This window comes from Thermococcus sp. MV11 (assembly GCF_012027285.1).
In the GTDB taxonomy this organism is placed as follows: domain Archaea; phylum Methanobacteriota_B; class Thermococci; order Thermococcales; family Thermococcaceae; genus Thermococcus; species Thermococcus cleftensis.
Genome location: NZ_SNUD01000003.1, coordinates 108108 through 326648, shown reverse-complemented (window position 1 = coordinate 326648; position 218541 = coordinate 108108). Strand labels below are relative to the sequence as shown.

The 218541-nt window shown below is 55.3% G+C and carries 251 protein-coding genes, 3 tRNA genes and 2 pseudogenes (2 of these 256 running past the window's edge); 138 read left to right on the top strand and 118 right to left on the bottom strand.

The genetic code is table 11. The annotated features are described in order from the left end of the window. The 6 genes in view from E3E27_RS09385 to E3E27_RS09360 are tightly spaced (at most 15 nt apart) and all read left to right on the top strand, a layout consistent with a single transcriptional unit that may run on beyond the window. Positions 1 to 765, top strand: the 3' portion of a protein-coding gene (locus E3E27_RS09385) for an alkaline phosphatase family protein (RefSeq protein WP_167774348.1). The gene continues 669 nt to the left of window position 1, outside the view; 765 of the gene's 1434 nt are visible here — the last part of the coding sequence; the start codon falls outside the window, past its left edge; it ends in the stop codon at positions 763 to 765. A 15-nt stretch (positions 766 to 780) separates the two neighbouring features. Further along, complete coding sequence (locus tag E3E27_RS09380) at positions 781 to 1023, top strand: DUF4258 domain-containing protein (protein ID WP_052304114.1); 243 nt, start codon at positions 781 to 783, stop codon at positions 1021 to 1023. Next, positions 1024 to 1236, top strand: coding sequence for a DUF2283 domain-containing protein (locus E3E27_RS09375; RefSeq protein ID WP_014788825.1), 213 nt, complete (start codon positions 1024 to 1026; stop codon positions 1234 to 1236). Between the two features lie 3 nt (positions 1237 to 1239). Continuing rightward, positions 1240 to 1776 (top strand): adenylyl-sulfate kinase, encoded by a 537-nt coding sequence (cysC, locus tag E3E27_RS09370; RefSeq protein WP_167774347.1) that lies wholly within the window; start codon positions 1240 to 1242, stop codon positions 1774 to 1776. Positions 1777 to 1791: 15 nt separating this feature from the next. Further along, complete coding sequence (locus E3E27_RS09365) at positions 1792 to 2532, top strand: sulfite exporter TauE/SafE family protein (protein WP_167774346.1); 741 nt, start codon at positions 1792 to 1794, stop codon at positions 2530 to 2532. Then, positions 2529 to 4073, top strand: coding sequence for a flippase (locus E3E27_RS09360; RefSeq protein ID WP_371731586.1), 1545 nt, complete (start codon positions 2529 to 2531; stop codon positions 4071 to 4073). The genes E3E27_RS09365 and E3E27_RS09360 overlap by 4 nt, the downstream gene beginning before the upstream one ends. 29 nt (positions 4074 to 4102) lie before the next feature. Here the strand turns inward: E3E27_RS09360 and E3E27_RS09355 are convergent, their stop codons facing one another. Then, positions 4103 to 5068: a sulfotransferase gene (locus tag E3E27_RS09355; protein WP_167774344.1), complete on the bottom strand. Its 966-nt coding sequence runs from the start codon at positions 5066 to 5068 to the stop codon at positions 4103 to 4105. A gap of 110 nt (positions 5069 to 5178) precedes the next feature. Between E3E27_RS09355 and E3E27_RS10760 the strand changes: the two genes are divergently transcribed. From E3E27_RS10760 to E3E27_RS09295, 13 genes are all read left to right on the top strand, one after another. Then, the gene (locus tag E3E27_RS10760) at positions 5179 to 5505 is read left to right on the top strand and encodes a glycosyltransferase family A protein (RefSeq protein WP_240910711.1); all 327 of its coding nucleotides are present in this window, start codon (positions 5179 to 5181) and stop codon (positions 5503 to 5505) included. Positions 5506 to 5528: 23 nt separating this feature from the next. Then, the gene (locus E3E27_RS09350) at positions 5529 to 6287 is read left to right on the top strand and encodes a hypothetical protein (protein WP_240910710.1); all 759 of its coding nucleotides are present in this window, start codon (positions 5529 to 5531) and stop codon (positions 6285 to 6287) included. Beyond that, entirely contained in the window at positions 6172 to 7035 is an 864-nt protein-coding gene (locus E3E27_RS09345) for an alkaline phosphatase family protein (protein WP_167774343.1), read from the top strand. Before E3E27_RS09350 ends, E3E27_RS09345 begins: the two co-directional genes overlap by 116 nt. Next, on the top strand, positions 7032 to 7976 hold the full coding sequence (locus tag E3E27_RS09340) for a glycosyltransferase family A protein (RefSeq protein WP_167774342.1): 945 nt from the start codon (positions 7032 to 7034) through the stop codon (positions 7974 to 7976). Before E3E27_RS09345 ends, E3E27_RS09340 begins: the two co-directional genes overlap by 4 nt. Beyond that, complete coding sequence (locus E3E27_RS09335; RefSeq protein WP_167774341.1) at positions 7963 to 9228, top strand: sulfatase-like hydrolase/transferase; 1266 nt, start codon at positions 7963 to 7965, stop codon at positions 9226 to 9228. The genes E3E27_RS09340 and E3E27_RS09335 overlap by 14 nt, the downstream gene beginning before the upstream one ends. Next, positions 9225 to 10109, top strand: a complete 885-nt coding sequence (locus tag E3E27_RS09330; RefSeq protein ID WP_167774340.1) for a glycosyltransferase — start codon at positions 9225 to 9227, stop codon at positions 10107 to 10109. The genes E3E27_RS09335 and E3E27_RS09330 overlap by 4 nt, the downstream gene beginning before the upstream one ends. A gap of 50 nt (positions 10110 to 10159) precedes the next feature. Then, complete coding sequence (locus tag E3E27_RS09325; protein ID WP_167774339.1) at positions 10160 to 11293, top strand: site-2 protease family protein; 1134 nt, start codon at positions 10160 to 10162, stop codon at positions 11291 to 11293. Between the two features lie 46 nt (positions 11294 to 11339). Beyond that, a complete protein-coding gene (locus E3E27_RS09320; RefSeq protein WP_167774338.1) occupies positions 11340 to 12311 on the top strand; it encodes a TIGR00269 family protein in 972 nt (323 codons plus the stop codon). Between the two features lie 73 nt (positions 12312 to 12384). Next, positions 12385 to 13659: an ATP-binding protein gene (locus E3E27_RS09315; protein WP_167774337.1), complete on the top strand. Its 1275-nt coding sequence runs from the start codon at positions 12385 to 12387 to the stop codon at positions 13657 to 13659. Continuing rightward, on the top strand, positions 13646 to 13843 hold the full coding sequence (locus E3E27_RS09310) for a TIGR04140 family protein (RefSeq protein ID WP_167774336.1): 198 nt from the start codon (positions 13646 to 13648) through the stop codon (positions 13841 to 13843). The genes E3E27_RS09315 and E3E27_RS09310 overlap by 14 nt, the downstream gene beginning before the upstream one ends. A 9-nt stretch (positions 13844 to 13852) precedes the next feature. Beyond that, positions 13853 to 14497, top strand: a complete 645-nt coding sequence (locus tag E3E27_RS09305; protein ID WP_371731585.1) for a lysostaphin resistance A-like protein — start codon at positions 13853 to 13855, stop codon at positions 14495 to 14497. Positions 14498 to 14528: 31 nt separating this feature from the next. Further along, positions 14529 to 15143: a hypothetical protein gene (locus E3E27_RS09300; protein WP_167774335.1), complete on the top strand. Its 615-nt coding sequence runs from the start codon at positions 14529 to 14531 to the stop codon at positions 15141 to 15143. A gap of 4 nt (positions 15144 to 15147) precedes the next feature. Continuing rightward, a complete protein-coding gene (locus E3E27_RS09295) occupies positions 15148 to 15456 on the top strand; it encodes a transcriptional regulator (RefSeq protein WP_167774334.1) in 309 nt (102 codons plus the stop codon). Here E3E27_RS09295 and E3E27_RS09290 read toward each other — a convergent pair. Genes E3E27_RS09290 through pcp form a run of 3 tightly spaced genes read right to left on the bottom strand, consistent with a single transcriptional unit; the run spans position 15437 to position 18731 of the window. Next, positions 15437 to 16048, bottom strand: coding sequence for a DUF2238 domain-containing protein (locus E3E27_RS09290; protein ID WP_167774410.1), 612 nt, complete (start codon positions 16046 to 16048; stop codon positions 15437 to 15439). The genes E3E27_RS09295 and E3E27_RS09290 overlap by 20 nt on opposite strands. 28 nt (positions 16049 to 16076) lie before the next feature. Beyond that, entirely contained in the window at positions 16077 to 18089 is a 2013-nt protein-coding gene (locus E3E27_RS09285) for a DUF460 domain-containing protein (protein WP_167774333.1), read from the bottom strand. A 39-nt stretch (positions 18090 to 18128) separates the two neighbouring features. Further along, entirely contained in the window at positions 18129 to 18731 is a 603-nt protein-coding gene (pcp, locus tag E3E27_RS09280) for a pyroglutamyl-peptidase I (RefSeq protein ID WP_167774332.1), read from the bottom strand. A 60-nt stretch (positions 18732 to 18791) separates the two neighbouring features. Here pcp and E3E27_RS09275 point away from each other — a divergent pair, with 60 nt between their 5' ends. Then, the gene (locus tag E3E27_RS09275; protein WP_167774331.1) at positions 18792 to 19904 is read left to right on the top strand and encodes an NAD(P)/FAD-dependent oxidoreductase; all 1113 of its coding nucleotides are present in this window, start codon (positions 18792 to 18794) and stop codon (positions 19902 to 19904) included. Positions 19905 to 19916: 12 nt separating this feature from the next. Beyond that, positions 19917 to 20264 carry an ASCH domain-containing protein gene (locus tag E3E27_RS09270; RefSeq protein WP_167774330.1) on the top strand — a complete coding sequence of 116 codons (348 nt, stop codon included), beginning with the start codon at positions 19917 to 19919 and terminating at the stop codon, positions 20262 to 20264. On the opposite strand, the gene E3E27_RS09265 is transcribed toward E3E27_RS09270, so the two are convergent. From E3E27_RS09265 to E3E27_RS09255, 3 genes are all read right to left on the bottom strand, one after another. Beyond that, positions 20257 to 20625 (bottom strand): type II toxin-antitoxin system VapC family toxin, encoded by a 369-nt coding sequence (locus tag E3E27_RS09265; RefSeq protein ID WP_167774329.1) that lies wholly within the window; start codon positions 20623 to 20625, stop codon positions 20257 to 20259. The two genes, E3E27_RS09270 and E3E27_RS09265, sit on opposite strands and share 8 nt — an antisense overlap. Beyond that, positions 20595 to 20834, bottom strand: coding sequence for an antitoxin VapB family protein (locus E3E27_RS09260; RefSeq protein ID WP_167774328.1), 240 nt, complete (start codon positions 20832 to 20834; stop codon positions 20595 to 20597). The genes E3E27_RS09265 and E3E27_RS09260 overlap by 31 nt, the downstream gene beginning before the upstream one ends. 69 nt (positions 20835 to 20903) lie before the next feature. Further along, complete coding sequence (locus E3E27_RS09255; RefSeq protein WP_167774409.1) at positions 20904 to 22397, bottom strand: carboxypeptidase M32; 1494 nt, start codon at positions 22395 to 22397, stop codon at positions 20904 to 20906. A gap of 146 nt (positions 22398 to 22543) precedes the next feature. Between E3E27_RS09255 and E3E27_RS09250 the strand changes: the two genes are divergently transcribed. After that, positions 22544 to 23377, top strand: coding sequence for a carbohydrate kinase family protein (locus tag E3E27_RS09250; protein WP_167774327.1), 834 nt, complete (start codon positions 22544 to 22546; stop codon positions 23375 to 23377). On the opposite strand, the gene E3E27_RS09245 is transcribed toward E3E27_RS09250, so the two are convergent. From E3E27_RS09245 to E3E27_RS09225, 5 genes are read right to left on the bottom strand one after another with little or no spacing between them, the layout of a single operon-like run. Next, positions 23374 to 23796 (bottom strand): hypothetical protein, encoded by a 423-nt coding sequence (locus E3E27_RS09245; RefSeq protein WP_167774326.1) that lies wholly within the window; start codon positions 23794 to 23796, stop codon positions 23374 to 23376. The genes E3E27_RS09250 and E3E27_RS09245 overlap by 4 nt on opposite strands. After that, complete coding sequence (locus E3E27_RS09240; protein WP_167774325.1) at positions 23793 to 25097, bottom strand: DUF58 domain-containing protein; 1305 nt, start codon at positions 25095 to 25097, stop codon at positions 23793 to 23795. The genes E3E27_RS09245 and E3E27_RS09240 overlap by 4 nt, the downstream gene beginning before the upstream one ends. A 9-nt stretch (positions 25098 to 25106) precedes the next feature. Beyond that, positions 25107 to 26060, bottom strand: a complete 954-nt coding sequence (locus E3E27_RS09235) for a MoxR family ATPase (RefSeq protein WP_014788854.1) — start codon at positions 26058 to 26060, stop codon at positions 25107 to 25109. Beyond that, positions 26029 to 26481, bottom strand: coding sequence for a hypothetical protein (locus E3E27_RS09230; RefSeq protein WP_167774324.1), 453 nt, complete (start codon positions 26479 to 26481; stop codon positions 26029 to 26031). The genes E3E27_RS09235 and E3E27_RS09230 overlap by 32 nt, the downstream gene beginning before the upstream one ends. Continuing rightward, positions 26468 to 27319 (bottom strand): DUF4129 domain-containing protein, encoded by an 852-nt coding sequence (locus E3E27_RS09225; RefSeq protein ID WP_167774323.1) that lies wholly within the window; start codon positions 27317 to 27319, stop codon positions 26468 to 26470. The genes E3E27_RS09230 and E3E27_RS09225 overlap by 14 nt, the downstream gene beginning before the upstream one ends. A 68-nt stretch (positions 27320 to 27387) precedes the next feature. Here E3E27_RS09225 and E3E27_RS09220 point away from each other — a divergent pair, with 68 nt between their 5' ends. Beyond that, positions 27388 to 27882: a DUF2118 family protein gene (locus E3E27_RS09220; protein ID WP_014788857.1), complete on the top strand. Its 495-nt coding sequence runs from the start codon at positions 27388 to 27390 to the stop codon at positions 27880 to 27882. A gap of 91 nt (positions 27883 to 27973) precedes the next feature. Continuing rightward, positions 27974 to 28465, top strand: a complete 492-nt coding sequence (locus E3E27_RS09215; protein WP_014788858.1) for a peptidylprolyl isomerase — start codon at positions 27974 to 27976, stop codon at positions 28463 to 28465. Here the strand turns inward: E3E27_RS09215 and E3E27_RS09210 are convergent. From E3E27_RS09210 to E3E27_RS09190, 5 genes are read right to left on the bottom strand one after another with little or no spacing between them, the layout of a single operon-like run. Next, on the bottom strand, positions 28442 to 29341 hold the full coding sequence (locus tag E3E27_RS09210; protein WP_014788859.1) for a type II secretion system F family protein: 900 nt from the start codon (positions 29339 to 29341) through the stop codon (positions 28442 to 28444). The genes E3E27_RS09215 and E3E27_RS09210 overlap by 24 nt on opposite strands. Positions 29342 to 29346: 5 nt before the next feature. Further along, entirely contained in the window at positions 29347 to 30411 is a 1065-nt protein-coding gene (locus E3E27_RS09205) for a type II secretion system F family protein (protein WP_167774322.1), read from the bottom strand. An 11-nt stretch (positions 30412 to 30422) separates the two neighbouring features. Beyond that, on the bottom strand, positions 30423 to 33857 hold the full coding sequence (locus E3E27_RS09200; protein ID WP_371731584.1) for an ATPase, T2SS/T4P/T4SS family: 3435 nt from the start codon (positions 33855 to 33857) through the stop codon (positions 30423 to 30425). Positions 33858 to 33872: 15 nt separating this feature from the next. Next, complete coding sequence (locus tag E3E27_RS09195) at positions 33873 to 34874, bottom strand: hypothetical protein (protein ID WP_167774321.1); 1002 nt, start codon at positions 34872 to 34874, stop codon at positions 33873 to 33875. Between the two features lie 10 nt (positions 34875 to 34884). Then, positions 34885 to 36330, bottom strand: a complete 1446-nt coding sequence (locus E3E27_RS09190) for a DUF515 domain-containing protein (RefSeq protein ID WP_371731583.1) — start codon at positions 36328 to 36330, stop codon at positions 34885 to 34887. 91 nt (positions 36331 to 36421) lie between these two features. Between E3E27_RS09190 and E3E27_RS09185 the strand changes: the two genes are divergently transcribed. Together E3E27_RS09185 and E3E27_RS09180 are read left to right on the top strand one after the other, a co-directional pair. Continuing rightward, positions 36422 to 36757, top strand: a complete 336-nt coding sequence (locus tag E3E27_RS09185; protein WP_167774319.1) for a TIGR04076 family protein — start codon at positions 36422 to 36424, stop codon at positions 36755 to 36757. Beyond that, a complete protein-coding gene (locus E3E27_RS09180; protein WP_167774318.1) occupies positions 36711 to 37784 on the top strand; it encodes a GTPase in 1074 nt (357 codons plus the stop codon). The genes E3E27_RS09185 and E3E27_RS09180 overlap by 47 nt, the downstream gene beginning before the upstream one ends. Here the strand turns inward: E3E27_RS09180 and E3E27_RS09175 are convergent, their stop codons facing one another. The 4 genes from E3E27_RS09175 to E3E27_RS09160 all read right to left on the bottom strand — a co-directional run bounded on the left by E3E27_RS09175 (position 37785) and on the right by E3E27_RS09160 (position 41725). After that, a complete protein-coding gene (locus E3E27_RS09175; RefSeq protein WP_167774317.1) occupies positions 37785 to 39035 on the bottom strand; it encodes an ABC transporter permease in 1251 nt (416 codons plus the stop codon). It lies immediately after the preceding gene. A gap of 1 nt (position 39036) precedes the next feature. Further along, positions 39037 to 40068 carry an ABC transporter permease gene (locus E3E27_RS09170; RefSeq protein WP_167774316.1) on the bottom strand — a complete coding sequence of 344 codons (1032 nt, stop codon included), beginning with the start codon at positions 40066 to 40068 and terminating at the stop codon, positions 39037 to 39039. A 62-nt stretch (positions 40069 to 40130) separates the two neighbouring features. Next, positions 40131 to 40277 carry a hypothetical protein gene (locus E3E27_RS09165; protein ID WP_167774315.1) on the bottom strand — a complete coding sequence of 49 codons (147 nt, stop codon included), beginning with the start codon at positions 40275 to 40277 and terminating at the stop codon, positions 40131 to 40133. Next, complete coding sequence (locus E3E27_RS09160) at positions 40259 to 41725, bottom strand: radical SAM/SPASM domain-containing protein (protein ID WP_167774314.1); 1467 nt, start codon at positions 41723 to 41725, stop codon at positions 40259 to 40261. The genes E3E27_RS09165 and E3E27_RS09160 overlap by 19 nt, the downstream gene beginning before the upstream one ends. A 216-nt stretch (positions 41726 to 41941) precedes the next feature. On the opposite strand from E3E27_RS09160, the gene trm14 reads away from it, so the two are divergent. Further along, on the top strand, positions 41942 to 43039 hold the full coding sequence (gene trm14, locus E3E27_RS09155; RefSeq protein ID WP_167774313.1) for a tRNA (guanine(6)-N2)-methyltransferase: 1098 nt from the start codon (positions 41942 to 41944) through the stop codon (positions 43037 to 43039). 3 nt (positions 43040 to 43042) lie between these two features. On the opposite strand, the gene E3E27_RS09150 is transcribed toward trm14, so the two are convergent. Both E3E27_RS09150 and E3E27_RS09145 read right to left on the bottom strand, forming a co-directional pair. After that, the gene (locus tag E3E27_RS09150) at positions 43043 to 43381 is read right to left on the bottom strand and encodes a hypothetical protein (protein WP_167774312.1); all 339 of its coding nucleotides are present in this window, start codon (positions 43379 to 43381) and stop codon (positions 43043 to 43045) included. Positions 43382 to 43426: 45 nt separating this feature from the next. Further along, positions 43427 to 44104 (bottom strand): fumarylacetoacetate hydrolase family protein, encoded by a 678-nt coding sequence (locus E3E27_RS09145; RefSeq protein WP_167774311.1) that lies wholly within the window; start codon positions 44102 to 44104, stop codon positions 43427 to 43429. 84 nt (positions 44105 to 44188) lie between these two features. Here E3E27_RS09145 and E3E27_RS09140 point away from each other — a divergent pair, with 84 nt between their 5' ends. Next, a complete protein-coding gene (locus E3E27_RS09140) occupies positions 44189 to 45157 on the top strand; it encodes a hypothetical protein (protein ID WP_240910709.1) in 969 nt (322 codons plus the stop codon). On the opposite strand, the gene E3E27_RS09135 is transcribed toward E3E27_RS09140, so the two are convergent. Both E3E27_RS09135 and E3E27_RS09130 read right to left on the bottom strand, forming a co-directional pair. Beyond that, entirely contained in the window at positions 45150 to 46301 is a 1152-nt protein-coding gene (locus tag E3E27_RS09135; protein ID WP_167774310.1) for a tryptophan--tRNA ligase, read from the bottom strand. The genes E3E27_RS09140 and E3E27_RS09135 overlap by 8 nt on opposite strands. A 119-nt stretch (positions 46302 to 46420) precedes the next feature. Then, positions 46421 to 47830, bottom strand: a complete 1410-nt coding sequence (locus tag E3E27_RS09130; RefSeq protein ID WP_014788874.1) for an acetate--CoA ligase family protein — start codon at positions 47828 to 47830, stop codon at positions 46421 to 46423. Between the two features lie 222 nt (positions 47831 to 48052). On the opposite strand from E3E27_RS09130, the gene E3E27_RS09125 reads away from it, so the two are divergent. The 4 genes from E3E27_RS09125 (at position 48053) to E3E27_RS09110 (ending at position 51044) form a co-directional block, all read left to right on the top strand. Next, positions 48053 to 48628, top strand: coding sequence for a winged helix-turn-helix domain-containing protein (locus E3E27_RS09125; RefSeq protein ID WP_014788875.1), 576 nt, complete (start codon positions 48053 to 48055; stop codon positions 48626 to 48628). A gap of 23 nt (positions 48629 to 48651) precedes the next feature. Beyond that, positions 48652 to 48957 (top strand): DUF211 domain-containing protein, encoded by a 306-nt coding sequence (locus E3E27_RS09120; RefSeq protein ID WP_014788876.1) that lies wholly within the window; start codon positions 48652 to 48654, stop codon positions 48955 to 48957. After that, entirely contained in the window at positions 48958 to 49515 is a 558-nt protein-coding gene (locus E3E27_RS09115; RefSeq protein WP_167774309.1) for a helix-turn-helix domain-containing protein, read from the top strand. Between the two features lie 155 nt (positions 49516 to 49670). Next, entirely contained in the window at positions 49671 to 51044 is a 1374-nt protein-coding gene (locus tag E3E27_RS09110) for an alpha-amylase (protein WP_167774308.1), read from the top strand. Between the two features lie 36 nt (positions 51045 to 51080). Here the strand turns inward: E3E27_RS09110 and E3E27_RS09105 are convergent, their stop codons facing one another. From E3E27_RS09105 to E3E27_RS09095, 3 genes are all read right to left on the bottom strand, one after another. Next, on the bottom strand, positions 51081 to 51464 hold the full coding sequence (locus E3E27_RS09105) for a hypothetical protein (RefSeq protein WP_167774307.1): 384 nt from the start codon (positions 51462 to 51464) through the stop codon (positions 51081 to 51083). 233 nt (positions 51465 to 51697) lie between these two features. Continuing rightward, positions 51698 to 53140 (bottom strand): NAD(P)H-hydrate dehydratase, encoded by a 1443-nt coding sequence (locus E3E27_RS09100; RefSeq protein WP_167774406.1) that lies wholly within the window; start codon positions 53138 to 53140, stop codon positions 51698 to 51700. A gap of 45 nt (positions 53141 to 53185) precedes the next feature. Next, positions 53186 to 53725, bottom strand: coding sequence for a [protein ADP-ribosylglutamate] hydrolase (locus E3E27_RS09095; RefSeq protein WP_167774405.1), 540 nt, complete (start codon positions 53723 to 53725; stop codon positions 53186 to 53188). 137 nt (positions 53726 to 53862) lie between these two features. Here E3E27_RS09095 and E3E27_RS09090 point away from each other — a divergent pair, with 137 nt between their 5' ends. After that, complete coding sequence (locus E3E27_RS09090) at positions 53863 to 54654, top strand: hypothetical protein (RefSeq protein WP_167774306.1); 792 nt, start codon at positions 53863 to 53865, stop codon at positions 54652 to 54654. A gap of 1 nt (position 54655) precedes the next feature. Here E3E27_RS09090 and E3E27_RS09085 read toward each other — a convergent pair whose 3' ends face one another. The 4 genes from E3E27_RS09085 to E3E27_RS09070 all read right to left on the bottom strand — a co-directional run bounded on the left by E3E27_RS09085 (position 54656) and on the right by E3E27_RS09070 (position 57768). Next, positions 54656 to 55930 carry an amidohydrolase family protein gene (locus E3E27_RS09085; protein ID WP_167774404.1) on the bottom strand — a complete coding sequence of 425 codons (1275 nt, stop codon included), beginning with the start codon at positions 55928 to 55930 and terminating at the stop codon, positions 54656 to 54658. 70 nt (positions 55931 to 56000) lie between these two features. Continuing rightward, positions 56001 to 56468, bottom strand: coding sequence for a thermonuclease family protein (locus tag E3E27_RS09080; RefSeq protein WP_237266225.1), 468 nt, complete (start codon positions 56466 to 56468; stop codon positions 56001 to 56003). A gap of 90 nt (positions 56469 to 56558) precedes the next feature. Further along, positions 56559 to 57332, bottom strand: coding sequence for an S-methyl-5'-thioadenosine phosphorylase (locus E3E27_RS09075; protein ID WP_167774403.1), 774 nt, complete (start codon positions 57330 to 57332; stop codon positions 56559 to 56561). Between the two features lie 67 nt (positions 57333 to 57399). Further along, the gene (locus E3E27_RS09070; protein ID WP_167774305.1) at positions 57400 to 57768 is read right to left on the bottom strand and encodes a hypothetical protein; all 369 of its coding nucleotides are present in this window, start codon (positions 57766 to 57768) and stop codon (positions 57400 to 57402) included. Between the two features lie 288 nt (positions 57769 to 58056). Between E3E27_RS09070 and E3E27_RS09065 the strand changes: the two genes are divergently transcribed. Both E3E27_RS09065 and E3E27_RS09060 read left to right on the top strand, forming a co-directional pair. Beyond that, positions 58057 to 58785, top strand: coding sequence for a proteasome assembly chaperone family protein (locus tag E3E27_RS09065; protein WP_014788887.1), 729 nt, complete (start codon positions 58057 to 58059; stop codon positions 58783 to 58785). 9 nt (positions 58786 to 58794) lie between these two features. After that, positions 58795 to 59178 carry a DUF473 family protein gene (locus E3E27_RS09060; protein WP_167774304.1) on the top strand — a complete coding sequence of 128 codons (384 nt, stop codon included), beginning with the start codon at positions 58795 to 58797 and terminating at the stop codon, positions 59176 to 59178. On the opposite strand, the gene nucS is transcribed toward E3E27_RS09060, so the two are convergent. The 3 genes from nucS to E3E27_RS09045 are packed head-to-tail and all read right to left on the bottom strand — an operon-like array spanning position 59175 to position 62111. Continuing rightward, positions 59175 to 59927, bottom strand: coding sequence for an endonuclease NucS (nucS, locus tag E3E27_RS09055; protein ID WP_083830192.1), 753 nt, complete (start codon positions 59925 to 59927; stop codon positions 59175 to 59177). The genes E3E27_RS09060 and nucS overlap by 4 nt on opposite strands. A gap of 35 nt (positions 59928 to 59962) precedes the next feature. Then, positions 59963 to 61027: a DNA repair and recombination protein RadA gene (radA, locus tag E3E27_RS09050; RefSeq protein WP_014788890.1), complete on the bottom strand. Its 1065-nt coding sequence runs from the start codon at positions 61025 to 61027 to the stop codon at positions 59963 to 59965. 49 nt (positions 61028 to 61076) lie between these two features. Further along, positions 61077 to 62111 carry a TrkA family potassium uptake protein gene (locus E3E27_RS09045; protein ID WP_167774303.1) on the bottom strand — a complete coding sequence of 345 codons (1035 nt, stop codon included), beginning with the start codon at positions 62109 to 62111 and terminating at the stop codon, positions 61077 to 61079. Positions 62112 to 62818: 707 nt separating this feature from the next. Between E3E27_RS09045 and E3E27_RS09040 the strand changes: the two genes are divergently transcribed. From E3E27_RS09040 to E3E27_RS09015, 6 genes are all read left to right on the top strand, one after another. After that, positions 62819 to 63442, top strand: coding sequence for a DNA-binding protein (locus E3E27_RS09040; protein WP_167774402.1), 624 nt, complete (start codon positions 62819 to 62821; stop codon positions 63440 to 63442). Between the two features lie 145 nt (positions 63443 to 63587). Next, positions 63588 to 64199 (top strand): YbjN domain-containing protein, encoded by a 612-nt coding sequence (locus E3E27_RS09035; protein WP_167774302.1) that lies wholly within the window; start codon positions 63588 to 63590, stop codon positions 64197 to 64199. 279 nt (positions 64200 to 64478) lie between these two features. Then, positions 64479 to 65726 (top strand): ORC1-type DNA replication protein, encoded by a 1248-nt coding sequence (locus E3E27_RS09030; protein ID WP_014788896.1) that lies wholly within the window; start codon positions 64479 to 64481, stop codon positions 65724 to 65726. Beyond that, complete coding sequence (locus E3E27_RS09025) at positions 65726 to 67882, top strand: DNA-directed DNA polymerase II small subunit (RefSeq protein ID WP_167774301.1); 2157 nt, start codon at positions 65726 to 65728, stop codon at positions 67880 to 67882. The genes E3E27_RS09030 and E3E27_RS09025 overlap by 1 nt, the downstream gene beginning before the upstream one ends. Further along, positions 67883 to 73204 (top strand): DNA-directed DNA polymerase II large subunit, encoded by a 5322-nt coding sequence (locus E3E27_RS09020; protein ID WP_167774300.1) that lies wholly within the window; start codon positions 67883 to 67885, stop codon positions 73202 to 73204. A 37-nt stretch (positions 73205 to 73241) separates the two neighbouring features. Beyond that, positions 73242 to 73928 (top strand): hypothetical protein, encoded by a 687-nt coding sequence (locus tag E3E27_RS09015; RefSeq protein WP_167774299.1) that lies wholly within the window; start codon positions 73242 to 73244, stop codon positions 73926 to 73928. 302 nt (positions 73929 to 74230) lie between these two features. Here the strand turns inward: E3E27_RS09015 and E3E27_RS09010 are convergent. From E3E27_RS09010 to coaD, 3 genes and pseudogenes are all read right to left on the bottom strand, one after another. Beyond that, a tRNA-Gln gene (locus tag E3E27_RS09010) sits at positions 74231 to 74306 on the bottom strand. A 71-nt stretch (positions 74307 to 74377) separates the two neighbouring features. After that, a complete protein-coding gene (tpiA, locus tag E3E27_RS09005) occupies positions 74378 to 75058 on the bottom strand; it encodes a triose-phosphate isomerase (RefSeq protein ID WP_167774401.1) in 681 nt (226 codons plus the stop codon). 70 nt (positions 75059 to 75128) lie between these two features. Further along, positions 75129 to 75593, bottom strand: a pseudogene (gene coaD, locus E3E27_RS09000) (phosphopantetheine adenylyltransferase); the annotation flags it as partial. A gap of 70 nt (positions 75594 to 75663) precedes the next feature. Between coaD and E3E27_RS08995 the strand changes: the two are divergent. From E3E27_RS08995 to E3E27_RS08980, 4 genes are read left to right on the top strand one after another with little or no spacing between them, the layout of a single operon-like run. After that, a complete protein-coding gene (locus E3E27_RS08995) occupies positions 75664 to 76839 on the top strand; it encodes a hypothetical protein (RefSeq protein WP_167774297.1) in 1176 nt (391 codons plus the stop codon). Next, the gene (locus E3E27_RS08990) at positions 76840 to 78156 is read left to right on the top strand and encodes an acetate--CoA ligase family protein (protein ID WP_167774296.1); all 1317 of its coding nucleotides are present in this window, start codon (positions 76840 to 76842) and stop codon (positions 78154 to 78156) included. A 57-nt stretch (positions 78157 to 78213) separates the two neighbouring features. Continuing rightward, positions 78214 to 79191, top strand: coding sequence for a bifunctional N(6)-L-threonylcarbamoyladenine synthase/serine/threonine protein kinase (locus tag E3E27_RS08985; RefSeq protein WP_167774295.1), 978 nt, complete (start codon positions 78214 to 78216; stop codon positions 79189 to 79191). Then, positions 79182 to 79964, top strand: a complete 783-nt coding sequence (locus E3E27_RS08980; protein WP_014788926.1) for a DUF835 domain-containing protein — start codon at positions 79182 to 79184, stop codon at positions 79962 to 79964. Before E3E27_RS08985 ends, E3E27_RS08980 begins: the two co-directional genes overlap by 10 nt. Here E3E27_RS08980 and E3E27_RS08975 read toward each other — a convergent pair. The 8 genes from E3E27_RS08975 to E3E27_RS08940 are packed head-to-tail and all read right to left on the bottom strand — an operon-like array spanning position 79948 to position 90254. Further along, positions 79948 to 80784: an NAD(+) kinase gene (locus E3E27_RS08975; protein ID WP_014788927.1), complete on the bottom strand. Its 837-nt coding sequence runs from the start codon at positions 80782 to 80784 to the stop codon at positions 79948 to 79950. The two genes, E3E27_RS08980 and E3E27_RS08975, sit on opposite strands and share 17 nt — an antisense overlap. Then, positions 80781 to 81863, bottom strand: a complete 1083-nt coding sequence (locus E3E27_RS08970) for a lysylphosphatidylglycerol synthase transmembrane domain-containing protein (RefSeq protein WP_167774294.1) — start codon at positions 81861 to 81863, stop codon at positions 80781 to 80783. Before E3E27_RS08970 ends, E3E27_RS08975 begins: the two co-directional genes overlap by 4 nt. 40 nt (positions 81864 to 81903) lie before the next feature. Then, on the bottom strand, positions 81904 to 82929 hold the full coding sequence (locus tag E3E27_RS08965; protein ID WP_167774293.1) for a lysylphosphatidylglycerol synthase transmembrane domain-containing protein: 1026 nt from the start codon (positions 82927 to 82929) through the stop codon (positions 81904 to 81906). Between the two features lie 2 nt (positions 82930 to 82931). Beyond that, positions 82932 to 84089 (bottom strand): RsmB/NOP family class I SAM-dependent RNA methyltransferase, encoded by a 1158-nt coding sequence (locus E3E27_RS08960; protein ID WP_167774292.1) that lies wholly within the window; start codon positions 84087 to 84089, stop codon positions 82932 to 82934. Between the two features lie 9 nt (positions 84090 to 84098). Beyond that, a complete protein-coding gene (locus E3E27_RS08955; RefSeq protein ID WP_167774400.1) occupies positions 84099 to 84617 on the bottom strand; it encodes a DUF3201 domain-containing protein in 519 nt (172 codons plus the stop codon). A gap of 42 nt (positions 84618 to 84659) precedes the next feature. Beyond that, the gene (locus tag E3E27_RS08950; RefSeq protein ID WP_167774399.1) at positions 84660 to 85565 is read right to left on the bottom strand and encodes an LEA type 2 family protein; all 906 of its coding nucleotides are present in this window, start codon (positions 85563 to 85565) and stop codon (positions 84660 to 84662) included. A gap of 49 nt (positions 85566 to 85614) precedes the next feature. Then, positions 85615 to 87990, bottom strand: coding sequence for a COG1361 S-layer family protein (locus E3E27_RS08945; protein ID WP_167774291.1), 2376 nt, complete (start codon positions 87988 to 87990; stop codon positions 85615 to 85617). After that, positions 87987 to 90254 (bottom strand): hydrophobe/amphiphile efflux-3 (HAE3) family transporter, encoded by a 2268-nt coding sequence (locus E3E27_RS08940; RefSeq protein ID WP_167774290.1) that lies wholly within the window; start codon positions 90252 to 90254, stop codon positions 87987 to 87989. Before E3E27_RS08940 ends, E3E27_RS08945 begins: the two co-directional genes overlap by 4 nt. Positions 90255 to 90371: 117 nt before the next feature. On the opposite strand from E3E27_RS08940, the gene E3E27_RS08935 reads away from it, so the two are divergent. The 16 genes from E3E27_RS08935 (at position 90372) to E3E27_RS08860 (ending at position 101567) form a co-directional block, all read left to right on the top strand. Continuing rightward, positions 90372 to 90890 carry a GbsR/MarR family transcriptional regulator gene (locus E3E27_RS08935; protein ID WP_167774289.1) on the top strand — a complete coding sequence of 173 codons (519 nt, stop codon included), beginning with the start codon at positions 90372 to 90374 and terminating at the stop codon, positions 90888 to 90890. Between the two features lie 39 nt (positions 90891 to 90929). Further along, positions 90930 to 91445 (top strand): CDP-2,3-bis-(O-geranylgeranyl)-sn-glycerol synthase, encoded by a 516-nt coding sequence (locus tag E3E27_RS08930; protein WP_014788936.1) that lies wholly within the window; start codon positions 90930 to 90932, stop codon positions 91443 to 91445. 113 nt (positions 91446 to 91558) lie between these two features. Then, positions 91559 to 92350, top strand: a complete 792-nt coding sequence (locus E3E27_RS08925; protein WP_167774288.1) for a hypothetical protein — start codon at positions 91559 to 91561, stop codon at positions 92348 to 92350. Between the two features lie 36 nt (positions 92351 to 92386). Beyond that, positions 92387 to 92836: a hypothetical protein gene (locus E3E27_RS08920; protein WP_167774287.1), complete on the top strand. Its 450-nt coding sequence runs from the start codon at positions 92387 to 92389 to the stop codon at positions 92834 to 92836. Further along, positions 92793 to 94826, top strand: coding sequence for a hypothetical protein (locus E3E27_RS08915; RefSeq protein WP_167774286.1), 2034 nt, complete (start codon positions 92793 to 92795; stop codon positions 94824 to 94826). The genes E3E27_RS08920 and E3E27_RS08915 overlap by 44 nt, the downstream gene beginning before the upstream one ends. Next, the gene (locus E3E27_RS08910; RefSeq protein WP_014788175.1) at positions 94804 to 95253 is read left to right on the top strand and encodes a hypothetical protein; all 450 of its coding nucleotides are present in this window, start codon (positions 94804 to 94806) and stop codon (positions 95251 to 95253) included. The genes E3E27_RS08915 and E3E27_RS08910 overlap by 23 nt, the downstream gene beginning before the upstream one ends. 578 nt (positions 95254 to 95831) lie before the next feature. Continuing rightward, complete coding sequence (locus tag E3E27_RS08905) at positions 95832 to 96335, top strand: hypothetical protein (protein WP_148267261.1); 504 nt, start codon at positions 95832 to 95834, stop codon at positions 96333 to 96335. A gap of 49 nt (positions 96336 to 96384) precedes the next feature. Next, entirely contained in the window at positions 96385 to 96741 is a 357-nt protein-coding gene (locus E3E27_RS08900) for a hypothetical protein (protein WP_167774285.1), read from the top strand. Positions 96742 to 96891: 150 nt separating this feature from the next. Then, positions 96892 to 97164: a hypothetical protein gene (locus E3E27_RS08895; RefSeq protein ID WP_048151748.1), complete on the top strand. Its 273-nt coding sequence runs from the start codon at positions 96892 to 96894 to the stop codon at positions 97162 to 97164. Next, positions 97161 to 97382, top strand: a complete 222-nt coding sequence (locus E3E27_RS08890; protein ID WP_167774284.1) for a hypothetical protein — start codon at positions 97161 to 97163, stop codon at positions 97380 to 97382. The genes E3E27_RS08895 and E3E27_RS08890 overlap by 4 nt, the downstream gene beginning before the upstream one ends. Before the next feature lie 168 nt (positions 97383 to 97550). Continuing rightward, positions 97551 to 98495, top strand: a complete 945-nt coding sequence (locus E3E27_RS08885; RefSeq protein WP_167774283.1) for a hypothetical protein — start codon at positions 97551 to 97553, stop codon at positions 98493 to 98495. 13 nt (positions 98496 to 98508) lie between these two features. Next, complete coding sequence (locus E3E27_RS08880) at positions 98509 to 98928, top strand: hypothetical protein (RefSeq protein ID WP_167774282.1); 420 nt, start codon at positions 98509 to 98511, stop codon at positions 98926 to 98928. Continuing rightward, a complete protein-coding gene (locus tag E3E27_RS08875) occupies positions 98894 to 99511 on the top strand; it encodes a hypothetical protein (RefSeq protein WP_167774281.1) in 618 nt (205 codons plus the stop codon). The genes E3E27_RS08880 and E3E27_RS08875 overlap by 35 nt, the downstream gene beginning before the upstream one ends. 439 nt (positions 99512 to 99950) lie before the next feature. Beyond that, a complete protein-coding gene (locus E3E27_RS08870; RefSeq protein ID WP_167774280.1) occupies positions 99951 to 100307 on the top strand; it encodes a hypothetical protein in 357 nt (118 codons plus the stop codon). A 293-nt stretch (positions 100308 to 100600) separates the two neighbouring features. Further along, positions 100601 to 100867, top strand: coding sequence for a ubiquitin-like small modifier protein 1 (locus E3E27_RS08865; protein ID WP_014788937.1), 267 nt, complete (start codon positions 100601 to 100603; stop codon positions 100865 to 100867). A gap of 1 nt (position 100868) precedes the next feature. After that, positions 100869 to 101567 carry a ThiF family adenylyltransferase gene (locus E3E27_RS08860; RefSeq protein ID WP_167774279.1) on the top strand — a complete coding sequence of 233 codons (699 nt, stop codon included), beginning with the start codon at positions 100869 to 100871 and terminating at the stop codon, positions 101565 to 101567. On the opposite strand, the gene E3E27_RS08855 is transcribed toward E3E27_RS08860, so the two are convergent. Beyond that, positions 101560 to 102420 (bottom strand): hypothetical protein, encoded by an 861-nt coding sequence (locus E3E27_RS08855; RefSeq protein WP_167774278.1) that lies wholly within the window; start codon positions 102418 to 102420, stop codon positions 101560 to 101562. The genes E3E27_RS08860 and E3E27_RS08855 overlap by 8 nt on opposite strands. Positions 102421 to 102514: 94 nt before the next feature. Here E3E27_RS08855 and E3E27_RS08850 point away from each other — a divergent pair, with 94 nt between their 5' ends. After that, positions 102515 to 102943: a molybdenum cofactor biosynthesis protein MoaE gene (locus tag E3E27_RS08850; protein ID WP_014788940.1), complete on the top strand. Its 429-nt coding sequence runs from the start codon at positions 102515 to 102517 to the stop codon at positions 102941 to 102943. A 96-nt stretch (positions 102944 to 103039) separates the two neighbouring features. Then, positions 103040 to 103972: an SPASM domain-containing protein gene (locus E3E27_RS08845; protein ID WP_167774277.1), complete on the top strand. Its 933-nt coding sequence runs from the start codon at positions 103040 to 103042 to the stop codon at positions 103970 to 103972. Between the two features lie 2 nt (positions 103973 to 103974). Here the strand turns inward: E3E27_RS08845 and E3E27_RS08840 are convergent, their stop codons facing one another. After that, positions 103975 to 104892 (bottom strand): Lrp/AsnC family transcriptional regulator, encoded by a 918-nt coding sequence (locus E3E27_RS08840; RefSeq protein ID WP_167774276.1) that lies wholly within the window; start codon positions 104890 to 104892, stop codon positions 103975 to 103977. A gap of 71 nt (positions 104893 to 104963) precedes the next feature. Between E3E27_RS08840 and E3E27_RS08835 the strand changes: the two genes are divergently transcribed. The 4 genes from E3E27_RS08835 to E3E27_RS08820 all read left to right on the top strand — a co-directional run bounded on the left by E3E27_RS08835 (position 104964) and on the right by E3E27_RS08820 (position 107633). Then, a complete protein-coding gene (locus E3E27_RS08835) occupies positions 104964 to 105452 on the top strand; it encodes an adenosine-specific kinase (RefSeq protein ID WP_167774398.1) in 489 nt (162 codons plus the stop codon). A 47-nt stretch (positions 105453 to 105499) separates the two neighbouring features. Beyond that, the gene (locus tag E3E27_RS08830) at positions 105500 to 106054 is read left to right on the top strand and encodes an XTP/dITP diphosphatase (protein ID WP_167774275.1); all 555 of its coding nucleotides are present in this window, start codon (positions 105500 to 105502) and stop codon (positions 106052 to 106054) included. Between the two features lie 55 nt (positions 106055 to 106109). Continuing rightward, the gene (locus E3E27_RS08825) at positions 106110 to 106562 is read left to right on the top strand and encodes an Lrp/AsnC family transcriptional regulator (RefSeq protein ID WP_167774397.1); all 453 of its coding nucleotides are present in this window, start codon (positions 106110 to 106112) and stop codon (positions 106560 to 106562) included. A 207-nt stretch (positions 106563 to 106769) separates the two neighbouring features. Further along, positions 106770 to 107633, top strand: a complete 864-nt coding sequence (locus E3E27_RS08820; RefSeq protein WP_167774274.1) for a hypothetical protein — start codon at positions 106770 to 106772, stop codon at positions 107631 to 107633. Positions 107634 to 107788: 155 nt separating this feature from the next. Here E3E27_RS08820 and E3E27_RS08815 read toward each other — a convergent pair whose 3' ends face one another. The 3 genes from E3E27_RS08815 to eno all read right to left on the bottom strand — a co-directional run bounded on the left by E3E27_RS08815 (position 107789) and on the right by eno (position 110822). Beyond that, a complete protein-coding gene (locus E3E27_RS08815) occupies positions 107789 to 108619 on the bottom strand; it encodes a radical SAM protein (RefSeq protein WP_167774273.1) in 831 nt (276 codons plus the stop codon). A gap of 216 nt (positions 108620 to 108835) precedes the next feature. Further along, a complete protein-coding gene (locus tag E3E27_RS08810; protein ID WP_167774272.1) occupies positions 108836 to 109501 on the bottom strand; it encodes a hypothetical protein in 666 nt (221 codons plus the stop codon). Positions 109502 to 109529: 28 nt separating this feature from the next. Continuing rightward, a complete protein-coding gene (eno, locus tag E3E27_RS08805) occupies positions 109530 to 110822 on the bottom strand; it encodes a phosphopyruvate hydratase (RefSeq protein ID WP_167774396.1) in 1293 nt (430 codons plus the stop codon). 89 nt (positions 110823 to 110911) lie between these two features. Here eno and E3E27_RS08800 point away from each other — a divergent pair, with 89 nt between their 5' ends. The 3 genes from E3E27_RS08800 (at position 110912) to E3E27_RS08790 (ending at position 112399) form a co-directional block, all read left to right on the top strand. Beyond that, complete coding sequence (locus E3E27_RS08800; protein WP_167774271.1) at positions 110912 to 111220, top strand: hypothetical protein; 309 nt, start codon at positions 110912 to 110914, stop codon at positions 111218 to 111220. A gap of 224 nt (positions 111221 to 111444) precedes the next feature. Next, positions 111445 to 112122, top strand: a complete 678-nt coding sequence (deoC, locus tag E3E27_RS08795) for a deoxyribose-phosphate aldolase (protein WP_371731582.1) — start codon at positions 111445 to 111447, stop codon at positions 112120 to 112122. Next, positions 112115 to 112399 carry a family 4B encapsulin nanocompartment shell protein gene (locus E3E27_RS08790; protein WP_014788958.1) on the top strand — a complete coding sequence of 95 codons (285 nt, stop codon included), beginning with the start codon at positions 112115 to 112117 and terminating at the stop codon, positions 112397 to 112399. Before deoC ends, E3E27_RS08790 begins: the two co-directional genes overlap by 8 nt. On the opposite strand, the gene E3E27_RS08785 is transcribed toward E3E27_RS08790, so the two are convergent. From E3E27_RS08785 to E3E27_RS08765, 5 genes are all read right to left on the bottom strand, one after another. After that, positions 112396 to 113001 carry an ECF transporter S component gene (locus tag E3E27_RS08785; protein WP_371731588.1) on the bottom strand — a complete coding sequence of 202 codons (606 nt, stop codon included), beginning with the start codon at positions 112999 to 113001 and terminating at the stop codon, positions 112396 to 112398. The two genes, E3E27_RS08790 and E3E27_RS08785, sit on opposite strands and share 4 nt — an antisense overlap. A gap of 86 nt (positions 113002 to 113087) precedes the next feature. After that, positions 113088 to 114425, bottom strand: a complete 1338-nt coding sequence (locus E3E27_RS08780; RefSeq protein ID WP_167774393.1) for an ornithine aminotransferase — start codon at positions 114423 to 114425, stop codon at positions 113088 to 113090. 159 nt (positions 114426 to 114584) lie between these two features. Next, the gene (gene trxB / locus E3E27_RS08775; protein ID WP_167774392.1) at positions 114585 to 115577 is read right to left on the bottom strand and encodes a thioredoxin-disulfide reductase; all 993 of its coding nucleotides are present in this window, start codon (positions 115575 to 115577) and stop codon (positions 114585 to 114587) included. Between the two features lie 67 nt (positions 115578 to 115644). After that, positions 115645 to 116175 carry a metal-dependent hydrolase gene (locus tag E3E27_RS08770; RefSeq protein ID WP_014788962.1) on the bottom strand — a complete coding sequence of 177 codons (531 nt, stop codon included), beginning with the start codon at positions 116173 to 116175 and terminating at the stop codon, positions 115645 to 115647. Between the two features lies 1 nt (position 116176). Beyond that, positions 116177 to 117385, bottom strand: coding sequence for an ATP-binding protein (locus E3E27_RS08765; RefSeq protein ID WP_167774270.1), 1209 nt, complete (start codon positions 117383 to 117385; stop codon positions 116177 to 116179). Between the two features lie 61 nt (positions 117386 to 117446). On the opposite strand from E3E27_RS08765, the gene E3E27_RS08760 reads away from it, so the two are divergent. Together E3E27_RS08760 and E3E27_RS08755 are read left to right on the top strand one after the other, a co-directional pair. Next, entirely contained in the window at positions 117447 to 117929 is a 483-nt protein-coding gene (locus tag E3E27_RS08760; protein ID WP_167774269.1) for a THUMP domain-containing protein, read from the top strand. Positions 117930 to 118026: 97 nt separating this feature from the next. Continuing rightward, complete coding sequence (locus E3E27_RS08755; protein ID WP_167774268.1) at positions 118027 to 118305, top strand: ferritin family protein; 279 nt, start codon at positions 118027 to 118029, stop codon at positions 118303 to 118305. Positions 118306 to 118635: 330 nt separating this feature from the next. Here the strand turns inward: E3E27_RS08755 and E3E27_RS08750 are convergent. Next, positions 118636 to 118848, bottom strand: a pseudogene (locus E3E27_RS08750) (zinc ribbon domain-containing protein); the annotation flags it as partial. Positions 118849 to 118897: 49 nt separating this feature from the next. Here E3E27_RS08750 and E3E27_RS08745 point away from each other — a divergent pair. Next, a complete protein-coding gene (locus E3E27_RS08745; RefSeq protein ID WP_048151837.1) occupies positions 118898 to 119086 on the top strand; it encodes a hypothetical protein in 189 nt (62 codons plus the stop codon). Positions 119087 to 119114: 28 nt separating this feature from the next. On the opposite strand, the gene E3E27_RS08740 is transcribed toward E3E27_RS08745, so the two are convergent. After that, positions 119115 to 119279, bottom strand: a complete 165-nt coding sequence (locus tag E3E27_RS08740) for an AbrB/MazE/SpoVT family DNA-binding domain-containing protein (protein WP_240910719.1) — start codon at positions 119277 to 119279, stop codon at positions 119115 to 119117. Between the two features lie 196 nt (positions 119280 to 119475). On the opposite strand from E3E27_RS08740, the gene E3E27_RS08735 reads away from it, so the two are divergent. The 5 genes from E3E27_RS08735 to E3E27_RS08715 are packed head-to-tail and all read left to right on the top strand — an operon-like array spanning position 119476 to position 120985. Further along, positions 119476 to 119667, top strand: a complete 192-nt coding sequence (locus tag E3E27_RS08735; RefSeq protein ID WP_167774266.1) for a hypothetical protein — start codon at positions 119476 to 119478, stop codon at positions 119665 to 119667. Then, complete coding sequence (locus E3E27_RS08730) at positions 119664 to 119855, top strand: hypothetical protein (protein WP_167774265.1); 192 nt, start codon at positions 119664 to 119666, stop codon at positions 119853 to 119855. Before E3E27_RS08735 ends, E3E27_RS08730 begins: the two co-directional genes overlap by 4 nt. Then, complete coding sequence (locus tag E3E27_RS08725; RefSeq protein WP_167774264.1) at positions 119855 to 120250, top strand: hypothetical protein; 396 nt, start codon at positions 119855 to 119857, stop codon at positions 120248 to 120250. Before E3E27_RS08730 ends, E3E27_RS08725 begins: the two co-directional genes overlap by 1 nt. 10 nt (positions 120251 to 120260) lie before the next feature. Further along, positions 120261 to 120470, top strand: coding sequence for a hypothetical protein (locus E3E27_RS08720; protein WP_167774263.1), 210 nt, complete (start codon positions 120261 to 120263; stop codon positions 120468 to 120470). Then, a complete protein-coding gene (locus E3E27_RS08715; protein WP_167774262.1) occupies positions 120467 to 120985 on the top strand; it encodes a hypothetical protein in 519 nt (172 codons plus the stop codon). Before E3E27_RS08720 ends, E3E27_RS08715 begins: the two co-directional genes overlap by 4 nt. A 10-nt stretch (positions 120986 to 120995) precedes the next feature. On the opposite strand, the gene E3E27_RS08710 is transcribed toward E3E27_RS08715, so the two are convergent. After that, complete coding sequence (locus tag E3E27_RS08710) at positions 120996 to 121166, bottom strand: AbrB/MazE/SpoVT family DNA-binding domain-containing protein (RefSeq protein WP_240910718.1); 171 nt, start codon at positions 121164 to 121166, stop codon at positions 120996 to 120998. 141 nt (positions 121167 to 121307) lie between these two features. Here E3E27_RS08710 and E3E27_RS08705 point away from each other — a divergent pair, with 141 nt between their 5' ends. From E3E27_RS08705 to E3E27_RS08615, 19 genes are all read left to right on the top strand, one after another. After that, on the top strand, positions 121308 to 121514 hold the full coding sequence (locus E3E27_RS08705; RefSeq protein WP_167774260.1) for a hypothetical protein: 207 nt from the start codon (positions 121308 to 121310) through the stop codon (positions 121512 to 121514). 52 nt (positions 121515 to 121566) lie between these two features. Further along, entirely contained in the window at positions 121567 to 124011 is a 2445-nt protein-coding gene (locus E3E27_RS08700; protein ID WP_167774259.1) for a minichromosome maintenance protein MCM, read from the top strand. A gap of 10 nt (positions 124012 to 124021) precedes the next feature. Continuing rightward, the gene (locus E3E27_RS08695) at positions 124022 to 124249 is read left to right on the top strand and encodes a ribbon-helix-helix protein, CopG family (RefSeq protein WP_167774258.1); all 228 of its coding nucleotides are present in this window, start codon (positions 124022 to 124024) and stop codon (positions 124247 to 124249) included. 118 nt (positions 124250 to 124367) lie between these two features. Next, positions 124368 to 124958, top strand: coding sequence for a hypothetical protein (locus E3E27_RS08690; protein ID WP_167774257.1), 591 nt, complete (start codon positions 124368 to 124370; stop codon positions 124956 to 124958). Positions 124959 to 124962: 4 nt separating this feature from the next. Next, on the top strand, positions 124963 to 125238 hold the full coding sequence (locus tag E3E27_RS08685) for a hypothetical protein (RefSeq protein WP_371731581.1): 276 nt from the start codon (positions 124963 to 124965) through the stop codon (positions 125236 to 125238). Next, entirely contained in the window at positions 125235 to 125894 is a 660-nt protein-coding gene (locus tag E3E27_RS08680; protein ID WP_240910708.1) for a hypothetical protein, read from the top strand. Before E3E27_RS08685 ends, E3E27_RS08680 begins: the two co-directional genes overlap by 4 nt. 24 nt (positions 125895 to 125918) lie before the next feature. After that, the gene (locus tag E3E27_RS08675; RefSeq protein WP_014788373.1) at positions 125919 to 126620 is read left to right on the top strand and encodes an ATP-binding protein; all 702 of its coding nucleotides are present in this window, start codon (positions 125919 to 125921) and stop codon (positions 126618 to 126620) included. Beyond that, positions 126620 to 126859: a hypothetical protein gene (locus tag E3E27_RS08670; RefSeq protein ID WP_167774256.1), complete on the top strand. Its 240-nt coding sequence runs from the start codon at positions 126620 to 126622 to the stop codon at positions 126857 to 126859. Before E3E27_RS08675 ends, E3E27_RS08670 begins: the two co-directional genes overlap by 1 nt. 26 nt (positions 126860 to 126885) lie before the next feature. Next, positions 126886 to 127035, top strand: coding sequence for a hypothetical protein (locus E3E27_RS08665; RefSeq protein WP_167774255.1), 150 nt, complete (start codon positions 126886 to 126888; stop codon positions 127033 to 127035). A gap of 7 nt (positions 127036 to 127042) precedes the next feature. Continuing rightward, complete coding sequence (locus E3E27_RS08660) at positions 127043 to 127399, top strand: type II toxin-antitoxin system VapC family toxin (protein WP_371731580.1); 357 nt, start codon at positions 127043 to 127045, stop codon at positions 127397 to 127399. After that, positions 127399 to 127563 carry a hypothetical protein gene (locus tag E3E27_RS08655; RefSeq protein ID WP_167774108.1) on the top strand — a complete coding sequence of 55 codons (165 nt, stop codon included), beginning with the start codon at positions 127399 to 127401 and terminating at the stop codon, positions 127561 to 127563. The genes E3E27_RS08660 and E3E27_RS08655 overlap by 1 nt, the downstream gene beginning before the upstream one ends. Positions 127564 to 127808: 245 nt before the next feature. After that, positions 127809 to 128753 carry a hypothetical protein gene (locus E3E27_RS08650; RefSeq protein WP_167774253.1) on the top strand — a complete coding sequence of 315 codons (945 nt, stop codon included), beginning with the start codon at positions 127809 to 127811 and terminating at the stop codon, positions 128751 to 128753. Positions 128754 to 128820: 67 nt separating this feature from the next. Continuing rightward, positions 128821 to 129462: a hypothetical protein gene (locus E3E27_RS08645; protein WP_167774252.1), complete on the top strand. Its 642-nt coding sequence runs from the start codon at positions 128821 to 128823 to the stop codon at positions 129460 to 129462. A gap of 4 nt (positions 129463 to 129466) precedes the next feature. Beyond that, a complete protein-coding gene (locus E3E27_RS08640; protein WP_167774251.1) occupies positions 129467 to 130369 on the top strand; it encodes a hypothetical protein in 903 nt (300 codons plus the stop codon). Positions 130370 to 130476: 107 nt separating this feature from the next. Then, positions 130477 to 130677 (top strand): hypothetical protein, encoded by a 201-nt coding sequence (locus tag E3E27_RS08635; RefSeq protein ID WP_167774250.1) that lies wholly within the window; start codon positions 130477 to 130479, stop codon positions 130675 to 130677. Next, complete coding sequence (locus E3E27_RS08630; protein WP_167774249.1) at positions 130674 to 130946, top strand: hypothetical protein; 273 nt, start codon at positions 130674 to 130676, stop codon at positions 130944 to 130946. The genes E3E27_RS08635 and E3E27_RS08630 overlap by 4 nt, the downstream gene beginning before the upstream one ends. After that, a complete protein-coding gene (locus E3E27_RS08625; protein ID WP_167774248.1) occupies positions 130943 to 131179 on the top strand; it encodes a hypothetical protein in 237 nt (78 codons plus the stop codon). The genes E3E27_RS08630 and E3E27_RS08625 overlap by 4 nt, the downstream gene beginning before the upstream one ends. Continuing rightward, positions 131176 to 131523, top strand: coding sequence for a hypothetical protein (locus E3E27_RS08620; protein ID WP_167774247.1), 348 nt, complete (start codon positions 131176 to 131178; stop codon positions 131521 to 131523). Before E3E27_RS08625 ends, E3E27_RS08620 begins: the two co-directional genes overlap by 4 nt. A 217-nt stretch (positions 131524 to 131740) precedes the next feature. Next, a complete protein-coding gene (locus E3E27_RS08615; RefSeq protein ID WP_167774246.1) occupies positions 131741 to 132661 on the top strand; it encodes a hypothetical protein in 921 nt (306 codons plus the stop codon). A gap of 10 nt (positions 132662 to 132671) precedes the next feature. Here E3E27_RS08615 and E3E27_RS08610 read toward each other — a convergent pair whose 3' ends face one another. Beyond that, on the bottom strand, positions 132672 to 133550 hold the full coding sequence (locus E3E27_RS08610) for an integrase (RefSeq protein ID WP_167774245.1): 879 nt from the start codon (positions 133548 to 133550) through the stop codon (positions 132672 to 132674). Between the two features lie 233 nt (positions 133551 to 133783). Here E3E27_RS08610 and E3E27_RS10755 point away from each other — a divergent pair, with 233 nt between their 5' ends. Together E3E27_RS10755 and E3E27_RS08600 are read left to right on the top strand one after the other, a co-directional pair. After that, positions 133784 to 134002 (top strand): ferritin family protein, encoded by a 219-nt coding sequence (locus E3E27_RS10755; RefSeq protein ID WP_371731579.1) that lies wholly within the window; start codon positions 133784 to 133786, stop codon positions 134000 to 134002. A gap of 146 nt (positions 134003 to 134148) precedes the next feature. Continuing rightward, positions 134149 to 134661, top strand: coding sequence for a ferritin family protein (locus E3E27_RS08600; RefSeq protein ID WP_167774244.1), 513 nt, complete (start codon positions 134149 to 134151; stop codon positions 134659 to 134661). An 11-nt stretch (positions 134662 to 134672) separates the two neighbouring features. Here E3E27_RS08600 and E3E27_RS08595 read toward each other — a convergent pair whose 3' ends face one another. The 23 genes from E3E27_RS08595 to E3E27_RS08485 all read right to left on the bottom strand — a co-directional run bounded on the left by E3E27_RS08595 (position 134673) and on the right by E3E27_RS08485 (position 151453). Then, positions 134673 to 135101 (bottom strand): 4Fe-4S dicluster domain-containing protein, encoded by a 429-nt coding sequence (locus E3E27_RS08595; RefSeq protein ID WP_167774243.1) that lies wholly within the window; start codon positions 135099 to 135101, stop codon positions 134673 to 134675. After that, a complete protein-coding gene (locus E3E27_RS08590) occupies positions 135098 to 136090 on the bottom strand; it encodes a respiratory chain complex I subunit 1 family protein (RefSeq protein ID WP_167774389.1) in 993 nt (330 codons plus the stop codon). Before E3E27_RS08590 ends, E3E27_RS08595 begins: the two co-directional genes overlap by 4 nt. Positions 136091 to 136095: 5 nt before the next feature. After that, positions 136096 to 137373: a nickel-dependent hydrogenase large subunit gene (locus E3E27_RS08585; RefSeq protein WP_167774242.1), complete on the bottom strand. Its 1278-nt coding sequence runs from the start codon at positions 137371 to 137373 to the stop codon at positions 136096 to 136098. Further along, a complete protein-coding gene (locus E3E27_RS08580; protein WP_167774241.1) occupies positions 137370 to 137918 on the bottom strand; it encodes an NADH-quinone oxidoreductase subunit C in 549 nt (182 codons plus the stop codon). The genes E3E27_RS08585 and E3E27_RS08580 overlap by 4 nt, the downstream gene beginning before the upstream one ends. After that, positions 137915 to 138433 (bottom strand): NADH-quinone oxidoreductase subunit B family protein, encoded by a 519-nt coding sequence (locus E3E27_RS08575; RefSeq protein ID WP_167774240.1) that lies wholly within the window; start codon positions 138431 to 138433, stop codon positions 137915 to 137917. The genes E3E27_RS08580 and E3E27_RS08575 overlap by 4 nt, the downstream gene beginning before the upstream one ends. A 132-nt stretch (positions 138434 to 138565) precedes the next feature. Continuing rightward, positions 138566 to 138913, bottom strand: a complete 348-nt coding sequence (locus E3E27_RS08570; protein WP_167774239.1) for a hydrogenase — start codon at positions 138911 to 138913, stop codon at positions 138566 to 138568. A gap of 1 nt (position 138914) precedes the next feature. After that, a complete protein-coding gene (locus E3E27_RS08565) occupies positions 138915 to 140462 on the bottom strand; it encodes a proton-conducting transporter membrane subunit (protein ID WP_167774238.1) in 1548 nt (515 codons plus the stop codon). Further along, positions 140459 to 140818, bottom strand: coding sequence for an NADH-quinone oxidoreductase subunit K (locus tag E3E27_RS08560; protein WP_167774237.1), 360 nt, complete (start codon positions 140816 to 140818; stop codon positions 140459 to 140461). The genes E3E27_RS08565 and E3E27_RS08560 overlap by 4 nt, the downstream gene beginning before the upstream one ends. Then, positions 140815 to 141261, bottom strand: coding sequence for a Na(+)/H(+) antiporter subunit B (locus E3E27_RS08555; RefSeq protein ID WP_167774236.1), 447 nt, complete (start codon positions 141259 to 141261; stop codon positions 140815 to 140817). The genes E3E27_RS08560 and E3E27_RS08555 overlap by 4 nt, the downstream gene beginning before the upstream one ends. Further along, entirely contained in the window at positions 141258 to 141554 is a 297-nt protein-coding gene (gene mbhE, locus E3E27_RS08550; RefSeq protein ID WP_167774235.1) for a hydrogen gas-evolving membrane-bound hydrogenase subunit E, read from the bottom strand. The genes E3E27_RS08555 and mbhE overlap by 4 nt, the downstream gene beginning before the upstream one ends. Then, on the bottom strand, positions 141551 to 141814 hold the full coding sequence (locus E3E27_RS08545) for a hydrogenase subunit MbhD domain-containing protein (RefSeq protein ID WP_167774234.1): 264 nt from the start codon (positions 141812 to 141814) through the stop codon (positions 141551 to 141553). The genes mbhE and E3E27_RS08545 overlap by 4 nt, the downstream gene beginning before the upstream one ends. After that, entirely contained in the window at positions 141811 to 142176 is a 366-nt protein-coding gene (mnhG, locus tag E3E27_RS08540) for a monovalent cation/H(+) antiporter subunit G (protein WP_206204849.1), read from the bottom strand. Before mnhG ends, E3E27_RS08545 begins: the two co-directional genes overlap by 4 nt. Beyond that, positions 142173 to 142436 (bottom strand): cation:proton antiporter, encoded by a 264-nt coding sequence (locus E3E27_RS08535; protein WP_068665195.1) that lies wholly within the window; start codon positions 142434 to 142436, stop codon positions 142173 to 142175. Before E3E27_RS08535 ends, mnhG begins: the two co-directional genes overlap by 4 nt. Then, positions 142433 to 142939 (bottom strand): monovalent cation/H+ antiporter subunit E, encoded by a 507-nt coding sequence (locus tag E3E27_RS08530; protein ID WP_167774233.1) that lies wholly within the window; start codon positions 142937 to 142939, stop codon positions 142433 to 142435. Before E3E27_RS08530 ends, E3E27_RS08535 begins: the two co-directional genes overlap by 4 nt. A 196-nt stretch (positions 142940 to 143135) precedes the next feature. Continuing rightward, positions 143136 to 143588: a 4Fe-4S dicluster domain-containing protein gene (locus tag E3E27_RS08525; RefSeq protein ID WP_167774232.1), complete on the bottom strand. Its 453-nt coding sequence runs from the start codon at positions 143586 to 143588 to the stop codon at positions 143136 to 143138. Continuing rightward, entirely contained in the window at positions 143585 to 144640 is a 1056-nt protein-coding gene (locus E3E27_RS08520) for an FAD-dependent oxidoreductase (protein WP_167774231.1), read from the bottom strand. Before E3E27_RS08520 ends, E3E27_RS08525 begins: the two co-directional genes overlap by 4 nt. Beyond that, on the bottom strand, positions 144637 to 145626 hold the full coding sequence (locus E3E27_RS08515) for a formate/nitrite transporter family protein (protein ID WP_167774230.1): 990 nt from the start codon (positions 145624 to 145626) through the stop codon (positions 144637 to 144639). The genes E3E27_RS08520 and E3E27_RS08515 overlap by 4 nt, the downstream gene beginning before the upstream one ends. After that, on the bottom strand, positions 145623 to 145994 hold the full coding sequence (locus tag E3E27_RS08510) for a 4Fe-4S binding protein (RefSeq protein WP_167774229.1): 372 nt from the start codon (positions 145992 to 145994) through the stop codon (positions 145623 to 145625). The genes E3E27_RS08515 and E3E27_RS08510 overlap by 4 nt, the downstream gene beginning before the upstream one ends. 2 nt (positions 145995 to 145996) lie before the next feature. Next, on the bottom strand, positions 145997 to 146449 hold the full coding sequence (locus tag E3E27_RS08505; RefSeq protein WP_167774228.1) for a 4Fe-4S dicluster domain-containing protein: 453 nt from the start codon (positions 146447 to 146449) through the stop codon (positions 145997 to 145999). Beyond that, complete coding sequence (gene fdhF / locus E3E27_RS08500; protein ID WP_206204848.1) at positions 146446 to 148548, bottom strand: formate dehydrogenase subunit alpha; 2103 nt, start codon at positions 148546 to 148548, stop codon at positions 146446 to 146448. The genes E3E27_RS08505 and fdhF overlap by 4 nt, the downstream gene beginning before the upstream one ends. A gap of 219 nt (positions 148549 to 148767) precedes the next feature. Further along, positions 148768 to 149598 carry a Coenzyme F420 hydrogenase/dehydrogenase, beta subunit C-terminal domain gene (locus tag E3E27_RS08495; RefSeq protein WP_167774226.1) on the bottom strand — a complete coding sequence of 277 codons (831 nt, stop codon included), beginning with the start codon at positions 149596 to 149598 and terminating at the stop codon, positions 148768 to 148770. Next, entirely contained in the window at positions 149595 to 150275 is a 681-nt protein-coding gene (locus E3E27_RS08490; protein ID WP_167774225.1) for a 4Fe-4S binding protein, read from the bottom strand. Before E3E27_RS08490 ends, E3E27_RS08495 begins: the two co-directional genes overlap by 4 nt. A gap of 5 nt (positions 150276 to 150280) precedes the next feature. After that, positions 150281 to 151453, bottom strand: a complete 1173-nt coding sequence (locus E3E27_RS08485; protein WP_167774224.1) for a nickel-dependent hydrogenase large subunit — start codon at positions 151451 to 151453, stop codon at positions 150281 to 150283. A 270-nt stretch (positions 151454 to 151723) separates the two neighbouring features. On the opposite strand from E3E27_RS08485, the gene E3E27_RS08480 reads away from it, so the two are divergent. The 5 genes from E3E27_RS08480 to E3E27_RS08460 all read left to right on the top strand — a co-directional run bounded on the left by E3E27_RS08480 (position 151724) and on the right by E3E27_RS08460 (position 154884). Then, positions 151724 to 151933, top strand: coding sequence for a TRAM domain-containing protein (locus E3E27_RS08480; protein ID WP_014788990.1), 210 nt, complete (start codon positions 151724 to 151726; stop codon positions 151931 to 151933). Between the two features lie 82 nt (positions 151934 to 152015). After that, on the top strand, positions 152016 to 152234 hold the full coding sequence (locus E3E27_RS08475; protein WP_048152019.1) for a hypothetical protein: 219 nt from the start codon (positions 152016 to 152018) through the stop codon (positions 152232 to 152234). Between the two features lie 128 nt (positions 152235 to 152362). Then, entirely contained in the window at positions 152363 to 153637 is a 1275-nt protein-coding gene (locus tag E3E27_RS08470; RefSeq protein WP_167774223.1) for a tRNA (N(6)-L-threonylcarbamoyladenosine(37)-C(2))-methylthiotransferase, read from the top strand. Between the two features lie 214 nt (positions 153638 to 153851). Continuing rightward, positions 153852 to 154301 (top strand): hypothetical protein, encoded by a 450-nt coding sequence (locus E3E27_RS08465; RefSeq protein WP_167774222.1) that lies wholly within the window; start codon positions 153852 to 153854, stop codon positions 154299 to 154301. A gap of 16 nt (positions 154302 to 154317) precedes the next feature. Next, a complete protein-coding gene (locus tag E3E27_RS08460; protein ID WP_167774221.1) occupies positions 154318 to 154884 on the top strand; it encodes a signal peptidase I in 567 nt (188 codons plus the stop codon). Here the strand turns inward: E3E27_RS08460 and E3E27_RS08455 are convergent. Beyond that, positions 154881 to 155237 (bottom strand): cupin domain-containing protein, encoded by a 357-nt coding sequence (locus E3E27_RS08455; RefSeq protein WP_167774220.1) that lies wholly within the window; start codon positions 155235 to 155237, stop codon positions 154881 to 154883. The two genes, E3E27_RS08460 and E3E27_RS08455, sit on opposite strands and share 4 nt — an antisense overlap. A gap of 107 nt (positions 155238 to 155344) precedes the next feature. Here E3E27_RS08455 and E3E27_RS08450 point away from each other — a divergent pair, with 107 nt between their 5' ends. From E3E27_RS08450 to E3E27_RS08395, 13 genes are all read left to right on the top strand, one after another. Next, positions 155345 to 156952, top strand: coding sequence for a metallophosphoesterase (locus tag E3E27_RS08450; RefSeq protein WP_167774387.1), 1608 nt, complete (start codon positions 155345 to 155347; stop codon positions 156950 to 156952). A gap of 151 nt (positions 156953 to 157103) precedes the next feature. Beyond that, the gene (locus E3E27_RS08445) at positions 157104 to 158273 is read left to right on the top strand and encodes an inorganic phosphate transporter (RefSeq protein WP_206204860.1); all 1170 of its coding nucleotides are present in this window, start codon (positions 157104 to 157106) and stop codon (positions 158271 to 158273) included. A 4-nt stretch (positions 158274 to 158277) separates the two neighbouring features. After that, positions 158278 to 158952: a TIGR00153 family protein gene (locus tag E3E27_RS08440; RefSeq protein ID WP_167774218.1), complete on the top strand. Its 675-nt coding sequence runs from the start codon at positions 158278 to 158280 to the stop codon at positions 158950 to 158952. A gap of 44 nt (positions 158953 to 158996) precedes the next feature. Next, on the top strand, positions 158997 to 159794 hold the full coding sequence (locus tag E3E27_RS08435; RefSeq protein WP_014788998.1) for an ABC transporter permease: 798 nt from the start codon (positions 158997 to 158999) through the stop codon (positions 159792 to 159794). A 9-nt stretch (positions 159795 to 159803) separates the two neighbouring features. Further along, on the top strand, positions 159804 to 160781 hold the full coding sequence (locus E3E27_RS08430; RefSeq protein ID WP_167774217.1) for an ABC transporter ATP-binding protein: 978 nt from the start codon (positions 159804 to 159806) through the stop codon (positions 160779 to 160781). A gap of 91 nt (positions 160782 to 160872) precedes the next feature. Next, on the top strand, positions 160873 to 162333 hold the full coding sequence (locus E3E27_RS08425; protein ID WP_167774216.1) for a radical SAM/SPASM domain-containing protein: 1461 nt from the start codon (positions 160873 to 160875) through the stop codon (positions 162331 to 162333). Further along, positions 162326 to 162454, top strand: a complete 129-nt coding sequence (locus E3E27_RS10800) for a hypothetical protein (RefSeq protein WP_256366093.1) — start codon at positions 162326 to 162328, stop codon at positions 162452 to 162454. The genes E3E27_RS08425 and E3E27_RS10800 overlap by 8 nt, the downstream gene beginning before the upstream one ends. A 218-nt stretch (positions 162455 to 162672) precedes the next feature. Next, positions 162673 to 163020: a hypothetical protein gene (locus E3E27_RS08420; RefSeq protein ID WP_167774215.1), complete on the top strand. Its 348-nt coding sequence runs from the start codon at positions 162673 to 162675 to the stop codon at positions 163018 to 163020. Between the two features lie 142 nt (positions 163021 to 163162). Beyond that, entirely contained in the window at positions 163163 to 164698 is a 1536-nt protein-coding gene (locus tag E3E27_RS08415) for an ABC transporter permease subunit (RefSeq protein ID WP_371731578.1), read from the top strand. 4 nt (positions 164699 to 164702) lie between these two features. Further along, complete coding sequence (locus E3E27_RS08410) at positions 164703 to 165623, top strand: ABC transporter permease (protein WP_167774213.1); 921 nt, start codon at positions 164703 to 164705, stop codon at positions 165621 to 165623. A gap of 5 nt (positions 165624 to 165628) precedes the next feature. Next, positions 165629 to 166546, top strand: coding sequence for an ABC transporter ATP-binding protein (locus tag E3E27_RS08405; RefSeq protein ID WP_167774212.1), 918 nt, complete (start codon positions 165629 to 165631; stop codon positions 166544 to 166546). 386 nt (positions 166547 to 166932) lie between these two features. Then, positions 166933 to 167487: a hypothetical protein gene (locus tag E3E27_RS08400; RefSeq protein ID WP_167774211.1), complete on the top strand. Its 555-nt coding sequence runs from the start codon at positions 166933 to 166935 to the stop codon at positions 167485 to 167487. A gap of 1 nt (position 167488) precedes the next feature. Beyond that, complete coding sequence (locus E3E27_RS08395) at positions 167489 to 168145, top strand: hypothetical protein (RefSeq protein WP_167774210.1); 657 nt, start codon at positions 167489 to 167491, stop codon at positions 168143 to 168145. Between the two features lie 54 nt (positions 168146 to 168199). Here E3E27_RS08395 and E3E27_RS08390 read toward each other — a convergent pair whose 3' ends face one another. The 10 genes from E3E27_RS08390 to E3E27_RS08340 all read right to left on the bottom strand — a co-directional run bounded on the left by E3E27_RS08390 (position 168200) and on the right by E3E27_RS08340 (position 174008). Further along, positions 168200 to 168814, bottom strand: a complete 615-nt coding sequence (locus E3E27_RS08390) for a hypothetical protein (protein ID WP_167774209.1) — start codon at positions 168812 to 168814, stop codon at positions 168200 to 168202. Between the two features lie 132 nt (positions 168815 to 168946). Continuing rightward, positions 168947 to 169588 (bottom strand): hypothetical protein, encoded by a 642-nt coding sequence (locus E3E27_RS08385; RefSeq protein WP_167774208.1) that lies wholly within the window; start codon positions 169586 to 169588, stop codon positions 168947 to 168949. Between the two features lie 23 nt (positions 169589 to 169611). Then, the gene (locus E3E27_RS08380; RefSeq protein ID WP_167774207.1) at positions 169612 to 169911 is read right to left on the bottom strand and encodes a hypothetical protein; all 300 of its coding nucleotides are present in this window, start codon (positions 169909 to 169911) and stop codon (positions 169612 to 169614) included. 5 nt (positions 169912 to 169916) lie between these two features. Continuing rightward, on the bottom strand, positions 169917 to 170249 hold the full coding sequence (locus E3E27_RS08375) for a hypothetical protein (protein ID WP_167774206.1): 333 nt from the start codon (positions 170247 to 170249) through the stop codon (positions 169917 to 169919). Positions 170250 to 170254: 5 nt separating this feature from the next. Next, positions 170255 to 170578, bottom strand: a complete 324-nt coding sequence (locus E3E27_RS08370) for a hypothetical protein (protein WP_167774205.1) — start codon at positions 170576 to 170578, stop codon at positions 170255 to 170257. A gap of 30 nt (positions 170579 to 170608) precedes the next feature. Beyond that, a complete protein-coding gene (locus E3E27_RS08365) occupies positions 170609 to 171205 on the bottom strand; it encodes a hypothetical protein (RefSeq protein WP_240910707.1) in 597 nt (198 codons plus the stop codon). 5 nt (positions 171206 to 171210) lie between these two features. Next, positions 171211 to 171465, bottom strand: coding sequence for a hypothetical protein (locus E3E27_RS08360; RefSeq protein ID WP_240910706.1), 255 nt, complete (start codon positions 171463 to 171465; stop codon positions 171211 to 171213). A 1-nt stretch (position 171466) separates the two neighbouring features. Then, positions 171467 to 172159, bottom strand: a complete 693-nt coding sequence (locus tag E3E27_RS08355; RefSeq protein WP_167774202.1) for a hypothetical protein — start codon at positions 172157 to 172159, stop codon at positions 171467 to 171469. After that, a complete protein-coding gene (locus tag E3E27_RS10750; protein ID WP_240910705.1) occupies positions 172156 to 173529 on the bottom strand; it encodes a hypothetical protein in 1374 nt (457 codons plus the stop codon). Before E3E27_RS10750 ends, E3E27_RS08355 begins: the two co-directional genes overlap by 4 nt. A 251-nt stretch (positions 173530 to 173780) precedes the next feature. Beyond that, positions 173781 to 174008, bottom strand: a complete 228-nt coding sequence (locus E3E27_RS08340; protein WP_014013114.1) for an Lrp/AsnC family transcriptional regulator — start codon at positions 174006 to 174008, stop codon at positions 173781 to 173783. Between the two features lie 52 nt (positions 174009 to 174060). Between E3E27_RS08340 and E3E27_RS08335 the strand changes: the two genes are divergently transcribed. Beyond that, the gene (locus tag E3E27_RS08335) at positions 174061 to 174708 is read left to right on the top strand and encodes a serine/threonine protein kinase (protein WP_167774201.1); all 648 of its coding nucleotides are present in this window, start codon (positions 174061 to 174063) and stop codon (positions 174706 to 174708) included. On the opposite strand, the gene E3E27_RS08330 is transcribed toward E3E27_RS08335, so the two are convergent. After that, the gene (locus E3E27_RS08330) at positions 174676 to 175002 is read right to left on the bottom strand and encodes a hypothetical protein (protein WP_014789007.1); all 327 of its coding nucleotides are present in this window, start codon (positions 175000 to 175002) and stop codon (positions 174676 to 174678) included. The genes E3E27_RS08335 and E3E27_RS08330 overlap by 33 nt on opposite strands. A 118-nt stretch (positions 175003 to 175120) precedes the next feature. Between E3E27_RS08330 and E3E27_RS08325 the strand changes: the two genes are divergently transcribed. After that, on the top strand, positions 175121 to 176986 hold the full coding sequence (locus tag E3E27_RS08325) for a S9 family peptidase (RefSeq protein ID WP_167774200.1): 1866 nt from the start codon (positions 175121 to 175123) through the stop codon (positions 176984 to 176986). On the opposite strand, the gene E3E27_RS08320 is transcribed toward E3E27_RS08325, so the two are convergent. Further along, positions 176973 to 177671, bottom strand: coding sequence for a hypothetical protein (locus E3E27_RS08320; RefSeq protein WP_167774199.1), 699 nt, complete (start codon positions 177669 to 177671; stop codon positions 176973 to 176975). The two genes, E3E27_RS08325 and E3E27_RS08320, sit on opposite strands and share 14 nt — an antisense overlap. A gap of 155 nt (positions 177672 to 177826) precedes the next feature. On the opposite strand from E3E27_RS08320, the gene E3E27_RS08315 reads away from it, so the two are divergent. From E3E27_RS08315 to E3E27_RS08305, 3 genes are read left to right on the top strand one after another with little or no spacing between them, the layout of a single operon-like run. Next, a complete protein-coding gene (locus E3E27_RS08315; RefSeq protein WP_167774198.1) occupies positions 177827 to 180793 on the top strand; it encodes an OB-fold nucleic acid binding domain-containing protein in 2967 nt (988 codons plus the stop codon). 5 nt (positions 180794 to 180798) lie between these two features. Continuing rightward, positions 180799 to 182121 (top strand): tripartite tricarboxylate transporter permease, encoded by a 1323-nt coding sequence (locus E3E27_RS08310; protein WP_167774385.1) that lies wholly within the window; start codon positions 180799 to 180801, stop codon positions 182119 to 182121. Between the two features lie 6 nt (positions 182122 to 182127). Next, positions 182128 to 183525, top strand: a complete 1398-nt coding sequence (locus tag E3E27_RS08305) for a metal-dependent hydrolase (protein ID WP_167774197.1) — start codon at positions 182128 to 182130, stop codon at positions 183523 to 183525. On the opposite strand, the gene E3E27_RS08300 is transcribed toward E3E27_RS08305, so the two are convergent. Genes E3E27_RS08300 through E3E27_RS08290 form a run of 3 tightly spaced genes read right to left on the bottom strand, consistent with a single transcriptional unit; the run spans position 183522 to position 186447 of the window. Next, the gene (locus E3E27_RS08300) at positions 183522 to 184382 is read right to left on the bottom strand and encodes a methyltransferase domain-containing protein (protein ID WP_167774384.1); all 861 of its coding nucleotides are present in this window, start codon (positions 184380 to 184382) and stop codon (positions 183522 to 183524) included. The two genes, E3E27_RS08305 and E3E27_RS08300, sit on opposite strands and share 4 nt — an antisense overlap. Positions 184383 to 184422: 40 nt before the next feature. Beyond that, the gene (locus E3E27_RS08295; RefSeq protein WP_167774196.1) at positions 184423 to 185358 is read right to left on the bottom strand and encodes a dipeptidase; all 936 of its coding nucleotides are present in this window, start codon (positions 185356 to 185358) and stop codon (positions 184423 to 184425) included. A gap of 9 nt (positions 185359 to 185367) precedes the next feature. Continuing rightward, positions 185368 to 186447, bottom strand: a complete 1080-nt coding sequence (locus tag E3E27_RS08290) for a hypothetical protein (RefSeq protein ID WP_240910703.1) — start codon at positions 186445 to 186447, stop codon at positions 185368 to 185370. A gap of 62 nt (positions 186448 to 186509) precedes the next feature. On the opposite strand from E3E27_RS08290, the gene E3E27_RS08285 reads away from it, so the two are divergent. From E3E27_RS08285 to E3E27_RS08275, 3 genes are all read left to right on the top strand, one after another. Beyond that, positions 186510 to 187070, top strand: a complete 561-nt coding sequence (locus E3E27_RS08285; protein ID WP_167774382.1) for a DUF531 domain-containing protein — start codon at positions 186510 to 186512, stop codon at positions 187068 to 187070. Next, positions 187034 to 187507: a signal peptidase I gene (locus E3E27_RS08280; protein ID WP_167774195.1), complete on the top strand. Its 474-nt coding sequence runs from the start codon at positions 187034 to 187036 to the stop codon at positions 187505 to 187507. The genes E3E27_RS08285 and E3E27_RS08280 overlap by 37 nt, the downstream gene beginning before the upstream one ends. Before the next feature lie 652 nt (positions 187508 to 188159). Beyond that, a complete protein-coding gene (locus E3E27_RS08275) occupies positions 188160 to 188909 on the top strand; it encodes a biotin/lipoate A/B protein ligase family protein (protein ID WP_167774381.1) in 750 nt (249 codons plus the stop codon). Between the two features lies 1 nt (position 188910). On the opposite strand, the gene E3E27_RS08270 is transcribed toward E3E27_RS08275, so the two are convergent. Then, a complete protein-coding gene (locus E3E27_RS08270) occupies positions 188911 to 189549 on the bottom strand; it encodes a hypothetical protein (RefSeq protein WP_014789019.1) in 639 nt (212 codons plus the stop codon). 142 nt (positions 189550 to 189691) lie between these two features. On the opposite strand from E3E27_RS08270, the gene E3E27_RS08265 reads away from it, so the two are divergent. Next, positions 189692 to 189768, top strand: a tRNA-His gene (locus E3E27_RS08265). 295 nt (positions 189769 to 190063) lie between these two features. On the opposite strand, the gene E3E27_RS08260 is transcribed toward E3E27_RS08265, so the two are convergent. From E3E27_RS08260 to E3E27_RS08215, 10 genes are all read right to left on the bottom strand, one after another. Further along, on the bottom strand, positions 190064 to 190453 hold the full coding sequence (locus tag E3E27_RS08260) for a hypothetical protein (protein WP_167774194.1): 390 nt from the start codon (positions 190451 to 190453) through the stop codon (positions 190064 to 190066). Positions 190454 to 190984: 531 nt separating this feature from the next. Further along, a complete protein-coding gene (locus tag E3E27_RS08255) occupies positions 190985 to 191416 on the bottom strand; it encodes an EVE domain-containing protein (RefSeq protein ID WP_167774193.1) in 432 nt (143 codons plus the stop codon). Between the two features lie 15 nt (positions 191417 to 191431). After that, on the bottom strand, positions 191432 to 192496 hold the full coding sequence (locus tag E3E27_RS08250) for a transglutaminase domain-containing protein (protein WP_167774192.1): 1065 nt from the start codon (positions 192494 to 192496) through the stop codon (positions 191432 to 191434). After that, complete coding sequence (locus tag E3E27_RS08245) at positions 192456 to 192992, bottom strand: hypothetical protein (RefSeq protein WP_042681846.1); 537 nt, start codon at positions 192990 to 192992, stop codon at positions 192456 to 192458. The genes E3E27_RS08250 and E3E27_RS08245 overlap by 41 nt, the downstream gene beginning before the upstream one ends. Before the next feature lie 9 nt (positions 192993 to 193001). After that, a complete protein-coding gene (locus E3E27_RS08240) occupies positions 193002 to 193319 on the bottom strand; it encodes a M48 family metallopeptidase (protein ID WP_167774191.1) in 318 nt (105 codons plus the stop codon). After that, positions 193300 to 196623, bottom strand: a complete 3324-nt coding sequence (locus E3E27_RS08235; RefSeq protein ID WP_167774190.1) for a type I restriction endonuclease subunit R — start codon at positions 196621 to 196623, stop codon at positions 193300 to 193302. The genes E3E27_RS08240 and E3E27_RS08235 overlap by 20 nt, the downstream gene beginning before the upstream one ends. Continuing rightward, positions 196607 to 197365, bottom strand: coding sequence for a hypothetical protein (locus tag E3E27_RS08230; protein ID WP_167774189.1), 759 nt, complete (start codon positions 197363 to 197365; stop codon positions 196607 to 196609). The genes E3E27_RS08235 and E3E27_RS08230 overlap by 17 nt, the downstream gene beginning before the upstream one ends. Beyond that, positions 197340 to 198287, bottom strand: coding sequence for a MarR family winged helix-turn-helix transcriptional regulator (locus E3E27_RS08225; protein WP_167774188.1), 948 nt, complete (start codon positions 198285 to 198287; stop codon positions 197340 to 197342). The genes E3E27_RS08230 and E3E27_RS08225 overlap by 26 nt, the downstream gene beginning before the upstream one ends. Positions 198288 to 198428: 141 nt before the next feature. Continuing rightward, complete coding sequence (locus E3E27_RS08220; RefSeq protein WP_167774187.1) at positions 198429 to 199733, bottom strand: restriction endonuclease subunit S; 1305 nt, start codon at positions 199731 to 199733, stop codon at positions 198429 to 198431. Further along, positions 199726 to 201585, bottom strand: a complete 1860-nt coding sequence (locus E3E27_RS08215; RefSeq protein ID WP_240910714.1) for a class I SAM-dependent DNA methyltransferase — start codon at positions 201583 to 201585, stop codon at positions 199726 to 199728. The genes E3E27_RS08220 and E3E27_RS08215 overlap by 8 nt, the downstream gene beginning before the upstream one ends. 144 nt (positions 201586 to 201729) lie before the next feature. On the opposite strand from E3E27_RS08215, the gene E3E27_RS08210 reads away from it, so the two are divergent. Next, entirely contained in the window at positions 201730 to 202209 is a 480-nt protein-coding gene (locus tag E3E27_RS08210; protein WP_167774185.1) for a hypothetical protein, read from the top strand. A gap of 132 nt (positions 202210 to 202341) precedes the next feature. Further along, positions 202342 to 203424, top strand: a complete 1083-nt coding sequence (locus E3E27_RS08205) for an ATP-binding protein (RefSeq protein WP_167774184.1) — start codon at positions 202342 to 202344, stop codon at positions 203422 to 203424. A gap of 5 nt (positions 203425 to 203429) precedes the next feature. On the opposite strand, the gene E3E27_RS10835 is transcribed toward E3E27_RS08205, so the two are convergent. Further along, positions 203430 to 204746, bottom strand: a complete 1317-nt coding sequence (locus E3E27_RS10835; RefSeq protein ID WP_167774183.1) for a site-specific integrase — start codon at positions 204744 to 204746, stop codon at positions 203430 to 203432. A gap of 13 nt (positions 204747 to 204759) precedes the next feature. Between E3E27_RS10835 and cobO the strand changes: the two genes are divergently transcribed. Next, on the top strand, positions 204760 to 205287 hold the full coding sequence (cobO, locus tag E3E27_RS08195; RefSeq protein WP_014789020.1) for a cob(I)yrinic acid a,c-diamide adenosyltransferase: 528 nt from the start codon (positions 204760 to 204762) through the stop codon (positions 205285 to 205287). A 110-nt stretch (positions 205288 to 205397) separates the two neighbouring features. Further along, positions 205398 to 205649, top strand: coding sequence for a UPF0147 family protein (locus E3E27_RS08190; protein WP_014122777.1), 252 nt, complete (start codon positions 205398 to 205400; stop codon positions 205647 to 205649). A gap of 39 nt (positions 205650 to 205688) precedes the next feature. Here E3E27_RS08190 and E3E27_RS08185 read toward each other — a convergent pair whose 3' ends face one another. Next, positions 205689 to 206252, bottom strand: a complete 564-nt coding sequence (locus E3E27_RS08185) for an aldolase (protein ID WP_167774182.1) — start codon at positions 206250 to 206252, stop codon at positions 205689 to 205691. Continuing rightward, positions 206249 to 206827, bottom strand: a complete 579-nt coding sequence (locus E3E27_RS08180; RefSeq protein ID WP_167774181.1) for a hypothetical protein — start codon at positions 206825 to 206827, stop codon at positions 206249 to 206251. The genes E3E27_RS08185 and E3E27_RS08180 overlap by 4 nt, the downstream gene beginning before the upstream one ends. 70 nt (positions 206828 to 206897) lie before the next feature. Here E3E27_RS08180 and E3E27_RS08175 point away from each other — a divergent pair. Next, a tRNA-Tyr gene (locus tag E3E27_RS08175) sits at positions 206898 to 206975 on the top strand. 101 nt (positions 206976 to 207076) lie between these two features. Continuing rightward, entirely contained in the window at positions 207077 to 207538 is a 462-nt protein-coding gene (locus E3E27_RS08170; RefSeq protein WP_167774380.1) for a Tfx family DNA-binding protein, read from the top strand. Here the strand turns inward: E3E27_RS08170 and E3E27_RS08165 are convergent. Both E3E27_RS08165 and E3E27_RS08160 read right to left on the bottom strand, forming a co-directional pair. Then, positions 207482 to 208156: a CidB/LrgB family autolysis modulator gene (locus E3E27_RS08165; RefSeq protein ID WP_014789024.1), complete on the bottom strand. Its 675-nt coding sequence runs from the start codon at positions 208154 to 208156 to the stop codon at positions 207482 to 207484. The genes E3E27_RS08170 and E3E27_RS08165 overlap by 57 nt on opposite strands. Further along, positions 208153 to 208500 carry a CidA/LrgA family protein gene (locus tag E3E27_RS08160; protein ID WP_167774180.1) on the bottom strand — a complete coding sequence of 116 codons (348 nt, stop codon included), beginning with the start codon at positions 208498 to 208500 and terminating at the stop codon, positions 208153 to 208155. Before E3E27_RS08160 ends, E3E27_RS08165 begins: the two co-directional genes overlap by 4 nt. Positions 208501 to 208585: 85 nt before the next feature. Here E3E27_RS08160 and E3E27_RS08155 point away from each other — a divergent pair, with 85 nt between their 5' ends. Continuing rightward, positions 208586 to 210046: a DUF2139 domain-containing protein gene (locus E3E27_RS08155; RefSeq protein ID WP_167774179.1), complete on the top strand. Its 1461-nt coding sequence runs from the start codon at positions 208586 to 208588 to the stop codon at positions 210044 to 210046. A 39-nt stretch (positions 210047 to 210085) separates the two neighbouring features. Here E3E27_RS08155 and E3E27_RS08150 read toward each other — a convergent pair whose 3' ends face one another. Then, entirely contained in the window at positions 210086 to 210385 is a 300-nt protein-coding gene (locus E3E27_RS08150; protein WP_014789027.1) for a DUF3213 domain-containing protein, read from the bottom strand. A 5-nt stretch (positions 210386 to 210390) separates the two neighbouring features. Further along, entirely contained in the window at positions 210391 to 212157 is a 1767-nt protein-coding gene (gene tes / locus E3E27_RS08145) for a tetraether lipid synthase Tes (protein ID WP_167774178.1), read from the bottom strand. Between the two features lie 169 nt (positions 212158 to 212326). Here tes and E3E27_RS08140 point away from each other — a divergent pair, with 169 nt between their 5' ends. The 5 genes from E3E27_RS08140 (at position 212327) to E3E27_RS08120 (ending at position 217947) form a co-directional block, all read left to right on the top strand. Then, complete coding sequence (locus E3E27_RS08140) at positions 212327 to 212677, top strand: hypothetical protein (protein WP_014789029.1); 351 nt, start codon at positions 212327 to 212329, stop codon at positions 212675 to 212677. Positions 212678 to 212682: 5 nt separating this feature from the next. Beyond that, positions 212683 to 213270 (top strand): type-4 uracil-DNA glycosylase, encoded by a 588-nt coding sequence (gene udg, locus E3E27_RS08135; RefSeq protein ID WP_048152029.1) that lies wholly within the window; start codon positions 212683 to 212685, stop codon positions 213268 to 213270. Positions 213271 to 213579: 309 nt separating this feature from the next. Next, on the top strand, positions 213580 to 215238 hold the full coding sequence (locus E3E27_RS08130; protein WP_048152031.1) for a Na+/H+ antiporter NhaC family protein: 1659 nt from the start codon (positions 213580 to 213582) through the stop codon (positions 215236 to 215238). 78 nt (positions 215239 to 215316) lie between these two features. Next, positions 215317 to 216219, top strand: a complete 903-nt coding sequence (locus E3E27_RS08125) for a pantoate kinase (RefSeq protein ID WP_167774177.1) — start codon at positions 215317 to 215319, stop codon at positions 216217 to 216219. A 48-nt stretch (positions 216220 to 216267) separates the two neighbouring features. After that, positions 216268 to 217947 (top strand): ATP-dependent DNA ligase, encoded by a 1680-nt coding sequence (locus tag E3E27_RS08120; protein ID WP_167774378.1) that lies wholly within the window; start codon positions 216268 to 216270, stop codon positions 217945 to 217947. Here E3E27_RS08120 and E3E27_RS08115 read toward each other — a convergent pair. After that, positions 217931 to 218541, bottom strand: the 3' portion of a protein-coding gene (locus E3E27_RS08115; RefSeq protein WP_014789034.1) for a membrane protein. 109 nt of this gene lie beyond the right edge of the window; only the last 611 of its 720 coding nucleotides appear in the window; its start codon lies beyond the right edge, outside the window — the gene reads right to left on this strand; the stop codon is at positions 217931 to 217933. The two genes, E3E27_RS08120 and E3E27_RS08115, sit on opposite strands and share 17 nt — an antisense overlap.

Sequence of the window (218541 nt, the reverse complement as noted above, 5' to 3'; positions counted from 1 at the left end):
TTCGACCCGAACCACCACCTCTACCCCGGGAAGGGAAACAAATACGAGAACGTCATTCCGGACTACTACAGGCTGCTGGACAGGGAGATAGGCGAGACGCTCAAGCTCATAGACCTCGACGAGACCGCTGTTTTCATCGTCTCCGACCACGGGATAAAGGCCATGCACGGCAACTTCGCGGTGAACCAGTGGTTAGCTGAGGAGGGCCTGCTGAAGGTAAAGACCCCGGAGGCCCTCCACGACGGAAAGGTCAAGCGCTTCGAGAGCCTCGAGGTCGACTGGAAGGAAACCACCGCATGGGGCTGGGGCGGCTACTACTCGCGCGTTTTCCTCAACGTCCTTGGAAGGGAGAAAGCCGGAAAGGTACCGCTCTCCAGGTTCGAGAAGGTAAGGGACGAGGTTGCTGAGCAGATACGCTCCATACGCGGCCCGAACGGCGAGAAGTGGGACACGAAGGTGTTCTACCCGGAGGATATATATCCGATAGCGAAGGGAAGCAAGCCGGACATAATGGTCTACTTTGACAACCTCAACTGGCGCGCGGCGGGAACCGTCGGCCACCCGAGCAATTACCTGCCGGAAAACGACACTGGGCCGGACGATGCAAACCACTCCGAGTTCGGAGTGTTCTCGATGTATCTGCCTGGCTTCGACGAGAGCAGAGCAACGCGGCTGAGCATCTACGACTTCGCTCCAACCATGCTCACGCTCTTCGGCATAGAGGAGCCTCTCGCCAGTATGCACGGAAGGAGCATTCTACCATGAAGGCAGGTGGTACCTTTGGGCATAAAATACATTCCACACGCGCTGGAGAGAATGAAGGAAAGAGGGATAAGCAGGGAACTCGTGGAAGAGGCTCTCCAATCACCAGATGATACCACAGAGGGATACCTTGGAAGAAAGGTGGCTCAAAAACGGATAAACGGAAAGCTCATTAGGGTGATTTACGAGGAAATTGAGAATGAGGTAGTTGTCATCACGGCCTACGTTACCTCAAAGGTAAAGAAGTACGGGGGTGAGTAGATGGAGATATCTTACGATCCCAAGCATGATGTGATGTACATCAGGTTCAGCCATGCCAAGGTAGTTGATACCGTGGAGGTCGAGAAGGGGGTCCTCGTAGATTACGGTGAAAACGGGGAGATAGTAGGCATCGAGATAATAGGAGCCTCCATGAGAACCCATGCCCCCATAACAGAGATAACTTTCAAACTGGAGGAAGCTACGGCGGGGTGAACCATGAAGAACCTTGAGAAGGGATTCACCATCTGGCTCACGGGGCCGAGCGGTGCTGGAAAAACTACCCTGGCGGTAAAGCTCGCCAGAAAGCTCAGGGAGATGGGCTACCGGGTTGAAATACTCGACGGGGATACCATAAGAAAGACCCTCTACCCGAACCTCGGGTTTTCCAAGGAAGCCAGGGAGATGCACAACCGCGTTGTTATCCACATGGCGAAGCTCCTCAGCAGAAACGGGGTTATAGCGATAGTCTCGCTGATTTCTCCCTACAAAGCCGTCAGGGAGTACGCGAGGAAGGAGATAGGGAACTTCATGGAGGTCTACGTCTACGCTCCCCTCGAGGTGAGAATCCAGCGCGACCCTAAGGGGCTTTACGCGAAGGCATTGCGGGGCGAGATAAAGGGCCTGACCGGCTACGACGGCGTCTACGAGGAACCCGAGAACCCCGAGGTGAAGGTGGACAGCTCGAAGATGACGCCGGAGGAGGAGGTCGATGCGGTAATAGAGAAGGCCAGGGAGCTCGGCTACCTGCCCTGAACCGGAGGGAGGGCCTTGAACCCGCTGACCTTCGTAGGACTGGGCTTTCTCGTCGGCTTTCTCGTGGGCCTAACGGGGGTCGGCGGCGGGGCCCTGATGACCCCTTCCCTAATCTTTCTCGGCGTTGAACCCCTAACTGCCGTCGGAACCGACCTGCTCTACGCCACCGTCACAAGGGTCTTTGGCGTCTTCTTCCACGGGAGGAAGGGCAGGATACGGTACGACATAGCGCTCCGCCTCCTAGCCGGAAGCGTCCCGGCGATAGTTCTGGGCGGGATAATCCTCCGCGAGATAGACCGGAACGCCCTCAACGACTATCTTACCCTCCTCCTCGGGGCGATACTCGTCGTCAGCGCGGTTCTGAGCCTTCTCAAGGGTGAATTCCGCGTCCCGGTAAGGCCGAGGTGGGCCTACATTTACCTTCTCGGCTTCATCGTTGGCCTGACGGTTCAGTTCACCTCCGTCGGAGCTGGCGTCATAGTCAGTTTCACCCTGATGAACGTCGCCAGGCTCGACCCGAAAGAAGTCGTCGGCGTCACGATAACTTACGGTCTGGCGCTTTCGGCCCTCAGCTTCCTGAATTACGCGGGAATGGGGAGAGTGGACTACCACCTCGCCGGAGCATTAACCCTCGGAACCCTGCCCGGCGTCTACATGGGGACGCACGTGAACAGGAACGCGGAGGGGGAGAAGCTTAAAAGGGCCATGAACGTGATAATCCTGCTGATAGGACTGCTGACCCTGTTCGGTGGGTGAAGGGATTGAGCGAAACCAACAATGCACTCCACAGAGTCGCCAGGGGCATGGGAATCGTCCTGGCCGGAACGGTGGCCTCGATGTTCCTGACGTTTCTCAGCAGGGCAATCATAGCGAGGCACTTCGACAGGTACCAGTACGGCTCCTTCACCCTCACCATGACCGTCATCAGCATAGCGATGACCGTCGCGCTCCTGGGCCTCCAGAGCGGTCTGCCGAGGGAGATATCGAGGTACCTGAAGGACAGGAGGGAAAAGGTTCCGGCCCTCGTCTCCACCGGCCTTGCCATGGCCCTGGCGGCGTCCCTGACGATGGTCGCCCTGACGGTTTTCCTCGCCCCCGACCTGGCCCGGCTCCTGAACGACAGGTATATAGACAAGACCCTTCCCCTCGCCGCCCCAGCGCTCCCCTTCATGGTGCTCACGATGCTCCTCGTGGCAGTTTCGAGAGGCCACGGCAGGGTGAGGGAGAACCTCTACTACCGCAACATCCTGCCGCCCCTCCTGTTTTTGATCATTCTCGTGGCCGGACTTCTGACCGGGGCGGGCTTCACCTTCGTGTTCCTCGCCTACGTCCTCTCCCAGGCCCTCTCGTCCCTCCTTCTCGTCCGCGAGTCCCTCCACCTTGGATTCCTGCCGGGGAGGCCGATCCTTGACTGGAGAATAGCGAGGGAGCTGTTCCTTTTCTCCCTGCCCCTGATGCTCACCGGAATCCTCGATTACGTGATGGGCTGGACGGATTCGCTGATGCTCGGCTACTACTTCGACCCCGACACTGTGGGCCTCTACAACGGCGCGGCACCAATAGCGAGACTCCTCCCGCTCTTCCTAAACTCGATGGGCTTCCTCTACATGCCCATAGCAACGGCCTTCTTCACCGGTGGCGACATCGATGGGCTCAGGAAGCTGTACCGCACCACCACCAGGTGGGTCTTCATACTGACCTTTCCGGTCTTCCTCTTCGTCTTCGTCTTTCCCGAGAGCGCCATCAACCTGTTCTTCGGATCCAAGTACACCGATGCCGCCACCGCCCTCAGGATACTCTCGGCGGGCTTCATGTTCCACGTGATGATGGGCCTCAACGGAATGAGCCTCATAGCAGTCGGAGAGCCCTCCGCCAACATGACCGGCAATCTCTTCGCATCGGCCGCCAACGTGGTCCTGAACATCGTCCTCATACCCATCTACGGCATAGAGGGCGCGGCGGTGGCGACTTCCGTATCGTACGTCACCGCCAACCTGTACAGAACCTGGTGGCTCCACAGGAAGACGGGGATACACCCCTTTGGTAGGAACTACATCAAGGTTCTGGCCCCCGGACTGGGTCTGACCGTGGCGATGACGGCGATGGGGGCGAACGATAACCTGCTCACCGCGATCCCGGTCACCGCCGCCGGCTACCTCGTTTACCTGGCCGCGATACTGGCCCTGAGGACGGTTGAGGTGGAGGACATCGAGCTCCTCGATGCCGTTGAAGCCAGGACGGGGGTGAACCTGAAGCCCCTCAAAAAACTCCTCGCCCGCTTCATTTCAGGCGGGTAAAGCCTGCCCTGGAACGGATCGCATTAAGGTTATCCAACCTCCACACCCCCCTCCCCGAGGGCGTCGTAATCCGGCTCAGGCTCCGCGGTGTAGAAATCCAGACCGAACCACGAGACGACCTCGAGTATCTCCCCAACCTGCCTCTCGCTCAGCTTGTCCTTCCACTTAAGGAGCTGTTTGGGGGTTCCTATGTACTCCTTTCCGTAGCTTTTCCTCGTGACCATGCTCGGCTTTTTCACTTTCTTCCATGCCCCCTCCGGAACCCCCTCCCCGATGTGGCCAAATACAGCCTCAAGCTCCTCCGCCGGGTTTACGATGAGGCGCTCATACACCACCGTGTACCATGGGAAGGGTCTCTCCGAGGAGAGGGGAACGTAGTTCTCAAAGGCCCACACCGCGGCGAGGCGGCCTATCTCGGTATTCAAGCGGGCAACGCGCCCGGCCAGTTCCTCCAGGCCCTCCACCTTGCGCACTTCATTGGCCAGCTGCTCTGGGGTTATCCTTGAATAGTAGCCCGTCGCAATCTGGGACGCTATGGTGGCGCAGGGGTGGCGGATTATGAAGTAGAAGCCCCTCAGCTCGAAGTTCCCCGCCACCCAGGGGAGGACTGTGTTGGCCCTCACGAACTTGACGACCAGTTTCGATGCCCTCAGCCGGGGGAGCACGGGGCGGCGGTATGGGAACCTCGCGTGAACCCTTCCAGAGAAGACCCTCTCCAGGTAATCACCGAGCCAGGCCAGCTCGGTCTCGTCGGGAACATAGGGGGTGTACGGAAAGCCGTTCCTTCCGAACTCGGGATACCATCTAGGGTGGAAGGGCTCGAACACCGACTTGTAGCCCGGAATGGACTCGAGAAGCTCCATAAGCCAGGTCGAGCCGGAGCGCGGGCTTCCAAATATCGCTATGGTATCCTCCATTCTGTAATCGTGAACGAGTGAAGCAAAGGCATCGACGGAGTGATTGAAGCGAGCGAGCAACTTTTCAGCCATTCCCATCTGTGCTCCCTCCGGCAACCGGTTTTATGATTGGGGACGGCGGGTTATATAGTTTGTTGAACCAAAAGACTATTTAAGGTCACCCCGTTTCTTACCACAGTGGAGGAAAAATGCTTGAAGTTTCGGTGGTTATATCGACGCTCTACAAGAGGCCAAGAGAGCTGGCCGAGTGCCTCAGATCAATAACCCACCAGAGCGTGAAGCCGATCGAGGTCATTCTCATCAACGGTGCGCCCTCAAGGGAGGAAGAGAGAACGGTCGAGGGTGAGATAAAGCTCCTGAGATCCAGGGGGATCGCGGTCAAGAGGCTCCACCTTCCCCGCTCCAGCCTCCCCCACGCCAGGAACGTCGGGGCAAAGGTTGCCAGAGGCGATGTAATCCTCTTCCTGGACGACGACGTGATCCTGGAAAGGGACTACTGGAGAACATTATCCTGACTTACGAGGAGCACCCGAACGCCATGGGCGTCCAGGGGTTCATAACCAACAGGGTCAGCGGGAACAACCCCCTCATCAGGTTCGGCCTTCTGAAGTTCCTCTGGTGGCTCCTCCAGCGCGGCTACTACGAGGTCGATGTTCACAAACAACTCCCCTCACTCTTTGAGATCCTTCCCTACAGGCTCACGAGAACGATAAACAGGGAGAGCTTCAGCGGAACGAACATGTCCTACCGGAGGGAGGCCTTCGGGCACCTAGAGTTCGACGAGAGGCTGAAGAAATACGCCGTGGGGGAGGACAAGGACTTCTCCTACCGACTCCACAAGCTCTTCCCGGGCTCGCTCTACCAGACCCCAAAGGCCAGGCTGGTGCATCAGGAGGCCCCGGCCGGGAGGCTTTCTTCCCGGCAGTTCGAGGTGATGAGGCAGGTTTATCACCTCTACCTGTTCTACAAGCTCTTCGAGAACACTCTCTCCAACAAAGTCCGCTATGCCCTCGGAAGAATGGGGGACCTGCTGCTCTACTCGATCCTGTTCGCGACCTCAGGCTTTAAAAGGGAGAACGCCCGTAGGATAATTTACATGATTGAGGGCCTGGCGATGGCGACCCTCAACAGGAACAGGATCAAGAGGGGAGATGTAAACTTCTGGACGGAGCGGGTCCCCCATGGGGAGAATAATAATCCTGGGTATAGACGGGCTGGAATACGATCTGGTGAGGGAGTGGAACCTGAAGTACCTGCAGCAAAGGGCGTTCACGAAAACCGATCTCTCGGATTTTGAGGTAATCGTGACCCCGCCGATATGGGCATCGATGCTCACCGGGAAAAAGATACCCGAGATAGAGGAGCCGTTCATAAAGAGGCAGAAGTTCATAGCCAACAAGGGCAACATAACGAAGGTCAAAACCCCCTGGTACGTCAAGCTGGGGGCCAAGATACTCCCCCTTTCGATAAGGAAGAAGCTCGGGGACGCGATAACCTCCAACCCCTTCGAGGCCACCTACGACTACCTGCTCAGGAACAGGAAATACAGGACCATCTTCGACTACTTCGAGAAGACCTGGACCAACGGCGTTCCCTCCTACGGCAGGAACGTCTCAAACCCTGAGGTGAGGGAGGCGATGAAGGAGGCTGTGAAGGGCAACCTCCGGCCCCTCATAGAGTACGCGATGAGAACCTACGAGAGGGACAGGAGGGCACTGATGGAGGCCCTGGAGAAAGATTACGAGCTTATCTTCTGGTACACCCCCTTCCTCGACGAGGTGTCCCACTTCCTAATAGGGAAGAAGCTCAAGCTCATGAACCTCTACTTCGACCTCAACAAGCTGGCGAAGCTCGTCTCAGAGAAGCTGGACGAGGGCGACGTTCTCTACATAATCTCCGACCACGGAATGGAGCCGGTTCCAGGGGACCCACGGGGCGGTGACCACTCGGACCACGGCTTCTTCAGCAGCAACACCGGGGAGCTGATAGGGAAGCCCCAGGAGCTCTTTGACCTGGTGGTGAAGAGGGCGGAGGGGAGGAAGTGAGGCTGAGGAGCTCGAAAACCCGGGGCTACCTGCTCGTCACCCCCGCAAAGAACGAAGAGGCGAACCTGCCCCTGCTGGCCAAAAGCGTTGTGAACCAGAGCCTCAGGCCAAGGCTGTGGGTGATAGTGAACGACAACAGCTCCGACGGGACGGGGAAGATAGCTGAGGAGCTCGCCGAAAGGCACCGCTGGATAGAGGTTCTCCACCTGAAGGGCGGCGGGGGCTACGACCTGAAGTATCGTTACTCTCAAGTAGTCAGGATCGGGTTCGAGAGGGCGCTCTCGCTGGCCATTGGGAGGGGCATACCCTTCGGATACATAGGAGTTCTGGACGCGGACTTCATACTGGAGCGCAGGTTCTTCGAAAAACTCGTGGAGGCCTTTGGAAGGGACCCCCGGCTTGGAATCGTGAGTGGCGGCGGCTACTACCTGAAGGGCGGGCGGCTCGTCTGGGAGGGAACCGACCCCGAGAGACCGAAGGGCAGTCCGAGGCTCTTCAGGAGGGAGTGCTTCAGGGAGGTCGGTGGGTACCGCGAGGGTCCAAGCCCCGACACCGTCTCCCACTACCTCGCGAGGTTCCTCGGGTGGAGAACCGGGCAGGTGGTCGATGCCATAGCGGTCCAGCTCAGGGAGACGGAGGGACGCTTCGGCCACCTGAGGGGCTACGAGATGCTGGGCTGGTCCAACTACAAGCTCGGCGCGTCCTTCACGTCGATCCTTGCCAGAGCAGGATTTCTGATGCTTCAGAACCCGGTCAAGGGCTACGCCCTCGTTGCCGGATACCTCAAAGCGTTTAAGGGCCACGAGAGAAGAATAGAGAACGGGGACCTCAGGGAGATGATACGGAGTGACCTGACCCTGGGGAGCAACCTCCGCAAGCTCAGGAGGATAAGGGACGCGAGAAAGCTGGTGCCGGTTCGGGAGAGTGATGTCCGTGGGTAAGCCAAACGTCATAATCATCGTCCTCGACACCCTGAGGAAGGACCACTCGAGGGGCATAGAGAGGCTCCTCACGAGGGACTTCGGGTTCACGAGCATCGAAAACGCGATAACAACATCACCCTGGACGATACCCAGCCACGCCTCGATGTTCACCGGCCTCTATCCCCTCTACCACGGGGTTCACGAGGGCAGGAAGAGAAAGGTGCCCGACGTGAGGTTCCGGGAGGACGGGACGTACCTCCACGAGGTTTTGGGGTCTCTCGGGTACACAACCTACCTCCTCACGGCCAACTTCTTCGTGGGCCCCGACTTCGGCATCAGGGCGTTCGACGAGTTCAGAGACACCCTCAAGCCCCTCATCGAGGACAGAGACCGGGAGGAGCTGAACGAGGTGCTCAAAAAGCACGAGCCGAGGAACGCCCTCGAGCTGACCTGGGCACTTGTAAAGGAGAGGAAGTTCACCCTGCCGTTCAAGATTTTCCTGAGGATAGTGGGCAGGTACGGCGAAGGGTGGCCCAGGGACAAGGGGGCGAAGGTGACGGAGAGGCTCCTCTCAGAGATGGAGCTGAAGAGGCCGGTTTACATGTTCATCAACCTCATGGAGGTTCACGAGCCATATTCCATCTTCGAGGGCTTCACCGACGCCCCAGTCGTGAACAGGCTTCTCGGCGAGGAGCCTGAGCTCGTCGAAAAGTGGAGGAAGGGCTATCCAAGGCAGGTGGAATACCTGGAGAAGAGGCTCAGGGAGATGATGGAGACCCTCGAGGACAGGAACCTGATGGAAAACTCCGTCATCGTCGTCACGAGCGACCACGGACAGTTGCTCGGGGAGGACAACAGGCTGGGACACGGGGTTTTCTTGGACGACGAGCTCCTGAGGGTGCCCCTCCTCATAAAAGCCCCCCACGAGATAGGAGAAACGGGAGGCTACGTGAGCCTCGCGAGGATAAAGCCCTTTATCCTGAGCCAGGTTGAGGGGAAGGACTTCCAGCTGGCCTCGGAGTACGCCCTGGCGGAGAGCTTCGGAACCCACTATCCCTACCCCAACCTGCCCGAGGAGAAGCTCGAGGCCGTGAAGGAGCTCGAGAAGTACAGGATAAAGCTCTACCACCGGGAGGGCACCGCGGTCTTCAACGTCGATGACTGGAAGCTCGAGGGGGTTGAATCGGAGGCGGAGGACTTCGAGAGAAAGGCCAGGAGGCTGATACTCAGGCACCTGAGCCTCCTCACCGGCGGGAGGGTAGCCGGGTGAGGCCGGCTGTTTCGGTCATAATCCCAACCTACAACAGGGACAGGCTCCTCAGGAGGGCAATAGAGAGCGTATTAAACCAGAGTTTCGACGACTTCGAGGTGCTCGTGGTGGACGGCGCCAGGAGCGAATCGACGAGGGAACTCATCAGGTCTTTCGGGGACGAGCGCCTGAGGTACGTTCCCCAGCGGGGAAAGGGCATAGCCAACGCCCGCAACCTCGGCGTTTTGAAGGCCCGGGGGAAGTTCATAGCCTTCCTCGACGATGACGACCGCTGGCGGGAGGACAAGCTCGAGCTCCAGATGGAGGCCTTCAGGAAGCTCCCCAGGGACTACGGGCTAATCTACACGGCGTTTACATACTACTACCTGGAGCGGGGAAGGATTCTGGGGATAAAGCACCCCAGGGCGAGCGGAGACGTTTACGGACACATGCTGAGGGACAACATAACCGGGACGTCCACGATAATGGTGAGGCGTGAGTGCTTCAAGAGGGCGGGACTTTTTAGGGAGAGCTTCCCGACCTGCGAGGACTGGGACATGTGGCTGAGAATGGCCAAGCTGTGCCACTTCGGAGCGATAGACGAGCCGCTGGTGGACTATTCCATTCACTCGGGCCAGTTCTCCTTCGCCAAGTACCTGGCGGGGAGGTACAGAATGATAGAGGAGCACGGGGACATAAGGCACGACCCCCGGGTTCTGAGCTATCACCTCCTTCAGATAGGGATACTGAAGCTCTTCGGCGGCGACAGGAGCGGGGCCAGAGAGGTGCTGACCGCGTTCAGGTTGAATCCGACAATGAGGGGCAACCTGTCCGACGTTATCCGCTCCCTCCTCGACGTCAGAACCAAGGTGTACATACTCAAGTTCCTTGGGCGGCTTTAGCCCGATTACTTTTTAAACTCAGCTCGAAAACGCTCTATTAGGTGGCCCAAATGAACAGCACACTGATGGCAGTCATCGTCGGAATCATCGCCTTCTGGATGATCCTATACGCCCTCTTCGGGAGGAGAGAAGAGAAGGAAGAGGGCCTCACCGTGGACATGTTCATCGCCATGTGGAGAACCAAGAAGCTCCTGGGGTTCATAGACAGACTCTCCAGTAAAAACAGGCGCTTCTGGAAGGTCTACGCGGACGTTGGGATAGCCCTCGGCTTCATGGGAATGGTCTACGTCTTCTACGCTCTATTCAAGACCGCAGTTAGGGCTGTACAGACCGGTGGCGAGGGGAGCGGGGTTCAGCTCGTTATCCCCGGCGTTACTATACCCCTCTCCTACGGACTCATCGCCCTCGCCGTCGTGATGGTGGTTCACGAGCTCAGCCATGGGGTGGTGGCCCGGGCCGAGAACCTTCCTCTGAAGTCTGTGGGTCTGGTTCTTCTCGCAGTCATACCCGGCGCCTTCGTCGAGCCTGACGAGGAGGAGCTATCCAAGGCCCCCCTGCGCTCGAGGCTCCGTGTTTACGGTGCTGGTTCACTGGCCAACGTGGCCACCGCCCTGCTGGCAGTTCTGATACTCAATTTCGCCATATCCCCAGTCCTCCAACCCTCGGGAATCCTCGTATCCGGGGTCCTCGATGACGGTCCTGCCTACGGTCTTCTCCAGAAGGGGGACGTGATAATAGCGATGGACGGGCAGCAGATAAAGGATATGGAGGAGTTCATCAACTTCATGAACACCACCAAGCCCGGCCAGGTGATAACGCTCACCGTGCTCAGGGACGGAAGGGAGATTAACCTCCAGCTGAAGCTTGGAGCCCACCCGGACAATCCGGAGAAGGGTTACATCGGGATCTACCCCGCCCAGAACGTGGTCTCGAAGGTTGGAGCCGACTGGCTCGTGCTCCCGCTGTTCTTCACGTTCTACTGGATATACGTGCTCAACATCGGCATAGGGCTGATGAACCTCTTCCCGCTCGTTCCTCTGGACGGCGGGAGAATGCTGGACGATGTTCTCAAGGAGTACCTGCCCGAGAGGATAGTGCAGCCCATCAGGTACTTCACCATCGGAGTGGGCCTTTTCCTGCTGGCCCTCAACGTCCTTCCGGCACTGAGGAACCTCATCGGCTGAGGCTTAACTTTTTTAACACCTTTTTCAACCCGGAACGGGTGAAAAAATGAAGTGCTCCAAGTGCAACCGGCCAGCGGTTTACCACGCGCGCTACACCGGGCGGTACTACTGCCACAGGCACTTCAACGAGATGGTGGAAAAGAAGTTCAAGGAAACGGTGAAGAAGTACCGCCTCATTGAGAAAGGAGAGAGAATAGCAGTGGGAGTTTCCGGGGGGAAGGACAGCGTCGTTCTGCTTCACCTGTTGGCCAAGCTCCGCGAGAAGTTCCCCTTCGAGTTAGTTGCGATAACGATAGACGAGGGCATAGCTGGCTATAGGCCGCCGAGCGTTGAGATAGCGAGGAGGAACGCGGAGAAGCTCGGGATAGAGCACAGGATTTATTCCTTCAAGGAATACATCGGATTCACCCTCGACGAGGCGGTGGAGATAATGGGGAGCTTCGAGAGGGGGGAAAGGGTTGGTGCCTGCTCCTACTGCGGCGTCTGGAGGCGCTGGCTTCTGAACTACGCGGCCAAAGACGTCGAGGCCGATAAATTAGCTGTGGGCCACAACCTGGACGACGAGGTGCAGATGTTCATCATGAACATCCTCAGGGGGGACATAGCGAGACTGGGAAGAACCGGCCCCTACTACGAGGAGATACACCCGGAGCTCGTTCCGAGGATAAAGCCGCTCCGTGAGATTCCCGAGAAGGAGATAGTCCTCTACGCGGTTCTGAACGGAATAGAAGTCGACCTGAGCGAGTGTCCATACGCGGTCGAGGCCTTCCGGGCCGAGATAAGGGACTGGCTCAACGAGATGGAGGAGAGACACCCCGGCACCAAGTACCAGATACTCAGGAGCTACGACAAGCTCTTCCCGCTCATAGCAAAGACCTACACCAAAAAGACGAGCGAGCTGAACCGCTGCAGGATATGCGGCCAGCCGACGACGGGGGAGGTATGCAAGGCCTGCCAGTTCAGGTTACAGGTCGAGAGGAAGGCGAGGGAGAGGGGACTGACGTTCAGGGTGGATTAAGCGAACGGGTGTTTATAAAGGGTTGTTCAGTATACTAAACAACCTTTATAAAGGTTAAGGGCAAGTGACAACCATGGACGAGAACCTCGCGCGCGTCATAGTTGAGTGGCAGGAGAACTGGACACCGGAGCTAGTTGAGAGGGACTTCGACTTCTCGCTGGTTCCTGAGAGACCGAAGAAAATCATCACATTCGCGGGCTGCCGGAGGACTGGAAAAACGTACCTCATGTTCCAGCTGATAAACGAGCTCTCGGAGAAAGTGCCGAGGGAGGATATTTTCTACGTCAACTTTGAGGACGAGAGGCTCGAAAAGAGGACCGAAACACTCACCGAGCTCATCCCAACAATAGAGGAGCTCTTCGGGAAGAGGAAGCGGCTGTACCTCTTCCTCGACGAGATCCAGAACATCCCTGGATGGGACTCGTGGGCGAGGAGGGTAAACGACTCCATGAAAAACGTCCGCCTCTTCCTGAGCGGTTCCTCCTCAAAGCTATCGAGCAGGGAGATACCCACGTCGCTGAGGGGACGGGCGCTCACCTTTGAAGTGTTTCCCCTGAGCTTCCGGGAGTTCCTCCGCTTCAAAAGGTTTGAAGTACCCCACAACGTCGGCCTCAGCGGAAAAAAGGCCCAGCTCCTGAACCTCCTGAGGGAGTACATCCTCTACGGGGGGTTCCCAGAGGTGGTACTGACGGACGACAGGCGCATAAAGGGCCTCATAGTCAGGGACTACTTCAACACTATCATAGCCCTCGACGTCATCGAGAGGTACAGGGTGCGTAACCCCGAGGAGCTCAGGGCCTTCATACGGCTCCTCCTCAACTCTGAGTACTTCAGCCTGAGCAAGATGGAGAGAACCATGAGAAGCCTCGGCTACGCTGTGAGCAAGGCCACGCTCTCGAACTACCTCAACCACCTGAGGGAGTGCTACTTCGCCTTTCCCGTGGAGGTTTACTCCTCAAAGGTCAGGCTGAGGATACAGCACCCTAAGAAGATATACTTCGTGGACACGTCCTTCACCACCTTCCTGAGCGTGAGGTTTAGCGAGAACTTCGGAAGGCTGATGGAGAACGCGGTCTTCATAGAACTCCTAAGGAGGGGCAGGGAGGTGAACTACGCCCTCGGGAAGGGGTGGGAGGTGGACTTCGTACTCCCAGAGGAGGAAACCCTCATTCAGGTGAGCTACGACGTTTCAAACCCCGGGACACTGGACAGGGAAGTGAAGGCGCTGAAAACGGCCATGCGGGAGTTCGGATGGAAAAACGCCAAGCTGATAACCTGGGAGCGGGAAGGAAAGATAGATGGAATCGAGGTAATACCCCTGTGGAGGTTCCTGCTTGAAGGTCATTGAAACGCCAATCCCACTCACCGAGCTTGAGGAACTCGCCAAGAGGGCCGGAGCAGACGTTAAGCTCACCCTCGTCGGAAAGAGCGGGAGGAACGGCATCGCTCTCAACAGGGTTCTCATTGAAGGCCCGGAGGAAGAAATCGAGCGCTTCATGGAGAAGCTCCGCTTGGCGAGGGCCGGTGGCTGAATAGGGGAAGTGAGGGAAATTCCGGAGGCCTCTGCCATGATTGACTTCGTCCTTGCACTACTCCTCTGGCTCGCGGTCTTCGTGCCCTCTTCCGTTATAGCGTCCATATCCGCCAGAAAGAGCCCGAAAAGAGCGGGCTTCATGATGCAGCTGACAATGCTCCTACTTTCCCTGACGGCCATGAAGCTTCTCGGCGGGTTCGAAAGGTTCGGCTTCGTCTGGAGTGATGCTTACATAGGCCAGGCCTTCGTCCTCGGCTTTGCAATATCGCTCGTCCTCAACCTCTTTGTACCCTCTAAAGCTATGCCCGGGTTTCTGCCCGAAGGTGCGCGGAAGTTTTTCCTCCTCCTGCTCCTGGCACCGCTGAGCGAGGAGGCCCTCAATAGGGGGCTCCTTGAAGGCTACCTCCTGAACCACGGCCACTTCTGGGGCGCGATAACGTTCTCCGCAACCCTCTTTGCCCTCCCCCACTTGATGGCCTTCGATGGGCCCAGGGAAAGGGCCGTCGTTCTGAGTGGAGCGTTCGTCCTCGGCCTCCTAGCGGGTTACATCTTCGCCCTGGGCGGCATGGCCCCGGCCTTCGTTCTCCACTCCTCCGCGAACCTCGCTGGCTTGGCCGTTCTGAAGTTCAGAGAAAGTCGGGGGTATAAATAGCAGTGCGCCATACTTTCAACCGGTGGGAGAAATGGAAGAGGTTAGGGAACTGAAGAGCGTCCTTGAGAGGGTCGAGGGCAAGCTGATAGCGGCGGGGAAGCTCTACGGCGCGATGAGCTTCGCGGTCTGGCTGGCCGTGATGCTGTTATACTACGTGATCATCGGCGTTTTTGACCTTCCCTGGCAGTTCAACATCGTTTACTGGCCCGTGGCGTTCATACTGGCGATGGGCTTCACGGGAAGGATATGGAGGAGGCTTCAGAAGCTTGGAATGGCCACCGGGAAGGAAGTGGAATCATCGACCACCAGCGGAATCCTGATAGCCGTTTCATGGATAACTGGAATCGCCCTCGGGTGGGGGGTTATTCCGAGGCTGGACCCCGGGGTAAACGCGGAGGCCAGCCTCGCGGTGGGCTTTTTGAGCTTCATAACCCTCTCGGTCTTCGGCATGTGGCTGGTCTTCGCAAAGTACAGCGGAGTGGAGCGCGAGATTATACCATCGTTTCTGATTCCCGCCCTGGGAATAGCCCTTGCGGCCAAGATGGAAAGCGGTGCCATGGTCTGGGCGGGATTTCTCGTGGCGCTGGGATTCTCGCTCTCTGTGCTGCTGTACATCTACTCAGCCTTCAAGGCGATAGAGCGGTGATAGAATGGAGGCCCTGCGGGAGCTGAGCAGGAACCACGTCCTGGGAAATCCCATAAGGCTAGGGATTATGCTCTACCTTCTCCCGAGGGGAAAGGTTCTGTTCAGGGAACTTCTGGACGTTCTCGATGTAACCCCCGGAAACCTTGACTCCCACCTCAAGGCCCTTGAAAAAGCGGGCTACGTCGAGCTCTACAAGGTCTTCGCCGACAGACCGAGAACCGCGGTGAGGATAACCGAGAAGGGGGCGGAGGAAACCGGAGAGTACCTGAGGGCTCTCAGGGAGGTTCTCTCACTCATCTCCCAGGAGGTGTAAATGGGTACCCCCTGCTCGATACCATCAACAGTCCGGACAGTGCCCCGAGTTGTTCCATCAAAACGTCTCTAACCTTGTTGAGGAGCGTTTCTTGAAGGATTCCCTCGGTGAAGCGGCTTCCAATCCACTCCACGAACTCCCAGCCGATGCCCACAGCGAGGAGAACCACGAAGGAGTGACCCAGCAGCTCCCACCCCCCCAAGTCCGGCCTGAGGTTCATGAGCACCTCCGTTACAATCAGCCACATCACGAGGCCGCCGAGGAAGTGGCTTATCATGTCCACGTCCCTGAAGGCCACGTTGAAGAGGTCGATGTCCGTGAATGGAACGTTCACGAGGGAGGCATGTACTGCCAGGAAAATAGAGGTTACCGCGAGGGTTCCACGGTTGAAGAAAGGGCTCAGCAGGGCGCCGGCGACACCATCTGGCCTTTCATAGCGGCCGCTGACGTGGTAAGTTAGGAGTACGAAAGCTATCATCCAGCCGGTTCTCAGGATATGGTCCACCCTGCGGTAGTATATCCCGGTGAGAAAGCCCACCGCGAGCACGACGAGCGAGGTGAAGATAATGTAGGACTCGCGGTTTATAAGCATCACCAGTCCGGGACGTTTCCCGAACTACTTAAGTCTTTCTCCCCGCCCTCGCCTCCTCCTCGGCCCTCCGGAGAAGCTCCTTCTTCCTCTCCAGCCGGTACTCCTCCAGAAGACGGAGAACCTTTTCCGCCTCTCTTCTCTCGTCCTCCCGCTCCCACCTCGACAGCAGTTCCTCGATGGCCCCCTCCAGGGTCTCCCGCTCAACCACCGCGAACTCATCGACGCGCTTGACGTCAAGCTCTTCGCTCGTGAAGAAGGGCACGTGGGCCTCTCTCAGCACTTCCCTCACCGGCTCCGGAAGGGGCCTCTCGGTTATCAGGGCTTTTATCTCCTTCTCGACCAGCTCCTCGGCTATGGCCTTCCCCGCCCCTGCTGGATTGAGGACGAAGAGCACATCACCCCTCCTTATCCCGACCTCCCGTTCCAGCCTCTCAAGTTCGCGCCAGCTCAGAACCCTGAGAACCTTCAGCGGGACTGCCGAACCGCGGATTTCAACCACGTTCATGCGCTTGACCTGGACCAGATCCCTGCTCAGCCTCTCTATGACCGCCTTGGCTTCCTTAAGCTGCTTTTCCAACACCTCTATGCGCTTAACCTTCGCCTCAAGCTCCCTCTCGCGGAGTACCTTCCTCCTCACCTCCTCGTCGTAGTCAGCTATGCGCCTCTCGAGCCTCTCGATGGTTCTCCTCTGCTCCCTGATTATCCCGCGAAGCTCCTCGTTCTCCCGCTCGAGGAACTCTATCCTCTCCTCAAGCTCCCGGATTTTCCTGAGGTAGGGCCGTACATCGACGCTCCCGCTTTCCTCCTGCCGAGGCTCCGGCCTTCTGTCCTCCCTCCTCGCGGCCACCCTCTGCATCGCCTCGCCGAGGTTGTAGCCCTGAATGACGAGGGCCTTAACCTCGTCGGCCTTCTTGCTAAGCCCAGCATCGCGCAGTTTGGCATCAATGTGCTCCAGCTTCGGCTTGAGCCTGAGGTAGGCCTTGTAAGCGGCAGCCAAAGCGTCCCGCTGGTGGTCGTCCTCGACCTTTATCCCAAGGCCCCTGAGGAGCTCGTTCTTCTCCTCAACCCGGAGGCTCTCCCTGGGGACAAAGAGGTTGGCCTTGAAGGAGCGGGCTATCTTCTCGACGAAGCCCGGGGCGGGGGAAACGTCGGTCGCAACCACAACCGGGTGGCCGACCTCGCTTATGAACCTGAAGACCTCGCCGACGGGCATGTTCCTCTCGCTGTGTAAAGCCACTATGTTTCCGCTCAGGTCTATCGCGGCTATGCCGACGGTTATGCCCGGGTCTATGCCGACTATGATGCTCCTCCTCTCCCTCACCGCCTCCTCACCCTTCAGCGGGGCAAAGCCCAGCTCGGCCCTCTCCACAGGCTGGATTCTCACCTCGACGTCGCCACCGCGCATCGGCCTTATCAGCCCGGCCAGCTCCTCCCTGCTCGCGTACACCCTGAACTCGCCCCTGGCCAGGCCGTGGTCCCTCTCCTCCGTCTCAAGGTCGAAGGGTATATCCGCCCTTCTGAGCCTGTCCTCTATCTCCCTCACCTTGTCGCGGACGAGGTTGTGCACGCGCTTCCTGTACCTGTCCTGGCTCCAGCCGCCCTTGCCGTGGCTCCTGCCCCGGGTTACCCTGACTATAACCTCGTCCTCGAAGGCCAGAACCTCGTAGCCAACGCCCCTGCTCGCGAGCAGGGCGGAGAGCTTCGCCTCCTCGTAGGGGTCGAACCTGTCTGCTGTTCTTATGCCGTGCTCCCTTGCGAGGCTCTGGAGGCTCCTCTGCTCCCCGGGCCTCCCGGTCACCTGGACGAGCTTCGTCTCCGGCGGAAGCGCCCGTAGGAACTTCCTCAGGTCCTCACCGAGCTCGGTCACGCTGTCTATGGCGACTATATCGGGCCTCTTGGCCTGAATGAACCGGATTAGGCGGTAGAGGGTGAACTCCCCCTTTCTCTCGAGCCTTCCGTTGAACCAGCTCACGACGGCGAACCTCTTCGGGTTCTCACTTATCACGTCAAGGCCGAGGATCAGAATAGGCCTCACCCTCATGGGCTTTGTAGGGTTTAGGAAAGGGGATTTAAAAAGGTTTCAGACCTCCAGCGAGGTTCTGACCGCGACCTCAATGGCCCGCGCTATGGTCTCGAGGGCCATCGAAGGCCTCGGCTTTTCCAGGGCCTGCTCGTGGCTGAAGGGCACGTGAATGAAGCCGGCCCGGGTTTCCATTCCAGCCACGGCTATCGTGTGAAGCGCCGTGAACATGGCCGCGTTGCAGACGTAGGTCCCGGCGGTGTTTGAAATCCCCGCCGGTATATTCGCCTTCCTCAGGGCCTTCACTATGGCCTTTATGGGGAGCGTCGCGAAGTACGCCGCTGGAGCGCCCTCGAACACCGGCTCGTCCTCCGGGGCAAAGCCCTCGTTGTCCGGCATTTCCGAGTCCATCACGTTTATCGCAACCCTCTCGACGGTGATGTTCGGCCTGCCCCCCGCCTGGCCGGTCAGGATAACGACGTCCGGTCTCTCCTCCACTATCAGCTTTGGGAGGAGCTCCCTGACACCCCGGAACGTCACCGGAAGCCTGCGCTTAACTATCTCCGCCCCCTCAATTTCCTCCGGAAGCCTGGAAACGGCCTCCCATGAGGGATTGATCCTCTCCCCTCCGAAGGGCTCGAAACCCGTGACGAGAACCTTCATAGCATCACCGGAAAGGTTAGGTTTTTAGGGTTTAAAAGCTACACCGGGCGAGGGGTGGGAATGAGGTACGATGTTCTCATAATCGGCGGCGGGCCTGCCGGCAACTACCTGGCCAACCTGCTCGCGAGGGACTTCAGCGTCGCGGTCGTCGAGAAGAAGGGTTCCTTCGGGGGCAAGGCCTGCACCGGAATAATAGGGGCCGAGAACTACGAGAGGCTGGGCCTTCCCGAGGAGGCCGTTCTCAACGAACTGCGCGGGGCCGTTTTTTACTCCCGGATTCAGAGCTTCGAGATAGAGAGGAAAAGCCCCCAGGCTTACCTGGTCGATAGAAAGGCCCTGGAGAAGGGCCTCGCGGAGAGGGCCGTTAGGAGGGGCGTGGATTATTACATGGCCACGACTTTCAGGGGGTTCAGGAACGGAAAGGCCGTCCTCCAGCACCTGGGCGAGAGGCTTGAGGTGGAGGCGGACTTCTACGTCGGGGCCGACGGGGTAAACAGTGCGGTGGCGAGGGCAATCGGGGCCAAAACTAAGGCCGAGTTCCTGAGCGGCTACGAGGTCGAAGTTGTCGGCGAGTTCAGGAAGGATTTCGTCGAGGTCTGGGTGAACAAGGACATGAACGGGGACTTCTTCATGTGGGTGGCCCCGGTGAACGAGGGGCTGGCGAGGGTCGGAACCCTCGGGAGCATCGAGGCCCTCAACCGCTTCCTCCGGGTGAGAATGCTCAGGCCAACCTCCATAGTCGAGTTCAAGGCCGGAACGGTGGGCTTCGGCTGGAGGAAGCCCTGGGTGAGGGGCAACGTGGCACTGCTCGGCGACGCCGCGCTCCAGATAAAACCGACCACCGCGGGAGGCATAGTCTTTGGAATGCTCTGCGCCAGGGCGCTGAGGGAGGCCCTGCTGGCAGGGAAGCCCGAGAGCTATGAAAAGCTCTGCGGAGCGATCAAAAACCAGATAAGCTTTGGAATGCGGTTCAGGAGGATATTCAGGGGAATGAGCCAGGAGGACATCGAGAGGGTCTTCGAGGTGCTCGGGAGCAGGGAGGCGAGGGAGGTCATAGAGAGCCAGGCGGACTTCGACGACCACGTGAAGACCGCGAAGGCGATACTCAGGAGGCCGAAACTCCTCGCAAAGCTAATAAGGATAAGCCCGAGCATCGTCCGCTACCTCGTGTGAGGGGGTGATGGCTTGGCGAGGTGGAAAATGGGCCTCCAGGAGGAGTACTTGAAGGCGATAGCCGAGGGCAGGAAGAGGATCGAGGGCAGGCTCTACGATGAGAAGAGGCAGGCCATCAGGCCGGGAGACGAGATAGTCTTCGAGAACAAGCTGGTGTGCGTCGTGAAGGACGTTAGAGTTTACTCGTCGTTCAGGGAGATGCTGGAGAAGGAGGGCATTGAGAACGTTCTCCCGGGAGTTGAGAGCATCGAGGAGGGCGTCAGGGTCTACAGGCGCTTCTACTCCGAGGAGAAGGAGAAGAAGTACGGCGTCGCGGCGATAGAGGTCGAGCCGGTGGCGTGGATAGGGGAGCCTAAATGACGTGAACCTCAAAGCCCAATTCCTTCAAAACCTCGAAGTCGCTGTCCAGGGTTATTATCGGCAGACCGTTGACAATTGCAGTTGACGCTACGAAGAGGTCGCGGAGGGACATGGGGGTTCCTTTTTCTTTCAGTTTCCTGTGGAGATACGCCGCCATCTCGGCGCATTTCCCGTCAAAGGGTAGCTCTATGAGGGCTTCGAGCCATATCAGCTCGTCCTTCCTCGGCATTCCAAGAAGGATTTCAAACTTGGTTATCGAGGTTATGTAGAAGGTGCTGTCCAATGACGTTACCCTGTCGAGAACCTCCCCTTTTCCCCGGGCAATCTCGATTATGACGTTCGTGTCAAGGACCGCCCCCATCTCTCGAACTCCCCCTCGATTTCCTCGAGCTTCTTTCTGGTCTCCCTATACTCCTCCTCGCTCAGGATTCCGTAGAGGTGGCGAAGGGCATCAGCGTTCCCCTTCCTTTCCCTTAACAGCTCGCGGAACAGCTCGCTGAATGACTTCTTGCCCTTGATTCGAAGGAGCTCCTCATAAACGTCGTCAGAGATAGTGATGGTCTTTACCATGACACCACCAATACACTGAATGCATGCATCGCATTTAAGCATTACGAAGGGTGCAAAGAGGGAGAAAAGTCAGAGGTACCTCTCCCTCACCCACCTGATGAAGTACTCCGGGTCCAGCTCCTCGCCGATGGCCCTCCTGAGGAGCTCCTTCGGCGGGTAGATGCTTCCCCAGCGGTGTATCCTTTCCCTGAGCCACTCCTTTATCGGGCCGAAGTTGCCCTCACCCACGAGCCCCTCGACGTCGAGGTCGCGCTTCATGTGGTAGTATATCTGGGCGGAAAGGAGGGTTCCGATGCTGTAGGTCGGGAAGTAGCCTATCGTTCCGTGGGCCCAGTGAATGTCCTGGAGGATTCCCTCACGGTAAGTCTTGGGTCTTATACCGAGGAGCTTCTCCATCTCGTCGTTCCAGAGCTCCGGTAGATCCTTCGCCTTGACGCCCTCGTTGAGCATCATTCTCTCTAGCTTGAAGCGGAGCAGAATGTGGAAGTTGTAGGTGACCACGTCAGCCTCGGTCCTTATGAAGTCGGGCCTGACCATGTTGAAGTACAGGTAAACGTCCTCGGGCGTGTAGTTGGCCATGAAGGGCAGGTTCTCCCTGAGGGTTGGGTAGATTAGCCCGGCGAACTCCCTGGAGCGGCCGATGATGTTCTCCCAGAACCTGCTCTGGCTCTCGTGGATTCCAAGGGAGACTCCACCCGCTATGGGCGTGAACATGAACCTCTCGTCCTGCTGGAGCTCGTAGAGTGCATGACCGAACTCGTGGACGGTGCTGAGGACGGTCATTCTGAAGTCGTAGCCCTCGTAGCGAGTGGTTATCCTCACGTCCCTTATTCCAAACTCGGTCGTGAAGGGGTGAGCTGAAACGTCAAGCCTTGAGCGGACTCCAAGCGGGAAGCCGAACTTCTCAAGGATCCAGCGGTTCACGCGCTCCATCTGGGCCTGCTCATAGCGCTCCTTCTCGAGCGGGTGGCTCTGGGGAACCTTGCCCTCCTCCATGATCTTCTCAAGGAGCGGCTTGAGCTCCTTCTCCAGCTTGTCGAACATCTTCTCGACGTCCCTTGTTGTGGTGCCCTCCTCGAAGAGGTCGAGTAAAGCGTCGTAGGGCTCGTTCTCGTAGCCGAGGTATTCAGCGGCCCTCTTGGCGAGGTCTATGATTCTGTCCAGCCAGGGCTCGAACTTGGAGTAGTCGTCGCTCTTCTTTGCTTCCTCCCATGCCTTGGTCGCCTGGCTCGTTACCTCGCTCATCTCACGGAGGAACTCGGGCGGGAAGGCCCTGCTTATCCTTATCGAGCGGTCGAGGACGCGAACGACACCGCGCTCGTACTCGTTTAGCTCAAGCCCCTTCGCCTTCTCGACCAGCTCGACGAAGTCAGGCTTGAGGAGGAACTCCTGGCTGAGAACGGAAAGCTCGCCCTGGGCAACGCTCCTCTCGAGGATTCCCTCCTTTGGCATGTTGACCTCCATGTCCCAGCCGAGGACGCTCTGGGCGTGGTTTATGGCCCATATCCGTCTGTACTTGGCCAGGATCTCCTTAACCGTTTCGTTCTGGAAGACGCTCTCCATGGCAACCACCTGGGGGAGTTTGGGGGGCCGAACTTTTAAACCTTTTCGATGAGCATCTAAACGAAGGAGTAGAACTCGATTACTCAGACCGGAAACGGCTTAAGCGGAAAACCATAGTGACATGAAAAGCGAGGGCGGTGATGTGAATGGAACTTGACCTGGTTGTCCTCGGACACGTCTCGATCGACCACATAAGGTTCCCCGGAAGGGAGGAGGTACTTCTGCCGGGCGGAGCGGCGGCGGCCGTGGCCACCTCCGCCGCCCTGGCCGGGGCGAGGGTCGGGCTGGTCACCAAGGTGGGGGAGGACTTTCCGCGGGAGTGGCTCGAAAAGCTCTCCTCTGTTCTGGACGTTAGGGGGGTTCAAATCCTGCCCGGAAAGACGATTCACATCTACATGATTTACCACGAGGACGGGAGCGTCGATGCCCCTGTGGAGATGGGTGTTGCTAGGAATATGGGTGAAACGCAGATCCCAGAGGAGTACATGGAGGCAAAAGTATTTCATATCGCCCCCATTCCGCCGGAGGAGCAACTGAAGGCCCTGAAGAGGCTCGAGGGGAAGAGGACGAGCCTGGACTTTAATCCGACGTACATGGCCGACTACCGGGAGAAAACGGACCTCATGAGGAAGGTGGTCTCGCGCGCCGAGGTCATCTTCCCCAATGAAAGGGAGGCCCTCGTTATGACCCGCGCGGAGAGTGTCGAGGAGGCGGCGAGGGTTCTTCACGAGTGGGGCGCAGGAATCGTGGTCGTAACCCGCGGCGAGAGGGGAGTTCTCATCTACGATGGGAAGTTCAGGGAGTTTCCGGCGCTCCCCATAGGTGAAAACGAAATCGTGGACCCCACTGGAGCCGGGGACGCCTTCGCCGGCGGCTTCCTTGCCGGCTACGCCAGGGGGAAGCCTGTAGAGACCTGCGTAAAACTCGGACTGGAGAGGGCGAGGGAGGTCCTGAAGAAAAAGGGGAGCTGGAGCATCTAGTCAGTCGCGAGCCTGACGAAGGTGTAAAGCACGACCAGCAGGAAAGCGGCCAGGGCGGTGACCTCGAGCCTCGGCAGGAGGGGCGAGACGGAAACCATCAGCAGGTATGTGGGGAAGGCGAGGGCTACTGCGGCCAGAAGGACGGCGTAGTGCTCCAGCGGTGCATTCTCCCTGTCCAGGTAGCCCATCTCCAGGGCCAGAAGGGCCAGGGCCATAACCGCCAGGCCGTAGAAACCGCCGGTCCTGGTGTAGATTAGGAAGGCCCCCACGGAGACGAAAAAGAGGGAGCCGATGAAGTACCACTGAAGGCCCATGAGGGCCAGGGGGAGAAGGAGGAGCGTGCGGCGGTCGATCAGGGCCAGCAGGAGGAAGAGCGGAACCAGCGGTGCAAGGGAGTAGAACCTTCTTTTTATCCTCATACCTGGATCACCTCCGCTATCGCGGCCTTCAGCGGCTTCCTGACGTCCCAGTCTATTATCCTCCCATAGCCCGCCATCTTCCTTAGCACGGCCCTCCTATGGAGGCTGAGCAGCCTGAGGGCCAGCTCCTCCTCGCGGCTCTTTGGCTCAACTGCGGTGTAGGGGTCGGGGCTTATGACGACGACGTTGTAGCCGAAGGCGGACATTATCCTGAGCGCCTCCCTGCTCTCCTCCGTGAGGAGGGGCGAGAAGTAGACCAGCTGCGCCCTCGGCGGGAAGTGGGAGCGTATCAGGTGCTCGACCTGGTAGGCTATCATGTTGTTCCTGTCGGGCCTGGCGGTGCTGAGGAAGTCGATGCACTTGAAGAAGTGCCTCTTGCCGTAGTCCGGGCGGACCCAGAGGGGAACCTCCTCTGCCAGGAGCAGGCCGAAGCTGGTTCCGCTGTTGAGGGCGTTGAGCATGAGCGAGGCGGCGGCTCGAATGAGGTCGTCGAAGACCAGCTCCCCCGTGTAGGAGGCATCGACTATGAAGACAACGTCCACCTTGCGCTCGCTCTCGTACTCGTTGGCCATTATCCTGCCGGTTCTGGCGGTGGCCTTCCAGTTGATTATCTTCAGCGGGTCGCCAGGCTGGTACTCCCGGATAGCGTGGAACTCCACGCCCTCACCTACCCTGGGGCTCGGGAGGGAGCCGACGGTTATCTTGGTTCCCCTCGTGGAGTAGGGCGTTGGAACGTCCTCTATTATGGGAACGCCTATGAGCTCGGTGTAGAGGTCGAACTTCTTCGTGAAGTGGAAGAAGCCGAAGGGATCGCGGTAGCTCAGCTCGACCCAGTTGAACTCGTGGATTCCGCGCTTAACGCGGACGCGGTAGCGGAGCTCCCTCAGCTCGCCTTTCCTCAGGGACAGCACCCACTCGGTTCTCCCGTCTATCAACTCAAGCCCCTCGGGAAGGTCCTCCCTCACCTTGAGGCTTGGAATCCTCTCGCCGGCCCTTATTTTGAGCACTATCTCAATCTCAGTGCCCTCGAGGAAGCGGTTGTGGGGAATCACCCTCTCCAGCTTGACGTCCATCTTGGGCTTGAAGAAGAACACCGCGACGAAGACCAGCCAAAGGGCCGGAAGGAGGAGGTAAACCAGATCCCAGCGGAGCAGGAGGAAGGCGATGAGGACAAGAAGCCAGAGGGCCAGGAAAAGCTCTTCAGCCTTTTCCGTTGGAACCATTCTCCCCTCTGGCCCGGCGTCCTCAGCGGGCCCCTTCCCAAGTTCAGCGGGTGTTGGAGTCCTTGGAACCGGCTGCACCGTTCCACCTCACTCGAATTTAGGAACCGGAACGCGCTCGAGGAGCTTCTCCATTATGCTCTCCTGGCTCACCTTGGTGTACCACAGCTCGCGCTTGAGGATAAGCCTGTGGCTCAAAGCCGGAACGGCAACGGCTTTAACGTCGTCGGGAATCACGTAGTCCCTTCCGTTGAGGGCGGCGTAGGCCCTGGAGAGCTTAAGAAGGGCCAGGCTTCCCCTCGGAGAGGCGCCTATCTCTATCTCCCTCCTGTCCTCCCTGGTGGCCGTCACGATGTCGGTTATGTACTCCAGTATGGCGTCGCTGACGTAGACCTCCTCGACCGCCCTCTGCATCTCGACCACTTCCTCCGCGCTCAGGACCGTCTGGACGTCCGGTTCCTCCCTCTTCCTGGCCATTCTCCTGCGGAGTATCTCTATCTCCTCCGCCTTCGAGGGGTAGCCGACGCGGAGGCGGACGAGGAAGCGGTCGAGCTGGGCCTCAGGGAGCGGGTAGGTTCCCTCCTGCTCTATCGGGTTCTGGGTGGCGATGACGATGAAGGGCCTGGGAAGCGAGTGGGTGCTTCCCTCAACGGTAACCTGCCTCTCTTGCATGGCCTCGAGTAGAGCGGACTGCGTCTTCGGCGGGGCGCGGTTTATCTCGTCCGCGAGGAGTATGTTGGTGAAGACCGGCCCCTTCCTGAACTCGAACTCGAGGGTCTTCTGGTTGAAGACACTCACTCCAAGTATGTCGCTCGGGAGCAGGTCCGGCGTGAACTGGACGCGGGTGAACTGGACGCCGAGGGCCTTGGCGAAGCTCTTGGCCATCAGGGTCTTGGCCAGTCCCGGCAGATCCTCCAGCAGGACGTGGCCGTCGGCGAGTATCGTGGTCAGGATAAGCCTCAGCACCTCGTCCTTTCCGACTATCGCTTTCTTTACCTCTGAGAGAACGGCGTTACCCTTCTCGTGTATCTCTCCCACCTTCATTCAGATCAGCCTCCACAATGTCAAGCGCCTTCTCCAGGTTGTCGAGGAAATCGCCCTCCGCGCGGAGGGCCCTTATGGCCTCGTTCGGATTCGTGATGAGTGAGTGATAGGTGGAATTGTAGTCGTCGGACAGGGTGGCGTAGATCTCGACTATCCTCTCCTCCACAAGGGAGCGGGCGACCCTGCCGGTTCTGGCCTTCCTAAGGAGGGAAACGGTTCTGTCCACGTCCGTCTTCCTCTCAACCCTCTGTTCGCGGTCCCGCCTCCGTCTCGCCACGTTCATCTCAACACCGAACAGAAAGAACGCCATCACTGCCCCCAGGAAGAGAACGGCCAGCCACCTGACCAGGTAGGAACCGGCCAGGGTGGCGACCAGCACCAAAACGGAGCCAACGATAAGAAGGGCCCTATGAAACCTCATTCACCGCCCCCCTCATCTTCCTGTAGAGCTCGAGCGCCCTCTCCGCGTCCTCCCACGTAACCTTCTCAGGAGCGTACTTTGCCTTCTCAAAGAGCTCAGTTATGCCCCTGAAGGGCTCTCTGAAAATTTGAACCCTCTCGGCGTGCTCCCAGTGGGTCCAGCTTTCCTTGTATGGAACGCCGAGTATCTCCAGCCAGAGGACGGCGTTCTTGTATATCCCAACAACCGCCTCCCTTGGGTCGCTGAACATTTCCAGACCGAGTTCCTCCACCTTCCTGTCAAAGAGCTCCGCCTTAAGCCTCATTTCCCTAAGCTTCCTCCTCCTGAGGGCCTCGCGGTAATAGATCACGGCGAAGTAGGACAGACCCGCGAGGAACAGAAGCGCCGCACCGTAGAGGAGGTAGCTCGAGGGAACCCCCGAGGGAGGGGCGGCTGAAACGGTGTCGTTGTGGTAAACCGGCGCCGGCGGGATAGCGCTGCCGTTGGCCGTCGTGCTGTTAAGGGACGAGTTGAGGGTGGAGTTCACGGGGGGAGTGGGATTCGAGCGGCCGATGTAGTAGAGTATTCCGGCCGCACCGGCTATCGCGAACGCCCAGGCCATAATGTAGGACCTGACGTTAACGGGATACTTTTTCTTGCCTGGTGAGAGGTCCCTCCAGCTCAAGAGCACAAGAAAGATGACCAGCAGGGAGACGGCAACGATTGCGAGCAGCAGAACGCCGAAGGAAGGGGCCTCACTCCGCTGAATTCCGGAGTTTTCAACGCTGTAGCCCATCATGAGGGTCATCAGTGCAAACAACAGGGTGTAGAGTGCCGCGAATTTTACCCCGATGGACATTTTTATCAGGAGTGGTACGAAGGGCAGGTTTAAAAGCTTTTACCCCGAGGTAAACCCTGGGTGGTAGCATGGAGAAGATGCCGAGGCTCTACGTTGAGGCCCCTCCAGAGGAGTGCCTTCAGGAGGGAAGGGTCGCGAGGGACTGCGTGATAATCCAGGGGAGCGTCGAGGTCTGGCTGGAAAAGGGTGAGGAGGTTCCCAACTTCGTGGAGGTGGAGAGGGCGAAGTTCCTGGCGAAGGAGGTCTACGACAGGTTCTACCTCTACGTGGACGGAATGGAGGGCAAGATGCTGGTCGATGCAATACTGGTTCTTCCCGACGGAAGGACAAGGATATACCTCAAGAAGGACGACGAGCTCCTAATACTCCCCGTTGAGGGGTACACAAAGACGATAATAGCCAACGTCGGCAACCGCGTGAGGAAGGGAGACGCCTTCGCCGCCGTCACGACCAGAAAAGGGGAGGTCCACTACCTCAAGCCGCCGAAGACCGGAACGGTGGTCTTCATAGACGAGATAACAAGCAGGCCGCACTACGTCTACTACATACTGCCGGAGGAGTAACGCATCTTTTCACATTCTTGTGTAGCAATGCCCAAAGGTTTATAAGCAACCGGACCTAGTTACGGCGAAGACAGTTTTGGAGTTGAAGGAAATGAAGGTTGAGGCTGGAGATTTTGTGGTGTTCCACTACATAGGCAGGTTTGAGAACGGTGAAGTTTTTGACACGAGTTACGAGGACATCGCCAGGGAGAACGGCATATACGTCGAGGAGAGGGAGTACGGTCCCCTCGGCGTGAACATCGGGGTGGGTGAGATTATCCAGGGGCTCGACGAGGCCCTCATCGGAATGGAAGTGGGCGAGAAGAAGACGGTCACTATACCGCCGGAGAAGGCCTACGGCATGCCGAACCCCGAGCTCATAATCGAGGTTCCGATAACCGAGTTCACCAACATAGGAATGGAGCCGATCGAGGGAATGTACGTCATGACGGACTCGGGCATAGCGAAGATAGCCAAGGTTGAGAACGAAAAGGTGAGCCTCGACTTCAACCACCCACTTGCCGGGAAGACCCTCATCTTCGAGGTTGAGGTAGTGGAGATAGAAAAGGCAAAGGAAAGCTCAGCCGGCGAGGCCGAGTCCTAAGACACCGTTGTACACAACCACGCCCATGATCACCAGCAGGAGGCTGTACTTCAGCCCCGCTGAGTACTTCCCTTCTCTTATTACCCCTATTCCAAGTCCGGACGCTATAGCTTGAAGAACTATGAACCCGAGAAGTATATTGCTAATGGTCTCCACTGGAAGGTTTATATCACCGACGTTCATAGCGGTCATGATCTGAGCCACAACGCCCAAAATCAGCGGCCCTATTACCCCGCTGGTGATTATGAAGAACATCACCTGCATTCCGGTCGAGGCCTTGCGCTCCTGCTTTATTCGGAGTATCTCCCTAACGTCATTTCCAACGAAAACGAGAACATCGCTCATCGGCGCTCCTCTCTCAAGGGCCTCGATGATTATCATCATGGAGCGGTAGATCACGGTGGACCTCTTGTTCCTGATGGCAAAGGCCTTGAGTGCCTCAACTGTCGGACGGCCTTTCCTGATCTCGGCCACGGTCTTCTTGAACTCGTCGGTGAGGGGACCGAACTTCGCCGTGGTGAGCTCCTCAAGGGCCTCGGAGAACGATATTCCCGCCCTCAGCGAGCTGGCAAGGTAGAAGAAGGCATCGGGGAGCATCTTCTCCATTTCCTCGGTGCGCTTAGTTATCCTCCAGTATGGGTAGCCAAAAGCCATGCCGAGAAATACCGCAATGAAGGATACTACTGAGTAGGCGGGCTTTGAGAGCATATATACCAGGAGAGAGGCTATTACGCCGGCCAACAGAGAAACCACAAGGTACTCGGCGGCGAGGAAGTTTATATTGGCCGAGTATATAAAGAGCTCGTAGCGCTTCATCCATTTGGAGGGAACAATCCTCTCTATGAGGGAGACCATTGCAGATGAGAGTCCTGCCATTGAAGTCACCTCGGCTCTCCCTTCTTGATCATGTTTATGATTATCAGCGATATAGCTGGGAAGGCAAAGAGCAGTATCACCGCCAAGGTCTCAACCGGCATCACCAGCTGTCTCGCCATGACCGAACCGGCCAGGATTCCAACGACGAACATCGTGGGCATGACTATGGTGAGGAACATGTAGATGAAGGCTATACCGTTCACCTTCTGGACGTACTCCACGAGCTTCATTCTGTACTCAAAGGCGAAGTCCTCGGCCAGCTTGTAGAGAACCTCCGAGAGGTTTCCACCGAACTTCACGGCCCTGAGTATCTGCTTGACGACCCTGCTGACGTTTTCAGATCCCATCTTCTCGTCGAATTTCATCAAGGCGTCCTCAAAGGAGGAGCCGGTCCTCATGTCCCTCAGCATGAGCTCGAACTCCTCTGATATGGCACCGTAGTCGGCCCGGGCCACTGAGAGTATCGCCTCGGTTATGCCCACTCCAGCGCTGAGGAGCGATGCCATGTGCCTGAGGGCGTAGGGCATCGCCCTCTCAACCTCCGCCACCCTGCGCTTCCAGACCATCTTGGGATAGTGCCTCATGTAAAAGAAACCGCCCACGAAGCCTAGGAAACCTACGAGTGCCGAAGTCTCGACGGGCATGTAGAGCAGGTAGGCAAAGAGAAAGCCGAAGATCCCCGCGAACACCGAAACGGCAAGCATTAAGGCAACGTACCTATCCGGAGGGGTGAGAATGTTGGCACGGTAGAGATCCTGGTCAAGACCCTTGAAAGAGGAGGTGAGGGACTCGATGGGGCCCCTGAAGTAGCGCAGCATCGCGTCCGCGAGTCTGTCAGAGAAAGGCCTCTGTATCTCCTTTTTCCTCCACTCGATAAGCTCTTCCATCTCCTTCTCCTTTTCACCCTCGGACTTCTCGGCCTCTATCTCCTTCTGAAGCTCCTTAAGTGCCCTTAACCTTTCTTGAACGCTTTTACCCTTTGGAATGCTTCTCATCGGCTTTTCCGCGACCTCTATTGTCTTACCGCCCAGATGCTCCAAAAAGTCGGTGATGGCCCTAACGATGCTCACGGTTATCACCCTTAGATTAGGTTCTTAACCTGTCTGCTGGTCTCGAGACTGCCCTCTGCAGCTATCTTCTTCAGCAGGCCCTCCTCGTCGATGTAGAACTGTCTGATGTAGTAACCCACCTGATCAATGCTCCTGATGCCCTGCTCCACCATCCATTCAAGGATTATCTTCCTCTTCTCCTTCTCCAGCTCCAGCTCGGCAACGCTCATTCCCGTGTGGTGGGCCAGGTTGTTAAGGGTTCTGCTCGGAACTCCCGTTGGAACCAGCTCGTCCTTGGCCGGATCGTACTTGTAGAGCTTGTTGAGCTGGACACTCTCAGCTTCAATGCCCGATATCTCGGCTATCTCCGTTATGCGCCTTATGGTTCCCTTCTTCCTGCTGTGGAAGCGAACCTGCATGATGATTATATCCAGGGCCGGAATCATTATCCTCGGAACGCTCATCGGGGGACTCTCAAGCCTTACTATAGTCTCCCTGGCGCTGTTGGCGTGGATCGTACCCATACAGTTCGAGACGAGGATTCCGTTGGCGACGTAGTTGTGATCCTCCTCAACGGTGAGGTCGTAGAGGTACTCTATTCCAACTTCCTCCGGCGAAACATCCTCGACGCTGACGACCTCGTCCCAGTAGACGTCGCCCTCAGCTATAAGCTCCAGCCTCTTGGCCATCGTCCAGGCCTCTTCATCGCCGAGGTCACTGGCGACCCGCTGGAGGGCCAAGGCTATTCCCCTGAGGGCGGAGCGCCTTATCTCCCTCACCCTGCCCTTCTCAACGTGGCGTATGAGGCTCTCCGAGACCTTCTCGCCGGCGTAGCTGGAGGCGAGCCTCGAAAGCTCCGAAACCTTCAGGTTTAACCTTCTCCTCAGCGGTGAAATCATCTCAGCCGAGATCGGAACGCGATAGACGCGCCTTTCACGGCGGGAACGCCTGCCACGTATAAGTCCCTCAAGCTTTGCCTTCTTAGCTGAATGCCTGAGGGGGACGAGGCTGTGGAACCTCCTCAAATCCTCTATCCCGCTCACCGTGACCCTGAAGATTACGCCCTCCTTGTAACCCCTGTTCCTGACGCGCGAGACCGTGCTTATTATCCCGAGCCTTTGAAGGGCGTACCAGACCTTCCTGGCAAGGTTCTCGCTCCTCGTGGTGAGCACCACGGCGGGACCGTTCTCGTCCACGTAGCCATCGGCATCGAAGAGACCTGCTATGAAGTACCTCAACAGCTCGTCGTTGGTCAGCACCAAGTCGGGAACGTCCAGCTCGCTCTTCCTCCCCTTGGGGATTCCAAAGGCCCTGTGGAGGAACTCTGCAAATATCCTTGAGCCGTAGGTTACGACGGTGTAGTTTGCACCGCTCCTGATTTCCGGCTCGCTCTCAGGGAGAAGCTCAGAGAGGGCAGATACGAAGGCGTCCATGTAGGAGGAATCGTCGAAGGTGGCCGAGACGTAATAGCCGTTTGAGGATATGTATCCATCGCCGATTATGACTCCGAGGGCGTAAGCTAAGCCATCGTTCACCTCGCGGACGAGCTTCACTGGCTTCGAGTTGATTGAGAGGAGATACCGGGCCCTTTCGGGCGGTATTCCATCGTTCGGAACTTTTATGAGGCCCTTTCCGTTGGGGACGAGGTAGTAATCGCTTATTCCCGCGTAGATTTCGGGGTTTATCACGGCTTTAACCTGGGGCGGCCTCGGTGGTTTCATCATCACCGCAACCCTGTCACCGGGCCTTACCTTCTCGGCCTCCTTCCTCACCACGTCCCCATCGGAGAAGACGAAGAAGGGGTGAGTTTTGGTGAGTATGACCTCGTTGCCCGTCCTGGTTCTCACGCGGACGAGCTTCTCCCCCTCCCTGACCTTCCTGCGCCACACCCGCGAGACGACGTGCTTGCCCGCCTTCAGGTCCGGCCCAACGCTCACGACCTCGAACCTGTCCTCATCATCGAGGACTATGTACTCCAAATCCCTGTAGGTCTCTATCCTGTCCGAGTACTTCTCGAACAGCTCGTCTATGAGGTCTCCGATTAGGACGAACTTCCCGTTGGACAGCTGAACGACCGAGAAGTCGTAGAGGGCGCCATTATGTCCGGTGTTCATTGCCGTGAACATCGTTCTGGCCTCGGGACCACGGACCTCACCAACGATGATTCTATCGGGCCTCATACGGAGGGTGTTCTTGACGAGATCGTCCATGGTGATTTCACCCTTGCCCTCGACGTTGGGCGGTCTCGTCTCGAGCCTCACCCAGTGCTCCACGGGGAGCTGAAGCTCCGCGGTGTCCTCTATCGTGATGACGCGCTCGCTCGGGGGTATGAACATTCCGAGGGAGTTGAGGGTGGTGGTTTTACCCGAACCCGTTCCACCAGCAACGAGGACGTTGGCAGGCTTAACACCGAGGCCGTCCACGAATATCCAGAGGAGCGCGGCTATCTCGGTGTTCATCGTCCCGTATTTGATGAGGTCTATTATTGTAAGTGGATCCTTCTTGAACTTACGAATGGTTATCGTCGGACCGTCGAGGCTGATTGGAGGTATGGTGGCGTTCACACGGCTTCCATCTGGGAGACGGGCGTCGAGGAGCGGGCTCTGCTGGTCTATTCTCCTCCCCACTTCCCTGGCAATTCTCTCTATGATGTTCAGTATCTCCTTTTCGTCCTCAAACACCACGTTGGTCTTGCACATGTTGAAGCGCCTGTGCCAGACGTAGACCGGTCGGTTGTTTCCTATGACCATGATTTCCTCAAGGTTATCGTCGCGGACGAGGGGATCGAGCTTGCCGTAGCCTATCATCTGCTGGACTATCATCTCGGCCAGTATCTCAACCCTTCCCTCGGAAAAGTGGGGAGCTTCCTCCTTTATCATCTTCCTGACGGCGTTCATGAAGACGCGCCTGCGCTCCTCCAGGGTTGGGAACGCGGCAGGGTCAATCTGGAGCTCGGTTATCGCCCTGTCCTTAATGCGAAGGAACAGCTCCTCCTCGTCACGGCTGAGCTTTGGAAGCCGTATCTCGTATATCGGCACCGGCTCACCCTTGACCTTCAGTATGCGGACGTTGCCGTATGCATCGAGAACCTCAGCCTTGCCTGCATAAGCAGCCTCTTCAGAGCGCACTGAGGAACCGAGGATGTCCTGCAGAGTTGAGGGAGGCTTGGGCTTCGGTGCCGGCTTTGGCTTCTCCACTGGCTCCTCCTTGACGAGTATTTCCTCCAGAATATCCGCCCCTGTAGGCCTCCTTTCCGCGGCTTCCTCAGGGGTCGTGGGAGTGCTAAGGATCTCCTCCAGATCTACTCCTCCCTTGCTCTGGACGAAGGGAAGCTCCTCCTCGCGTTTCTTAGTTTTATCCCCCTTCAGCATGCTCTCCAGGAGGTCATCTTCCCCGTTGAGTATTTCATCTATCCAGGAGAGGCTCTCCTTCTTCTTTTTCTTTTCATTGAACACCTCGTCGAACACCGACTCTCACCGCCCCTAAGCGCTCCACTCAACGTGGTATTTTATGTCCATGCTTCCTCCCAGGAAGATTATCCACACGGGGAAATCGAGACCTGCCTCCTTTGGAGGCTCAACGACTGGGGCGCCAACGGTTACCCCAGTCAGGAGGGTGTTGGAGAGCTGGAACATACCAGACACGCTGGGGAGCTGTTGCTCCGGCTCGGTTCTCTTAGGGGGTTCAAGTCCCTTGTACTTCCACACGAACTCCTCCATGTATTCCCTGTAGGTCATCGTGTAGTTGGGGGTGAAGTTGTACATCTTGGCCTCCTTAAAGATCACCGGCACGGAGGCGGCGAAGAAGGTGTTGAATATTCCTGCCCGGTTCGGCGCGTTGGTGAGGCGGAAGGTGACGGTTCCCTCGTACTTGAGTACCTTTACGTGGCCGTCGTTCATCGGGAACATGCTCCTCAGAGAGATTATCTTTGGTGTGTTTACGAGCTGAGGGTACATGACCCCGCAGCTGAGCATGGATATATCATCGGACACGTCTATTTTACCCCCGTGGGCGAGGCTGCCGTTGATGACGTAGTAGGTAACGTTTGTTATCTTATTGGTGTCGCCGCAGATGGACTGGTAGCCTGAGGTCTGGAGCAGGTAGGAATTGTTGTAGGGTATCCTGAAGTTCACGACAACGGTCTCATATGGCATAACCCAGAAGCCGAGGTAGTAGTTTAGGGACGTCCTGTCGAGGCGGGAGGGGTAGTGGTAGGAAGTGTCCCCCACGCGATAGGAGACCATGTACTCATCGTTGGAAAGCCTGAAAACGTGAAAGTCGTAGCGGGGATTGACTATAACGAACTTGGGGAAGGGCGCGGTGTTCACGATCGTGACGTTAAGGTCTATCATAACCTCCCCAAGAATTCCAATGTTGTTGTACGGCTTTTGGTCAGGAGTCACACCCGGGAGTTCGTAGGTCTCACCGCTAACCAGAGAAGAAGCTAACAAAAGAATGAAGAGGGTAGCCACGAGGCGCTTCATAATGACCACCTCAGGTCGCTTTCTTGGCTATGTAAAGGTACTGCTGGTTGGAGAGTATGTCCGGCACGAAGATCGACGGCACCCTGATAATGACAAGGAACTGAGAGTTCGGATCGAGGACCAGCATTCCGGACTCCTTCTCAAGATCCACGATCTCCCAGCCGTAGGCCCTGAGCTGCTCCTTGACCTCATCGCTGGCCTGTATCTTGCCCGCGGCGATGGCCTTGAGGATCTCGGTGAGATCAACGGAGTAGCTATAACTGGCGGAGGCGCTCTGGCTGGCACTCTGGCTGTTGGTGTAGGTATCACTGGTGCTTTGGCCGTCCGTTAGGGTCGAGTCACCCGGAGTATAGGTGGTAGAGTGCTCCTCACTGTACTGGGTGCTGGAGGTGGAGCTTGACGTGCTACTCTGGCTCTGAGCTTCATTTACAGAAATTATACCCGCATCTGTTGGAAGGAGCACGAGCTGGACGTAGCCCTCGTTGGCTATCTCCTTGAAGATGGCACCAGTGTCGTTCTTGGCAAATATCATTATCTTGTCCCCTGGAGCAAGGAAGGCACCGTTTATTCTGTCCCTTGGAAGGACGAGGGCAAGGTCAACGTACTCGACCTTGTAAACGTTGTACTGCATCAGCTCCCTGTAGTCCAATATTCCGCCCAAGATTGCCTTGGCATCGGCCTTGCTCACTATCCTCTTCGTGGAGTCCTTCTCAAGAATGACCTCCTGGCCAGGAATGATGTCGATCCTGTAGTAGTAATAATCTCTCCATAGCTGGAGCAGGTACGGGGCAGGATCAACGGAGTCCACCTGCTCCACGGTTTCAGCGTTCATGACCTGGGCCTCAAGGCTCTTCATTGAATCTATCACCTTGGCCCTCAGGTCATCTGGCAGGGGCATGGCAAGTATGCTCTGGAACTCAGTTTCTATTTCACGTATCTTCTCTGCCTTGGTCTGGTTGAGGACCTTCTCGTACTTAAGGCGCTCTATTCTCTGAAGGCACTCGTTGTAGGCGCTGACGGCCTGGTTGTAGGCCGCTTTAACGTCTATCGCGTTGAGTTCCTCAACAGTCTGGGCGGAGTTTATGCTGGCTATGAGCTTCTTCCTTATCTCAATCGGCTGCTGAGTACAGTTCTTGGACTCATTAACTATGTCACCGCGGAAGTAGGTGTACACTTCCCTGAGCTTCTGCTCCCTGAGGTCGTTAAGCTCCTGAGCCGCACGGTTTTGCAGGTAAACGTAAGCACCCATTGAGATGATAAGGATCACAATAATAACTATCGCAGCACCGGTCAAGATCCTCTTTCTCCGTTCTCTCTCCCTAATGCTCCCCACGTGGCGGGGCTTTTTGGGGGGCTTTTTGACGGGAGGGGCGGCAGTCTTCGGCACCTCTGGTTCCACGCTAGTTTTACCCAGCTCCCTCAGACGGCGAATCTTCGCCTCAATATCCTCGGACACGTTGAGCACCACCATCAATCGTTATCATAACCGACTTCTTGTATCGGATAGTTTTTTGAACGTCAATCTTTATTTAGGTTTCGGTGAGGGTATGGAGCGGCTAGAGATTCGCGTAGCAGAAATCCGGGGAAAATGCCCTGTTTTTCACCTCGGGGACAGGATAGTGGTCGAAGGGCCGAAGGTAAAGCTCGAGGAAACCGACGCCATATGCACCCATGCATTCGCATCGCTCCTGCCGTACATAGTTGCGCTGCGAAAGGGTATTAAGCCGAGTGAGCTAGGCCTGGGCAGGGGAGAGAAGGCATACGTTCAGTGCCTCGACCCGGGGCCGCCGTACACGGACGGCGGCACGGTAATCTTCGAGATAACGGTGGTTAGAGATGAAGGCGAGAAAGGCGTGGAGGGTGGTGAGGGAGGTAATAGATGAGGCCGACATGGTCATAGAGGTAGTGGACGCAAGGGACCCGATAGGAACAAGAAACAGAAAGCTCGAGAGGCTCGTCCAGGAAGAGGGCAAGCCACTCCTCATAGTCATGAACAAGGCGGACCTGGTTCCAAAAGAATGGGCCGAGGAGTACAAGAGAAAGAGCGAGATACCCGTGGTTTTCATCTCCGCCAGGGAGAGAAAGGGAACCGGAATACTGAGGAAGGAAATCAAAAGGCTCGCGAAGCCGCTCTTGGAGGAGAGCGAAAGGGTGAAGGTCGCGCTCATAGGCTACCCCAACGTCGGCAAGAGCACGATAATAAACACCCTGAAGGGCAAGAGGGCGGTCGGCACGGCCCCAATACCTGGTTACACAAAGGGGAAGCAGCTGATACGGCTGAGCAAGAGGATATGGCTCCTGGACAGCCCAGGAGTGGTTCCAATAGACGACTTCGACGAGCTAGTCATCAAGGGAGGCTTCCCTGCAGACAAGATAGATGAACCCGTCAAGCCGGCGTTAAAGCTCATCTCCCGCATACTTGAAACGAGACGGGAAGCGATAACCGAGAAGTTTGGCATCGAGGAGTTTGAGGGCGAGGAGGAGATCCTCAGGAAGATAGGCGAGAGAAGGGGCCTCATAAAGGCCGGCGGTGAGGTCGATCTGGAGGAGACGGCAAGATGGTTCCTCAGGGAGTGGCAGACCGGCCGTTTTACTCTTTTCGGAAAGGAGGAGAGAAGGGAGGAGGAATTTATCCGGGACTTCAAAGATGTCTTGGACGGAATTGAAAGGGACCTCCTCCTGGACCCAAGAAGGATACTCTGGAGGTACGGGGACGAGCTGAGGGGGAAGCTGGACGGCACAAAGCGCGTAGGAATAAGGGAGATAGAGGGCTTCACCGTGGGAATAGCGACGGGCTTCAAGAAGTGCGACGGCGGAACAAAGCTCCTGGAGCGGCTGACAGGCAAGCACGTCCTGGCGAGCGAGTGCTTCGGAAAGAAGTGGAAGGGTGTAGTGGCGATACTGGAGTAGCTAACCGGAGCCGGAGGAGACAAAGGCCAGACCGGCGCTTAGAACGGCCATGGCAAGACCTGGCGCCACTATCCACCACCAGTAGCCCCCGTAGAGCGCCCCCTGGTTCATGGCCTCTATCATGAAGGAGCCCCAGTTGGTGCCCGGAATCAGGCCGAAGAATCCGAACACTGAAATCAGCGCCACTATCCTGGCCAGGAGTATGGTGGAGTACCTGAGGGAGAACTCCCCGACCGGCGGGAGTATGTGCCTCCTCAGGACCCAGAGCGTGCCGGCACCCATGCTCACCGCGGCTTTGACGTACTCGTTCACCTTCTCCTTTATCGTTATCATTCTAACCGTCTTGGCGAACTTCCCAAGGGTTAGGAGGGCAACGAAGAACATGAAGAGGACGGGGTTTATCCTGACCTGCTGGCCGTAGCCCTGGGTGGAGAAGAGCCAGACGAGGACGACGAGGATTGGGAGCATCGGCAAAGCCACCAGAACCTCCAGGAGGAACGTTATGAACTCACCCAGGGCACCGCCAACGTAGCCCGAAATGAGACCTATTAGAACCCCCAGAACCACTATCAGCACCGTGGTGAAGAAGGCCAGGTAGAGGGTGTTGTTCATTCCCTTGACGAAGCCCACCCACATGTCCCTGCCGTAGGAGTCCGTGCCGAGGAGACCGTAGCAGGTTCCAAGGATTTCAACGGAAGGGGTCGCGTTTCCTGCTAAGCGAACCTCAAAGACGTACCCCCCGTTGAGGGTTGCCATACTTCCGTCGCGGGAGAACAAAAGCTCGGTCGCGGAGAAGAGGACGTATCCAGCTTCGCTGAGATTGAGAACGTCGGAAAGCGAAGAAACAACTCCCACCCGCATGTTGGTGTTGAGGCTGAGATTGCTGGAGGTGGCGATGCCCCGATAGAGGGGCACTCTGATCCCGTCCGGCCTTAAAACGCTTATCTCAACCTCCTCGCCGTAGGGAAGGCCGTAGAATCTGACGTCGCTCGGCTTATCGCGGTAGGTATGTTCGTAGGAAAACCTGTAAACCGAGGAACCGTTCGCCTCAACGAGCGACGGCTCCAGGAAGACAGTGGGAGTTCTGTCGCCGAATAGTGCGAACCACGAGGGATATGCCATTCGCGGGTTGTCCTTCCAGTAGTTGAGATTCTCCCAGTTGGCAATGTCCTCCTCGCTCACGGCTGCGTTCGAGAAGATTACGAAGAGCGCGAAGATTACGAGTATCGCAACTCCCGCTTTCCTTCCCATCTCAGCTCACCCTCGGATCGAGCAGTCCTTTTGTCAGCTCCAGCAGGAGGGAGAAGAGGAACGTTATGGTGGCTATCGACAGCGTTACGACGAAGAAGAGGCGGTAGTCGAAGCGCACGACGACGCCTATGGCCGGGACTATGGTCCTGACGAAGCTGGCCCTCAGGAGGGTTCCAAGGCCGCCGAGGCCGAAAAGGACGTCTATGACTATGTAGTCCGTGAACATCTCCACGAACTTCTGGACCGTGAAAGAACTCAGGACGATGGAAACGTTTCTGAGAACGTGCTTCCTGTATATCAGCCCCTCGGGAAGGCCCTTGGCCCTCTCGGTGAAGACGTAGGGCTTTCCAAGCTCGTTCCTCACCTCGTGGGCCACCGTGACCACGAACTCCCAGACGTAGACGAAGACCAGCGTGGTAACGGGAAGGACGAGATGCCAGAGAACGTCGAGAAAGTCCTCAAAGCCCTCTTTCGGCGGGGTGCTCCTCAGACCCGCTATCGGGAAAACGCCCAGCTCAACGGCGAAGACCGCTATCAGAACCGCCCCTATCCACCAGGAGGGCAGGCCGTTGAAGAAGCGAGCCAGGCCCTCAACCGTCCCGAGGAACCTCCCGTTTGCCAGCTTAAAACCCAGGAACAGACCCAGGAAAATCGTCAGGAGCATGGCCAGTCCCATGACGGCGAGGGTCACCTTTATGACGTGGGCGAAGTCGTACTTGGGGTTCTCGCGGTAGTAGTCAAAGCTCTTCCTGAGGAGGTCTATCCCCATGAGGAGAAGGTTGTCGGTTCGGACTCCCTTTGCCTTCGTGAGTATGCGGTGGTAGTACTGCTCGACCGTCAGTCCTTCCCGGGTGGCGTTCCTCTCAAGCTCGGCGTAAAAAGCCGGGTTGGATTCGCGGATATGGAGAACGGCCTCGTGGGTGTACTCCCAGGCTATCTTGTTGGAGCTGGCGCCGGCTACCAGAACGATCACAAGGAGAACGCCGAGGTAAACCGCCACCAGCCGGGCGAGGGTCCTGATCGGGAGTCTCATTGCTTACCTCTCCTACGCCAAAAGTTCTTCAAAGATAAAAAAATTATTAAAGGAATAGCCCATCAGATTGGCTCAGGCCTGTAGCATATGTCCTCCGGCCACCAGCACTCCCAGTCCTCCGGGAACGGGCAGCCGCCCTGGTCAAGAACTCCGCAGGGCCCGATCCAGATCTTGGTCTTGTCTCCGGGGTTCACGACCTCGAACTCCATACTTCACCCACCTCCTTTTTAATTTTTGACTCATCGGCCGAAGCCTCGCTCACCCCATGAGGGGGTGAGTAGTAATCAAGTGATTTCAACATCTTCTCGAAAATCACAGGGTGGTTTCGCTTAACCTTGACGTAAAGCCACATGGAAAGCCGTATCAGCTCTCTAATGAACTCGCAGTAATAGGGATCAGGTTTGTGAATGTCCCCCGAATACATGTAGTTTATGTAGTAACAGCCTCCCCTGCACAATGGATAGGCCCAGCAGTGGTTGCACGGTTCCCTCGGGGGATTGCGAAGTATCTTTTGTATCACCTCTGAATCAACATTGACACCCGATCTAACGTCCCCCACGACGAACTCGTCCATTCCCACGAACCTCTGACATGGGTAAAGCTTTCCGTCCGAGGATACACCAAAAAGTTTCCTGCCAGCGCCGCAAGGATAGACAAGGGCACGCCTTGAGGCGAGGATCGTGAAGTACTTCCTGAAGTGGGAGTACCTAAACATCTCCGTCTCCTCGATGTGCTCGAGTTCGTACTCGGCAATGAGCTTCAGCTGTTCCTTCAGTGGTGAGACTATCTCGCGGAAACTATCTGAGCCGATAGATGCGGGCTCAATGTGAACACTCCTAACGCCGTTTTCCACAAAAAATCTAAAAATTTCAAAATACCTGTCAATCTGCTCCGGAAGTATCGTTGCCCTCACAGTCACAGGAACACCACTGGTAAGCAGGAGCCGGAGGTTTTTCATTACAACGTCAAACGTTGGATCCCCAGTTTTCGTGGGCCTGTTATGATTCTGTATCTCCCTGGGTCCGTCCATGCTGAGAACGACGTTAAAGCGGAATCTTTTGAAGAAATCCACAACAGAAGGCGTTATCAAGTAACCGTTTGTGGTGATGCTGAAATTAACGGTCTTCCCCCGGGAGGCTGCCCTCCGCGAGAGAGTCTCGGCAATGTATCTGAGCATGCGGAAGTTCAGGAGAGGCTCACCCCCGAAGAAACCAACTGACAGTTTGGAAGACCCCCTGGAAAGCAAAAACTCAATTATGCCATCTGCATCATTTTCATCACGTATCATAAACAGCGGAATCCCGTGCTGCTGCTCATAACAATACACGCATTTAAAGTTACACGCACTCGTCAGATAGAGGGCAACGGAAGTTGGAACAACCTCGGACGATTTAGAGTCCACGCTCAAGTAAGGAGGAACCGCGCTTAAGGCCTTCAGGCCTTCTATCACCCGGTTCACATCTTGAGGGCTGATTTCAGGGTGTTTTTTCAGGAACTCACTAACGCCCTCTTCGACTCCGCGCTTTCTGATGGAATCAAGCAGTTCATAGCTCTCAGCATCTAGCCGAATAAGGTGAAGCGTCTTTGGCGAGAAAAGAATGTACTCATCGAGTACCTTGTCAAGATACAATGAACTAACAAATCCATCGCCGCCCATATACATTCACCGCGTATGGTTCTGTAACATCACAAACTTATAAGAATTACGTTGGTTGAAATTAACAGTTCGACAAATGAACTTTTGACGATAGATAAAATGTCGTAGCATACAATGGAATAAAATCATTTTGACACCAATAACCAAGTTATACGAAAGTGCACGGAGGCATTAACCAAACAAAGCTTAAAAGAGGGGACCTGGACATTCGTTATCATGAAGCTCCTGCTCACCACTTCACAGGGAATCGAGGATCTTGCAAAGGGGGAGGTTGAGAACCTGCTCTCAGGCCTTGGAGTTCCGTTTCGTGTGGAGGAGAGGCCTCTCGGCGTTGAAGGGCGGGTTCTTGCCGAGGTCGGCGAGGCCTTTTACACCGACGAGAAGGGGAAGAAGCGCGAGTTAAGCGTCCCAACCTATCTGAACGAGAGCTCAAGGCTCCTCCACCGCATAATCATGGAAATAGCGAGCGAGCGCTTTGAAGGCATAGGAGATGACGAACCTGAAAAAGCCCTCAAGAGGATCGAAGATTTTGTCTCAGAGCTTCCAGTGGAAAGGTTCGTCAAGGTTAGCGAGAGCTTCGCCGTGCGCTCATTCAGGAAGGGGGAGCACAGCGTTACGAGCGTTGACATCGCCAGAACCGTCGGAAAGGCCGTCTTCGACAGGCTCTCGCGCTTCGGAACTCCGAGGGTCAACCTCGACCACCCGGCGGTCATCTTCAGGGCCGAGCTCATCGGGGACGTCTTCTTCCTCGGGATAGACACCACCGGGGACAGCTCACTCCACAAGAGACCCTGGCGCGTTTACGACCACCCCGCTCATCTCAAGGCCAGCATCGCCAACGCGCTGATTGAGCTGGCAAAGCCAGACGGGGGTTCGTTCATAGACCCCTTCTGCGGGAGCGGGACCATTCCAATAGAGCTCGCCCTGAGGGGATACGATGGAAGGATAATCGGCCTGGAGAAGTATAGAAAACACCTGCGCGGGGCAGAGATGAACGCTTTAGCGGCGGGAGTCTCAGAGCGTATAGACTTCGTTCTCGGAGACGCAACCAGGCTGAGCGAATACGTCGAAAGCGTGGACTTCGCGGTGAGCAACCTGCCCTACGGGCTGAAGATCGGGCGGAAGGGCATGATTCCAGGCCTTTACATGGACTTCTTCTCGGAGCTTTCGAAGGTTCTGGAAAAGCGCGGCGTCTTCATAACGACGGAGAAGAGGGCGATAGAGAAGGCGATAGAAGAGAACGGCTTCGAAATCAGGCACCACCGCCTAATCGGCCACGGCGGGCTGACGGTGCACACCTACGTGGTAGAGTGAACGTCACGTCTTGAGCTTCACGTCAATGACCGCCGTCTCGTTGCCCGGATTGCTAATCATCACCTTCCATACCCCCTTGGGGAGCTCAACCACATCGTTCACCTCCCTAACGGTTCCGAAGTCCCTAAGCACGGTTCCGTCGGAGGAGACCACCTTCACCTCGACGGGGACGCTGGAGCTTATCTCGACCGTCAGGTTCGCCGGGCCTTTGAAGGGCCACCCCCTGGTCTCCCCGGGCGGGACGCTCTTTCCCCTGGCGTAAACGAAGTTGTTGTCCAGGCAAGCAGCGCTGAAAACCACCAGGACCAGTAGGAGAACCACCAGCCAGCGGAGGGGCTTCATAGCACCACCTTTAATAGTCAGAGAACAAAAACTTAAAAAAGTTTCTCAGCAGAGTATCGAACCCTCTGCCAGTACGTCGAACTCGACATTCCCAATTCCCTCAACCCAGGCCTCAACCCTGTCGCCGTGCCTCAGCGGGCCCACCCCGGCTGGAGTCCCGGTCGCTATTATATCCCCGGGCTCGAGCGTCATGACGGAGCTTATGTACTCTATCAGCTCCGGAACCTTGAAAACCATCTCGCTCGTCCTTCCGAGCTGTCTTAGCTGGCCGTTCACCTTGAGGCCTATCTCCAGGTCGTCCATCTTCAGCTCGCGCCTGTCAGCTATTCTCGGACCGACCGGGGCGAAGGTGTCGAAGCCCTTGGAGAGGCTCCAGGGAAGGCCCTTCTCCCTCGCTTCCCCCTGAAGGTCGCGGGCGGTTATGTCGAGGAGTATCGTGTAGCCGAGCACGTAGTCCATCGCCTTCTCCCTCGGCACGCGTTTCGCGCGCTTCCCGATTATCACTGCCAGCTCCACCTCGTGGTCAACCCGTTTGCTCATTCTGGGTAAAATTATAGGCTCGCCCGGGCCTATCAGCGCGCTCGGCGGCTTGAGGAAGAAGACCGGCTTTTCTGGAACGTCGCTCTCCATTTCTTTCGCGTGTTCGGCGTAGTTCTTGGCCAAAGCAACTATCTTGCTCGGCCTCAGGTCATAAAACCCGTCGCGGAATGGAAGGCGAACCATCGCCAACACCCAACAACGGTTGGGGGCATCGGTTATAAACCGCTCGAGGGAAGGGTAATAAACTCCCCAGTCCAACACCCAACGGTGAAAGCTGTGAGGCTCATAGTCCTAGAGGGAAAGGGAAGCACTCTCGTCTTTGTTCTCATAGCGGTTTTCCTGGTGCTATTCACGGTACCGCTGCTTCACGTTTTCATCAACGCCCCGGGGGGTGAGTTTCTGGCGGTAGGTTTCCTGGCCGTACTCCTTCTGCTGATGGTTCCCTTAACCCACGGCCTGCTCAGAGGGCGGAGGGAATACCGGCGCGCCAAAGGCCTTGCCAACCTGCTCGTTGCATCTGATTCGTGGATAACTTTTCCGGAGGAACTTGAATTCGAGACCGGAACGCTCGAGATGAAGGGCCACTGGGTCGGGAGCGGAAGGAACAGGCACTACCACGTGGAGAGAAAGTTTATCGCAGAGAGGCGGGACAGGGCGTCAGGGGTTTCATTTCCCAGGGCGGGTTTCAAGGCGGCCGTTTCACCGGACGGCACGGGGTTCATCAGGGCTCCAGCGGTTCGTATAACCGACGGGCCATACAAGAGCATCCTGCTGCTCTTCTTCACCGACGAGGGAGAGGTCAAGGGAAGCGGCACGGTGACGGTTGTCACTGAGGGTGATTCGGCCCAGGTAAACTTCAGGGGGGACGGAAAGTTCATCGCCGGGACGGTCTATTCCACCCTGGCGAAGGCGAAGCGCGTGAAGGTTGCCCTCAGCACGAGCGGCTTCGAGTATGAGAAGGTAATCGGGGAAGGGCAGAGCTTCGAGTTCAGGGAGAGAATGCTCCCCGAGGAGAAGGTCACGGTGGTCGGCTCCTACAACACTGTGAGCCCAAGACTCCTTGCAGGGAAGATCGGGAGGGGAACTGTCGTCCTCGGTCACGGCGAGTTCATAATCCGGGGAATTCTGGACATACGGCTGAGGCCGGACGTTAAGGCCGAGGGAACCTTCAGAGTAGAGCTGGAGGAAGAAGCCGAGGAAGAAAAGGAGTTCGAGGAGGGGTGGGGGTTCACCTGAGGGGCTCCGGAATCGCCCTATCCCACTGCTCCCTTGCCAGCTCACCGGTGTACTTGAACTTCTCTACCTTCTTTTCCGCCTCTTTGCGCTTCTTCTGGTGCTCCTTCAGGAACTCCTGAACCCTCTCAATCAGCTCGCGCTTGCACTGGCCGCAGAGCAGCTCACCGCTCTTGCAGGCGTGGTAGCGCTCCATGAGCTTCTTGTCGTCCGGCTCGAAGAATATCTCAAACCACTTGAAGACGACGCACTTCTCGGGCTGACCGCCCTTCTCACGCTGCTCCTTCGCCGTCGCCCTCCCGCCGGTTAGGGCGTACTTCCATATTTTCTTGCCAGCCTCTTCTGGGTCGTCGGTGAGGTAGACGGCAGTTTCGGGCTTGCTGGCGCTCATCTTGCCCTCAAGGCCCATCAATCCCGGAACGAACTTGGAGTGAATTGCGGCTGTCTTGTAGTAGCCGAGGCTCTCGGCGAAGTCGCGCTGGAGCCTCCAGTAGGGGTCCTGGTCTATGGCCGCTGGAATCAGACAGCGCTTCCTCTCGAAGAAGGTCGGAGCGGCCTGTATGGCAGGATAGAAGATCATTCCAATCTTGCTCTGCTCGGTGAAGCCGAACACGGCTTTCGCCATCGAGTAGTTTATCTTCTTCGCTATCGGGATTGCCATCTCGTATATCTTGGTGAACTCGCTGTCCTGGAAGATGAAGGTCTTGTCCGGATCGAAGCCGACCGCTATGATGTCCAGTATGTTGTCGTAGGCCCATCTCTTGGTATCGTCGAAGGTGAGCTTGTCCTTGAAGAGGAACTTCTCGTCGTCGGTTATCTGAATGTAGAGGTTCACGCCGAACTTCTCCTGGAGCCACTTGGTCGCGAAGAATGGTATGATGTGACCTATGTGCATCGGCCCGCTCGGGCCCCTGCCCGTGTAGAGGAAGAAGCCCTTTCCACTCTCGTAATCCGCCAAAACCTTGTCGTAGTCCCTGTGGGAGAAGAAGAACCTCCTCCTGAAGTACATCGGCAGCTCGCTCCTCGTAAGCTCCGCGGTCTTCTCAAGCAACTCGTCCGTCAGGGGACTCGTTCCGAACTCCTCTATAAGCTTCGCGTAGTCCACCATTCCCTCAACGTCCCAGGGGGTGACCTTAAAGTCGTCCATTCAAAACACCTCCATTTCCAGTGGAAACGAAACCCAGGGCTAAGCCGGGGCAGAAGAGGAAGGCTTCACCAAGGCCAAAAGCAATCACCGAGCATGGGAAGAGAAAGGAAGGAAGGGATTTAAAGTTTTCCATTCTCCCTCAGCCACTCGCCGTACTTGACGAGGGCATAAACGGCATCGACGCCGTCTTCAACTGTCTCGTAGACGGGGACGCCCTTGAGCTCGATGTTCCTGGCCATCTTGTGCGGGTAAGCCCCACCCGGAGCCACGAAGACTATCGGCTTGCCGTAAGCTTGCATTCTCTCCATGGCCTCGACGATTCCCTCGTCCAAAGCGGGGCTCTGGAAGAGAGCTATGACCACGAGGACGTCGACGTTCGGGTCTTCAAGGGCATAGCGCATTGCTATCTCGTACCTGCTCGACGGGGCGTCGCCTATGACGTCTATCGGGTTTCTGTAGCTCATGTGGTGCGGGAGCTTGCCTTCCTCGATGTCTTTCCTAAAGCGTTCGTTGGTCTCTTCGCTCAGCTCGGCGAGCTTCATTCCCCTCTCAAGCAGACCGTCACTCATCATGACTCCCGCTCCACCGCCGTTGGTGACTATCGCCACGCGGTTTCCTTTGGCCGGCTTCTGCATCGCCAGGGCTTTAGCGTAGTTGAAGAGCTGGCGCATGCTCTTGGCCGAGAGAACACCGGTCTGCTCGAAGGCGGCCTCGTATATCTTGTATGAACCCGCAAGCGAACCAGTGTGGGAAGCGGCCGCCTTGGCACCTGCCTCAGTCCTTCCAGCCTTGAGGATTATGATGGGCTTCTTGAGCGTGACCTCCTTAGCAACGTTGAAGAACTTCCTCCCGTCCTTGACGCCCTCGATGTAGCCGGTGATAACTCCAGTCTTCTCGTCCTCGCCGAGGTACGCTATGAAGTCGCTCTCGTCGAGGTCGGCCATGTTGCCGAGGCTGATGAACTTGCTCATGCCTATCTTGTGGCTGGCCGCCCAGTCGAGGATTGCCGCACCGAAGGCACCGCTCTGGCTCATGAAGGCAACCTTTCCAAAGGGCGGCCTGGCCTGTCTCTCCGGCGGGTTGAAGTTGCAGTCGAAACCGTTCTCGAGGTTGGTGACGCCGAGACAGTTCGGTCCGACGACCCTTATACCCCACTTCCTCGCGCGCCTGACGAGCTCCTCTTCAAGCTCGGCCCTTCCGGCCTCCTTAAAGCCGGCGGAGATGACGACGGCACCCTTAACGCCCTTCTCGCCGCACTCGTCGATGACGTCGGGGACAAACTTGGCAGGGACAGCTATTACCGCAACATCGACCTCGTCAGGAACGTCCTTGATGCTCCTGTAAACCGGGAACTTCCTTCCGTTGACCTCTATCTCGCCGCCCTTGACGTTCACGGCGTAGACCTTTCCGTCGTAGCGGAGCGTTATTGAGCGCATTATGGCGTTTCCAACCTTTCCGGGGACGTTCGATGCCCCGATGACAGCGACGCTCCTCGGGTAAAACAGGAAATCGAGCTTTGGCGCCTCCATCACTTCCACCTCCGAAGGTTTTTCGGGAGTCCGTATTTAAGCCTTCCTCCCCAGATGGGTACATGGAGGAAGTGGATATTTTATCCATTGGGGGTACAACGGGGAGAGGGAGTTTACATATATAAAGCTACCGCAGGAGTGGTTTCGCCTTCGGGAGAGGCAAAAGAGTTAAATTCTGGAACGTTCAAAAAACCGTAAGAACGTTAAAATTGGGTGATCCAGATGGCAAAGGTCAAGGTCATAACCGACCCAGAGGTCATAAAACTGATGCTCGAGGACACGAGGAGGAAGATACTGAGCCTGCTCCGCAACAGGGAGATGACGATTTCCCAGCTGAGCGAGATACTCGGGAAGACGCCCCAGACGATATACCACCACATCGAGAAGCTCAAGGAAGCGGGCCTGGTCGAGGTCAAGAGGACGGAGATGAAGGGCAACCTCGTGGAGAAGTACTACGGAAGAACCGCCGACGCCTTCTACATAAACCTCTACCTCGGCGACGAGGAGCTTCGCTACTTCGCGCGCTCGAGGCTCAAGACCAAGCTCGAGGTCTTCAAGGCCCTTGGCTATGAGTTCAACGACGATGAACTGCTCAACACCATGGACGAGCTTCTCAAGAAGGAGCACGAGTTCAAGACCGAGATATCGAAGGAGATAGAGGGGAACGAAGAGGCCCTCAAGGACTTCTCCAACGAGGATATAATCCACGCGATAGAGTGGCTCGCGATGGCCAGAATGGGCCGTGATGAAGAGGCGATAGAGCTACTCAGAAAGCTCGGGAAAATTCTTAAAAAATAAAGCCCAAAGGGAAGCGATGAGATATGGCGAAGGGAATAAGGTTGCTGGTCCTTGACGTGCTCAAGCCGCACCAGCCGATGGTGACAGAGCTGGCGCTCGGACTCAGCGAGCTCGAGGGAGTCGACGGCGTCAACATAACCCTCGTGGAGATAGACAAGGAAACAGAAAACGTCAAGATAACGATGGTCGGCGACAACCTCGACTACGACGAGATAGTCAGAACCATCGAGGAGTTTGGGGGAGTGGTCCACAGCATAGACATGGTCGCGGCGGGCAAGAAGATAGTGGAGGAGGGCGAAACCCCCCAGGACAAGCTGGAGGAGTACTGAGTGAGGGAAGTCCTCATAATCACCGAGCCCGAAAAGGTGAAGATCCTCTCAGAGGAGACGCGCTTCAGGATACTCCAGCTCCTCAGGCAGAGGCCGATGACAATAAACGAACTCAGTGAAGCTCTCAACAAGGACAGGACAACGGTTTACAGGCACGTCAAGACCCTTGAAAAGGCAGGGGTGGTGGAAGAGCTGGAGGCCCACGGGAACGAGAGGGTCTACTCAAGAACCGCCAGACTGTTCCTCATAAAGGCAGACCCTGACGAGAGCGTGGAGCAGTTCAGGCAGGCATACCTCCAGGTGGAGGTCGAGAAGCTCGTCAGACTGCTCGAGAAGACAGGCTTCAGGGTAAAGAACCGTGATGAGCTAGTGAGGCTCGCGAAGGATGTCCTCAATGAGATAGAGGTGAACTCCCAGCCGATTCTCAAGAGAATATCCCAGGCTGAGATAGAGCTGACCGAGATAGAACTCTTCCACCTCCTCAACATGCTGGTCTTCCTCCAGAGCTGCGAGCTGTGCGAGAAGGCAAAGCGCGTCAAGAATCTCATCGAACTCTAACTTTTTTCCCACTATTGAAACACGACGTTCCATTTTCAACACTTAATCCCATGTTCTTTTACGTCCTTTAATGAACATTAATGATAAAACTTAAATATTTCACCGCGAGTGATATAATATGGGCACGTGCCCAAATAGATACGTGGGGGATTGCCATGAACAGGGGTATATTGGCGGCACTGGTGATAGCCCTGGTTGTCTTAAGCGTCTCTGCTGTCCCTGCAAAGGCCGAGACCCTTGAAAACGGCGGCGTCATAATGCAGGCCTTCTACTGGGACGTCCCAGGTGGAGGAATCTGGTGGGACACCATAGCCCAGAAGATACCAGACTGGGCGAGCGCAGGAATTTCGGCAATATGGATTCCCCCCGCGAGCAAGGGCATGAGCGGCGGCTATTCCATGGGCTACGACCCCTACGACTACTTCGACCTCGGCGAGTACTACCAGAAGGGAACCGTTGAGACCCGCTTCGGCTCAAAGGCCGAGCTGGTGAACATGATAAACACCGCCCACGCCTACAACATGAAGGTCATAGCCGACATAGTCATCAACCACCGCGCCGGCGGAGACCTGGAGTGGAACCCCTTCGTGAACGACTACACCTGGACCGACTTCTCAAAGGTTGCCTCCGGCAAGTACACCGCCAACTACCTCGACTTCCACCCGAACGAGCTTCACGCGGGCGATTCCGGAACCTTTGGCGGCTATCCGGACATATGCCACGACAAGAGCTGGGACCAGTACTGGCTCTGGGCCAGCCAGGAGAGCTACGCGGCCTACCTCAGGAGCATCGGCGTTGATGCCTGGCGCTTCGACTACGTGAAGGGCTACGGCGCTTGGGTGGTCAAGGACTGGCTCAGCTGGTGGGGCGGCTGGGCGGTAGGAGAGTACTGGGACACCAACGTCGACGCCCTCCTGAGCTGGGCCTACGACAGCGGCGCCAAGGTCTTTGACTTCCCGCTTTACTACAAGATGGACGAGGCCTTCGATAACAACAACATCCCCGCGCTGGTAGATGCCCTCAGGAACGGTGGGACGGTTGTAAGCCGCGATCCCTTCAAGGCCGTTACCTTCGTCGCCAACCACGACACCGACATAATCTGGAACAAGTACCCGGCCTACGCGTTCATTCTCACCTACGAGGGACAGCCGACAATATTCTACCGCGACTATGAAGAGTGGCTCAACAAGGACAGGCTTAAGAACCTCATCTGGATACACGACCACCTTGCGGGAGGGAGCACCGACATAGTCTACTACGACAGCGACGAGCTGATCTTTGTCAGAAACGGCTACGGGGACAAGCCAGGACTGATAACCTACATCAACCTCGGCTCAAGCAAAGCCGGAAGGTGGGTCTACGTTCCGAAGTTCGCCGGCTCCTGCATACACGAGTACACCGGCAACCTCGGGGGCTGGGTTGACAAGTACGTCTCCTCCAGCGGCTGGGTCTACCTCGAGGCCCCGGCCCACGACCCGGCCAACGGCTACTACGGCTACTCCGTCTGGAGCTACTGTGGGGTGGGCTGAGCTCCTCCACCCGTTTCCATTCTTCCAGCTTCCTGTTTACGGCGACACCTGAGTGGCTCCCTTTCTCGCGAATCCTGGCCATAGAAACTCAAAAATCCCGCTGAGAAGCCAGGCCGTGAAGAACATTACCGTCCCCTTGGAGACCCCATGGACGCTCCCCCCAAGGAGCAGGTACTCCGCCCCAACGAGAACCACCAAAGCAGTATACAGAAGGACGTTCCGGAGTAAAAAGGCCAGCTCCAGTTTCCCGTTCCGGAACTCCCAGGCGCGGGGGAGGAGGGCACCCGCAACCCAGAGAAGGACCAGAACGAGCATTGTCTCGGGGGAGAATCCCCCGACCGCGAGGACAGCGACTGCAAGGACAACGGCCGGAACCGAAATGGCAACTCGAACCGCGTTTTCGGAGACCATTTTCACCACCTGCAGCCACTCCAATCAGGACTGCCATCAAAAGACGCTACTTCAAGCACTTCACCTTCCCAAGTCTCAACAGGTGTAAAATTAAAGTCCTTAAAAGTTTTCCCCATTCAAATAGTAAATCACGAACTGAGAGCAAAAAAGATTTTAACAGTCAAAACACAATCCAATTTGACGAAAACAAGTTGAGTAAAAGAGATCCACACAAAACACCCAAAGGCGTTGAAAAACCAAACTCAGAACTCCACCACCCACCTGACCGCGTGCGGGACTTTTTCCGCAACCTCCAGTGCGGTGAAGTTCTCGCCGAGCCCTTCCTTCACCATGTCTCCTGCAAGGCCGTTGAGAAAGGCTCCAGCGGAAGCGGCCCTTAATGGTGCGTTGCCGAGGGCGAGTAGAGCGCCGACGAGGCCCGCCAAGATGTCCCCGGTCCCGCCGGTGGTCATGCCCCTGTTCCCAGTTCTGTTGTACTTCCATGCCGTTCCATCGCTGATGACGTCGTAGGCACCTTTGAGCAGGATAACGCCGCCAACCTCGCCGGCCTTCTCCTTCACGAGCTCTGCCTTTTCCTGGAAGGAACCCTCAGGCTTCACGCCAAAGAGAACCTTGAACTCGCCACCGTGGGGCGTTAGGACGAAGGTCTTGTCCTTGAGAACGCTCAAGTCCCCGGCTATGGCCTTCAGGCCGTCCGCATCAATCACCATCGGCTTTTCGCAGCGCCTAACGAACCTCCTCACGAACTCCTTCGTCTCCTCCGTGAGACCGATTCCCGGGCCGATGACGACGGCGTCGACCTTTTCGGCTATGCCCAGAAGTTCTTCAACGTGCCCCGGCGAGAAGTTCTTCCCTTCGACCGGCCTGAGGATCAGGTCGGGGTCGGCTATGCGCCTCGCCGGATACTCGGGCATGGCCAGGTAAACCAGGTCCACGAGATAAGATGCCGCCCTTGCCGCAAGGTAGGGCGCGCCGTAGTAGTCCCCGCTCCCGCCTATGACGAGTAGCTTTCCGTTCTGACCCTTGTGCTCGCCCCGCTTTTTCAGCGCGAACTTCGCATCACCGGGCCCGACGAGGTGGTAAAGCTCCTTCGGATAGCCTATCTTAACCACAACGCGCTCGAAGTCCTCATACTCCTCCTTGTCCCACTGGAAGGTCACCGCGAAGTCGGCCTTAACTTGAACCTGTGAAGGATAGCCGCTCGGGAGGTCAACGCTGACTATCTTGGCCCTTCCGGCGTACTCGTTTATCTTCTCGATGGCCGAGCGGATCGGCTCGCGCGGCTCGCCCCTCGTGCCGGCTCCGAGGAGGGCGTCAACGATGACGTCAAAACCGCTGAGGTCGAGGGACCTTATGTAGGTGGAATCCTTGAGAACCCGGATTTTCACGAAGTCCAGGCCCTTGAGTATCTCCCAGTTGTGCCTTGCCTCCTCGCTCCTTATCTTGACCTCGTCCCCAACGAGGAAGAGCGTGACATCGTTCTCGAAGCTGAGGTGTCTCGCGGTAACGAAGCCGTCGCCGCCGTTGTTCCCAGTCCCGGAAAAGACTGCAATTTTGAGCCCCTTTCCAAAGCGCTCTTCAATCGTCCTGGCAACGCCAGCCCCGGCGTTCTCCATGAGCTGGTAAGGGGTTATGCCGAGCCACTTCGCGTTGATATCCCAGATGTAGACATCTTCGATGCGCATGAGTATCACCGGAATGGGTTGATGAAAGTTGATAAAAACTTCACGCTAGGCCTTCAAGGCCCGCCGGTAGGTCTCTTCAGAATAAAGCACCAGGTAAACCCTCTCCACGCTCTTCGCTTCCTTCGAGAACTCCTCCACGGTCTCCCTGAACGTCCTCACGACCTCCTCAAGCGGACAGCCGTAGATGCCAGAGCTTACGGCCGGAAAGGCTATGGTTTTGACACCGAGCTCGTCGGCCTTTTTCAGCGCCCCGAGAATTGCTTTTCTAAGCTTTTCTTTCCTCTCCTCGTTCCAGATACCGCCGCAGTATGGCCCGACCGTGTGAATGACGTGCCTGATTCCGTATCGCTCCAGCCTCAGGGCAGGGGTTACAACAACCTCACCATGCTCAATCGAGCTTTTTCCGAGCTGCTCGCGCATGGCCTCCTTGCTTATCCTGATGTACTCGGCAACGTTTCCAGCGGCGGCCCTGGCTATCACGTAGGCGACACCACCGCCGTGCTCAAGGTATTTGTTGGCGGCGTTGACTATGGCCTCGGCAGGGAAGCGGGTGATGTCCCCGCGGACGATCTCGAAGGATAACATCCCAATCACCGTCCAACCGATTACTCACGACAGATTTTAACGGTTGCGCGAGTTATTACTCTGGAAACTTTTTATGACGTACAACTTAAAACAGTAACAGTTAAATATGGGCAAAACCCATGAACGATGGTGGTGGAATGAGGGCTTTTGAGGCACTGGGGGAAACCCTTACGGCGATATCAAAAGACAAAAAGCTGTGGAGGTATCCAGTCATAGCATCAGGGATGGCCGGGGTACTTATTGGCCTATCCGACCACGTTCTCAACCGGAACATCTGGATCGCAATTCTCATCGCCCTGTCGAGTCTCCTGCTCCAGCTCACGGTGGTGTACTATCCCACCAGGGCCTTCTACTACCACCAAAAGAAGACACCCTTCGAGGAGTCGGCCCTCGTGATGGAATCGATAACCGGGGGGATAAAGGTCCTCCTGGTGAGCATTGTTTACGGACTTGTAGTCCTCATAGTCGGCGGGCTCTTCCTCCTTCCAGCGATACTGGCGTACTACATCCTCTCAGGAACGGCGAGGTATGTCCTGGCGGGACTCCTTGGCCTGCCCCCGGCGATCCTCCTTATGGGAGTAATCGCCATGATGATTCCTGCGTACGTATGGACCAGGGATTTCGGAGAGGGGTTGGGGGTTATAGGTGTCGCGCTGGACAACGCCAAAGAGGCCTTCGTCTTTGGAGCCCTAATGGCAGCGGTGAGTGTTGGCCTCTGGGGAGCAGCACAGGGGCTTGTTTTCATTTCATCTCTCGTTGCAGGAGGCATCACTGGAGCCCTGCTCGCGGGTCTGCTCGACGGATTAATAACGGGCCTGTCAAGCGTAATCTCCGGTGTCGCCGGGGCGGCCATGTACCGGAAGCTCAGGGTATGGGTGGAAAAGGAAAGACCTGTCCGGGTCGATCCCGACTGGCTGGCGAGCCTCTGAGCTAAGCCAGCTTTTCTATCGTTTTTTCAGCCTCATCAATTATCTTCTCCTCGTCAAGGGTGAGAACTTCACGGTCCAGCATCAGAATCTTTCCGTCGACTATCGTCGTCTCCACGTCATTGCCACTGGCAGAGTAAACGAGGTGACTGATTACATTGTTGATAGGCCTCAGGTGGGGCCGGTTGAAGTCGATGATTGCTATGTCCGCCAGGTAGCCCTCCTTTATCACACCGGCCTTGAGGCGTAGTGCCTTTGCACCGTTGAGGGTTGCCATCCTGAATACCGTCTTTGCATCGGCAACCGTCGGGTCGAGGTTGTGGACCTTGTGGAGCAAAGCCGCTAACTTCATCTCGTCGAGCATGTCGAGGTTGTTGTTGCTTGCACTTCCATCGGTGCCGAGGCCGACGTTTACGCCCGCGTTGATGAGTTTCTGGAGGGGCATAACCCCGCTCGCGAGCTTCATGTTGCTGGCCGGGTTGTGAGCCACTGTAACGCCGTTCCTCGCGAGAATCTGTATATCCCTGCTGTCGAGCCAGACGCCGTGCGCTATTATCACGTCGTTTCCAAGGAAGCCAACCTCATCGAGCAGAACGACGGGGCTCTTGCCGTAGCGCTCGGTTATCTGGCCTATCTCAGCCATCGTCTCGCTCACGTGGATCGTTATCAGCTTCCCGTGCTCGTTTGCCAGCTTCCTTACTTCCTTCAGCAGGGCTATCGAGCAGGTGTAGGGCGCGTGGGGCCCGAAGACGAAGTGAACGCGCTCCGAGTTGAGCTTCTCGATGAACTCCATCGTGCGGAGGGCCTCTTTTATCTCCTTCTCGGTCTTCTCGGGGTCGCCGAGGTCTATCATTCCATAGGAAAGGTAGCCCCTCAGCCCCGACTCCGCGACGACCTCGGCAACCGCGTCCATTTGAAAATACATGTCAAGAAAAGTCGTCGTTCCTGTCTTAATCATCTCAAGCGCACCCAGATAGGCACCGGCCTTGGTGTACTCGCGAGTTAGCTTCGCCTCCCTCGGCCAGATGTGGTTCTGGAGCCAGTCCATGAGGGGTAAATCGTCAGCCAGGCCGCGGAAGAGGCCCATCGGCGAGTGTGTGTGAAGATTTATGAAGCCGGGAGAAACGACTTTTCCCTTGGCGTCGATGACCGTGTCAGCGGGCTCGTTTATTTCCTTGGCAACCTTGACGATTCTGTTTCCCTCGATGAGAACATCAGCCTTTACGACCTCAAAGCTCTCGCCGTAGATAACGTGACCGTTCTTGATGAGAACGCTCATGAGCATCACCCCATTTTAAAGGGTTGTGTTTCCGGTGGAAGTTAAAAAGGTGTCGGAGAAGAGAAAAGCCTCAAATGGGAACCCAGAGGCTCCAGGAGTATGGGTCGAACTCGTTGTAGTGGTCCCAGATGCTCGCGTAGCCGCTCTCGACGAGCCACTCATTGACGTTCAGGGCGTAGCCATAGTACCAGAAGGGGAGGTAAACCACCGCGACCACGCGGCCGTAGCGGTCGGTTTCATAGATGTCATCGACGTCAAGGTAGACGTAGCGGCCGTACGTATCGAGGAGCCACTCCAAAGCTGCCTTCGATTCCTTGCCCTCATCGGTGTATATCTCGGGCGCATTTATGTCGGCGAAGCGGACCTTGAAGGTTTCCCCGGCTTTGTAGCCGTAGTAGGAGTGGAACCACACGGTGTCGCCATCGACGACCTCAGTGACGTAGCCGTAGGCCTGAAACTCGTAGGCGCTGGCAACGGGCAACAGGAGGACAGATAGCATGGCGAGAACAAAGAGCATCCTTCGGGTCACGGCACTCACCGAAGAAGGTAGGTGGTAGGACTTTTAAAATTTACCGAAAGAAGTCAAAAGCACAGGAAACAGAAAACAAAAATAACATTTCTACGTCACTCAGACGAACATGCTCTTCAGCACGTCGGCGCAGCCGCACTTCCTCTCCTCGGGAATCCTAGGAATGGCCTTCTTAAGCAACTCCTGAACCTTGTAGTTGTTCTCGGCCATAACCTTGAGGACTTCCTGCGCATCAACAGGTTTGTCGGCCCAGACGTCGTAGTCGGTGACGGTCGCTATGTTGGCGTAGCACATGCCCAGCTCGCGCGCGAGGTTTATCTCGGGGACGAGCGTCATTCCTATTATGTGGGCGTACTGCCTGAACATGAAGCTCTCGGCGCGGGTTGAAAAGCGCGGCCCCTCGATGCAGACGTAGGTGCCCTTCTCGTGAACCGGGAAGCCGAGCTCCTTGGCAGTTTCGTAGAAAATCCTCCTCATCTCGGGACAGAAGGGGTCAGCCATGCTCACGTGGGCAACGCGCGGGCCGTTGTAGAAGGTGTAGTCCCTCTTCTTGGTGAAGTCTATGAACTGGTCGGTTATGACGATGTCACCGGGCTTGTACTCCTCGCGGAGCGAGCCGACGGCGGTAACGCCTATAACGCGCTCGACGCCGAGCTCCTTAAGGGCCCAGATGTTCGCGCGGTAGGGAACCTCGTGCGGTGGGAACTCGTGGTGCTTGCCGTGGCGCGGTATGAAAGCTACCTCGACGCCCCCTATCTCCCCGATTTCCACTGGAGCCGAAGGCCTGCCGTAGGGGGTGTGGACCTTGACCGTCTCCCTCGGCTCGAAGACTCCGTAGACACCGGAGCCACCTATTATCCCAATCCTCGGCATGGTCATCACCGTGTTAAATGCTCGCTCCACTCATATAAGGGTTGCCGTTCCAGTGGAAATGGAGCCCCTATCCGCGCCCCCGGGAGATCAAGAGCAGGCTTAACAGGGGCAGTGACCCATACCAGAGGACAAGCCACGGCACGAAAACGAGCGCCGTGGAAAGGTAAACCCCACCCAGGAGAACGCTTGGGAACTCCAGGAAAAGGGCAATGACCACGTAAGCCGTTAGGAGGGGCTTTAGAGGCAGGCGATTGCCGGCAACGCCGGTGGTAATTTCCCAAAGGGCCATGAGGACTATGTAACCCCACCACGCGACGGCCGGCAGTTTTTCAAAGATCCAGAAGTTGTACATAACCGTCAGAAAGAGCGGGTAAGCGAAGGCAAAGACCCTGAGGAAAAGCCTCAAAAAGAGTAGAAGGCGGAGAGAGTACCTCATATCTCACCACCTCCGGAATAGACCGAGTAGAGGCACAAAAGAATAACATCACACAGCATGAAGGGAAGGGTCGGGCGCTCCATGGTTTCACCACGAGAGTTTTTGCGCTCTTGGGATAAAAGCTCTTCTAACAGGTTCAAAACGCTTGTCCACCAATTAGGGCTTTTCCATCAAAAGAGCATAACGGCCTTCCGCGCAGGCAACATCGGCTCTGATTTCAAAAACCCTTCCGAGGAACTGGCAAAACTTTAATAACCTTTGGGAACTAAATACTTCGGGGGTGGTGAGATGGAGAACGGAAGGCCCGTCAAGCTCGTCTTACCTGAGGTCAAAAACCCCATCTTCATAGAGGGCTACCCCGGGATTGGCTTGGTCGGCCACATAGCCGGCAACTTCCTGGCTAAGGAGCTCGGAATGGAGATGATAGGCTACGTGGAAAGCCCGTTCATACCACCGATGACGATAGTTCTCGAGGGAAAGCCCAACCCACCGCTCAGGTTTTACGGGAAGGACAACGTCATCGTAGCTGTTGCGGACATCTACGTCCCCCCAACCCTCGTGAACGAGATAGCGAAGGAGCTGGTGAACTACCTGAAGGAGATGAAAGCCGAGAAGGTGTTCTCGATCGGCGGAATTGGGATAGGCTTCTTCAAGGAGAAGATGGAGGTCTGGGGCGTTGGGGCAAGGGCGGAGCTGAACAGGGAGCTTGAGGGGGCAGGGGCAAAGATACTCCAGTACGGCTCTATAATGGGCATGAGCGGAAGGCTCCTCTGGGAGGCGAGCAGGGGCGGCCTTGATGCCTACGTTCTGCTCGGTGAGACATTCGGCGACAGGCCCGACCCGAGGGCAGCTGCCAACGTCATCGAGGTTCTGAAGAAGCTGGCCCCAATAGAGGTATCGACTGAGCCGCTCATCAAGGAGGCCGAGATGATCGAGGAGCAGCTCAGGAAGATGCACGAGCAGATGGAGCAGGCGAGGAGGAAGGAGATGAAGCAGTACGAGAGCATCTACCTGTGAGGTGGTAGCATGGAGGCAGTGATCTTAGCTGGAATCGCGAGGAGGGTTCTCGATGAACTCCTCAGGAACCCCTACCGAACGATAGAGCTGAGGAGCGCGAGGAACGTGATGGCAGTCGAGGCGGCCCTACGCGAGGCGATGAGGCTCTTCCTGACCTACGACCCCTTCGAGGACGTTTCCACTGGAACGGAAGGCCTGCTGGCCGAGCTTATGGAAGCTAAGTATCTGGAGACGAGGATTCCATGGGAGGAGAGCGACGAGAGGGAGGTAACGATATGCAGGGCAAAGGTTAAGCTCGTAGGCCTTGGGCGTGTGGTGAAAGTCGAGAGGAGAAAGGGGGTTATGCTCGCGAGGGTCAGGGAGCTGTTTCCCCACGAGATGGACATAGGCTAAAACAGGGTCTTCTGCCTTCCCCTGCCGAGCTTTTCCTTCTTCGGCGGCTCGACCTTTCTGAACTCCAGCCCCTCCTTTTCAAGGAGCTTTTTCGCGCCAGAGGTTAGGGACGGGGCAACCAGAATCCCCCTAACTTTTCCATGCTCCCTCTCCAGCGCCTCCACGTAGCGCTTCAGCTGGCTGACGGCATGCAAATCCGCCTTCCTGCGCTTCAGCTCGAGGACGACGAGGTTTCCCCTGCCGTCCTTCCCGAGGATATCCACTATTCCATGGCCGATCTGTTTCTCACGGAAGAGCGGCTTGAAGCCGGGCTCAATGAGCTCCGGGTTCCTGAATATCATCTCCGCCATCTCGGCCTCGCTCCCGGTCAAGGCCAGCTCCTCGTAGTCCTCCGCGTTGAAGAGCGAAGCCAGGTAGACCTCCTCAAGCTCGACCTCCAGGATCTCCTTCGGCTTCCTCCTCACCGAGCGGAGAACAACTAGCCCTTCCCGCACCTCCACCGTAACGAAGCTCCCTGGCGGCTGCCAGTTCACGGGCTCGCGCTTCTTGCTCTGGTGAACGAGAAATGCACCGTCGGGCTTGACCAGTATCACCCTGTCGCCGGAGCCGAGCTCGCTCTTCGCCCGGCCGTCGTAGTGAACCCTGCAGCGGGCGAATATGGTGAGCACGGCCTCCTTGGAGAGGGCGGAATCGATCAATGTGAGAAGCTCCTCTCGGGAAGGATTCTGAATCGCCTCAACCTTGGGCATGGAGTTGGGTAAAGAAGAGGGGTTAAAAAGCTAACTCAGTCCTCGACGCCCCTGTCGGTGATGCGGAATATAGCCTCTCCCTCGGGCAGGTGCGGGCTGTCGATCAGGCGAGCAACCCTCTTTCCGGCCTTGCCCTTCCTCAGGTAGATTCTCAGCGTCGCGCTGTGGGCCAAGATGTGACCGCCGACAGGCCTCGTCGGGTCGCCGAAGAAGGCATCTGGCTTGGCCTGAACCTGGTTGGTAACGAAGACGGCTATGTCGTAGAGGTCCGCTATCCTGTGCAGGTCGGCGAGGTGCTTGGCCAGCTTCTGCTGCCTCTCCGCCAGCGTTCCCCTGCCGACGTACTCGCTCCTGAAGTGGGCCATCAGGGAATCGACGACAAGGAGCTTGACCGGCCTGTCCGTCTCGGCCTTCTCCTTGATTATCTCCTCCGCCCTCTCGACGAGGAGCATCTGGTGGTTGCTGTTGAAGGCTCTAGCCACGTAGATGTTCTTGAGGGTCTCGTCGGGATCGAGGCCGCGGTTTTCAGCTATCTGCCTTATTCTCTCGGGCCTGAAGGTGTTCTCGGTATCGATCCAGATCACCGAGCCGCCAAGACCGCCCTCCTCGGGCGGAAGCTGAACCATCACCGCCAGCGTGTGGGCCAGCTGGGTCTTTCCAGAACCAAACTCTCCGAAGACCTCAGTTATGGCCTGGGTCTCAATACCACCCCCCAGGAGCTTGTCGAGGCTCTTGCTTCCAGTGGAGATCCTGCCTATGGTTTTTCGCTTCTCCATGTACTCGTCAGCGCGCATGAAGGTTCCTATGTTGGCGGCCTCTCTCGCGGCCTGGATTATCTTGAGCGCGGCACCCTCGCTTATTCCCGCTATCTCCTTGAGCTCCATGGGGGAGGCAACGGCTATGGCCTCGATGCTGTCGTAGCCCGCCTCGCGGAGCTTTTCAGCGGTGGCCGGCCCAACGCCCGGCAGGTCCTCAAGGGTCTTTATTTCCTTCTCCTTCTTTTTCTTGGTTGAGCTTGAAGCGGACTCCTCAACGACCTCGAGCTCCTCGAACTCCTCGAGCTCTTTTATTTCATCTTCGGCCTTCTTCTTCCTCGCCATGAACATCACCCAACACTGCTACCTTCCATAGGGGTAAAAATTCGAAGGGTTATATACTTTTCTTCGGATTCACACCCCCTCCACCCGCGGGCCTAATGACTACCAGCTTGGCCCCCTCAGGGATTCTCTCATCAAGAGGCGGGTTAAGAACAGGCTTGTCCGTGTAGTAACCCAATAAGAAGTAGCCATTCTCTTCATGGAGCTTCCGAAGAGCCTCAATGTACGTTGAACCCCAGAGGTCCCGCCGGAGGAGCACCGAGATGTCGTAGCGGCCGAGGGAGGTGGTAAGGTCATCTATAACGTCCACTACCTCGGGCTCAAACACCGAGCTCGCGAGAAGCCTTCCGGCGAAGCTCCTGCTCAGTATCACCCTGTCGGCCCCGGCCTGCTTCAGCAGCTCGACGCTCTCGGCCTTGAGGGCCTCCACGAGAACCCTGGCCCTTGACATGCGCTTTATCATGAGCGTTGAGAAGACGGACTTGGAGTCGTCTTCGAGGGCAAGGATCACGTGGGAAGCCTCCCTGATGTGGGCCCTCTCCAGGGTCTCCGGATTCGTGGGGTCCCCTATGAGAACCTCCACTTCCTCTGGAAGCTCAATCCCCTTGCGCTCTTCCTCGTTGGGGAACACCACCACTATGGGCTTAGGCTCGGCATCTCCACTGGAAATGGCAGAGATGAGCTCGTTCACGCAGCTCGGCACGCTGCTACCCTGGCCTATGATAACGTAATGACCCGAATACTTAACGCGGTGCATACCCATCATCCTCCTGAGGGAAGACGAAATGAAGTACTCGGCCAGAATCGACACGAGGGCGGTGAAAGTTGAGATTCCCGCCACTGCAGCCACCATTGCCACGGCCCTGCCCGCGGAGGTCTGGGGTGTCACGTCGCCGTAGCCAATCGTCGCCATCGTGATGACGGCCCAGTAGAAGGCCGTGTAGAAGTCCAAACCCTCGAAGTAGGCGAACAGGGAGGCGAAAAGCAGGGCCAGCAGGAGTACGGCCATCGCTATCTGGAGGAGTCTGTTCCGGCCGATCTTGATTTTCACCTTCAGCAGCTTCCTTACAAGTGGAACCGGAATCATGTTATACCTTACGAGGGGGATTTTAAAAACCTATCACCAATGCCCCCCAAGGTTCATCAATGGAACATTTTTTCCAGTGGAAACAGAGGTCTTTTTCGATGGCCATCTGAAAGACCCCCCAGAGTTTCATTTCCACTGGAGCTCAGTTTTGCAGATGGACGGATTTTCGCGGCTAGAAAGATGAAAGGAGTGTTTATAAACAATCTTTCGAACATCAAATAAGCAGATTTAAAAACAAGCTCTGAGTTTTGTAGTCTTTCGTTCATTACTATTCAGAGATTTGGGGATTTTATGAACATTGTTCATGAAAATGTATAAATACCAAAAGTTCAAAAGAAAACGGGAGAGTTTCACCAAAAAGACAAAAAATTATGGGAGTAGCCAAAACCTGGCTCCAGTGGAAATAAAACTCCCAGGGGGTATTGAAGTGTTTAACTTTTCTAAATTGCAAAACACTTTTGTTTACTACAAATGTCTAAAACAGTCCACCAATGTCCGCATTTTAATGTTCATTTAAGTTCATTCACCTTTCAGTGGAAATGATCGTTTGATTTCATCTGAACATTTACAAACCTAAAATTCCGCTGTACATTTATGGGCGCTTAACCCCTTTGCTTCCTGTGGAGAACGAAGGCTCGGGTTTGCCTGTGCCGTTTCAAGTGCAAAGTTAATTAACCTACATCGCATAGTATTCTTCGGTGGTTTCCATGGACGACATCGAGGTTCAGGTTCTTGAGTGGCTTCGGGAGGGTGACGACACTGCCCAGGACATAGTGGATCTCCCCTGGTCCGTCAGGGAAGTTCAACCTGGGACTTATCTGGCCGAACACCCGAGAATGCCGTTCTCTCTCCTTGTGGTGTTCTCAGAGGGCTTTGTCCACCTACTAGTGCCTATGGGTCTCGAGACATTCTCCATGTCCAACAACGAGAAGTTGAGGGTGTATCATACCCTCCTTCGTCTCAACGACCAGGTGAACCTGATGAAGTTCACCCTCTCAGGAATGGACGATGACGTCTATCTTCGCGTGGATCTTGACAAGAAGACTCTTGGCAAGGACGAGTTCAACGATGCGCTCACGGCTTTGCTAATAGGCCTTATGTCCGCGGTATCAGCCATGGGGCTGGAAGAGGCCTTCGAAAGAGAAATCTTTGACCGCATCGTTGGAATGGTTCTTGAGAGGGTTGAGCGCGGCGCCAGCAGGGACGAACTTATGAGGTTCCTGACCGTCAAGGTCGGTATGAGCGTTGAGGACGCAAAAAACCTGCTCAACGAGGTGTTCGCGGCCAAGAAAGAAATTGAAGAGCAGGGTAAGGACGTTGGGTACTTCTGATTTACTTCGGTTTTCTTTTCACTCTTCTAGTCGATGTATCGGTATCAATGTATCCGTTTTTAGAATCTTGTAGTCCGGGATTAGAATCTCTTACTACCGGCATGTTTATAAACTCTTTCTCATTTAGAACCTTGAGGTGATTTGTGTGACTGATATTGAAACGCAGGTTCTTGAGTGGCTCAGGACGGGCAGAGAAGATGCCGCCGACATAGTTGATCTCCCATGGGAGGTCAAGGCGGTTGGAGAGTCCGTGTACGTTGCCGAGCATCCCAAGATGCCTTTCACCCTCGTGGTCATGTTCTCCGACGAGTTTGTTCACCTTGTGATCCCCACGAGCCTTGAAACCTACGGCCTGGGCGATGAGGATAGGCTCTACGTTTACCACACCCTCCTTGAGCTGAACGATAGGATATACATGATGAAGTTCAGCCTTGGGAGGCCCAACGACGTTGTTAACATCCGTGTTGACCTCGACAAGAAGACCCTTGGCAAGGAGGAATTCAACGACGCCCTAACCGCCCTGGCGATTGGCCTTCTCTCGGGAGTTTCCGCCCTCGGACTCGAGGAGGAGTTCGTTGAGAGAATATTCGACCGCATCGTCGTCATGCTCCTTGAGAGGATTCAGAAGGGCTACACCTACGAGCAGCTCATGGAGTTCCTCACCATCAAGGTCGGGCTTGAAGAGAAGGACGCCAAAGAGCTTCTCGACGCCGTCCTTGAATCTGTGGAAGAAGAGCCTGCCGGGGAAGATGGTTGATCTGGCCCTCTTTTCTCTGGTCATCTCTTCTATTTTCTGGTTGGCTTTTTACATTCCCCTGTTCAACAACGCATATAAACCCCCGACTCCGAGTATCTATGCTTTCCTCTGCATCCAGTGCTTCCTTTGGAGGCAGTGTATAGCGTTCAATTTGGAACATGGTATCTTGACAAATATCCAGAATTAGCGCCTAAAAATGTTCATCTGGCGATAATGTCCTGCTTAATTTGCGCTATAATCTGGGGTCGCCCTGGATTTCCAGTGGAATGGGTGGTGCTCATGGACGACAACTACCTCGATTCGATCTTCGAGAAGTATCTCCACGCCAAGAAGATATTCAAGAACAAGGAAGTGCTCAGGCATAGCTACACTCCCAAGGAGCTTCCTCACAGGCGCGAGCAGATAGAGGAGCTGGCTCACATTCTAGTTCCCGTTCTGCGCGGTGAGACGCCTTCAAACGTTTTCGTGTACGGGAAGACTGGAACGGGTAAGACCGTCACCATAAAGTTCGTCACAGAGGAGCTGAAAAAGATATCCGACAAGTATCGGATTCCCGTCGATGTCATCTACATAAACTGCGAGATAGTGGATACCCAGTACCGCGTTCTGGCCAACATCGTGAACTATTTCAAAGACGAGAGTGGTGTGGAGGTTCCTCTCGTCGGCTGGCCGACAGACGAGGTTTACGCGAGACTGAAGGAGGTTATAGATGCGCGTGAGCGCTTCGTCATAATAGTCCTGGACGAGATTGACAAGCTCATCAAGAAGAGCGGCGACGACATACTCTACTCCCTCACGAGGATAAATACCGAGCTGTCCAGGGCCAAGGTTAGCATAATCGGCATCTCCAACGACCTAAAGTTCAAGGAGTACCTCGACGCACGTGTTCTCTCGAGCCTGAGTGAGGAGGAGGTTGTCTTTCCGCCTTACGACGCCAACCAGCTCAGGGATATTCTCCTCCAGCGTGCCAAAGATGCCTTCAACGAGGGCGTTCTCGACGACGGTGTCGTTCCCCTCTGTGCCGCCCTGGCGGCTCGCGAGCATGGTGATGCGAGAAGGGCCCTTGACCTGCTCCGCGTTGCGGGTGAGATAGCGGAGCGCGAGGGGGCTAGTAAAGTAACGGAGAGGCACGTCTGGAAGGCCCAGGAGAAGATAGAACAGGACACGATGGAGGAGGTCATAAAAACCCTTCCCCTCCACTCGAAGGTTCTCCTCTACGCCATCGTTCTCCTCGACGAGAACGGCGAGTTGCCTGCCAACACCGGCGACGTTTACTCGGTTTACATGTCCCTCTGCGACCACATAGACCTCGAGCCCCTCACCCAGAGGCGCGTCAGCGATCTGATAAACGAGCTCGACATGCTCGGCATCATCAACGCCAAGGTCGTCAGTAAGGGCCGCTACGGCAGGACGAAAGAGATACGGCTCAACGTAACACCTTATAAGGTGAAGAACATATACCGCCACGACCCGCAGCTCCAGACCCTGCTCACGATTAGCATGTCCCGCCAGAGGAGGCTGCTCTGATGGGCCTGATAGAGGACTTAATGACAAACCGCTATCTAATAACTCCTTCCGCCTACTATCTTCTCGCCGACGGCTATAAGAGGGACTTCACGCTCGCCGAGCTGATAAAGTTTGCCAAGGCTAGGGGAACCTTTGTAATAGACTCCTCCATCGCAAGGGAGTTCCTCGAGATGAAAGGGGGCGTTCCATTGGAAGTTCCCTCTCCCTCTGAGTCCCAGCAGTTCGCCGAAACTGGTGAGGGAATCTTGGAGGATTCTGGTGGTGTGGTTGAATATCGGGAAGAACAATCCCATTCTGTGGATTCGGCCGGTGATAGTGCTTCGTTGTCAGAGATCAGTGACGTCGGGGAAGATTCGGCCGATAGGTCAGGCACGTTGATTTCCACTGGAAATGCCGAAGAAGTCCTCCCCAAAACACCTTCCTTTTCACAATTGGAGCAAGAAAAACCCCACTTCTTCGGGGGGGAGAGTCCTATTTCCACTGGAACTTCGGTCAGCGAGACCTCCAGTGATGAATCCGGTGAGGGTGTGGCCGAGGTTTCTGGAGAGGTGCTTCCAGTGGAAGATGTCCGGACTGAAAACAGTTCCACCGAATCTGACGTCCTCCTAGAGGATAATCCTTTGGAGAATAGCTCCCAAGGCCCCCTTGTTGCTGAAAATGAGTATGCCAACGGGAGCGACTACGGGGACAGTGAGGAGTATTATGAGAACGGCAATGGGGTCAAGCCGAAGATCGTTTACGGTGACTACGGGGTTCCAATAGCCTACGTTGGAGATGAGGTGCTGGAGGAAGAAAAGAGCTACTCGGTTTACCGCGACGTTGTGATAACCCCGAGGGAGGGGTTCGTTTACCGGGCTAGGGAGATCCCTGACGACTGGGAGCTGGTCTTCGACGTCAAGGACGTGAAGTTCGAGGTCCCCAAGGTGAAGAGCGCCGCGAGCAAGGAAGGGGAGATAATAGTCAAGGTGTATGCTGACTACTTCAAGAGTCGGCTGAGGAAGATGCGCCGGATCCTCCGCGAGAACCCAGAGCTCGGAAGCGTCATAGACATCGGCAAGCTGAGCTACGTGGGCGGCGATGAGGAGGTAACCATAATAGGCCTCATCAACAGCAAGAAGGAAACGGCCAAGGGCTTCATGTTCGAGGTCGAGGACAACACGGGGATAATCAAGGTCTTCATAAACCGCAACAACGAGGAGAGCAGGAAGTTCTTCCAGATAATGCCCGACTCTGTCGTTGCCTTCCGTGGCCGCTATTCCAGAAGGGGTCTCTTCTTCGCTGACAAGATATTCCTCCCAGACGTCCCCAAGTTCAAGCGTGAGAAGCCCCCGTTGGAGGAGAAGGTTTACGCGATCCTCTTGAGCGATATCCACGTTGGCTCTAACAAGTTCTGCGAGAAGGCCTTTGAAAGGTTCCTCGAGTGGCTCAACGGTGAGGTGAACAACAGGAAGGAAGAGGAGCTGGTCAGTAGGATAAAGTACATGATAATCGCCGGCGACGTGGTTGATGGGATAGGCATCTATCCCGGCCAGTACAACGAGCTGGCGATTCCCGATATCTTTGACCAGTATGAGGCCCTAACGAACCTTCTCCGCAACGTTCCGGATCACATAACCACCTTCATCGGCCCTGGCAACCACGATGCCGCTAGAACGGCCCTGCCTCAGCCGGGCTTCTACGACGAATACGCCCGTCCACTGAAGAGGCTAAAGAACGCGGTCATAATAAGCAACCCCGCCGTGATAAGGCTCCACGGCAGGGACTTCCTCATAGCTCACGGTAGGGGCATAGAAGACGTCGTCACCGCTCTCCCGAACAGGAGCCACCACAGGCCTGCGGAGGCGATGCTTGACCTGCTGAAGCTCCGCCACCTCGCACCGACCTTCGGCGAGAAGGTTCCCATAGCGCCTGACCCCGAGGATACGCTCGTCATAGAGTCGGTTCCAGACCTCTTCCAGGCCGGCCACGTCCACGTCATGGAGTACAGGATTTACAACGGCGTCTTCCTGATAAACACCGGCACCTGGCAGGCCCAGACGGAGTTCCAGAAGATGGTGAACATCGTGCCGACCCCTGCGAGGGTCCCGATAATAGACGTTGAGACCGCCCGTCTCCGCGCCGTCGTGAGGTTCGACCAGTTCTGCGAGGGGGTTTGAATGGGGGAGGAGCTGTACTCACCTGAAATGAAGGCCTACTTCGAATCCCTCCAGCGCGAGATTGACAGGGCCTACGAGGTTGCGAGAAAGGCCCGCGCTCAGGGAAAAGACCCGAGCCTTGAAGTTGAAGTGCCCCAGGCCACGGACATGGCCGGCCGTGTGGAAAGCCTTGTGGGCCCACCGGGCGTTGCCGAGAGAATAAGAGAGCTAGTCAGGGAGTACGGTAAGGAGCTGGCCGCGCTAAAGGTGGTAGATGAAATCATCGAGGGTAAGTTTGGCGACCTTGGGGGCAAGGAGAAGTACGCTGAGCAGGCCGTCAGAACGGCTTTGGCGATCCTAACAGAGGGCATCGTCTCGGCTCCCCTTGAGGGAATAGCTGACGTTAAGATCAAGCGCAACGAGTGGGAGGACAACAGCGAGTACCTGGCGCTCTACTACGCGGGACCGATAAGGAGCTCCGGCGGAACGGCCCAGGCTTTAAGCGTTCTCGTCGGCGACTACGTGAGGAAGAAGCTCGGCCTCGACCGCTTCAAGCCCAGCGAGAAGCACATAGAGAGAATGGTCGAGGAGATAGACCTCTACCACCGCGCCGTCACGCGCCTGCAGTACCACCCCGAGGCCGACGAGGTAAGGCTTGCCATGAGGAACATTCCCATCGAGATCACTGGTGAAGAAACGGATAAAGTCGAGGTTTCCCACCGCGACGTTCCCGGCGTTGAAACCAACCACCTGCGCGGTGGAGCTATTCTCGTTCTGGCCGAGGGCGTCCTCCAGAAGGCGAAGAAGCTCGTCAAGTACATAGATAAGATGGGTGTGGACGGCTGGGACTGGATAAAGGAGTTCGTCGAGGCCAAGGAGAAGGGCAAGAAGGCGGAGGATTCCAAACCTGGAGAATCCAAGGCTGAGGATTCCGGCGCCAGGGAGGAAGTTGCCGAAAAAGTTGAGAAGGGCTTCTACTACGAGCTCTACGAGCGCTTTAGGGCCAACATAGCCCCAAACAAGAAGTACACGAAGGAGATAATCGGTGGGAGGCCGCTCTTTGCCGAGCCATCAACCAACGGCGGGTTCAGGCTCAGATACGGTCGCTCCCGCGTCAGCGGGTTCGCCACCTGGAGCGTGAACCCAGCGACGATGCTCATCCTCGACGAGTTCATAGCGATTGGAACCCAGATGAAGACCGAGAGGCCTGGCAAGGGCTGTATTGTAACGCCTGCAACCACCGTCGAGGGACCGATAGTAAAGCTCAGGGACGGGAGCGTGGTGAGGGTAGACGACTACCAAACGGCCCTCAGAATCAGGGACAAAATCGAGGAGATACTCTACGTTGGCGATGCCCTTGTGAACTTCGGAGACTTCGTCGAGAACAACCAGACGCTCCTGCCTGCCAACTACGCCGAGGAATGGTGGGTTCAGGAGTTCGTCAAAGCCATAGCGGAGACCTACGAGGTCGAGCTTAAGCCCTTCTCCGACAACCCGCGCGAGGCCATCGAGGAGGCGGCGGAATACATTGAGCTCGACCCAGATTTCCTGGAGAAGCTCCTCAAGGACCCCCTCCGCGTGAGGCCGAGCGTCGAGGAGGCGGTGCACATCTCAAAGGTTCTCGACGTTCCCCTTCACCCGTACTACACCCTCTACTGGAACACGCTGGAGCCGGAGGAGGTTGAGGAGCTCCAGAGGGCCCTTGTGGGTGCCCAAATCGAGTGGGACGAGTTCAGAAAGCTCAAGTTCGCGAGGAAGGTAGTCCTCGACAGCGATCCAAAGATAAAGCGCCACCTTGAACTGCTCGGCCTCCCCCACAGGCTTGAGCGGACCGAGGACAGGAAAAAGGTCATCGTGATAGACTACCCCTGGAGTGCAGCTCTGCTCACACCCCTGGGCAACCTCGAGTGGGAGTTCAAGGCCAAGCCCCTCTTCACGGTCATCGACATCATCAACGAGAACAACGGGATCAAGCTCCGCGACAGGGGAATCAGCTGGATCGGCGCTCGTATGGGCAGGCCGGAGAAGGCCAAGGAGAGGAAGATGAAACCGCCGGTGCAGGTTCTCTTCCCCATAGGCCTCGCCGGTGGAAGCTCGCGCGACATAAAGAAGGCCGCCGAGGAGGGAAAGGTCACCAGCGTGGAGATAGCCTTCTTCAAGTGCCCGGAGTGCGGCCACACCGGGCCTGAGCACATCTGCCCGCGCTGTGGGACACGGAAGGAGCTTCTCTGGCACTGCGCCAAGTGCAACGTTGATTACTCGCAGGGTGAGGCCGAGAACTTTGACTTCCGCTGTCCGAAGTGCGGAACCGAGCTTAAGCCATACGCGAGGAGAACCATAAAGCCCTCCGAGCTTCTCCGCGCCGCGATGGAGAACGTCAAGGTCTACGGCATCGACAGGCTCAAGGGCGTCCAGGGTATGACCTCCGGCTTTAAGATGGCAGAACCGCTTGAGAAGGGCCTCCTCCGTGCCAAGAACGACGTCTACGTCTTTAAAGATGGCACCATTCGCTTCGACGCCACCGATGCCCCCATAACCCACTTCAAGCCGAGGGAAATTGGAACGAGCGTTGAAAAATTGAGGGAGCTCGGCTACACCCACGACTTCGAGGGCAAGCCCTTAGAGAGGGACGACCAGATAGTCGAGCTTAAAGTTCAGGACGTCATACTGCCCTACGAGGCTGGGAGGTATCTCCTCAAGGTGGCTCGCTTCATAGACGACCTCCTTGAGAAGTTCTACGGCTTGCCAAGGTTCTACAACGCCGAGAAGATGGAGGACCTCGTCGGGCACCTCGTTATAGGTTTGGCCCCGCACACCTCGGCCGGAATCATCGGCAGAATAATCGGCTTTTCGGACGTTCTCGTTGGCTACGCTCACCCCTACTACCACGCCGCCAAGAGAAGGAACTGCTTCCCCGGCGACACGAGGATTCTCGTTCAAATAGACGGCAAGCCTGCCAGGATAACGCTCCGCGAGCTTTACGAGCTGTTCAATGACGAAAGCTACGAGAACATGGTCTACGTGAGGAGGAAGCCGAAGAGAGACGTTAAGGTCTACTCCTTCGACCTCAAGAGCGGGAGGGTCGTCCTTACCGACATCGAGGACGTCATAAAGGCGCCGAGCACGGACCACCTCATTCGCTTCGAACTCGAACTGGGAAGGAGCTTTGAGACGACCGTCGATCACCCGGTTCTGGTTTACGAGGACGGAAGGTTCGTGGAGAAGAGGGCCTTTGAGGTGAAGGGAGGCGACAGAATACTCGTTCCCAAGCTTGAGTTTGAAGAGGTGGATATTGAACGCTTCGACTTGCTCAAGGCCTTCTCAGATGAGCGGTTCGCGGACATATGGGATATCATCATGGTCCGTGGACTCTCCGAGTGGCTGTCTTCACTTAGGGTGGAAGTTAATGGGGACTACCTTCGCAGGGACTCTCTACCGCTGGGAGAGCTTTTGAGAATCCTAAAAGAAAATGGGCTTTCGTTCGAAGACGTCCCAGACTGCTGGCTGGCTTTCAAGCGCGATAAGGTTAGAATAAAGAGGTTTGCTCCGATAAAACAGCTGATGCGCGTCCTTGGCTATTATCTTGCTGAAGGCTACGCGAGGAAGAGCGACAGCGTTTACCAGATAAGCTTCTCCATAGCTGACGAGGAAGTGCGCGAGGACCTCAAGAGGGCACTGAGAGCTGCCTTTGGGGATGGCTTTGGAATCTACGAGCGCGGAGAAAAGGTGACCGTTGGCTCCCGCGTTCTCTATCTGCTCTTCACTGAGGTTCTCGGTGCGGGAGCGAACGCCCACACAAAGCGCGTTCCTTCAATTGTTTACACCCTTCCCAAAGATGTGGTTGCAGAGATGCTAAGGGCATACTTTGAGGGGGACGGAAGTGCACTCAGCACAGTTCCGAGGGTGGTGGCCTACAGCGTTAATAAGGCCCTCCTTGAGGATATTGAAACACTACTGCTTTCAAAGTTTGGAATCAGGGGTTACTATACCGTCGATAAGAATGCCAACAGGGGAAACGCCCGTGGCAGGCTCTATCACGTTGAACGCGGAAACGAAGTTCCTGTTTCCACGGTCTATGCGTTGAATATTGCGGGTGAGCACTACCACATGTTCTTTAGAGAAATCGGATTCATTAGTGAGCGCAAGAATTCCGTTTATTCGCTTCATTCGGTCAAAACGAACAACAAGGACAGATACTCATACGGGATAGGTTGGGTTGTCAAAGTTAAGCGCGTCGAATACCTCAAACCCAAAGACGACTTTGTGTTCTCACTAAACGCTAAGACATATCATAACGTTCTAATAAATGAAAATATTGTAACACACCAATGCGACGGCGACGAGGATGCTGTCATGTTGCTCCTCGATGCACTGCTCAACTTCAGCAAGTACTACCTGCCCGAGAAGCGCGGCGGTAAAATGGACGCGCCGTTGGTCGTTACCACACGCCTCGACCCGCGCGAGGTGGACAGTGAGGTTCACAACATGGACGTGGTTCGCTACTATCCCCTTGAATTCTACAGCGCCACCTACGAGATGAAATCGCCCAAGGAGATAAAGTTCATCGAGCGCGTCGAGGACCGCCTCGGAAGGCCGGAGATGTACGAAGGCCTGAAGTTCACCCACGACACCGATGACATCGGCCTCGGCCCGAAGATGAGCCTGTACAAACAGCTCGGCGATATGGTCGAGAAGGTGGAGCGCCAGCTCGCCCTCGCTGAGCGCATCCGCGCGGTGGACGAGCACCACGTTGCTGAAACCATCATCAACTCCCACCTCGTCCCCGACCTGAGGGGCAACCTGAGGAGCTTCACCCGTCAGGAGTTCCGCTGCGTCAAGTGCAACACGAAGTACCGCAGACCGCCCCTCACCGGCAAGTGCCCGAAGTGCGGCGGTAAGATAGTCCTCACCGTCAGCAAGGGCGCCATAGAGAAGTACCTGCCAACCGCGAAGATGCTCGTTACGAAGTACAGCGTCCTCGACTACACGAGGCAGAGGATATGCCTGACCGAGAAGGACATCAAGAGCCTCTTCGAGAACGTCTTTCCGGAGAGGCAGAGGACGCTCATGGGATTCTCCGCCGATGTATGCGAGAAGATGATAAAGGCCAGAACGGGTAAATCCAACGGTCGGAACGGCTACCTCGACGAGCTGAAGGCCAACGGGAAGCTCAAGAAAAAGGCCGAAACGTCAAAGGCCGGGACAAAAACTGAAAAGAAGTCCAAAAAAGCCGATAAGAAAACAAAACCCTCCGAGGGTCTGGAAAAGGCCGTCAGGAAGGAGAAGTCAAAGATGAAGAAGCCCAAGAAGGGCATCAGCCTCGACGAGTTCTTTGGCTCTTAGCGTTAATCATATATATTATTACGCCGCTTTTTCTTTGATGTTGAATCAATTTAAACTGCTCCCCAGCGTCGCGTACCTCAGGGTTCAAAGGCAGGTCTTCATCGGCTACTCTATGCCCCTGGCCGGCTGGGTAGGTGAGTATCTGGTAAACTATGGAAAGCTCCCAAGGCCCAACTTCCTCGGGAGGGCCTTTGGTAAGCTGGGCTTTCGCCTGGCCGGTGAAGAGAGGGATGAGCGCTATATTACCCAGTTCTTCACGAAGGGGAGCGTTTCGGTAAGCGCGAGCTGGGACGTTGAAAGGGAAAGCCTGTTCCTCCAGCTCATTCCCCTCCGCTCAAGGCTCTCACGCGGTCTTACGGTTAGGGCGGAGCACATCGAGTTCTACGACCAGTACGTGGTGAGCATAGAGCCTGCCGGGAAGCTCCCGCCAGGAATAAGGGGCATCGGGATTAAAGCGCTCATCCTTGAGGACTTTTACCCGGTCGAGGTTCCTTACTGGGGGCTTTTGCACGAGGACTGGGAGAGCGAGCTGAACCTGCTCGTTATGAAGGACGAGGTTTACGATAGGCTGAGCCGCGAGGAGTACCGCTGTCCGGTCTGCTTTTCCCCGCTCCACGAGGAGAACGGCGTCCTAAAGTGCACCCACTGCGGCTTCACATACGCGCCGGAGCACGACTTCGAGAGGGTCATCGAGGAGTTCAGCGTGGAGGAGTTCGCTTTCTAGGAAGCTTTTGGAAAAAGCTTCACCAAAAGCACGTAGCTCACCCTCTAAAAGACCATAATACAAGGATTTTGCACTCAGAAGGCTCGTTTTCTCAAGGAGAACACGTTTAAACAGACCTTTACACGGGGTTTGCTCTCTTTTGACGCCCTTCGGGCGTCGATTTTAAAGTTAAACCCCTATCAAGGAGCAACTTGAAAAGTTCTCTCACTTGAAACAACCGTTCGGGTAGAAAATCACTCAGACTTTAGCCTTTTAAAAGGAGCTACGAACCTTGGTCAAACTTCGCGCAGGCGAAGTTTGTGTGGTAGCCCCGCCGGGATTCGAACCCGGGTCGCGGGATCCAAAGTCCCGCATGCTTGGCCGCTACACCACGGGGCTGCCCGATAGAAAAGCCGAGTCTCAGCTTATAAATCTTAAGTCCTGTTTGCGGTAGAAAAGTGAGAAAAGGCTCAGAGAATCAGAGACACTAGATCCCTTATCGCCTTCTCCGGGTCCTTGGCCTTGGTTACTCCGCTTGCGAGAAGAACGCCGACGCTTCCGAGCTCAAGGGCCTTCTTGACGTCCTCGCCGGTGCTTATTCCCGCGCCCGTGAGAACCTTCACGTCTGGATTGACTCTTTTAACCAGCTCGACCGTGTTGGTTATGACCTCGGGCTTCGCCTTGCTGACAGGGATCCCAGTTCCGATGAGCTCGGGCGGCTCTACCGCCACGTAGTCCGGGCCGAGTGCCGCCACCGCCGCTGAAACGGCCGGGTTGTTGGAGCAGACCATCGTCATTAGCCCAACTTCCTCGGCGCGCCTTATGGCCGCCTCAAGATCCGCCAGGACCATTCTGTTCTCGGAGTGGTTGAGGAGCGTTCCCACCGCTCCTGCCTCCTTCACCGCCTCGGGCAGAACGTGGCCGGTGTGGCTTCCGGGCTTTATCGGGTCGATGTGCTGGGCAAAGACCGGAATCTCGACCTCCTGGGCTATCCGGTAGAGGTCTGCCAGCTGTGGCGCAACGACGATGGTTATGCCGGTCTCCTTCCACACCCTCTCTGCCGCCTTGGCTATCCTTAAAGCCCCTTCACCCGTCGCCTGGGCGTAGGTCTTGAAGTTTATCGCTATGATCGGCTCCCTCAGCTTCGCCATGGGTATCACCGTAGGTGTTATGTCTTTGTGCCTTAAACGCCTTTCCCTTCGGAGTTTCGTTTCCACTGGAGAGGGGCCTTCCAAAGGGGTCTATCAGGCCGGCCCGTATGAGGGACGAGCTGATCTTGGGGCCGAGGGAACTTTTCACGAGGCCTATGGTGACTATCTCAAGCGGCCTCAGCCCGTTCTCCTCCCGCGCGCGGTTCACTATGAGTGCACCCTTGTAGGTCTCCTCGCTGACCACGATTGCTTCAAGGCTTTTCATCTTATCGGCAAAGCCTATCGCAGTCTGTATCTTGATAACGCGGTAGTTGGAGTAGCCGTTCACCTCGAAGAACTTGATCAAATCCTTCAGGCGAATTTCGTAGGGGAGTATCTTTTCGGCGTAGGGCTTCTCGCGTATCATCTCGTCCGAGGTGAGGCCGACGTAAACGTATTCTCCCACCTCAAAGGCCTTCCTCAGCAGGGCCTTGTGGCCGAGGTGGAGCCTGTCAAAGGTTCCGCCCACAACGACCTTTTGGTATTTTCTCTTCATGAAGATGCCTTAGGTGGCTGAACCAATAAGCTTTTTTATCGCCTGGAGAGATTTCCGTGGAGGTGATTGAATGCGGAAGCTCGCGGTTCTGATTCTCACGGTTCTTCTCATCGCCCCCACGGTGGGACTCGCGTCGGCCGCCGATGACCCCCAGCCTCTCTTTGACATCGACTTCGTCATCAAGGCCTCCCCCGCGCAGGTGAACGGCTCGGAGGTGTGGCTGGCCACCTTCAAGGTTCACGCCGTCCTGAAGGACCCTGCCTACAGGGCTTACTTCGAGGGTCTAGCCGCCAACAACAGCACGATGGCGGAGGAGGAGTTCAGGGACTTCGTCCGCCAGCTGATTTACGAGAACCTCAAGGACAACTTTGAAAAGCGCTTCGAGGCCGCGAACATCTCGAGCACGATATACCTGCCCGAGGGTGGTCCGGTTCGCGTTCTCGACAACTGGTCTGCTTCTGTTACATTTGTGGTTTCCAACTTCCTCGTGAGCGACGATGGGAAGGTCCTCAGGTGTCCCCTCTCCGGCCCGATGGACTTCGTCTTCAAGGGACACGTATTCGACTACAGCTGGAAAAAGATGACCCTGATACTGCCCAAGGACTATGAGGTGAAGAACCTGGCTCCGAAACCCGACGACTTCACCGATGGTGTGGCCATATGGACAGACGGTGATTATATACCGCTGATCGAGCTTTACACCCCGGTTTACACCTTCGTCAGGTTCCTGAACTCGACCCACAAGACGATAGAGATGAGGTATGATCCGGGCGAGGGGTACGTTCAGTTCAACGCGACCTTCACCGGGGCAAACGCCAGTGAGAGCACCCTGAACTACCTAATCAAGAGCTTCCGGGGCACGATGGACGTCATCAGCATCGATTCCCTGCAGAAGAACGGTAGCATCGTGGTGATTGGAATCGCCAGGCCGGAGGTATCTTACAGGGAAACCTCCAACGAGAAGATCTGGCAGGCTGTTTTGAAGCTCCCCGGGAGGTTTGATGAGATCCATGTGTACGGCGGTACCTACCAGCTCGCACCGGATAACACGGTCATCATAACCGTGACGGAGAAAAAGCAGAACTATCTGCCCTACCTCTGGGGTGGGCTGGTGCTGGCGCTGGTGGCTGGAATTGTGGTCTACAAGAAGCGTCGCTCGTCTGGAAGGCCAGCTGGGGACGGAGAAGGAACGTCCCCCGAAACTGGGGGAGAATCCGCTCCGGAGGAGGAAAGCGGGGGTGAGTGAATGGACTTCTTCTTTTATCCATCAAGCGTCGCCGTGTTCGGGTCATTCAAAGAGGGGGCCATAGCGTATGAAATCCTGAGAAACATCGTTGAGGGTGGCTTTGAGGGGAGAATAGTACCTGTCAACCCGAAGGGCGGAACCGTCGAGGTCGCAGGGAGAACCCTCCAAATCCACGAGAGGCTCAATGAGCCGGTCGATACCGCCATAATCGCGGTTCCGGCTAGGATAGTGCCCGATCTCATCGATGAAATCGGCCCCCTCATCAAGGGTGCCGTGGTGATAAGCGCCGGCTTCTCCGAGGTTGGGAACGAGGGGCTGGAGCGCGAGCTGGTTGAGAGGGCGAGAAGGCACGGCGTTCGCCTGATAGGCCCGAACTGCGCCGGCATCTTCGGCGTCCACGGGAAGTTCTTCGGCTCCTTCGAGGTTCGGGTCAGGCCAGGGGGCTTAGCGCTCATCAGCCAGAGCGGGGCCTTCGGGGGGGCAGCTTTGGCGATGGGCAACGACGAGGGAATAGGCTTTTCGGCCTTTGTAAGCTACGGAAACGCCGCCGATTTAAACGAGAGCGACTTCCTGGAGTACTTTGCCGACGACCGGAACACGAAGGCCATCGCCCTCTACATCGAGGGCGTCAAGGACGGGAGGCGCTTCCTCAAGGCACTCCGCTACGCGAGTGCCAGAAAACCGGTGATAATCCTTAAGGCGGGGAAGAGCGCTGGCGGTGCCAGGGCGGCCGCTTCCCACACGGGCTCGCTCGCAGGTTCCTACGAAATCTACCGCGCGGCCTTCAAGCAGGCCGGGGCCATAGAGGTCGAGGAGATGGAAGAACTGTTCGATGCGGCTAAGGCCTTCGAGATGTATTCAACTGCCGGAAAGCGGGTGGCCGTCATCACCAACTCCGGCGGACCGGGCGTTCTGGCAACGGACAAGCTCGAGAGGCTCGGCCTCCAGATTGCGGAGCTGAGCGATGAGACCGTCGAGGAGCTTCGCTCCTTCCTCCCGCCCCAGTGCTCGGTGAGGAACCCGATAGACCTCATAGCCGACGCCGACTACGGGCGCTACAAGAGAACCATTGAGGTGGTCTGCAAAGACGGGAACGTCGATTCCATCCTCGTCATCTGCGTGCCCCCCATCTTCATACCGAGCGAGGAGATAGCCAAAGCCGTCATCGACGCCAACTGCGCCAAGCCTGTTGTGGTCAACTTCATGGCCGGCGAGCTGGTCCGGGAAGGCGTAAAGCTCCTTGAGGAGCACGGCGTAAAGAACTTCCCCACGCCGGAGCGCGCGGCTAAAGCTCTGAGGTGGCTATCCCTCCGCTGATCCCTGCCGGTGCATTGCCCGGCAACCTTTTTATATCCAACTTCAGAGCGTCCAACGATGATAGCGTTAGGCATAGAGGGCACGGCCCACACCCTTGGCATAGGCATAGTTACCGAGGAGAAGGTTCTCGCCAACGTATTCCACACTCTCACCACAGAGAAGGGAGGAATCCACCCGAAGGAGGCCGCGGAGCACCACGCGAGGCTTTTGAAGCCCCTCCTCAGGAAGGCCCTTGGCGAGGCAGGGATAACGATGGGGGACGTCGATGTGATAGCCTTCTCCCAGGGGCCCGGCCTCGGTCCAGCTCTAAGGGTAGTTGCGACCGCCGCGAGGGCGCTGGCGATAAAGCACGGTAAGCCCATAATAGGGGTGAACCACTGCATAGCCCACGTCGAGATAACCAAGATGTTTGGCGTTAAGGATCCGGTTGGGCTGTACGTCAGCGGGGGCAACACGCAGGTTTTAGCTCTGGAAGGCGGCCGCTACCGCGTCTTCGGCGAGACCCTCGACATAGGCATCGGCAACGCGATAGACACCTTCGCGAGGGAGCTCGGCATAGGCTTCCCCGGCGGGCCTAAAATTGAAAAGCTCGCGCTGAAGGGCGAGCGCTACATCGAGCTCCCCTACGCTGTGAAGGGAATGGACCTGAGCTTCTCAGGAATCCTCACCGAGGCCGTGAGGAAGTATAAGACCGGTAAATACCGCGTCGAGGACCTGGCCTACTCCTTCCAGGAGACGGCTTTCTCGGCGCTCGTTGAGGTGACGGAGAGGGCCTTAGCGCATACGGGCAAGGAAGAGGTAGTGCTCGTCGGCGGCGTCGCGGCCAACAATCGCCTCCGCGAGATGCTGAAAACGATGGCCGAGGACAGGGGGGTTAGCTTCTTCGTCCCGCCCTACGACCTCTGTAGGGACAACGGGGCGATGATAGCGTACACGGGACTCAGAATGTACCTCGGTGGCGTTCGCTTCTCTCTGGAGGATACTGTGGTGAAGCAGAAGTTCCGCACGGACGAGGTGGAGGTAGTATGGGGCTGACCGTTCCCCACGTCGTTCTCCTGGCGGACATAGTGCTGTTCTTGGTCATAAGCTATGCTGCCGTCTACGCCATCAAGAGGATACACCGCTACGGGGAGCCTCTGGACAGGTTCATAATAATAATCGCCGCCTCGCTTTTTCTCGCGGCCGCCGGGAGGTTACTTGATGTCATTGATGACGTTACTGAGCCGGATCCAGTGATTTTTTCAGCCGAGCAAGTTCTGTACTTTTTCTCGATAATTGGGGTGGCCTACGGTCTTTTGAGCTACATAAGCAGCGTTGAGCGCAGAATCCTTCCGGCTCCCGTCAAGGGTGTTGGAAGCGACGACCTTTCCCCGGGGGGCTACCTGTACACTGGAGAGGGGGAAGTGCAGGAGCTCATAGCCTCCGTTAAGGCCCCGGTGCTGGTAGTGACGAGGAGCCCCTGGAAGTACAAGGAGTTCGAGAACGTCCAGACGCTCTGGGTTACCCAGGCGGGGGAGGAGGGCGTTGGTCCCACGAGGCTCCACGTCATTCTTGAGGCCGCCGTGAGCTTTATGCGGGGGGGCGGTAGGCTGGTTATAATAGACTGCCTGGAGGTCCTCATTCTTTACAACGACTTCAGCTCGGTTTTCAGGTTTCTCTCCACACTGAAGGATTACGCGGTCAGTTCCCGCTCCACTCTCCTGCTGCTGGTGGGTCGGGATACCTTGAGGGAGCGGGAGTTCAAGCTTCTTGCGAGGGAGTTCCAGCCGATCAAAAACCTCCGGGAGATACTCAGAACTTCTTCTTGATTCTCATCGTGTACTTGGGGTACACCTCGTTGGTGAAGCGCACGAACTTGGCCCGCCTTGGAGAGAGCTTTATCCTTATGTCTGTCTCCGGTTCGAGGTAGGTGTAGAACTGACCGTCGATGGCGAGGATTATCTCCCTCGTTACCGCCAGGTTTCTAACGTCTATCGTGCTGTATGAGGGCACTATCATCGGCCTTGAGCTCAGCGCTATCGGTGCAAGGGGGGCTATCACTATGACGTCCAGCCTGGGGTCCACGAAGGGGCCGCCCGCGCTCATGGCGTAGCCCGTCGAGCCAGTCGGCGTCGAGATTATCAGACCGTCGGCCCTTATCTCGTCCGCCAGGCCGCCGTCGATGTAGTACCTCAGGTGGATTATCTTGCCGGGAATTCCCGTCAGCACCGCGGCCTCGTTGAGGGCATCGGGAACCCTGTTCTCACCGTCGAGATAAGTTCTCAGCTTTATGCGCTCGTCTATGTGGTAATCGCCCTCTATGAGCTTGCTTAGTGCAAAAAAGGCTTCATGGGGCTCAACCTCGGTGAGAAAGCCGAGAGTGCCCATGTTTATCCCAAGTATCGGTATCTCTTTCCTTGTTCTATGTTCAACCCTAAGTATCGTTCCGTCCCCGCCTATGACCACTATGAAGTCCACGTCGAAGTCCTCGAGCGGGAGGACGTCCTCTTCCCTGAACTCCCTCAGGTGCTCGTAGGTTTCCCTGTCCACGAAGACCTCGTAACCGCTGACCTTGAGGAAGTCGTACACGCGGTAGGCCAGCTTTAAGGCCTCCATCTTGTCCCTTCTCGCCACGACGCCGAACTTCATAATCCCTCACGCCTGGAGGCTTTTTCAAGCTCAGCGTCCTCGTCGAGGACTCGCCGGTCGGGGGCTGGGAGGGCCAGATCTCCCCCCTCCGGCTTGAAACCCGCGGTGACGAAGGAGCCTATGACCGTTGGGCCCCAGTAGGAGATGAGCCTCTCCAGGAGAACCCCGGTGACCGAGTACTGAGGGTCTATGCCGAGGGCTATGAACACCGCCGTGTTCACGGCTTCTATTATTCCAGCCCCTCCAGGAACGACGGCGAACATGCCAACGACCATCGAGACGACCAGGACAACGGTTATGGCTATCGGTTCTATCGGGTGCTTTATGGCCAGGAAGATGAGGTAGTAGCGGAGTATTGTGAGAGTCCAGTAGACGAAGGAGTAGAAAACAGCCATCAGCGTGGCCGACTTGCTCTTTGCAAGTATCTTGAAGTCATGCTGGAATCGGGGTATTGTGACCTCGTCTATCTTCTTAAAACTTTCAATGCGCTTCTCGGCGCCCTTTGGTGATATCCTGGCGTACTGGCGGTATATCCACCAGATGGCCGAGTGGGCTTTTTTCTCGCTCATCAGCAGCCCGATGACGAGGGCGGAGAAGCCTATCATGATGACGTCCAGGATTATAATTAAGACCGTCAGGCCGGTTTCTCCAAGGCTGTACACGTAGAGGGTCGCGAAGAGCATCATCACGCCTATCGGGACGAGGTCGAGCATTCGGTCCATCATGACGCTGGCCGTCATCGGACCGTAGGGCTCTTTCGTCTCCCTGGAGAGGTAATAGACCCTTATGAACTCCCCCAGTCCCTTGGCCCCCGGGCTTATGTTGTTAAAGAACATACCCACGAATATCGCCTTGAAGACCTTGACGAGGGGAGCGCTTATGCCAAGGCCCTTCAGCAGGACTTTCCACCTCATCGCCCAGGCGAGGAGGGTTACGAGGTAAACCACTATTGCTAGGAGGAAGTACTCTATGTCAGAGTTCCTGAGTATGTCCGCTATTCCCTGCGCCCCGGCCCAGTTTATCAGGGCGCCAATTACTATAAGCGCACCGGCGAAGAAGGCGATCCTCTTTTTGTCCATCTCCCAACACCGCTGACATTGAACTACTTCTGCATCGAATTTATACCTTTCCCTCCCTCCGCTCCTCGCTGACTTTTATGCCGAAATGGGTCATCACCCCGGCCCCTATGGCTGTCGGAGCCCAGTAGGAGATGAGTCTCTCGAGGAGGGTCGCGGTTACGGCTATGTCCTTGTCTATGCCCAGGAGAACGTAGACCGCCGAGTTTATGGCCTCTATTATCCCGGCTCCCCCGGGTATTATCATGAACATTCCGACAACTATACCTATCATCTGGACGACCATCACATCGAGGAGCTGGATAGGGCTGTTTATGCTAAGGAAGATAAAGTAGGAGCGGAGCAGAACGAGGAACCAGAAGGCGAAGGAGTAGAACAGGGAGAGGAAGAATGCCTTCTTGTGTTTAATGAGGAGCTTGAAGTTCTCCTGGAACTGGGGCACGCTCACCTCCACCGCGTGGACGAACTTCTCCTCGTACTTGGCTGCCTTCTTGGGCATTATCCTGCCGAACTGGCGGTAGAACCAGTAGAGTATTCCCTTCGTCTTCCTCTCGCTCAGCAGTATTCCGACGGTGGCGAGGGTTATGGCGGCGAAGAAGATGTCCAGGAGGAACAGTGTCAGGGTAAGCGAGAAGGAGCCGAGCCGGTAAACGTGGGCCGTCGCGAGGAGGAGCATCACCACGACCGGAATGACGTCCATTATCCTGTCCATCATTATGGTGGCGAAGACGTGGCCGTAGGGCTCGCCGGTCTTCTTGGAGATGTAATACATTCTGACGGGCTCGCCACCCCCCCTCGCCCCGGGCGTGACGTTGTTCACGAAGATGCCGATGAAGAGCCCCCCGATTATCGTTCTGAACGGAGCGTTTATACCGAGGCTGTTGAGCAAAACCCGCCAGCGGAGGGCCCACATCAAGACCGCGGCTACGTAGGCCAGAACAGCCAGGAGGAAGTAGTCCAGCCTGGCCGTCCGGAGTATCTCGATGACGTCCTCTACGCCAGCCCACCAAAGGAGCAGGATTATTATCACCAGTCCAAGCCCGAGGAGGGAGTACTTCTTCCAGTCCATCGCTACACCTTCCTAAATCGGGCTATGAAGAAGCCCTGGGTCAGGTGCCTGTTGGGGTAGAAGCGCTGAACCTCGTCAATTCCCATACCGCTCGAACCTATGAATAGGCTCTGCTCTTCGAGCTTTAAACCTTTGCTCATGATGTACTTTACGTTGGCCTCGTTCTCCTCGTAGCTGAGGGTGCAGGTCGAGTAGACCAGAACTCCGCCCCTTCGGAGGGATTTTATGGCGGCGTTTATGAAGTGCCTCTGGTAGCGTGCGGTGGCCTCGATGTCCTTTGGCGTCCTGCTCTCCCACAGCTTCGGTCTTATTCCCAAAGCGGTGCACGGTGCGTCGAGCAGTATCTTGTCCGCCTCGATTCCCAGCTCGGGGAGCCTCCTGGAGTCCATGTGTATCGGCTTGACGTTTTTAACCCCAAGCCTCTCCAGCTCCCCCTCCATCTTTTTCAACCTGTTCTTGGACTTGTCCATCGCTATTATCTCGCCCCTGTTCTGCATCAGCTGGGCTATGTGGCTGGTCTTTCCACCGGGAGCGGCCGCCATATCCACGATAAGCTCCTCCTCGCTCGGCTCCAGAACGTGAGCGACGACCATTGAAGGCAGGCTCTGGGCGTAGAAGAGGCCCTCCTTAAAGCTCTCAAGCTCGCTGAGGCTCGGAAGCCTGAACTTTGGCAGGGTGACCTCCACCGCCAGGCCCCTCGTCGAGACCACCATCTCCTTGGCGCTCATTCTGGCGATGCCTATCCCGACGAGCAGTCCCCTCGGGTCCCTTATCTCGACCTCGTCGCCGGGCTTGATTTTCTTGTCCGCCTGCAGAACCCCTGGCGCGTAGAGCATCGCCCCCTGGTAGACGCTCTCTGCCGCGAATTTGTTGGCCCTCACCACGGGAAGGCCCGGTTCGTGGTCATCGGGAAAGTTGGGGCCTTCTCTCTCGAAGTATATTCCCTCCTTGATGTAGGGGCTTCTCTTCGGCTTTAGCCCCTCCCTCCGGAGGATTCGCATGAGCTTCTCCCGGCTCGTCTTGAGGGTGTTAACGCGGATGTAGTACTTCTCCACCGGCGTTCTGAGCGAGGCCATTATCTCCCCGGCCTCTTCCCCAAAGAGCTTCCTGTAGTACTCCCTCAGCTCCGCCGGGAAGGCCTCCTCGTAGCCACTGACCATGGGGACACCTCAGAGGTCGAAGATTTCGAAGCGTCTTCCGATGTCTATGAGCCTTATAAGGCCCTTCTTCAGCGCCCCGACGCTTCCAAAGTTCGCCTCGAACTGGAACACCTTCTCGTCGCTCTTCTCGATCCTCTCAAGTATCTCGGTCGGGGAAACTCTCCCGTCGCGCCTCCAGTTGTAGACGTCGCTCAGGAAGTCCTCGCTCCCGTAGATGAAGCTCCTCGGGAAGAGTTCAACGAAGAGGCCGACGAAGTTCTCGCTTATCCTCTCCCTGGGAACTGCCACGACGAGGTAGTGGCTCTCAGGCGTTGCGCCCACCTCTATCTGGGGCTTTACCTCAAAAGCTGGGTGGGGGTAGTTCATGAGTCTCCACTCGCCGTCGAGGAAGACGTAGGCCCCGAAGACCTCCTCCACGTCCTCTACCTTGAACCCCTTCTCCGGCAGCTCGCGCTTTAGCTCCTCGTTGAGCCTGAAGATGCCCTCCCACATCGCGTTGAGGAACTCGTGAATCTCTCTGACGTTCATGGCTCTCACCAAAGGGGAAAGAGGAGGGGCCCTTAAAAACCTTCATCTGAGCATGTCCTCGAGGAGCCGGTTCAGCTCACCCATTATGTCAGTCTTCACGGTCTCCTCGTAGCTGACCAGCTTAACGTGGTAGTCCTGGTTCATTACACTGATGTCCAGGAACACGTCCGCCCTGACTTTGCTCACCTCGCCGCTCTTGATGTGCTCGGCCCAGACCTTGGGGAGCGAGTCCTCTTCAATGTAGGTCTCAACGTCCAGCGTCGCGTAGCCGTTGGCCGGGATCACCACCACCCGGGCCGTCCTTCCGTCGCCTATCTTGATCTCGTTGGCGTAGACGTCGAAGCTCACGTTGCCGATTGGAATCGGGAAGGCGTTGGGGTTGTGGAACTTCATGTGGGCTATCAGCTTGGCCCTTCCGTTCTCCTCCCCTGCCCAGTCGAACCTCGTTTCAACGAGCGCTGGAGTTTTCACCAGCCCCCCGGCCAGGTCCTTGCTCTCGGCGGTGAAGTTCAGGTACGCCAGGACGTTCTCGCTTATCCCCTGCTCTATATCGGTCTTGATGGGGATTATTCCGAGCAGCCGGCCCTGGAGGAGTATCGCCACCGTGCCGCTCTGCCCGTTGTTCATGTAGTTCACGAGGGAGCGCACGAGGTTGTAGTTGTCTATTGCAAGGACGAAGCTCACATCAGTCTCTGTCGCCCCGTACTCGAACCTGGTCACCCTAGCCACTGGAATGCCGGTGAACTCTATCCTCAGCTCTTCTATAGACGCGGGGACGAGGAGGGGCTTGCTCAGCTTTGCCTCCACCCATATCTCCGTCGTCTTCTCGTTCACGTAGCCCCACTGGGCGCTAACGCGAGGGCTGAGGGTGTAGGCCGCGTAGGCGACGTAGCCCACCCAGACGATGAAGATTAACGCCAGTCCGAGGAGGAGGTACTTGAGGTTCATTTCTCTCACCTTTGGATTTCTATATCCAAAGCCCGTTTAAAGCTACCGCTCACTTTCCTCTTCCCCGCAGGTACGTGTAGAGCACCACCACGACGACGAGCGCGCCGATTGCGATGGCGAGATTTCTCAGGTTGCTCTCCGTCTTCGTGTTCTCTCCCACGGTTATCCTCACTGTCTCCTCGAAGACGTAGACGTTGTCGTCGCCCTGGCTCGGGTCCCCAACGGCCCTTATCCTGAGGCCTATGCTGTACTCTTTGGGGATCGCACTCCTGTCTATCTTGAGGACTATCACCCCCTGCCCCCTCTCGCCCGGTCCGAGGTCGCCGACGTAGTCGGTTCTCTTGTCCAGGGTGAAGGGCTGGTCGGCCTTGACGACGCCCTCTACCATGACGCTCGTCGCCTTCTCGCCGCCCGTGTTCTTCAGGGTGATGTACACATTGACGGTCTCGCCCTGGAGCGGCTCCGGCTCGACGGTGACCTTTTCCACCTCTATCCTCGGCCTCGCACCCACTATTACCGGCACCGTGAGGGTCACGTTTTTCTTCACTCCAAGCTCGTTGGTGTAGGTGACCAGGAGCGGTATCTCGTAGGTGCCGGCGCTGGCGTTCTCGGCGACGTTCACCCTGAAGGAGCCCTGGGCTGAATCACCTTTTCCGAGGCTCCCGATGCCTATCATCTGCTCGCTCGAGTCGCTGAGGCTGAAGGGCCACTCCGGCAGGGGCTTCACCACCACGGTTCTCGCCGTCCCGGTTCCAACGTTGTCCACCTGGAAGCTCACCTCGACGTTGTCCGTGCCCGGAAGGACTCTGCTCGGCGAGGTCGAGGCCTTCGAGAGCATCAGCTCCGCCTTACCGGTTATCTCAATCCCGACGAGCCTTTCGTCCGTTATCTCCTTCCCGTCCGGCTCGCTCAGGTACTTCAGCTCTATTCTAAGGGGATAGATTCCGTTGGCGAGCTTCTCGTTGGCCTTCACCGTGAACTCCAGGGTCACGTTCTGTCCCGGCATAAGCTCTGCCGCGTACTTCACGTTGTCCTCCCCCACGGGCAGGAAGGCCTCGATGCTCTGCTTCGCCAGCTGGTGCATCAGCCCGTTGAGGTAGTCCTGGAGGTTCTGGCTGAGCTGCTCGCTCCCCTGTACCGGAAGCTGGGAGAGGGCGGATAAATCCACGTTGCTGACCTCCCCCTGAACCGGCACCTGGTAGGAGTTTATCCTGAGGCTCAGGGCCTTCACCGGCTCGGCACCCTCGTTCACCAGGGTGAAGCGGACCTTGAACCTGTCCCCGGGGCTTATCTCCCCTGGCTCGGTCTCGACCCGGGTTATCTCGACGAAGCCTTCTCTGCTCTTCTTGACGGTGAGGGCGACGAAGTTGTAGGTCTGGAGCATCTTCATGTTGGCACCCAACCCGGTGAAGTAGGCCACCCCGACGTAGAGGGGGTAGGTTCCGGTGTCCGCGTTGGGGTTTATCTTGATCCTGAAGGTCAGGGTGGCGTTGTCCTTGCCCTCCAGGTACTCGATGTACTGAACCGCGCTCCCCTCGGGGTAGAAGACGCTCTGGGACAGGCCGCTCTGGCTGAGGGCCATGGAAACCGCGCTCGCTATGGAGGAGCTGTCGTTGAAGCTCATCGGCGTTGGGGTGACGAAGACGTTCAGGTAGCGCACCTTCATTGCTCCCTCGTTCCTCAGGTGAACCTTAACCGTGACCGTCTCGCCCGGCTGGACCGTCTGGGGAACTTCGACACTGGTCACGACGAGGCCCGGCAGGGTTGAGGTTCTCCACTCCGGCGGCCCGCTGACGCTTACCCTCACGCCGTTGGGGTATATCTCGTTCACGGTCACGTATGCCTTCTCTCCATCGACGTCCAGCTCAACCGTCTCCCCCTCCCTCACAGGGGTCACGTCGGGGTAGGTCACCTCCATCAGGACGTCCTCCTCGCTCAGGCCCAGCTCCGGGTGGGTCTGGATAGTCCTCACCACGGCCTCCCCGATTTCCCTCGGCGGGGCGGTGTTCAGCCACTGGTAGAAGCCGTAGGCGTTGGCGAGCAAGCATGCGTCGAAGGCGGGTGTGTTGTTCACGTACTCGGCGCACTCCGTCAGATCGTAGCCCTGGGTCTCAGCCAGGGCGAGGAGGAAGGTCGGGTCGAGCAGGAGGAACTGTATCTTCCTCGGATCGGGAACCAGCATCGTCTTGTACTCGGCGTTCAGTATCTTGCCGTCCTTCATTATCACGAGCATCGCGTAGTACTCACCGTTTCCGTAGTCCTTCACGGTGTCGGCGAGCGTTATCAGCAGCGGGCCCACCAGGACGGCCTCGCCTTTGCTGAGGTAACCCTCGAAGAGAGGGCTAACAGTTTCAGATGCGGAGACAATTCCTCCAAAGGTCCCAAAGATGAGTAGGGCCGTAATCAGGAATCCAGAGCACTTCACGGTGAACCACCTCCCGTTTTCTTTCCGTAGAATATTTGAAGCAGGGCGGGCGTGACGAGGTAAGCCGAGGTCATCGAGGCGAATATTCCAAAGGCCAGGGTGAGGCCGAAGTCGTGTATCGTCGGAAGCTCGCCGGCGAGAAGGGCCAGGAAGCCGCCTGCGGTGGTGAGGGCACCTGCCAGGATTCCTGGCCCCACGCTCCCCACGGCCGTCACTATGGGCTTCGGGTTGCCTTCATTCATCTCCTCCAGGAAGCGGTGGGTGAGGTGCATTCCGTAATCGACGCCCAGGCCCACTATCATCGAGATGACTCCAGCTAAGCTCTGGGTGAAGGGTATCCCGGCCAGCCCCATGAAGCCCACCGTCCAGAGGGCGCCGAGGAACATCGGGGTTATCATCGCCACCGAAACCCTGATGCGCCGGAAGAGGAGGAGGACGATGAGCACCACGAAGACCGTTCCGTAGGTGGATATGCGGTTTATCTCGACGTTGGTGAGCTGGTCGAGGACGTAATTGAGGTAGAGGTCCCCGGTCAGGGAAAGCTCAACCCCCGGCGGGAACTGGGTTTCCTGGGCGAGTTTGGTTTCCTCCTCGAAGTACCTCATTATCCTTCTGAAGTCGTCCATGCTCGTGCCGCCGAAGTCGCCCGTGAACTTGATTACCGCCATGGAGTAGTCGCCCGAGACCATGGACGGCCCCTGGTACTCGGAGAGGGCCTCGCTTATCTTCTCCCTGTCGTTGGGTATGTAGCCGTACTTCTCGTAAACGATGTCCGCCGGGCTCTGGGAGCCGAACACACCGTTGTAGTAGGAGTCCGCCTTCACCAGGTTCTCGAAGCGGTACATGGCCCTCACTACCGCGGGGTTTCTCACGTCGTCCGCCCTCACCAGGACGTAAAGCTCGTCCTGGCCGCCGAACTCGGTTCTCACGTCCATTAGGGCCTCTATCTCGGGCATTCCTGGGGGAATGAACTTCTCCAGCCTCACCTCCGTCGTGACCTGGGTGACCCCGTAGGCGAAGAGCAGTGTAATCAGGAAAACCGCGCCGAGAAACGCCCCGGGCCTGGCCTTTATGGCTTCCCCAAGGGAGGTGAAGAACCTTCCAATTGCTCCCGTTCCGGAGCGTACCTCCGGGCGGACGTGGTGTCCCTTGAGCCTCATCATAACGTCCTCTTCCAGGATTATCACGGCCGGCGTGATTACCACCGCGTTCAGGGCGGCCAAGCTTAGACCGAGTATTAGAGTGGTCGCGAGGTTGTGGAGCATTGGGAGGCTCGAGAGGTACATCGCCGCAAAGCCCGCTATCGTCGTCAGCGCCGCGCCCAGGAGGGCCTTTCCGGTCTCCGCCACAGCCTCGGCCGCGGCCTCCTCAACGTCCTTGCCATTGCGCCTCTCCTCGTAGTACCTGTTGGTCACGTGTATGCCGTAGTCGATGCCCATTCCAACGAGCATGGCCCCTATCGTGGTGGTTGCCAGGTCGAGGGGAATGCCGGCCAGCCCCATGAAGCCCAGCGTCATAACGACCCCGAAGACGAGGGGGATAAGGGGAATCAGGGCCTTGACCGGGGAGCGGTAGAAGTAGAGAAGGAGCGCTATGACGAGGAGGAACGATATCGCCATCGTCTTGTTGAGGTCGCGCTGGAGGAGCTGGAGAATGCGGTAGGTTATGCCTATGTTACCGGTCTGAATTACCTCGACGTTCTGCGGAAACTTGACGCTCTCTATGTCCTCTTGCACCCCCTGGTAGACCCTCACGAGGGTCTCGGTCTTCTTCTCCCTGTTTATCGTCACCACTATCATTGTCATCGTGTAGTCCCTGCTGACGAGGGAGTACCTCTGTTCCTCGGGGAGCATGTCGAGGACGAACTTCGCCTCCTCCTCGCTCCGCGGAAGCCTTCCGAGAACCTTCATGTAGATGTCCGCTATGCTCATCGTGTCCGTCACGTACTCCCTCCGCCTGAGCCTCTGTTCGAGTTCGTATATGGCCTCTATCACCTGGGGGTCCCTGACGTCGTAAACGCCGCCCGGCTCGATGGAGTCTATCTTAACCACTATCAGCGTGCTGTCGCCGCTCTGGAACTCGTTCTGAAGGGCGTTGTAGTCCTTTATGGCTGGATCGCCCTCTGGGAGCATCGAGCTGAGATCACTCTCGAACCTGAGGCTCTGGATTCCGTAGGCTGAAACGATGAGCAGAAACAGGGCTACCAGCGCGAAGGCCACGCGGTACCTCACTATGATCCTCGCCGCTTTCCTCAGGAGGTCCATGATCTCACCCAACTTTCGGAAATTTCCGAAAGTTTTAAATATCCGAAACTTTAAAAACCTTGTGCACGGTGATGGACTAACCCTCCTTCGTCGATGGCTGAAATTGGGGTGTTCGCGATGGGTGTTGAGGAGGCGAAGAGGATAGTGATGAACCACTTCGCAGGGGCCGCGAGGAGGTTCGGCTTCAGCGAGCTGTACGGCTACATCTACGGTGCCCTTTTCCTTGCCAGGGAGCCGATGAGCCTGGCTGAGATAGCCGAGAGAACCGGCTACTCACTCTCCCACGTCAGCAGTGCCCTTAAGGCCATGGAGAGCCTCGGCTTCGTCGTGAGGGTGAAGAAGCCCGGCGACAAGAGGGCCTACTACAGGGCCACAAGGCTCCTCAAGGACTGGCGTCAGGCCGCCTACTACAACCGTGTTCTCGAGGACGTGGAGCAGATGAAGACCAACCTCATGAAGGCCCTGGCCGAGCTGGAGGGCGAGGAGGGGGAGGAAGTTGAGTTCATACGGGAGAGCATAGAGTTCGCCCTGCGGAGGAACGAGCTGGCCGAGAGGATAATCCGATACCTCCTGAGCCACGACGACGAGGAGGTTCTGGAGAGACTGGTGGAGTGCCTCGAGTCCGAAAAGCGGTAGCTTTAAAACCGCCGGTTTGTACTCCAGACGGGTGGAATAATGGGTTCGCTCTCATCTCTCCTCTGGGCCTTCTGGTACATACTGCCCGCCTACGTCGCCAACGCCTCCCCGGTTCTCGTGGGGGGAGGCAGGCCCATAGACGGCGGAAGAACCTGGAAGGACGGACGCAGGATCCTGGGCGACGGAAAGACCTGGCGCGGCTTCATCGGCGGCGTTGCCATTGGAACAATCACGGGACTGGTTCAGTACTTCATCACCCCAGACTTCTACGGCGACCTTGGGACGGCGGTTCTCCTCGCATTTCTGCTCTCCCTCGGTGCCCTCCTTGGCGACCTCATCGGGAGTTTCTTCAAGAGAAGGGCAAACCTTCCGCGCGGCGCTCCGGCCATAGGCCTCGACCAGCTGGGGTTTCTCATAGCGGCCCTCGCCCTGGCCTATCCAGTCAAAACGCTCGACTCGGGCCAGATAATCTTCCTCCTGGTCGTCTCGCCCTTCGTCCACTGGGGTGCCAACTACTTCGCCTACAAGATGGGCTGGAAGAGCGTGCCGTGGTGATGAGTGCTCTTTTGGATTTTCCGTTTTTTGCATACTATTTTTAGTGGTGTGCAAAATGTGTATAGGAAAGTCTTTTAAGTTCTAACTTTGGTTAGTACTACGGTGAAATCTCGATGAGGAGGGCGGTAGGAGTACTGTTGATAATCCTCCTGCTGGGGTCAATGGTGACGGCGGCGGGAAGTACAGCCCAAGCCACCAGCCTCGAAACTCGGAACGACCCGTACGAGAAATTCTGGGAAATCCTCAACAGGGAAGCCGAACTCGTGGTTCAGTTCAACGCTACCGGGAACACCACCCTCGCCAGAGAGTTGATTCAAAACTCTCGCCTTGGTGCGGAGAATGCTGCGAACATTTCGGCCTTAATCTGGCAGGCTTTGGAGGAGCTGAAGGCTTCTGGTGTAAAGACGTACTACACTGCCGAAGAGTTAAGGGAAATGGCTCGGAACATCAGCCGGAATGGCCTCCCCCAGGAGACGGTAGAAGCTTTGAAGGCTCAAGGCTGGAGTGACGAGCAGATTCAAGCTTTGGAAGAGTACATTGTTCGAAATGCGGACGAGATTAACGAGGACTTCAACATGACGGCCTTCCTCGAGGAGTTTTCCATGGCCTTCATTGATGTTGCCTTCAAGTACAACGAGTACGAAACCTGGACACTAGAAAAATGGAAATGGACCCAGCCCACCGGAATCACTGGAGGGGACAACAGAACTTTAATACACCCACTGTTACTGAGGGGGTGGGTTGAGTTCTACCGCTCATACGTTGAAGGTGACTACAAGAGAATGAGGGACTCCATCATTCCGCTGAGAGAGTCGATGTACGAACTCATAACTTACTCCTCGAACAGTCCAAAGCAGGTGGAGCTGGCGTTCTTCAACGGTGAGAGCATAACAATCACGACCTGAAACCTGAGGGGAGTCCTTTGGGGCCATGATGGATCGATGGCATTCAGAATTGAGCAGGAACATTTTGACCGAGATGGATTTGAAATAAACCTTACGACGTATTATTGGCCGGGCGCTCTGGAGGCGTACAAACTAACTTCCGACGTACTGGTGCTTGTGAATGCGATGAAGCAGGGCAACAATAACCCTAAACTCCCGAAGATGCTCAATCAGAAGGTGGCGGAGCTTAAGGAGGCCCTTAAGGTCACCGTTGTATCCCGCGAGGTCATAACCAACCCAGACTACAAGAAATTGCCCCCAAGTGACCCTATAACCCCGATCGACCCGATAAATCCGGAACCTCTCAAAAACTCCATCATGGGCGCCAATGGTGGAACGCTTACTCCTACGGAGTCCTCTTCAAACCAGATCACCGTCATTCCGGCAGATGAGATAATGAAAATTGCCTCGGATCCGGGGTTCCTTAGAGGGCATACTGAAGGTTGATGATATCGAGGTAAAACCACTAACAAGCGGTCCAAACTACGTTAATTACGTCGTTATCGTCCACATGCACGCGGAGAACAATGCAGTGAAGGATATCAAAATTAAGCTCCATGACTACTCCACCGGGGAAGAGGACTCAGGCTTCATTTCAAAGATGGATTCATATTACGATGCAACCTGGGAGAGCAAAGTACTAAGCCACGCCCTTTTTGATGGAAAATTTACCGCTACTGGGGAAGTTGAGATAACATACACCCCAGAATGTGACGGACCAACTCCCAGTAATACGCTCTCGTGTAATCAGGAGCGTACGGTTACAGTTCAATATTCGGAATCATTCAACTTCGGTTCTCCTATCGATTGGGACCATGTGGGAATTAGAATTGAAACTTCCGCTGACACGATTGTTGCGGGAAGTTCAGTGACGTATCGGGTTATTGTTGAAAATGGGAATGGTGTATCATTAAATGATCTGGACTATTCAGTATCTCTCCCAGTTCCCAATTCTAACCCAATACAATATTCAGGAACGATCGACATTCCGGCAAATGAAGAGGTTACCATTGTTGAGAAGACGATAACTTACGAGGAAGCCGGCACTTACGTTGCCAATGCGTCAATCAAATGGGACGGGAACTCCAAGAGTGTCAAGAAGAGCGTTACGGTGAATTCAGAAACTATAAGTATGAACGTTGATTTTTCACCAAATAATCCTACTGAGGGGGACAGTGTGGAATTCGATGTGAGTCTCAAGAATCCCACCTCAACGTCCAGAACCGTAACGGTAAAGCTTTTCATCGATGGTGCTGAAAAATCAAGCAGGACTGTTACTCTTCATGGTGGAGATTCTATGATAGTCACATTAACATGGACCGCTCAGGCTGGAGAGCACGACTGGAGGATCGAGGCCTGGGAAGACGGGAAGCTGGAGGATTCAAGGAGCGGGACAATTCGTGTTATCTCAGAGAGTGATCCATGTCCTGAGGGAGAATACTGGACTGCATGGCTGGAGGTTAGTCCGACTGAGATGGTGGGAGAAGGCAAAGTGCATGTAAAGGTAATGGCATCATACTGCAGTGCTCTTCCGGATGTGGGTGGGGACACAATAGACTTGCTGTATCTTGGGGGAAGCGTGTACTTGGACGGCAAGGAAATACACTCATTTGACACGAATGCCAACGGAAATTACTTGTTAGTTGGTAGGACGAGGGTTATAGATGAGTTTGATTGGCCTGTAGGTGTGGGCAACCACAATATTACATTAAAAATCAAGAACACCAGCGGTCTCTTAGATTACATCAAAACTAAGACTGACAGTGTTAGCGTTAGAGTCCTTCCCTTGGAATATCCCTTAGAACTGACCGAAATCTCCTGCAGTGGTCTCAACTTTAACTTTAAAGCCAGCAGACTTTATACTCAGGGAAGCTACGTCTCATCACTGGAATGTACACTCAAATTCAGGAATGTCAACGATGTGCCAGTACATATTACAGAGTTAAGCACTGAAATTTCAGTTAGTCCACCTGATTTAGAAGAGGCGGTTCCAGATCATACAACAGTCTCAGTAAACGAGGATGTAAAACCCGGTGAATTCATAACGATACAAATACAGGACAGGACCGTCACAACAGATCGCCAAATGCTCCTCAGAGTTGATGGAACCACCGCCACGTTGTACTTGGACTACACGGTGGAAGGCATGATTAACGGAGTCAGCAAAATAGTAGTGAAAGGAATTGCAGAGAGTACATTACGCCTCAGCGTCAATCAGGGTATTGTATATGCAGACGTCACTGCAGACTTGTTATTACTCATAGAAGGCCCCAAAGTCTCTAGTAAACTCACAAAGTGGTTCCCAGTAATAGATAAGATACCTGGAGGAGATGCAATATTGAGCTTCATTAGCCGGACAGCCCATAAAAAATTTCATCTTATCAAAAATTTCAGAGCATCAGGGGTGATTTCCTATGGGACTAACCTGCAGAGATAGATTTCAAATTTATAAAGTGGGGGTGGCTCTTGCAGTAACGTTATCGGCAACTCTCGGTTATCTATTCTTTTTTTCTCACAGTGTCATCACTTCTATTGAGCTGACTACCCCATATTTGTTAATCCTGGGATTATACAGCCTCGATGCCGTGAGATTCATTATTAGAAATTGCATTCTCGGGTATCAAGTTTCAAAAAAAGAGCTTGAAGAAATCATAATCTCAACACAACAGCGCTTAGAGCTAAAGTACCTCAGTGCCCCAATATTATTCTATGCCTGGCTTGCATTTGTTATGTATATCCTCTCCCGGAACCCACTAGCGATATTGCTAGTACCCCTATGGACCGTTGATCTGTACATAACCATGAGAACAGCATTATCCTGTGCGAAGGAGTGTCTAATGACAATTGAAAATAATATCCGATAGTGTTAAACCGATGAACGGATGGTTGGATCAGATTCTTAAATCCTTATTCGGAGGATGAGGGCTATGAAGAGTGAACGGTACATCTCTCGTCGGGGCATACTAGCACTTCTCGTATTGTGGGTAGTTACTATTTGCTCCATGCCACTTTTTGTTTTTTAAACTGGGGGCTTGACCCGGAGAAAATTGAAGGCATTATTATCATCACAGTTGTGTTCGGAATCTTTTTTGTATTCTATGAGATAACTATCGTGGAGTTTATTATTAGATACTGCGTTACCGGGAGAAAGCCTGATAAAAAAAGCCTCTCACGGGTACTTGGCTCCATTAGTAGGGCAACTGATATAAGAAACTTCTGGTCCATAGCGTTATTGTATGTATTTTTCAGCCTGCCCATGATATACAAAGATACAAAATTTGCCATTAGTGCCATCCTGTGGATAGCATCGACATATCTTACGGCGTATTTTGCCAAACTCTAGTGTCTGTGAGGAATTTCACAACATGACAGACTAGTGCTTTGGATTCCTAAGTATTGAGTTAAGCTCATTAAGAAGGACATAGTTTCCCTAATAGACAAAATGGGAAGGGTGAGTATTGTGAAAGCATTAAAACAGGGGATACATGCCATAACTCAACGAATGAATCTAAAACATCTGATGATCCTATGGACTGTGACTGTACTTTCCAATATCGTTTTCTCTTTGCATGTGCTTAACGACTATTCAGAGGCGATTTCCAGTGCTCTTAAATTTTCTTTTGCTTACTTTCTCCTTTTGGCAATATACAATCCATACTCTATCGAAGCATGTATCAAAAACTGCATACTTGGATATATCCCATCGGATCAAAATATTCGAAAGGTCATTAATGCTATTGAATGGGCAGTTAACCCCAGAAAGTTCATTGCACTAGCTACATTTTACACATTCTTTGGAGCATTTATCGCGTACAGACAGCCAGTATTTTGGATAGTCATAATTTTGTGGAATATCTCTGCCTATTTCACTCAACATGCGGTTAAAAACTGCCTAAAAGAAAAATATCCTAATCGATACAAGATAGCTATCAACCAAAAGAGTTGATACTCCACATTACCTAAAACTAAAAATAAGATTGGACTCAGGTGAGTATATGAACCTTGAAGGCATTATCACGGCAAGGTACACAGGAAGCAAATACTGGAACAGCGATGCAAATGCCGGCATTATGAAAGGAACCGCAATGGCATTCTCACCGTTATTATTGTCAGGATTGGCCACTTTTTCAGAGATAGCAACCGTAGAATCGTCAACAGGAGTAGAACTTGCACTTGCAGGAAAGGCTAAAGTTGCATTTGAAGCCACCTTTGGAATATATGGCAAGCTTGTAGGAGGAAGCATCGGGATGTATAATTTAGCTGAAATTGTTGCAATGAATAAGTCAGCGAAGGAGAAAGCCAAAAAAGTGGCTGAATATTTCCTAAAGCCTCTGTTCCTTCCAGGGGGTTGATAACATGTCAGGAGAGTATCTGCTAATGGTGCTCCCTTGGGTTTTCTATTTTTTCCTAATGTACTCCTTCCGCTACAGGCTCCTTGGAGAGCTCGAGGAAATCAATCACCGACTAATACAGCTCGAAGACCGCTTTAGGAGGGGGAACCCATGATTAATTACCTTCCACTCTGGAATTCAATCGTTGCACTTGTGTACGCGGTAGTCACGGGAGGAATACTCTTAAAAGCGCGCCCTGGTGCCTTTGAATCGGTCTTCATGACCCTCTACAGCATTTCAGCGATTGCAACTTCCTGGATATCCTTTGGTTACTCACTGCTTCTCTTAGTGCCACTTTTGACCTACGGGGGTCTGACCTATTCAGAGGAGACAGGCTTAGAACTCCTCAGGGAGAGGATTAAAATGCTGGAGGGGGAGTTATGAGGGCCTACCGGGTGATTCTTGTTATTTTAGGAGTGTTACTCCTCCTGGAGATATTGAGAACTGGGGTTTACGGGGGACTTTTTGCTCTAGTTTTGGGTTTTATGCTACCGTGGGCATTTGCCTGGGCGCTCTTCGACGACGTTGATGAACTGAAGTCAAACATTAACAGGCGAGTTCAATCATTAGAACAGGCGATAAAAACTAGAGACTATGATTAATGTTGTAAAAAACTGCAGAACCTTTGAGGGTGGAAAACTGGAAGCATTAAGGGTTGGAGGATTGAGGTTTGGGAAGACGGGAAGCTGGAGGATTCAAGGAGCGGCGAGATAACAATACAAGATCCTCCGACTTCGACTTGTTTGAGCGGTGTCCCCCTGGAGGGTCACTTGGAGGTTTATCCCAAGTGGGTTGAGGCGGGGGACAGCGTGAGTGTCCATATTACCGTCACTAATTTGGACCCGAACTGTGCGCATGGACCTTTCAACATTGAGCTGGTCGATGATTCAGGAGCAAAGTGGTGGCCGGAGAACGACACGGAGTACGGGGATAGCATGAGAGGCTATGAGATCACAAACGGGGTACTAAAAATCTACGCTGGTAAAACACTGAGTGAGTGGTCTAAACCAAAACCAGTCACACAGAATACTGTCTTATACCTGAAAATAAGTGGAAAGGTAATAGCAACTGCCAAAGTTTATGTAAATGATAGCTCACTTATACAGACAAAAGTTGGATGTGAGAATCCAGTATTTGATTTCAGAGATCATGCCTATCGCGCAGTGCTATCCTGCTGGGTAGATTTAAAAAACCCATACCCAGAGCCGGTAGATATAAGGGACATTGCTGTGAGCGAGTACTCAATAACTGGAGCACTAAATGACACCCTTTCCGGAGCTTGGACGGTGAATCCCTTAGAGTTTACTTTGGCTCCCCAGGATGTTAAAAGAGTGACATTCAAGCTCCCACTAGAGATCAGCAGTTGGGTTCCAGTTAGTGTTGCTGATGCCACGGAGATAGTGATTAAGAACAATGATCCGAGCACGGCGGACATAACATACACTTTAGGGTACAAACTCGAATCTCAAGATACATGGTCCCACTTCACTGGCAACATTAGATACGAGGTGAAAGTAGGAATGGACAGCAAAACCGTTGCGGCAGACTACATACTCGGCGGGGGAATGGCCATTTTCGATCCAGATACTGTGATAAGCTACAACATTGGAACCGTGACAGTCTTCGGTAGGAGTGTCAATATTAAACTAAGCACGGATCTGTGGCTGATACTCTGGAATACGTTCATCAAACCAGTTATCTTAGAATACACGTAAAGGGGGATAGAAAATGAGGAATGACACTGGTTCCAGGTTTGTCTTTGGCTCTCTGATTTTTCTATCTTTGTTTTTGCAGACTAAGTACTTTGGACTCTGGAGCGCCATCAGGACAATAACGGGTTCTGCATTGGCGTTCATACTCATGTTATCAATCTGCTGGGCTGGTAAGCAGTTAAATTCTCAGAGTTGCAGAAGCAGGATGGCACAGTATATAATCGGCTATACCAAGCTCTCGGGTGCTAGGGGTAAATCTCGGCAGCTTTTTGCCATTTTCATAGGGTATTTTGCCCTCAGCGGGTTGCCAAATCTCCTGCTGGTTGAGGAGTCCATAGGATTCTTCCTGACACTATTTCCCCTTATAATAGGCTTAATGGGACTCACAAACAGAGGGATAAATGAAAGATGCCAAGAATCACAGGCTAAAACTTAGAATGAAGAAAGCACTCGGGAGTGAGATGAGAACGAATGCAAAGACAATCACAGCCTATTACATACTCAGCGAAGCAATGACTTACGTATCCGTATGGACACTGCTAAGTAAAATTGTAATTGTTGGCAGGACGATGAGTGAATGGACAGATTTCAGAAATATCGGTCAGGCCACTACGTTGTACTTAAAGGTTGGGGGCAAGATATTGGCAAGTGCAAAAATCAACGTCAAGCAGAACGGACCAGTTAAGGCAAGTATGGAATGCAAACCTACGGTTATCCCCTGGGACGGTTCAACCACTTGTACTGTTCACTTTGAGCTGAAGAGCGCCGACACGGTTACGTTGAACCTAGAAGAGGTTGACTTTGGGGGTAAGAAAGTATGGCCGGACGGGCCAAGCAGCGTTACTGTTAGCAAGCAAACTGTGGCCCTAAGCCCAACGAACGTGGAGGAGGATTTAACGATAACAATCGCGATAAATGACGAGCTGGCGAATTATTACTTCGGAAAACCTATTTACGAGACATACATTAACGAGCTTGGGGGACACTCATACTTAATTGAAGCAAGTTCAGCTGCCTGAATTATCCAGTTTCAGATGTCATAACAATAAGTTACAAGGACACAAGGAGTGGAGCTGAAAAGGCTATTGATTACGGTTCAACCGCAGGGGAAATAATATCGACAGCACAGCTTGTTGTTGAGGGCAGTAACCCTGTGGGCTGGGGCGTCTTCATTTTAACAAGTCTTCCAAAGCTTGGAAAAGCCGCCTCAGAGGTTCAGTGGATAATTAAATGGGGTGTGAATGGATTCCCACAAGAAAACGACAATAATGCTGTAGTGGGGGGATGAAAAATGGACATTTATCTTGCTGTTTCTATCTTTTTGTGGATCGTTATAGCGTCCCTTGCTATGATATCTTCACGGCAGGCCATTGCTAGTCTTGCGATTATTGTAACATCCGGTACATTGCTCTACGTTCGAACTCAATGAGCGCACTCTGGCCGCTTATCGCTTCCTTTATGCTATGGCTTGCAACCGCTCTGATCACCATTAGGAGAAACGCAATCGGAATAACCAGAAGAGAGATTGAAAACAGTGGGGCCTTAGCCTCCATCCCATTTCTTGTCTTTTCGGTAACGTTGCTCTTTAAATATCCAGGATACGGAGCTTTTGGAGTTATACTCTGGTTCCTTCTCTGGTATTACCTTAAGACCACATGCAAGAGTTTAAGCACATTATGTCTACTAATCCTCTATCTCCCAACTCTCTTATTCATGGTAGTCTATAGAACCCCAATTGCCGTTGTATACGGTGTAGTTACATTGTGGTTGCAGAGGGAGATTAAAATCCTACAGAAGCTGAGGAATAAAAAGTGACTATAAAAGGATATGTTCACAATCTATTCCTCAAAACACCGACGAAAAGCCGAACGGAGTCGGGGGAAGAGCACTGGAGCAAAGTGACGGTGGAAGTGAAGCCAATGAAAGGATGAGAATTAAAGCAAGTGGCATTTGAGTGTGATCCACTGTACTTCAAGTATAATATGGGAAACTATGAGGCGACCCTCACTTGTCGATTAATGGTTTACAACTTGGTATCCTTGACAGGAGAGGAAGACTTATCCAGCAAGCCTTTTTAACCTCTCCTCCAACTTTTCTCGGTGGTCGAGATGAGGGTTACCGTTCGCTACTTCGCCCGCTACCGCTCCCTGGTCGGAAAGGGCGAGGAGGAGATCGAGATCCCAGAGGGGACAACGGTTCGCGAGCTGATAGAGATGCTCAAGGAGAGGCACCCGGTTCTCAGGAACGAGGTCTTCGCGGAGGAGGACGACCTGGCCGACGTGAACGTCTCGCGCAACGGCCGCTACGTCCGCTTCGATGAAGTTCTGAGGGACGGCGACATAGTGGCGATATTCCCCCCGGTGAGCGGTGGTTGAGATGCTGAGCGAGAAGGAAATCGAGCGCTACGACAGGCAGATAATGATCTTCGGGAGGGAAGGCCAGGAGAAGCTTAAAAGCTCAAAGGTGGCCGTTGTTGGAGTCGGCGGTCTCGGAAGTCCCGTTGCCTACTACCTCGCCGCCGCTGGAATCGGAACGCTCCTTTTGATAGACGAGCAGGAACCTGAGCTGAGCAACTTAAACCGACAGATACTCCACTGGGAGGAGGATCTGGGGAAGAACCCGAAGCCCCTGTCGGCGAAGTGGAAGCTGGAGCGCTTCAACCCGGACGTGAGGGTAGAGACCTTCGTTGGCAGGCTCACCGAGGAGAACATCGATGAGGTGCTCGAGGGCGTCGATGTAATCGTGGACTGCCTCGACAACTTTGAAACTCGCTTCCTGCTCGACGACTACTCCAGTAGGAAGAGGGTTCCCCTCGTCCACGGCGCCGTGGAGGGCACCTTCGGCCAGGTGACCACGATAGTCCCCGGTGTGACGAAGAGCCTCCGCGAGATTTTCCCGGGAGTTAGGGGAAAGAGGGGGAAGTTCCCCATAATAGGTGCAACCGCTGGTGTAGTCGGCTCGATTCAGGCCATGGAGGTTATCAAGCTCCTCACCGGAATCGGCGAGCCGCTCCTCAACAGGCTCCTCATAGTGGACCTCGCCTACAACACCTTCGACGTCGTCGAGCTTAAGTAGGCGGGTTCACTTTCCTCTTCTCGTTTATGGAGGTCACCTTGAAGGTCTCGTCCCAGGTTCCGGCCTGGGTTATTGTCATCTTTCCGAGCACTGGGTCGTCCACTTCCGCCGTCGAGCTGACCGAGAAGCTCAGCCTTCCGCCTACCAGCCGTCCGTCCTTGAACCACAGCTCCAGTTTCCCGTCTCTAACCACCACGTCGGTGTTCTCTGAGACCGCGAAGTAGAGCGCGGCCAGGGGTTTCAGCTTGTAGTCCGGAACGAGGTAGGTCAGCCTGATAACCTCCCCGCCCTCCACGGAGTCCGGCTTCTCCCCCAGGTACTCCCTGGCCAGGCCAACCACGCTGTACCTCCAGAGCACCTCGCTGGCGGTCGGGTCCTCCGACGTCACCCAGCCCACGGGGGTCTGTATGTAGGTGACGTTGTTCACCACTATTCTAGAGGCGTTGGTTCTGGCTCCGTCCTGAAGGCTCAGGGTTGTGGAGTTTATCCAGGCGCTCCAGGAATCAAAGTCGATGTAGCCCCTCTCGATTATCCTGAGACTCACGTTGTCGTTCTGGGAGGTGCCGTTGCCCTCTATCGTGACGGTCATGTTCAGGGTGGCGTTGCTCAGGTAGGTGAACTGCTTTATCCCCAGGACGTTCTCGAGGAGTCCGTTTAGGTCGAGTTCTGGGGGTGTGAAGGTGGTTGTCGTCGTTTCGGTGGGACTCGATGAGGTTGTGGTTTCCAGGTTTGGGGTCGTCGTTGGAGTCGAAATCTGGCCCTCAGTTGTCGTCGGGGCCTGGCCGTTGCCGCCCAGACAGCCCGCGGTGGCTATGACCAGAAGAACGATGAGCAGGAAGGCGTATCTCCTCATTTTCCTCACCCCCAGAGGCTGGGCTTGAAACCACTTAAACCTTTCCACCGCTCCGTTTTTAATCCCTCATGCCGTATTTCGTGGGGGTGGTGAGATGAAGGTAAGGCTCACGAAGGAACCCTTCGACCTCAACGAGGCCCTTCGCTATCTCCTGGTTCCCGAGGCAGGAGGTTACGTCTTCTTCCTCGGCAAGGTCAGGAACGAGAACCACGGGAGGAAGGTAAAGAAGCTCATCTACGAGGCCTATCCGGAGATGGCGGAGGCCGAGATGGAGAGGATACGGAGGGAGGCCCTCGAGAGGTTCCCCATTCTCGACATGCTGATATGGCACCGCCACGGGGAGCTCGAGGTCGGTGAGGACACGATACTGATAATAGCCAGTGGGAAGCACAGGAAGGAGGCCTTCGATGCCTGCATCTGGGCCATCGATGAGGTGAAGAGGCGCGTTCCGGTATGGAAGAGGGAAGTCACCGACGAGGGGACCTTCTGGATAGAGGGTGATCGCCTGGTTCCCGGTGATTGACTTTCCATTTTTTGCAGACTATTCCCAGTGGTGTGCAAAATCCGAATAGAAAAAGTATATATACGATTTTGCCCCATTCTCCTCCGGTGGTGCCCGATGGAGAAGGTGGTCTACGATACCGCTCATTCGTTCGGCATTGATTTCTCCCCGGGGGTTGCCTCTGTTGGCAAGCCGCCATGGAGCAACGTCTCCCACAGGGGCAGGCTCGAGAGGCTAATACTTCAGCTCGGTGCGGGAAAGGGCAGGTTTTCCGAGGTAACCGGAATCCCCCGCTCTATAGGCTGCATTGGAAACAACTCCTTCATTCTCCGCCGCGAGCCGATGAGCGTCGAGCGCGTTAGGGAGCTGATAAGGGAGTTCAAGGAGGCTGGGGGAAGGGAGCTCTGGCTCACCAACTACGACAGCGTTGAGTACCTGGTGTCGATGGCATCGTACGCCGTCGAAATCGGCGTTCCCGAGGTCTACGCCGTGGTCCTGCTCGAGGATTTAGATGAAATAACCCCCGTGGAGGGTGTACGATTCATCGCAGAGCTCGAGTACAGCGAGGAGAACGTCCAGCTGCTTGAGGCACAGGGCTGGCTTCACGGTGCCATCATCATGGTAAGGGGTTCCGACCTGGACGAGCTCAAGGGTCTCAAGACCACCTTTCAGGGAGAGGTGTACATCGACGTCCTCTTCCCCGGCTCCGCCAGGAGGCTCGACTTCAACGTCATCGAGATGAGGCGCATAACGAGCCAGACCACCGAGAAGTACCACGACTGCCTTGCCGGAACCCTTGCCATAACGGCCGACGGCTACGCCCTTCCGTGCCCCCTCCTCAGGAACCACATCGTGGCCGATGCCAAGGAGGTTGGAATAAAGGCCATACTGCGGAAGAAGCGCCTCAAGGAGTTCTGGAAGATGACGAAGGATAAAGTGCAGGCCTGCAGTATGTGTCCCTTTAAGTACGTCTGCCACGACTGCAGGGCCCTTGAGTACCAGGCAACCGGGGAGATAGATGGCCTGGAGTACTGCCAAATCGTCCTTTGAGTTCAGAAGTCCAGTATGGAGTGGTACCCGCTCCCGTCCTTTTTAACCATTCTCTGATGCCTGTTCTTCAGGTTCCTGTCGTTCATCTCCTTGAAGGCCGGCTCGAAGTACTCTATCAGGAGCTTCTCGACGTAGTTACTGAACTCCAGAACCTTGCTCCCTAAGTCCTCCTTGGAGGAGAAGAACCACTCCAAGATGTACCCGTACCCTGGCAGGACGCCGACGGATATCTCGTACTCCCTGAACCTCTCCAGAACCTCTTCATTGAGCTCCCTGGTGAGCCCGATGACTCCCCTGTCGTGGACGTTCATGTCTATGAGCGGGGTGAAGCCGAGCACTATCTCCTCCTCGAGGAGCCTGTTTATCATGTATCTGGCTGTGGGGCGGCTCTTCCCGAGCCTCCTTGCTATCTCGGTTATTGGTGTCCGGGCGTCCCACTTCAGGATATCGAGCAGAATGGCGTAGTCGTAGCTCAAGTACCACCTTCCAAAGTTGTCGTCGCCGCTGTAGGGGTAAGCCCTCGCCTCGTAGTACTCGTAGTCGTCCGAGTACTTGGAGAGCATCTCATCTATCCTATCCTTCTGGTCGTCTGGCGCGTGGAACGTGATGGAGAGGCCGTTCTTGAAGCCGAAGGCTGGATTGACGTAGGTTACGAAGGGGTTCTGGGTCATTCGGACGGCCGTTTCCATCAGCCTGTCGGGAGAAACGCTGAGAAACGCGACGAAGCTCCTGAGCCCGAGCTTTTTTATGTTTATTATGCAGCCCACGGTGAGATACTTTCCGTAGTACTTGTCGTAGAGTCTCTTGAGCCTGTAATAGTCTATCCCCTCGCTCTTGGCTATCTTCTTGAGGCTCTCCAGGGGATATTTGTTCAGGATTTCAGCCAAGAACTCCAGCTCCTCCATCATGGGGTCGACCATTTCACCTCACCGCTCCGCCGGACGGGAAAAGGTTATATCGTTCCGGTTATTAAATCCTTCCGGTGGTGGCCATGGTGAAGATAGAGGTCGTCGATATCGAAAAGCCCGAGGGCGTCGAGGTGATAATCGGTCAGGGTAACTTCTCGATATTCACGGTCGATGATCTGGCCAAGACCCTCCTCACGACCGTTCCAGGCATAAAGTTCGGCATAGCGATGAACGAGGCCAAGCCCCAGCTCACCCGCTTCACCGGCAACGATGAGGAGCTAGAAAAGCTGGCCGCCAGGAACGCGGTGAAGATTGGCGCGGGACACGTCTTCGTGATACTCATGAGGAACGCCTTCCCGATAAATGTGCTCAACGCCGTCAAGAACCACCCCGCCGTGGCCATGGTCTACGGCGCCAGCGAGAACCCCTTCCAGGTCATAGTCGCCGAGACCGACCTCGGAAGGAGCGTCATAGGCATAGTGGACGGCAAGGCCGCGAAGGAGATTGAAACGGAGGAGCAGAAGAAGGAGCGCAGGGAGCTGGTGGAGAGGATAGGGTATAAGATAGACTGAACCGGCAACCTTTTTACCTCCCGTTTCCCTCTTCTCCCGGTGGTTCTATGAGGCTGGCGTTCATAACTTCCAATCCCGGAAAGGTGGAGGAGGCTAGGAAGTACTTTGAACCGCTGGGCGTTGAGGTGTATCAGCTTAAGGTCGATTATCCCGAGATACAGGCAGATACGCTCGAGGAGGTTGCCGAGTACGGGGCCAGGTGGCTCGCGGAGAGGCTCGACGGCCCGTTCTTCCTCGACGACTCCGGCCTCTTCATCGACGCCCTCAACGGCTTTCCGGGTGTTTACTCGGCCTACGTTTACAGGACCCTGGGCGTGGACGGGATACTGAAGCTGATGGAGGGTGTGGAGGACAGGAGGGCCCACTTCAGGAGCGTGATAGCTTACTGGGACAATGAGCTGTACCTCTTCACCGGCCGCGTGGAGGGAGAGATAACCCGCGAGAAGCGCGGTACGATGGGCTTTGGCTTCGACCCCATATTCAAGCCGACGGGTTTCGAGGAAACTTTCGCCGAAATGACAACCGATGAGAAGAACAGAATATCACATCGTGGAAGGGCTTTAAAGGCTTTTGCAGAGTGGCTAAAGGAAAACCTTAAATAAGCCTTCTATCCCAAACTTAACAGCAACTATTGAACAGGTGACGAAGGGGGTCACGATGGTAAGCTCTCTCGATGCCACCGATTTGAAGCTGCTGGAGGAGCTCAAGGAGAACGCGAGGGAGAACATAGCATCGCTCAGCAAGAAGCTGGGCATACCGAGGACCACCGTCCACTACCGCATTAAAAAACTGGTAGAGGACGGTGTCATAGAGAAGTTCACGGTCAAGCCCAACTACAAGAAGCTCAACCTCGGCACGACGGCCTTTATCCTGGCCCGCTACGAGCAGGACTCCGGGCTGAGCCAGCGCGAGGTGGCCGAGAGGATAGCGGCCCTCGAGGGCGTCTACGAGGTCCACATAATAGCCGGTGAGTGGGACCTGCTCATAAAGGTCCGCGCCCCCAGCTCGGAGGAGGTTGGGAAGATAGTCGTGGACAGGCTCAGGGAGATAAAGGGCGTCGGACAGACGGTCACGATGGTGTCCTTCGTTACCGTGAAAGAGGAGCTGTGAAGGCCGGGGCGATGATCGGCGTTCTCCTTTCTGATTTCATGATGACGCGAGGTTGAGTGAGCCCTGCGTTTTCTTTTAAGAGCCTCCTTAGGAGGAGGTCAGAATGAGGCAGTGGTTGGTGATTGCAGAGGATTACATTTTTCTTTTGAAAGCCTCGCCCTTTATAGGGGGGAAGTCGGTGGAAGGTGAAGGCGACTGCAGAGGGAGGTGATTTCAATCTTTGCTTTTTCCTTCTTCCCCCAGGATGGAGACAGGGGATTCCCCGTGCTGGTGCTCGGAGATGGGCCGGTTTTCATCAGTGAAGACCCGGTGGCGCTGGATGAATTCATGAGCTCCCTAAAGGCGCTCCAATCGATGGATGTTTTCCCGAAAAAGCTCTGGGACCTGAAGATAAGGGCCGAAGGTGGATGGGTTTGCCTGACCCTTCGGGGTGGTAGGGAAGTACAGGTCACCCGTAAAAAACTCGTCGAGACAATCCGGACTTCCATCCAGAACCTGAAAGCGGTTCTCAACAATAAACCTGTGCGGATGGAGTGGCTCAGGTTCAAGCTAAAGCCGCCTTCACATGAAGTGCTTGAGATGTTCGGTGAACCTGAGGATATCATGGACGAGTACGAAGTTCAAGTTTACGGGAGCACGTACATACTGGAGGCGTTCGTTAATCTCGAGGGGTACGTTAAGGAGCTTAAACTTCTCAAGGCTTTCGTGGCGGACGGCAAACTGCCTGCGGAGGAGTGGCGGGTAAAGCGGAACGTTGATGGCGAAATCAAGAGGCTGTCTTCTAAGGGGGCAAAAAAGCCGGAGGATAGGGGCCTTCTCCGCGAACTGGCGGGCCTTAAAAAGCTCTCAGCAGGAGCGGCTCCTCCCTTCGTTCGCTTTACCCTTTCAACCTACGACCCCTTTGAAGTTCTCTACGTGGCAGACTCTGGAAAGGGCGAATTTTTGCTGGCATTCGTCCTGTATTCCGGTATGGCAGTCAAAGTCCCAAAGAACGTCCTCCTAAGGGCCATTGATGAGGCCATCAAAGATGCAGAAAAGGAACTCGAAAGGGTAAAGCTGCCCGGGAGGTGAGCTCGTGTCCTTTTCCATCTTTTTCTTTGGTTGGGAGAAGGCTCTCAGGGGGAGATTTCCGTTGATGACTTGACGATTGCCCTTAAACACGGGGGGAAGGTTATTCCACTGGGCGAATGCTTCGCCAGAGGCGCAGTTGGAGACGTTATTGATGCTCACATCACACAGCACTCGTAGATTATCTCCACCTCCCTCACCGTTTTTGCCCACTCGATGACTTTCCTCGGCGGGTTCGTCAGCCTGTCGATGCCGGCCAAAACCGCCCCCCTGTCGAACTCCAGCCTCCACTTCCCCATGGGCCTCATACAGCCTATGCTCAGCTCCCCGTCGAAGTGCTCCCTCGCGTACCTGACAACCTCCAGGCTCTCCTCCACCGAAGGCTTCGGGACGTTCTCCATCTCGGTTCCCTTCGTTGGAATGAGCACGTCCAGCACGAGGACGTCTATGGGGTACTCCACCAGCAGGTCTATGGCCCTGAACTCCCAGCTTATCCTTCCAAAGTCAAGGCCTATCGTTATGTGAGGCGCCACCCTCACCCCGGCTTCCGTGAGCAGGTCGAGGATTTTGAGATAGTCCTTGACGGTCTTGTCTATCTTGTAAACTCGCCTTATCACGTCGTCGTCGCCCACGAAGTCGAGGGAGACCACATCGACGTACCTGACCCACTCCAGATCGCTCTCGTCTATGAACCCGACGTGGGCGTTGAGCTTTAGGTTCGTCCTTCTCTTTATCTCCCTCAGTTCGTCAGCGTACCTATCCAGAGGCACCTTGAGCCTTGAGTCCATTCCGCCGCTCAGCAGGCAGCCGGTGTAGCCTTCCCTCTCGAGACCGAGGCAGTAATCGACCAGCTCTTTTCTCGTCGGCTTCCTCATTCTCTCGAGGTAGTGCTTCCCGCAGTGGGCGCAGTTCAGCGCGCAGTAGTTGCCCGTGAGCGAGATTGAAGGGAATTTGATGCCGGGAATGTAGATTTTGAGTTTTTTGGGCATTCAGTTCCCTCCCTGGGGGTTGTAGGGGGCGAAGCCCCCTCCGGTGTTTAAAAGAGGAGGAAGGGTCTGGAAAACGTAGTTTCCCGGTTTATGTGGGGCGAAGCCCCACGTTCGGGGGGAGGGGGTTGGCAAGGACGTGGGGGGTGAAACCCCCCGGTCCTGCGAGGGGAATTTGATGCCCGGAATGTAGATTTTGAGCTTTTTTCGTTCTGCCATTCAGTCTCCCTCCCGCCGTGGGAGTCCGCCCTCCCTCTTAAAACCCTGACTGGACGTTTCTGTTTCATCGAAGGTCAGGAGGAACCTGAGGTAGAACAGCTTTCCGAGTACCGCGAGAACCGTGAATGAACCAAGTATGGGCGCCGCCAGAATCGCGAGGAGCCACGTAACCTCCTCCGCGCTTGATAGGGCAGGGAGAAACGGCACGGCCGCCATGAGGAACAGCACGATTGAGTTAAGCCTGGACATCCAGAGGCTCATCTTCAGCCCCTTGATCTTCCAGAGGACGCTGTTCCTTATCCCGACCGCGATGTAGTTCACCCCGGCCCCGATGAGCGCCACCACCGACGTCACCACGAACTCCCGCGGTCCGAAGGGGAGTATGTTCTCTATGACCGCGGAGTAGGTGTAGAAGGCCGAGGCGAGCATTAGAACCCACGAGAGGGCCCTGAGGAGGTAGGCAATGGTGAACCTCTTCACAGCCCACCGTCCCAGCCTCCTGCTCACAAGCTCTGTCATGCCGATGTAATAGAGGATAGTCGAGGCCCCGAGGCAGGCTATGGAGGCGTTGTAGGACTTTGAAGCCAGGAGTACAGCGGGCAGGAGAAACAGCTCTGCCAGAATCAGTAGCTGCCGGGGTTTTATGAACTTCTCCAGCTCTACCATCTGCTCCACCAAAATTAAGGGAAAGGGGTCAGAGGAAGGGGTTGCGGAACTTCCTGCCCGGATAGACCGCTATCCCCTCCAGCTCCTCCTCGATCCTGATAAGCTGGTTGTACTTGGCGTTCCTGTCGCTCCTTGCCGGGGCGCCGGTCTTGATCTGGCCGGCGTTGAGGGCAACCGCGAGGTCCGCTATGGTGCTGTCCTCGGTCTCACCCGAGCGGTGGGAGACGACGACGCCGTAGCCGGCCCTGAAAGCGGTGTAAGCGGCATCGATGGCCTCGCTCAGCGTTCCAATCTGGTTCACCTTGAGGAGCAGAGCGTTGGCCGCGCCCATCTCGATGCCCTTTCTAATGCGCTTCGGGTTGGTGACGAAGAGGTCGTCGCCGACTATCTGTATCTTTCCTCCAAGCTCCCTGGTTATCAGGGCAAAGCCCTCCCAGTCTTCCTCGTGGAACGGGTCCTCGATGGAGACTATCGGGTAGCTCGAGACCAGCTGGCGGTAGAGCTCGAGGAGCTCCCCCCTGTCGTACTCCTTCCCGCCGACGACGTACTTGCCCTTGTCCGGGTGGAAGAACTCGCTGGAGGCGGCGTCAAGGGCGAAGGCTATCTCGTCGCCTGGCTTGTAACCGGCTTCCTCGATGGCCTTTATGAGAACCTCGAGCGGCTCGGTGACCTCCTTCATCGGTGGGGCGAAGCCGCCCTCGTCACCGACGTTCACGGCGTTCTTTCCGTACTTCTCGGCTATGACCTTCTTGAGGACGTGGTAAGTCTCGCTGACCCACCTTATCGCCTCGCGGAAGCTGCTGGCTCCTACGGGCATTATCATGAACTCCTGGAAGTCGAGCTCGTTGCCGGCGTGAACGCCACCGTTGATGACGTTGCTCATCGGGACCGGCATGACGTAGGCGTTGGTCCCGCCTATGTACTGGTAAAGCGGAAGGCCGAGCGCGTTGGCGGCAGCCTTCGCGACGGCGAGGGAAACGCCGAGGATCGCGTTGGCCCCGAGGTTGCTCTTGTTCTCGGTTCCGTCGAGCTCGAGCATGAGGCTGTCTATGTCCCTCTGCCAGGTGACGTCCATTCCTATGATTTCCGGCGCGATTATCTTGTTCACGTTCTCAACGGCCCTTCTAACGCCCTTGCCGAGGTAGCGCTTCCCGCCGTCGCGGAGCTCAAGGGCCTCGTGGGTGCCCGTTGAGGCACCGCTCGGAACAGCCGCTCTTCCCATGCTCACCGGCGTGTAAACCTCGACCTCGACCGTTGGGTTTCCCCTGCTGTCGAGTATCTCCCTGGCGACGACTCCGGTTATCTCAAAGGGGTTCTCCATCTCAATCACCTCGGGTGATATTTTTCGGGAGGGCATATAAAGGTTTTAGCCGGCGCTTAGCTTTTAAACCTCCCCCCGAACCTTCTCACATGGACTGGAAAAGGAAGCTCCGCGAGGAAGGCTACATCGAGCTTGAGGGTTTCAGGGTAGAACTTACCCTTGACAACACCTTCATGGACCTGGATTACATTCCGAGGATAATAGTGTACGACGAGGAGACGGGGAGGTGGCACGTGCTCAGGAATCCTATTCCAAAGGGAAAAACGCTAGAGGAGAGCTGGGACAACGCGGTTGGTGTACTGGAGAGGATAGCTAGAGGGGAGGAAGAGCCCGTTTTTGGGGAGGAGGGTGTTGGGGAGAGGTTTCTCCGTGCCTTGGGGGATCTGGTGGAGAGATAATTTTCGTTTAAATTCCTGATCCCTTAGACGGAGAGTGAGGCTTTCCTTGCGGTGCCCTCTTGGAATTTTTACCAAGACTCCGAAACTTCTACTCGTTGCTGGAGATGTGTCCAAAAATTGTTTAGATTTCAAAACGGGATCCGCATATTTTCCGAAGACCTACGCATTTTTGGGGAGAAAAACTCTAAATACATTGGTGCGGAGTAGTCACGGGGTGATGGAAAGTGGTTGATCGCATCGATGTTGCCAGGTACATTGACCACACCAATCTCAAGCCATACGCGACTAAAGATGATATAATCAAGCTCTGCGACGAGGCGATAGAGTACAACTTCTACGCTGTCTGCGTCAATCCTTACCGCGTCAGGCTCGCGAAAGAGTATCTGAGGGAGAAGAAGGCCGACGTCAAGGTCGCCAGCGTCATAGGCTTCCCCCTCGGGGCGACGCCGACCGAGGTGAAGGTCTTCGAGGCGAAGAGGGCACTTGAGGACGGTGCAGATGAGCTGGACATGGTCATCAACATCGGCGCGATGAAGGATAGGGACTACGACTACGTCAAGAGGGATATAGAGGAAGTCGTCAAGGTCGCCCATGAGAAAGGCGCCAAGGTCAAGGTCATAATCGAGACCTGCTACCTCACCGAGGAGGAGAAGGTGAAGGCCTGCGAGCTGGCTAAAGAGGCCGGGGCTGACTTCGTGAAAACTTCAACCGGCTTCGGAACCGGTGGGGCAACTGTGGAGGACGTCAGGCTCATGAGGAAGGTCGTCGGCCCGGAGATGGGCGTTAAGGCCGCCGGCGGAATCAGGACGTACGAGCAGGCCCTGGCGATGATAGAGGCCGGGGCGACGAGGATAGGCACGTCGAGCGGGGTAAAGATCGTGGAGGGGTCCCGTGATGGATGAGCTGAGGGACCTTCTCAATAAGGCGGTGGAGGAGCTCAGGGAAGAGGGTCTCGAACCGGACATACTTCTCGTTGGTCCCCGCTTCATAGAGTATGCCGTTGAACTGCTCCGCGAGTGCAGGTTCAAGATATACAAGATAGAGGAGCTCGGTTATGACGCCGTCATAGCCGACTCCACGTACCTCGGCCAGATGAAGCGCGCTTCAAGGAGGATATCCATAGAACCGCTCCTCGTCGAGAACGAGATGTGGGAAGAAATAAAGAACCTGGAGATTTAGACGAGGTCCTCGACCTCTGGGTACCTCTTCTTTATCACCCTCGCGAGGGCGGTGCCAACGATAACACCCGTAACCGCCTGGAGCATATTCACCGGAACCTCTGTGAGCGCCGCGGGGACGCCGAACATGTAGGCCTCGAAGGCAAAGTAGCCGGAGACCATTATTATTCCGCCGACGAGACCGGCTATGACCAGGGTGGAAACGTTGTCGCTCCTCCTGCCGAGGTATCCAACCGCGAGGCCCTCTAAGCCCTTCACGACGAGCGTTATCGGCGCCCAACCGGGGTACCCGGCTATTATGTCACCAAGGGCCGAACCGACGCCGCCGGCGAAGACTCCGACGACCGGTCCGAAGACCATTGCCGAGAACATGACCATGGTGTCGCCGAAGTTGAGGTAGCCGCCGGTGGCGGGGGTGGTTATTGTGATGAAGGCCGTCGTCACACCGGTCACCGCTGCCATGACCGCTGATATGGCAAGAACGCTGGCGCTTCTGAACTTCTTCCTGTTGATGTAGAGGTAGGCGATGTAGATGACAGTCACCGCCGCGAGAACGTACGGTCCGTATGGTTTGAGCATCTCTGTCAGGTCGCTCATCACCATCACCGGGAGAATTTCAAGCTGCAACTTTAAAAACTTGACTTTTCGGGGATTACAACTTGAGCAAACGGATAAGAAAAGGGAGAAAATCACTGGAGAGCGGCCTTGAGGCTCTCCTCGAATATCTCCATGGCGACGTCGATTTCCTCCTTCGTTATTGTCAGCGGCGGTATGAAGCGTATGCTGTTGTCGCCGCAGCCGAGGAGTATTAGCCCGCGCTTGACGGCTTCCTTGACTATCCTGTCCCTCAGCTCGGGGTTCTTCTCCTTGGTGTCCTTGCTCTTGACGATCTCGACCGCCTGGGCGAGGCCGAGACCTCTGGCATCGCCGATGACCTCGTACTTCTCCTCGAGCTCCTTGAGGTACCTGTGGAGGTAGTCTCCAACTTCCTGGACGTGCGGGAGGAGCTCCTTGACTATCTCGACGACCTCTATACCGGCCGCTATTGCCACCGGGTTGCCGCCGAAGGTGGAGGCGTGCCTGCCCGGCTTGTCGAACGCTATATCCGCCCTGTGGACGACACCGGCGAGCGGGATTCCGCCGCCTATGGCCTTACCGAACTGTATGGTGTCCGGGGCAACGTCGAAGTGCTCGATGGCCCAGAACTTTCCGGTCCTTCCGACGCCCATCTGAACCTCATCGTTCGCGAGGAGTATGCCGTAGTTGTCGGCGAGCTTCTTCAGCTCCTTGAAGAAGTTCTTCGGCGGGACGACGTAGCCGCCCTCACCCTGTATCGGCTCGAAGACTATGGCTCCAACCTCGTGGGGCGGGACGTGGCGGAAGACGTACTCCTCGATGAACTCTATGACCCTGTTAACGAGCTCGTCCGGCTCGGCGTAGCCGTCGATGTGCCAGGGGTTCCTGTAGGGGTTCGGGTAGGGTATGTGTTCAACTCCCGGCATTGTCGGGAAGAACCTGTCCTGCTGGACCCACTTGCTGGCGGTGAGGCTGAGAACGGCCTGGGTCCTGCCGTGGAAGGCGTGGTAGAAGGCGATGAACCTCTTCCTGCCGGTGCCGTACTTGACGAGCTTCATCATGGCCTCGTTTGCTTCCGCACCGCTGTTCTGGTAGACGACCTTCTTCGGGAAGTCTCCGGGGGCGAGTTCGGCGAGCTTGTTGGCGAGTACTATGGCGTTCTCGTAGAAGAAGTCGTTGAGGGCGAAGTGGGTGAACTTCTCGGCCTGCCTCTTGATCGCCTCGACGACCCTCGGGTGGGCGTGGCCGACGTTAAGAACACCGACGCCGCTTCCGAAGTCATAGAAGGTGTTTCCATCGACGTCGTAGACGAGAATTCCATCGCCGTGGTCGATGACTATCGGGAGGGTCTCTGGATCCTGGGTGGTAACGGCTAAAGCCTCGAAGTTCTTCTCTATTATCTCCCTTGCCTTGGGTCCGGGGAGTTCCTTAACGTTCGGCCTAACCACCATGTGCATCACCGGTGGGGGATCGTGCTTCTCCTATATAAGCCTGTGTTCATCGATGAACATATTTGGCCGAAAAATTTTCGGAAAATCCTGGGGAGGGGTCGATTTGGAAAGGTAAGGCACTGGGAATGTCGGGAACAAAGAAGAGGGGGCGTGGGGAACTCACTCCACGGTCTTCGAGTTCCACTCCTCGAGGAGCTCCTTGGCGGAGTTCGCAGCGATGGCTCCCTGGCCTACAGCTACCGCTATCTGCTTGAAGACGTTGGTTATATCTCCTGCCGCGAAGATGCCCTTGACCTTGGTGCGCATCTGCATGTCCACCGGAATGTAGCCGTACTCGTCGGTTATGCCGAGGTGCTTGACGAAGTCGGTTTTGGGCTCGTAGCCGATGAAGATGAACACTCCATCGACCTTCATCTCGGTCTCTTCCCCGGTTACGCGGTTCTTCAGCTTGACCGCCTCGACCTTATCCTTTCCGATTATCTCCGTCACGACGGTGTTGAGTATCGCCGGAATGCCGCTCTCCTTGAACCTGTCCTGGAGTATCTTGTCGGCCCTGAACTTGTCGCGCCTGTGAACGAGCGTTACATCGACGCCGATGCTCTTGAGGTAGAGCGCCTCCTGGAGGGCAGTGTTTCCACCACCGACGACGATGACCTTCTTGCCCTTGAAGAGCGGGCCGTCGCAGGTGGCGCAGTAGGAAACGCCCCTCCCCGTGAACTTCTCTTCACCCGGAACGTGGAGCTTCCTCGGCGCGGCTCCAACCGCTATGATTATCGTTTTGCCCTTGTACTCCTTGCCGTTCTTGGTTCTGACGGCGAACTTGCACGGGCCTTCGTAGTAGGCGCACTCCGTCGGGTCTATGCGCTCGACCTCGTCGAAGACGATATCAACGCCCAGCTTCTTGACCTGCTCGTGCATCTTGCTGGTCAGTTCCGAGCCACTTATCCCCTCGGGGAAACCGGGGTAGTTCTCTATGAGGTCAGTCAGCGCCATGTTGCCCCCGAGGTCCTTGCTGATGATCAGCGTCTCGAGGCCGAAGCGCGCCGCGTATATGGCGGCGGTGAAACCCGCTGGACCGGCGCCGATGATGAGCACGTCCCAGGTCTTGTTCTCGTACTCTCCCCCGCGCGAGAATCCTCCAAGGCTGAACATCTCTCCCACCTCCGGGCTTTCCTAACTTGGGTCATTTAAAAGGATTATTGCCCAAAAATGGGCAAAGCTAAACCAGCTTAACCGAGCCGTCGAGGAGCAGGTGAAGGGTGTAGCCGAGGAATGCACTAAGTCCAACGAACAGGCCCTCACCAGTCCTCATGCCCAGGCCGTACTCCACCATCAGGAACGCCAGCCCACCGTAGATTGCCGCGAAGAGGAGGGAATGCACTATGCCCCTGTGCCTCGGCATCAGCCAGGTGAAGGCGAACCACGCCATGACCCCGGCGAGGGCCGCCACCACCCACTCCACGGCCGTGTTGAGCCAGGGCTGTCCGAGGTCGATGGAGCCGGCTATGTTGGTGTACACCGCCCCGCCGGCCGCGACGCTGACTATTGGCTTGGTCCCGCGGTGAATGAGAGCGTTGGGGTGGTCCATGTCCGGCAGATCGCTGCCCAGGACGTAGAATGCGTAACCTATGATTAGAGCCATAGTGCTCAGCTCAAGGGGGGCGCCGTGGTCCGCCAGCAATCCGGCCAGGGCGACGGCCACGGGATAACTGAGTACCCCGCTCAGCACGTGAGTGTCGTAGTTCGGCACCTCACTCACCCTTCAGCTCCTCGGCTTGGCCCTCCTCTAAAAACTTTCTGACGTAGTCCGGGACCTTGTAGTTGCCCTTGGGGTCGCCGACCAGGAAGCCGAGCCTTATCAGCTCGTTGAGCTGGTCGTAGACCTGTATGCCGGGTCTCTTGACGGCCTTCGCGACCTGAATGTAGCTCACTGGCCCTCCGTTGAACTCGAAGACTATCGCCTCCACGAGATCACGGTACTCCTTCGGAATCCTCGTCAGGTACTCCTCGAGGCTCTTTGGTTCCTCGAGTATTGTCGTCACGACGTAGTCGTCTATCGGGTCGAACTTGTGCTTTGCCGCTTCGCTCAGGACGTAGTGGAGGAGCCTCAAAATCTGCCTCGGGTTGCCCTTCCCGAGCTGGTGGATCAGCCTTATCGCCTCCTCCGTGAAGGGGTAGAGCGGGTCGTCGGTGTCCCTCACCCTCACCCTGTTGAGCCTCTTCTTCACCAGCTCGTAGGCCTCGTCCAGGCTCATCGGCCTGAGCTTGAACTCGTAGTGGAGGCGCATGAAGAAGGCCGGGAATATCCTGGAGTACTCCTCATACGCCTCGGGTATTGAGGCGAAGGCCACTATGCAGCCCTTGGGCATCGTGCTTATGAAGTGCCTCAGCATTTCGAAGAACTGTATCTTCTCCCTCTCGCTCGCGCTCCCCATGTTCTCCAGCTCGTCGAGTAGGAGGGCGCAGTAGGGGTACCTGCTCATCTGCTCGACCAGGAGCTCGGCTATGTCCCTGCTCTTGTACTCGTTCCTGTTGCTGAGCATCTTTTCGAGCCTGTCTATGAAGCCGAGCTTCCTTGAGAGGTTCTCGAGGAATATGTTGGTCCTGCTCTTGGGCGGCTTGAGGGAGTAGAATATGTCGCGGGTGAGCTTGAGTATGTCGTTGGTATCGACCTTGACGTATATCGCCTTCCCCCTATTCTCTTCAATGGCCTTGGCTATGGTCTTGAGCCTCTGGGTCTTTCCCATTCCCAGCGGGCCGACGATGCTCAGCGCTATCGAGCTCTTGTTGCCTATGACCTCCGAAACTATCATCTGAAGGCGCATGTCCACCTCCTGGTAAACGTGAATGCTCTCCACGTCGGTTATTCCCTCGCTTGCGAGCTGTTCGAAGGGGTTGCGAGAAAGGCCGTAAACCTCGTATGACTGGTAGGGATAAAGCTTAAGGCCGCTTGCTCCCATTTTAACTCACCGCTTAGTTTAGGAACGCGAAATATAAAAACCTGTCCATTGGTGAGCAGAGATGATTCTCCTAGTCACGGCACCGCAGGGGCGCGAGGGCGACGCGATACTCGAACTCGAGTGGGCCCTTGGGAAGGTTCGGGTTAGGGGAACCGACTGGAGGGGCGTTCTTCTCGCAGAGACTCCCCTCTCAAAGGAAGAAGCTCTTGAAAGGCTCAAAAACTTTGAGACGCAGGCCATTCAGAGGGTGGTTCCCCTCGAGAGGCTCGTCCCCGCGAGGTGGGAGGAGATAGAGAATGCCGTCCTTGGAGTGGGGGAGAGGATAGACGGAACCTTCGCGGTTCGGGCCAAGGTCAGGGGAAACAGAAAACTGTCCCAGAGGGAGCTTGAGGTGAAGCTTGGCTCACTTCTCGTGGAGCGCTTTGGCCTTGGAGTGAACCTGGGCGACCCGGACTTCACCGTGGTTGTCGAGGTTTTAGGTAAGAAAGCCGGGATCGGACTGGTGAAGAGGGGAGAACTGCTTCGCTTCGAGGTTTCCGACTGAAAGCTGAGAAGGGGTGTCATCGAACCCTCTGACCCGCTTTCGTGGCACTCCCTAAAGGTTTATTTGGGGGAGCACCTTTGGGTTATGGGGGTGAAAGATGTACGACGTTGAGGGGGTCGTCGAGGCCCTGTCAAAGCTGAGCTACGAGGAGGTTCTGGCCTACTGGATAGCGAGCGAGCTCGAGGAGGCTAGGTTTTACCGCGAGCTGGCCAGGCGCGCGAGGAACCTGGGTCTAGGTGAGGAGCTTGTGAAAACCTTCGAGAAGCTCGCCCAGGATTCTATCTCCCACGCCAGGGATCTTGAGTCCACCGCCTTTGACCAGGCTCGGCAACCCCCGCGCGAACAGGCGAATTCACCACCAAAGCGCCGCTCCTAATGAGCGTAACGGCCGTCACGACCTCCTCAACCGTCAAATCCTCGGACAAAGCCACCTCAAGGAGCTTCGCCACGATTTGGCTCACGTTATCCCAGCGTTCCTTGGCCTTCCTGTAGATCTCTGGAGGTAGCGTAATGTGCAGACGCGGTGAAAGGCGCCTCGGCTTCCTCCGCTTCCGCGCTCCGGCCTGCTCCTCCCCCATCGCTTGGGAGTGTCCGGACACACCACTCGATTTTACCATGACGAAAACACCCAACGAAGTTTATAAATTTTTAGGCTAAAAACCCTTCCCATCGACACCTGAAGAAACCGGAAGAAATCACCACAAAGTTAATGTACTCCGTTCCGCCTACCCGTCTTCATCGGGTGGCTTTCGGGGGGAACGGAGACTCCCCACATCTTCAAGGCCCTAACGGAAATATTAAAAGAGCCGACCATATCACGGTCTGCCTCAAACCCGCAGTTTGAACACTTCAAAACCCTGTGCCCATTCGGGCTTAACTTCTCCCCACATACCGGGCACAGGGAGGAAGTGTAAGCGGGATAACCCAAATAAGAAAAGACATCGAAAATCTAAAGGAGATGATGAAGAATGACACAAACTAAAAGGAGGGTGGTTAAAACGACCGGGAGTGGAGCCTTCGCGGGACTCATAATCGGAGGAAGCATCGGCCTACTATTTGGACCCGGCGGTGTAATCCTCGGCGGCTTAATCGGAGCAATCCTCGGCGACGAATACGAGAAAAAACAACTCGAAGAAGAACAACACAACCCCCACTAAACCCCAACCAAAAGCGAAAAAGGAAAAATCACTCCTCAATAACTTTCACAATCTTCAACCTAACAATACTCCCCCGATCGATGTTAAGTTTATTCCGGAGTTCTTTTGGAATTGTTATATGTCCATCTCTCCCTACAATCACAACAAACTCGTTCTCCCCTGTTATTTTACCAGTTTTTCTTCCGCGTCCCATCTTCAAATCACCAATATAATATTGGAATTTTGAATTTATAGGCCTTTTGTATTTCTGACATTCTCCATCAATCTTGTTAATCATAAAATCAAAAAATTGATATTATCATAATCATAAATCCCAAAAACTCATGAAAACGTTTTTATGATTTTATGATAAAATCATTTTTGCAGAATTTGCCAAGAGGTGTTAGGCCATGCGTGTTGTTTCGGTGTTTGAGCTTCGGGGGTTGCCTGTTCGAGAAGCGCTGGAGCGGGTCAGGGAGGCCGAGTGGGTGATGGACGAGGGGGGAACCTTCATCCCCTCGGAAGAATTCGCCAGAATTCTGGAGAATTCTGGTTCAGTGCATAAGAGGCTGACGCACAAACACAAGGTGGTGAGAGCATGAGCAAGCGCGGAAGGCCGCCGGTCATGAAGGCCTGGCGCGTGAGGATAAGCCAGCCAGACGAGGAGCCTCTCGAATTCACAATCTTCGCCAGGACGCGGGAGAAGGCCGAGGAAATGGCGCGCTTCATGGTCAAGCAGAGCTTTCCCTTTGCCAGCTACACCGTGAAAAAAATCGGGAGGGTGCTCTGATGCCCGACATAAACGAGGTTTGGATCCTCGCGAGCGAGCTGGGAATGTACTCCCACAAGGGAAACGCATACTGGGTGATAAGGAAGTACAAGCGCAAGAAAGGATACTCCGTCAGGGACGTGGAACGGCTCTTCTCAGGCTACACCAACAGCGGAAAGACCCAGAAGTTTGAGACCTTCGAGGAGGTGGTCCAGTACCTCACAGGCGAGCACCCAACGAGAGAAAACTACGGCTTCCTCCTCCACGCGAGAGAAATCCTTGAGGCCCTGGAACAGTCGAAGGAAAAACGCGAGTTCTGGAAGGAAGAGATCGAATACCTCAGGAAGCTCCTCGGAAAAACCGAGGAGAGGAAACCCGCCAAGAAACCCCAGCTCGTCCAAAGGACGCTCGTGTGAGGTGACGAAAATGCCGCTTCTAATCACGTGGTTTGAACTGGAGAGGCTCAAGGAGTTCAGCCAGGCGCTTGAGAAAGTCGATGAACTCAGGACCCTGGTTCCAATCCAGGTTGCCAACATCGAGCTCGAGGAGGAGAAGATAAAACTCGTCCTCCACGTCCCCGCCGACGCGCTCAGGCTTACAAGGGAGAGCTTCCCCGAAGCGGTGGTGGTAGCATGACCGAAGGCGACAGGAGGAACCTCATCACCACACACCAGGAAGTCAAGCGCATACGCAGGAGGACCCTCTCGGCCATCATCAACCAGCTGCACGGCTTCGACGCTCACGAGGAGTTTTCAGACCTCCTCGAAGAAGTCAGGAAGAAGTACGGCGTGACGAGAATCGGCCTCTTTGACATTGACCTGATTTTGTGGGACTTCAAGAACGGCCTACCCCTCGCGCTCCTCGAAGTCAAGAGCCGCTATCAGCTCAGCGAGAGCGACGGTTATGCGGTCTTCGACGAGCCTCAGTACACATTCCTCGAGGACCTCAGCAACTACCTCGGCGTGCCGGCCTACTACATCGTGAAGACCAAGGTCAAGTGGCTCGTCTGGAAGGTCGAGAAAGGCCTGGCCGTGAGGAGGGAGCTCACCGACGGCCGGAAGGTGGTCCTCCTTCCACTGGAAAAAGCCAGGCGCTTCAACTCCGGGGGAATGGTCCACAAGTTCATCACGAAGGAGCTGCTTGGGAGGTGAGAGAATGAAATCATTCATCATCGGGTTCAAGGACACCGACCAAGCGGACTTTCACGTACTTGCCAGACTTCAGGTCAAAGACCTCTCTAATCTCGCTTGGGATAATAATGCGACCCTTGACGTCTATCCGAGCAATCCATTCCACCTCTTCGGGGAGCTTCCTAAACTCGGCCATTCTCATCACCGTTACAAAGTTCACATTGTGGTATATAAGCCTTTCTTGGTACTCGAAGAAAAACTTTTAAGCACAAAGTTCCACAAAGTAACACGAAGGGACACGCAACAGGTGAAGCCTATGGCGATGAAGTTTCAGGTGGCCCGGGTGTTGGAAGTGGAAATCTACGACTTCAGCGCCATCTACGAAATCGGAGACCTCCTCGGCGTCGAAATAGTGAACGAAGAAGGCAAACCCATAGCCATCATACACGCCAAAGCACCCCAAGACACAACCGAACTGGCCAACGCCATCGTGAGCACCAAACTCCACGTCGAAGACCTCACCCACCTCCTCAGGGGGAGGTCCCCATGACCCTTTCTTTTCTTTGCAAAAATCTTACACTTTCCGCGAGAGGTGAGCGAGAATGAGTGAGAGAGATAAGGTTATGGAGCAAAATGTTCCGGTGTTCCAAAGCGAGATTTCTAAAAACAGAGGCGAGACAGACGTTCCAAATAAAATGGAACAGAATGGAACACCGGAATCATCTCCGGAACAGTTTGGAGCAGTTATTAGCATGATCCAGAAAGCGTTTAATTTAGAGAGACCTCGTGATGCTTTACCATATTTTATCCTCTGGAGGCATGGGAGGTTATCAATAACTAAGCTCAAGGAGCTGATGGAGGAGTACAATTCCAGCCTTGGTTACTCATCGAGTTCTCTTAGAGTGGCTTTGTCGGTTCTCAAGAAGGATAAGTCTCATGTTCTTGAGGTTCGGGATAAGGAGCTTGGCATCACGTACTATGAGTTGAAGCCTGAGGCTGTGGAGGAGATTTTGAATGTGATGATGGTGGAGGCGAGGCTTCGGGAGCTGGAGGAGCGGAAGGCTAAGGACCATGAGGATTTGGTGGAGCTGGCTCGGGAGTTTTTCAGGGAGTTCTATCGGGACAGGGTTGTGGAGGCCTTGACGACTTCGAGGGATCGGTTCGTGGTGGTGGACTGGACGGAGCTTAATGCGGTTCTTCCGGAGCTGGCTTCGGCGGTGGTGGAGCGGCCGGTTGTGGCGTTGAGGGCTTTCAATGACGCGTTGAGGCTGTTCATCGAGGAGGATTTGATGGTCGAGGTCAAGGGGGAGTGGTCGGTTCACTTCACTAACCTCAGGGATAAGCTTCGGCCGGCCGATGTTCGTGCTGAGCATGTGGGTAAGCTGGTTGAGGTGAAGGGTCTGGTGACTGGGGTCAGTAACGTGAGGTCCTTCTACCGGAAGGCGGTGTTCGTGTGCCTGGACTGTGGGCAGGAGCATGTTAGGGTTCAGCAGCCTTTGAGGCCGTTGGTGAGGCCTAAGAAGTGTGAGGCCTGCGGCTCAAGGAACGTTGAGCTGCTTGAGGAGGCGAGTGATAAGCTGGACTTTCAGTTCTTCAAGGTGCAGGATTCGCCGGAGGACCTGGGTGGTGGTGAGCCGGCTGAGAAGTTGGCTTACGTTATTGGTCCGCAGGCTGGTGTCCTCAAGGGTGGTATGAGGGTTAGGCTTACTGCAGTTGTCAGGGAGCGGGTGTACAAGAAGGATGACCTTCCGATTTACGAGCGGGTCTTGGAGGTGAACCACATTGAGGTCCTCGACAGGGCCATGTCGGTTGAGGAGTTGAGCGAGGAGGACCTGCAGCAGGTTAAGAACTTGGCGAGGGTTCATGGGGATAGGTTACCCTACGTGGTGGCTTCGTCCATTGCTCCGCAATTGTTCGGCCTTGAGAGGGAGAAGCTCGGTGCTGCCGTCTCGATTGTGGGTGGCGTGCCGACGCAGGCGAAGCCTCGTGGTCACGTGCATGTCCTTTACGTTGGGGATCCTGGGTGCGGTAAGACTGAGCTTTTGCGTGCTGTTGAGAGGGTTGCACCGAAGGCTATCTTTACGTCGGGACCTGGTTCGAGTGGTGTGGGTCTCACGGCAACGGTGAGGCGGAATGAGGTGAGTAAGGGGGACTGGATGATTGTCGGTGGCGCGCTGGTCCTTGCGAGCGGTGGGGTGTGCTTGATTGATGAGCTGGAGAAGATGAACGCTGAGGAGCGGAAGGCCTTGCACACGGCGATGGAGCAGCAGCTCATACCGATCAACAAGGCGGGGATTAATGTCGTGCTGAGGATTGACACGACGATTATGGCGACTGCCAACCCGAAGGGTGGGAAGTTCGACAGGAATAAGACGGTCATCGAGCAGATTGACTTTCCGCCGACGCTCTTAAACAGGTTCGACCTGGCGTTCATCATCTTGGACAATTACCAGGAAGGCGACGAGGTCCTGGACTATGTGATGGAGGTTAATGATGCGGGAGCCTCGGGACCTATCCCGGAGGACCTGTTAAGGAAATTCTTCGTGTATGCGAGGAGCCTTCGTCCGAGGTTTTCAGCTGAAGCAAGGGAGGCGATTAAGGCCGGGTTCAAGGAGCTGAGGAGGAAGTATAGGAGCGGAAAAATCGCGCTGAACCTGCGTTATTTCAACGGCTTGATGAGGATTGCGGAGGCTTTCGCGAAGTTGAGGCTCAGCGAGACGGTTGAGCCGGTTGATGTCCAGCGTGCGGTTGAGCTGTTCGAGTCATCGATTCGGGCGATTGCCTATGACCCTGAGCGTGATGATTACGACCTGGCTATCCTTGAGGTCGGGGTGCCGAGTGATGTCTTGGACTTGAGGGAGAAGGTGGTGAACCTTGTCAGGGAGTTGTCTCCGCTGTTCCCGAACGGGGTCCCTTGGGATACGGTGTTGAAGTCTATGACGGATAGGGGTTACCCGAGGGAGAAGGTGGTTGAGGTCCTCAGGGACTTGGTGATGATGGGGAAGCTGACCGAGACGGAAGGCGGTAGGTACAAACTAACTGCGTGAGGTGAGCGAGATGAGGACGAAGACGGTTTCGGCGAGGGTTGAGGTGGAGTTCTACGAGAAGGTTAAGGCGTTGGCTGAGGGACGTGGCATAACCGTGAGTGATGTAGTGCGCCAAGCCTTGGAAAATGAACTGGATGAAGCGGAGGTTCTCGAGCAGGTGAATGGCATGGAGGTCTATTATCCCAGGAAGCCGAGGTGGAAGAAGCTTGGCCACCGTATTCGTGCTTTGATTCTCTAATCGGGAGAATTCTTCCGTTTTCTTCATTTTTCTGGTTCAGTGCTTAAATCCTCCTGGTGAAATAGGGTGAAATTGGGGGATTCACCAAAAATCCCCCAGTGAAATCAGGGGAAAGGTGGTGAGACTGGTGGAGGACGCGAGCGGGAGGAAGCTGTACGTCTGTATGAGGTGCGGGAACAAGTTCTGGAGCCGTGCTAAAAAGCCTCAGTGTTCTGTCTGCCGTTCTAAGAGGGTCGTTCCCTACGAGGAGTTTTTGAAATTGCCGGAGGAGGAGCGTGAGCGGATTCTCGGGAAGAGGAGCGAGAAGAAAGATGAAAAGCCGGCTGAGGAAGCCAAGGAGGTTACGGCGGAGGTTGAGGAGCGGGGAAGTGAGGTGAAGAGCGAGGAGCCGGAGAGGGTGAAACAGGTTGAGGACCGTGAGGGTTCACCCAAAATCACCGGGGTGAAAAAGGGTGAAAAGCCGGGTGAGAAGGTGAAGGGTGAAAGGGTGAAGAGGGGGTTCCGCGTTCCAAGGCCGAGGTTGAGCTGGAAGGCGTGGAGCGTTATCTTTGCGCTGGCGTTCCTGTACTACCTCTATAAGGTTGGCTGGTTCGATGAGATGTTCAGGCAGTTGAAGCGCCTGGCTGGAAAGGACGAGGAGCCGGTTAAGGCTTACGAGGAGAGGCGTTCCCCGATTCTTGGGAAGATTGAGAGCAACCTAAGGGGGTGAGAGTGTGGGAAAGGTCAAGGCTGCTTTGGCGATGATGAACCCGGCCACTCAGGTGAAGATGGGGAGAATTTTCGGCTGGGTTGATGACCTGGTCGAGGCCATTAAGGCGACTGGTCTCGAGGTCGGCGAGGTGAACGGTGAGGAGGATCTCCAGGAGGTCCTGCTGAAGCTCATCGGCAAGGCGAAGGTCAGGCATGTGAGGGAGAAGAACGCGCTGGTTCTGGAGCTGGGGAAGGAGAAGAGGTTGAGGCTGACTTTGAGCTTCAAGGAGGTTGAATGATGGGGGACCCGCTTATGGCTGAGAATGCTGCGAAGGCCGTCGTGGACAGCACCATTGACGAGCTGGACGAGAAGGACATCACGAGCCTGGTCGAGGACGTGGAAAGGGACCTTGAGGAGATTGATGAGCTGGTCGAGGAGGAGGAACTGGAGGAGGTTGACGAGCCTGGCGGCCTGATGAGCGAGGAGGAGTTCAACGCGAGGCTTGACGAGTTCCAGGAGCGGGACCACAGCCTGACCATCTTCGCGAACTACTACGTGAAGATGCTAGAGAGGAAGGCGCGGGAAATCGGTGCGGACATTGACTTCTCGATTTGGTGGGACGTTGGGAGGCCGAGCTTCAACGCGGGATTGTGGTACATGGAGAAGGTGGAAGGCCAGAGCCTGCAGGTGAGCGGGAAGTTCGGCCTTCTCATTGGAGCGGGGTCCCTGCTGATGCTGACGTGGATGTACCGGAAGGCGGCGAAGGAGGCGAAGGTTGGGAGTGGTAAGGTCCGGCCGGAGGCCGGGGAAAGGACCTCTGGATCCGATGCCAATGCTGGGGATAAGCCGGTTAAGACCGAGGCCGAGAAGCTTCGCGAGAAGGCGAAGCCGAAGGAGCCTGAGCCGCCGAAGAGCGAGATGCTGGCTAAGATTGCGAAGAACCTCGGCTCTTGACTTTTCTTTTTGGAGGTGAGGCTTATGGGGATCCTGGACATTGACATCCCGGCCTGGAGTATTGACCTCATTTACGGGAACACTGGTTCGGGGAAGAGCTACTTTGCCGGCTGGTTGGTTGAGCAGGCGTGGGAGAGGGGGAGGCGGTTCATCGTTCTCGATACCAAGGTGAAGAACCACCTCGGCCTGGTCCAGCTCAAGGGGGTCAGGCTCCTCAAGATTAAGGTGGGGACGCGGTACAACTGGAGGAAGCTTTTGGACTTCGACCAGGTGCTGGTGGTCCCGACGCGGGGGACCATCAACAGGATTGGAGTGGAAGGCTTGGTCGAGCAGTATTACAAGCCTCTCCTTGATGAGATTTTCAGGCGGGACAGGGACCGGATTATCGTGGTGGAGGAGGCGCACAGGTTCAACCCGTCCTCGAGGAGGCCGGGGAAGGAGCTGGAGCAACTCTTCCGAGAAGGCCGTGACGGGAAGCTCTACACAGTTGCCATAACTCAGTCCATCGCGGACTTCCCAAAGCTTCTCTTCCGCCAGGCGCAGAGGCACTTCATCTTTCAGCATTACGTGCCGAACGACGTGATCTACCTCAACCGTATGGTTCCCGGCTTCTCAGAGCTGAACGACCAGCTGAGGGAGCATGACCTGATTGAGTTCATCCCGCCGGCAAAAACGAGGATTATCAAGCGTGAGCTTGTCGTGAGAAGGACGAGGCACTTCGGGTGATGGCCTTGGCGAGGCTGTACCTCTACGATGATAGGCGGTCGATTCTTCACACGGTCCTTGGTTTTGCCTCGGCCTTCCTCCTTGTTTATGGCCTTCTTGTCCTGGTCATCTACCTGGTCTATGAGGTCCGCGAGAAGGAGTACCCTGTGGCGACGGTGGGTGATGTTGTGGAGTTCCTCATTGGCTATATTTACGGTTTAGCCGTGCTCGTCTGGCTGGCGTTAGTGTTTTATACTTAGGCGAGAACGAAAAGCGAGGGATATTTATGACGAAGCGTAAGGCTGAGAAGGGAGCGAAGCGTGTTGAGATTGACCCTGCCGCGCGAGACCTGGTCGAGCTTGCGAGAGAGGGGGGGATTGATTTCGATGAAATCAAAAGGCCTACGCGCTTCAAGAAGTACAGGATTAATTATTGACACGAGTGTGCTGGCCAACTGGGTGAACAGAGGCAGGAAGGATTTACTCTCAAAATACAAGGGGTCGTACATCTCGGCAATCACGCTTTTTGAGTTCCTCCGGGGTATTCGCGATGACAAAAAACGCAAGAGAGCACTGAGGGATTTTAAGAGGTTGTACAAGGTAATTCACGTGGATACTACAACCGCAGTCCTGGCTTCGGAGATGTACGTCGAGCTTCAGAGGAGAGGGACTCCTCACGATGATGACGGTGATTTGTTGGTTGCGGCAACGGCTCTCAAGAGGAATCTAGCTGTTTTGACGGCTGATAATGGCTTCAAAAAGTTTAGAAATCTCGGGGTAGATGTGATTCTAACGAGGTGATGAGTGTGGGTGTTTATCTCGACCGCGAGGCGAGGGAGATAATTCAAACCGTGCGTGAGAAGCTTGCGAGACAGTTGGGAGTGAGCGAGAAGCACATTTCGGCGAGCATGGTTGTGAAGTACCTGTACTCCCAAAGCAGGTTAAAAATGGAGAATTCTTCCTGATTCTTTCCTTTTCCCCACTTTTCTGGTTCAGTGCTTAAATATTCAAGGTGCTCTATTCTTTACCGAGGCCTCACGGCCTCAAAAGCGAGACAAAGGTGAGAGGTGAGGGAGATGGACTGGAAGGAGATCTTTACGGGAGACTTCCTCGTGAACATGCTGAGCGTTCTGGCCGCGCTGTACATCTGGAACAAGTTCCTGGCCAAGAGGGTCTGAAGGCGAGGCAGTAAAATCAGGAGGTGAGACCGGTGTATAAGGTGAAAGAGACCCTTGACGATGTTTTGACCCTGCAGGTGAAGAGCATTGACGTGCCGAGGAACGGTGTCATTGACAGCATTGCACTCCTCGCTAAAATCACCCTCTCCAACGGGGGAGCGGCCGATGCCAACGTCAGCATGGAGGACGTTCTCAAGGCGATAAATGAGATCCGCGTCGTCAGCAACGGTAACGTCGTCCACTACGCGCTTAGGGGAACCGACATCGCTTACCTGAACGTTTATGACACTCACGGGAAGGCGCTTAGCCTCACTGACACGGTTACCGTCCCGGCCGGCGGGACGAAGGACATCAGCTTCCTCATCATGCTTGATGCTGGCCAGATCCATGCACTCATAAAGGACCAGCTGCAGATCAGGGTGGACTGGAACACCAGCATAACCACCGACGTCAGCGTCAGCGATGCTTCAATCAAGGTGACCCTTGATAAGGAGGTTTACGAGAGCGCCGAGGAGTACGTCATGGCCTATTCGGCCGGCGAGTACGGGGAAGTCTTCATAGAGGAGCCGAAGGTTTATGCAATCGAGAAGGCCTTTAACGCGCTTGGAGAGCTAACTGAGGTCTTTGAGCTTCCGGTCGGCTCGGTCCTCAAGCGCGCACTCCTCGTGTTCTATGATGACACGGGAGCAAGAGCCGACATCGTGGACAAGTACGCGCTTGTTAGAACCAGACCGGCGAGGATACAGCTTTACAAGATTGACTATGAGACGAGCAGGGAGCTGGACAAGATCCAGTACAAGCTTCCGAGCGTTCCGACCGGCATGACCATGTTCGACTACGATATGGAGGTTGTCGTTGGAGGCCTTGACCTCCGCGAGGAAGCGAGCGGAACCTTCAAGATTGCGCTTAAAACCACTGCCAGCGGCAAGCTTCGCTACATAAGCCACGAGGTTGTTCCTCAGGCAATCAGGCTCTAACCTCTTTCCTTTTCATTGAATCAGTGGGTCAAATCAGCTGCTTAAATCAGTTTTTGAGGTGGTTTAAATGGTCGTCACTCGGACCTACAGGCCTTCGGACGTGAGAGCTGTAGAGATTTTGAATCAGATAAAAGCGCAGCTGGGGATTTCAGGAAAGATAGATACTCTCGAAGAGCGCAGGAAGGCGTACTATTATCTCAAAGGGAAAGGCTGGAACATGAGCATGCTGGCCTGCAACCCTGACGCTTATCCAGGGGACCCTGAAAAGAAGGCGCTTTGCATGTTGTTTAACGAGATGCGTGGGTATCAAATCGAGGAGAGCATCAGGGGGAACGAGGCGCAGTTGAAGAAGTACGGGAGTGCGTTTAGAAGGACCTACGAGAGGAACAGGAAAATACTTGAGGTTCAGAAGAAGGCCGTTGAGAACGCTTACAAGAACAGCGGTATGAAGCAGCTCGAGAAGAAGACTGGAGTAAAGACTGTTCCAAGGCCACAACCGAAGCCACATGTCATAATTAAGCCGTTACCCTTGCCATCTCCACGTCCTGTACCAGAAAAGATCAGCATAACCTCGACAACTCCAAGGCCACAGCCGAAGCCGGCCACCGTGCACGTTCCACAGGCGAAGAGGGAAGAGTCAGGTAGAAACATCGGCCTCCTCCTCGGCGCAGTGGTGGCTTTCCTGGTTCTCAAGAAGGTTCTGAGGTGAGAACATGGCAGTTCCAGCAGTCATCGCGTTCAAAGAGAAGGACAACATCATACAGCTGGCGATGTACGCTTTCTTAGCAATTGTAGTTCTTTACACGCTTTACAAACTCTTCGGCGTGTTCAAGGAAGTCGGGGAGAAGGTGGAAGAAGCGAAGGAGAAGGTCGAGAATTTCATGAACGACCTCAAAAACGACCTTGAGCAGGCGCCTGAGAAGTTCACCCAGACCGGAAAAGACATCTCGACCATAGCAAAGGGGACCCTGACAGGCAAGCAGAACACTGGAGAGTACAACGAAGCCATGACCCGCCTTCACTATGGGGGACCGGAGTGGAAGCCTGGCGGAAGTGGCGAGATAAACAGAAAAACTGGAACCATCAGAAAGTATGGGACTCCCGTGAGACCTGGACAAGAGGTCCTCTTTGACGGTGAGTGGTACGCCAACCGCTTTGTAAACAACCTGGTGAAGTCCCCGGACAGCAATGAATACATCTCTAAGGAAGACGCGCTCGCGAGGAAGTACGGATTCAGCACTTACGCGCAGTTCAACGCATGGCTTTCTGGAGTCAAGGCGGCACTCAAGGCGGCGGGGAAAGACCCGAGCCAGATGAGCCTTGACCAGATTGTGAAGTACGGCCGGGAGCTTGAGAGGAAGAACGAGGAGTGGAAGAAAACCCACAAAGCGACGCCGAGGCTGGAACCCCGCAAAGATGTAAAGCGTCCCTGGCTCAAACCGCTTCCACTTGAAAAACAGGACGAGCTTCTCAAGAAGGTGTACCCGCGCACTCCCGGCGGCGGGGTGATAATCGGAGGAAGCACTCGGGTCCCAGGGTTAAATCCCAAACCAAAACCAATACTCGATCAACCAAAACGCGTTCTTCCTGTGAGAGTACCGATCTTTGCGAGGTGAGAGCATGAAGCTCGACCGCGAGACCCTCTTTCACGGCCTCGTCCTCTTCATTTTGTGGATGGCCTTCCAGATCGAGTTCAAGAAGTTCCTGGACAAGGTGAGGTGAAATGACTGGAACCGAAGTCTGGAGTTCACTCATCACGATCATTGGCACCGCACTCCTGACAGCCTACGCAACCTCCAAGGCGAACGAACGGATCCTCAAGACCATCATGGACCGCGTGGACGAGCTTGAGGCCAGGATCTTCAACCACGAACAGCGCCTCAGCCGCCTCGAGGGGAAAGTGGCAAAGGAGGCGGGAGCATGAGCAGGAAGAACAGGAACATTTACCTCGGCAGGCGCGTTAAGGACACTGGAAAAAAAGGTCTCGACAACCTCAAGGAAGTTGAAGACCTCTGCAAGGCCATACTCGCCGATTACCATAGAAGAAGAATCTCCTACGCTAAGGCCATGAGACGGCTCGTTTTTCTCCGCACGACCGTCATCAAGCGGAGTGAGAAGCTGGCCGGGAAGAAGCGGAAGGCCTACGCTATCGTGAGGAAGTACGAGGAAAAGCTGAGGAGGTTGAAAAAATGACAGGTGTGAATCTCATCGACTTCACTATGCCTTCCCCGGTCCCGGCTCCAGCCGGCGGGAAGGCCAGAGACGTGGGAGAGATGAAGCTCGTTCTCCCCAAAAAAGTCGAACCGGCTGGGGAAGAAGTAGCCGGGAAGAAGAAGGCCAACTGGTGGAAGGCACTCCTACCACTCCTCGGCATCATCATCGTGATTAAGCTCGCCACCTGGTACGCGAGGAGGTATGGAAAATGAGCGAGATGAGGGTGAACGCGTACTTTGAACCTGCTGACAATAAAGTCGTTGAGCTTACCGACAGCGAGAGGAGCCAGGAAGTGGACTTCGGAACGCTGAGCCATATTACTGCCATAAGCGTTAGTCACGGGAACGATGATTACGTCATAATCAGGCTGAGGAAGGTCGAGGACACGAGGCCGTTTTGGTCAGCGAAGTTCTACAAGGGACTGAACGGCCAGGTGTTCATCCAGCCGATTCCCGCCAACCCGCTGAGAAAGGTCGTGGTTGAAGTCGAGCCTGGCGGGAGCCTCACCGCAATCAACGACAGCGTCCTCGTTAATATAAGCTACATTCAGGGGTGAGAGCGTGCTGTTGATCAAAGGAGTCGGCGGAGGAATATTACTCGAGGGGAAATTTGTTGCGTATGGGATTGGAAATGAGATGTCAAGCACGTCATTCAACTCAGGTCCAGGGAACTCCCTCAACGCAGTTTCCTTGAGTGTCGGAGTCGGAAACTCCGTACATGGTGTCTCGGTGAGTGTCGGAGTCGGAAACTCATACACCCCGGGGGTGTGATGAATGGCGACGTATAACCTGAACATTGCATTCGTGAAATACTACGTTGAGAGCGTGCCTGACTACAATCAGAAACTCCCTGTAACAGTAAACAACCCGAAGGATACTCCCACCTACGTGAAAGCAACGATCCTAAATCAGGGAGCGCTGGGATTCACTTTTGACGATGGGACGACTGAAAAGACTTATACGGTCAATGCAAATAGCTCTTTGAGCGTAACGGAGCTTCTTGTTCCGGCAACGAACCCAGCCGAAACGATGAAGGACAGCATACAAATCAAACTTGAGTATTACAAAGACAACGCTTATACTAAGCTATTTGGCGAGGACGTCCTCAACGTCCAGCTGAACTACTATATCGAGAATGCCGACGGGACATGGACCAGCACAGCATACCCCGACGAGAGTGTATTTGTCTGGGAAAAATGGCCGGCTTCCACAATTGCAACAATCGCATATCAAGACAAAGCGACAGTCACCGGCGTAAATGGGAAACTTCTCATGCTGAGGCAGTATAATCCCGGAAGCACGCTTATATCAAAAACCACCGTCGCGGGGGTAGTTTCATCGGAGAGTGCGTTATTCAATATAGACCCCTATTATCACACAACTGTCGCAATTGGGTTCATGGCAGTCCAAGACACTACAACCCCCGCGCCGGAAGGGTTCTTATCCACAGTCCTTCGGTATTACTCAGGTTCAAACGCAATGATATATGGGGGATATAACCTCATTACTGGCGCGTTTGATAAATCAACGTGGGATTGGAAGACTTTCGCATCAACCGCCATAGTTGGAGGCCTGCTAAAGATTGTTGGAATAAACTGGGGGACTGGAGAATCCCCAATCGCTGGAATGAAATGGTATGATACACCAGCAGAATTGACCATCGACGACGTTATTTACTTCCTTCCACTACCATAAAATAGAGATGCTAAAGCTCCAGAATCCCCAGCTCTTCTTTTAATTTGTCCACCATGTAATAGTAGATCCTTGCAGCATTCTGCACGTTCCAGCGGTAGTTCCTCCCGCCGACGTTCTTCGGTGCTCTCCCCTGGAGGAACTCAATTAGGTGCATCGCATCGGCCGGTGGGTTTGGAACGGCGCTCATCACGTGGTCGTTCATGAAGTTCTGGAAGAACTTTCTCAGCAACGCGAGGTCCTTCACTTTCTTATAGTCCCTGAACATCTTATGCTTGCTCGAATTGTCCGCCGTTAGCTTGTAGCCTGTGCTCTTAAACCACTCCAGTTCGGGAACCAGCTCGGCAGGGAAGACGGCAACGTAACCCCTTTTCGTCCCGTGTTTCCTGGTCGGGAGCTTCACCCGCTCCATGTCGTAAACTGCGATCTTCTTCCTCCACTCCTCGGGAAGGCCGAAGGCCTTGAAGGTGTCGTCAATAACTCCCGGCTCGAACTGGTTCATCAGCTCTCTAACTTCGTCGCCACGAAGGCCGGTGAAGGCGAGAAGCTTGAGGTAGAGCTTCCGTGCTCTGAGAATTGTCTCGTTCTTCGCCTTGAGCTGGTTGAACATTTCCCTTATATCTTGGACCGTGATGACTTTCGCAGACTCAGCGCGCGAGGTGGTTTTAATGTTCGGGACGACTGCCTTAAAGTCGATTGCCTCGCTTTTCCTAATCTTCCCCGTATCGACCAGGAAGTTAATGTAACTCCGGATTGCAAGGTAAGCATGGCGGTTAGGGTTCCCGTTCTTCGTCGGTGGGATCGCTTCAACTATACGCCTCAGCTCTTCGGGAGTGTTTGCCTTCTTCCCCCAGAGGAATTTATCAAGCATTGGGATGTACTTCCTCGCCATTGAAGGCGTGCGCCGTTTCAGCCATTCGACGTATTTTTGCCGGTCACGACCATAATGGATTTTGGCTGTTGAGTCCACCAAAGCCTTTCCTGTAAAAACGTTATCGGCGCTCGGCTCTTTATTATCGTCATTCTGACCAGAGAGGCCTTCATTCGGCGAAAAGCGACTATCTTGAGTCCCAATTCAAGTCCTCCTATGGTAGGAACCCAAGGAGTGACGTCCCTCCCCTTGAGGTGCTCCCGGTTCTCGATAAGTTCGAGAGGGCCGACCAGCTGGAGGAGGTCTTGAAGGCGGCCATGGAGAGCGAGCTGATAGCCCACGAGGCGTACAAGCTGCTCGCCGAGAAGGTGAATGGGGGTAAACTTCGGGAGTTCTACCTCAAGCTGGCTGAAGTCGAGCGCGGCCACTACGAGGCACTCAGGAAAATGATTGAGGGGCTGAGAAAAAACTGAGACCAAACGCCGAAATTCGGTTCAAAAAGGACTTAAGTTTTAAAATACCCTTCTTTCGGCGGTATTTTGTCCCCAAACTCCTTTCATAGACGGTTGTGCCAAAGCCCGTATAAAGCCTTCCGAGTATAGTTTATTGGGTGATTGGAATGACCGATCTTGAAGGCCTGTCTTTCCTTGAGGAACTTCCGCTGAGGGAGCTTCTCGCCCATTGGATATTCCTGGAGGGCGACAAGGCTCTTCTTTACCTTAGGCTTTCCAGAAAGGCGAAGAACCTGGGTCTCGACGATGCTTATGATATGTTCAAGCTCCTCTCCCGTGAGGCGGAGAGGCACGAGAGGAAGCTGAGAACTCTGTACACCCGGAAGTTCGGGGCGGAAATTCCAGAAGTCCACGGCCCATCTCTGGAGGAACTCTCGGATATAGGGGAGCTTGAGAGCGAAAACGACGTTTTTGCCGTTCTTAAATGTGCCCTTGAGCTGGAGGAAGTCGCTGAGAGGGTTTACTCAATTCTGGCCGGGAAGGCTGACGACGATTTCCTGAGGGCGGTCTTTTCATACCTTGGCTCCACCGAGAAGCTTCATGAGAGAGCCATAGAGTCGCTGATGAGGGACTATGGCTACGTTGAAGGGGTAAGAAAAGGTGAAATTGGGGCCAGCTGACGCTGCCTCCTTCACTTTTTCTCAGCCTTGGCTTTCGCCTGCTCCTTGGCCTTCTTCTGCTCCTCGAGCTTCCGCCTTATCTCCTCGATTTTCTCCTCCTTGAGCGGGATAAATTTGTCGTCGCCGTTGTCGTAGCTGGCCAGGAGGAACTCGTCGCTCATCTCCAAAGCCCCTGTCGGGCATACATCGACGCACTGCTTGCAGTAGACACAGCGGGCAGTCCAGAGGGCCACCTTCCTGATGTCGGGTAGATAGACAAAAACACCGGCCGGGCAGACGGTGACGCACATTCTACAGCCGACGCACTTATCGACGTTGTACCTTAGCTGCCCCCTGAAGTCCTCCGGAACGGGCACTGGCTCGGTCTTGGGGAAGAGGTTGGTCGCCGGCTTCCTCGCCAGGTTCCTGAGCACCGTTGGGACGAGTATAGGTGCCCTCACATTATCACCTCCATCGCTATGAGGAGCGAGCCGACGAGCGACGCTAAGAAGACGTTCTTCCAGAGGAAGTCCACCGCTTGCGTTATCTTCAGCCTTCCCGTCACTGCCCTGAAGACGCTCTCGACGACGAAGAGCAGTATGAAGACCTTCAGCGTGTGGAAGAGCAGGTTCACGACGTCCGCTGAAAGGCCGGTGAGGTTGAAGTAGTCAGTTATCCCCCAGGGGAAGAATATCGCGACCACGAGGGAAGCGGCTATATAAGCTTTGAGAGCCTTCGTCAGCTTGAGCAGGGCAAGGTACCTTCCGCTGTACTCCACGAGCAGTCCCTCGGCTATTTCCTCCTCTGCATCGGGTATGTTGAAGAACCCGACCTCTATCTCGCTCGCCAGCCAGACGCAGAAGACGTAGAGGAGTATTATCGCCCCAACGAAGCTCATGGGCGTCCCTATCTCCCAGATGTTGTGCTGGTAGAAGATGCCCATGCTGAACGGCTTGTCCACGCCGAGCTTACCGAGGCGCCACATTATGGCGAAGATAGCGAGCATCATCGCGGGCTCTCTGGAAACCATCACCGTCGCTTCCCTCGCGGCCCCTATCTTCGCGTACGGACTGCCAGAGCTTATCGCTCCCACTATCTTGAAGAAGCTTATCAGGGCGAGGAGGTAGATGAAGACGATGACGTCGCCCTTGCTCGCCATAATGGGCGTGAAGCCCATCGGCGTGTAAGCCAGGAGCGCTATGGCAGTCGCAAGGGCTAAAACAGGCGCGGCCCGGAACATGTAGTTGGCAGTGTTTGGAACTATCGTCTCCTTGCTCATCAGCTTGAGGAAGTCGTAGAATGGCTGTATCAGTGGCGGTCCAACGCGCCTCTGCATCCTCGCTACCAGCTTCCTGTCTATTCCCTCCCAGAGGAGTGAGGCGAGTGAGACGAAACCGTAGAGGCCGAGCAGTCCCGCGACCGGGTAAACGATGTTGCCCATAACGTCCATTCCCATCACCTCGAACAGCCGAGACCGACCGGGGTCGGGTCGCCCTTTACCTCGGGGTTGATCTCACGCGTCTTCTTTATCGAGGCCTTCAGGAGGTCCTTCTCGGTTAGGATTCTCTTCTTCCCGTCGCTGAGGACGGCAACCCTGTCAGTACAGCTCAGGCATGGGTCAATCGAGGCGACCGCAACGACGAAGTCAGCGACTTGGTCTCCTTTAACTCCCTCAGCAACCGCGAAGAGGTTCGGGAAGGTCGGCTCCCTCGGCTTCCAGCGGAGGGGCTTGTCGCTTCCCTTCTTTCCGCGGACGTAGTGAATCAGCTCTCCCCTCGGGGCCTCGTACCTTCCAACCCCCTCTCCGTCCACCATTATCCTGAGCTTCGCGACCAGAACGTTGTCCTTGGGGAAGAGCTTGATTTTCCCGTCCGGCATCTGATCGAGGGCGTGCTCTATAAGCTCAAGGCTCTGCCACAGCTCGCCTATCCTGACTGCCATTCTGTCGAAGACGTCCCCCCTCGGCCTCTCGCCCGTAACGTCCCCGGGCATCACCGGTTTTATCCCGAGGTCGGGGTAGACGCCGAGCCTCTCGCTCCACCTCGCGTCGTCCCTGATTCCGCTTCCCCTTCCGGTCGGGCCGACCGCGCCCTGCTCCATCGCGACGCGTTTGCTTATCACAGCACAGTCCCTGAAACGGGCCTCTATCGTCGGGTCGTGGAGGAATATGTCCTCAATCTGCGGGAGAACCTCGCGGTAGTACTTTATCATGTCGAGGATTATCCGCCTTCTCTTCTCGTCTATGTCCCTCCTCACTCCCCCTATCGTCACCATCGAGTAGTTTACGCGGTTTCCGGCAACTGCCTCAAGGGTGTCCATGACCTTCTCACGGGCCAGCCAGGTAAGGTGTAGCACTGTATCGTAGCCTATGTCGTGGGCCAGAACTCCGAGGTTGAGCAGGTGGGAGTGGATTCTCTCCAGCTCGCCGATTATAATCCTGATGTACTCGGCCCTCTCGGGAACCTCTATGCCGGCAGCTTCTTCAACGGCCCTAGTGTAGGTGTGGTTGTGGGAGAAGGAGCAGATTCCGCACATTCTCTCCGCCAGGTACATTATCTGGACGTAGTTCCTCCTCAGGGCTATCCACTGGATTCCGCGAAGGTTGTATCCGAGCTTGACGTCCACATCGACTATCCTCTCGCCGTCGAGGGTGAGTATGAACTTCTCCGGCTCCTCCAGGCCGGGGTGAATGGGTCCGAAGGGTATCTTGACCCAGTACTCGACTTTGGTCATTTCTTTGCACCTCCTTTGAGGTAGTACGGGTGCCCTGCGTTGTGCACCATCTCCTCGGGAACGCCCTTCTCATCGAGGCGGAGCGGGTAGATTCCCTCCGGGAAGTCCTCTGGTAAGAAGAGCCTCCTCTTGTCCGGCGCTCCCTCGAAGTCTATGCCGACCATTTCCATGCCTTCCCTCTCGAACTGAAGGGCTATCGGAAAGATATCACTGATGTCCGGAATCACCGGGTCGTCCTTGGGCGCGTGGACGTCTATGAGCAGGGAAACGGCCGGGACGTCGTCGTAGTAGATCACGAGGTGGCTCAAGAAGCCGAGCTCCTCTCCAAGGTCCTGCTCGATGCCTATCGAGTAGTGGGCCTCGCCGTCGAGTTCCTTTATGAACTTCATCAGCTCGCGGTAGTCCTCCTTTTGGACTCTCACCCAGACCCTCTCGCGCCCCCACTTGTTGGTCTTCACTTCAACTTGGGCGTTTGGAAAGCGCTCCGCTATTGCCTTCGCGACCTTCCCGGCCTTGGTGGGCTCCTTAACCTCGGTCTCGCTCATTCTTTCACCTCCGGGATCTCACCCTTCAGGATTTTAGCCAGCTTTTCCAGCGCCAAAACGACGCCGTGGAGTATAGCTTCGGGCCTCGGCGGACAGCCGGGGACGTAGACATCCACCGGAATGACGTTGCTCAGCGGTGCGTTCGTGAAGGGGCTCTCGTAGAAGACGCTCCCGCCGGTGGGGCAGGAGCCGACCGCTATCACTATCTTCGGGTCTGGAGTTTGCTCGTAAACCAGCTTGACCCTCTCAAGGCTCTGGTTGGTCACCGGCCCGGTAACGAGGAGTATATCCGCGTGCCTCGGACTGCCGACGAGCTTGACTCCGAAGCGCTCCGCGTCGTATCTTGGGGTCAGGGCCGCTATTATCTCGATGTCGCAGCCGTTGCACGAGCCGCTGTTCACGTGGAAGACCCAGGGTGACTTCCCGATGAACCTGCACAGCTGGGCGATTCTCTTCTCAAGCCCCTCGCGTTCCGGTGAGTTTGAACCTCCGTTAGCGGGAACTTTGATGCTCATCTCACTTCACCCCCTATGAGCCCTTGCCTCCGCAAGCGCTCGCGGAAGTTTTTGGGTTCCCTCAAGTGCCCGCCCCGTGATTGGGTTTCTCACGGTTTTTCTTTCAAACCCGCCCATGAGCGTCACCTCCCTTCACCCCCATATCAACAGCACTCCCATGACGAAGGCGGTAACTATGACGAGGTAGCTCACGTAGTCGGTCAGCAGTCCGGTGTGATCTTTTCTTAAGGCGGTGAAGAAGCGCTTGAGCGCGTAGGTCAGCCCCCACATGACGTTTTTTCCGGTGTAGTGGCCTTCAAGGTGCTCAAAGCCCGGAATCACCTTGTCGGGGTCCTCACCGCTTATGAATATCTTCGTCCCGTCGCCGACTTCCCTCGTTCCCATTCCGCTCCTCTTGGCCCACTGGTCGAGGAGGTAAGCTAGGATCAGGCCGATAATGAAAACGAAGACGAAGTAAAGCGCATCCCAGTAGCCGAACATTTCACGCACCCCCTAAGACGGCGCTTACGTAGGCCAGCTGGTTCTCAAGGGCCTTTACCGCTGGAATCATGACCCTGTCGCTTATCTGCCACGGGAAGAGCCCCATGACGATTATGGCAACCACGAGGATTATTATCGGCCAGAGCATCGTCCCCTCTGGGTCTTTGGCCTTCATGACCTTCTCGCTGGGCCTTCCGAAGAAGGTGTAGAGCACCTTGACGTATGCCGCTGTACAGAATGCCGTTCCAATTATCGCTATTGCACCTAAGATCGGGTTGAATATTGCCGAACTCTCGTAGATGAGCCATTTGCTCGCGAAGCCGTTCAGCGGGGGCATTCCTATTATCGCGGCCGCTCCGATCAGGAAGGCGAAGGTCGTTTTCGGCATCGCCTTAGCCAAGCCGCTCAGCTCGTTGAGGTCCCTCGTGCCGAGCTGGTGAATTACTACTCCAGCTATCAGGAAGAGGAGTGCCTTCATGAGGGCGTGGTTGAAGGTGTGGTAAATCGCTCCCGCCATCGCTATCTCTCCGGTCTGGCTTCCGTAGGCCGCTAAACCGATTCCGAGGCCGAGGAGAATGTAGCCTATCTGCCCGACCGAAGAGTAGGCAAGGAGCCTCTTCATGTCGTTCTGGATTACCGCCATCGCGTTGCCGACGATGAGGGTTATGCAGGCGAAGATGATGACCACCCAGCCGACGGTCTTAACGCTGACGCTCGCGCCGTAGATGCTGAAGAGTATCCTCGTGAGGGCGTAGATTCCGCCTATCTTGATGACGAGACCGGAAAGCATGGCACTTATCGAGCTCGGCGCGGCCGGGTGGGCATCGGCAAGCCACATGTGGACTGGAGAAGCACCGCTCTTGAAGAGGAGCCCCGCTATGAAGAGCGCCAGGGCAACCTTGGCCGTAACGCTCGGGCTTTGGGCGAGCTTTAAAGCGAGATAGCTCATAGTGAGCGTTCCGTACTGGCCGTAGAGGAGCGCTATGCCGAGGAGCACGAAGGCGCTCGCTATCGAGCCGACGAACATGTACTTGATGCCGGCTTCAATGCCCTCCCAGGTGTCGTTCCTGAAGGCGACGAGGGCGTAGCTGGCGATGCTCATTATCTCTAGGAAGACGTAGAAGTTGAAGAGGTCGCCGGTTATTGCTATGCCGAGCATTCCGAGCTCGAGGATTATTATGAGGGTGTAGTACTTGTCGAGGCCGGTGTCGTGCTTCATGTAGCCGAGGGAATAAAGCACGGCCAGGAAGCTCACGAGAGTCACCATCAGCACCATTATCGCGCCGAAGAGGTCAACCTCCCAGACTATCCTTATTGGAAAGCCCACGCCCTGGCCGAGCGGGCTTCTGGCACCGAGTGTGTAGACGAGGATTTTCTTGGTATCCCAGATGTAGTAGAAGATTGCGGAGCCGACGGCGAGCGTTGCGCCGGAAATCAAGACAGCCCACGCTTCCCTGGCCTTTCTTCCGAGCAGGTTCACTATCGGCATCGAGAACGCTCCGAAGAGCGGAATGATTATGAGGTATGGAAGTATCGCCTCGCCGTTCATCCCCTCAACCTCCTCAGGGCTCTCACGTCAAGGGTTCCGTAGTGGCGGTAGGCGTTTATCGTGAGCGCAACCGCGAGCGAGAGCACACAGACGCCGATGACTATGCTCGTGAGGACCAAAGCTTGGGGAAGCGGTCCGACCATCGGGCTCTTCAGCGTCTCGTAGCCGGTGTAAATCGGCGCGGTCGGGATTTGGTTCAGCTCTATGCGGTAGCCGAGGCTGATGAGGAGCAGGTGTATCCCCGAGTCTATGATGTCGAGCGCCAAAATCAGCTTGATCAGGTTCCTCTTTGCCAGAAAGGCGTAGATTCCGAGGGCTATGAGCAGGAACGCGGTGATGAACTGGAACTGAATCACGACTTCCACCTCCTGTAGAGCGCTATTGCGGTGAGGGCGCTAACGAGTCCCGTGAAGACCTTCAGACCGACTGCCAGGTTCATTATCGGCAGGAATCCTGCCGAGAGGAGCGTTCCCGGTTCTCCGTTGAAGAAGGGCCCGTTGTGCCAGAGCGTGTTGTAGAAGAACGCAACGCCCATGCCGAGCATCGCCGCGCCGAGGAAGGCCAGACCGCCCACTCCCTCCAGGACCGAGTAGAGGCTCTTGTTGTAGTGCTTCTTCATCTCATCGAGGCCGAAGGCAACCAGGAATAATATCCCTGCCCCCGCTATCGTCGCTCCGCCCTGGAAGCCGCCTCCTGGAGTAAGGTGACCGTGCACCACTATGTAGGCACCGAAGATTCCGATGAGCGGGATTATGGCTCTGGCAGTGGTCTTCACGATGAGTCCCATATCCTCTCTCATGCCCTATCCCTCCTCCAGGGCCTTAGAAGGGCTATCGCGCCGGCTATGGCCGTGAAGAGAACCGTCGCCTCACCTATGGTATCGTAGCCACGGTAGTCGAACACGATGTCGGTGACTATGTTCGTACCGCCGACCTCCTCGAGGCCGTGGGTGATGTAGTAGTTGTCCGTGTAGCGGAGCGAGAGCCACTCGCTGCCGCCCGGGCCGAACTTGAGGCCGTAGTCGGGGTTCGCTATGTAGAGGAGTGCCCCGAGGATAAACAGCAGTGAGAGGTAAGCTATTGTTCTCTTCACGGTTCCACCTCCCATCTCTCGGTCTTCGCTATGCCGTAAACCACGACGGCCGTGACAACACCGGCCCCGACGGCAGCCTCTGCTATCGCCACGTCAGGCGCGTGGAGCATGTAGAACTCAATGCTCAGGAGCAGGCTCATCGCGGCCGACATGAGTGCAGCCGCGAGCAAGTCCCTGAAGCGAATCGTGAGGTAGGCCGTGATCAGGACGCCGATGAGAATAATCGCCTGAATCGCCATGTCAATCGTTAGGGCGTTCATTCCTCCTCACCCCCGAGCTTCTCCTCGTAGGCATCGATGACCGCTCTGGCCGGCTTGTAGCCGCTCAGGTGGGCGGCCTTGGCTATTGCATGGGCTCCGACCGGGTTCGTCAGGAGGAGAGCCACCAGGGCCACGAAGCTGTGGAGGGCCATCTGGAGGTACTTCGGGTCGCCGGTGACGTGAAGCTGGTAAAGGGCGTGGGTGACGACCGCTAAAACCGCGAATATCGTTCCAAACGTCGTGCACTTTGTCGCCCCGTGGAGCCTCGTGTAGACGTCGGGGAAGCGGTGGAGGGCTATGCTCCCGAGGAGGTTGAAGGTTATGTTTATCGCGAGGAAGGCGTAAATCAGGTACTCAATCATTTCAATCCCCCCTGAAGGTATCTCGCGACTATCAGCGTTCCTATGTAGCTGAGGAGCGCGTAAACGATAGCTATGTCGATGTAAATCGTCCTGTCGTAGGCCGCGCCGAGGAGAACCATGCCGGCAACGACTAGTGTGTTGAGCGTATCGACGCCGACGACCCTGTCGGGAACAGTTGGACCGAGTAGAATCCTGAGTATGGCTAAGAACGCGCCTATTGAGATTATCAGCGCCGAGTAGAAGAACACCGGTTCAATCATCTTCCCAACCTCCTGGCCCACTTTTCGAAGGGACCTGAGACTGGCTCCGAGTTCTCCGGCCTCTCGAGACCCTCGGGAATGTCAATCCAGTGGACGTAGAGGGCCTTCTCCTCCGGACAGGCGTCTATCGTGAGCGTTCCCGGCGTGAGGGTTATCGAGTTGCTCAGAATGGTGTACTGGGCGTCGTTCTCGAGGTCAACGGGGACTCTAACGATGCCCGGCCTTATCTTCCCGGTTATGACGAGCCAGGCAACGTGGAAGTTGGCCTTAACCATGCCCCAGAAGAGCGGCCCAACGCTGTAAACCGCGAACTCGAGCCACTTTATCGGGTTGAGAAAGCGCGTCGATTTCTCGCCGATTATATCCCTGGTTGCGTAGGCTACCAGACCTGCAAAGATCAGCCCCGCTACCAGCTCTCCCGTGCTCCAGAGCAGTCCGTTCGTTCCAGCTGTTAGGACGAGCCACAGGATATACGCGAAAACGAACGCGACTATGAAAGGCAAGCTACCACCTCCGCATTAACGCTTTTGTTTACTCTCGTTTGTGACTTCTCCTCTCCTCTTAAAACGGTTTTCCAAAGCTCAGTTTGCCAAAAAAAGGTAGGAAACACCTTGTTGTAAACCAAAGGTTTAGGAGCATTCATGATCTAATCTATACTGCAATGTACTTTAACGGTTTCGGCCACAAAAAGAAGAAAAACTAACGCTCCCGGGAAATGGCCTCCGCAACGCGTTTTCTCTTCTCCTCCCCTCCATCGGGGCCGTAGTAGATGGCGTTAGCGGGGCACATCTCGTGGCAGGCAGGTTTCAGTCCCTCCGCCCTCCTCTCTGCGCACATGTCGCACTTGTAGACGACCTTAACCACGGGTTCGTAGCTTATGGCCCCGAAGGGGCAGACCGAGAGGCACATTAGACAGCCTATGCATTTCTCATGGTTTATCACCACTGCCCCGTCTCTATCGCGGGTTATCGCGTTCACTGGACAGACCGCCATGCAGGGGGCGTCGTCGCAGTGCCGACAGCTTATTGGAACTCCCACCCCGTTGCTCGCGAAGACCACCCTTATGTTGGGCCTGCCGTCGTGAATGAAGTCGCACACCGCTTCGCAGGTCTCGCAGCCTATGCAGGCGTTGAAATCGACGAGGAGCTTCATGCTCTCACCTCCGTCAGCCAGAGGTGTATGTCCCGCCCGGCGTAGAGGCCGTCCTTTGTTGCCCTCCCAACGAGCGACGGGCCAAGAACTACATCGCCTGCCGCGAAGACACCTTCCCTGCTCGTCATGTGCCTCGAATCAACCACAATCCTGCCCTTCCTGTCGGTGGCGATGCCATCGATGAAGGGTGGCGTCGGTGTCTGGCCTATCGCAAAGACGACGTAGTCCACCTCAACGGTGAACTCGCTTCCCTCAATCGGTATCGGCTTCCTCCTTCCGCTCGCGTCGGGTTCGCCGAGCCTGCACTTCTTCAGCTCTATTCCCTTCACTTTTCCGTTTTCGCCGATTATCCTCACCGGAACCGTCAGCTCGAGCCACTCAACGCCCTTCTCGCGGAGCAGGTTTATCTCGTAGCTTCCAGCTGGAGCCTCCCTTATCGTCCTGCGGTAGCTCATGTAGACCTTCTCCGCTCCCATAAGGAGGCTCTCCATGGCCGCGTCGCAGGCGGTATGCCCGGCTCCGATGACAATCACCCGCTTGCCCTCTATTTCTGGAACATCTTTCCAGTCCATGTGGCCGAGCTTGGCGCTCTTTATCCTGAAGAGGTACTCTAGGGCCTTGAAGACGCCTTCGAGCTCTATTCCCGGAATATCTGCCACCCAGGAGCGCCAGGTTCCCGTCGCTATCAGAACCGCGTCGAACTCCTTTACGAGCTCCTCGAAGTCCACCTTTTTTTCGGCGAACTCATCGCCCTCGTCACTCCTCTCCCCCGAGATTACCTTGACGCCCGTGTGGAACTTAACGCCCATTCTCTTCGCGAGGTCGAGGTAACCGAGGCGGACCCTCTCGACCGGAATCCTGAACTCAGGAATTGCGAAGAGCATTAAGCCCCCCGGCTCCGGCAGTTTGTCGTAGACGTGGACCTCGTGCCCCTTGCAGGCCAAATAGCCGGCCGCGGCCAACCCCGCCGGTCCAGCACCTATGATTGCCACCCTCTTCCCGGTCGGCTCCGGTCTCTCAAGGCAGTGGAATGCGAAGTTCATGCCCTTCATTTTTCCACCCCCGGCTTGGCGATTTTGGCCAGGGCGAAGGTTCCGGCTATGTAGTAGGCGCTGAGGACGAGCGGGAAGGCGTAGAGGTTCCCCTTGAGGACCGTCGCTATCCCGGCCGGAATGAGGGTCGCCATAACCCAGAACGCTATGAAGACTGCCGTGAAGTCCACTATTTCCTTTGCGAGCCTCTTCGCGGTCAGCTCCGGGTGGCTGAGGTACCAGTAGTAGAAGCTGACGAAGAGGAAGCCGCCTATGGCGTTTCCGAGCGTCACCGGAATCAGGTTGTGGAAGAAGTTTGCCCAGTTTATTGCCCCGTCGCTGAGGAATATTCCAGCTGGAATCGCCCACATGTTGGCTATGGCGTGCTCGAAGCCTATCGCCACGAAGGCGAATATCGGGAACCATATCGCCAGTATCTTGCCTGCACCGTCCTGGACCCTCGCGGACTGCCAGATTGCAACGTTCACGAGCCAGTTACAGCCTATTCCGAGGAAGAGCAGAGCCATGAAGTCCTTCGAGACCTTACCTTGGGCTATCGCTACTATCGTGCTCCCGAAGGCGTTCGGGTCGCCGACGTGGCCGAAGAGCCCGGTAAGCTGAACTGCCAGGAGCGCTATGAAGACCGAGCCTATGAAGTTGCCGCCGTAGCTCCCGAACCAGTTGTAGAGGACGCACCTGAAGTCCGCGTAGCCCTTGGCCTTGGCCGAGCTCAGGAACTGGACGTTCCCGGTCCAGAGGTCAGCCCCAGCTAGGATTACCGCTATGAGTCCGACTGGGAAGACCGCACCGAGGAGAAGCTTGAAGGCCGAGGGGTTGTCGTGGAAGCCCGTCGCCGCGATAACCGCTAAGACGAAGCCGAAGGCTATGTAAGCTCCGGCCATGAAACCGGCGAAGAGCAGCCTTCCCGGCGTCGTCCTAAACTTCGGGGTGGCCTTCCTCGCTATCCCCTCGAAGGTCGAATCAACTCCATAGAGCACCTCGCTCATTCCAATCCCTCCCCAATATTTTGGGCTGATTTGAGCCGTCTGCAGGTTGAGCAGAGGAAAAGGTCGAAATGGCCCATCTTCCGGCCCCATTCGACCTCCTTGAGGGTGAACTCCGTCAGCTTTCCGCAGTTCTCACAGCGGGCGAGCTCGAAGGTGGCCGAGCTTTCTCCGCTCTCGTGGTTGGGCACGCCCCTGATAGCGTTCACCGGGCAGGCCTCGACGCAGAGCAGGTCGCCGTCGCAGAGCCTCGGCTCGAAGGTTATCGTCCGCCTGCCGTTTTCGTCGCGGTAGCTCAAAGCCCCGCCCCTGCAGACCCTCACGCAGGCCCCACAGCCTATGCACCTCTCCCAGTCAAAGGCCGGGCGCATTCTTAGCCCCTCCTGAGGGCGAGCCTTTCGGCGTAGGCTTTCCTCCTTTTCGCCGAGAACTCACTTGGCTCCTCGTAGGTTAGCGCGCCGGTCGGGCACGTCTGGACGCAGAGGGGGAGCTTTCCTTCAGCCCTCCTGTCCGAGCAGAGGTCGCACTTGACCATGATTTTTCCGACTATCTCAGGGATTCCGAAGGGACAGGCTAGGACGCACATGTTGCAGCCTATGCACTTCTTCACATCAACGAGGACCGCCCCGTCCCCGTCCCTGAAGAGCGCCCCCGTCGGGCAGGCCTCTATGCAGGGAGCCTTCTCGCAGTGACGGCAGTTGAGGGGAACGGCGGAAGTTTCGAACTCGAAGACGGTGATGAAGCTCCGTCCGTGCTCCCTCTCACAGGCCACCTCGCAGGCCCTGCAGGCTATGCACTTGCCCGGGTCGATGAGGATCCTGCTCATGAGACCACCCCCATCTCCCTTAGCTCGCTGAGTAGCTTTCTCGCCTCGGCCTCGCTAACGGGTCTCACCCGGCAGGCACAGGCTTTCGTGTCCGGAATCTTCGAGACCGGGTCTATGGCGTCGTTTGTGAGGACGTTGGCACCCCAGTGCCAGGGGAGGGCCACGACGCCCCTTTTGACGGCCTTCGTAACCTTCACCCTGGCAGGGTACCTCCCGCGTCTCGTCTCGACGACGGCCCATTCCCCGTCCTTTAGCTTGAAGCGCTCCGCGTCGTCCGGGTGAACCTCGAGGAACGGCTCCCTCCAGCGCTTCCTCAGAAGCTCGCTCCTCCCCGTCATCGTCAGCGTGTGGAAGTGTCCCACGTAGCGCATCGTCGTCAGAATCAGCGGGTACTCCCCGTCCGGCCTTTCCGAGGGCTCTCTGTGTTCCACGGAAGCCAGATGCGCCTTCCCGTCTGGGGTAAGGAACCTCTCGGTGTAGAGTAGCGGTGTTCCCGGGTGGTCTTCGCTCGGACACGGCCAGTGGATTCCGGCAAGGTTCCCCTTGAGCCTCTCCGGCGTTATGCCCCTGTACTGGGGCGTGCAGGCGTTTATCTCCCTAAGTATCTCCTCTGGCGAGCGGTAGTTGAAGCCCCTTGCCCCGCTTCCGGTGAATCCGATGGCCTTCCCGATTTCGCTCACTATCCACCAGTCGGGCCTGGCCTCCCCCGGCGGATTCAGCGCTTTGAAGCTCCACTGCACGCGCCTCTCGGTGTTGGTGAGCGAGCCCTCGTTTTCGAGCATCGAAGTCGCCGGAAGAACGATGTCCGCCAATCTCGCGGTTTCCGTCGGGAAGATGTCCTGAACGACGAGGAACTCGAGCCCCCGGAGGGCTTTGATGGCCCTCTCCGAGTTAGCCTCGCTTATGACCGGGTTCTCTCCCATTATGTAGTATGCCTTCACCCTGCCCTTCTCGGCCTCGTGGGTTGCCTCGATCGTCGTCAGGCCGACCTCACCGCTCAGCTCCGCTCCCCAGAACTCCTCGAAGAACCTCCTCTTCTCGGGGTCGGTTACCGCCTGGTAACCTGGGAAGACGTTCGGCAGAACGCCGAGGTCGCAGGCACCCTGGACGTTGTTCTGGCCCCTCATTGGAGATGCCCCGTTTCCGGGCCTTCCTATGTGGCCGGTGATGGCTATGAGCGTCGCGACGGCTCTAACGTTGTCGTAGCCGTGAACCGACTGCGTTAATCCCATTGCCCAGGTGATGACGGCGTTTTCGGCCCTGGCAAACGTTACAGCGGCTTCCTCTATGAGTTCAGCCGGAACGCCAGTTATCTCCTCGACCCTCTCAGGCGTGTACTTCTCAACGGTCCTCTTGAGCTCTGAGAAGCCCAGGGTCCTTTTCTCGACGAACTCCTTGTCGTAGAGGCCGTGCTTGATTATCACGTGCATCATTCCGTTGGCGAGGGCTATGTCCGTTCCCGGGTAGGGCTGGAGGAACAGGTCGGAGAACCACGCCGTTCTGGTGAACCTTGGATCAACGACGATTACCTTCGCGCCCCGCTCCTTTGCCTTGATGACGTAGCGGAAGCCGACCGGGTGGGTTTCAGCGTAGTTGTGTCCCCAAATCATTATCACGTCCGCCATCTCGATGTCCCGGTAGGTGTTGGTCATGGCTCCGGCCCCAAAGACGGCCTTTAATCCAGCAACTGTCGAGGAGTGGCAGAGCCTTGCGCAGTGGTCGATGTTGTTGGTGCCCAGCATTCTGGCGAGCTTCTGAATCAGGTAGTTGGGCTCGTTGAAGGTCTTCGCCGAGCCGAAGAACATGAGCTGCCTTGGGTCGTCCTTGGCTACCTCCCTCAGCCTCTCGGCGACTTCCTTTATCGCTTCTCCCCAGCTCACCTCGACGAACTTACCTTCCTCCTTCGCCTTCAGCGGTTTCCTGAGCCTGTCCTTCGAGAGCAGGTCGAGGACCGCGTTTCCCTTCGGACAGAGCCTCCCGTTCTCGTTGGGAATCCCTGGAATATCGTCGGCGTACTCAAGCCTGTAACCGCTCGGGGTTCTCTCGATGTATAGCCGGCACCCCACCCCGCAGTAGGGGCAGACGACGGGAACCTTCAAGCTCCCACCCCCATGAACACATATGTCCACATGCACATTTTTGTCCCCTCGATTGAAACTTGAATCTGGGATTTAAAACGCTTTTCTAAATGCCCAGTTCCAAACAAAAGGTTTTATATGGCCTTCTTTTCGGAAAAGGAGTCCTGAAAAAGCTTTTTTGTATTCCCTTTTGAGGATAGAAAACAAAAGCGTTTAACAAAACGGCAAAAAAATAAAGGCTCACAGGAGCTGGGCCATGTTCCTCTGGGCTCTCGCGAGCTTCTCCCTCGCCCCCTTGAGAACCTCGCCGAGGACGTGGGAGCCGTCGCGTAGCTCGAGGTAGCCCTCCTTCTCAGCTCCTCTAACGAGCTCCTCCCCGCGCTGGTTCCTCGTTATGATGACAGTCCAGCCGGGTTCGCTCTCGACGAAGCCAGCAGAGATATCGCTCCACACGCCGGTGTAATCGGAGCAGACCAGACAGCCCGTCTGGAGGTAGGAGAAGGCCTCCTTAAGTGGTATCGCGAGGACCCCGCTCTCCCTGTGGATTTCGAGGAAGTCCCTTGTGAGCTTTATGTCCGCTATCTCCTCCGCCCTGACCCCGTACTTAACGCGCAGGTAGTTGAGGAAGGCCTCGAAAGCGAAGGTGCCCATGCAGAAGAGACTCACGATGTAGCGAATCCTGTTCCCGAAGTCTGCCTCGAGTATCGGGAAGTCCCTCATCTGGCCGAAGAACTGGGCCTGGCAGGGCAGGCAGACGACTGCAACCTTCTTTAAGTCCTCTTCCTCTATTTTCGCCTTTATCCTCGCGGCAAAGGGTACGATGCTCCAGCGATTCCCGGCCGTCTCGAGGAGCTCCTCCTTCGTTCTCGCGACCACAGCTTCGCCCTCAAGTCCCTTGGTTCTCTTCGAGGTGACGATGCCGTCTATCAGGCCCTTCTCCAGGGCGTAGGTCAGCATTGCGGTAACAGCGCCTCCGCTGGCAACTTTCCTTCTCAGTATCTCCTTGTCGGTTGCCCTACCGAGGTAGACGGCCCTAATCTGGCCGAGCAGGCTTTCTCCAAACGGCATCATGACTTAACACCCCCGAGGCAGATTATCTGGCTCGCGCGCGGACAGCGGATGTAGCAGGTTCCGCACCTGATGCACCTCTCCTGGGCCAAGGTAGGCCTCTTGTCTATGAGCTTGATGGCCCCAGTTGGGCAGGACAGCTCGCAGGCACCGCAGCCTATGCAGAGGCCAGTCAGGACGATGTCGTCTATGAGGTCGAACCCGCTGAGCTTCTTGACCTGGGCCGTCACCTTGAAGAGCCTGAGCCTCGTCTCGTTGCCGGCTGTGAAGTACTTGAAGAAGGACTGGAGCATCTGGGGCGTTGGTGGACAGCCGGGTATCGAGTAATCAACCTCGATTACGCTGTTTATCGGCTGGAAGTTCCTGTGGTCCGGCCTCGGCGCTTGGCCTCCCCGGCAGAAGCGCAGTATCCCGCCTAGGGCCGAGCACGAGCCGAAGGCGACAACAACCTTCGCCTTCTCCCTCACCTCCTTCAGCTCCTCGATGACCCTCGGCTCGTTCATGCAGACCCCGCCGGTTACGAGAGCCACATCGTACTCGTCGTACTTGTAACCCCCGTTGCGGAGGTATGAGATGTCGAGTTCTATGCTCTCCATGAGCTTCGGATACGCCCTGATTATGCTGACGTTACAGCCCTCGCAACCGCCTATATCAACGTGGAGGACCTTGAGCTTCTCCATACCAATCACCCCAACCTAACGACGTGGGTCGTGCAGGGGATGCAGGGGTCGTAGAGCCTCATAACCGTCTCAGCGGCCCTGACGCTCAGCCCCTTCGCCATCTCCTCCATGACCGGAATGTTGAACATCGTCGGAACCACAATCTTCGAGCTCACAACGCGCCCCTCCTCGCCGAGCTCGATGTAGTGTATCAGCGTTCCCCTCGGAGCCTCGTAAACGCCGACGCCCCTGCCCGGGCCGAAGGTTATGTTCTTGACCCTGAAGGCTTCCTCCATGTTAATCTCGTCGAGAATCTCCGCGAGCCTGAGGAGGGCAAGCTCCGTATCTTCGACCCTCGCGAGGTGCAGGCCGTAGAGGGAATCGTCTTTGAACTCGCGGTAGGTCTTCATTCTGGCCCTCGGACCGGTCTCGACCTTCTTCCCGCCGTAGAAAGCCACCAGCGTCGTTGATTCCATTGCGGGCTCTTCCTTCCTGAACTCGTAGTACGGCATCGTCTCAACCCTGTCGGTCCTTATGTTGTAGCGGTCGCCGTAGAAGAAACTGCTCGTTAAATAGGGCATCTCCCTCCTCGCCCCTCTGAGCTCCTCGGCGACTTCGGTCTGAACGTCCTCGTCGAGGAGAATTTCTCTCAGCTCCTCCCAGCTCTTTATGAGGTCCGGAAACCTCGCCTTGAGGTTGTTGAAGACGCTCCACTTGGGAATGCGGAGCATTCCCCCTATCGTGAGGTTCGGCGGGTGAGTCGCAGCACCACCGAGCTTCAGCAGGTAGTCGCTGACCCTGGCGTGGAAGTCCATCAGCTTGAAGAGAACCTCGTTCCGCTTCTCCTCCTTTATCAGGTCGCCCGCTATCATGAGGAACTGGAGGGCGTGACTCTGGGCCCTGTTTATCAGCCCCAATGCCTCCCTCATGAGGAGCCCGTTCCTCGGCGGGGCTATGCCTATCGCGTGCTCAACCGCCTCGACCGCCGCTATGCCGTGGGAAGCGTGGCAGAGTCCGCAGATTCTCATCACCGCCTCGACGGCGAAGAGCGGGTTCTTTCCGATGACCATCTTCTCGAAACCCCTGACCGGGGCGGTTGCCATGAAGAGCACGTCCGTCACCGTTCCGTTCTCCTCATAGAGGACGAGCTTTGCCTCTCCAGCGACGCGACACACCTTGTTAATGGCTATCTCGCCCAAGGTACCACCCCCAAATTTGAATTTTATCTCCCCCATTAGGTAATCGTCGGCTTTTGATAAAAGGGTTTCCTGAACCGAAGGTTTGGAACCGTCAATTTCTCGTGAAGGGCCGTCAATTGCCTGCTTTTTGAGAAACAGTTTTGTTTGCCTTTTTTACGAAGGCAAACGGCCTCACCCAAACCTTTATATACCCTCGAACTGACCCACCATTGGGACTCTTCTCGGAGTCTTTCGGAAGAGCCCTGAAAGTTGAAAGAGTTGGTGTTAGATATGTATGGAGATGGATTTGGCGGCTACGAAGCCCCCGTTAAGGTTGGAGAAAGGTATAGAGTTAGGATTGAGAGCCTCGGTAAGGGCGGTGACGGCATCGCCAAGATAAAGGGCTTCGTTATCTTCGTCCCGAACACCCAGGTCGGCGACGAGGTTGAGATCGTCATTAACTCGGTCAAGAGGAAGTTCGCTTTCGCGGAAGTCATCTGATTTCCCTTTCCTTCCTATTCTTACCTTCCGAGGCTTTTGAGGAACGTTTTTAAGGCTTTGAGCCAATTCCTGCAGTGGTCTCATGGACGAGAAGTCCGTGATGATCGGGGTTATAGTTGGAGTTCTGTCTGCCTCACCCAATCCTGCTCTACCGGACGGTGGCGCTTCTCGATACATCGGGTATCTATACCTGCTTCCCGGCGCGCTTTTCACGGCGGTATCGTCGTTGGTTCCGGTCCTGATCGTCTGCCTTCTCTCGTTTCTCATTATGAGGCGCAGCAACGGCCTTGGGAGTGGATAAAAGGAACTAACGTTTGTGGCCGTTTTTCTTTTCGTGATGCCCTACGTGCTCCTGAGCATTATATGTTTTGTGTGAGTTCCCGGACTTGAACCGCACCCTTTTTAAACCCCTTGGCCCAGCCGGCACCGATGGTAAGGGTTCACGTTGAGACCTACGGTTGCACGAGGAACAGGGCCGATGCGGAGATAATGGAGGCAATCCTCCTTAGAGCGGGCTATGAGTTAGCTGAGAGTCCAGAAAGTGCCGACTATGTTGTTGTAAACACCTGCGCGGTTAAAGACCCAACCGAGAAGCACATGCGCGAGAGGATAAAGGAGCTCCTCGATTCCGGGAAAAAAGTCATCGTCACCGGCTGTCTCGTCCACGTGAACCCTGGGGCCATAGATCCACGCGTCTCGGGAATTCTCGGCGTCAAGAGCATAGACAGGATAGCGGAGGCGATAAGCGTAGCGGAGCGCGGCGGAAAGCTGATCAGCGTCGAGGGCTGGCGCGAGAGGAGCATAGACAAGCTCGAACTTCCGAGGCTCTGGAAGAGTGGCGTCGCCTTCGTCGTCCCGATAAGCGAGGGCTGCCTCAACGCCTGCACCTACTGTGCCACGCGCTTCGCCAGGGGTGTTCTGAAGAGCTACAAGCCGGAGCTCGTCGTCAGGTGGGTCAAGGAGGCCCTCGCCAGGGGATACAAGGAGATACAGCTGTCGAGCGAGGACACCGGTTGCTACGGCTTCGACATCGGGACTAACCTGGCCGAGCTACTCGACGAGATAACGGCCATCGAGGGCGATTTCAGGGTCAGGGTCGGCATGATGAACCCCAACCACGTCCTCAAGTTCCTCGACGAGCTGGTGGAGGCTTATCGGGACGAGAAAGTCTACAAGTTCCTCCACCTTCCGGTCCAGAGTGGGGACGATGAGGTCCTGAGGAGAATGGGGAGAACGTACACCGCGGAGGAGTTTGAAGAGATAGTGCGGACCTTCAGGAGGAGGATTCCCCACTTGAACCTCAACACGGACATCATCGTCGGATTTCCCGGCGAGAGTGATGATGCCTTCCAGAACACCGTTGAGCTGGTAAAGCGCGTCCGACCCGACAAGATAAACGTTTCGCGCTATTCTCCCAGACCGGGAACGATAGCGGCGAGGTGGAAGCAGCTTCCCGGCTGGAAGGTCAAGGAGCGCTCGAGGCTTTTGCACAGGCTGAGGCTGCAGATAGCGTACGAGATAAACAGGACCTACGTTGGGAAGACCGTCGAGGTCCTCGTCCACGGCGAGGGCAAGAAAGGTGGGATCGAGGGCAGGACTTCCAACTACAAGGATATAATCCTTGACTCCGGTAGGCCGGGGGAATTCCTGGAGGTTAAGGTGGATTGGGCCGGCTCGACCTACCTGAGGGGAACGGTGGCGTGAACCTGAACTTTGTCCAACCCCCTTTGTGGTTCACTCAAGGAATCCCAGCTATGTTCATTGACTTTTCAATATGTTAAGATTCGTAGTCCTTATCGACGTTGTGCCTGCTTTTCGCCTCGGAGGTTTGGGTAAGCATCTGCTTAAATTTGGGTAACAAACCTTAAATACCCGAGGGCGACTTATTTTACAAGCAGTATCGTGGAGGTGAAACCCCATGAGGAGGGCCAATAAGAAGAGGTTAATCCCGCTGGCGCTCGCACTCGCGCTGGCGATGGTTGGAGCCGCGCTGGCTGTTCCTACGTTTAACATTAGCGTTCAGCAGCTTGGAGTTTCCGACGGCACTCAGGGTGATGTTATCGTTCCAGGTGGTGTTACCAGCGCCGCAGTGAACTGGGTACTTGATACCGGCAACAACCCGGACTATCTTTCGGGTATTGCCGTGTCATTCGATCAGGATCTCCCCGCGGGTACTACTGTCTATGTAAAGCTTTACAATGGAGGCTCCTTTGTTAAGTACTACACCTACACTATTACTGGAGATGAGGACGGAACTGCCGACGGAGTGCTCTCCGCGGGGACTCCAATAACCATCTCTGCATCAGACCCTATAACCAGCTTTGACAAGGTCGTCGTGATACTGCAGGGACAGGCGGTTTCACCGTGACCCCAGGAGGCCCTGAATGAATGCCAAGCGCCTTGACGTCCTTTCCATTTTAACTTACTCCCTCCTGTTCTTCACTGTCCTAATCGTGCTTCTCCACTTCGTCTTCGGCTTCCAGTACGTGGTCATACTCACCGATTCTATGGAGCCGAACATCAACCCCAACGACCTCGTGGTGACGAGGCCCGTCGATCCCGACCAGCTCCGCGTCGGCGACGTTATCCTCTACAGGGTCACGATAGGCAACTCAACCTACCGGATCACCCACAGGATAATAGCCATCGAGAACACATCGAACGGCTATTATTTCAGAACCAAGGGTGACAACAGGAACTACCCCGACCCCTGGCAGGTCTACCCCGACCAGGTTATTGGAAAGGTTGTTCTGGTAATTCCAAAAATAGGGATCATCTGGTATTATACCCCAATCATAGTCCTCGGCATTTTCCTTTTCATAATAGCCTCCATTGCCTACGACTTGGCGTGGCTTCTCCTCGAGGAAGAACCGATACGTCCCAAGTCACGAAAGGCCGATCTCCTTGTCTTGAGGAGGAAGAAGATAAAGGTTTACCATCACCGGCGCTAAGCCCACTCGTCCTCCGGTATGGCCTCCTTCTTGGCGGGGATTATGCAGAGGAACTCGAAGGTGTCGGTTAAGGCCTTGTAGCCGTGGGGCTCGTTGGGTGGGACGTAGAGGAAGTCCCCTGCTTTGACGTGGTACTCCTCCTTTCCGTTGGTTATTACCCCCTCGCCCCTCATGATGAAGATTTCATGCTCCCAGTCGTGCTGGTGGATCGGGATCTCCGAGTTCTTCCTGAGGACGAAGTATCGCATGGCGAAGTTCTTGGCCCCGAGCTTCGGGGAGACGAGCCATCTAATGGTTACTCCTTCAAAACCGGTGTCCTTCTCGAGGACCTCCGTGTAGTGTCCGACGAACATGGTATCACCGAGGGACTCTCGATCCTGGAATATTTAAATCTGCCGAGTCTGAACCGCAATCAAAAGGGCTTTAAGCTTCCCGTTCAACCTCCTTGAAGGTGGAGCTTATGAGGAAAGTTGCTTTTGGAATCCTGCTGGTTTTTATGGTGCTGGCCGCGGGATGCATCAGCTCCAGCGGACCGGGCCAGACATCGAGCACTACTACCACCGCATCGGGTGGAATAGACTTCGGGAGCTACGAGAAAGGTCAGGTCCTGGCCCAGTGGGAGGGCCTTGCGGACGTTTCGAAGGTCTACGTGAGTGAGGGCTACGAGGATCTTGCAAAACACTACTTCCCGGACGCTCAGATTCTCCCGGCTAGCCAGTACGGTGGGGGCGTCGCGGTGCTCTCGCCGGCGGACGCGAGGGAGATACTCAGGGGTAAGCCGATCCTTATAACGGTCAACGATTACTTTGGCTACATTGTTTACAAGCTCGGCGTCAAGTTCGTGGGGAAGGACAAGGGAATATTCGCGGCTTTCAACAATGATGGAAAAGCGTACTTCGTCTTTACCGGTACGAGCAAGGCCGGAACAGGGGCGGCCATTGAGTACGCGATGGAGCTGAAGGACGGGAGGAAAATCAGGGCCGATGACGTCGTGAGGAGCGGGGAGTTCGAGGGAATAGTGGTCAAGGTCATAGGCGACAACGACTGGGACGGGTTTCCTGATGACGGCGAGCACTGGTACCTTGACTCCTTCAGGACTGAGGAGCCCTTCATCTACGACTGGCGCGTCGTCGATGGTGCGAACGTTACCGTGGAGGGCGGCTTCATAAGGCTCGTGAACGGCTCCACCGTTTACATTCACGCCCTCGGCTTCAACGTGAGCGCAACCGTGGACGGGGACGTCGAACTCACCTACGTCATCGAGAACACCAATCCCTCGATACTCGACCTTCCTGAGGGTGCAGAAACCGGCGACACCTGGGTCAGGTTTAGGGCTTCCTCATTCCGGCTGGCTGCCGAGGACGTCGGCAACTACACCGTTTTAGCCCTCGGTGACCACAGGCCGGACGGAGGGAAAGAGATTCCACCGGTGTTCCTCAAGATACGGGACGAGATCAACGAGGACGACGGGCTGTTCATTATAGATGGCGGTGACCTCGTTTACTCCGGCAGGGTGGACGAGTGGGGCGAGCTTCTCAAGGAGTGGAAGTGGAACAAGCCGATATTCGTCGCTCCAGGCAACCACGAGTACAGGGGTGAGGGAATAAACGTCTATCACCAGGTGTTCGGTCCGGACGACTACTCCTTTGCCCTGGGCGATTATTACTACGTTATCATCAACAACATCGAGCACGACTACGGACTGAGCGATGAGACCTTCTATTGGCTCGAGAAGGAGCTGGAAAAGGCGAAGAATGCCGGAAAGAGGCCTGTCCTGGTTCTCCACGCGCCCCCGATAGACCCGAGACCGGACGGTGATCACGCGATGAACCCAGAGGACGCCAGAAAGCTTTTGACCCTCATGAAGAAATACAACGCCTTCGGGGTCTTCAGCCACATTCACATCTACTGGTACGGTGAAGAGGACGGGGTTCAGATGGTCATCACTGGCGGTGGTGGCGCTCCCCTCTACGCCCCAGAGGACGAGGGGGGTTTCTACCACTACGTCAGGCTCAACATGCTCTCCAACGGCACGATACAGGTCGAACCGGTCAAGGTCGAGCCCTGACCTTCTGTCTATTTATTCTATTTTGGCCTATATAGATGTGGCCACCGCGATATATTCTACTGCGACAAGATATTTATAGAGCGCACCTTAGCGGGTTCCGGTGGTGAGCGTGGACGTGTGGCTATTGATAACGGTTCTCCTGGGTTTCGCGATGGCTTGGGCGATAGGTGCCAACGACGCCGCCAACTCGATGAGCACCGCCGTCGGTGCGAAGGCGATAACCCCGAAGCAGGCGGTTATAATAGCTGGCCTCCTTGAGTTCACGGGCGCGTACTTCTTTGGGAAGAGCGTCACTGAAACTATAAGGAAGGGAATCCTCGACCCTACGATGATAACCGACCCGATGGTCCTCGTGTATGGCTCCGTTGCGGCCCTTCTCGCGGCCACGATATGGCTAATAGTGGCCACCAAGTTCGGCCTACCGGTCTCGACTACCCATTCCATCATCGGCGGCATAGCGGGCTACGGAATAGTCTACGCTGGCACGGCGATAGTGAACTGGGGCAAGATGGGCCAGGTGGTTCTCAGCTGGATTCTCTCACCGATAATCGGCGCCATAATGGCCTACTTCATCTTCAAGGCCTTCACCAAGAGCATCTTCGAGAGAAAGGACCCCGTCAGGAGCGCCAGGATATGGTCCCCGTTCTGGATCGGCTTGGCTTTCGTGGTCATCGGAACCATGTTCTACATCAAGGTTCTCCATGGAAAGGACCTCAAGATGGGAGTTCTCATGTACGGTATTCCGCTGGGTATTATCGTGTTCGTGGTGACTTACTTCCTCATAAAGCTCCGCTTCCCGAGCAGCGACCCGTTCGTCGGGGTTGAAGCGATATTCCGGAAGGCGCAGGTGGTGACTTCCGGCTACGTTGCATTGGCCCACGGTGCCAACGACGTTGCCAACGCGATAGGACCTGTCGCGGCCGTTTACGCGGTAGCCACGATGGGTCTCGGCGGAATGGAAGTGCCGGTCCCTAGGTGGATTCTGGCCCTCGGCGGTCTCGGGATAGCGGTTGGCGTTGCGACCTACGGCTACAGGGTGATGGAGACGGTGGGCAAGAAGATAACCGAGCTCACCAACACGCGCGGCTTCACCATCGACTTTTCAGCGGCAACCGTTGTCCTCGCCGCCAGCTGGCTTGGACTTCCAATCTCGACCACTCACACCGTCGTCGGCGCGGTCATAGGAATAGGCCTCGCGAGGGGGGTAAAGGCAATAAACAAGGACATAGTGAGGGATATAATAATCTCCTGGTTCGTCACCGTTCCGGTGGCCGGTCTAATCAGCGCGGCCATATTCAAGGTTTTGATGGTGGTGGGGTGATAGCATGCAGGTTTGGACTAAGCTCTTCGCCAAAAGCCCCTTCAAGCCCCTGATAAAGCACTCGGAAGTGGTTCTCAACACCGTTGAGACCCTCGAGAGGGCCCTTCAGGCCTGGCACTCCGGGAATTACGGGGAGATGGAGAGGCTTGCCATTGAAGTGGACCGCCTTGAGGACGTTGCCGACAGGATAAAGGAGGAGATAAGGGATTCCCTCAGCTCGAAGCTGATGATGGCCGTGGCGAGGGAGGACGTTCTCATCTACCTCCACATGCAGGACAAGGTGGCAGATGCCGCCGAAGACACCGCCAAGTGGCTCCTAGTCAAGAGGCCCGGCGAGCTTCCGGCGGAGATAAAGGATCTCATACTCCAGATGGGCACGGAGAGCATTAAGGCGGCAAAGCTCGTCCACGAGGCGATAGTACAGATGGATAGGGTTATAGAGAGCGGCTTCGCCGACGGGGAGATAGAGAAGGAGTACGGGCTTATACGGAAGATAGAGAGCGTCGAGAAGGAGATAGACGGCCTCGACACGAGGCTTATGCAGCTCGTCCTCGAGAACGCGGAAAATCTGAGCTGGGGCGACGGGTTCTACGTTCTCAACATCGCCAGAACTCTCAGCAACATCTCTGACAAGGCGAAAGATGCGGCGGAACGAATAAGGCTCATGATGAACAAGTGAGCCGATATTCTTTTAAACCTCCCTTCTAACTTTTTTCGGTGGGAATGAAGGACGGTGTTAGAATAGTCCGCGAGTTCTTCAACATTCAGAGGGAGGTCTTTTTCAGCTACCGCTGGGACGTGGTCAGCTACCTGATAGGCCTTCTAATCCAGGTTGCGGTGATGGGAATCTTTGCGAGCCTGGTGACCATAGACGCCAACATCGAGCAGTACGGAACTGACTCCTTCCTCCAGTTCTTTCTGATAGGCTTCATCGTGCACAACATAATATTCCTTCCGCGGGGCAGCCTTTCCAAGCTCCTGATTGGACGGAGCTTCCCGATGCTCTACGCCTCCCCCGCCGGAATGGTGGCGATCTTCGTGGGAATAAACGCCTGGAACGTCGTCTGGAGCCTCATGATAATGGGCCTTATAACTACAATCTTTGTTCTCTTCTACGGCCTGGTCATACACATCAACCTCGGTGCCCTGCTCGTTATCCTCGCGGGCTTCACCCTCACCTTCGCCCTTGAACTCTTTTCAGCAGGCTTTCGGGCGGCGACCAAAGCCAGGCAGGACCCGATAAACTGGTTCCTCAACCTCACCTCCCAGCTCGTGAGCGGTCTCTACTTCCCGCCCGACGCGCTCCCCTGGTGGCTCCAGCCCATTTCCAAGATACACCCAGAGAGGTACATTCTTGAGATGGCTAGGCTGACGATGGGCGGGGGCTATTCAGTGTCCCAGATCTGGCCCAGCTTCGTGAACCTTGCTCTGACCACTACTATCATGCTCCTCATCGGAATCGCGACCTTCCGGTGGGGCGTTGGGAAGGCGATGCAGCTGGGCACCCTCGGGCACGTGTGAGGTGGTCAGATGATAGAAGCCGAGCATCTCACCAAGTACTATCCTCCCCCTTTCAGGGGCTTCTTCGATCTGGGTAGCCTCCGCGATTTTCTCGGAAAGCCCAGGGAAGAGATTCCAGCCCTCATAGACCTGAGCTTCCGGGTGAGGGAGGGGGAGATATTCGGCCTCCTCGGCCCCAACGGCGCGGGAAAGACAACCCTCTGCAAAATCGCCAACGGCCTCCTCGAGCCGAGTTCCGGAAAACTGCTCATCGACGGCCACGACAGCTTTAGGGAGCACGGCAAAGTTGCTGGGGAGATGTTCACGGTTTTCACCGGCGAGAGGGACATGTGGGGCATATTCCAGTGGCGTCTGAGCGTTCAACGAAACCTCCAGTTCATCGCGAGGCTGTGGAAGGTCCCCGAGGGTGAGATAGGGGAGCGCATAGAGTACGCGCTCAAGCTACTGAACCTGTGGGAGAAGAGGGACGAGTGGTACCAGAAGCTCTCGGCCGGAATGAAGCAGAAGGTTTACATCGCCTCCGCCCTGGTGGTGAGGCCGAAGTACCTCATACTCGACGAGCCGACGGTTTTTCTCGACGTGATAACCAAGAGCGAGATACATGACGCAATAATGGCCCTCGTCCGTGACTTTGGGACAACGGTTATCCTCACCACCCACGATCTCCAGGAGGCCGAGAAGCTCAGCGACAGGGTTCTGCTCTTCAACAAGAGGCCTATCCTGGAAGGAAAGCCCGAGGAGATAAGCAGGAAGCTCGAGGTGGACTTTGACAGGAAGGTTCTCCTCGTGGTTGAGGGCTCCGCTCCGTGCCCTGGAGGCTACCTCGTCAGGTGCATCAGGAAGGGTAATTTCACCCACGTCACTGCCTACCTCAAGTCCGGCGAGGTCAATGAGTTCCTCTCCAGGTTCCCCTCCGGCAAAGTGTTGAGCGCGAGGGTTGAGAACCTGTCACTGGAGGACGTGTTCATGATTCTGTTTGGCAGTTGAATTCTATTGTCAGTCCAGTTTATAACTGAGTTTTATTCAACCTTTTCGAAAATTTTATAAATTTCAGTGATGCTTATTATTCGGTGATGTAATGAAAGCTAATAACACTACACCCAAGCCTGAGTTATATAATTTCGAAGTGGGTGGCAAGTACTTTGTTCTACATTCGTCCACGGGAACCCTCTTTGAGGTCGATAAGAAAACCTACGACTTCTGCAGGTTTGTGGCAGAACTGGGCTGGAGTGATGCCAGAGAGCGTTTTGTAATGGAGTACTCCGAATCTGACTGGGATTCTTTGATAAATGAGATTAAATCTGATGAAAGTCTTCGCCGTGTGTTTTTTGAGCCCAAGCCCCCGGTAAAACCATATCTTGGAATTATGAAGTCCAAAATTTCTTCCCTCTCCCTTAATGTTATGGAGGACTGCAACTTTGCCTGCGTTTACTGCTATGGAGATAGTGGAACTTATCACACTCCCAACACCAGAATGAGCCCGGAAGTTGGTAAAAGGGCTATTGATTTGCTGATGGGGGAAGGAAAGAAAGTTGTTAACCTACAGTTCTTCGGTGGCGAACCTTTGTTGAACTTTCCGCTGATTCGGGAGCTTGTTCAATACGCCAAGCAGAAGGCTGAAGAGTATGATAAAGTCGTCACGTTCAGCATCACCACCAACGGCTACCTCGTGACTGACAAGGTCATTGACTTTTTCCTCGAGAACAACTTCACGGTAACCCTGAGCTTTGATGGTCCTGAAGACGTTCAGAACCACAATAGACCCCTGCGCGGCGGGTATCCAACCTTTGATGTTGTTGCGAAGAATGCAAAGAAGATGCTTGAGCGCGGCGTTAAGGTTAGCGTCCGCGCGACGATTCTGCCCGAACAGCTCGACAGGTACTATGAGATCTATCGGTTCTTCGTTGATTTTGGTTTTAGGAGCGTTCATCTTGAGCCTGCAACCACTAGCACGCCGCTAACCAAGGAGCATGCTAAACTCGTTGAGTCTGCCCTGAAAAAGATAGTGATGGACGAGCTTGAACACTACAAAGAGAAGGGAATCGTTTACACGAAGCTCCGTGAGATTGTCCACATGATCTACTCCAACACCTACCGCCATTATCCATGCGGCGTTGCCAGGAGCTACTTTGGGGTTTCAGCAGATGGGACGATGTATCCCTGCCACAGGTTCGTGGGCATGGAGGAGTTTGTTGTTGGACACGTTGATGATTTCAAGTGGGAGAACGAGTTCATTCAGAAGATCCTTCATCATACCGTGGATAGGAGGCCGAACTGTTCGAACTGTCCGATAAGGGCCTACTGTGGCGGTGGTTGTATATACAACAACCACTACTATAACGGTGATATATTTGCTCCCGACGAGTTCCACTGCGCCTATATGTTTGCTCTCGTGAAATGGGGTTCTTGGCTCTACTCGAATCTTGACGAGGATTGGTTGAATAAGGTCTTCTCACGCTCACCCCAGAGAGGGGTGAGGGCCGAGGAGTCCGATGAGGCCAAAACCCAAAAACCAACGGAGGTGATAGAGAGTGTTTAAGAAGCTGAACGCCGGCGGCAACCCTGTGGAGCCGGAGTTCTGTCTCGACATCTGCTGGGACTGGAACATCTGCGGGTTGGATATCTGTGGAGTAGACAATTCCTGCGGCATTGATTTGTGATGGGTGAAGACAATGTTTAGGAGACTAACTCACCAGGAAAACCATGAGCACGAACCTGCATTTTGTATAGTGTTTGATATTCCATGCGGCGGGCTGGATCTCTGTGGCATAGATCAATGCGCCTTAGACCTGTGTGGAATTGATGCCTGCGGGCTAGACAACACGTGCCTAGTTGATCTTTGATTTATTTTTTTACTTTGTGCATTGGGGGGATAACCGTGAGAGCTTCATCAACAACACTCCTGGCGATACTCCTGGTCAGCGCCATACTGGGAGGGTGCCTTGGCGGTGGGAATTTCGTGTACTCGAAGGGCAAGGTCGTTAAACCGGGCTCTGAGGTGGTATACCCCTTCAAGGGCCCCGTGACCCTGAACATGGACGTCTCTGGGAACGGGCCGTTCACCTTACTCGTGGTCTCCTCGGACGGCTCAAAGGAGATCTTTAAACGGACAAACGTGACCAGAGTGAAGGAGAAGGTGGAGCTTCCAGAAGGCTCATGGAAGGTCATCATAAGGAACGAGGGAGAGAGCTCATTAGTTCTCGACATAAGCCTCAGAGGGGAGTAGCGGGTGGTTATGAGACAGTCAATGGAAGTGTCTAGAAGCCCCCCGGCCCATCCCGGAGACTGGAGGCGGGAAACCAGTGAAGCCCCCAAACATATTTCTAACTTTTTTTGAACTGGAACTAAACCGGCTCAAAGGAAACCCCGTGCTCAGGCTCCAGCACCTTTTCGCTACCTTAGTTGCCATCGTGTCCATCATAGCTGTCGAGATAGACGTCTCCAGGTTTTCCGCCCACTACCCGAATATTCCGGCAGAGGAGCTTGCCCGCCTTGTCACCGCCGATCTGCTCACCAAGTGGCTCCCCAACTTTCTCAAGTTCCTCCTGGTTCCGCTCCTGCTAGTCTTTCTCCTCTCGCGCTTCGGTTCGGACTTCGAGCGGGGAAACGTTGTGCTAATGTTATCGAAACCCCTCACGAGGAGGCGCTACTTCCTCGGCTGGACCTCAGAGGGGTTGAAGCTCGTTCTAATCTTCGCCCTTGGAATTGCACTCTCCGGAGCGCTCGCAATGCTGGCTCACGGCTTCGCGGTTAGGAATTACCTCATCGGCTCGCTCACCCTTTCGCTCTCGCTGGTCGGCGTTGTTGGAATCGTCCTTTTCCTCCTTCCCTTCGCCACCTCCCGCGACTCGGGGGTCTTCCTCGGGCTGGGGGCCTTTGTCATGTTCCTACTCCTCGGAAAATCTGACTACTCTTTCGTTCCAACAGTCTACCTTGAGAGGGCCGTTTCCATTGGAGATGGCGTTTCCGTATCCTACAGAGTGATTGCCGAGCTTTTCGCCCTCTCCATTGCTCTATCGCTCGCCGGAATGGAGCTGTTCCGGAGGAGGGAGCTTAGAAGCCCTGGACCATTGCCGGTTCCGGGAGTTTCCTTCTCTCCCAGCGGGCTTTACGGCGTTTTCCTCGGGTTAAGCCTTCAGAGCAGGCGCTTAATGGCCTTCGTTGCCTTCACGGCTTTGATTGCACTCCTGAGCAAAGGGACTCTCGATAAGTACTACCTGAACTACGGTAGTCCGGGCCTTCTCAACGCCCTAATTTCAACTCTGAACGGCTCCCTCCTACCCCTTGTGGTTCTCCCGCTGGGGGCGCTTTCGATAAGCTCGGCCATTGACAACGGCACCGTAAGGGTTCTCCTTAGCAAGCCCCTGAGGAGAAATGACTTCTTCCTTGGAACGCTCCTGAGCGATGCCCTCGCGGTCTCCCTTGGTGTGGTTCTTTACGTTGCCTTGGTTATAGCCTACGCCCTGCATCTTGGCGCCCCGTCAAGTAAAACCCTCGAACTCGGCCTGGTCTTTGGTTCTCTGCTTTTCCTCTCGCTCCTCCAGTATTTGGCGCTCGGCTACCTGCTGTCAGCTTTCATGAGGGGCAGAAAAGCTCTCATTTTTTCCGTTCTCCTGGCGTTCCTCGTGGGCTTTGTTGCTCCCCTCCTTGTCATCACGGCCTCTCTTGCGGGGGCCGGGAACGGCAGCCTTATCGAAGTGCTCTCAAGGAACGCCCTGCTTGTTCCAAGCCCTTCCGCGCAGTACACGGTCCTTAATATGGCCGTCTCCCCAAAGCGTAGCCTTCCGCCGGCGCCGGTCAGTGAGGTTCTGGATTATAAGGCCAATATGGCCATGCTGATCCTTCCAACTCTCGCCTACCTCCCCGTCTCCTGGGTGAAGTTCAGAAAAGCCGACCTGAGGTGATAGCATGTGGGGATTTGAGCTGGAGCTGAAGAAGAGCCTGCGGACGAAGAAGTTCTGGCTGATACTGGTTTTGATTTTGCTGATCTACGCCATGGCCTTTAAAGAGGTCAAGGACAACCTCGAAGGGGCCACAAATCCGGAAGAGGTGCTCGTCACGAGCGTTATAGGCTACGTCGTCGTCAGTGCGTTCCTTTTCATCGGTGTCTATGCCCTCATGGCCGGCGCCACCGCTTTGAACTCGGATCTTGAGAACGGAACGGTCAGGGTTGCCCTCAGCAAGCCCATTGGCAGGATCTCATACCTGCTCGGCAAGTTCCTCGGCCAGGCGCTCAGCATAGTCGTGGCAATAATCTTCGCCACCCTCCTGTCCTTCGCGATAACGAAGTACTACGGGCTCGCACTGAGCTCTTCCCTGCTGGCGGACATAACCCTATCGAACGGTCTTGTTCTCCTCGCGATGCTTCAGCTCCTGGCCCTTGGTCTCCTGATTTCCACGTTCGTGCGCTCCACCAACACCGCCCTGGGGCTGGCTCTGGTTTTATTCTTCGTTACCGGCCTCGTCATGCCCCAGATCGTGGACGGCTTCGCCGAGGACAAGGCCCAGGAGGAGTTCGGAATTCAGAAATGGGGGGACTTCAGCAAGCTTTCGCCGGAGGAGAAAAAGGCCTATCGCGAGCGCCTGGACGAGCTTTACAGGGAGTACCACCTCAGATACCTCTTTTACGTCCCCCAGGTGCTCATGCTCGACATTCTCAAAGGAATTGAGAGAACCACCTTCAACGACGACGGCACCTATACCGTTGAATATCTCGGGGTTAAGCGGGCCATAGCCGACAACCCCGCCCAGACGGGCCTCATAGCCGGGCTTATTCCTGTTTACCTCGGGCTGGCCATCTTCAGGTTCAGAAAGATGGATCTGAGGTGATGTCAATGCTCAGGATTGAGAATCTCGTCAAGGTTTACAAGGACGTTAGGGCTTTGGACGGCCTTAACCTTGAGGTGAAGCCGGGTCAGGTGTACGGCTTCCTCGGCCCAAACGGTGCCGGGAAGAGCACGACAATCCTCAGCACCCTCGGTCTAATCTTTCCTCAGGAGGGGAGGATTCAGCTCTTCGACCATGAGGTTTTCGCCGACGGAAGATTCGACGAGAACCAGCTCGTTGAGGCAAAGAAGAGAATAGGCTACATGCCGGAGCACGCCACGCTCTGGGATTTTCTGACTCCCGAGCAGACGCTGGACGTCATCGCCGACGCTTTCAAAATACCAAAAACCGAGAAGGGGAAGCGCATCAATGAACTCCTTGAGCTTGTTGGTTTAAAGGAAGCAAGGAACCGGAAGATCGGCAAGTTCTCGAAGGGCATGCGTCAGCGCCTGCTCCTCGCCCAGGCGCTCATCAACGACCCTGAGCTTCTTATCCTCGACGAACCCATGACCGGCCTCGACCCGACGGGGATAGCGGAGTTCAAGGAGATTATTAGAGAGCAGAAAAAGGCCGGGAGGACGGTGTTCTTCTCAAGCCACATTCTCGCGCACGTGGAAGAGGTTTGCGACACGGTTGGGGTAATAGTGAAGGGCAAGCTCCGCGTCGAGGACAACCTCGACAGCATCAAGCGGGAGTTCCTCAGGAAGGCTGGCTACACGATAGTTATTGAAACGAACAGGCCTGTGGACTGGAGTTCAGCGGAATTGAGCGTGAGTCCGCTCGGTGAGAATAAGTACCGCGTTGTTGCTTCGAGGGACGTTAGGGAGGAGCTTCATGACTTTGTGGCGAACCAGGGCGCGAAGATTCTAACAATGCAGGTCAAGGAGCCAAGCCTCGAGGAGATATTCCTCAAACTCGTCGGGTAGCCTTTGTTCCAATTTTTCTCGAGGTGATCCCATGGGCCGGGCTATCTCCCGCGCGCTCCTCAACTACCTGATAAACGGCCTCGGCGCATCGACCTCCCTCACTAGGAATCTCGCCTACATGGCCTTTCCAGCTGGAGGGGCTTCGTAGTTCAGGAGAAGGTCAGGGAGCACGTTGCCGCCACCAGGGCCCTTGGGGCCGGCGACCTCCATATTCTCAGGAGGCATATCCTGAAGCCTGTAATTCCCTACGCCCTGAGCCACTTCAGCCTCCTGTTCCCAGGGTGGTCGCGCTCGTGGCGATACCAGTTCTCTGGCCGGCACGGTTCGTCCTTGGAATTTCATAAACTTTTTATAGTTCATTTTTAACCACTACTGTGGGGAAGGGATTGAGCATGTACTGGATTGTTCGTCTGTACCTTAAAAGACTGGCAAACATCACATCTATCCTCCTTGTACTTGGGATTGTTTACTATTCACTCTCCCCCTCCACAACACCCGCCATGACGTACTCGCTGTTCATCTTCATTCTCGCTTTCCCGCTCTCTTCGATGGCCTTCAAAAACACCGTTTTTGAACTTAAGAACCCCGTATCGAGGATTGAATATTCCCTCGCCATGATGATTTCGTACCTTATTGCCCTTCTGATCCCTCTTGTTCCCCTTGTCCTCTCCAAACACTTTTTGAGCGCCGTTCTCGTAGTGGTTTCTGGAGTTTCCGCAGGTCTTTTCTTCGGGAGCATGGGTCTCGGCCCAAAACTCTCCCTGGCGCCGCCGATTCTGTTCATTCTCACTTTTGTCTCGCTCCTGAGACTCCCGCCACTCCTCTCGACCTGGAATCCACTCCTTTCCTCCTACCGCGGTGTTTTCTATCAGCTAATTTCAACCGGCATTTACTCCTCGCTCTACTTTGTCGTGATGAAAAAACGTGAATGGAGGGCTTGAAATGTGGCTGATTGGCTTGGAATTCAGGAAGTACCTGCACTCGAAGACCCTCTACGGCCTCCTTCTCATAGCGGTTCTCTACACCGTGAGCTTCTTCAGCGACCCGGATAAAGTCCTGACACCCGAGATGGTGGTGGGTAACTACACCTTCTTCATGGCCCTTTTCGGGGGAATTCTGATAGCGTTCCATGCGACTGAGATTCCGAGAGAGCCCCTCGTCCTGTCAAAGCCCGTTAGAAGGTTCTCGGCACTTCTCCAGCACTTCGGGGCGGTTGGGCTGCTCTCGGTGCTCTTTTCAGTAATCGCCATGCCCATCGAGTGGCACTACTACCCAAACGCTCACGCCGTTGAGCTCTCCGCCATAGTTCTAATTCTCTTCCTTCTCGGCGTTTCTGCATTCTCCCTTCTGCCCGCTATTTTCCTCGGCAGGGAGCTTAGGATTCTCTGGTCGGTCGGAGTGGTGTTCCTTTTCTTGGGTGCGATGGCTGGGATATCCTCGCCAAACCTCGCCGAGAAGCTCCTTCTGCCTGTGCTTTCCCTCAGCGATGCCTTCCTGAACGGAACGCTGTCCTACAGCGATGCACTGACGGCAATTGCTTCGGTTGGGATTTACGTGGCCATCTCGGTTGCAGTGTTCGGCAAGAAGGATTTGCGGTGAGAAAAATGCGATTTGAAATTCCAAATGCTTCCCCTTTAAGGCAACCCACATGCTTCAACCCTCCTGCCCATTGAACTTCTTCTCGTAAAGTTCCTTCACCTCGTGGTAAAGCCTCCAGAGGTAGTCGTAATCCTCGGGCTTCTCCCTGTGCTCAAGCCTTACCTTCTCGACGATGGGAGCGTATTTGGTCAAAAACTCCCTGCTGATCTTCAAAACGTCCTCCACAAACTCTCTCAGGGGGACTTCAACAACACCCCTGTGCCTGCCCCTGAATTCCGGACAGTCAGTGTAGGAGAGGAGTTCGTTGTAATAATGAATTTTCAAGATGTTCCCTTCTGCTTCGAGGTAATAAATGCTGGATGGTTCTGATGGGGTGATAATTCCATAGGCAGGGTTGCCTTCTTTAAGTGGAAACCCCCACCACGTGGCTTCTTTTCTTGCAAAATTGGAAGTGCTTTCCTCCGGGTTGAGAATCTGGCTACAGGCTATAAGAAGCTCTTCAAAAAACCCGGAAATATTTGTACCAATCCCCTCAAGTTTTCCGTCCCAGCAGGTTCCTAAGAGTAAGTTTTTATCCACAAAGAAGATTAAAGGGAAGGGGAATGGGCTCAGAATGTACTCGAGGTCTATTCTAACAGCCAAATGACCACTCCTTAACTCCGCCCTCATCCCTCAACCCTCCACCCAAGATATTTGTTATACTCCCACACCGCACTGCCCTTCTCTGGATACGCCGTCTTAAGCACGAACTTCCCCTTCTCGAACTTGAACTCCAGCTGAACAACATCGATCCCATCAACGTTAATCCTCGGCCTTCTTTTTCACGAACCTTTTTTCGTACAGTTTCTTCACTTCACGATACCAGTCCCAAAGGACATCGTGGTCATAGGGCTCTTTCCCATGGTTCACCATGATTTCTTCAACGAGACTCGAATATTCTCTGAGGTACTCTCCTGAAATCCTGAGCACATCCTCGACGAACTCCACAAGGGGCAGTTCAACAGTGCCCTTATGTTTGCCCCCGAATTTCGGACAGTCCGTTTCCTTCAGCAGTTTGTTATAGTAGTGCACCCTTATAATCCCGTTTTTTATCCTTTCGAGGAAGATATAGGAAGAACAAGCAACGGATGCTGCAGAATAAATTGGCGAGTCTTCTTCTACATGGAAGCCGTACTCCCTAACTATATCTCTCTTCACACCTACAATCTCCCCGGGTCTTGCCATCATGAGGAATCTGGCACTGTCAAGTAAGTCCTGAGTTATCCCATAGGGATCCCCAGGCGCTCCGACCAATCTTCCGAAACTCCATTCTTTTCCGCACATTCCAACCAAAACATTCCCATCAAGGAGCATGATGACAGGAAAAGGATATGCCCCACTATAAAACCTCCGTAAATCAACTTCTACGTAAAAGTGCCTGCCAGCCAAGGTAACTGTGCCCACATTTCACACCCCGCGGTGTTTCTCTAAGATCTGCGCCAGCCACTTTCAACTTTGTTCATTAACCTTTTCAAAAGGGTCAATTTATCGTCCATATCCACCTCTCCTTCGAAACTTTCGCTTAACACTTCAGCCTCTATGGGCGCAATTTCGTCGATGTACTTCTGAGAGAGGGTAAGAACGTCCTCAACGAACTCTGAGAGGGGCAATGATAGTGTTCCCTTCCATTTTTCCCGGAATTCCGGACAGTTTGTACCTTTTAGGGGAATGTTGTGGTAATGAACATTTAGGACATCCTCCTCGAGCTCAAAGATGTACTCCCCCATATATATCACCAGACTCGTGAAGTACAGGCGCGTGTTTTCTTTAACCGGGAAGCCGAGTTCTGTGCGTATTTCCTGAGATTACCGATAAATCCGCCCCCTTCAAGCTCTTCACCGTTTATCAGGAAATCACAGCAGTATAGCAACTCCTGGATAACGCCCGAAGGGCTCCCCTGAATTGGATACAGCTCTTTGCGTCCATCCTCCTCAATCCAGCATGTTCCGGCAATTAAATTGCCATCAATAAAAAGGAGAATTGGGAATGGAAAAACGGAGTCTAAAGCTTTTTCGAAGTGTATTTTTAGTGAGATGTGCCTTCCCCGATGTGTTATTTTCTTCATATCTCTCACCCCACAGGCTCTATGGTCTTTTTCCATGGTTTGTATGCCCAAACGTTGTATCCTGATTTTGGATAGGCTGTTTTTAGGTAGTAGAAACCCTTTTTGTATTCAAATGCAAACTCAACCGAAGTTATGCCCTCTCTGTAAATGCCAATATCGGACAGCTCAACAGTCAAGGTGACACTGCCCTCCTTGAACTTACTGGCGTACTTCTCCTTCTCCAGTGCCCTTTTCAGCACCTCATCCAGAAAGTCTCTCAGCTCGCGCTCGTCCCTGAAGACCTTGGGCAGCTGCTTGACCTCTCCGTTCACGACGATCTTCTGCCCCATCGGCCAGATGGTTGTTTTTCAATTTTTCAATTAATGCTCAAAATCCAGTTCTGTTTTAATTTCCTGTATGAGGTTTTCTAAGTATTGCCTAAGCCGAGAAATTTCCTCTGTAAATCCGTTATATTGCATGGCTTTAATCTCCATTTCTATTGGGAAGCATTTTTCAAGGTACTCCTCGCTTATTTTGAGAATATCGACGACAAAGGTCTCAAACGGTAGTTCAATGGTGCCATGAAGGGAGTTCTTCGAAGAAATATACTTGGGAGCTTCATTTATGAAATGAAAACGCAACAATTCCCCTTTTCTTTCGAGATAATACGTGTTAAAATCAAGGTCAAGTATTGGCCCGCAGACATAACTACCAGGCAATAAATCAAAACCGTCATTCTCGGCGTTTTTCCTTTTGTTAAAACAGCTTTTAGGGCACTTTAGGAGATCTCTTGTACATAGAAGTAGATCCTGAAAGAGAGCATATAAGTCGCCAAGCCATCCCTCACCGTGGTATCCCCCTACTTCATGCCTAGCCACCAAAAAAAGAATGGGAAAACGGCCGGGAAATGGGTCTGGCTCAAAGGATTCCATATCTATTTCAATCTCAATGAATCTTCCATGAAGTCCACACCTCATTGAAGTCACCCCATGCGTATCCATCTACCAGATTGTTTTTCTCTGTCCCACACGTACCCTAAAACCTTCTTGCCTTTTGAGGGATATGCTGTAATAAGTTGATAGGCACCCTTAGCTTGGTTGTATGAGAACTGGAACTCTACCACATCTATTCCGTCTATGTGCATGCCGAGTTCATTCAGGTTAACCCTTAGCTTCACAAAGCTCTGTCCCCTAAATTCTGTGTAGTACTCTTCCTTCTGAAGTGCCCTCTCCGCCACCTCATCCAGAAAGTTCCTCAGCTCTTTCTCGTCCCTGAATACTCTCGGCAGATGCTTCGCCCGACTGTTCCCTATGAGTTTCTGAGCCAAACCTCTTCTTATACAACTCCTCCACTTCGCGATAGAACTTTTGGAGGAAGTCGTAGTCATCAGACTCTTCCCCGTGCTCAAGCCTGATTTCCTCAACAACGGGAGCATACTTTTCCAGGTACTCTTTGCTAATTTTCAAAACATCCTCAATGAACTCTTTGAGGGGAAGCTCAACAACACCCTTATGCTTACCCTTGTATTCAGGACAATCCGTGAATTCAAGGAGTTCATTGTGGTAGTAAATTCTTGCAGTTTTCCCATTGGAGCAAATGTAGTAAAGGCTTGATCTTTCGGGCACTTGATACACTACAACCTCATCCTTTAATTGGAATCCATGCCTCTCCGCATTCTCCCTGTCGTACTTGGTGATTTTTCGAACGTGCGGATGCTCTGGCTGTAAAAAGTAATAACAAGCAGTTAACAAACTCTCAAAAAATCTGTAAACGTCTGCCTCGGCTCCTTCGAGTTCTCCGTTCCAGCAGGTTCCAAGGAGTATTGTGCTGTCGATGATAAAAACTAAAGAGAAGGGGTCTGGGGAGGGCACGTACTCCGTCCAGACTCTTACAAACACGTGCCTCCCCTTCAAATCAAAATACTCAATCATCTCTTAACCCTCCATCCAAGATATTTGTTATACTCCCACACCGCACTGCCCTTCGTTGGATAAGCAGTCTTAAGCACAAACCTGCCGCCCTCGAACTTGAACTCCAGCTGAACAACATCGATCCCATCAACGTGCATTCCAAGCTTCTTAAGGTTCACTGGAATTCCAAATTTCCTGTTTGGTGCCCCATTCTTAAAGAATTTTTCTTGGTAATCTGGATCCTTGAGCGCCCTCTTCACCACTTCATCAAGGAACTCTCTGAGCTCTTTCTCGTTTCTGAAGACTTTTGGAAGCTGGACAACCCTTCCAGTTTTGGGATCAACGATCCTCTGACCCAAAGGCCAGAAAGTAGTAACAGACTTTCTTGGACTCGTCATCTCGTACCCCCAGACGTGCCTGAGGTAGGCGTGGATAAGCCCTTCCCTTTCGAGGACGACCTCATATTCTTCGCCGTTGTTCAGGACAGTGAAAGAGGACTTCTCTGCAAACCTCTCGATTCCTTCCTTCACTCCCTTTATCGTCGCCCCGTGCTTGACAACGTCTTCAATCGCTTCCTTTGAGACCCCCTCCCTGACGAGGTCGTCGAGGGCTTTTGCCGCATCATCACCGTGCTTGACGATATCGTCGAAGATGTGGGAGAACTTCTCAAGCACCTCGTCGGCATGATTTATGATTCCGGTCCTCTTGAGGATTCTGTAGATGTCATCGGTTACTCCGAATTTCTTGCCAAGCTTTGTGACGAACTTTATTTCCTCATCGCCCGGAACGGCGAGACCGACGATAAAGAACGCGCCCTGGATCTGACATTCCATTGAATCCGTTCCATAGGCCTTGCATGTTTTGTAAGTGTCATAAGCATCCCACGCAGTCAATCCAACAATGACCAATACTGCCACGAACTGGAAAAACTGTGGTTGTATCTCTCCATTATCGGCAGTGGGGGTTGTTGTATAACCAGTGGGAAGAAATCTTGGCACGGATTTGGGAGTCAGTCTCACCCACGAGCTTATGAAGACGCCGTTTCCAGCGGTGATGCGTAGCTTGACGTAAACTGGCTCTTTGACGTTCAGGAAAACGGCCACCTTTTTGCCCCACGGCTTGAGGCGGCCAAGATAGACCCTCTCTTTTACAGTCCTCCCATCCTTGCTGATGAGGACCGTTCCGTAGCCAGTCAAACAGTTCGGTGGGACGTCCCAGGTGACGACGGCTATGTTGCCGCTCTGCTCAACCCCATCAAGGCGGATTGGATAGGCGCCACTCTCCGTTCCAAAAATCGGAAGCCCAGACCACGGCAGGGAAAGGGCAGAAGCTCCCGGCAGAGTTAGAACGAGGAGGAGAAATACCACTCCAACAATTTCCTGGCGGTTCAATGTTACCACCTCTAAGGGTTTTCAGCTTTAGACCACCAATATTGAATTTAAAAAAGTTTCGCAAACTTTAAGTTAAAAATAAAAGTAAAACCCACGATTAAGTCCAATTATTCGCACTGGGATAAACGGTGGTATTTTTGGCCCCTGTCGTCACGATGGTGCTTTTGAGCGTGGGCTTCGCCCTGCTCTGGGACGATGATGGCCCAGAAGGCGTTCTGGCATAAGGGAGAACGGAAGAACGGAGAAGAGGTTCAGATGGCTATCATCGTCGAGGTCATCTGGATCTCGGTCATCTTCCTTATCTTCTCGGTGATGAACTGGTCAAGGTCCTTCAGCGTGTCGGTCTCGACCTTGACAACAAGGTCGTACTCGCCGTAGACAACGTAGGCCTCCTTAACCTCCGGCATGGCGAGAAGCTTCTCCATAACTTCCCTTTCCTTTCCAGCGGCCGTAACCATCAAAATAAAAGCCGTCACCATGGCTATCACCAAAAGTATTTTATCGGCGGAGTATTTAAGCTTATCGAGGCATATGTTCGACCACCTGATAAGCAAAGCTCAATTGGAGCGGTTTTACTCCCGCCTGAAATCGCTCGGATTTGAGGAAACCCAGCCCTACGCAAAGGGCACGACCAGCTTAATCTTCCGGGCCAGATTAGATGAAAAAAACGTCATTATAAAGCTCCAAAGACCCGACTCGCCGAGGCAGAACTTTGAGAGGGAGGCGAGGATAATAAAGACCATCGAGCCCTTTGGTGTAACGCCGCCCCTCGTAGCCTATGGCCTCTTCGAGGGACTGGAGTATTTAATCCGGGAATTCGCTGATGGGGAGATAATCTTCCACGCCGACCTTGAAAAGCGCCATCTGTTCGAGATAGCCGAGAAAGCCGCTTTGCTCGACCGTCTCGGCATCGACCACGGTCAGATTCAGGGGGGCAAGCACATAATCATCGGTGAGCGGGTTTACCTAATCGACTTCGAGAAGGCCGGCTGGCGGAAGCCGAAGAACCTCACCTCGGCGATGGCGATGCTTTTCCTCAGTGACAACTACATCTCCCGCCGCGTTAGGAAGAGGTTTGGAATAGGGGAGGATTTCTTGGGCGAGATGCGGGAGGCCGTCAGGGAGTACAAGAGAACAGGAAAGCTCTCAGGCCTTCTGCGCCTTCTTTCTCGCCTTTAGCCTGTCGGCGTAGAGGGCCAGGAGCGGTATCGCAACGGCCATCGCTATGAGGCCCATTCTCGGGTCCCAGAGGTAGTTGAAGACTAGTATGACCACCACGGCTATCGCTATCATCAGGAACAGGTCCCTGTCGTAGAGCCTTGACTTCGCGAGTATGTTCTGCTCCCTCGCGGTGTAGGCTAGGTAAAGGGGTATCCCAACGGCCGCTATCGCTATTCCCACGTAGGTTCTGAAGGCGACCGATATGAATATGCCAACGGCCAGTATGATTCCAACGGCGTGCTCCTCCCTCATACTCCCACCTGTCCCCTCGCTATCGGTGAGGGCCTTTTAAAGGTTCTCGCGGTTGTTACCTCAGACAGGAGTTAAGCTTATATACCCCTCCGACTTAGTATAAATCGGTGATAGCGTTATGAGCGGTATCGAATGGAACGAAAAGACCTTTTCTCGCTTCGCCTACCTGAACGACCCGCGGATTGAAGGCAGCAAGGTAGCTTACACCCTGACGAAGGTGAACATGAAGGACAACAAGTACGAGAGCACAATCGTCGTTGAAGACCTCGAGACCGGCTCGAGGCGCTTCATCGAGAACGCCTCAATGCCAAGGCTCTCGCCGGACGGGAGAAAGCTCGCCTTCACCCGCTTCAACGAGGAGAAGAAGGAAACCGAGGTGTGGGTTGCCGATGTTCAAACCCTCAGCGCCAAAAAGGTTCTCTCAACCAAAAACGTCCGCTCGCTCCAGTGGAACGCCGATTCAAGGCGCCTCCTCGTTGTCGGTTTCAAGAGGAGGGACGATGAGGATTTAGTCTTCGACAGCGAAGTACCCTTCTGGTTCGATGGCATGGGCTTCCTCGACGGGGAGAAGACGACCTTCTGGGTCCTCGACACGGAGAGCGAGGAAGTCCTTGAGGAGATCGAGAAGCCGAGGTTTTCGAGCGGAATCTGGCACGGCGATGCCATACTCATGAACGTCCCGCACAGCGAGAACGGTAAGCCGACCCTCTTCAAGTTCCACGACATCTACCTCTGGAGGGACGGAAGCGAGGAGAGGCTCTTCGAGCGCGTTTCGTTTGAGGCCATCGACTCCGACGGGGAAAGGATACTCCTGAGGGGCAAGAGGGAGAAGAGGTTCATGAGCGAGCACGACTGGCTCTACCTCTGGGACGGGGAGCTTAGGGCCGTCTACGAGGGCCCGCTCGACGTCTGGGGGGCGAAGCTGACCGACGGGAAGGTCTACTTCCTAACTCCGGACGCTGGGAGAGTGAACCTCTGGCTCTGGGACGGGAAGGCCGAGAGGGTCGTTGTAGGTAACCACTGGATTTACGGGCTGGACGCGAGCGGGGGCAAAGCCCTGCTCCTGATAATGACGGCAACGCGCATAGGCGAGCTCTACCTCTACGACGGTGAGCTGAAACAGATAACCGACTACAACGGGCCGATATTCGCCAGGCTGAAGACCTTCGAGCCGAGGCATTTCCGCTTTAGGAGCAAGGACTTGGAAATAGACGGCTGGTACCTGAAGCCCGAGCTGAAGGAGAACGAGAAGGCCCCGGTTATAGTCTTTGTCCACGGCGGACCGAAGGGGATGTACGGCCACCGCTTCGTCTACGAGATGCAGCTGATGGCGAGCAAAGGTTATTACGTCGTCTTCGTCAATCCGCGCGGCAGCGACGGCTATACTGAGGACTTCGCGCTCCGGGTTCTGGAGAGGACTGGTTTAGAAGACTTCGAGGACATAATGAACGGCATAGATGAGTTCTTCAAGCTCGAACCCCAGGCCGATCGCGAGAGGGTTGGCATAACGGGCATAAGCTACGGCGGCTACATGACCAACTGGGCCTTAACCCAGTCCGACCTCTTCAAGGCTGGCATCAGCGAGAATGGCATAAGCTACTGGCTTACCAGCTACGCCTTCTCGGACATCGGCCTCTGGTACGACGTCGAGGTCATCGGCCCGAACCCGCTCGAAAACGAGAACTACCGCAGGTTAAGCCCCCTCTTCTATGCGGAGAACGTCAAGGCCCCGATACTGCTGATACACAGTCTTGAGGACTACCGCTGTCCCCTCGACCAGAGCCTCATGTTCTACAACGTGCTGAAGGACATGGGCAAGGAGGCCTACATAGCGGTGTTCAGGCGTGGGCCGCACGGCCACAGCGTCCGGGGAAGCCCGAAACACAGGGCGAAGAGGTACAAGCTCTTCATCGAGTTCTTCGAGAGGAAGCTGAGGAGGTACGAGGAAGGCTTTGAGGTTGAGAAGATACTCAAGGAAAGCTGAGGCCCATCTCTTTCAGCTTTTCCTTCAACCTTTTCCTGCTCCCCCTGAAGTAAAAAACGCACCACCCGTCCCTGCAGGCGATTTTGAACTCTCCATCAACGTCGTCGATGTCCCCTTCTAGCGGGACTACCCCGACGAAGCACCCCTTATCCCTGCAGATTTCGGGTTTCTCCGGCTTTAGAAGCCCCATATAAAGGGCCTCTCTCAGGGCGAAGAACTCGAAGGCGCAGCTGACTATCCCAAAGCGGTGGTTGTGCTCGAAGAGCCTGAGGAGAAAGGCGATGTAATCCTCATCGTTCAGGTCGTAGATGGGATCGGGCAATCTTTTCACGATTTCCTTTGGGACGGGCTTTCCCTCCAGGAACAGCGTTCCTGCCAGGTAGAAGGGAACGTAGGGATCGCCGACTTCAATGATGCGGACCCCACCTTTTTCCGCCTCCGCTATCAGCTCCTCCGCTCTATTGAACCCCGCAGTAACTCCCAGAAGAACGTACTTCCCGAGGAGCTCAAGGAAAGACTCTCCCCTGTATCTCACCAGCCCCTCCATGAGGTAGTTCCTCTCGAAGTCCCCGAGAACCTTCTCGAATTCTGCCCTGTTTCCCTCAACGAGAGCCTTGCTTGCCCTGACGATGAGGAGCCGATGGAAAAGATGCCTTTTTCGGTCTGTGACCATGATAACGCGCATGACGTGATTGTGTCCTCACGATTTAAATTATTTTCTCCCGGCGTAAAGCTCGCCCCTACTCAAACCTGGTTACTCCTGTCCCATTTTGACACGAAAGCGTTAAAAAGAGCACCCATCAACTGGATTGCTACGTCAAATAATCCGGAGGTCTGCTCATGTCGGGAAAGAAGGGTGAGAAAAAACTCTACTATCACGGCCTGAAGGAGCAGAAGAAGCTGGACGTTTCCAGGCTCAAGTACCTGTCGATTCTGATCTCAGTCATCGGCGTTGCCGTTCTGCTCGTTGCCGCCCAGAGCGCCCAGGCACCGCTCGTCAGGGTGAGCGACGTCTACGGCAACTACCTGATGAACTACGCCGTCGTCAGGATAAACGGAACGGTCGTTACGGTTCCCTACGTCTCCCAGACCGGCGGAAAGCTCGGCCTCACCTTCACGGTCGACGATGGAACCGGGCAGATCGACGTCCGCGTTTACTCCCCGCTGGCGGACGAGATGATACGGAAAGGCCTGGTTCCCTTCCCCGGCGACGAGATAACGGCGGAGGTTCAGCTCCGCGTGAGGGAGACCTACACCTACTCGATGCTTCAGTACCTCGACGGCCTGAATTTCCGCTCGAAACTCTACTCCGATAATCCGCCCATCGTCAAGTCCCTCAACGCCAACATGAGCGGCTCCTACGTGGCCGTTGAGGGCATCGTCACCGAGTTCTCCAACGTCAGTTCCGGGTACCTGCTGACCGTCGATACCGGCGATTCCTCCGTCTCCGTCCTCATTCCGAGGGTCCTCCTCGTCTTCAACAACCTCTCCGTCAAGGTCGGTGACACCCTCTACGCCCCGGGGATAGTCTACCTCTACAAGGGCACCTCGCCGGAGATAGTCGTCAGGGACCTCACCCAGCTGTCGATTACTCCCATCGAGGAGGCGCCGCTGGTGCCCATAGGCGAGGCACCCAACTACCCGGGGATGGTCATGGCCGTTGAGGGGACGCTCGCCGGAATAACCTACGAGAACGGCCGCTACGCCCTCACCCTCACCGATGGAAGCAGCTACCTCGACGCCCTCGTGCCGCGCGAGGTTCTCGCGAGCCTCAACCCCTTCAACGCCTCGAGCGAGAGCACGGTCAAGGTTGCGGGAAGAATGGGGGACGACGGCAGGCTCGTCGCGGCTTACCTCGAAGTCGTCAGCCCCGTGAAGCCCGAGTTCAGGCCGATAGGGACGCTGACCATCGACATGCGCGGCTCGTTGGTGGCGGTGAAGGGTAACATCGAGGAGGTTGACAGGATAGGCTCGAACCTCAAGCTGGTCATCGACGACGGCACCGGAAGGATGGACGTCTTCATACCCTCGGCCACCCTCGCCGAGCTGTCGAACGAGACCCTGGCCCAGCTCAAAGTCGGCCTCGGCGTGGAGGTCGGGGGCTACCTGGAGGAGTACCGTGGAAGGCTCGAGGTTGTCGTTTACACCGGAGAAGGGATCAGGGCCCTCGGAGAGCCGCTCCCGCCGGAGGAGATAGAGCTCCCGAGGGTGACCGCGGGTGAGCTCGGGGACTACGTTAACCAGCTCGTGGACTTCGTCGGCTCCATCGATGGGGTGACATACGTCAACGGCACCTACTACCTCACAGTGGACGGCATCAAGGCTTCTCTCCCGAGGGAGGCCCTGCTGAACCTCAACCCGCTCGAGGCCGGGACCGGAAGCCAGGTCACCATCAGGGGCCTCGTCATCGGGGAGGGCCTGGTGAAGGGCGAGAACCTCACCATAGAGGTGCCGATAGCCCCGATTCCGCTCAGGCCGGAGGAGGTCACGGTTGAGATGAGGGGAGAGCTGGTTGAGGTGGTGGGCAGGGTCACGGAGGTGGCCAACCTCAGCGGCAACCTCAAGATAACCATCGGCGAGCTGCCTGTCTTCGTGCCACGCTCAACCGCCAACGGGCTGACCTACGTCCCGGCCAAGGGCGACCTGGTGCGGATCGGCGGATACGTTGAGATATACCGCGACGAGCCCGAGGTGGTGCTCTTCAACCCGGCCTCGATCGAGAGGGTCGAGGAAACCGGCCCGAGGGAGGGCACGGTCTCCGAACTCGCGGACGCCACGGAGCCGCTCCTCCTGACGGTCACGTGGGACTCAATTGCCTACCAGAAGCCAGACTACGCCCTGACCTTCCACGACTCCACCGGAAGCGCAACCCTGCTCGTCGAGCGCTCCCTCCTGCCCAACCCGCTCGAGGCCGGAACCGGGAGCGAGCTGAGAATCGTAGCCGACCCGCTCTCCGGCAGGATAACTTCCCTCAACGTCACCAGGGCCAAGCCATCGCCGCTGGTCAGGACGGGCTCAATAGACCTCTCGATGAAGGGCAAGACCGTGGCCGTGAACGGGACGGTTTCGAGCGTCTTCACCCTCGGAAGCAACCTCAAGCTGACGGTAGATGACGGGAGCGGTGGGATAGCGGTCTTCATACCCGGCGGCGCCAACCTGAGCGTCGAGAAGGGCCAGAGCGTCACCGTAGCCGGCTACGTGGACGAGTACAACGGCGAGGCCGAGATCATCGTCTACGACCTCGATGCCGTGGTTATCGGGGAGGAACCCGTGGAGGGAATAGAGGAGATAACCGTCTCGGAGCTTCCGGACGCGACCGGTAGGGTGAACCTCACCGTCACCTGGGACGGGCTGAGCTACGACAATGGCTACGTCATGAAGGTCCACGACGACACTGGAAGCGCTGAGCTGTCAGTCTCGCGCGATGTCCTCCCGGATCCGAGGGAAGCGGGAACGGGAAGCAGGCTGAGGATAACCTACGATGCCGACGCCGGCGAGGTGGTTTCCATAACCGTCGTTGAAGCGGTTCCGGCGGAGGAATTAAGGACGGGCGACGTCACCCTCGACCTCCTCGGGAAGACCGTGGTCGTTGAGGGGACCATCACGGATGTCTACACCGGCAGCACCTTCGTCAAGCTGACCATCGACGACGGAAGCGGGGAGCTGGTGGTCTTCATACCGAAGAGCGTGGCAGGGGACTTAACCTTCAGCAAGGGCCAGACGGTTAGGGTCGCTGGTTACGTCGCCGAGTACAAGGGGGTCGTCGAGGTGATCCCCTACAGGGCCGACTGCATCGAGGTGAGGTGATGGCCATGCTCCCCCTCTCTGACCTTTTAATCTGGTCCCTCGCCGGTGTGCTCTTCGGCGCCCTCATATCCTGGATCCCGGGATTCCACATATTCAACATAATGGCCCTACTGGTGGCAGTCTTCGGCGTCGGCGAGCTGATGCCGGTCCAGGCCTTCCCCTTCTTTGCCATCGGCGCCATAGTCGCCTACGCCTACGTGAGCGCGATATCGAGCGTCTACTTCAGCGTCGCCGACGAGAGCGCCGTCTTCCTCCTCTTCCCCACACAGCGCTACCTCCTCCTCGGCAGGGGCCACGAGGCGGTCCTGCTCTACCTCATCGGAGCGGTAGCGGGGACCCTGTTCCTCGTGATCGGCGCGCTTTTCCTCTTCCCGAGGATCCTCCCGCCCATCTACCAGGCGACCAGTCCGTACATCACCTACTTCCTCGTTGCGATAGTGGTCTTCATGTTCATGAGCGAGTGGCCCAAGGAGGGAGACCGCGGAAAAACGCCGGCTGAGAGGCTCTGGCTGGCCTGGAGGCAGATATTCGGTGGAATCCTCGTGTTCTTCCTCTCGGGCCTGCTGGGCTTCATAGTGATGAACACCAACCTCCTGCCGACGACGAGCGCCTACACCCGCCTTACCCCGATGTTCATAGGCTTCTTCGGAATGTCCTGGGTGATACTCAACATACTCTCCAACCCGCCGATGCTCGAGCAGGTTCCCGACGACAGGGTCGAGAGCAGCCTCTACAACACCCTCAAGGCCAGCTTCGGCGGTGCCCTCGGAGGAACAATAGCGGCCGTCTACCCGATAATCACCGGAGGAATGGGAGCTTTGATAGCGGGCCACATGACGAGCCAGCGCGGAGACGACGCCTTCATCATAAGCCAGGGGGTGAACAGGGTCATCTACTACGTCGGAGCCTTCACGCTCCTCTTCCTGCCCCAGCTGAGGCTCACGAGGGGAGCCGCTGCGTGGCTCGTCAGCTCCATCTACACCCCCAAGAGCTACGCGGAGTACCTGGCCGCGATAGGTGCCATACTGCTCAGCGCGGGCATAAGCTTCCTCTTCACCTACTACCTCTCCAGGTTCATGGCGAGGAGCTTCAACGTCGTCCACATCAAGAAGCTCTCCTACGTGGTTGCGGTGACGCTCGTCGTGATAAGCTACCTCCTCACCGGCCCGATGGGGCTGGCGGTGCTCTTCGTATCGACGGCGATAGGCCTGATGGCGGCTGCCTTCAACACCAGGAGGAGCTACTGCCTCGGCGGACTCATCCTGCCCGTGCTCATCAGCATGACGGGCCACACCGGCTACTTCATGCACCTGCTCGGACTGGGGTGATGTGAGATGAGGGGATTCACCCACTACATCTCGGGCCTCGCGGCGGCGACCTTCTTCGCCGCCCTCGTCGGTGATCTAAGGCTGGGCATACTCATTCCGGTCATCGCGGCCGCCTCCGCCTACTTCCCCGACTTCGTGGACTTCAAGTTCGGAAAGTTCCTGGCGAGGAGGGACTACGAGATAGACCCCGCCCCCTGGGACGAGAAGAAGCACTACGCGCCGAAGCTCGTCAAGGTAAGCGAGCTGAGCGAGGAAAACCGCTACCAGTTCTTTGCCATCGAGGGAACGGTGGAGGATATACTCGTCAGGGGCTCCGGGAAGGTCTCCTACAAGGTCCTCCGCGAGGACGGAAGCGAGGAGACAGTCACGGAGGAGTACAACAGCATAGTCTTCACCCTCAACGACGGAACCGGGAAGATAACCGTCGAGGCCTTCGGCGACGACTACGAGTTCTTCGAGGAGGAGTTCGGAAAGATCGAGGAGGGCAAGAAGCTGCTTGTCTTCGGCTACGTCGATGTCGGAGAGGAGGGCCTCAAGCTCGTCGTCAGCGACGCCCCCCACCCGCAGGGCATAGCGGACACCATAGCGAGGGCCATCGAGGAGGCCTACCGCGAGGGCGAGAGGATAGTCAAGATACACAACATTCGCCTTCCTGGCGACGTTTACAGGCGCTTCCTGGTTCACCTCGACCCGCCCAAGAGGGAAGTCCGCGTCGAGATGGGGCCGATAGTAACGCCTGGAGGTGTCGCGATAGGTGGCGAAGTGCCCGAGTACAGGAAGTACGGCGTGGCCAAGGTGGGCGTGCCCTTCATCAAGACCTACCCCAAGCCCACGAGGATAGACTCCTTTTCGGGCCCGGAGATAGCCTTCAGGAGGGCCCAGTTCAGGGGCAAGACGGTCGTCAAGGACCGCTTCCTGCCCTGGCACCACGGCTTCAGCCACTCCCTCACGATGGGCATGATAATAGGCCTCGTCGTCTTCGCCTTATTCAAGCTGATTGGCTACGAGCACGCGACGGAGCTGGCACTCGCTTCGATGATCGGCCAGTGGCTCCACGTCTTCGAGGACCAGCTCGGCTTCATGGGGAGCAACCTGCTTCCTCCCATCACGAAGGACGTCGTTCCGGGCTTCAAGCTCGGCGAGAGCGGCAGTGGGCTTACCAACTTCTCGACGGCCTGGCTGATGATAGCCTTCATGATATGGAACTTCAACCGCTTCACCGACCCGAGGCCGATACCGATGAGCGACGCCAAGCTGCTGCTCCTCCTGGCCTGGCCGTCGATAGTAGGCTTTGCCATAGCGATAGTCAGGAGCTTCAGGCTTAGAAGGGAAATCTCCGAGCTCATGGACTACTACACGAACCTCGAAGCCTTTGAGGAGATGGAGGAGGTCGGAGGGATTTAATTCTTCCCTCCTTTGTTTTCCGGTTTTCTCGCCACGACGCCGAGCGCTTCCTCGACGCGCTTAACGCCAACGAAGCCCACTTTTCTTAACCTTTCCATGACGCCCCTCTGCAGGTCCTTCCTCCTGTACTTCTTCCCGGGGTTTCCGACGTAGTGGAACAGCCTTCCGCCGGGTTTGAGAACCCTGAAGAGCTCGCCGTAGAACTCCTCCGAGTAGAGCTGGCCGGCCAGAGAAAAGCGCGGCGGGTCATGGATTATCGCGTCAAAGCTCTCATCTCTAAAGCGTTTCACGACCTCGAAGGCGTCGCCCTGAATAACCTGAACCTTTCCCCCCGTGAAGAGTTCCCTGCTCCAGGGGTTTATTCTGGCAAGCTCAATCACGTTCGGGTCCTTCTCGATGGTTATGACGTACGCTCCCCTCTTCGAGGCCTCTATGGCCGTGTAGCCCAGCCCCATGCAGGTGTCGAGAACCGTTTCGCCCTCTTTCGGCTTCACCGCGTTCACCTTGTTCCTCGTGTCCTGGAGGGGGTTCACTTCCTTTGTCCTGTGCATTCTGATGCCGTTTATCTCAATCGTCGGCGGAATCGTCGGGACGAGCTTGTAGAAGTGCTCTCCTGCGATGGCGGCTTTGTAAACCCCACCACCTCTCACGAAGTAAACGCTCCCCTCGTCCCTCGCGATCCTCTCCAGGACGTCCCGCGAAACCCTCGTTCCGTCGGGGAAGATGAACTCCTCCCCCTCCCGTTTTATCTCCCACGCCCTGCTGGTTTTTCTAAGGTCAAGGTTGAGCTTAACGGTTCCCCCTGAAAAGAGCAGTCTCCTGGCTTCCCTCGCTGTCAGGAAGTAGAGCTCATCCATAACTCCCACCTTGCAGTGCTGGGGACGGGGGGATAAAAACCTAACCCACGACCCTCTCAAAGACGCGCTCGAGGTTCTTGAAGGCTATGGCCTCGACCTCTTTCTCGCTGAAGTTCTCCCTCAGCCTCGCGAGGAGTGCGGGAATCCTTGACTCGTCCTCAAAACCTTCAACGCTCCTCCCGCTCCAGCCTGGAAGGTAGTAGACGAAGTCGAAGCCCAGGCCAACGTGGCGGTAGCCGATGAGATCTGCCATGTAAATTATGTGTTCAACATATTTCTCCAGCGTCGGGTTCTCCCTGTCCACGAAGCCCGGTATCGCGACCGCTCCAACGACGCCGTCCCTCTCCGCTATCGCCTTCAGCTGCTCGTCCGTCAGGTTCCTTGGGTGGTCGCAGAGCTTCCTCGCGTTGGAGTGCGACGCTATGACGGGGAAGGAGGTCACCTCCAGCGCGTCCCAGAAGCCGGCCTCGTTTATGTGGCTGAGGTCGAGCACTATTCCAAGCTCCTCGGCCTTGCCAACGACCTCGACGCCGAAGTTGGTGAGCCCGCCGTTGGTTCTCTCGAAGACCCCATCGCCTATCGCGTTCCTCAGGCTCCAGGTGAGCGTCAGAACCCTGAGGCCGAGGCGATGGAAGACCTCGAGAAGGTCGAGGCTCTCTCCGATGGATTCCCCTCCCTCCAGGCCGAGCCATAGGGCGACCCTTCCCTCTCTGATGGCCTTCCCCATCTCTCCAACGTTTTTCACGAGCTCGAAGCGCTCGCTCTCCTCTACGTCCTTCAGAAAAGCGTTGAGGACCTCGAGGCCGTAAACAGTAGCATCGCCCCGCCTCTCTGGCCTCGTCCATATGGCCATGACCCTCGCGCCTATTCCCGGGGCGAAGAAGCGCCCGAAGTTCTCCTCCAGGACGCGAGTTTTTTCTGCCTTCCGCTCATCGTAAATAAGTGTGGGCAAATCGGAGTGTGCATCAAAAATCATCGGATCACCTCAGACGCTCTCCTCTATGGCCGCGACCTCGGTCAGGGCTTCCGCCTTGATTTCCGGATCTGGAATCCCCTCAACTACCTTTCTGGCATCTTCAAACTCGTGCCTCTTGGCCAGCTCAACCGCTATGGCCTTGAGTGCCTCGCTCCTCTTGCGGTTGTCCCGTATTTCCATGGCGAACTCAAGGGCCCGGGAGAGGCTGCCTATCTCAGTCAGCAGGCTGGCTATCTTTTGAACGTTTGCCTCGGTGAAGACGGGGTTCTCGCATTTTGCAAAGGCACGGTCCACTACATCTAAGTACTCGGAGTTGTTCACCCTCTTCATCCAGAAGGAGATCTCAAGTTCCCCGATTAACCTTGTGACTCCATGGTACTTCTTCTCTACTATCGCCAGGGCGTAGTGGTAGCGTCCCTTCAGCAGGGACTCCCTCACTTCGGGCAATCCAACTTCGTAGACGGTCTTGGCCAGATCGATTTTCTTCTCAACAACCGCCGCGCGCTGGTTCACGTGGAGTTTGTCAAATATATCAAAGGCCATCTTGTAGAACTCCAGGGCTTTGCTCGAGGGAAGCGCGTCTCCGGCCTTCTCCATCAACTCGGCTATTCTTATTATCCCGTCCACCTTGTGGGTGTAGGGTATCTCGGCCCCTATTATCGTGTCAAATGCGACGTTGAAAACCTCCAGGGCGCTCTCAGGGTAGCCCCCAACGGCCAGATGGTAGGCCAGGGTCGAGAGAACGATTCCTTTTTCTATCGGGTTCTTTATGTCGTCGGTTATGTCGAGGGCCCTGCCGAAGAAGTCCATGGCGTCGTCTTCGTATCCTATTATCCCCAGGGCTGATGCTATGACAGAATACGCCACGGCCTTCTGGGCCGGATCCTTGAGCTTCTTAGCTATGTACATTGCGTCCTCTATAAGGCTGGGTATCCAGTCCTCCGGTCCGCCCCTCTGATGAATGACAACAGCGATGTCCGTCAAAACCTCTACCCTGTCCATTGGGTCCTCCAGTTCTTCAACCTCGGAGAGAGCTTCATCATAATAGCCCCTGCGAATGAGCATCTCTATCTCTTCTCGCGTCGTCATACTAACTTTTTGATTCGTTCTAAATCCTTATAAAGGTTTGTTGGTTATCCCCAACCATGGCAATGCTGACGATGGCTCTGTACAACACCTACGACCCGAAGAGGCTCCACGAGGCCCATCTCCGCGCCATAGCCCGCGCTGGCCCGATAGCTTACGCTTACGGCTTTCATCTGGCCCTCGTTGGCTTTCCGTTCGAGGGCAGGCCCATAGATGTCGCGGAGGAGATAAGCGGCCACACCACGATAGGCGAGGGTGGGAGGTACCTCCTCGAGCTGGCCGAGGGGAACAGGTTTCACCTCCTCGACTTTCCTAGGAGGGGCTTCCCGCCGCAGTTCGGAACGCCAGTTGCCACCACTAGAAAACCCAGTGATGAGAAGGAGATAACGCCCCTTGAGCTTGCCGAGAGGGCGGTTCGTGGGGAGAGCTTTCTGCTCCTGATAGGTCTCGGCAGGCATGGCCTTCCGAAGGAAATCTTTAAGTTGGCCCGCTACCACATGGACGTAACGGGGAGAAGGGTGAGCCTTGAAACCTGCACCGCGATAGGTGCCATACCCGTGAGAATAAGCACGCTGATGGAGGCGCTGAAATGGAGGACTGGAAAAGGGACGCGGCGTGGGTACTGATAGCTATCATAGTGGTCTTCATCTTTCAGTTCGGCCTTAAGGTTGCCCTTCACACGGATTCGCCCCTGGTCATAGTGGTTAGTGGCTCGATGGAGCCGGTTTTCTACCGCGGCGACGTCGTGTTGCTGAAGGGCATAAGTGAGGAAAACATAGACGACGTTCACGTGGGCGATGTCATAGTCTACAAGCGCCCGGGCTATGAGTACCCGATAATCCACCGGGTGAGGGCGATAAGTGAGGTGAATCTCGGAGGTAAGACCGAGAAGTGCTTCCTCACATGGGGCGACAACAACTGGGCGCCCGACCCAGAATACCCGACCCCCTACGGTATGGTGCCGTGCGTCCCGGCCTACGCCGTCGAGGACAAAGCTTTGCTGGTGCTTCCGAAGATAGGACTCATACCGCTGGAAATCCGGGAAAGCCTGGGCCTGGGATGATGTGAGGGTAGGTATCTGATCCGTGATGAGCTAATCGGCCCCTGACCTTACGAAAGACAAGGGGGCTCCGCCCCCTTATCTCTCTGTACTCTTAAACCCCCGGAGTGGGGCTTCGCCCCACGACCCCGCTTTTTCTTAAAACTCCGGGGGGCTTCGCCCCCACACCCCCACGAACCCTGCCTAACAAATTCTTGATGAAAATCTGCTGCAAAGAGCTACGAACTCTTTGGTGGAGCTTTGTCAAAGCTTGCTTCGTACCCTCAAACCTTTGAAATTTCTCTGCTTCTTTTGTGGGAGTCGTGATTCTTATTGAGTTTGTCTGGTTAATTTTGGGTTTACTTGACTTGGAGCTTTTTTGGGAACTACTCCATAATTGGTTCGTGGGGGGGTTTCTATTCCCAGCGCCCGAAGGGCGCTTATCCAAAAAGCAAACCCCTATCAAAAACGAGCGTTGGTAGAGGTTCAGAAAATAAAGAAAACCCCACTCAAGAGATCTCCACGAAGAAATCACGAACTTTGATGAAACTTTGCCTCCGCAAAGTTTCTATCCGCTCAGTGGTGACCGCTCTCCTCATCGTCACCTCGGAAGGGCTTGGGCCTCATCATCGCTGGGCTTAAAAACTTGCTCAACCTTTTAACCTTGGTGGTCGTGATGAGGTTCATTCCACTCATAGTTGCCCGACCCGAGGTTCAGATGGCGATAGACGAGGCGATAATGCGTGCCAGAATAGAGGGGAAGGTTCCTGACACCGTTAGACTCTACGCCTTCTCGCCGAGTTCGGTAACTATCGGCCGATTCCAGAGTGTAATACACGACGTGAACCTCGAGGAGGCCAGAGCGCTTGGGATTCCAGTCGTTAGGCGCATAACTGGTGGAGGAAGCGTCTTCCACGACGAGTTCGGGGAGATAACCTACTCGGTGGTCGTCCGCGAGGACCACCACCCAATGCTCAGGAACGTCGAGGATAGCTATCGCTATTTAGCGGGCCCGCTGGTAGATGCCCTCAGGGAGCTCGGCCTGAACGCCGGCTTCTCTGGACTGAACGATATCGTCGCCAACGGCAAGAAGATAAGCGGCTCGGCCCAGACGCGGAGAAAAGGGATAATCCTTCAGCACGGCACATTCATGTACGCGACGCGCGTTGAAGTCCTCGCGAAGGTTCTGAGGGTTTCCAAAGCAAAGCTCGCCGACAAGGGCGTTTCAAGCATCTGGGAGCGCGTCACAACCCTTGAGCGCGAGGGAGTACGGCTGAACCGCTGGGAGGCCTACGAGCTGTTGAAGGACAAGTTCTTTACCGCGTTCGAGCTGGAAGAGGGGGAGCTAACGAATTACGAGCTTGAGCTGGCGGAAAAGCTGATAGAGGAGCGCTACGGAAACCCCAAGTGGAACGAGATGCGTTAGCTCAAGGCAGTTTCCGTTCCTTTTCTATCTCGAACTTCCCGGCCAGCTCGTAGAACAGCTCGTCTTTGCCAAGCTCTTTCCTCAGTTTTCTGAAGTTTTCCCCAAGCCTCGGAAGCCTGCCCTTTGAGCGTTTCAGCATCGAGTTGCCTACCTCAACCGCGAAGCGTAGGTATTCTTCGCCTACCAGTATTCTCCCGTCCCTGCCGAGCGGGGCCGTCAAATACTCGGTGGCGTTTATCTCGACGAGGTAGCGGTTTGAAATTACCTTGAAGGTCGTGTACTTGAAGCCGCTCGCCAGGCCGAGCTCGTGCAGTCTCTTTGCCTTCTCCAGGTCCTCGGCGACGACGTGGAAAATCGGGGGCTGGCTCTTGAGGAAGATGAGTCCTTTTTCTGCCTTTTTGAGCGCTTCATCTGCCTCTTCAAACGTCATCTCGCGGTGAACCTTTATCAGCCACCTTGAGAGGGGTTTCGCGCCAAGGGCCGGTTCTTCGAGGATTCCAATCCTCCCCGAGCAGGAGGAGGTGGTGTAGATTCCCTTGATGGAGTTGATGAGCAGGAGAAGGTCTATAATGTCCTCGTCTACTTTTCCATCTCTCATCGCCGTGAAGAGACTCGTGAGCGCCTCGCGCTTGGCTTTCATCTCTAAACCTCCGTACCGTTTTCGTTTTGGTGAAAGGGACATTAAGCCTGGGATTGGGGTAAGTAAAAGGTCTCTGCTCCCTCTTTCAGCCCGTTCCGTCGAAAACTTTATAAAGCTAACCCAAAAGCTTAAGCTGGACGTGGCCGGGGTGGTGTAGCCTGGTCAGCACAGGGGACTGTGGATCCCCTAGCCCGGGTTCAAATCCCGGCCCCGGCCCCATAACAACATTTCTCCCGGAATAAAACGCTTCCAAAGCCAACTCCAGCAAACGCGACATGTTAATGCCCTCTTTCCTTGCAAACTCAACCAAATCAGCCCGGATTCTCAGCGTTACATTACGCGTCTCTGAACGCTTCCGTACATTGCCCGTGTAAATGCACGTGCAGTTGCCCGTGTTAAGTCTCATAGCCTGACACCAAAAAGAGTGAAGAACCCCGATTTAAACAACTTTCGCACGCAGAAACCGGTGTAAGGCAAATGCCTTACACTGAAAGCCAAAAAATAATAAAGGGCATTAATCCACCTCGCCGTAAGCGAGAATGAAGAACGCCTCAAGGGCGGTGACGGAAGGAACCCTCACACAGTCCTGCCTCCTTGGGAACAGCACGTGCTCGAAGTACTCAACGAATATCCGAAGCTTAAGAGCACTCTCTAAATCAATCAACCCCCGCTCAACAAAGTCGTCGAGGACGTGATTGAAGAGGTTCCTGGCATCAAGGAGAGCCTCGCGGTCTGCATAAGTCCCAATCAGCAGGGAGTAAACCTCCCGCCAGAACTCTTTTGGCACGTCAAGTTCGCTCAAACGCTCAACCAGTGCCCCAGCCACCTTCTCATGGACCTCCTCAAGGTTTAGGCTTCCAATTTCCTGGAAGAGTTTGGATACAACCACTCCGACCGCTTCCATCGCCAACCACCAACACCCGCCCTGCAGGACGAGCAATTAAACATAACTCTTGACCACTGAGTGAAGTCATTAAGAAATCCCCCTTTGGCTCGAGTTATCAAATTTGATAACTCGGAAGCCCCCGAGTTTCATTTTTTGCAACTCGTGAAGTGTAAAAGAAGGGCGGAGAGGGCCTCTTTTCATTGGGCTGTTTTCATTAATTTTTGCATTTGAATGCGAGTTGCAAAAAATGCAACGCATAAACTTGTACATTCACTAAATCACACCCAAAAAAGAAGGCACGAGAAGGCTTGAATTGGCTGAAAAACGATGCTAAAACAAAAAGTCTCACGAAAGGTGCGATACAGCGCTTTCCCATAATTTCCGGGCAACCCCCTTGGGCGGTTTGTGGCGCGACGTTGGAGTGAAAGAGCCTCCAGGAAGCCTCTTTTTAAACTGGGTGTACAGAAATGTGCTCTTAGAGATGCAGGTGTAAGGCGTTTGCCTTACACCAAACCGTTCGCAAAAAGTTGGTGAAGAAATCGAGGGGGTTCAAAGAAGGCCTTCAATCAGCTTGTAATCCTCCTCCGGGATTTCTCTCATTGCCTTGCCCATTAAATGCCCGCTCCAGCGCTTCTTGTTGGTGATGAACTTCAGCTTTGGGATGAGCGGCTTGAAGTCAAGTTCGCCGAGCTTTAGGGGCTTGATCTTGACCCTAAGGGGGTAAGTTTCGTTTAGATGTGGTGGAGACTTGAAAATTTTTGTTGAGTCTGTGTAAGGCTCACTCACGACCTCAAAGATGCCGACGATTTTGGGTTCGAGAACTTCTTTGTTCTTTCTCTCCTGCTTGACGTAAAAGACGAGCCTGTCGCCAGGTTTAACCTTGGCGATGGTGTTCTTGTGTCTCTTAGCCACGCCCCAGACGTTCTTCTTTTTGACAACCTCCCAGTTGTCGCGATTGGTGATGCAGAGCCAGTACTTCATTTCAAACCACCGCTTTTACTGTTGTCTTTGATACACATATCTTTTGTGGATTACCACCACAAGGACTCCAGTGGGAATAATTATCAGAGCCCACAATATCACAGTTGTTACGTAATCAACTCCCAGTTCAAGCTTCGCATAAGTTATGGAGCCAGCAATGACTTTTCCGGTGCTTTCTCCTCTCCAACATACGGGAAAAGAACACTTTTTGCCCACAATCTTGTATTCCTTCGGGCCAAGTTTAAACTGAGTTGTCCCCTCTTTTCCAGTCTCATTAACCACAACACGCCGGGGTGAATCATACCTTTCAGGGAACCTTTCCATGAGATACGTGCTCAGCACCTCCACGGTTGCACCTGAAACAGGCTCGTTGCCTTTAACGACTTTAACAACAAGCGTTCCCCTTTCGATGTACTCGTCTGAGACATCTTCCTTGTGATCGGGATTTGCGAGATCATAAGCCTCGACATATGAGAAATTCTTAAGCTGGCCAAACTGCTTGGGATTCACGATGACAGGATTCTCGGGATTGCTTGGGTCGAATATTATTTTATAATTTCCCACATAATACTCAGCCCAAGTGTGATCTTCTCCAGGGGCTCTTACGATTCTCGCCTTAACTCCCTCTTGGTTCATTAGGTACACAAAGACCTTGGCGTACTCTTCACAGTTTGCGAGTTTTGAATGGAGAACCCACTGAGGGGGAACGGGAAAAGAGTTAAAGGGTCTGAACAGGTGAAGTTCACCCTGATTATTATGATAAAAACCGTATCCAGCCAATAACTTCTCAATGAGCGACATATTCTCAGGTTGTACAAAGTAAGGATTCGCAAAGTTTTGCTGTTCCCACGAGTATATTCTTAAAGCAAGTTCGTTTGGGTTCGTTGTGTTTAGACCAATTTGATCGAGGACTTCACTCATTATTTTGTCTCCTCTGATAAATTTGTAAGCTTGTGGAATGGTGATAAGTACCAAAGATATGACCACATATGCCATAAGGGTTTTCATGATCACTCTTGTGAATTTCTTCAGAGCATATTTAAGAGTGACTTTCCGGATGTCTGGCTCCTTTGAATCCATTTTTACGCTCTTCCCCCTTTTCTTTCTCCTCCTTTTCTTGTGGGGGCTTGTCTCTTCGTTTCTCGAAGGCGTAATACACGAGGCTGTTTAACAGCGTAACTCCAACAATTGATCCAAACGCTAATTCAACAGACCAAACTTTGATGTCATATATCTTCCTCTCAATATTCACAAGAGACATGTTAAGTTGCTGTATCTGCTGGTTGAGAATCGTTATATTCTGCTTTATTTGGATAAGCTCCAAGTTTGTGACGTTTACAGTTACATTCTCATAGAGGGTTTTGTAATAATCCCTTTCTCTGGTGACGTTTTCAAGAGTCTGATTCAGTCCCTGTAATTGTTGCTGAAGGAGAGATAAATTCGCTTCACACTCTGCAAGCTCATTGTTTGATGTCTGAGAGGTCTGTTGTGGAGAAGTTTGCGGGTCACCCGCCAAAACAAAGGATACAAAGAGGAGTAAAATCAAAAACGTCAGGGATACCATCCTTTTCTCCATCCCATCACCTCATACCATTTTCCTGTGGAGTTTCATCATTACATTGTCTTCCAATTCTTTGGCCCTCTCCCTTGGAAATGCCTTTTCAACTTCCATCCAGAAGGCGGAGGAATGATACGTCGTCTCTGCCTTCAAGTGTGCAAGTTCATGGACGAGCACGTAAAGTATCTCTTCCTCCTCCAGCTTAAGGACCGAAGGGTCGAGGGTAATTGTGCCATACCTGAATGAAACCCTGGCGATTGAGGTTTTCAATGGTCTAACCTTGACTTTAACCTCTCTGTGGCAGTCAATAAGCCTTTTGGCCTGCTCAAGCAGCTCCTCCAACATGCCTGCGCACCTCTGGAACAATGGACTCCTCCACGAGCCTGTCGATCTCCCTCGAAAGTTCCAGGTATTTCCCGAGGTCGTCCTCTGTAACGGCTTCCATGATGTCCTCAAAGAGTGCACTTGAGAGTCTTCTAACCGTTCTCGGATTTAGCTTTCTGATGCGCTTGAGCTCCCTCTGGAACCTCTTAAGCTCAACGTTCTCAAGCCCCAGATAATTTGAGGCGTAGAACTTAACCGACTCAACGAGGGACTCCTGCCATGTTCTTCCTGCCTTCTTCTTTTCATACTCCTCGGCCTGCTCCTCAAGGAGCTTCACCTGCTTTGCAAGGGCCTTAAGGTCCATATTCCTGTTGAGCCACTCCTCAAGGAGACGGTTGAGCCTCTCAAGGATGGCCTTGTAAACGGGGTCGTGGGCGTTGTCTTCCGCCTGATAATACAGCTTATAGAAGCGCGCAACAATCTCGAAGGACGCCTCTTTTCCAGAAAGCTCGCCGAGCCTTACCTTGACGAGCTCCCTCATCGGCCCGACTTCCATATGCTCGTGGACGAAGCGGAGCAAATCGTCCCAGAACTTGCTCTTTTTACCCGTGAATCCAACGAGGCGGACGAAGGCAGAGTAAACCGCACCAACCGCCACCATGTCGTCCATGTAAGCGAGCCTCGCCGGGTGTGCCCCAAGGGAGCGGTACATTGAAACAACTTCACGCAAGTCGTTGAAGAGCCTCACGGCATTGGGCTCGTTGCCCTTGAAGTCGAGTGCGATCGGTGCGAGTATATTACGAACCCTGTCCACCTCCCCCTCAAGCTCCTTCCACCTGCCCTGTTTCCGGAAAGCCTTGAGAACATCGACCTCGATACCAATCCTTGAGAGCTCTTCCTTAACGCTCTGGAGTTTGTCCTCGAACTCCTTCACCTTCTCTTCAATGCTCCTCGCAAAGTTGCGCTGGAAGTCCTCAAGCACCTTCGGGTCCTGCTTTGCCAGCATCTCGTAAATGCTCTTCACGCGGATTACCGCGGGCAAGAGGCCAACGCCATCCACCACCAGCCCAGTCTCCTTGTTTGGGTAAGGCCGGTTCACCCTCGTGACCGCCTGGAGGAGCCTGTGCTCGAAGATGGGCTTGTAAAGGTACATGACCCTCAAAATCGGCGCATCGAAGCCCGTTAGGAGCATGTCGGTAACGATGAGAACCTTGGGATAATCCTCCTCCTGGAACCGCTCAACGATGAGCCTGTTGATGCCGTCGTAGTCCCTCTTCTGGAACTCCCTTCTCGTCTTGAGCCACCTCTTGAACTCCTCGATTACCTCGCTCGTCTCGTTGTGCTGGTAGGTCATAACGACCTCGGAAAGCCTTTCCGCGTTCTCGCAGAGCCCTCTGAAGTGCTCGGCAACCTCAACTTTCCCCTCCTTTTCGAGCTCCTCAACCCTGGAGCAGAAGTAATCCCTAAACGCCCTGTCGAGGGCTTTCTTGAAGTGCACGCAGGCCTCCCTGTTCACTGCGACGACCATCGCCTTGAAGCTGAAACCCATAGTGTCGTCATAAATCCTCTTGGCGATGTATTCGGCAAAGCGCTCGATTTCCTTGGGGCTCTCAAGGAAGACCCTCGACTTTCTGAGCTCTTCGGCGAGTTCCTTTGAGCTCATCTTCAGGCCCTTCTTTCGGCCCATGAGGAAGGCCTCGACCTCCTCGGGGTCGTTGAGCTGGTAAGCATCGATGAACGCCTTGAGCTTGTTCTCGTCGAGGGCAATTGAGACGCCTTCCTCCTCAATGACCTCGTGGGTTATGTCGAGGGTGAAGCCGTCCCTGATGGAGTTGCTTATGAAGTAAACGTCGAGGAAGTACTCGCCGTCTTTGGGGTAAGCGAACTCCTGGAAGGTGTTTCTGCTCCTCTTGAATATCGGCGTCCCTGTGAATCCGAAGAACATTCCCCTCGGGAAGAGAGCCCTCATAACTGCGGCAAGCCGGCCATACTGGGTTCTGTGGGCCTCGTCGATGAGGAAGAGGACCTCAGGCTTTTTAACGGCCTTCTCGGCCTCGAACTTCTCCTCACCTTTGACTTTCCTCACCCTTACCAGGTCCTTGAACTTGCCGTACTGGAACTTCTGAATCGTTGTTATGTGCAAACCGGTGGGGATAACCCTTCCGGTTTCCTCGCTCTTCATCATCTCCTCGATGCGCTTCCTCAGTTCGGAGATGTTCTTTATGACATCAAAGTGTTCCCTGAACTCCCTGTCTTCAACCGCCTCGAAAACACCGGAGTGTTGCTCCTTGAGGTCGGTCCTGTCCACGACGAAGAACACAACGGGGTTCCGCCCCTTGTACCTGTTGAGAAACCAGTTCGCCACGAAGAACATTATAAACGTCTTCCCGCTCCCCTGCCACTGCCAGACAAGGCCGTTCCTCTTCTCGCCCTCCAGGGAGAGGTATTCCTCGATTCTCTCGATAATCCTCTTCGTTGCCCTGTACTGGTTCCACCTCGCGATGACCTTAATCCTTTTCGCGCCCCTCTCGTTCTTCCTGAAGAAGAAGGTGTAATACCTTAACACGTCGAGGAGCCTTTCGGGGGAGAGGAGGTCGAAGACATCGGGCCTTTCCTCGTTCGGATACCTCCACTCGAAGGAGGGAGCGCCTCCAGATTCCCTCGGCATCGTGGGGGTGTAAAGCTGCTTATCACCGTATGCCACTCCAAGCTGGACGAATCGGAAGAGTGGCTTGGAATATCTCTCATACCTCCTTATCTGGGTTAAGGCCTCCTCTTCCGTGCCATGAACCTTCGACCACCTTCTCCAGTCGATGTCCTCAAGCTCGATGATGCCCTTGGCCTTCGCCTCGATGATGACGACTGGAATGCCGTTTATGAAGAGAGTAAAGTCGGGCTTGATGTTCTCGGGAAAGCCTGGATACTTGGCTTCATGAAGGAAGAAAAAGACGTTGTTGGCTGGATTGTCGTAATCAATGAGAATAACCCTGTCGTGCCTGCCCAGGGACGTGAGCGGAAGACCGTACTTGATGTATTCCAGCATCTCAACCTCGTCGGCCTTTTCGAGGTTGCCCCTTATCTCCTCCCAGACCTTCTCCTCTTCCTCCTCAGTCAGGTTGGCAAAGAAGCCCCTGTTGAGCTCGCGTATCTTCTCCTCAAGGACGTTCCAGAGAAGGAAGCTTCCGAGCGAGCCTTCAAGCCCGCTGTACTTTGAAACCATCTTGTGCTCCTCAATCCCGAACTTCTCGTTGCCGTCCTCCCAGCCGATTCGGAGAAGGTTCTCCTTTATCTCCCGATGAACGGCGGACTCAGGTATCAGGGCCATACCCTTTCACCTCTGATCCGGATGACAACTCCTCAAGGGAACTAATAAACTTATCCAGCCCCGAACTCCTCAGGCCCCTTTCTCCAAGGATTTTTTGAACGCTTATCATCTTCTCAAGAAGAAGGTCCGCAAGGTGTTCAAACCTCTCCCGCTCGATAACTTCCTTCTGAGCATTAACCTCCTCCAGAACAATGCCGAAGTCAATTCCAAGCTCAAGAAGCCTTAATATGTCGTCAATGTCCTTTGAACGGCCCAGGGAGGTGACACCCTTGAAGAGAAAGATGTCTTCGGGGGAAACGAGGTGGACCTTAAGCTTCTCCAGCCCTTTGAACTCGTTAGGAATGAAGGCTCTCTTCATGATGCCCTCCGTGAGGGTTATTCCCCTCAAGACCCTTCTCACGAAAACGTCAAGGTTGAAATCCTCCAGTTCAGGGTCCAGCTTCCTGTAAACCGAATAAGCCCCAAGCTTTTTCCTGTACTCGTGCTCAACGACCTTAATGTAAATAACCAGCCCCCTGCTCGTCCTCAACTCCGGCGATGGGTCCGTGAGAACCCTCTCCAGACGGTTCAAGGCCCCAGCGTTCTCGACGACAACGTCAACGTCGGCCGTTGCCGGTTTAATGCCCCTCAAAGCGAGGTTTCCGCCCCCGATGAGGTAAAGGCGAATCACCTCCGAGCCCATGAGCCGGGCCTTCTCATCGAGCAGGGCAAACTCTTCAACCAGCCTCTCCCTTGTTATCATCGCGGGAACCTCCAAAGTATTGACGGCAGAGCTCTTCGACCTCCTCGCGAGAGGGGAACGGATACGGCTTATCCACACCGCTGAGGTATTCAAGCAGTTCCCCAACGATATCGGAGACATCGAATTTGGCCGCGAGCCTCTTGAGTTTGCGCTCATCAAAGCCCTTTCCCCTGAGGAGAACGATGGAGTAAAGCAGACCCCTCGTGTCCCGGCCAAGCTTCAACGCATGAACGATGACCTCTTCGAGGCTGAGCTTTTGCCCGGGCCAGTAATAATGATAAACTCCCGATGAGATTAGCGGGAGCCCAAAGTCCGCGAACCGAGCCAGACCGGTGAGCTGAAACTCGCCGACGCTTTTTCCTTTAAAGGAGCTTGTGGCAAGGATCAGCTCTTCAACACCACTCCAGACGACGGAGGCGTTTGGGTCGAGTTCTTTCGCCTTAATCGAGTTCTGGAGGTAAAAGTATTCATCCGCGAAGGCCTTGAAGGGGGCAAAGCGCTCGCTTACGAAGTAACCCTCCTTTTTCCTTCCCACAACCAGCGGTTCCATGAGCCCGTTGAGAACCCTGTGAAGCGTTGCCCTGCTCACGTTGGCCTTCAGCTGAACGAGCCAGAAGGGCTGAGGTTTTTCAACTTCGAGGGCCGAAAGGACTTTGAGACGGCTTCCGGTTAGAATGTCCTCCATTTTGACGTGGGGGTACCCCAGCTTTATGCTTCTGAGGAGGTGGTTCACCCTGTTCTCAGCGGGCTTAACAACCATCGGCTTCTTCCCCTCAAGCTCGACGAGGCCCTTCCCCTCAAGGGAGTGCAGGAGGGCGGAGAGCGTGCCCTTCGAGAGGCCGAGCTTACTGGCTAACTCGGTCATTGTGATTGGTTCTTCAACTGCGAGGAGGACCCTAAGCTCGGCCTTCGTGAGTGTCATGTCTCAAACTTCCGAACGATTTTATAAAAACATTTGGGTTTTTGAGACATCGATACGCTGACAAATTTAATAAAAGTGAAGGGCGAAGTACGAAGGGAATGAGGGTGGGGGTCGCCCCCCTGGGGACTAGCCACCCGACCTTCACCTCACCCTCACCTCGCCGGTGAGGAGCTTCTCCATAACGGCCCTCTTCATGCGTTCGAGCTTCTCCCGCTTTTCCCTCTTTGCCTCGATGGCCCCGTCGATGGTTCTGAGGATTTCGGCGATTTTCTTCTGCTCGGAGAGGGGTGGGAGGGGGATTTGGAGTTTCATGAATTTATTTGGGTTAATTCTTTGTCTGCTGGGAGTACTCCCTGTTACAACCTGTTGGGAAATCTGGATGAAGTATTTGTCTTGAAGTGCATAATAAAGGAATTCAGACTTTAAATTTCTGACTGGTTTCAGAGGTATAAACTCTGTTGAGGATATTTTTTTGTAGTCGCTCTCTCCAGTAACAAGCCATATTTTTGGTATCCTTGGGTTAAGCTTTCCGAAAAGAACAACTCCCACATCTATAACAAATTTTGTGCTTTTTATAGAACTTCCTTTCACGATTTCAGGTTTTCCTGTTTCGTGAAATGCTGGAATGCTGTAAAGTTCAAATAACTCGTTCGGGAGCTTCTGTGGATCAATTGACTTTTTTATTCTCTCGGCGACTTCTCCAAGTTCAACAACCTCCCACTCCTCCGGGATCTCGACCTTCCGCCCGTTCAGCTCGACGGTCTTGAAGCGGGTGTGGTTTATGCCCCTCGTTAAAAGCGTCTCCATCGTCCCCTTCTTGAGCCTCTCCAGCTTGGCGATGCTCTCCTCAACTGCCTGAATCGCCTCGTCAATCGAGCGGAGCACTTCGGCGATCTTCTTCTGCTCTTCGAGGGGTGGGAGGGGGATTTGGAGTTTAATTAGGTCAGTTTTCTGGACTCTTTGCCTTCCAGTTGTTCCAATCATACGAACTTCAAGAACTCTCCGGAAGCGTTTATCTTTCAGCAGGTAAAACAGAAAGAACACATCAAGATCTTCACTTGGGACAAGGGGGTAAACTTCTGTTGTTGCTAATGCGAAACCATTGGGGATGTTGAATGGGACGATTCCCTGTTTCCCATTCTCGAAAGAGGGAGTGATCTTAGCCAGTAATAAGTCTCCCGCCGCACAGTAAGTTGAACTCTTGACTTCCTCAATGGGCATTATTTCGAATTCTGCAAAGAGATTATTGTCTTGGGGAACTTTTTCCATCGGGATTACTGCAACCTCAGAGACATTACGGATACTTTTTTTTCTTCTGATTGTGACGACCTCTCCAAGCTCAACAACCTCCCACTCCTCGGGAATCCTCACCTTCCTGCCGTTCAGCTCGACCTCCTTGAATCTCGTCTCCCTGTAAAACTGGAAAGCTGGGAGGGCCTCACTCATCGCCCATCACCCTGATTATGCCCTCAATGTAAGCCTTCGCCTTCTCGACGAGCTCCCTCTCCCTCTTCTCGATTTCCCTGAACTCCTCGAACTCCTTAGCTAAGTCGATGTGCTCCCTCTCGTCCTCTGGGAAGACGTAGAGGCTGACGTTCAGGTTGTAGTCGTTCTTTCTTATCTCATCAAGGGCCACAACCCTCGAAAAGCCTTCCACCTCCTTGAACTCCCTGTAAGCCTTCACGATTTTCTCGATATGCTCCGGAGCGAGCTGGTTGAGCTTCCTGACCTCGGGGTGCTTCCTGAACTCCTTCGAGGCGTTGATGAAGAGTATCTTCCCCTTCCGCTCCTCGGGCTTGTTCGGGTTGAGCACCATTATAATCCCGGGCGCGCCGGTGTTGTAGAAGAGCTTCTCGGGAAGGAGAACAACGGCCTCGATGAGGTCGTCCTCGACGATTCCCTGCCTTATGGCCTTCTCGGCCCCGCCCCTGAAGAGTGCCCCGCTGTCGAGGACGATGCCGACCTTTCTCCGGGCGTAGTAAAGCATCAGCTGGACCCACGCCCAGTCCGCGGACTGCTTGGTCGTGTACCCGTACCTGTAAATGTGCTTTATCCTCCTGTCGCTTAGGCGAGTCTCGTCGTAGCCGTCCTGGTTCCAGGGCGGGTTGGCGATGACGTAATCAACCTTTCCGTCCTCGACCCCGTTCTCCCTGAGCTCTTCCTCCCACCGGGGGTTTACGAGGCTGTCGGCGCCTTCGAATATCCTGAACTCCTGAATGCCGTGCAGGATGAGGTTGAGCTTTGACAGCGCCGCGGTGGTCTCGTTGAGCTCCTGGCCGTAGAGCATTATCGCGGGCTCGCCGTCAAGGCCTTCCCTTTCGAGTTTCTCTTTGACGTATCTGTACGCCTCGATGAGCATTCCGCCGGAACCGCTGGCCGGGTCGAGGACGTCGCTCCCGTCTTCAATGTCGAGGAGCTCAACGAGGAGCCTGATAACCTCCCTCGGCGTGTAAACCTCTCCCTCCTTGGCCTTCTGGGGTGCGAAGTACGAGAGGATCCACTCGTATGCATCGCCCAGTATGTCGCTGTCGAACTCCGCAAAATCAACGCGGTTGAATATCTTGACGATCTCCTCAAGCTTGTGGAGGTTGTCCTCCTTGATGAAGCCAATAAGGCCAAGAACCTCGACGAGCTTCTTGAGGTCGCTTAGCTCTTCGTTCATCTCGGAGATCTTTATGAGTGCATTTGCCATCTCCTTTATGCTCTCCCTGCTCTTCACGACCTCGTGCCAGGTGTAGAGTTTTCCAGTCTCCTCGTCGAAGAGCCTGTAATACCTCTTGTTTGTGATGATGTAAGCCTGAACCTTGGGTTTGCCTTCTTTCATGAGGTCCTGGGCCGTCTTCATCCAGCGGTCGCTTATAGCCTTGTAAAACAGGAACACGAGCAAAGCTTTGTAATCGAGGCCGCCCCTTATCTGGTCGGCCGCGGCCTTGAGGAGTGAGATGAGCCTGTCGCGGGTGATTTTGCTCTCAGCCGGGAACTTCAGGCGGTAATATGTCCTTCTGAAGTCGTACACGTCTTTCCTGGCCGTTATCAGGCCGGCTTTTCGTAGGATTGAGAGAACTTCACCCACGTTTTTAGTCGTGAATTTTGGTTCTTTGATGCCCTTCTCCATGAGTTCCTTTCTCTTTTCCTCAAAGAGCTTTTCTACGTCTTCCTGGGTGAATTCTTTGTCCCTGAATGCGTCTTTTATCAGAAGGTATCTTTCGCGAACCCAGGGCTGGAGTTCTTCGAGAATCGTCCACTCGTCGGCGCCGTTTTTAACACCATTTTTGGTCTTTGCCTTTGACCTCGGCATGGGTGTCACCAAAGTAATTAATGCCATTATCGCTTAAAAGGTTTTTGGTTTTAGTTTAGCTTAATTGATAAGTTAAAATTATTTAGCTTATTATACCATAGTCTAATCAGACTTCCCCACTCAGCGACGAAAGTCGGCAGACAGTTGAAGGAAGTGGAAGGCTTCGAGATTCTCCCGTTGCATCCAGAGGCAAGGGCCTGCCTCAAAATGTACACAACCAAATTCAAATACGCTGTCGAAGCGAACGATGGATACCTCTTCGCCGTGCCGACAGGAAAATCCGAGAACCCGACGTTCTTCGATGCACTCATCAAAAAGCACAAGAGCCTGAGGGTGAAGCTCATTTACAGCCCGGGGACGCTCACGGCGGGCATGTTCAGGAAGTTCTTCATCCAATATTGGTATGAAAAGGGCGGAAACGAGCTCATACTCAAAAAACTCGTCGGGCACTCGCCGAGCACGGTTCACGAGCTCCATTATGCAAGGGGATTGCACCACAAGAAGCTCTTTGAGGAATACAACAGGGTCTTCGGCAACGTCCAATTCCTGACGAAGAAACAGCGGGCGATGGTTTCACGGTATCTCCCCAAAAAGGGCAAAAGAAAGCGCAGGAGAAGAAGGTGAGATTTCCTGTGTCTTTCTTTTTTCTTGGTTCCAAAGTTGGGCTTAGTTCGCTTTCATGTCTCAAGGTGCCAAAGACTTCTGCATGGAAACCTTTAAAAGTGACGGCCCGTCACTAGTGATGGGGTGTTCACTTTGTTCAGCACGCGCCCGATAAGGGATGAGAAAAACCTCCATGGAGAAGCACACAGGAGGGCGGTTAGGGAACTCAAAAATGCCGTTGATGAAGGCGACTTTGTGGCGATTTTAGGTTCGAGGAGGGTCGGCAAAACCAGCGTCATCAACGTCTTTCTCAACAAGCACCGCTCGAAATACAATTACCTTTATTATGACCTGGCCTTTGGAATGGGGCGTGAGGCAATAAGTTACACCGAACTCGTCCCCGTTTCGACGAACATACCAGAAGAGCTCGAATACTCCGCCACACTGAGCCTCGGAGTCGTGAAGATGGATGTTAAGCCAAAGGGAATCGCCGAGTTCCAGAATGCGTTTCTGAACCTCCTCAGGCACCTGAACAGGTCGGGAAAAAAGACGGTGTTGGTATTTGATGAAGCCCAGGTCCTTCCGAGGTTCGCTCCACTGAACATGCTCGGCATGCTTCAGACGATTTCAGACGACTTTGAGAATGTAACGGTTGTCCTCTCTGGCTCGATGCCTGGCCTTCTGGAGAGGATAATAAACCCCTCAGGAGATAAGCCATTCTTCGCGAGATACGTTGAGAAAATTCACATCTCCAGGTGGACGGTTGAGGAAAGCGTTGAGTACTTGAGGAAGGGTCTTCCAGATGCCCCAGAGGAGGAGCTTTATGAGGCCGCCCGGGAGCTTTCAAACGTTCCAGGTTTTCTGGCGTATTACGGTAAGCTGAGGGTTAAGGGGGATTCCCACAGGGAAGCGTTGGCGAGGACGATTCATCACGCTGTCAGGCTTTGGAAGAAGGATTTGAGAGACTTCATCAGGATATACAGGTCTCCCGCGTATATAATCGCCCTGAAAAGGATCGCCAAGGGGCCCTCGTATGGCGTGACGACCGAGGAAGTCCTTACTGAAATAACGTCCGTTGTGGGAATCTCCGAAAGACGGGCAAAGGAGGTCCTCAAGAACCTCGTTGATGGGGGTTTCTTAGTAAAACCCAAGCGGGGCGTTTACCAGATTCCAGAGCGTCCCTTACGGCAGGCGATTCTCGAAACGAGATTGGAAGAAATTGAGAAATCCATCTAAGGCACTCATACGAGCTTTGCCCCGAATTTCAATTTTTTGAAGACTTTATCGTAAACGCTCTGAAGGCTCTCCGTTGTGTGGTGGGAGTAATGGAGCGCGTTTATATCGCCCCTGATTGAGTGCCCCATGAGAAGCTTCTTAACCGTTGCATTGCCGTTCCGCCTGTCCCATTCCTGCGAGAAGAATTTCCTCATGTGCTTGGGTCGGATTGGCTGGTTAGCCAGCTCTTCCTTTCGAATGAATGGTTTTTCGAGGCTGAAGTAAGAGATGACTGGCTTATCGGGGTTTGGGCTGTATCTCTCGACATACTGCTTCAGCAGGCTCTGAACTTCCTTTGTTATGAACGTTACCCGCGCCTGGCCCGTTTTGGCGACGTTTGGTGGCACTTTGATGAGTCCTCGGTCAATGTCAATATACAAAAGGGGTAATTTTGTGAGCTCATACACTCTAAGACCGCTCGTCGCCATTATTAAGAGGCCCAGCATGATTTTGTTGGCAATTCTTCCGGAGACTTCTTCCCTTTTCGCAAACTGAACCCTGTGTATTACCTTTAGGAGGGTTTGGACGTCCTGAACGGTGATGACTGTCATGTCCACTCCAACATATCTCGGGCTTTTGAGGTTGTGTTCAAGCGGAATGCCGGCGATTCTGAAGAGCTTTTTGAGATATGTGATGTGCTTGCGATACATGGAGGGGGAATACTGTTTCTGAAGGTTCTGGAGGTGTGAAATCAAGTCTTCGACCGTGAACGACCAGTAATCGCCATGTTGGGCTGTTTTGTCCAGGAATTTATGAATCACACGGTTCACGAACTTTAGATGGTGTTCAGCAACGTTGTTGGCCTTTAGTTCGAGTAAAAGAATGTCGAGGTGTCTTTTTGTTATTATGTACTGGTTGTCGTCCGCTCGTTCATGTACAAATGCTGGCATGGCGACGTTTTGCCCTTCAAAATTTTCTGCTGTCTCCGTCCTTCTTTTGGCGAATAAAGCCCTTTCAGGCTGTGGATCCCCTAGCCCGGGTTCAAATCCCGGCCCCGGCCCCAGAATTACTGTTCTCCCCGAATAAAAAGCTTCCAAAGCCAACTTCACGGGCGTTACTGTCTGAAGGTTTCCAGCACAGGGACCCTTTTGTGGGTGTACCTTTCTAAACTTGCGGATACTGAAAAAAGTGGGAGAAATGGTGAATCCTTTAATGTGTCTAGTACCCGGCCGTCCTACATACTGTGGAAGTGACGGCCCGTCACTAATGATGGGATGTTCACTAGCTTGGGCAATTCCCTGAGCATACCCAACACTCTTAAAATCCCTGGCAATTATATCCACCCGGTGAAGGTCAATGTCCTGGAAAGACAAACTCGGCCTGGTTCACATTTACACTGGAAACGGGAAGGGGAAGACCACCGCGGCCTTCGGCCTCGCCGTGAGAATGCTTGGCTCTGGCGGGAAGGTGATAATCCTCCAGTTCATGAAGGCTCCCGATGTGTACGGCGAGCAGAAGAAGATAGCCGAGTGCGGCGCGGTCATAGAATCCTTTGGCCTTCCGAAGTTCGTCCACGGCAAGCCCGAGCCCGACGACATAGAGGCCGCCAAGAAGGCTCTCCAGCGCGCGAAGGAAGTTGTCTCGAGCGGGGAATGGGACCTGGTGGTTCTCGACGAGATCTGCGTCGCCATGGGCTTCGGCATGCTCGATGTGGGGGAGGTTAGGGAGATGATCAAAAACAAGGCCCCCAACACTGAGCTGGTTCTGACCGGCCGCTACTGTCCTGAGGAGCTGTTCGAGCTTGCCGATTACGTGACGGAGATGAGAGAGGTGAAGCACCCCTACCAGAGGGGGATCCTGGCTAGGAAAGGTGTTGAGTTCTAACCCTTTCCTTCCTCCGGTTTCGACATTGACCGAAAAGCTTTTTAGTTAGGAAAGCTTAAGATAATCCGGGAGGATTTTAGTAACAATTCTTTAGAAAAGGGGGTGATAGAATGAGCGAGCTGATTCAGCAGATTGTGCAGGTTCTCAAGGAGCAGGTCGTCCAGGACACGGTCGTCCCGAGGAACATCAGGCGCGCCGCCGAGCAGGCCATCGAGGTCCTCCTCGACGAGAGCAAGGAGCCGGCCGTTAGAGCGGCCGATGCCATAGCAATCCTCGAGGAGATCAGCGAGGACCCGAACATGCCGATGCACACGAGGACCATCATCTGGGAGGTTCTCGGCGCCCTCGAGCAGGTGAAGTGAGCGTTTCCTTTTTACGCTCATTTATGTGTTTCTGCTCCTTCACTTGTCCCTTTTGCTCAGGTACCAGAGCTTCGCGCTCTCCTCAACGAGCTCCGCCTTGTAGAACGCCTCCCTGAGACTTCTCCCGACCGTAACCGTGCCGTGCCTCTCCATTATCACCGCATCGGCGCGGCAGATGGCGTCTGCAACGACCTCCGCCAGCTCCTGGGTTCCCGCGGGTCTGAACTGGACTATTGGGATCCTTTTTAGGTATATCTCTGCCTCCGGCGTTATTACCGGTAGCTCCACGTCCACCGTGGTGGAGGCCGCTATGGCGTACGGCGGGTGCAGGTGAACAATCGCCCTGACGTCGGGCCTCCTCCTGTAGACCTCCAGGTGGAGCCTGTACTCGGAGGAAGGCCTAACTCCCGAAATCTGGTTTCCATCTATGCTCACCACCGCCACCTGTTCTCCAGTCATCTCGTCCATCACTGCCCCTGTGGCCTTGATAAAAACGAGACCCCCGCTCCTGACGCTCAGGTTTCCGCCAAAGGCGGCCGTCAAACCGCGCTCGTGGGCCTTTCTGGAGTACCTAACGAGCTGGGTTTTGATTGCCCTGCTCATTCTCCCACCACCTTCACCCCATAGCCGCAGTCCCTGCAGTAGGCTTTCTTCCCCTTCCAGGCGAGCTCTCCACCGCAGATGGGACAGACGTGGACGTCTCCCTCGCTCTTCCAGCGCTCGTGGGTCTTTGGGTCTATGACAAGGAAGAGGCCCTCACCGTCCTCCTCGAAGTGGCCCAGAACAGGGTTGCTCTCAAGCGTGAGGTTTTTCTCGTTTATTATCACGGGCTCGATCCCTATGTTTCCCTCGTACTCGAGGTCGTTGGCAGGAACTATCTCGACGATGAACGATTCCAGCTTTCTGTCCCGGTACGCTATGACCTCCAGCGCGTCGCTCAGCTCTCCGCTCGAGGGTATGACGTCGATGACCACCGTTTCCCTGGGGAACGCTATGGCCACCAGGAATCTGCTCCGGAACACCTCCATGCTCCTGTCAAGGCAGCTCTCCTCCAGGCCCATCTCGCGAAGAACTGCCCTAAGCTCCTCTCCGTTCGGCAGTCGGCCCTTCTCCACGATGAACTCGCCGAGCTTTCTTGCCAGGGGCATCGCGAGGGTAACGGGTTCGTAGAGCTTCATGTCCTCACCCCACCTAACTCGGGAGAAAAATTTATAAACCTACCCGGGACACTATGGAACGGGCACGGGTCCCGCGGTAGCCTAGCCTGGGAGCGGCGGCGGACTGTAGATCCGCAGGTCCCCGGTTCAAATCCGGGCCGCGGGACCACCAGAAATCGCTTTTTTGAGTCGCTTTCCCGGCAGTCAGCCCTATCCTTTCCGCGGAAAAACTTTTAACCATCGGCGCCTTGTTAAACTGTGGTGTTTAAAATGTCGGCGAGGAGCTTTCTCACCGAGCAGCAGATTAAGATTCTCCGCCTCCGCGCCAGGGGGCTCAAGCAGAGCGAGATTGCCGAGCTTCTCGGCACGAGCAGGGCCAACGTTAGCATTCTCGAGAGGCGCGCCCTGGACAAGATCGAGAAGGCCAGGAACACTATCCTCATATGGGAGCAGATAAACGCCAAGGTCAGCGTCGAGGTGAAGAAGGGAGAGGACATATTCTCCGTCCCGGACAGGCTCTTTGAGAAGGCCGATGAGCTCGGGATAAAGGTTCCCTACAGTACGGCCGAGATAATAGCCTTCCTCGTTGAGCACGCCCCCATCTCCGACAGGATAGCCAAGAGAGACTTCACCCTCTTCCTCGACGCCAAGGACAGGCTCAGGATAAGCGAGTGCCTACTTGAGGATTTCGATGAGATGGGGAAGAAGGAGGGCGGTAAAGACTCCGTTTAGTGCCATCGCCAGTCCGCTCACAGCCCCCGCCAGCTCGTCCTCCAGTATTATCCTCGCCGTCCCGAGGCCGTGCGAACTCACTCCCGTCGCGAGACCCCTAGCTATTCTGTCCCTCACCCTGAAAAGGTTGAGGAGCTCCGGGGCAAAGGCGTTGCCGAGAAGGCCGGTTGTTATGACGAGAACGGCCGTTAAGGAGGGTATCCCGCCGATTTTGTCGCTTATCCCTATCGCTATCGCCGTCGTCACGCTCTTCGGTGCTATGCTGAGGAGAACTTCTTCACTTCCGCCGAGGAGCTCGGCGATGTAAAAGGCGCTGAGGATTGCAACAGTGCCACCGACGGCTATCCCCAGAGCTATCTCCTTTGAGTATGCCCTTATCGTCTCCCTGCCCTTGTAGACCGGAACCGCAAGGCTAACAACGGCCGGCCCGAGGAGGAACTTAAGTATAGCCGCGCTCTCCATGTAGCTCCCGTAGGGGATTCCGAACCATTTCAGGATAACCGCTATCGTGATTATGGAGAGGAGAACAGGGTTCGTGTAGAACGCCCTTCTCCTGGAGTGGAGCTCCGAGAACAGGTAGAAGACCACAAGGGTGAGGGTTATCCCCAGCGGGTTCATGGTTCATTCCTCCTGAGGAGTTCAACGGTCTTCGCCGTGACGAGGAGCGTTATCAGGAAGCTCAGGAGGAGGGAGACGGAGATTGGAAGCAGCTGGCTCTTTATCAGCCCGATGTAGGTGACTATTCCCACCCCCGGAGGCACGAACATGACGCTCATATTCCTTATGAACAGCTCCGCCTCGTCCTCGACCCACTCGAGCTTCACGGCACCGCCCAGGAGCGCGGAGAGAAGGAAGAGCATGCCGAGGACGCTCCCGGGTATCGTGAGGTTGAGCGCGAAGCTCGTGAACTCGCCCAGGGCGTAGAAGCCGAAGATTATGGCAAGTCCTCGATATGGGTTCATGGTTTAGCTTAGTGCCATTCTCCTTAAAAGCCCCTCGAACCGAAAGCGGGATAAAACCTCGGCCCCCATTATCACCGGTGGTGTTATGCTCCTGGGGAACTATCGTTTTCCCGGCAGGTACGGCCCCGAGTGGGGCAGCGGCGGGATCTTCGGCCTGAGGTACCACGACGGTGTGCTTTACTACACGCTCGCCTTCGAGGCGGAGGCGCACTTCATCGACGTGAAAACTGGCGAGGGGAAGGTTTATGACTTCACCCTCGTTGGCCCGGCACCGACGAGCGGCGGGGACACCTACAACGCCGTCGAGACGGTCGATGAGTTCATATACTTCGGCGGCTGGGTCCACGCTCCGGCCGTTTACCAGGAGGGGAGGAGGATACTCTTCAACAACAAGTACTCCCACGTCCACGCCTACGACACCTCCGAGGGGACGGTGAAGCTCCTCTGGAAGGACTCCATACACCACGAGACCGACTGGGCGGGCGAGGTGAGCGATTTAATCTACGACCCCTACAACGACAGGCTACTGCTCGTGAGGGAGGACGGCCACGCTAACCTCGGCGTCTACGCCCTGGACAGGAGGACCGGACGGGCCGAGGCGCTCCTTCATGAGCCTTCCCCCAAGGGAACTAGGGTCCACGATTCGGTCTTCTTCGGGGTTGGCAACAACTTCACGGGCGGGCTGAGGGGGATTAAGGCCCTCGACCTGATAAGCGGCCGCTGGGAGTCCTTCAGAGTGGCCGAAAGTGCCGATGGAAGGCCCTACATAAGGCCCGAGCTGGGGGCGATGGCCTCCGCCTACAACCGCGCCTTTGCGTTCGTCCGCGGGGGGATAATAGCGGGTAATCCGTTGATGGGTGAGGAGTTCACCTTCTTCCGCCTCCTCGACTTCTACACCTTCTATGCCCCCTTCAGGGTGAACGCGATTAACGTGGGTGGAGGAATACTAACGGCCTTCAACGCCCACCACGACGCGGTTTACAGGCCTGGCTCCGACGGAATGGACTGGTGGACCACCAACACGGTGGTTGGGCCGAGCGTTCTGCTCTACGTCGCTCCCCCGATGGTGAAGATAGTCGGTGCACTCGGGGCGAGGGTGACGAGCATCGAGAAGATGGACGGGAAGCTCCTCGTCGCGACGAACAGCGCCCCGAACACCGGGGCAACTGAGGCGACGCCCTTCGACACTGGGAACAGGGATATAGTGGTTCTTGACGAAAAAATACTCCAGGAACGGCCGCCATCGGTCAGCTTCTCCCTGCCCCTGTCCCTTCCGAGTGCCGCGAAAAGCCTCGGGGCCGGAACCTTCGGAGGAATCCCCCTCGACGGCCACCGCGAGCCGAGAATGGTTCTTCACCTCCACCGGGACAACCTGCTGACGGTCTACGAGTACGACCTGTCCCTGCCGCCTGGGGAGGCCGTTGCCGAGACCTTTGAGGTGAGGGCGGGAAGAAACGTCATTGACCTGAGCGCGTTCAGCGGAATCGTTAGCTTCGAGCTGAAGAAGCCAGACTTCAAGGGCAGGGCGAGAATAGAGCTGCGCTGATCCCTTTCTGTTCTTGGGGGAAGAAAAAGAGGGCGGGCCTCAGACCTGCCCCATGACGTTGTTCCAGGAGTAGCTCGATTCGATAAGCTCCTCGACGGTGAGGTAGACCTCACCGACAACCTCCGGCTCCAGGCTCTTGAGCTTCTCGAGCAGCTCCTCCCTCGGCAGGGCTTCCTCGTCGAATACCACGAACCCGTTCTTGGCGTAGCCGTTGATGAAGGCCCTCCAGACCCTCTCGTCCTTGAGGAGTTCGTACTGTACGACCCTGGCATCGTCGGGCGTGGCCCTGGCGAACCTGAACTCCAGCCTCAGGAGGCGCTTTCCGCTCACCCTGTCCATCGCCATCACCCCTTCACCCCGAAGTAGTCCTCTATGTCGATGTAGGTCTTCCTGTAGAGCTCGCTGTTCCTCATCTTCTCCACGAACTCCTTGGTTCTGACGTACTTGTCCCGGTGGTACTCCCAGTCGGGGTGCATCGTCTTCCACTCCTCCCAGGTGTAGCTGAACTGGGACTGGACCTTGTCGCGGTAGAGCTCCGGGATCACGTTGAACGTACAGAAGGGCACCACCCTGCCGTCGGGCATCGCGTAGTGTATGACGCAGCGCTCGACCCTTTCCACGTCGTAGTTGTACTCGTCCATGAAGTGCATCATCCCGAGGAAGAGGGCGTTCTTGTGGAACTTGCCGAGGGCATCGTAGTTGCCGTACATGAAGGCGTTCTTTATGAGGTCGAGCACCTTCACGCCCTTGGGAGCGTACCTGTCGTCGTAGAAGCTCTTGAACTTCATGAATATCTCCGCCCCGAGCTTGAGCTTCTGGAGCCTCCCGAGGCTCTTCCACTTCTCTATCTCCTCGGCCCTGCTCTCCAGGTACTCGACGAAGCCTTCAACGTCCAGGAACCTGCTTATTGGCACCACCCTCTTGTTCTCGCGGTCGAGGAAGACGTAGGTTGCGGCTCCACAGCAGTAGTGGCTCGTCATGTAGTAGCGCGAGCCTGTGAAGGCCTCAAAAAAGCGGGCTATGTGTCCGGCTATCGGAATCGGGTACCAGTCGTCCATCGCTATTGCACCGTTGGTCTGTTCCTCTATCCTTGCTATCGCTCCAGGAATTGTTATCCTAAAGCGCTGGCGCTCCTTCCTTGGGACCCTTCCGACGAGGGAAATGGGCTGGAAGTTCACACCCCTGACGATGTCGAGGTGGTTGAGGGCGAAGTTTATCATGGCCCCGAGTTCGTGGTCGTTCACGTTCCTTATGGTGGTGGGCACGAGGACTATCCCCGGCCCTCCGGCCTTCCTGACGTTCTCGAAGATGAGGGGAACCTCCCAGTGGTTCTTCCAGTTGGTCTGGGGCGTCATTCCGTCGTAGCTCATGTAGAGGGTATTAACGCCCGCCTCGCGAATCTTCTTTACCAGCTCCGGCTCGAAGGCGAGCTTTATTCCATCGGTGTTGAGCTGGACGTGGTCGTAGCCCTCCTCCTTGGCGATTTTGATTATCTCGATGAGGTCATCCCTGAGGGTCGGCTCGCCGCCGGTGAGCTGGACGGCGTTGGCTCCGACCGGGTGCTGCTTCTTTGCGTTCCTGAGCATCATGCGTATCTGCTCGAGGGTCGGCTCGTAAATCGGCTGGCCCTCCTTGGCGTAGAAGAAGCAGTACCAGCAGCTCAAATTACAGCGGTTTGTGAGCACGATGTTGAGCAGGTTCGTGTGAGAGCGGTGTCTCGCGCAGAGACCGCAGTCCAAGGGGCAGTTGGCGCCGGTGTTCTCGACGTTGAAGCTCATCAGCTTGAAGTCGAACCTCCAGCGCTGGAAGCGGTAGTACTGCTCGACGCTCTCGTAGTAGACATCGGTTATCATGCCCTCAGGACAGCGCTTGGTTATCCAGACCTTGCCGCCCTTCTCCCACACGAGGGCCGGAACGACCCTCCTCGTCTCGGGACAGAGTGAGTACGTTCTGTGCGGCAGGGGGCCTCCGTAGGCCCTGCTCGCACTCTTGAGCATGGTCTCGAACTCTTCCTCTGTTATTTCAGGGAACTCAATGATGTCTCTAATCCTTCGGGTTGATTCGGCGAATTCTTTCTCGCCGCTGGGAACTTCACCAATACTTTCCGCCATGCTCTCCACCTCAACGTTATGACTTCCACCTGTCTGCTTATCCCTCCAATTTCGGAGTATAAAAGCTTTTGCGTAAATATGAAAGTTTTCCTGCATAGGTATGGGGCATATCTGGGCAATGGGTGGAAACCGTTAAAAGCCCGCCCGACTACAGGGGGGAGGTGGTGGAATGCCCGCGAGAGAAATGAGAATGGAGATGTTCCTCAGGGCGCTCCTCAAGAGGGACTTTTCCCGTGCTAAGGGACACCTGGAGAAGCTCCAGAAAATGGCCGGCTCCGATGAGTGGGGAAGGGGCTATGGGAAGGCCATAAACGGCTTCCTCAGCGCAATAAAAGACAACGACCCGGACTCGCTGATAGTCCAGCTCATCAGGGAGCACGACCGGAAGAAGGCCGAAAAGCTCCTTGAGCACTTCGAGGGTATCCTTGAGCACGATTTCAGGGACGACTACGAGAAGGGCTACTACACCGCCTGGGTTGAGTTTCTGAAGGCTTACCTGAGCCAGAAGACCCTCGCGTGATGGCCATGGGAAAGGAAGAACTCATGAAGAAGCTCGAGGAGAGGATAAGGGCCTGCCGGAAGTGTCCACTCGGGGAGCTCAGGACGAACGCCGTTCCCGGCGCTGGAAGCTACGACGCTAAGGTCATGTTCGTTGGTGAAGCACCGGGCTACTGGGAGGATCAGAAAGGCCTCCCCTTCGTCGGGCGAGCTGGAAGGGTTCTCGACGAGCTTTTGGCCGAGATAGGCCTGAGCAGGGAGGAGGTTTACATAACAAACATCGTAAAGTGCCGCCCTCCTGAAAACCGCGACCCGACCGAGGAGGAAATCAAGGCCTGCTCCCCCTACCTCGACAGGCAGATAGACATTATCCGGCCAAAGGTGATAGTTCCGCTGGGCAGGCACTCGATGCGCTACATACTCGAGAAGTTCGGCTTTGAGCCCGAGCCGATAAGTAGGATACACGGAAAGACCTTCGAGGCAAGAACGCTCTTCGGGAAAATCGTCATAATGCCGATGTACCACCCGGCAGCTGCCCTCTACCGGCCGCCCATAAGGGAGGAGCTGAGGAAGGACTTCGCCAGGCTCAGGGCCCTTCTCGAGTCTTCTTTCTGAACATTTTTTCACGTTTCAATTACTTTTCTATGTGAACCTGTTTCGTCTTGTGTTTTTTAATGGTATCTTGGGGTTGGCTGAATCTTTTTCTGGGAAAGGTTTTTATGTCTTGAGTGCGCATTAATGTACCTGAAGGTATCCTATAATGCAGGGGTACACTAATGTTCACTATACAGCACTTTAGGGACCATGTAGGCTCGTGGAAGCGTAGCAGCATTTTCGATGAATCACCAGAATGGCAGTAAGTATTTTTGGAAAAGCTTATATTTGACGGATATTCATTGGTTCAAAACCCGTGGAGGTGAAACCGTGTCGGACTTTGGAATACTGTCTCTGCTACCGCCCCTGGTGGCTATTATACTGGCGATATGGACGAAGAGGGTCGTTCTGGCTCTCTTCGCAGGCGTCTGGATTGGGGGCCTGATGGTCTCGGGCTGGAACCCGGTAACGGGAACCACCCAAAGCTTGGAATGGGTCGTGGGTAGCGTAACCAGCGACTGGAACGCCAGGATACTCATCTTCGACTTCCTCATAGGCGCGGGCGTTGGGTTGATTTACAAGTCAGGTGGGGTGCATGCCCTTGCCAAAGCCCTCGCAAAGAGGGTTAAAACGAGCAGGGGCGCCTCTGTCCTCGGCTGGCTGATGGGCGTTCTCGTCTTCTTCGACGACTACACCAACACCATCATCGTCGGAAACACCATGAGGCCCATCACCGACAGGACGCGCGTTTCGAGGGAGATGCTGGCCTACATAGACGACTCAACCGCCGCGCCGGTCGCTGGCCTGGCGCTTATCTCGACCTGGATCGGTTATGAGCTGGCTATGATCGGAAAGGGCTTCGATGGGTTTGGAGTGTCGTACAATTCCTACGATGCATGGCTTTCCAGCGTTCCCTTCAGGTTCTACTCGATACTCGCGATAATACTCGTTTTCATCGTGGCCTACACCCACAGGCACTACGGTCCGATGCTCAAGGCCGAGATGCGCGCCAGGAAGGAAGGCAAGGTTCTCCGCGACGGGGCAAAGCCGCTCATGACCACCGAGGTGGACCTTGGAATGCCGAAGGAAACCGGTAGCCTCTGGGACTTCGTCATACCGATCCTTGTCCTCGTTGCGGTATCGATGCTCGGCCTCTGGTACACCGGTGCCGCGAACCTCGAAGCCTACAGTCAGGATCTTGGCTGGTGGACGGAGCTTGAGAACCCATTCGGCGTGAATTTCCTCAACTACGGCTTTGTGGAGTCGTTCCGTGAGGCCGACGCTGCAACGGCACTCCTCTGGGGAAGCTTCACGATGGTCCTCGTCGCCAGCATAATGCTCCTCGGCAGGAAGAAGATGACCATCGAAGAATGGGAGGACACGGTAATCAGGGGAATGAAGCAGATGCTCTTCGCCAACACAATTCTTGTCCTCGCCTGGAGCCTTGGCACGGCGGCTGAGGCCGTTGGGACGGGCACGTACATAATAGACCTTGCCACAGGTTCTGGCGCCGACCTCGGCCCATGGATGCCCCTCATAATGTTCCTCGCGGCTATGTTCGTTGCCTTCACCACAGGAACCAGCTGGGGAACCTTCGCCATAATGGTCCCGCTCGGTGTCCAGCTCAGCCTCGCCTTCACCAACGGTCAGGTCAACGAGATAGTCTTCGCAACCATCGGAGCGACCTTCACCGGCTCGATCTTCGGCGACCACTGCTCCCCGATAAGCGACACAACCATCATGAGTTCGATGTTCTCCGGCTCGGACCACATAGACCACGTAACCACGCAGATACCCTATGCCCTCACCGTCGCATCGATAGGCGCTGTCCTCTACGTGCTCTTCGGCCTCGGCGTTAGGAGCTGGATAATCCTCCTGCCCCTTGGCTTCGTCCTCCTCGTGGCGGCTTGGTACGTCCTCAGCGAGTGGTACGGGAAGAAGTACGGCATACCGCACGGAAAGGTGCCGGTCTACGTGGTTGAGGAGTGAACCCTTTCGTTCTCCCATTTTTTCCGCTCTTCTGAAGGTTTAAAAGCCCTCCGTTGAACTCCAGCGGGAGGTGGTGTCATGCTCATCAGGGCCTTCGTTCCGGCTCACATAACGGCATTCTTCGTTCCCCTCTTTCACGATGACCCGCTTAAGGCCGGCTCGCTCGGCGCTGGAATAAACCTCGACAAGGGAACCAACGTCTTCGTTAGCGTGGAAACCGGAACGCTCGAGAAGCACATACACATCGCCTTCAACGGCGAACCCGTGAAGGGGGAGGAGGCGATTATCAGCTACTCCGTCGCCGAAAGGCTCGTTCCCAACGACTTCCTCGGCGAGGTCGAAATCTGGCAGTACTTCGACTTCCCGAACGGCTACGGCTTCGGAAACAGCGCCGGCGGGGCCCTGGGAACGGCCTTAGCTTTGAGCTACGTCTTCGGCGGGACGTGGCTTAAGGCCTCTCAACTTGCCCACGAGGTCGAGGTGAAGCACAGGGGCGGTCTAGGCGACGTGATAGCCCAGCTTGCCGGCGGAATTGAGGTTCGCGTCAAGGCCGGTGGCCCCGGAATCGGCGTGGTGGACAACCTGTTCTTTGAGGACTACAGGGTTCTCGTGGTTCCCTTGGGCAGGCTCTCAACGAAGGAAATCCTCGATGGGGACGTCGTTAAGGAGATAGAGGTTGAAGGAAGGAAAGCGCTGGATTCCCTCCTCAGAGACCCAAGGCCGGAGAGAATGATGGTTCTCGCGAGGGGTTTTGCCGAGAGAACGGGCCTCCTGGAAGGAGAGCTCTTAGAGGTCGCGAGGGAGCTTGACAGGCATCTTTCGAACCCCAGCTCGATGATAATGCTCGGCAGGGGTCTCTTTGCACTCGTCCGGGAGAAGGAGCTTGAGAACGCTAAAGTCCTCCTCTCTGATCTCGGCCTGCCCTATGACGTGGCCGGAATACACGAGGGAAAGCCGAGGGTGGGCAGGTGGGTGGGCTAACCTTTTATCTCTCCCACCGTATTTACTTCGGTGGTGAGAGTGAACGACATGAGGTATTCCGAACTGGCCGACCTTTACAAACGCCTGGAAAAAACTACCCTCAAGACGCTAAAGACAAAATTTGTCGCAGACTTCCTCAAGAAGACCCCCGATGACCTGCTCGAGATAGTGCCTTACCTCATCCTTGGCAAGGTCTTTCCAGACTGGGACGAGAGGGAGCTTGGTGTGGGCGAGAAGCTCCTCATAAAGGCCGTCTCCATGGCCACCGGCGTTTCCGAGAGGGAAATCGAAAATTCAGTTAAGGACACCGGTGATCTCGGCGAGAGCGTTGCCCTGGCCCTGAAAAAGAAAAAGCAGAGGAGCTTCTTCTCCCAGCCGCTGACGATAAAGCGCGTTTACGACACCTTCGTCAAAATAGCCGAGGCCCAGGGGGAGGGGAGCCAGGACAGGAAGATGAAGTATCTGGCCAACCTCTTTATGGACGCCAAGCCCGAGGAAGGTAAGTATCTGGCCAGAACCGTCCTGGGAACAATGAGAACAGGCGTCGCGGAGGGCATACTGCGCGATGCAATAGCCGAGGCCTTCAAGGTGAAGCCCGAGCTTGTTGAGCGGGCCTATATGCTGACGAGCGATTTTGGCCACGTGGCCAAGATAGCGAAGCTCGAGGGCAACGAGGGCCTATCCAGGGTCAGAATCCAGGTGGGCAAGCCCATAAGGCCGATGCTGGCTCAGAACGCGGCGAGCGTGAAGGAAGCCCTGGCGGAAATGGGTGGGAAGGCGGCGTTCGAGATTAAGTACGATGGCGCTCGCGTTCAGGTTCACAAGGATGGCGATAGGGTCGTGATATACTCCCGTCGGCTGGAGAACGTCACCCGCTCGATTCCAGAGATAGTCCGGGCGGTGAGGGAGAGCTTAAAGGCCGAAAAGGCGATAGTGGAGGGCGAGCTCGTTGCCGTCGGAGAGGGTGGGAAGCCGAGGCCCTTCCAGTACGTGCTTAGGAGGTTCAGGCGGAAGTACAACATCGAGGAGATGATAGAGAAAATCCCCCTTGAGCTGAACCTCTTCGACGTCCTCTACGTCGATGGTGAGGGGCTGATAGACACCCCCTTCTCGGAGCGCAGGGAAAAGCTGGAGGAGATAATTTCTCCGGGGGAGCGGATAAGGCTGGCGGAGCAGCTGGTCACTAAGAGCGCCGAAGAGGCAGAGGCGTTCTACAAGAAAGCCCTGGAACTCGGCCACGAGGGGCTGATGGCCAAAAGGCTGGATTCGGTTTACGAGCCCGGAAACAGGGGCAAGAAGTGGCTCAAAATAAAGCCCACGATGGAGGATCTCGATCTGGTCATCATCGGCGCCGAGTGGGGTGAGGGGAGGCGTGCCCACCTGCTCGGCTCCTTCCTCGTGGCTGCTTTTGACCCGCACAGTGGTGAGTTCGTCCCTGTTGGAAAGGTAGGAAGCGGATTCACGGACGAGGATCTGGCGGAGTTCACGAAGATGCTCAAACCGCTCATAGTTCGCGAGGAGGGCAAGTACGTTGAGATAGAGCCGAAGGTCGTTATCCAGGTTACCTACCAGGAGATACAAAGGAGCCCGAAGTACGAGAGCGGCTTTGCCCTTCGCTTCCCGCGCTACGTGGCCTTAAGAGAAGACAAGAGTCCGGAGGAAGCGGACACCATTGAGAGGATCGCCCAGCTCTACGAGTTCCAGGAGAGGTTCAAGGCGAAGAGGTGACCTCGGCCGTTCCTTCCTCCTTTGTTCCTTCTTCCTCTTCGGGAATCAGCCTTCCGGCCAGTTCAGCGGCTTTTTTGGCCATCACTGGAGTTGCCAAGATGAAGAGTGTTGATATTCCGGCGAGAAAAGCGGCCACGTTTCCTGAATAACCCCCGACCACCGCCAGGGAGGGGAGGTCGTAGAGGGCATGGGCCGTAATCGAGAAGGCCAGTCCTGAGAAGCGCTCCCTTCCACTCCCTCCCAGCAGGAAGCCAACGGAAATGGCCGCCCAGACCGTGTGGAGTCCCATCAGCACTATCCTCACGGCCACGAGGTAGGGTTCCTGGTTCAGGGCGAAGATTCCGGCCGTGTACATTATCCCCTCTGTAATTCCGAGGAACAGGCCAGTCCCTATCACGAGCTTCCACCGCTGCCAGTCTGGGAAGCGCTCGAAGAACTTGAGGGGGAGCAGCTTTACTGACTCCTCCACAACACCGGCGACGAAAGCCAGAACCAGCCAGGCTTGGAGCGCCAGGAAGGGAAACTCGAGGAACGAGGCTATGACCAGTCCCAAAATGCTCATCGCGAAGGCCTGGGCCTTCCAGCCGCTCTTGG

Excerpts from the sequence above, each read along its gene's own strand:
- E3E27_RS09375 (WP_014788825.1), top strand. The coding sequence starts at position 1,024 with ATGGAGATATCTTACGATCCCAAGCATGATGTGATGTACATCAGGTTC.
- cysC (WP_167774347.1), top strand. The coding sequence starts at position 1,240 with ATGAAGAACCTTGAGAAGGGATTCACCATCTGGCTCACGGGGCCGAGC.
- E3E27_RS09355 (WP_167774344.1), bottom strand. The coding sequence starts at position 5,068 with ATGGGAATGGCTGAAAAGTTGCTCGCTCGCTTCAATCACTCCGTCGAT.
- E3E27_RS10760 (WP_240910711.1), top strand. The coding sequence starts at position 5,179 with ATGCTTGAAGTTTCGGTGGTTATATCGACGCTCTACAAGAGGCCAAGA.
- E3E27_RS09350 (WP_240910710.1), top strand. The coding sequence starts at position 5,529 with ATGGGCGTCCAGGGGTTCATAACCAACAGGGTCAGCGGGAACAACCCC.
- E3E27_RS09345 (WP_167774343.1), top strand. The coding sequence starts at position 6,172 with ATGGGGAGAATAATAATCCTGGGTATAGACGGGCTGGAATACGATCTG.
- E3E27_RS09335 (WP_167774341.1), top strand. The coding sequence starts at position 7,963 with ATGTCCGTGGGTAAGCCAAACGTCATAATCATCGTCCTCGACACCCTG.
- E3E27_RS09325 (WP_167774339.1), top strand. The coding sequence starts at position 10,160 with ATGAACAGCACACTGATGGCAGTCATCGTCGGAATCATCGCCTTCTGG.
- E3E27_RS09320 (WP_167774338.1), top strand. The coding sequence starts at position 11,340 with ATGAAGTGCTCCAAGTGCAACCGGCCAGCGGTTTACCACGCGCGCTAC.
- E3E27_RS09315 (WP_167774337.1), top strand. The coding sequence starts at position 12,385 with ATGGACGAGAACCTCGCGCGCGTCATAGTTGAGTGGCAGGAGAACTGG.
- E3E27_RS09300 (WP_167774335.1), top strand. The coding sequence starts at position 14,529 with ATGGAAGAGGTTAGGGAACTGAAGAGCGTCCTTGAGAGGGTCGAGGGC.
- E3E27_RS09295 (WP_167774334.1), top strand. The coding sequence starts at position 15,148 with ATGGAGGCCCTGCGGGAGCTGAGCAGGAACCACGTCCTGGGAAATCCC.
- E3E27_RS09290 (WP_167774410.1), bottom strand. The coding sequence starts at position 16,048 with ATGCTTATAAACCGCGAGTCCTACATTATCTTCACCTCGCTCGTCGTG.
- E3E27_RS09285 (WP_167774333.1), bottom strand. The coding sequence starts at position 18,089 with ATGAGGGTGAGGCCTATTCTGATCCTCGGCCTTGACGTGATAAGTGAG.
- pcp (WP_167774332.1), bottom strand. The coding sequence starts at position 18,731 with ATGAAGGTTCTCGTCACGGGTTTCGAGCCCTTCGGAGGGGAGAGGATC.
- E3E27_RS09275 (WP_167774331.1), top strand. The coding sequence starts at position 18,792 with ATGAGGTACGATGTTCTCATAATCGGCGGCGGGCCTGCCGGCAACTAC.
- E3E27_RS09265 (WP_167774329.1), bottom strand. The coding sequence starts at position 20,625 with ATGGGGGCGGTCCTTGACACGAACGTCATAATCGAGATTGCCCGGGGA.
- E3E27_RS09260 (WP_167774328.1), bottom strand. The coding sequence starts at position 20,834 with ATGGTAAAGACCATCACTATCTCTGACGACGTTTATGAGGAGCTCCTT.
- E3E27_RS09255 (WP_167774409.1), bottom strand. The coding sequence starts at position 22,397 with ATGGAGAGCGTCTTCCAGAACGAAACGGTTAAGGAGATCCTGGCCAAG.
- E3E27_RS09250 (WP_167774327.1), top strand. The coding sequence starts at position 22,544 with ATGGAACTTGACCTGGTTGTCCTCGGACACGTCTCGATCGACCACATA.
- E3E27_RS09245 (WP_167774326.1), bottom strand. The coding sequence starts at position 23,796 with ATGAGGATAAAAAGAAGGTTCTACTCCCTTGCACCGCTGGTTCCGCTC.
- E3E27_RS09235 (WP_014788854.1), bottom strand. The coding sequence starts at position 26,060 with ATGAAGGTGGGAGAGATACACGAGAAGGGTAACGCCGTTCTCTCAGAG.
- E3E27_RS09230 (WP_167774324.1), bottom strand. The coding sequence starts at position 26,481 with ATGAGGTTTCATAGGGCCCTTCTTATCGTTGGCTCCGTTTTGGTGCTG.
- E3E27_RS09225 (WP_167774323.1), bottom strand. The coding sequence starts at position 27,319 with ATGTCCATCGGGGTAAAATTCGCGGCACTCTACACCCTGTTGTTTGCA.
- E3E27_RS09220 (WP_014788857.1), top strand. The coding sequence starts at position 27,388 with ATGGAGAAGATGCCGAGGCTCTACGTTGAGGCCCCTCCAGAGGAGTGC.
- E3E27_RS09215 (WP_014788858.1), top strand. The coding sequence starts at position 27,974 with ATGAAGGTTGAGGCTGGAGATTTTGTGGTGTTCCACTACATAGGCAGG.
- E3E27_RS09210 (WP_014788859.1), bottom strand. The coding sequence starts at position 29,341 with ATGGCAGGACTCTCATCTGCAATGGTCTCCCTCATAGAGAGGATTGTT.
- E3E27_RS09195 (WP_167774321.1), bottom strand. The coding sequence starts at position 34,874 with ATGAAGCGCCTCGTGGCTACCCTCTTCATTCTTTTGTTAGCTTCTTCT.
- E3E27_RS09185 (WP_167774319.1), top strand. The coding sequence starts at position 36,422 with ATGGAGCGGCTAGAGATTCGCGTAGCAGAAATCCGGGGAAAATGCCCT.
- E3E27_RS09180 (WP_167774318.1), top strand. The coding sequence starts at position 36,711 with ATGAAGGCGAGAAAGGCGTGGAGGGTGGTGAGGGAGGTAATAGATGAG.
- E3E27_RS09175 (WP_167774317.1), bottom strand. The coding sequence starts at position 39,035 with ATGGGAAGGAAAGCGGGAGTTGCGATACTCGTAATCTTCGCGCTCTTC.
- E3E27_RS09170 (WP_167774316.1), bottom strand. The coding sequence starts at position 40,068 with ATGAGACTCCCGATCAGGACCCTCGCCCGGCTGGTGGCGGTTTACCTC.
- E3E27_RS09165 (WP_167774315.1), bottom strand. The coding sequence starts at position 40,277 with ATGGAGTTCGAGGTCGTGAACCCCGGAGACAAGACCAAGATCTGGATC.
- E3E27_RS09160 (WP_167774314.1), bottom strand. The coding sequence starts at position 41,725 with ATGGGCGGCGATGGATTTGTTAGTTCATTGTATCTTGACAAGGTACTC.
- trm14 (WP_167774313.1), top strand. The coding sequence starts at position 41,942 with ATGAAGCTCCTGCTCACCACTTCACAGGGAATCGAGGATCTTGCAAAG.
- E3E27_RS09150 (WP_167774312.1), bottom strand. The coding sequence starts at position 43,381 with ATGAAGCCCCTCCGCTGGCTGGTGGTTCTCCTACTGGTCCTGGTGGTT.
- E3E27_RS09145 (WP_167774311.1), bottom strand. The coding sequence starts at position 44,104 with ATGGTTCGCCTTCCATTCCGCGACGGGTTTTATGACCTGAGGCCGAGC.
- E3E27_RS09135 (WP_167774310.1), bottom strand. The coding sequence starts at position 46,301 with ATGGACGACTTTAAGGTCACCCCCTGGGACGTTGAGGGAATGGTGGAC.
- E3E27_RS09130 (WP_014788874.1), bottom strand. The coding sequence starts at position 47,830 with ATGGAGGCGCCAAAGCTCGATTTCCTGTTTTACCCGAGGAGCGTCGCT.
- E3E27_RS09125 (WP_014788875.1), top strand. The coding sequence starts at position 48,053 with ATGGCAAAGGTCAAGGTCATAACCGACCCAGAGGTCATAAAACTGATG.
- E3E27_RS09120 (WP_014788876.1), top strand. The coding sequence starts at position 48,652 with ATGGCGAAGGGAATAAGGTTGCTGGTCCTTGACGTGCTCAAGCCGCAC.
- E3E27_RS09110 (WP_167774308.1), top strand. The coding sequence starts at position 49,671 with ATGAACAGGGGTATATTGGCGGCACTGGTGATAGCCCTGGTTGTCTTA.
- E3E27_RS09100 (WP_167774406.1), bottom strand. The coding sequence starts at position 53,140 with ATGCGCATCGAAGATGTCTACATCTGGGATATCAACGCGAAGTGGCTC.
- E3E27_RS09095 (WP_167774405.1), bottom strand. The coding sequence starts at position 53,725 with ATGTTATCCTTCGAGATCGTCCGCGGGGACATCACCCGCTTCCCTGCC.
- E3E27_RS09090 (WP_167774306.1), top strand. The coding sequence starts at position 53,863 with ATGAGGGCTTTTGAGGCACTGGGGGAAACCCTTACGGCGATATCAAAA.
- E3E27_RS09085 (WP_167774404.1), bottom strand. The coding sequence starts at position 55,930 with ATGAGCGTTCTCATCAAGAACGGTCACGTTATCTACGGCGAGAGCTTT.
- E3E27_RS09075 (WP_167774403.1), bottom strand. The coding sequence starts at position 57,332 with ATGCCGAGGATTGGGATAATAGGTGGCTCCGGTGTCTACGGAGTCTTC.
- E3E27_RS09070 (WP_167774305.1), bottom strand. The coding sequence starts at position 57,768 with ATGAGGTACTCTCTCCGCCTTCTACTCTTTTTGAGGCTTTTCCTCAGG.
- E3E27_RS09065 (WP_014788887.1), top strand. The coding sequence starts at position 58,057 with ATGGAGAACGGAAGGCCCGTCAAGCTCGTCTTACCTGAGGTCAAAAAC.
- E3E27_RS09060 (WP_167774304.1), top strand. The coding sequence starts at position 58,795 with ATGGAGGCAGTGATCTTAGCTGGAATCGCGAGGAGGGTTCTCGATGAA.
- nucS (WP_083830192.1), bottom strand. The coding sequence starts at position 59,927 with ATGCCCAAGGTTGAGGCGATTCAGAATCCTTCCCGAGAGGAGCTTCTC.
- radA (WP_014788890.1), bottom strand. The coding sequence starts at position 61,027 with ATGGCGAGGAAGAAGAAGGCCGAAGATGAAATAAAAGAGCTCGAGGAG.
- E3E27_RS09045 (WP_167774303.1), bottom strand. The coding sequence starts at position 62,111 with ATGATTCCGGTTCCACTTGTAAGGAAGCTGCTGAAGGTGAAAATCAAG.
- E3E27_RS09040 (WP_167774402.1), top strand. The coding sequence starts at position 62,819 with ATGGACGACATCGAGGTTCAGGTTCTTGAGTGGCTTCGGGAGGGTGAC.
- E3E27_RS09030 (WP_014788896.1), top strand. The coding sequence starts at position 64,479 with ATGGACGACAACTACCTCGATTCGATCTTCGAGAAGTATCTCCACGCC.
- E3E27_RS09025 (WP_167774301.1), top strand. The coding sequence starts at position 65,726 with ATGGGCCTGATAGAGGACTTAATGACAAACCGCTATCTAATAACTCCT.
- E3E27_RS09020 (WP_167774300.1), top strand. The coding sequence starts at position 67,883 with ATGGGGGAGGAGCTGTACTCACCTGAAATGAAGGCCTACTTCGAATCC.
- E3E27_RS09015 (WP_167774299.1), top strand. The coding sequence starts at position 73,242 with ATGTTGAATCAATTTAAACTGCTCCCCAGCGTCGCGTACCTCAGGGTT.
- tpiA (WP_167774401.1), bottom strand. The coding sequence starts at position 75,058 with ATGGCGAAGCTGAGGGAGCCGATCATAGCGATAAACTTCAAGACCTAC.
- E3E27_RS08995 (WP_167774297.1), top strand. The coding sequence starts at position 75,664 with ATGCGGAAGCTCGCGGTTCTGATTCTCACGGTTCTTCTCATCGCCCCC.
- E3E27_RS08990 (WP_167774296.1), top strand. The coding sequence starts at position 76,840 with ATGGACTTCTTCTTTTATCCATCAAGCGTCGCCGTGTTCGGGTCATTC.
- E3E27_RS08985 (WP_167774295.1), top strand. The coding sequence starts at position 78,214 with ATGATAGCGTTAGGCATAGAGGGCACGGCCCACACCCTTGGCATAGGC.
- E3E27_RS08980 (WP_014788926.1), top strand. The coding sequence starts at position 79,182 with ATGGGGCTGACCGTTCCCCACGTCGTTCTCCTGGCGGACATAGTGCTG.
- E3E27_RS08975 (WP_014788927.1), bottom strand. The coding sequence starts at position 80,784 with ATGAAGTTCGGCGTCGTGGCGAGAAGGGACAAGATGGAGGCCTTAAAG.
- E3E27_RS08970 (WP_167774294.1), bottom strand. The coding sequence starts at position 81,863 with ATGGACAAAAAGAGGATCGCCTTCTTCGCCGGTGCGCTTATAGTAATT.
- E3E27_RS08965 (WP_167774293.1), bottom strand. The coding sequence starts at position 82,929 with ATGGACTGGAAGAAGTACTCCCTCCTCGGGCTTGGACTGGTGATAATA.
- E3E27_RS08960 (WP_167774292.1), bottom strand. The coding sequence starts at position 84,089 with ATGGTCAGTGGCTACGAGGAGGCCTTCCCGGCGGAGCTGAGGGAGTAC.
- E3E27_RS08955 (WP_167774400.1), bottom strand. The coding sequence starts at position 84,617 with ATGAACGTCAGAGAGATTCACGAGTTCCTCAACGCGATGTGGGAGGGC.
- E3E27_RS08950 (WP_167774399.1), bottom strand. The coding sequence starts at position 85,565 with ATGAACCTCAAGTACCTCCTCCTCGGACTGGCGTTAATCTTCATCGTC.
- E3E27_RS08940 (WP_167774290.1), bottom strand. The coding sequence starts at position 90,254 with ATGGACCTCCTGAGGAAAGCGGCGAGGATCATAGTGAGGTACCGCGTG.
- E3E27_RS08935 (WP_167774289.1), top strand. The coding sequence starts at position 90,372 with ATGGGTGTTGAGGAGGCGAAGAGGATAGTGATGAACCACTTCGCAGGG.
- E3E27_RS08930 (WP_014788936.1), top strand. The coding sequence starts at position 90,930 with ATGGGTTCGCTCTCATCTCTCCTCTGGGCCTTCTGGTACATACTGCCC.
- E3E27_RS08925 (WP_167774288.1), top strand. The coding sequence starts at position 91,559 with ATGAGGAGGGCGGTAGGAGTACTGTTGATAATCCTCCTGCTGGGGTCA.
- E3E27_RS08920 (WP_167774287.1), top strand. The coding sequence starts at position 92,387 with ATGGCATTCAGAATTGAGCAGGAACATTTTGACCGAGATGGATTTGAA.
- E3E27_RS08910 (WP_014788175.1), top strand. The coding sequence starts at position 94,804 with ATGGGACTAACCTGCAGAGATAGATTTCAAATTTATAAAGTGGGGGTG.
- E3E27_RS08905 (WP_148267261.1), top strand. The coding sequence starts at position 95,832 with ATGGGAAGGGTGAGTATTGTGAAAGCATTAAAACAGGGGATACATGCC.
- E3E27_RS08900 (WP_167774285.1), top strand. The coding sequence starts at position 96,385 with ATGAACCTTGAAGGCATTATCACGGCAAGGTACACAGGAAGCAAATAC.
- E3E27_RS08895 (WP_048151748.1), top strand. The coding sequence starts at position 96,892 with ATGATTAATTACCTTCCACTCTGGAATTCAATCGTTGCACTTGTGTAC.
- E3E27_RS08890 (WP_167774284.1), top strand. The coding sequence starts at position 97,161 with ATGAGGGCCTACCGGGTGATTCTTGTTATTTTAGGAGTGTTACTCCTC.
- E3E27_RS08880 (WP_167774282.1), top strand. The coding sequence starts at position 98,509 with ATGAGGAATGACACTGGTTCCAGGTTTGTCTTTGGCTCTCTGATTTTT.
- E3E27_RS08875 (WP_167774281.1), top strand. The coding sequence starts at position 98,894 with ATGAAAGATGCCAAGAATCACAGGCTAAAACTTAGAATGAAGAAAGCA.
- E3E27_RS08870 (WP_167774280.1), top strand. The coding sequence starts at position 99,951 with ATGCTATGGCTTGCAACCGCTCTGATCACCATTAGGAGAAACGCAATC.
- E3E27_RS08865 (WP_014788937.1), top strand. The coding sequence starts at position 100,601 with ATGAGGGTTACCGTTCGCTACTTCGCCCGCTACCGCTCCCTGGTCGGA.
- E3E27_RS08860 (WP_167774279.1), top strand. The coding sequence starts at position 100,869 with ATGCTGAGCGAGAAGGAAATCGAGCGCTACGACAGGCAGATAATGATC.
- E3E27_RS08855 (WP_167774278.1), bottom strand. The coding sequence starts at position 102,420 with ATGAGGAGATACGCCTTCCTGCTCATCGTTCTTCTGGTCATAGCCACC.
- E3E27_RS08850 (WP_014788940.1), top strand. The coding sequence starts at position 102,515 with ATGAAGGTAAGGCTCACGAAGGAACCCTTCGACCTCAACGAGGCCCTT.
- E3E27_RS08845 (WP_167774277.1), top strand. The coding sequence starts at position 103,040 with ATGGAGAAGGTGGTCTACGATACCGCTCATTCGTTCGGCATTGATTTC.
- E3E27_RS08840 (WP_167774276.1), bottom strand. The coding sequence starts at position 104,892 with ATGGTCGACCCCATGATGGAGGAGCTGGAGTTCTTGGCTGAAATCCTG.
- E3E27_RS08835 (WP_167774398.1), top strand. The coding sequence starts at position 104,964 with ATGGTGAAGATAGAGGTCGTCGATATCGAAAAGCCCGAGGGCGTCGAG.
- E3E27_RS08830 (WP_167774275.1), top strand. The coding sequence starts at position 105,500 with ATGAGGCTGGCGTTCATAACTTCCAATCCCGGAAAGGTGGAGGAGGCT.
- E3E27_RS08825 (WP_167774397.1), top strand. The coding sequence starts at position 106,110 with ATGGTAAGCTCTCTCGATGCCACCGATTTGAAGCTGCTGGAGGAGCTC.
- E3E27_RS08815 (WP_167774273.1), bottom strand. The coding sequence starts at position 108,619 with ATGCCCAAAAAACTCAAAATCTACATTCCCGGCATCAAATTCCCTTCA.
- E3E27_RS08810 (WP_167774272.1), bottom strand. The coding sequence starts at position 109,501 with ATGGTAGAGCTGGAGAAGTTCATAAAACCCCGGCAGCTACTGATTCTG.
- eno (WP_167774396.1), bottom strand. The coding sequence starts at position 110,822 with ATGGAGAACCCCTTTGAGATAACCGGAGTCGTCGCCAGGGAGATACTC.
- E3E27_RS08800 (WP_167774271.1), top strand. The coding sequence starts at position 110,912 with ATGGACTGGAAAAGGAAGCTCCGCGAGGAAGGCTACATCGAGCTTGAG.
- E3E27_RS08790 (WP_014788958.1), top strand. The coding sequence starts at position 112,115 with ATGGATGAGCTGAGGGACCTTCTCAATAAGGCGGTGGAGGAGCTCAGG.
- E3E27_RS08785 (WP_371731588.1), bottom strand. The coding sequence starts at position 113,001 with ATGGTGATGAGCGACCTGACAGAGATGCTCAAACCATACGGACCGTAC.
- E3E27_RS08780 (WP_167774393.1), bottom strand. The coding sequence starts at position 114,425 with ATGGTGGTTAGGCCGAACGTTAAGGAACTCCCCGGACCCAAGGCAAGG.
- trxB (WP_167774392.1), bottom strand. The coding sequence starts at position 115,577 with ATGTTCAGCCTTGGAGGATTCTCGCGCGGGGGAGAGTACGAGAACAAG.
- E3E27_RS08765 (WP_167774270.1), bottom strand. The coding sequence starts at position 117,385 with ATGGGAGCAAGCGGCCTTAAGCTTTATCCCTACCAGTCATACGAGGTT.
- E3E27_RS08760 (WP_167774269.1), top strand. The coding sequence starts at position 117,447 with ATGATTCTCCTAGTCACGGCACCGCAGGGGCGCGAGGGCGACGCGATA.
- E3E27_RS08755 (WP_167774268.1), top strand. The coding sequence starts at position 118,027 with ATGTACGACGTTGAGGGGGTCGTCGAGGCCCTGTCAAAGCTGAGCTAC.
- E3E27_RS08745 (WP_048151837.1), top strand. The coding sequence starts at position 118,898 with ATGACACAAACTAAAAGGAGGGTGGTTAAAACGACCGGGAGTGGAGCC.
- E3E27_RS08740 (WP_240910719.1), bottom strand. The coding sequence starts at position 119,279 with ATGGGACGCGGAAGAAAAACTGGTAAAATAACAGGGGAGAACGAGTTT.
- E3E27_RS08735 (WP_167774266.1), top strand. The coding sequence starts at position 119,476 with ATGCGTGTTGTTTCGGTGTTTGAGCTTCGGGGGTTGCCTGTTCGAGAA.
- E3E27_RS08730 (WP_167774265.1), top strand. The coding sequence starts at position 119,664 with ATGAGCAAGCGCGGAAGGCCGCCGGTCATGAAGGCCTGGCGCGTGAGG.
- E3E27_RS08725 (WP_167774264.1), top strand. The coding sequence starts at position 119,855 with ATGCCCGACATAAACGAGGTTTGGATCCTCGCGAGCGAGCTGGGAATG.
- E3E27_RS08720 (WP_167774263.1), top strand. The coding sequence starts at position 120,261 with ATGCCGCTTCTAATCACGTGGTTTGAACTGGAGAGGCTCAAGGAGTTC.
- E3E27_RS08715 (WP_167774262.1), top strand. The coding sequence starts at position 120,467 with ATGACCGAAGGCGACAGGAGGAACCTCATCACCACACACCAGGAAGTC.
- E3E27_RS08710 (WP_240910718.1), bottom strand. The coding sequence starts at position 121,166 with ATGAGAATGGCCGAGTTTAGGAAGCTCCCCGAAGAGGTGGAATGGATT.
- E3E27_RS08700 (WP_167774259.1), top strand. The coding sequence starts at position 121,567 with ATGAGTGAGAGAGATAAGGTTATGGAGCAAAATGTTCCGGTGTTCCAA.
- E3E27_RS08695 (WP_167774258.1), top strand. The coding sequence starts at position 124,022 with ATGAGGACGAAGACGGTTTCGGCGAGGGTTGAGGTGGAGTTCTACGAG.
- E3E27_RS08680 (WP_240910708.1), top strand. The coding sequence starts at position 125,235 with ATGATGGGGGACCCGCTTATGGCTGAGAATGCTGCGAAGGCCGTCGTG.
- E3E27_RS08675 (WP_014788373.1), top strand. The coding sequence starts at position 125,919 with ATGGGGATCCTGGACATTGACATCCCGGCCTGGAGTATTGACCTCATT.
- E3E27_RS08670 (WP_167774256.1), top strand. The coding sequence starts at position 126,620 with ATGGCCTTGGCGAGGCTGTACCTCTACGATGATAGGCGGTCGATTCTT.
- E3E27_RS08665 (WP_167774255.1), top strand. The coding sequence starts at position 126,886 with ATGACGAAGCGTAAGGCTGAGAAGGGAGCGAAGCGTGTTGAGATTGAC.
- E3E27_RS08655 (WP_167774108.1), top strand. The coding sequence starts at position 127,399 with ATGAGTGTGGGTGTTTATCTCGACCGCGAGGCGAGGGAGATAATTCAA.
- E3E27_RS08645 (WP_167774252.1), top strand. The coding sequence starts at position 128,821 with ATGGTCGTCACTCGGACCTACAGGCCTTCGGACGTGAGAGCTGTAGAG.
- E3E27_RS08640 (WP_167774251.1), top strand. The coding sequence starts at position 129,467 with ATGGCAGTTCCAGCAGTCATCGCGTTCAAAGAGAAGGACAACATCATA.
- E3E27_RS08635 (WP_167774250.1), top strand. The coding sequence starts at position 130,477 with ATGACTGGAACCGAAGTCTGGAGTTCACTCATCACGATCATTGGCACC.
- E3E27_RS08630 (WP_167774249.1), top strand. The coding sequence starts at position 130,674 with ATGAGCAGGAAGAACAGGAACATTTACCTCGGCAGGCGCGTTAAGGAC.
- E3E27_RS08625 (WP_167774248.1), top strand. The coding sequence starts at position 130,943 with ATGACAGGTGTGAATCTCATCGACTTCACTATGCCTTCCCCGGTCCCG.
- E3E27_RS08620 (WP_167774247.1), top strand. The coding sequence starts at position 131,176 with ATGAGCGAGATGAGGGTGAACGCGTACTTTGAACCTGCTGACAATAAA.
- E3E27_RS08615 (WP_167774246.1), top strand. The coding sequence starts at position 131,741 with ATGGCGACGTATAACCTGAACATTGCATTCGTGAAATACTACGTTGAG.
- E3E27_RS08610 (WP_167774245.1), bottom strand. The coding sequence starts at position 133,550 with ATGGCGAGGAAGTACATCCCAATGCTTGATAAATTCCTCTGGGGGAAG.
- E3E27_RS08600 (WP_167774244.1), top strand. The coding sequence starts at position 134,149 with ATGACCGATCTTGAAGGCCTGTCTTTCCTTGAGGAACTTCCGCTGAGG.
- E3E27_RS08590 (WP_167774389.1), bottom strand. The coding sequence starts at position 136,090 with ATGGACGTTATGGGCAACATCGTTTACCCGGTCGCGGGACTGCTCGGC.
- E3E27_RS08585 (WP_167774242.1), bottom strand. The coding sequence starts at position 137,373 with ATGACCAAAGTCGAGTACTGGGTCAAGATACCCTTCGGACCCATTCAC.
- E3E27_RS08580 (WP_167774241.1), bottom strand. The coding sequence starts at position 137,918 with ATGAGCGAGACCGAGGTTAAGGAGCCCACCAAGGCCGGGAAGGTCGCG.
- E3E27_RS08575 (WP_167774240.1), bottom strand. The coding sequence starts at position 138,433 with ATGAGCATCAAAGTTCCCGCTAACGGAGGTTCAAACTCACCGGAACGC.
- E3E27_RS08570 (WP_167774239.1), bottom strand. The coding sequence starts at position 138,913 with ATGTTCGGCTACTGGGATGCGCTTTACTTCGTCTTCGTTTTCATTATC.
- E3E27_RS08565 (WP_167774238.1), bottom strand. The coding sequence starts at position 140,462 with ATGAACGGCGAGGCGATACTTCCATACCTCATAATCATTCCGCTCTTC.
- E3E27_RS08555 (WP_167774236.1), bottom strand. The coding sequence starts at position 141,261 with ATGAGAGAGGATATGGGACTCATCGTGAAGACCACTGCCAGAGCCATA.
- E3E27_RS08545 (WP_167774234.1), bottom strand. The coding sequence starts at position 141,814 with ATGAACGCCCTAACGATTGACATGGCGATTCAGGCGATTATTCTCATC.
- mnhG (WP_206204849.1), bottom strand. The coding sequence starts at position 142,176 with ATGATTGAGTACCTGATTTACGCCTTCCTCGCGATAAACATAACCTTC.
- E3E27_RS08535 (WP_068665195.1), bottom strand. The coding sequence starts at position 142,436 with ATGATTGAACCGGTGTTCTTCTACTCGGCGCTGATAATCTCAATAGGC.
- E3E27_RS08525 (WP_167774232.1), bottom strand. The coding sequence starts at position 143,588 with ATGAAGCTCCTCGTCGATTTCAACGCCTGCATAGGCTGCGAGACCTGC.
- E3E27_RS08520 (WP_167774231.1), bottom strand. The coding sequence starts at position 144,640 with ATGAAGGGCATGAACTTCGCATTCCACTGCCTTGAGAGACCGGAGCCG.
- E3E27_RS08515 (WP_167774230.1), bottom strand. The coding sequence starts at position 145,626 with ATGAGCGAGGTGCTCTATGGAGTTGATTCGACCTTCGAGGGGATAGCG.
- E3E27_RS08510 (WP_167774229.1), bottom strand. The coding sequence starts at position 145,994 with ATGCGCCCGGCCTTTGACTGGGAGAGGTGCATAGGCTGTGGGGCCTGC.
- E3E27_RS08505 (WP_167774228.1), bottom strand. The coding sequence starts at position 146,449 with ATGAGCAGGATCCTCATCGACCCGGGCAAGTGCATAGCCTGCAGGGCC.
- E3E27_RS08495 (WP_167774226.1), bottom strand. The coding sequence starts at position 149,598 with ATGATGCCGTTTGGAGAAAGCCTGCTCGGCCAGATTAGGGCCGTCTAC.
- E3E27_RS08490 (WP_167774225.1), bottom strand. The coding sequence starts at position 150,275 with ATGGAGAAGCTCAAGGTCCTCCACGTTGATATAGGCGGTTGCGAGGGC.
- E3E27_RS08480 (WP_014788990.1), top strand. The coding sequence starts at position 151,724 with ATGTATGGAGATGGATTTGGCGGCTACGAAGCCCCCGTTAAGGTTGGA.
- E3E27_RS08475 (WP_048152019.1), top strand. The coding sequence starts at position 152,016 with ATGGACGAGAAGTCCGTGATGATCGGGGTTATAGTTGGAGTTCTGTCT.
- E3E27_RS08470 (WP_167774223.1), top strand. The coding sequence starts at position 152,363 with ATGGTAAGGGTTCACGTTGAGACCTACGGTTGCACGAGGAACAGGGCC.
- E3E27_RS08465 (WP_167774222.1), top strand. The coding sequence starts at position 153,852 with ATGAGGAGGGCCAATAAGAAGAGGTTAATCCCGCTGGCGCTCGCACTC.
- E3E27_RS08460 (WP_167774221.1), top strand. The coding sequence starts at position 154,318 with ATGAATGCCAAGCGCCTTGACGTCCTTTCCATTTTAACTTACTCCCTC.
- E3E27_RS08455 (WP_167774220.1), bottom strand. The coding sequence starts at position 155,237 with ATGTTCGTCGGACACTACACGGAGGTCCTCGAGAAGGACACCGGTTTT.
- E3E27_RS08450 (WP_167774387.1), top strand. The coding sequence starts at position 155,345 with ATGAGGAAAGTTGCTTTTGGAATCCTGCTGGTTTTTATGGTGCTGGCC.
- E3E27_RS08445 (WP_206204860.1), top strand. The coding sequence starts at position 157,104 with ATGGCTTGGGCGATAGGTGCCAACGACGCCGCCAACTCGATGAGCACC.
- E3E27_RS08440 (WP_167774218.1), top strand. The coding sequence starts at position 158,278 with ATGCAGGTTTGGACTAAGCTCTTCGCCAAAAGCCCCTTCAAGCCCCTG.
- E3E27_RS08435 (WP_014788998.1), top strand. The coding sequence starts at position 158,997 with ATGAAGGACGGTGTTAGAATAGTCCGCGAGTTCTTCAACATTCAGAGG.
- E3E27_RS08430 (WP_167774217.1), top strand. The coding sequence starts at position 159,804 with ATGATAGAAGCCGAGCATCTCACCAAGTACTATCCTCCCCCTTTCAGG.
- E3E27_RS08425 (WP_167774216.1), top strand. The coding sequence starts at position 160,873 with ATGAAAGCTAATAACACTACACCCAAGCCTGAGTTATATAATTTCGAA.
- E3E27_RS08410 (WP_167774213.1), top strand. The coding sequence starts at position 164,703 with ATGTGGGGATTTGAGCTGGAGCTGAAGAAGAGCCTGCGGACGAAGAAG.
- E3E27_RS08405 (WP_167774212.1), top strand. The coding sequence starts at position 165,629 with ATGCTCAGGATTGAGAATCTCGTCAAGGTTTACAAGGACGTTAGGGCT.
- E3E27_RS08395 (WP_167774210.1), top strand. The coding sequence starts at position 167,489 with ATGTGGCTGATTGGCTTGGAATTCAGGAAGTACCTGCACTCGAAGACC.
- E3E27_RS08390 (WP_167774209.1), bottom strand. The coding sequence starts at position 168,814 with ATGAGGGCGGAGTTAAGGAGTGGTCATTTGGCTGTTAGAATAGACCTC.
- E3E27_RS08380 (WP_167774207.1), bottom strand. The coding sequence starts at position 169,911 with ATGGGGGAGTACATCTTTGAGCTCGAGGAGGATGTCCTAAATGTTCAT.
- E3E27_RS08375 (WP_167774206.1), bottom strand. The coding sequence starts at position 170,249 with ATGAAGAAAATAACACATCGGGGAAGGCACATCTCACTAAAAATACAC.
- E3E27_RS08370 (WP_167774205.1), bottom strand. The coding sequence starts at position 170,578 with ATGGGGCAGAAGATCGTCGTGAACGGAGAGGTCAAGCAGCTGCCCAAG.
- E3E27_RS08365 (WP_240910707.1), bottom strand. The coding sequence starts at position 171,205 with ATGAGGTGTGGACTTCATGGAAGATTCATTGAGATTGAAATAGATATG.
- E3E27_RS08355 (WP_167774202.1), bottom strand. The coding sequence starts at position 172,159 with ATGATTGAGTATTTTGATTTGAAGGGGAGGCACGTGTTTGTAAGAGTC.
- E3E27_RS08340 (WP_014013114.1), bottom strand. The coding sequence starts at position 174,008 with ATGGTGACGGCTTTTATTTTGATGGTTACGGCCGCTGGAAAGGAAAGG.
- E3E27_RS08335 (WP_167774201.1), top strand. The coding sequence starts at position 174,061 with ATGTTCGACCACCTGATAAGCAAAGCTCAATTGGAGCGGTTTTACTCC.
- E3E27_RS08330 (WP_014789007.1), bottom strand. The coding sequence starts at position 175,002 with ATGAGGGAGGAGCACGCCGTTGGAATCATACTGGCCGTTGGCATATTC.
- E3E27_RS08325 (WP_167774200.1), top strand. The coding sequence starts at position 175,121 with ATGAGCGGTATCGAATGGAACGAAAAGACCTTTTCTCGCTTCGCCTAC.
- E3E27_RS08320 (WP_167774199.1), bottom strand. The coding sequence starts at position 177,671 with ATGCGCGTTATCATGGTCACAGACCGAAAAAGGCATCTTTTCCATCGG.
- E3E27_RS08315 (WP_167774198.1), top strand. The coding sequence starts at position 177,827 with ATGTCGGGAAAGAAGGGTGAGAAAAAACTCTACTATCACGGCCTGAAG.
- E3E27_RS08310 (WP_167774385.1), top strand. The coding sequence starts at position 180,799 with ATGCTCCCCCTCTCTGACCTTTTAATCTGGTCCCTCGCCGGTGTGCTC.
- E3E27_RS08305 (WP_167774197.1), top strand. The coding sequence starts at position 182,128 with ATGAGGGGATTCACCCACTACATCTCGGGCCTCGCGGCGGCGACCTTC.
- E3E27_RS08300 (WP_167774384.1), bottom strand. The coding sequence starts at position 184,382 with ATGGATGAGCTCTACTTCCTGACAGCGAGGGAAGCCAGGAGACTGCTC.
- E3E27_RS08295 (WP_167774196.1), bottom strand. The coding sequence starts at position 185,358 with ATGATTTTTGATGCACACTCCGATTTGCCCACACTTATTTACGATGAG.
- E3E27_RS08290 (WP_240910703.1), bottom strand. The coding sequence starts at position 186,447 with ATGACGACGCGAGAAGAGATAGAGATGCTCATTCGCAGGGGCTATTAT.
- E3E27_RS08285 (WP_167774382.1), top strand. The coding sequence starts at position 186,510 with ATGCTGACGATGGCTCTGTACAACACCTACGACCCGAAGAGGCTCCAC.
- E3E27_RS08280 (WP_167774195.1), top strand. The coding sequence starts at position 187,034 with ATGGAGGACTGGAAAAGGGACGCGGCGTGGGTACTGATAGCTATCATA.
- E3E27_RS08275 (WP_167774381.1), top strand. The coding sequence starts at position 188,160 with ATGAGGTTCATTCCACTCATAGTTGCCCGACCCGAGGTTCAGATGGCG.
- E3E27_RS08270 (WP_014789019.1), bottom strand. The coding sequence starts at position 189,549 with ATGAAAGCCAAGCGCGAGGCGCTCACGAGTCTCTTCACGGCGATGAGA.
- E3E27_RS08260 (WP_167774194.1), bottom strand. The coding sequence starts at position 190,453 with ATGGAAGCGGTCGGAGTGGTTGTATCCAAACTCTTCCAGGAAATTGGA.
- E3E27_RS08255 (WP_167774193.1), bottom strand. The coding sequence starts at position 191,416 with ATGAAGTACTGGCTCTGCATCACCAATCGCGACAACTGGGAGGTTGTC.
- E3E27_RS08250 (WP_167774192.1), bottom strand. The coding sequence starts at position 192,496 with ATGGATTCAAAGGAGCCAGACATCCGGAAAGTCACTCTTAAATATGCT.
- E3E27_RS08245 (WP_042681846.1), bottom strand. The coding sequence starts at position 192,992 with ATGGAGAAAAGGATGGTATCCCTGACGTTTTTGATTTTACTCCTCTTT.
- E3E27_RS08240 (WP_167774191.1), bottom strand. The coding sequence starts at position 193,319 with ATGTTGGAGGAGCTGCTTGAGCAGGCCAAAAGGCTTATTGACTGCCAC.
- E3E27_RS08235 (WP_167774190.1), bottom strand. The coding sequence starts at position 196,623 with ATGGCCCTGATACCTGAGTCCGCCGTTCATCGGGAGATAAAGGAGAAC.
- E3E27_RS08230 (WP_167774189.1), bottom strand. The coding sequence starts at position 197,365 with ATGATAACAAGGGAGAGGCTGGTTGAAGAGTTTGCCCTGCTCGATGAG.
- E3E27_RS08225 (WP_167774188.1), bottom strand. The coding sequence starts at position 198,287 with ATGACACTCACGAAGGCCGAGCTTAGGGTCCTCCTCGCAGTTGAAGAA.
- E3E27_RS08220 (WP_167774187.1), bottom strand. The coding sequence starts at position 199,733 with ATGAGTGAGGCCCTCCCAGCTTTCCAGTTTTACAGGGAGACGAGATTC.
- E3E27_RS08215 (WP_240910714.1), bottom strand. The coding sequence starts at position 201,585 with ATGCCGAGGTCAAAGGCAAAGACCAAAAATGGTGTTAAAAACGGCGCC.
- cobO (WP_014789020.1), top strand. The coding sequence starts at position 204,760 with ATGTCCTGGAAAGACAAACTCGGCCTGGTTCACATTTACACTGGAAAC.
- E3E27_RS08190 (WP_014122777.1), top strand. The coding sequence starts at position 205,398 with ATGAGCGAGCTGATTCAGCAGATTGTGCAGGTTCTCAAGGAGCAGGTC.
- E3E27_RS08185 (WP_167774182.1), bottom strand. The coding sequence starts at position 206,252 with ATGAGCAGGGCAATCAAAACCCAGCTCGTTAGGTACTCCAGAAAGGCC.
- E3E27_RS08180 (WP_167774181.1), bottom strand. The coding sequence starts at position 206,827 with ATGAAGCTCTACGAACCCGTTACCCTCGCGATGCCCCTGGCAAGAAAG.
- E3E27_RS08170 (WP_167774380.1), top strand. The coding sequence starts at position 207,077 with ATGTCGGCGAGGAGCTTTCTCACCGAGCAGCAGATTAAGATTCTCCGC.
- E3E27_RS08165 (WP_014789024.1), bottom strand. The coding sequence starts at position 208,156 with ATGAACCCGCTGGGGATAACCCTCACCCTTGTGGTCTTCTACCTGTTC.
- E3E27_RS08160 (WP_167774180.1), bottom strand. The coding sequence starts at position 208,500 with ATGAACCCATATCGAGGACTTGCCATAATCTTCGGCTTCTACGCCCTG.
- E3E27_RS08155 (WP_167774179.1), top strand. The coding sequence starts at position 208,586 with ATGCTCCTGGGGAACTATCGTTTTCCCGGCAGGTACGGCCCCGAGTGG.
- E3E27_RS08150 (WP_014789027.1), bottom strand. The coding sequence starts at position 210,385 with ATGGACAGGGTGAGCGGAAAGCGCCTCCTGAGGCTGGAGTTCAGGTTC.
- tes (WP_167774178.1), bottom strand. The coding sequence starts at position 212,157 with ATGGCGGAAAGTATTGGTGAAGTTCCCAGCGGCGAGAAAGAATTCGCC.
- E3E27_RS08140 (WP_014789029.1), top strand. The coding sequence starts at position 212,327 with ATGCCCGCGAGAGAAATGAGAATGGAGATGTTCCTCAGGGCGCTCCTC.
- udg (WP_048152029.1), top strand. The coding sequence starts at position 212,683 with ATGGGAAAGGAAGAACTCATGAAGAAGCTCGAGGAGAGGATAAGGGCC.
- E3E27_RS08125 (WP_167774177.1), top strand. The coding sequence starts at position 215,317 with ATGCTCATCAGGGCCTTCGTTCCGGCTCACATAACGGCATTCTTCGTT.
- E3E27_RS08120 (WP_167774378.1), top strand. The coding sequence starts at position 216,268 with ATGAGGTATTCCGAACTGGCCGACCTTTACAAACGCCTGGAAAAAACT.